We start from the raw sequence: 224,652 nt of genomic DNA, 5'->3' as shown, positions 1-224,652 counted from the left end.
CGGCTGTCCCGCACTGGAGTGCGCGGTGACGGTGCGGATCTCGACGTCGGGATGAGCGGCCAGGAGGCGGAGGATCTCGCCACCCGCGTAGCCGGAAGCGCCGGAGACGGCGACCGAGAGGGTCATGTATCCACCTTACGAGTCGGGGCTGGTGCTGAAAGCAGCGTGTACCGGGGCGGCGACGCCCGTATGCCCGACCGGAGGCGGGTTACGAGGTCGCCGAGAATCGGCGCGCGACCCGACGTCGACGCTCGCCACCGGTGCTCACGAAGAGCTCCTCGGTGCGCACGGTGATCGACGACATGTGGCGAGGGTATCCGCCGCGGAGGGCACGGGGCAAATCGTCCCCCGCCCCGCTGTGACGCCCGGCGATCCGGGCCGACACGCCCCTCGGCGACCTTGTCCCCCAAATGGGGGACGAGGTCGGGTTATGCTGTGGAACCTGCCCTCATCGCCGGGCACTTCCGACTGCCCCCTTTACCGGCGATGAGGGCAGGCCCTCGTGCGCGAACGCGCACCTGAGTGTATGCCGAACGTCAGGCGTGCGAGGACGCCGCCTCCCCCGCTGTGGAGCGGGTGAAAACGCCGAAGCGCCGAGCGGCGCAGGCCGTCGGCGCTCCAGGTCACGCGTGATCGATCAGTCGCGGATCGCCGCACCGAAACGTTCTGCCGCCACGGCGACACCGGCGAGCTTCGCCTCGGTCGCCTCGGCCGCGGTGAGGGTGCGGTCGTCAGCACGGAACCGCAACGCGAACGTCAGGCTCTTCGCGCCCTCTGAGAGACCGGGGCCGCGGTAATCGTCGACGAGCCGGGCGCCCTCGAGCAGCGGGGCTCCCCCCTCGATCAGCGCGGCGCGCACGGCACCCGCGGCGACGTCGGTCGGAACCGTCAACGACACGTCCTGGGTGGCCGCCGGGAATCCCGACAGGGATGCCGCAACCGGGCGCGCCTGCGCCAGCTCGAGCATCGCGTCGAGGTCGAGCTCGGCCACGAGAACGCGTCCGGGCAGGTCCGCCGCGGCCGCGACAGCCGGCAACAGCTCGCCGACGTAGCCGATGTCGGTCCCCGCGGAAAGGACACGGGCCGTGCGCCCCGGGTGGAGCGCCGCACGCTGCGCCTGCACGAGTTCGATGTCGAGCCCGGCGGCGGCGGTCAACACGCGCACGGCGTCCACGGCATCGGCGAGATCCGCCGCGACCGCGGGCTGACCCGGCTGCTTCACGACCGCGTGACCGGTCAGCAGAACGGCCACGTGACGGCGCTGCGGCGGAATCGACGCGTCGAGGGCCGTGAGGGTCGCGGCATCCGGCCGCACCGCCAACGGCGGCACCGACGCGGTGCCGTACTGCACGCCCGGCTTCGGGAGGAAGACCGTGCCGGCCTCGAACAGCGCGAGATCGACGATGCCGCGCGAGACGTTCCGATGCGCGACCTGCAGCAGAGCGGGGATCAACGAACGGCGCAGGAACGGAGCGAGCCCGTCGAGCGGGTTCGCGAGCTTCACGCTCGGCAGCGGATCACCCGACGGCGAGCCGTGCAGGGCGTTCTGCTCCTCGGTGGTGAAGGGGAACGACGGCGTCTCGACGAAGCCGGCCGAGGCCAGAGCGTTCGCCACGCGACGGCGCCCCTGCTGCGCGGCGGTGAGCCCGCGGCCCGACGGGGGCGTCGGGAGGACGGACGGGATCCGGTCGTAGCCCTCGATACGCGCCACCTCTTCGGCGAGCGTCCACTTGTCGCTGAGGTCGTGGCGCCACGACGGTGCCATGACCGCCCAGCCGCCCTCGCGCTCGTCGACCGCGCAGCCGATGAGGCGCAGGGCCGAGACGATCTCGTCGTCGGTGTACTCGACGCCGATCAGCCCGGGGACGAAGCCCGCGGGCAGCGTGATCGCCTCGCGGCGGTACGTCGAGCCGAGCGACCCGCCCAGCTCGGTGTCGAGAGTGCCGCCTGCGAGCTCGACCATCAGCGAGGCGACACGCTCGGCCGCCACGTACGGGACGAGCGGGTCGACGCCGCGCTCGAAACGGCGCGAGGCCTCGGAGGGCAGCTTGTGACGACGCGCGGTGCGCGCGATCGAGACCTGGTCGAAGGTGGCCGCCTCGATCAGCACGTTGCGCGTGGCGTCGCTCATCTCGGTGGGGCCGCCGCCCATCACACCGGCGAGTCCGATCGGTCCCGACTCGTCGGTGATCAGGAGGTCTTCGGCGTTGAGGGTGCGCATCTGCCCGTCGAGGGTCTCGAGGTTCTCGCCCTGCTCCGCTCGACGCACCGTGATGCCACCCTGCAGGCGGTCGAGGTCGTAGCCGTGGATGGGCTGACCGAGCTCGAGCATGACGTAGTTGGTGATGTCGATGAGCACCCCGAGCGAGCGGATACCGGCGAGCGACAGGCGCGTGATCATCCACGGCGGCGTCGGGCGCGAGGGGTCGACGTCGCGGACGATGCGCGCGACGAACTCGGTGGCGCCGTGGCGGCCGCGGATGGGCGCCTGGTCGGCGACCGTGATCGGGAAGCCCGAGGGCGTGCGCGCCACGGCCTCGTCGTGGCCGAGACCCGGGTCGCGGAAGTCCGCTCCCGTCGCGTGCGAGTACTCACGGGCGACCCCGCGCAGCGACAGGGCGTAGCCGCGGTCGGGGGTGACGTTGATCTCGACCGCGAGGTCGTCCAGACCGAGCAGGGCGATGGCATCCGTTCCGACCGGCGCGTCGATCCCGAGATCGATCAGACGCAGGATGCCGCTGTGCTCGCTGCCCAGGCCCAGCTCTTTCGCCGAGGCGATCATGCCGTCGGAGACGTGGCCGTAGGTCTTGCGGGCCGCGATCGGGAAGGGACCGGGCAGCACCGAACCGGGCAGGGTCACCACGACCTTGTCGCCCTCGAAGAAGTTGCCCGCACCGCAGACGATGCCGCGCACTCCCCCGTTCTCGGCGCCGACGTCGACCTGGCACCAGCGGATGGTCTTGCCGTTGGACTGGGGCTCGGGCGTGAACTCCTTCACCTCTCCGACGACGATCGGACCGGACAGCTCGAAGCGGTGCACGTCCTCTTCTTCGAATCCGACCGAGACGAGGGCGGCGAGGACGTCGTCGGGCGTGGCATCTGCGGGCACGTCGACGTACTCGCGCAACCAGGAGAGCGGGACGCGCATCAGACCACCATTCCGAACTGCTCGCTGAAGCGGACATCACCCTCGGCCATGTCGCGCATGTCTTGCACGTCGCTGCGGAACATGAGCGTGCGCTCGATGCCCATGCCGAAGGCGAAGCCCGAGTACTCTTCGGGGTCGATGCCCGCGGCCCGCAGCACGTTGGGGTTCACCATGCCGCAGCCACCCCACTCGATCCAGCGCGCCCCGCCCTTGAAGGTCGGATGCCAGAGGTCGAGCTCGGCGCTCGGCTCGGTGAACGGGAAGAAGTTGGCGCGGAAGCGCGTCTTGGCCTCGGGCCCGAACAGCACGCGCGCGGCGTGATCGAGCGTGCCCTTGAGGTGCGCCATCGTGATGTTCTTGTCGATGACCAGACCCTCGAATTGCGTGAAGACCGGCAGGTGCGTCGCGTCGAACTCGTCGGTGCGGTACACCCGGCCCGGGCACAGCACGTAGATCGGCAGGTCGCGCTCGAGCATCGACCGCACCTGCACGGGGCTCGTGTGCGTGCGCAGAACGAGGTGGCGGGCGACCGGGTCGACGAAGAAGGTGTCCTGCATCTGACGCGCCGGGTGGTCGACGTCGAAGTTGAGGGCGTCGAAGTTGAACCACTCGTGCTCGAGCTCGGGGCCCTCCGCGATCTCCCAGCCCATGCCGACGAAGATGTCGGACACCTGCTCCTGGAGGAGGGAGATCGGATGCCGTGCCCCGATGCGCGCGCGCTGCGGCAGCGCCGTCACGTCGACGCGTTCGGCTTCGAGCTGCGCGGCGGTCTCGGCCGCGGCCAGCTCGCTCTCGCGGGCGGTGAGCGCCTGGTTCACCCGGCCGCGCGCCTGTCCGACGAGCTTGCCGAAAGCGGCCTTCTGGTCGGGGGCGACGTTGCGCATCTGGGCGTTCAGCTGGGCGAGGGAGGACTGCTCCCCCGTGTGGGCGGAACGGGCGGACTTGAGCTCGGCCGTGGTCGCGGCGGCGGCGATGGCGGCAAGGGCCTCATCGACCGCGGAGGCGACGGCCTCAGGGGTGATCTCGGGTGCGTCGGACACGAGATGAGAGTCTACCGACGGGCGGGGACACTCCCCCGCCCGTCGTTCACTCACAGGCCGTGCGAGTCGTACTTGCCGAGCCCGCGCTGGGCGACGATGAGCTCGGTGTCGGTGCCGGTCTGGCCCGCGGGCTCCGCGGGAGCGACGTTGCCGCCCTTGGGCGAGCGGCGCAGGCCGAGCTCGACGCGGTGCGCGGTGTACGACAGGGCGAGGCACATCGCCACGTAGATGACGCTGGCGATCATCGCGGCGGGGATCAACGGAGATCCGTACTCGCCGTTCGAGCCGAGCAGACGCGCGAAGTACAGAAGTTCGGGGTACGTGATGATGAAGCCGAGCGCGGTGTCTTTCAGCGTCACCACGAGCTGGGCGATGATCACCGGGAGCATGGCGCGGATCGCCTGCGGGAGCAGGATCAGGCGCATCACCCCCGACTTGCGCAGCCCCACGGCGTAGCCGGCCTCGCTCTGTCCGCGCGGGAGCGCCTCGACGCCGGCACGGATGACCTCGGACAGCACGGAACCGTTGTAGAGGATCAGCGCGATCACGACGGCCCAGTACGACGGCATCTTGATGCCGACGACCGGCAGGCCGTAGTAGAGCAGCAGCATGAACACGAGGACGGGGACCGCGCGGAGCAGCTCGACGACCCAGCCGACCGGAAGACGCACCCAACGGTGGTCGGACATCCGGCCGATGGCGAGGATGAAGCCGAGGACGAGGGCGCCGACGGCCGCAACGGCGAACGCCGCGAGGGTCGCGAGAGTCGCCTGACCGAAACGCTCCCAGATCGCGCTGTAGGTGAAGACGTTCCACTTCGCCGCCGAGAACTGGCCGGTGTCGATGAAGCGCCAGACGACGAAGCCGATGACGGCGGCGACGAGGACGAGCGTGATGACGCCGAGGATGCGGTTGCGCAGCTGCGCGCGGGGACCCGGGACGTCGTAAAGGACGGAGGAGCTCATCGGGCGACCTTCCACTTCTTCTCGGCCGCGTTCTGCAGCGCGGCGAGCAGCAGGACCAGGATGACGAAGACCGCCATCACGAGGAGGATGGTGACGAGCTGGTTCTCGCCGTTCTCGCTCATCGACGCCCGGATATTTCCGAGATTGACCACCGAGAACCCGGCGGCGACGGTGGTGTTCTTGAGCAGGGCGATGAAGACGCTCATCATCGGGGGGATGACCGAGCGGGTCGCCTGGGGCAGCACCACGAGGGTCATGACCTGACCGAAGCCGAGGCCGAGCGCGCGAGCCGCCTCCGCCTGACCGACGGGGACGGTGTTGATGCCCGCGCGCAAGGTCTCGGCCACGTAGGTCGCGGTGTAGATGCCGAGGCCGCACACGGCGAGCGTCAAGAAGCTGCCGCGCGGGACGTCGATCAACAGGGGCACGCAGAACGCGAAGAAGAACAGCACCAGCGTGAGCGGGGTGTTGCGGATCCAGTTCACGTACACCGCGCCGACCGCGCGGGCGATGGGCACGGGCGACACGCGCATGGCCGCCACGATGAAGCCGAGCACGAGCGCGATCAGGCCGCCGCCCAAGAAGAGCACGACCGTCCCCCAGAGCGCCTGCGCCCACAGGTCGGGGTAGTCGAAGATCTGGTTCACCGTACGCTGTCCGTTCTTTCTCGTCGTGCTCGTCGGGTGGTGCGGGCGGCGCGGAGGGCGCCGCCCGCACCGGGAGATCAGCTGACGGGGTCGACCGCCGGCTGCTCGCCCTTGACGCCCGAGGCGCCGAGGTTCTTCTCGAAGATGGCCTCCCAGGTGGAGCCGCCGTCGGTGAACATGGTGTTCACGAACTCCTGGAACGCGGTGTCACCCTTGGCGATGCCGACGCCGTAGCGCTCCTCGCTGAAGGGCTCGCCCGCGATCTTGAGGTTGTCGGGGTCCTGCGCGGCGTAGCCGAGGAGGATGGCCTCGTCGGTGGTCACCGCGTCGACCTCGCCGTTCTTCAGCTTCTCGACGCACTGCGAGTAGGTGTCGAACTCGACGACCTTGGCCGGCGTCTGCTCGCGGATGCGCTGGATCGGCGTCGAGCCGGTCACCGAGCACACGGTGGTCTCGGCCGTAAGCGAGTCCTTGCCCGTGATCTTGTCGTTGTCGGCGGCGACGAGCAGTCCCTGGCCGGTCACGAAGTAGGGGCCGGCGAAGGAGATCTGGTCCTTGCGCTTGTCGGTGATCGAGTAGGTGCCGACGTAGTAGTCGATGTCGCCGTTGATGATCGCCTGCTCGCGGTTCGCCGAGGCGATGGCCTTGTACTCCACCTTCGAGGAGTCGGCCGGGTCGTAGCCGAGGGATGCGGCGATCCAGCGCGCGACGTCGACGTCGAAGCCCTTGCGCTCGCCCGTCACGGGGTCGAGGTAGCCGAGGCCGGGCTGGTCTTCCTTCACGCCGACGACGATCTTGCCGGCCGAGGTGATCTTCTCGAAGGTGGGGCTGCCGTCGATCTTCACGTCGGTGGCCACCGCGCCGTAGACGGGGGCGTCCGAGGCGCTGCCGCCGTCGGAGCCGGGCGCTGCGCCCGGGGTGCCGCTGTTGCAGGCCGTCAGTGCCAGCAGGCCGGCGGCGATGATGCTCGCGCCGGCGAGAAAACGAGTTTTACGCATGTGATGTCTCCTTGGTTACGTGTGCTGTGCGGATGAAAAGTCTGGGGTGACGGCGCGCGAAAAGGACCGGGGGAACGGTCGAGCGGCTTTCGGCGGAAGAACCTCCTCGTTCGACGCCGTCATGGGGAACTCGTCAGTGCGTGATGAGCTTCGAGAGGAAGTCCTTGGCACGGTCGGATTCGGGGCGCGTGAAGAACTGCTCGGGCGACGCCTGCTCGACGATCTGCCCGTCGGCCATGAACACCACGCGGTTCGCGGCCTTGCGCGCGAAGCCCATCTCGTGGGTGACGACGATCATCGTCATGCCGTCCTTGGCGAGGCCGACCATGACGTCGAGGACCTCGTTGATCATTTCGGGGTCGAGGGCCGAGGTCGGCTCGTCGAAGAGCATGACCTTGGGCTTCATCGCCAGCGCGCGGGCGATCGCCACGCGCTGCTGCTGTCCACCCGAGAGCTGGGCGGGCAGCTTGTCGGCCTGATGCCCGACGCCCACGCGATCGAGGAGCGCACGCGCCTCTTTCTCGGCATCCGCCTTCTTCATCTTGCGGACCTTGATGGGCCCGAGCGTGACGTTCTCGAGGATCGTCAGGTGCGCGAAGAGGTTGAACGACTGGAACACCATGCCGACGTCGGCACGCAGTTCGGCCAGACCCTTCCCCTCTTTGGGAAGCTCCTTGCCGTCGATCGTGATCGATCCGCTCGTGATGGTCTCGAGACGGTTGATGGTGCGGCACAGCGTCGACTTGCCGGAACCCGACGGGCCGATGACCACGACGACCTCTCCGCGGTCGACGGTGAGGTCGATGTCTTTCAGAGCCTGGAACTGCCCATAGTGCTTCTGGACGTCGGCGACGACGACCAGGGGCTCGGTCTTCGGGGGAACGGATGCCATGCCTTCACCCTATGAGGATGCTGGGCGCCCGACCACATTCCTGCGCACGCCTTAACCGTTCTGTAACAGCAGGGGTCAGCGCGCGCGCTGCGCGAAAGCCGTCTCGTAGAGGCAGACGCTCGCCGCGGTGGCCAGGTTCAGAGACTCGGCGCGACCGTAGATCGGCAGGCGCAGAGCGAGGTCGGCCTGCGCGAGGGCGGACTCGTCGAGCCCCCGCGCCTCGTTGCCGAACAGCCATGCGGTCGGCTCCGACAGAAGCTCTCGGGATGCCAAGAAGTCGGTGCCCTCGACATCGGCGGCGACGATGCGCAGGCCCGCCTCGTGCGCGCGGGCGACGACATCGGCGAGCTCGAGATCGACCGCGACCGGCAGGTGGAAGAGCGAGCCGGTGGTCGAACGCACGACCTTCGGGTTGTAGGGGTCGACGGTCCGACCGGTCAGGATCACGGCGTCGGCACCCGCGGCATCCGCAGCCCTGATGATCGTGCCCAGGTTGCCGGGGTCGCGCACCTCTTCGCAGATCGCGATGAGGCGCGGCTCCCCCGCCAGGATGTCCTTCAGCGCGGTGGGCGACTGACGAGCCACCGCCACGATGCCCTGGGGCGTCACGGTATCGGCCATGGCGTCGAGCACCGCCTCGGTGGTGATCTGCAGATCGACACCCGCCTGCTCCGCAGCGTCACGCACATCCGTGTGCTTCTCGAGGGCGGACGGGGTCGCGTAGACCTCCAGCACCGTCTCGGGCGCCCACGCGAGCGCCTCGCGAGCGGCCTGCGGACCCTCCAGCAGGAACAGACCTGTCTCTTGGCGGGCAGCGCGCTTACTGAGCTTGGCCACGGCGCGCACCCGCGGCGAACGGGGGTTCTCGAGCACGTCCCCAGTGTATGGCCCCGGAGGAATGCATCCCGGGACGCCGCGCGAACGACCCGTGGGAACGACGAAACGGGCGCCCTCCGGAGAGGACGCCCGTTTCGGAAGACGTGTCTTACGCGGTCTTCGCCGCGTTGACGTCGGTGGGCAGCGCAGCCTTCGCGGTCGCGACGAGCGACGCGAACACGGCGGGCTCGTTCACGGCGAGCTCGGCGAGCATGCGACGGTCGACCTGCACACCCGCGAGGCCGAGGCCCTGGATGAAGCGGTTGTACGTCATGCCGTTGGCGCGCGACGCGGCGTTGATGCGCTGGATCCACAGACGACGGAAGTCGCCCTTGCGCTTGCGACGGTCACGGTACGCGTAGACCAGGGAGTGGGTGACCTGCTCCTTGGCCTTGCGGTACAGGCGCGAACGCTGACCGCGGTAACCGGACGCGCGCTCCAGGATGACGCGACGCTTCTTGTGGGCGTTTACTGCCCGCTTGACTCTAGCCATTTCTCATTCTTCCTAACGTGCGTCGGCGCTCAGAGGCCGAGGAGCTTCTTGGCGACCTTGGAGTCACCCTTGGCCAGGACCTGCTCCTGGTTCAGGCGACGGGTGCGCTTGGAGGCCTTGCCCTCGAGGTTGTGGCGCATGCCGGCCTGCTGCTTCATGAGCTTGCCGCTACCGGTGAGCTTGAAGCGCTTCTTGGCGCCCGAGTGGGTCTTCTGCTTCGGCATCTGTCTTCCTTCGTTGGGGTTCCCGGCGGAGCGGGAGTCGGGGAGCTTTACTCGGCGGACGCCGGGGCAGCTTCGTCTGTGGGTGCCGAATCGCCTCGAGCGGCACTCCGCGCGGCTTCACGGTTCGCCGTGCGCTGCGCGTTCTGCTCGGTCTTGACCTCGGACTTGTTCTTGTGAGGGGCGACCACCATCACCATGTTGCGGCCATCGATCGTGGGGTTCGACTCGACGGTGCCGAACTCGGCGACGTCTTCGGCGAACTTGCGGAGCAGACGGACACCCTGCTCGGGACGCGACTGCTCGCGACCGCGGAACAGAATCATGGCCTTGACCTTGTCGCCCGCCTGGAGGAATCCCTCGGCGCGCTTGAGCTTGGTGATGTAGTCGTGAGCCTCGATCTTCAGACGGAACCGGACCTCTTTGAGGACGGTGTTCGCCTGGTTACGACGCGTTTCCTTGGCCTTTTGAGCGGCCTCGTACTTGAACTTGCCGTAATCCATGATCTTGACCACGGGCGGCTTCGAGCTCGGCGCGACCTCGACCAAGTCGAGGTCCGCTTCCTGGGCCAGGCGCAACGCAGCTTCGATTCGGACGATGCCGACCTGCTCGCCGTTGGGTCCGACGAGACGGACCTCCGGGACTCGGATGCGCTCGTTGGTGCGGGGATCGCTGATGCGGAACTCCTCTTTCATACGGGTGGTGGCCGCCGCGATCCGTCGGAATCGCGGGCGAAGAGGAGAGACACGCCACCCGGCACAGTGCTTTCGGCACCGGCTTCTGCACCCAGGCAACCCCGTGCGAAACGGAGCGGAGTGCGGGAACCCGGTAGCCTGGAGCGGCAAGCGCGGGTGGGATGTGATCCTCTTTCGTACGGAGTGAAACACTCCGAAGCCCGCCATAGTCTAGCAGAGAGATTCACGTGGACACGATCCCCTCCGACCAGCCCGCCGACCCCCAGGGCGCACACCGCCACGGAGCCGAAGACGAGCGCCTCGCCCGCTGGGAAGAGCAGGAGCGCGCCGCGTCCTCCGCCACCCGCGACATCGCCGACGTCCCCGCCGTCGAAGTCATCACCACCGCGGCCGTCCACCTCATGAGCGCCGCCGCCGTGAAGACCGGACTCGCCGATGACCCCGGCCAGCAGCTCGACCTCGACGAGGCCCGCAAGCTCATCAACGCCCTCGCCGGACTCATCACCGCCGGAGCGCCGGAGATCAGCGACATGCACGCGCGCTCCCTGCGCGACGGCCTGCGGTCGCTGCAGCTGGCCTTCCGCGAGGCGTCGACGATTCAGGACCCGATCGGTAAGGGGCCGGGCGAGAAGTGGACGGGTCCCGTCACGTAAGTCTGTCGTCCTGGGGTGGTCCCGGGCTCCGGAATGCCCCCTCCTCAGGGCAAGAGCGGGGCCCCTTCCCCGATTGCCCTGAGGAGGGGGCATTCCTCCGCCCTCTCCCGCCGCAGACCACATCCTCCGTGACACCCATAGGGATATGAGCGGGGCTCCTGCCCCGATTAGCTTGTGAAAGGGGGCGCCCCTTCGACCGGTGCCGTACGCCACCTGTTCCGTGATACCCGCGGGGGTATGAGCGGGGCCCGTGCGGCATGAGGAGAGGGGACGCCATGCGAACAGGCGCTTGGCGGGCGGATCGGCCTGTTCTCGACGCGCCGTCCTGTTCTGGTGACGGCGCCGCGATCAGGCCTCCGTGCTGCGGTGGAGCTTGACCGTCAGGGAGTCGACGAGGACGGCGATGCGATCGTCCGCCGACCAGCGCCGGGCGAGGCGCGCCAGCGTGGCATCCAATTCCTCCTGCTCGAGGCCCGACATGAGCTGCAGGTGCACGACGAGCTCAGGTCCGCGCAGACGACCGGTGGGGTCGCCCGACTCGACGGCGAGATCGAGAACCGCCAGCTCTCCGGCGATGCTCTCCTGCAGGCCGGTGAAGATCGACGGCGACGTGTGGGCGGGCTCCCACGTCTCGCCCTGCGCGATCGCCCACACGGCGGGGCGGCGGATCACGAACTCCGTCTCGGACGCGGGATCGATGACGATGAGCTCGGTGTCCTCCGAGGCCGCCGCCAGTGCCGTGCGGCGCCCGTCGGCTGGCACCGGTCGTGCGGTGGCATCCCACGTCTGCAGCGCCGTCACCGACGTGAAGACCGGGAGCACTTTGCGACCGTCGGGAGCGGCGACCGTCACGATCGACAGCTCCTGGGTCTTGTCGACCTCGAGGCCGTGCGCTCCGACGCCGTGGTCACCCTTCTCGGCGACCAGCGGGATCAGCAGACGCGCATCGCGGTAGGCGTCGACGATGGCGCGGGCGTCCCCCTCTCCCGCGCGGAACGCCAGGAGCGCGGCCAGCAGCGCGGGGTCGGCCGAACCGTCGTCACCCGAATGCGGGTTCGCTTCGAAGCTGCGGCCCTCCCACGGAACCCCCGCCGAATCCGCGTGGGCTCCAGGGGCGTGGTCGTGCGGACCGTCAGTGTCCGGCGACATCCAGCGCCTCGGCCAGGGTGAACTGGCCCGCGTAGAGCGCTTTGCCGACGATCGCGCCCTCGACACCCAGCGGAACGAGGTCGCGCAGAGCCGCGATGTCGTCGAGGCTCGAGACGCCGCCCGAAGCGACGATCGGCTTGGGGGTGCGCTGCGTCATCTCGCGGAGCAGCTCGATGTTGGGGCCGCGGAGCGTGCCGTCTTTGGTGACGTCGGTGACGACGTAGCGGCTGCAGCCGGCGTCCTCGAGTCGGTCGAGCACGGTCCACAGGTCGCCGCCCTCGCGGGTCCACCCGCGGGCCGCGAGGGTCGTTCCCCGCACGTCGAGGCCCACCGCGATCGCCTCGCCGTAGCGGTTGATGACGTCGGCGGCCCACTCGGGGTTCTCGAGGGCGGCGGTGCCGAGGTTGATGCGGCTCGCGCCGCTCTCGAGGGCGGCCTCAAGCGAACGATCGTCGCGGATGCCGCCCGAGAGCTCGACCTGCACGCCCTTGACCTGCTTGATGACCTTTCGCATGACGCTCGCGTTGCTGCCGCGCCCGAAGGCCGCGTCGAGGTCGACGAGGTGGATCCACTGAGCGCCCTGGCGGGCGAAATCGGCGGCGGCGTCGACGGGGTCGCCGTAGCTGGTCTCGGTACCGGCCTCACCCTGGGTCAGACGGACGGCCTTGCCGTCGGCGACGTCGACCGCGGGAAGCAGCACAAGTTCGGGCGTGGACGCGAAATCGTTCATGGCTCCTCGCACCCTTCGGCGCATCTCGCCGAGCCGGGGCACGAGGTCACACAGTAGTCGTGCGCAGGCCGTCGATCCAATTGGACAAGAGCCGGATGCCGGCTTCGCCCGACTTCTCCGGGTGGAACTGGGTGGCCGAGAGCGGCCCGTTCTCGACCGCGGCGATGAACGGCGAGCCGTAGGTGCACCACGTGACCGATGGCTGCGGGAACGGCGGAGTCACCTCGAGCGACCAGTCCTGCGCCGCGTACGAGTGCACGAAGTAGAAGCGCTCGTTCTCGATGCCGTCGAACAGGCGAGATCCCTCCCCCGCGCTTACCGTGTTCCAGCCCATGTGCGGCAGAACCGGTGCCTCGAGTTCGGCGACGGTTCCGGGCCACTCCCCCAGACCCGTGGTGTCGGTGCCACGCTCGATGCCGCGCTCGAACATGACCTGCATGCCCACGCAGATGCCGAGCACCGGCCGACCGCCCGCCAGACGACGGTCGATGATCTCGCCGCCACGGCTGTCGTTCAGAGCCCCCATGACCGCGCCGAACGCCCCGACACCGGGGACCAGCAGCCCGTCGGCGTCGAGAAGCAGACCGCGGTCGGAGGTGAGGCGCGCATCGGCGCCGGCCTCGACGAGCGCCTTGACGGCGGAGTGGACGTTGCCCGAGCCGTAGTCGAAGACCGCGACGACGGGTTTCCGCGTCACAGCGCGCCCTTGGTGCTCGGAATCCCGTCGACCAGCGGGTCGAGGGCCTTCGCCTGTCGGAACGCGCGGGCGAGCGCCTTGTACTCCGCCTCCGCGATGTGGTGGGGGTCGCGTCCGCCCAGGACGCGCACGTGAACCGTGAGGCCGGCGTGGATCGAGATCGCCTCGAACGAGTGACGCACGAGCGAACCGGTGAAGTGACCGCCGATGAGGTGGTGCTCGAAGCCCGCGGGCTCGCCGGTGTGCACGAGGTAGGGACGACCGCTGATGTCGACCACGGCCTGCGCGAGGGCCTCGTCGAGCGGCACGAGCGCGTCTCCGTAACGGGCGATGCCGGACTTGTCGCCGAGCGCCTGACGGATGGCCTGCCCGAGCACGATCGAGGTGTCCTCGACCGTGTGGTGGGCGTCGATGTGCGTGTCGCCCGTGGAGCGGACCCGCAGGTCGGTCAGCGAGTGCTTCGCGAACGCGGTGAGCATGTGGTCGAAGAACGGCACGCTCGTCGAGATGTCGCTCACGCCGCGGCCGTCGAGGTCGAGCTCGAGCTCGACGCGGGACTCGCTCGTCTCTCGCGTGATCGATGCGGTGCGGGGCGAGGCGGGGCCGGTCATGATCGCGATCCTACCGAGGCCAGCGCGTCGAGGAACGCGGTGCTCTCGTCGGCCGTGCCCGCGGTCACTCGCAGGTGGTGGGCGATGCCGACGTCGCGGATGAGGACGCCGCGGTCGTAAAGCGCCTTCCACGTCGCCGCGGGGTCATCGACGCCCCCGAACAGCACGAAGTTGGTCCACGACTCGTGCGCGGTGTACCCCAGCGCCGACACCGTCGCCGAGATCCGGTCGCGCTGAGCGACGATCTCGTCGACCATCGACAGCATCGTCTCGGCGTGGCTCAGCGCAGCGGTGGCGGCCGCCTGGGTGAGAGCGCTCAGGTGGTAGGGCAGGCGCACCAGACGCAGAGCGTCGACCAGCGCGGGATCGGCCGCGAGATAGCCGACGCGGGCACCGGCGAAGGCGAAGGCCTTACTCATCGTGCGCGAGACGACCAGCCGAGGGCGGTCGGGCAGCAGCGAGACGGCCGAGGGCTCGTCGCGCGGAGCGAACTCCTCGTAAGCCTCGTCGACGATCACGATCCCGTCCGTGGCGTCGTAGACCGCTTCGACGACATCGAGGCGCAGCGGAGTGCCGGTGGGGTTGTTCGGGGCGCAGAGGAACACGATGTCGGGTCGCTGTTCGCGCACCTGCGCGGCCGCCGACTCGGGAGACAGCGAGAAGTCGTGCTCTCTCTCACCCGCGATCCAGCGGGCCCCCGTGGCCCGCGTGAGGATCGGGTACATCGAATACGTGGGCGCGAAGCCCATCGCCGTCCGGCCGGGACCACCGAACGCCTGCAGGATGTGCTGAAGGACTTCGTTCGAGCCGTTCGCCGCCCAGATCTGGTCGGGGTTGAGGCCGTGGCCGAGGTAGCCGGCGAAGGCCTCGCGCAGACCGGTGAACTCCCGGTCCGGGTAGCGGTTGACGTCGCGGAGCGCCCGGGCGATGGCATCCAGAATGTCGTCTGCGACCTCGGACGGAACGGGATGCGTGTTCTCGTTCACGTTGAGCGCCACGGGCAGTGCTGCCTGGGGAGCTCCGTACGGGGTCATGCCCCGCAGATCGTCGCGAAGAGGAAGGTCGTCGAGGCGTACGGTCACCTCACCCATCGTAGGCGTCGAGGAAGGTCGAGGTGCGCGAGCGGGAGGTCTGCGCTCAGGCCGCGGGAGCGTACTCGGCGGGGATCGCGATGCGCTGTCCCGCCGAGACGGAGCCGCCGGGCAGGGCGTTGAGACGCGTGATCTCGGCGACGACATCACGCGGGTCGGCGGACGGCGCGACGTCTTCGGCGATGGACCAGAGGGTCTCGCCGCTCATGACGGTGATCTCGGTGAACGAGCCGGCGGGAGCGCCCGCGTCGCCGGAGGCGAGTGCGGATCCGCCGCCGACGATCGCCACGGCGAGCACGGCGACGATGGGGAGGGAGACGAGGAACGCCACGACGCGACGACCGCGCGCGGTGATGCGCAGGCGGGTGGACGGGGCGGTGAGGGCGATGCTGCTCATGATGTGCTCCTTGGTGGGGAGAGATTCGCACCCCGCCCTCGGCCGGGAGGACGGTGGTGCGAATCTGTATTCCGAATCTATCTTCGAACCTGTTCGAGTGTCAACACCTCGTGTATCGGAGACGAATCGAACGCGACACGCGCGAGGCTCCGTGTCATTCGGGTCGTCGACCGGATACGGTTTCGACACGGAGACCTCATCACCAACCTCCGACATTCGAATTTCCGCCGTGATTCCGCGGCGCGAGGGGAGCACAGATGACCGACGCGACGACCGCCGCCGGACGCGAGCGGCCGCAGACCCGGCGGCGGAAGAACCTCAGCGACAAGCAGCTGGCGATCCTCGAAGTGATCCAGCGTTCGATCGCGCGGCACGGCTACCCGCCGAGCATGCGCGAGATCGGCGACGCGGTCGGACTCAAGTCGCTCTCGAGCGTCACGCATCAGCTGAACCAGCTCGAGCTCAGCGGCTACCTGCGTCGCGACCCGGGCAAGACGCGGGCGATGGAGGTCCTCATCGACCTGCCCGGCGCCGCCGCCGAGAACCCCGCCGACGCCGCCCCCGCCCTGGGCGACGCCGCCCTGGTGCCGCTGGTGGGTCGCATCGCCGCCGGAGTGCCGATCACCGCCGATCAGCAGGTGGAGGAGATCTTCCCCCTCCCCCGTCAGCTCGTGGGCAAGGGCGACCTGTTCATGCTCAAGGTGTCGGGCGAGTCGATGATCGACGCAGCCATCTGCGACGGTGACTGGGTCGTCATCCGCTCCCAGGCGACCGCCGACAACGGCGAGATCGTCGCCGCGATGCTCGACGGCGAGGCGACGGTGAAGACGTTCCGACGCCGTGACGGTCACACCTGGCTGCTCCCCCGCAACAGCGCGTTCGAGCCGATCCTCGGCGACGAGGCCGTCGTCCTCGGTCGCGTCGTCGCGGTGCTGCGCACCGTCTGACGCGCACGGCTCGAGGCCGGATGTCCGCCGAGGAGTGGCATCCGGCCTCTTCCGTTCCGTCGTGGAAGCCGCGAAGACCGCGCACCCGGGCGGATGTCGGAGGCCCTGCCTAGGGTGGAGTCATGGCTGACACCCTCCCCTACGGTTCCTGGCCCTCCCCGATCACGCCCGAGTCCGTCGCGCGGTCATCGCCGCGCGTCGACGGGGCCCGACTCGTGGGCGACGAGATCTGGTGGGGCGAATCCGTCCCGCACGAGGCGGGTCGCGTCGCGGTGAAGCGTCGCCGCACGGACGGCTCGGTCGAGACGGTGCTCCCGGCTCCCGCCAACGCCCGATCCGCCGTGCACGAGTACGGCGGAGGCGCCTGGACGGCGTCCGACGACGGCGAGCTGTACTACGTCGAGGAGAGCGACCAGCGCGTGTACGCGCTCCGCCCGGGCGGGACCGCGCGCCCCCTCACTCCCGCCGACGACGCCGTCCGTCACGGCGGCCTGAGGTGGGAGCACGGCGTCCTCCTCGCCATCCGCGAGACCCACGGCTCCTCCCACGTCCCCGACCGCGCGATCGTGCGCATCCCCCTCGAGGGGCCGGTCGAGGTGCTCGCCGAGGGAAGCGACTTCCTGGCGCAGCCCGCCCTCTCCTCCGACGGCCGCCGCCTGGCGTGGGTCGCGTGGAACCACCCCGACATGCCCTGGGACGCCACGACCCTTCGCGTGGCCGACCTCGAGACGGGCTCCGTTCGCGACATCGCCGGCGGCGAGCGCCGTGCGCCCCTGCAACCCGTCTGGATCGCCGACGACGAGCTGCTCTACGCCGACGACCCCGACGGTCGCTGGAACCTCTTCCGCCGGCCTCTCGACGGAGACGCCCAACCCCTCGCCCCCGCCGACGCCGACACCGGCGGAGGTCTCTGGGTCCTCGGCACGCGGTGGTTCGGGGCCGCCGACGGTCGCGTCATCGCGGTCCGCACGAACGGCTCCGACGAGGTCGTCGAGATCGCCCCGAGCGGCGTGCGCCCGGTCGACGTCCCCGTCGTCGCGGGAGCCGCGATCGACGACGTCCGCGGCACACGCGCCCTCGTCTCGGGGTCCGATGCGGGCGGACGCGCGGGCCTGTGGCTCGTCGACCTCGAATCCGGCGCGGTCGAGCTCGTCACGGGCGGCGCCGGCTCGTGGGGAGACGAATGGATGCCGGCAGCGCGCGCCCTGTCCACCGACGGCCCGCACGGGCCGGTGCACGCCTTCGCGTACGCCCCCACCAGCCCCGACGTCACCCCGGTCGCGGGCGAGCGCCCGCCCTACGTGGTCCTCGTGCACGGCGGACCGACCTCGCACGTGGGTCCCGCCCCCTCCGCGAAGACCGCCTTCTTCACCAGTCGCGGCATCGGCGTGCTCGACGTCAACTACGGCGGGTCCACGGGATACGGCCGCGCCTACCGCGATCGGCTGAAGGGGCAGTGGGGTGTCGTCGACGTCGACGACGTCGCGGCCGCGGCATCCGCTCTGGCCGATGCGGGCCTGGCCGATCCCGAACGCCTCGCCATCGCGGGGGGCTCGGCGGGCGGCTGGACCGTCCTGGCCGCGGTGACGCGTACCGAAGTGTTCTCGGCGGGCATCTCGCGTTACGGCGTCGGAGACGCCCGCGCCCTCGCCGAGGACACCCATGACTTCGAGGCCCGCTACCTCGACGGACTCATCGGACCGCTCCCCGAGGCCGAGCCGGTGTACATCGAGCGCTCGCCCCTGGGCCGCCCCGATCTCTTCCGCGTGCCCCTGCTCATCCTCCAGGGCTCCGAGGACCGCGTGGTCCCGCCGTCGCAGGCCGAGGCCATCCGCGACGCCCTGGCCGCGCACGGCGTGCCCCACGCCTACGTGCTCTACGAGGGCGAGGGCCACGGGTTCCGACGGTCCGAGACGGTGATCGACTCACTCCAACGCGAACTCGGCTTCCTCGGCGCGGTCTTCGGATTCGACACCCCCGGCATCCCCCCGCTCGCGCTCGAGGGCGAGAAGGGCTGACCGCCGAAACTCGTGAGGGCCCCACCGACCGGCAGGTCGACGGGGCCCTCACGAGGGTTTCAGGCTCCGAACGGTGCGAGCTCGGCCGCGAGACGAGCGCCCACGTGCGCGTGCAGGAACGTCCCGCTCTCGCGGTGCTCCTGCGCGACGATGAGCCCGCTCTCGTGAACGGCCGACACGAGGTCGCCGCGGTCGTACGGGACGACGGCCTGCACCTCGACGGCCGGCAGGGGCAGTGCGTCCTCGATCGCTGCACGTAGCTCGTCGATGCCCTCGCCCGTGCGGGACGACACGAACTTCGCGTCAGGGGCGAGACCCCGCAGTACGAGGCGGTCGTCTTCGCCGACGAGGTCGGCCTTGTTGAAGACGACGATCTCCTGACCGAAGTTCGCATCGACGTCGCCCATCACGTCGCGCACCGTCATGAGCTGCGCGGCCGGATCGGGGTGCGACGCGTCGACGACGTGCAGGATGACGTCGGCGTCGCCGACCTCCTCGAGCGTCGACCGGAACGCCTCGACCAGCTGGTGCGGAAGGTTCCGCACGAAGCCGACGGTGTCGGTCAGCGTGTAGACGCGGCCGTCACTGGTCTCGGAGCGGCGGACCGTGGCATCCAGGGTCGCGAAGAGCGCGTTCTCGACGAGCACCCCGGCGCTGGTGAGGCGGTTCAACAGGCTCGACTTGCCGGCGTTCGTATACCCGGCGATGGCCACCGACGGGATCGTGTGACGTTTGCGCTCGGCCCGCTTCGCCTCACGGGCTGGGGCGAAGTCGCGCAGCTGCTTTCGCAACAGCGCCATCTTGGTGCGGATGCGACGACGGTCGAGCTCGATCTTCGTCTCACCGGGACCGCGCGAGCCCATACCGGCACCGCCGGCACCGACCTGGCCACCGGCCTGACGCGACATCGAGTCACCCCACCCGCGCAGACGCGGGAGGAGGTATTCGAGCTGCGCGAGTTCGACCTGCGCCTTGCCCTCGCGGCTCTTGGCGTGCTGGCTGAAGATGTCGAGGATCACTGTGGTTCGGTCGATCACCTTGACCTTCACGACGTCCTCCAGCGCGCGGCGCTGGCTGGGAGCGAGTTCGGTGTCGGCGATCACCGTATCGGCGCCGACGGCGGCGACGATGTCGCGCAGCTCGGCGGCCTTGCCGCGACCGACGTAGGTCGCGGGGTCGGGATGCGGGCGCCGCTGCAGCACGCCGTCGAGCACGACGGCACCGGCCGTCTCGGCAAGGGCCGACAGCTCGCGCAGCGAGTTCTCGGCATCCGCCTGCTCCCCCTGCGGATGCACGCCGACGAGGACGACGTTCTCGAGGCGCAACTGCCGGTACTCGACCTCGGTGACGTCCTCGAGCTCGGTGGACAGGCCCGCGACGCGGCGCAGCGCCGCGCGTTCTTCGCGGTCCCACTGATCGCCGTCGGCGTCGCCGCCGTACGCGGTCGTGGCGTCCTGCAGGGCCTGTGCCGCACCGAAGACCCGGACCCCGCGGTGCGCTTCGGCGCGCGAGAGCACGCGGTCCACCGGATCCACCGGAGACGCGTCCGTGCTCGGGGGTGTGGTCTGTTCGGTCATGTGTTCCTTTCGTCGCGGCAGTTTCCGCGTGTTCTGGCACTTTATCCGGCCCAGCACCCAGGGGGCCGGTCCGATATCCTGACGTGATGGGGAGCGAGCACTACTTCAGCGCGTCGCCGTCGAGTCCCGAGCAGCTCCGCCACCTTCGCGTGACGCTGGCCGGTCGCGAGCTCGAGGTGGTCACGGCCGGCGGCGTCTTCAGTCCCGACCACGTGGATGCCGGCACCTCGGTGCTGCTCGCGAACACCCCGCCCCCTCCCGCCGGTGGGAACTTCCTCGACCTGGGGTGCGGCTGGGGTCCGATCTCGCTGTCGCTGGCGCTCGCCTCACCGAACGCGACCGTGTGGGCGGTCGACGTCAACGAGCGTGCTCTCGATCTCGTGAGGCGGAACGCGGAGTCCCTCGGCCTCACCAACATCAACGCCGTGCGCCCGGAGGATGTTCCCGAGGACGTCACCTTCCGCACCATCCGCTCGAACCCGCCCATCCGCGTCGGCAAGTCCGAGCTGCACGGCATGCTGCAGCACTGGATCCCCCGCCTGTCGGAACGCAGTGACGGGTGGTTCGTCGTCCAGCGCAACCTCGGTTCGGACTCGCTGCAGCGCTGGCTCGCCGCCACGTTCCCCGAGGGGTACAGCGTGCAGCGGGCGGCCACCGGTCGGGGGTTCCGCGTGCTGCGGGTCCGCAAGCACGGCTCGCCACCGAGCGAGCTGATCGACGTCATCCCCTGAGACGCGCCCGGCACGGAGAACCCGGATGCCGGCATCGCACGCCCGACGCGAGATCGCGCGCTCGTCTGGGCTGATCGCGGTCCGCTGAAAAGGGCCTACCCCGGTCCGCCGGCGGCAACCGACGGTCGGACCTCGCCGACGCCGCTTTGCGCCCTCGTCAGGCGAGTGCGACCTCGCCGGTGAACACCAGCGAGGCGGGGCCCGACAGGTGGACCCGGCCATCGGCGACGCGCACGCCCAGCGTGCCGCCCGGAGTGTCGACGACCCAGGAGTCGGGGGCGGCGGCCCCCGCCCAATGGCGAACGGCCAGGGCCGCTGCCGCCACACCGGTCCCGCAACTCAGCGTCTCGCCCACCCCGCGTTCGAACACGCGCAGGCGGATCGCTCCGACGCCGTCGCGCACGAGCGGGTCGGCGGGGACGACGAACTCGACGTTCGCGCCGTGACGCGGCGCCGGGTCGAGCACCGGCTGATAGGCGAGATCGAGGCCCTCCAGCTCGGCGTCGGACGACAGCGCGACCACGACGTGCGGGTTGCCCACGTCGACGCCGACGCCGGGCCGTGCGACCGGCAGGCCCTTCGCGCGCACGAGCGTCTCGCCGGGCTCGATCGCGAATTCGCCCAGATCGACCTCGTAGCCGCGATCGCTGCGTGTCAGCGTCTTGATGCCCGCGCGCGTACCGATGCGCAATCCTCCCTCGAGCGAGGCGAGTCCGGTGTCGCTTAGGTAGCGCGCGAAGACCCGCGTTCCGTTGCCGCACATCTCGGCCTTCGAACCGTCGGCGTTGCGGTAATCCATGAACCACTCGGCGTCGGATGCCGCGGCATCCGCCCCCTCGTCGATGGCGCGCGAGCGCACCACGCGCAGTAGGCCGTCGGCGCCGATGCCGAAGTGACGGTCGCACAGGGCGGAGATCTGCGCGTCGGAGAGGGTGAGCTCGCCATCGGGGTCGGCGATCACCACGAAGTCGTTGCCGGTTCCGTGGCCCTTGGTGAACGGGAGAGTCGCCATGCGTCGAGTCTACGGTCGGGTGGCAGCTAGGCTTTCCCGGCCCTCCCCCGTCCTGAGGAGACCCCTGTGCCGAAGCCGCCCACCCTCGTCGCCCCCTCGTTCGATCGGCCGCCCCTGGACGATCTCGACGAGGGCGAGTCGTCGCAGCTGGTGCCCCGAGCCCGTCTCGAGGGTCTGTCGTTCCGCGACCTGCGTGTCGACGCGCTCGACCTCGAGAGCGCCGACCTCGCGCTCTGCCGCGTCGACGGCGTTCGCGCCCCCGAGGTCTCGCTGCGGTACGCGACCGTGACGGAATCGGCCTGGAGCGGCTGGGATGTCCCCATCCTGCGCACGGCACGGGCGAGCTGGCGCGACCTCGAGATCGAGGGCACCCGGTCCGGGTCGGTCGAGGCCTACGAGTCGACGTGGAACGGCGTGCACTTCGTCAACTGCCGCCTCGGGTTCGTGAACCTGCGCGGCGCTCACCTGCAGGACGTCGCGTTCACCGACTGCACGATCGACGAACTCGACCTCGGGCAGTCGAAACTCACCCGCTTCGCCGCCCCTGGCACGCGGATCTCGCAGCTCATCGTCGAGCAGGCGACGTTGCAGCATGTCGACCTGCGCGGCGCCGACCTCGACGGTCTCGCGGGGCTGTCCGCCCTGCGCGGCGCCACCATCTCGTCGCTCCAGCTGCAGCAGCTCGCGCCCCTGCTCGCGGCGGATCGCGGGATCACCGTCCGCGACTGACGACCCCGCTCACGCCGAGGACGAAGGGCCTCCGGGCCCGTCGACGATGAGCCGGCGGCCGGTCGCCCAGGTGTCGAAGGGCTCGTACCCGAGCTCGTCGTAGAAGCCCCGCGCGCCGGTGTTGTCGGGACGCACCATGAGCTGCACCTTGGGGCAGCCCATCGCCTCGAGCAGTCGTTCGGCCTCCGCCACCAGGCGACGCCCGATCCCCTGCCCGCGATGCGAGGCGGCGGTCGCGAGGTAGTACAGCCAGCCGCGGTGGCCGTCGTAGCCCGCCATGACGCTGCCGACCACCCGGTCCGCCTCGACCGCGACGAGGAACAGCTCCGGCTGCACGGTGAGCTTGCGCCGGATATCGGCGCGCGGGTCGTTCCACGGGCGCGTGAGGCCCGACTCCTCCCAGAGGGCGACGACGGCGTCTTCATCGTCGAGCGCAAAGGCGCGGATGTCGACCGTCATGGGCGTTCCTCCGATCGGGATGCCAGGATGCCGGCATCCACCGTCCGCGCGTCGACCCACTCGGCCTCGGCGTAGCGCCGGAACCACGACACCTGGCGGCGCGCGTAGCGGCGCGTGAGGGCCTGGGTCTCGGCGATCGCCTCGACGCGGGTGACCTCGCCGCGGAGCTGCTGCAACGCCTGCGCGTACCCGATCGCACGACCGGCGGTGACGCCGCGCTCGAGCCCGGCCGGGATCAGGGCCTCGACCTCGGCGACGAGCCCCGCGGCCCACATCCCCTCCACGCGGGCGTCGAGGAGAGCGACGAGCTCGGCTCGCTCGATCGCGGTGGCGATGATCCGAGTCCGCGGATGCCAGGGCTCCGGCGCCTCGGGAAGAGCACCGCCGTGCGTCTCACCGCCCTGCGCCAAGACCTCGAGCGCGCGCACGACGCGACGCCCGTTGCGCGGATCGATGCGCTCAGCGGCATCCGGATCCTCTTCCCGCAGGCGCGCGTAGAGCGCACCCGGTCCGCGCTCGTCGAGCTCGCGTTCGAGCGCGGCGCGCAGAGCCTCGTCGCGCGGCGGGAAGCGGAAGTCCCACAGCACGCTCGAAACGTACAGCCCCGACCCGCCGACGAGGATCGCGTCGGCGCCGCGCCCGTTGATCTCGCGGATCGCCGCGCGCGCGGCATCCTGATACCAGGCCACCGCGGCCTCGTCGGTCACCGCGAGCGCGTCGAAGAGATGGTGCGGGATGCCGCGCCGCTCACCCTCGGGAAGCTTGGCCGTCCCGATGTCCATGCCGCGGTACAGCTGCATGGCGTCGGCGTTGACGATCTCGGCGGGCCGGCCCCGCGCGGACAGGGCTTCGGCGAGGTCGAGCGACAGACCCGTCTTGCCGGTGCCGGTGGCGCCGACGACGGCCCAGAGGGCCGGGCCGGTCACACGCCGACGCGCAGGGTGGGCAGGCCGAGAGAGACCGCGCGCGGAGTACCGGACTCGCCCGCCGGGGCGGGCACGCCGCACGACTCCGCCTGCGAACGGTCCCACGCGTCACCCGCGCGGGTGCGGCGGATGCGCAGCGGAGCCCCGTCGGGTGCGTCGGCGAGCAGGTGGAAGGGAGCCGCGTGGGTGACCGTCACCGAGACGACGTCGCCGGGGCGCGGGACAGCCGAACCCTTCGGCAGCTCGAAGTGCACGAGGCGGTTGTCTTCGGCGCGACCGGTGAGGCGGTGCGTCTCGGCGTCCTTCTTGCCCTCGCCCGCGGAGACGAGCACCTCGAGTGTGCGACCGAGCTGCTTCTGGTTCTCTTCCGCCGCGATCCGATCCTGCAGAGCGGTCAGTCGCTCGTAGCGCTCCTGCACGACGGCCTTGGGCACCTGGTCGGCCATCGTCGCCGCGGGAGTCCCCTCGCGGATCGAGTATTGGAACGTGAAGGCGCTCGAGAAACGCGAGGCCTCGACGACGCGCAGCGTCTCTTGAAAGTCCTCCTCGGTCTCACCGGGGAAGCCGACGATGATGTCGGTGGTGATCGCGGCGTTCGGGATGCGCTCGCGCACCCGATCCAGGATGCCGAGGAACTTCTCGCTGCGGTACGAGCGGCGCATCGCCTTGAGGATGCGGTCGGAGCCCGACTGCAGCGGCATGTGCAACTGGGGCATGACGGCCGGGGTCTCGGCCATCGCGGCGATGACGTCGTCGGTGAAGGCAGCGGGGTGGGGGCTCGTGAAGCGGATGCGCTCGAGCCCCTCGATCTCGCCCGCGGCGCGCAGCAGCTTGCCGAAGGCGAGGCGGTCACCGAACTCGACGCCGTACGAGTTGACGTTCTGACCGAGAAGGGTGACCTCGATCGCCCCGTCGTCGACGAGCAGGCGGATCTCGTTCAGGATGTCGCCGGGGCGGCGGTCCTTCTCTTTGCCGCGCAGGCTCGGCACGATGCAGAACGTGCACGTGTTGTTGCAGCCGACCGAGATCGAGACCCAGCCGCTGTGGACGGAGTCGCGCTTGGTCGGGAGGGTGGAGGGGAAGATCTCGAGCGACTCGAGGATCTCCAGTTCGGCCTCGCCGTTGTGGCGCGCGCGCTCGAGCATGCCGGGAAGCGAGCCCATGTTGTGCGTGCCGAACACCACGTCGACCCAGGGGGCCTTCTGCTGGACGGCGTCCTTGTCCATCTGCGCCAGGCAGCCGCCGACGGCGATCTGCATGCCCGCGCGCGCGTCCTTGCGCGACTTGAGGTGGCCGAGCGTGCCGTAGAGCTTGCCGGCGGCGTTGTCGCGCACGGCGCACGTGTTGATCACGACGACATCGGCTTCGGTGCCGGCATCGGCCCGGACGTACCCGGCGCTCTCGAGCGAGCCCGACAGGCGCTCGGAATCGTGCACGTTCATCTGGCACCCGAAGGTGCGCACTTCGTAGGTGCGGGGCCCTGCGGCGCCCTGCGCGGCGGCGGACGGCGCGATCAGGGTCGGGGTCGAAACGGGGGTGGTCATGATGCGAGCAAGTCTAAACGCCGCCCTCGAAGCAACCGACGGGTCGCCGAAATGCCCCGCCCGGAGAGCGCGCACCTTTTGGCGTATTACGGGTCAAAGGATGCGTAAGTGGGATAAGCGAGTGCGCCTGATGTCGGTAGTTTGGGGGACACGTCACCGCCCGCGAGATCTGCGGACGGTCTCCGGGGGAGAAGAGCATGGGGGAAGACCGTTCGACGAAGTGGTCGAGAGGACTTGTCGGAGCGGACCGGGACGCCGAGACGCTGGCGGAACGAGCACGAAGGGGTGCGTCCCTCGTCATCGCGGGACCGCGCGGGAGCGGGCGGAGTTATCTGCTGCGGACGATCGCCGCCGAGCTGGAGCGACACGGGCAGCTGGCCGTCGAGCTGCGGACGTCGTGCGCGCTGTCCGCCGTCGACTTCGGGGCGTTCGATGCCTCGGGATGCCCAGAGCTCCGATCCCTCCGTGACGATCCCACGACGGCCACCGTCGAGGGCGTGGTCGTGGTCGACGACGTCGACTCCCTCGATGTCCAGTCGACTCGGGCTCTCGCCCGAGGGATCGCCGCTCGTCGCGTCACCGCGGTCATCGGCCTGCGCACGGCCCGGCCGCGCTCGATCGACAGACCCGATGACTCGGCCGTCGTCCGTCGCACGGTCCTCGACCTCTGGCTCGACGGTCTCGCGCGCCGAATCGATCTCGCCGAGCTGAGCGACGACGATGCCCTCGCCATGATCGAGCTCTTTCCGGGTACCGAGCTGCTCGACAGCGCGACCCGCGCGGGGATCGTCTGGCGAGCGGACGGGTCGCGGACGCTGCTCCGGCAGCTGATCATCGAGTCGACGAGCGCCGCGCGCGCGGGACGCGATCCCCTCACGGCCCTGCGCGTCGTCGCCCGAGACAGCAGGCTGGCGATCACGCTCGCGCGGCACGTCGCCGACTTTCCTCGCGTCGATCTCGAATGCCTCGCCGGGAACCGTCGCCTGCCTCACCTCGAGTTCGCTGTCGCGACACGACTGTTCGACGCTGAGAGCGTCGCCGCCCTCATCGCCGGCGGCCTTCTGCACGCCGACGCGTCGGTCGATCGTCGCCTCACCGTCAACGATCTGGTCGCGCAAGAGGCACAACGTCAGCTCGGCGATGCGCACGTCGAATCGCTCATCGACACGGCGGGCGCCCGGATGCTGGCCGAAGCCGATGAGTGGTGGAGTTCGACCGTCGCCGTCTCCCTGTCGGAACGGTGGCATCGATTGGGAATCGAGGCGTCGGGAGAGCTGACCTACTCCCCCGCTCTGCGGGCTCGAGTCGCGCTGAACGCCGCGCGAGAAGCGAACGACCGGGGTGACAGCGCTCACGCCGCCGCCCACGCCGCGCGCGGGTTGCGCGCGCAGGACGATCCGGCCCTCCGGCTCGAGGCCGAGCTCGCGACACCCGCGCCCATGCTGTCACTGGATGATCGCGGCGAGATCGGATCCGCGGATGCGATCCGACGCCTCGCTCGATCGCGCGCGGCACGCTCGATCGACGGCACCGCCGACGGCCTCCTCGACAAGGGCGACGACGCCGACTCACGTATCGAGGCAGCTCTCGCCGACGCGAACCGCGCAACCGCGAACATGGATTGGGCACGCGCCGCTGACATCGCGACCTCTGCCGCCGATGAGCCGGACGCCTCGCCCGCGGCGCACGTGCGGGCTTTGGTCGCCGCCGGCTCGGCAGGACTTTCCGCGGGCGATGGGGCGAGGCCCAGAAATTCTTCCGCCGGGTCGAACGCCTGCTCGACGCGCGGCAGCGGCCGGCCGGAGTCACCGTTCGCGATCGGCTCATCGCCCTCATGTCTATGCTCGCCGCGCATCAGATCGCGGGGGCGGACGGATCGACCGTGCGGGCGCGCCTGGACCGCGAGGTGAGCACCACCGCACGCGAAGGAGGAGCAGCCGATCTCACGATCGCGGGGGCGGCCACCGCCATCGCTTTCGCAGGCGCGGGGTGCCCGGCGGAGTCGAAGAGAGAGCTCGCCTCCGCTCTGTCACGGGAACCCTCGGCGGTATCACGGCTGGATGCCACCATGATCGAGCTGGGCGTCGCCGATGAACTGGCGACCGCGGGTCGGACCGACGAGGCACGCACGATCCTCAGCCGGCTTCGCACCGAGAACGAGCCCCTGCTCGTTCGCAGTCGCCTCTACGTCGAGACCACCGTCCTGACCGCGGAGGGCCGTACCGACGAGGCGCGACGAGCCGCACGAGCGACCGCCGAGCTCTCGCGTGGCCGCAACGCTCCTGCCCTGCGCATTCGCGATCTCTTCCGACTCGTCGCTCTGGGCGAGGCGGACGAGAACGAGGTCGACGAGCTGGTCCAGCTCGCCGCCACGACCGATCTTCCTCTGGCGGTGTCGGCGGTGCGGCGAGCAGCGGCTCGAACCAGCGACGAAGAGGGGCTGCCCGTTGACGAGCTGCGCCTGCACGCGCTGTGGACGCCGACGAAATCGTCGGCTCCCCGGGACACCACGAGCGCCGTCCCCTCGACCGTCCGGTCGACGTCGAACGATGCGATCGACGAACTCACCGTCCGCGAACGCGAGATCGCCCTGCTCGCGGGCGAGGGCTTGACCAACCGTAAGATCGCCGCGCGTCTGTTCCTTTCGATCCGCACCGTGGAGTCGCACGTCTACCAGGCTCGGATGAAAGTCGGCGCGCCGACCCGGCGGGAGCTCGGCCGCGTCGTCGCGCTGGCGTCGCGCGGAGCCTGAGCACTCGACGAAGAACGGCACCGGGGCGAGGGCTGAGCCCCACGGGGAGCGAGGGTGTGGCCGTTCGAGGACGGGGTGCGCGATCGCTCTCGTGCCGACGGCACGGCGGGCCGATGTTCATCGATCCGGCGTGAATCTCACACCCGAGGAGGGACGAGGGAACGAACGACTCCGCCCGATCCCCGCTTCTTCCAGCGCCGTTCGCGCAGCCGTGAGAGCCACCGACGACGGGTATCCGCGACGCGCCAGCTGGCCGGCGAGTCTGCGCAGAGCGGCGTCGTACTCTGCGCCGTCGACGCCGCGCACCTTCGAACGGGCGAAATCGAGTGCTCGTTCCGCGTCATCGTCGGGCAGCTCGGCGAGAGCCGCGTCGGCGATGTCGCGGGGAATCCCCCGCTTACGCAGCGTCTCTGCGACGGCCCGCCGCCCCTCGCCCTTGCGCTCGACCGCGGACATGGCGAGTTGCTCGGCGAATGCCGCATCATCGAGATACCCGAGATCGACGAAATGATCGATGAGCTCGTCCGCGATCGCATCGTCGGCGTCGTCGACCCCCCGAATCACGGTGCGGGCCTCCGCGAGCGACAGGGATCGCGAACGCAGCTTTCGCAAGAGCACCGCTTCGGCCCGTTCACGAGCCTCCGCTCGGTCGGGGGACGACTCGGCGACCTCGTCGGGGTCGCCCACGACGGAGAGCCGTGGACGACTCACCGACGACGGTCGCTCGTCGATGTCGTCGCTGATCGAACCCGTTGCTGCCCCATCGTGGACGGCACCGCGACGGGAAGGGTGTTCGCGATCCGCACGGGGCGCGGATCCGAAGAGGGGGATGACCGGAGCGAGGTCGACCTCTCCGAGAGCGCGGAGGGTGCCGGAACGACTGGACGCCCCATCGGGAGAGCCCGAATTCTTCGGCTCGCTTGAGCGTTCGACATCATCGGCCACGCGGCCGCGGCACTGATCGTCGCCCGCGTCCGCAGAGGGACGACGATCAGTGCCCCAGGTTTCGTCGATCATCAGGCCGGGCGACGCGCGGCCAACTCGTCATCCGCCGCCGGAGCGACCGCGGGCGCACCGCCGATGCCCATCTTGGTCTTGATCTTGGTCTCGATCTCTTCGGCGATGTCGGGGTTCTTGATGAGGAAGTTACGGGCGTTCTCTTTGCCCTGTCCGAGCTGCTCGCCCTCGTAGGTGTACCAGGCGCCCGACTTCTTGACGATGGCGTGCTCGACACCGAAGTCGATGAGGCTCCCCTCGCGCGAGATGCCGACGCCGTAGAGGATGTCGAATTCCGCCTGCTTGAAGGGCGGCGCCATCTTGTTCTTGACGACCTTGACGCGCGTGCGGTTACCCACGGCCTCGGTGCCGTCCTTCAGCGTCTCGATGCGACGGATGTCGAGGCGCACCGACGCGTAGAACTTGAGCGCCTTTCCGCCGGCCGTGGTCTCGGGGGAACCGAAGAAGACACCGATCTTCTCGCGCAACTGGTTGATGAAGATCGCGGTGGTCTTCGTGGTGTTCAACCCGCCGGTCAGCTTTCGCAGCGCCTGCGACATGAGGCGGGCCTGGAGGCCGACGTGCGAATCGCCCATCTCGCCCTTGATCTCGGCCTCGGGGACGAGGGCGGCGACCGAGTCGATGACGACGAGGTCGATCGCACCGGAGCGGATCAGCATGTCGGCGATCTCGAGGGCCTGCTCACCGGTGTCGGGCTGGGACACGAGGAGCGCGTCGATGTCGACGCCAAGCTTCTTCGCGTACTCGGGGTCGAGAGCGTGCTCGGCGTCGATGAACGCCGCGATGCCACCGGCGCGCTGTGCGTTGGCGATGGCGTGAAGCGTGAGGGTCGTCTTTCCGGACGACTCCGGGCCGTAGATCTCGATGATGCGGCCGCGAGGCAGACCGCCGATGCCGAGGGCCACGTCGAGCGCGACGGAACCGGTGGGAATGGTCTCGATGGGCGCACGGTCGTCGCTGCCCAGTCGCATGACCGAGCCCTTTCCGAACTGCCGATCGATCTGAGCCAGCGCGGACTCGAGGGCCTTTTCGCGCTCTGCGGGTGAGGGCATGACGTCTTCTTTCTTCTCGCGTTCCGGTCGCCTATAGGCTGTCGCGCCTCCCACCGACGGTGGTCGCGCCCGACAAGGCGTTCAGAGTGTCGTTCGACGTCTTCCACGTTAGGGAGGGCCTCCGACATTGACGCCGGAGGAGCCCCCGAATGGGGATGAACGAGCAACAAGCCCTGATGTGAAGGAGCCTACGCCCGAATCGAACGTAGGTTCGATGACACGCCGACCAGAATGAGGCGATGACCGAAACACCTCGCGCCGACAGCCGAGCGCGCGGAGGTCACGACCGGCGCGGCTCCAGGCGGCCGACACCGTAACGACGGTTCGCCGGCACGTCGGTTTCTTCGCACAGCGCCAGCCACACGTCGCGCGGGTCGACACCCGCCGCAAGGGCGTCGATACTGGTGCGTCCGCCCACGGCAGACAGCACGAGGTCCGTCAGAAGGGAACCGCCGCGCGGCCCGAACTCGTCGTCGATGGCGCGATCGAACTCACTACGCCGCATGAACCGCGGCGATCAGCGGAGGGAGAGCTCGGGCTCGACAGACGCGACGAGCTCGTCGGGCACGACGTCGGGGAAGGTCTGCAGGCCCTCGAGGACCGAGAGTCGGTCGCCGACCTCGCGCATGATCGTCGAGATGGGGACGTCGAGGGCTTCGGCGACGGAGGCGAGGATCTCGCTCGACGCTTCTTTCTGCCCGCGTTCGACCTCGCTGAGGTAGCCGAGAGCGACGCTCGCGCGGCTGGCGACCTGGCGGAGGGTGCGTCCCTTCTGCTGGCGGAGGTCACGCAGGACTTCGCCGATCTCTTGACGAACCAGGATCATTTTGGGGCCCTCCTCACTGCTGATTCCGTCGCCGCCCTCTGTGGACGACTGTGAAACACCTTCTAGGGTCACCCTAATGCCGCGCGCTGTGCACCGGATGGGAATCGATACCCGAAACCGGAATGTGCGATCATTTGTTCCCGGTTCTCGCGACGGTCTCTGAAGGGGCCATCAGAGCGCCGCCAGCGCACGTCGGATGGCAAGGTGCGCGGTCTCACGGCGGATGCGTTCGCGGTCACCGGCGATGACGAGGGAGTCCACGCGCGTCCCGAGCGGAGTGGACACGGCGATGTGCACGGTGCCGACGGGCTGCCCGTCCTGTTCGTCGGGTCCCGCGACTCCCGTGGTGGCGATCCCCACATCGGTCGGAACCCCGTCGCGGCCGAGGACGTCACGCACTCCCCGCGCCATCTGTCGCGCGACGCGGGGGTGCACGGCTCCGTGCGCATCGAGCAGCGTCTGATCGACGCCGAGCAGTCCGTGCTTGAGATCGGTCGCGTACGCCACCACTCCCCCGCGGACGGCTCGAGAGGCCCCGGGCACGTCGACGAGAGACGACACCACCAGCCCGCCGGTCAGTGATTCGGCAACGCCGATCGTCCACCCCAGCTCACCCAGACGCTCCAGCAGGAGAGCGGCGCTCTCTCGCGGTGTCCGCACGAGCGTCTCGTCGAGATCGTCGGGGATGCCGTCGATCATCGGGATCCCCGCGTCTTCTGGGCCGCGCGCACCTCGGTCACGATGTAGTCGATCCCGGAGGCAATCGTGAGGACGACGGCGATCGTCATCGTGATCACGCCCGCCCACCAGACGGTGGACTGCCACACCGCGGCGTCGGACAGGGCCGCGAAGGGGATCAGGGCGATCGACAGGGCGATGGCCTGGAAGACGGTTTTGAGCTTGCCCATCCAGGCGGCGGCGAGCACGTGGTCGCTGACCACGAGGAAGCGGTAGACGGTGATCCCGATCTCGCGCACGAGGACGACGATCGTGATCCACCACGGAAGCTCCCCGAGGATCGACAGGCCGACGAACGCGAGTCCGGTCAGGGCCTTGTCGGCGATGGGATCCAGCAGCTTTCCCAGATCGCTGACGATCTCGTACTTGCGGGCGATGTACCCGTCGACGCCGTCGGTGGCGATCGCCACGATGAAGAGAACAGCGGCAGCCCAGCGCAGGCCGCCGTCCGCACCCGCATCCGTGAGGAGAAGCCAGAGGAAGATCGGCGCGCAGACGATGCGCGCGATGGTGATCGCGTTGGGCAGCTGCGGGTGAACGGCCATCAGTCGCGACCCGTCAGCTGCCAGGCGTCTTCGGAGCCCTCGTCGTCGTCGGCGTTCACGACCGGGAGGCCCTCGAACTGCGCCTCGATCGGGTCGGCGCCGTAGCGGTCGTCGGCGTCGGGCGTAGGGGCCGGCGGTGCATCGTCGCCACGGAGTCGAGCGAGGACCGCGGGGAGCTGCTCGTTGGTCACCATGACGTCGCGCGCCTTCGATCCCTCGGACGGTCCGACGATCTCTCGGGACTCCAGAAGGTCCATGAGGCGACCGGCCTTGGCGAAGCCGACGCGAAGCTTGCGCTGCAGCATCGACGTCGAACCGAACTGGGTCGACACGACGAGCTCGGCGGCGGCGAGGAGCAACTCGAGGTCGTCACCGATGTCGGCGTCGATCTCTTTCTTCTCGGCGGCGGCCTGCACGTCGGATCGGTACTCGGGACGCGCCTGCTGGGTGACGTGCGCGACGACCTTCTCGATCTCTTGCTCGCTCACCCACGCGCCCTGGACACGCAAGGCCTTCGACGCCCCCATCGGCAGGAAGAGCCCGTCGCCCTGTCCGATCAGTCGATCGGCGCCGGGCTGATCGAGGATGACGCGCGAGTCGGTGACGCTCGTCACCGCGAAGGCCAGGCGCGAAGGCACGTTGGCCTTGATGAGGCCCGTCACGACGTCGACCGAGGGGCGCTGCGTGGCCAGCACCAGGTGGATGCCGCTCGCGCGGGCGAGCTGCGTGATGCGCACGATCGAGTCCTCGACGTCGCGCGGGGCGACCATCATGAGGTCGGCGAGCTCATCGACGACCACCAGGAGGTAGGGGTACGGCTTGAGCACCCGCTCACTGCCCGCCGGCAGCTTGATCTCGCCCGCCACGACCGCCTTGTTGAAGTCGTCGATGTGGCGGAAACCGAACGACGCGAGGTCGTCGTACCGCATGTCCATCTCTTTCACGACCCACTGCAGCGCCTCGGCGGCCTTCTTGGGGTTCGTGATGATGGGGGTGATGAGGTGCGGCACACCCGCGTAGGACGTCAGCTCGACGCGCTTGGGGTCGATGAGCACCATGCGCACGTCGGACGGCTTGGCTCGCATGAGCAGGCTCGTGATCATCGAGTTCACGAAGCTCGACTTACCCGAACCCGTAGAACCGGCCACGAGAAGGTGGGGCATCTTCGCGAGATTGGCCACGACGAATCCGCCGCCGACGTCCTTGCCGACGCCAATGGTCATCGGGTGCGTGGAGGTGGTCGCGGCGTCCGAGCGAAGGATGTCGCCGAGGGTCACGATCTCGCGGTCGGCGTTGGGAATCTCGACACCGATCGCGCTCTTGCCCGGGATGGGCGCGAGGATGCGGACTTCGTTCGAGGCGACGGCGTAGGCGATGTTGTTGGTCAGGGCGGTGATGCGCTCGACCTTGACGCCCGGGCCCACCTCGATCTCGTACTGCGTGACCGTCGGACCGCGCGAGAACCCGGTCACGCGCGCGTCGACCTTGAACTGCTCCATGACGCTCTCGATGGCCTTGACTACGGCGTCGTTCGCGGCGGAACGCGCCTTGGGCGGCGTTCCGGCGGCGAGGGCGGTCACCGCGGGAAGACGGTAGTTCGCCGCGGGAGGCGCACCGGCGTGGTCACCGCCGAGACCGGAGATGCCGGGGAGGTCGTCGTCGACGGCATCCTCGAGGGGCGAGTCGTCGTGCAGGCCACGGCCCGCCGCGGCACCGGCGAGAGCCGTGGCGTCGAACACCTCGGTCAGGGCGTCGGGTGCGGGAGGCAGCGGCGGCGGGGTCGGGCGCGTCGTGGGCTCGGGCGCGACGACGGCGGACTCGAAGCCGCCCTGAGGCGTTCCGGGCGACAGCAGTTCTGTGAGATCGTTCGATCCGAGCGAACCGTCGGTCTCTTCTTCGCGACCCGTCTTGTTTCGGCGCCACCACGGCAAAGACTTCTCAGCCGGTTCATCGTCGGAGTCGGCGGCGGGCAGCACCTGCGTCGCAGCCGTGTCGTCGCGCTCCGCACGCTCGGCCCCGAACATCCATGCGTAGAGGTCTCCGAGGCGGCGGCCAATGCGGTTCGGCGGTGTCTTGGTGAGGATGAGGATGCTCAGCGCCGCGAGCACGGAGAGGGCGATGTACGCCCCGATGTTCGTGAGGACCAGGGCGAGGGGCTCGCCGATGATCCAGCCGGCGAGACCGCCGGCGGGGCTGAGCGCCGGCAGACCGCCGACGTTGGGCGCAGGACGATCGCCCGCGACGTGACAGAAACCCGCCACCGTCACGATGAACAGCGCGAAGCCGATGCCCACGCGCCCGTTGTCGTGCACGGAGGCCGGATGCCGGAAAAGCCACCCCGCCAGAAGGAGCAGAAGCACCGGGAGGACGAAGGCCACCCGGCCCACCAGTCCGCCGAAGCTGTATGCACTGATCAGCGCCGCGGCATCCGTTCCGATGAAGAACCACTCGACCACCGCGCCGAGAGCGGCGAGCACCACGAGGAAGAACGGGAACCCGTCGCGGCGCTGTTCGCGCTCGAGGTTCTCGGGACCGAAGGCGCGGAACATGCCACCCACACCGTGGGCCACGGCCATCCACGCGCGGACGGCGGCGGCGGGCTTGTCTGGCTCGTCGACGTAGCGCTTGGGCGCGGGGGCGGCGCGCTTCGACGCGGGCGCCGCGGCCTTCGCGCGCGACGACCCCTTGGCGGGAGCGCGGCCGCCGGACGGTGACGAGGTACGAGGCATTCCTCCACGGTAGGCCGCACCTCCGACATTCGGGCGTACCGACGCGGACTTCAGGCCAGGCGCTTGACCATGACGTCGCGGCCCATCCCCTTGCGGACGACGGCGAAACCCTCCGACCGGTAGAGCGACACCGCGTAGTTGTCGCGCTCGACGCTCAGACTGATCCGCGCGTACCCCTGGCCCCGCGCGTGGTCGACGAGGCGCTGCAGCAGAGCTCGACCGGTGCCGTGCGCGCGCCAGAGGGGACGCACGCCGATGATGAGCTCCGGTACCCCGGTCCCGATCCACCCGAACCCGGGCTCGTCGCGTGGGAGCATCCGGTACCAGGCCGCCCCCACGGGCTCGCCGGTGGGCGACTCCGCGACGAAGCCCGCGTCGCCGGGACGCATCCACCCCGCGATGTAACGGCGGTGCTCGGGACTGCTGACGATCTCGTGCCGAGGGCGAGAGACGCCGGCACGCCACGTGGCGGCCTCGACCGTCATGTCGGCGAGGAAGGCGCCGTCCGAGGGGAGCGCCGCGCGGATCGGGAGACCGGGCATGCCCGCATGATAGCGAGCGTCCGGCGCGCGCGGGGCGGGAACGACGAAGCGCCGCGGGCGAACCCGCGGCGCTTCGTGAGGGTCAGGCCTCGATGACCATCGGCACGATCATGGGCCGACGACGCAGCGACTGGTTGACCCAGCGGCCGATCGTGCGGCGCACGACCTGCGACAGAGCGTGGTTGTCGCGGACGCCCGACTTCGCCGCCTCGGCCAGCGCCGCGGCGATCTTCGGCTTGACGCTGTCGAACACCTTGTCGTCCTCGGCGACACCGCGCGCGTGGATGTCGGGGCCCGACACGATCTTGCCGGTCGCCGAATCGACGACGACGATGACCGAGATGAAGCCCTCTTCGCCGAGGATGCGGCGGTCCTTGAGGTCGGCATCCGTGATCTCGCCCACCGACGAACCGTCGACGTAGACGAAGCCGATGTCGACCTGACCGACGACCTTCGCGACGCCGTCGCGCAGGTCGACGACCGTGCCGTTCTCGCCGAGGATCGTGTTCTCTTCGGGGATGCCGGTCTCACGCGCGAGCTTGGCGTTGGCCATGAGGTGGCGGTACTCGCCGTGCACGGGGAGGACGTTCTTCGGCTTGAGGATGTTGTAGCTGTACAGCAGCTCGCCAGCGGCGGCGTGACCCGAGACGTGCACCTTCGCGTTGCCCTTGTGGACGACGGTGGCGCCGAGCTTGGTGAGTCCGTCGATCACGCGGTAGATCGCGTTTTCGTTCCCGGGGATCTGGCTGGATGCCAGGATGATCGTGTCGCCCTCGCCCGGTTCGATCGCGTGGTCGAGGTTGGCCATTCGGCTGAGCACCGCCATCGGCTCGCCCTGCGAACCGGTCGACATGTAGACGATCTGGTCGTCGGGCAGGTCGCGCGCCTTCTTGTAGTCGATCAGCACGCCGTCGGGCACGTTGAGGTAGCCGAGGTCGGCGGCGATGCCCATGTTGCGCACCATGCTGCGCCCGAGGAGCGCGACGCGGCGGCCATTCGCGTGTGCGGCGTCGAGCACCTGCTGCACGCGGTGCACGTGGCTCGAGAAGCTCGCGACCACCACGCGACGCGGGGCCTTGGCGATCACCTGATCGAGCACGGGGCCGATGGCCCGCTCGGTGGGGGTGAAACCGGGGACGTCGGCGTTGGTCGAGTCGACGAGAAACAGGTCGACTCCTTCTTCGCCGAGGCGCGCGAAAGCGCGGAGGTCGGTGATGCGGCCGTCCAGCGGCAGCTGGTCCATCTTGAAGTCGCCGGTGGCGAGCACCAGCCCCGCGGGCGTGCGGATCGCGACGGCGAGCGCGTCGGGGATGGAGTGGTTGACCGCCACGAACTCGAGGTCGAAGGGACCGACCTTCTCGAGCTGGCCCTCCTTCACCGTCAGCGTGTACGGGCGGATGCGGTGCTCTTTGAGCTTCGCCTCGATGAGGGCGAGCGTGAGGCCCGAGCCGATGAGGGGGATGTCGCTCTTCAGCTTGAGCAGGTAGGGCACCGCGCCGATGTGGTCTTCGTGACCGTGCGTGAGCACGACGCCGACGATGTCGTCGAGGCGGTGCTTGATGGGCTCGAAGTCCGGCAGGATCAGGTCGACGCCCGGCTGGTGCTCTTCGGGGAACAGCACGCCGCAGTCGACGACGAGCAGCTTCCCCTCGTACTCGAAGACGGTCATGTTGCGACCGACTTCGCCCAGACCGCCGAGCGGGATGACGCGGAGAGTGCCCGCGGCGAGCGCGGGCGGGTCGAACGGGGTAGCGGGCATATGAGCCTCCTCGGATGCCGCCTCGCGGCATCCCTCTGTATGGCGTCCCTGGCCGCGGTTCGGCGGACGCCGATGCTTATCTCGTGGTGCCGTGCACCTTCGGCAGGGCACCGCCGGCGGCCGCGTTGCGGTCGGGGCGGAAGTTGGAGAAGTCGGCGCCGGCCACGTTCTTCACGAGGGCCAGTTCGTCTTCGATGACGGCGGCCTCCCACTCCTCCGGCCCCACCAGGGGCAGTCGGACGCGGGGGCTGCCGATGCGGCCGAGGCCGTGCAGGATGTACTTCGCGGCGACCGTGCCGGGCACGTGGGTCATCACGGCGCGCACGAGCGGTTCGAGGCCCTTGTGCGCGGCGGTGGCCGAGGCCAGGTCGCCGGAGTTCACGGCATCCACGATCGTGCGGTAGGGCGCGGCGGCGATGTTGGCGGTCACCCCGATGAGGCCGGAAGCCCCGATCGACAGGTGCGGGAGCACGTTGGCGTCGTCGCCCGAGAAGTACATGAGGTCGGTCTGGTTCAGCACGCGGCTGACCTCGCTGAAGTCGCCCTTGGCGTCTTTGATCGCGAGGATGTTGGGGTGCTTGGCCAGGCGCAGGATCGTCTCGTACGTGATCGGCACTCCGGTGCGGCCGGGGATGTCGTAGAGGATGACCGGCAGGTCGGTCGCGTCGGCGACCAGACGGAAGTGCGTCAAGATGCCGGCCTGCGTGGGCTTGTTGTAGTACGGCGTGACGATCATGATGCCGTCGGCGCCGGCCTTCTCGCTGGCCTTGTAGAGCTCGATCGCGTGCGCGGTCTCGTTCGAGCCGCCGCCCGTGATGATCTTCGCGCGCCCGGCGGAGACGCTCTTGCCGACCTCGACGAGACGCAGCTTCTCGGGGTCGGTGAGGGTCGAGGTCTCGCCGGTGGTGCCGGTGACGACGATGCCGTCGGCTCCGGCGGTGATGACGTCGTCGATGTGCTTCTCGGTGGCGAGCCAATCGACTTCGCCGTCGGCGGTCATCGGGGTGATGAGCGCGACGAGCACCTGACCGAAGGGATTGCCGGAGTGCGTCATGTGCCCAGGATATCGGTTCGCGGCGTGCCGCCCGCGGCGTCGTCCACAGCCCCGGTGAACATCGCGTGACATGGCCCGCGTCCTAGGGTGGCGTCATGGCCTGGACCACCCGCGCATCGCGCACCGTCTACGAGAATCGCTGGATCCACGTGCGCGAGGACGAGGTGACCGGTCCCCACGGCGACGGCATCTACGGCGTGGTGCGGATGCAGCATCCCGCCGTCTTCGTCGTGGCCCTCGACGATGACGAGCGCGTGTGCCTCGTCGAACTGGAGCGGTACACGACGGGACGATCGCTCGAGATCCCCGCGGGCGGTTCCGACGGCGAGGATCCGCTCGTGGCCGCGAAGCGCGAGCTCCTCGAAGAGACCGGGGTCACGGCATCCGAGTGGATCCCCCTCGGCCGGATGAACGCCCTCAACGGCATCGCCGATGCCCCCGAGTACGTCTTCCTCGCGAGAGGACTGAAGACGACGGATGCCACGCAGTCGCAGTCCGAGGAGGTCATCGACGCGGTCCGGTGGGTGCCGTTCGCCGAGGCGCTCGCCCTCGTCGCCGACGGCACCGTCACGGACGGCGAGACGATCGGCGCGCTCGCCCTCGCCGGGATCCGGCTCGGCCGCTTCCGCTGAGCCGTTCCCGGTCGAGCGGTCAGCGCCCGCGCGACGCCGCCGCGACCACCATCGCGTCGGGCAGCAGCCGAGACGCGCCGACGAGCGCCTTGTACCGCCACGACGGCACCGAGACCGATCGCCCGCGGGCCGCGTCGCGCAGCCCCTCGCGCACGACGGTCGCGGCGTCGAGCCACATGCCGTTCGGCACGCCCTCCTGCCCCGGCGGCAGCCCCAGGCGGGCATGGAAGTCGGTGTGGACGAAACCGGGGCAGACCGCCGTCACCGTGACCCCGCGCGGGCGGTAGACCACGTTCGCCCAGCGGCTGAACGAGATGAGCCACCCCTTCACGGCGCCGTACGTGCCGCGCGGGACGAATCCCGCCACCGAGGCGACGTTCACGATGCGGCCGCTCCCCCGCTCGAGCATCGCGGGGAGCGCTGCGTGCATCAGCCGCATCGCCGCTTCGACGTGCAAGCGCAGGTGGCGCACCTCGTCGTCGACGGCGTTCTTCTCGAAGGCCAGGTCGAGGCCGAAGCCCGCGTTGTTGACGAGCACGTCGATGCCTCCCGCGGCAAGTCGCTCTTCGACGACGCCGAGCGCGTCGGCGTCGAGCAGATCGGCGGCGAGCACCTCGACGTCGACGCCGTGCGCCGCGCGGATCCCCTCTGCGACCTCGTCGAGCGCCGAGCGGTCGCGCGCCACCAGCACGAGTCCCGCTCCCCGTGCGGCGAGCCGGCGGGCGAACTCGGCGCCGAGGCCGGAGCTCGCTCCCGTGATGAGCGCGGTGGCCATGTCACTCCCCCGGTCTGCGGTAGGTCTCGAAGCGATATCGGATGCCGCTGCGCGAGGTGTGCCAGCCCTGTTCGGGGTCGGCGGCGACGAGGCGCCACCCGTCCGTCGAGGGCGCGCGCGTGTCGCCCTCGACCGCGACGTCGAGGCGGGTGATCTCGAGCAGGTCGGCGCGGTCGATCGCGGCGGCGTAGAGCATGCCCCCGCCGATCACCCAGACCTCGTCGCCCGTGGCGAGATCGAGGGCCTCGTCGAGCGATCCCGCGCGTTCGGCACCGTCGTCGGTCCAATCGGCGGAGCGCGTCACGACGATGTTGCGCCGCCCCGGCAGGGGGCGGAAGCGCGGCGGGAGCGACTCCCAGGTGCGACGCCCCATGACGACCTCGGCCGATCCCGTGACCTCGCGGAAGTGGGCCATGTCTTCGGGCACGTGCCATGGCATCCCGCCGTCGGCACCGATCACACCGTCGTGCGCCTGGGCCCAGACGAGGCCGACCGTGGTCATACCGCGACGGCTCCGCGGATCGCCGGGTGGTGCTGGTAGTCCTCGACCACGATGTCGTCGTAGGTGTAGTCGAAGATCGACTCCGGCGTGCGCGTGAAGCGCAGGGTCGGGTAGGGGTAGGGGTCGCGCGTGAGCTGCTCGGCGACCTGCTCGCGGTGGTTGTCGTAGACGTGGCAGTCGCCGCCGGTCCAGACGAACTCGCCGGGCTCGAGGCCCGTCTGCTGCGCGACCATCAGGGTCAGCAGCGCGTAGGAGGCGATGTTGAACGGCACCCCGAGGAACATGTCGGCGCTGCGCTGGTACAGCTGGCACGAGAGCTTGCCGTCGGCGACGTAGAACTGGAACAGGGCGTGACAGGGCGCCAGCGCCATGTCGGGGATGTCGGCCGGGTTCCAGGCCGACACGATGAGCCGGCGCGAGTCGGGGTCGCGTCGGATCTGCTCGATCACCTGTGAGATCTGATCGATCGTGCCGCCGTCGGCGGTGGGCCACGATCGCCACTGCACGCCGTACACGGGGCCGAGCTCGCCGTCGGCGTCGGCCCACTCGTCCCAGATCGTCACGCCGTTGTCCTTCAACCACGACACGTTCGACTCGCCGCGCAGGAACCACAGCAGTTCGTAGACGATCGACTTCAGGTGTACGCGCTTGGTGGTGATGAGGGGGAACCCCTCGGCGAGGTCGAAACGGATCTGGCGCCCGAACACGCTCGTGGTGCCTGTTCCCGTGCGATCGGACTTGTGCACGCCCGTCTCGAGCACGTCGCGGAGAAGGTCTTCGTAGGGCGTCGGGATGTCGGCGGTCACGGCCTTCACGATACCCGCGACGGGCTCGCGACGGGGGGCGCGGGGCGACGACGGTGGACGGTGGAGGCCTGCGCACGCCGTGGGGAGAAGGGTTCGTCACGGGAGGACTCATCGGCCCTCCCCGCGCTCCCGCCCGTTAGCGTTGACGGTCGTGGACGTGACCTTCGCTCTTCTGGCCGCCGGGGCGCTCGTCGTACTGACGACGATCGCCGGTCTCGTGTTCCGGCGCCGCCAGGGGCGCGCGCGCACCGTCGATTCGGTCGAGGCGGTCGATCCCGCCCTGCTCGGCGCCGCGAGTCTCGGGCCGGAGGCGACCCTCGTGCAGTTCAGCACCGAGATCTGCTCCCGCTGCCCCGGGGTGCGCCGCGTGCTCACGCAGATCGCCGACTCTCGCGACGGCGTCAGCTACGTCGACGTCGACCTCACCCATCGGCCCGACCTCGCTCAGCACTTCCGCGTGCTGCAGACCCCCACCACCCTCGTCCTCGACCGGCGCGGGGTGATCCGCACCCGCTTCGGGGGCACTCTCGAACGCGCCGCGGTCGAGAACGAGCTGACCCGCCTGCAGAAGGAGCCCACCCGTGCCTGACACCTCGCGCATCGATGCTCGCGGCCCGCGCTTCGCGGCATCCATCACCGCCGTCCTCCTCCTCGTGGCGACCGTCCTCAGCCTGATCGGCATCTCGACGCGGCGCGGCGCTTACGGGTGGTTCGCCTACCAACCTCTGGCCGACGCGACCTTCCGCCCCGATGGCTGGGCCGTGCAGCAGCTGCCCCTTCTGGACCGCGTCGCGGACCCCGGCTTCGTCGTGGTGCTCGTGATCGCGCTGCTGTTCGTCTGGGGCGTCGTCTCTCCGCGCACCGCGCCGTGGGGCGTGCTCTACCGACGGGTCGTGCAGCCCCGCCTCGCACCCCCGACCGAGTTCGAAGACCCGCGCCCGCCCCGCTTCGCTCAGGGCGTGGGGCTCTTCGTCACCGCCGCCGGACTGCTCCTCCACCTCGCCGGGGTTCCCTGGGCGCTGCCGATCGCGGCGGCCATGGCGTTCGTCGCGGCGTTCCTGAACGCGGTCTTCGGACTGTGCCTCGGATGCCAGCTCTACCTCGTTCTGCAGCGCGCGGGACTCATCGGGCGACGCGGCCCTGCCGCTGTCTGAGCGTCGTCGAGCAAAGGCCTGTCAAGACCCGAAGAGTGCCGTCCGCGCTCACTAGGCTGGCCGCGTCGCGGTCGCCCCGACCGCGCCGAGACAACGGAGGTTCCCATGGCCGTCACGAGCGAAGCCACCACCGCCTGGAAGGGCAGCCTGTTCGAAGGATCGGGTGAGGTCACGTTCACCTCCTCGGGCATCGGCACGTTCGACGTGAACTGGAAGGCCCGCAGCGAAGGCTCGAGCTCGGTCACCACCCCCGAGGAACTTCTCGCCGGTGCCCACTCATCGTGCTTCAGCATGGCGCTCTCGAACGCCCTTGCCGACAACGGCACCCCGCCCGAGTCGATCGACGCGACCGCGTCGATCACCTTCAAGCCCGGCACCGGCATCACCGGTAGCCACCTCAACGTGAACGCGGTCGTGCCCGGGCTCGACGACGAGACGTTCCAGAAGATCGCCGCGGATGCCAAGGCGAACTGCCCCGTGTCGCAGGCACTCGCGGGCATCGACATCACCCTCGAGGCCACGCTTGCCTGAGACCCCGGCCCGACGCGTCGTCCTCGCCGGCGCGTCGGGCCTCATCGGCTCGGCCCTGCTCGACTCGCTGCGCGGCGACGGCGTCGAAGTCACCTCGCTCGTGCGCCACGAGCCGACCGCCCCGCACGAGGTGCAGTGGTTGCAGGATGCCACTCCGCTCGGCCCCGACGTGATCGCCGGGGCCGACGCCGTGGTGTGCCTGAACGGCGCGTCGATCGGGCACTTCCCCTGGACCCCCTCGTACAAGAGCACCCTGCTCTGGTCGCGCATCACCCCGACGCGCACCCTGGCCACCGCGGTCCGCGCGCTGGGCGCCGACGCCCCGGCGCTCGTGAACGCGAGCGCGACCGGTTTCTACGGTTCGCAGCCCGGAGCCGTCCTGACCGAGTCCTCGAAGCGCGGCACGGGCCTACTCGCCGACATCTGCGTCGATTGGGAGCACGAGGCACGAGCCGCCGGAGATTCGGCGCGGGTGGCGATGCTGCGCACCGCCCCCGTCGTGCACGAGCAGGGAGTGCTCAAGCCCCTCCTTCTGCTGACCAAGCTCGGCATCTCGGGCCCGATCGGCCGCGGCACCCAGGTGTGGCCGTGGATCTCGCTTGACGACGAGGTGCGCGCGATCCGCCACGTCATCGATTCCGATCTGTCGGGACCCGTCAACCTCACCGGCCCCACGCGCGCGACGGCGAACGACCTGGGTTTCGCCCTCGCCCGCCGCATGAATCGTCCGTACCTCGTGCGCGCGCCGATCTGGGGTGTGAAGCTCGCCCTCGGCTCCGACGCGACCGAGGCGCTGCTCACCTCCGACGCCGACGTGCGCCCGACAGCCCTCGAGGACAGCGGTTTCACGTTCTCTCACCGCACGGTCGAAGAGGCCGTGGCCTCGGCCGTGCCGGCGCACGACGCCGCCTGACGGGACGGAGGGGAGGGCGGACGCGTGCGGCCCCCTCCCCTCTACTGCCCGGGGCACCAGGGGGCGGGACGAGCTCGTCGGAGCCGCAGAGCGGTGTTCCGCGCAGAAGTTCTCAGGCGGCGCGGCGCGCGGACGTCTCGAGACGGATGGCCGTGCGGATCGCATCACGCGCGCGCCGACGGTCGCCCGCCGCGTCGTACGCGAGGCCCAGCCGGTAGCGCGCGCGCCAGTCGTCGGGGTGTTCTTCGACGTCCGCCCGGTAGCGCGGGAACAGCGCGTCGCCGTCTTCGCGTTCGATGCGTCCGCTCGGGCGCACGGGGAGGTCTTCGTCGGGCAGTCCGCCCTCGGCATCCAACCGCTCCCCCAGCTGCTGGGCGCGCACGCCGAACCACAGTTCGCGGCCGATCGCCCAGATCGCCAGGGCCGGGAGCACGAGTAGCGCCACGCCCATCACGACGCCGACGGTCTCTCCGCTCGTCAGCAGAACGATCGCCCGCTGCCCCGCGAGCACGACGTACATCAGCAGCAGCACCGTCATGACGGCGACCGCGATGCGCACTCTCATGCGCTGGTGACGCCCGCGACCTGGCCCGACACGTCGCCGTCGGCGATCGGAGCCTCGGGCGCGAGGGGACGCGTCCGCACGCCGATGTCGATGAAGCTGTCGAGACCGACGTGCACGCCGCGCGCGTCGCGCGCTGCGGCCAGGGCGATCCGGATGCCGGGAGCGTAGGCCTTGGCGGGCTCGATCGTGTCGTGCACGATCGTCAGCGACTCCCCCGCCCCCGAGAGCACCGTCTCTTGGCGGGCGACGACACCCGGGCGGCGCAGCGAGTGAATGGGGACGGATGCGACGCGCTGTCCGCGGGCACGCTGGTCGACGTGGGGAGACTCGACAGGGCCGACGTCGGCCCGCGCCGCCGCGATGAGCTCGGCGGTGCGCACCGCCGTCCCGCTGGGAGAATCGATCTTCGTCTCGTGGTGGGCCTCGACGATCTCGATGGAGGGGAAGAACGGGGCCGCCGCCGCCGCGAGGGCGCTGCCGATCACTGAACCGAGCGAGAAATTGGGGATGAACACGGCGCCCGTTCCGCTGGCATCCACCAACGATCGGACGAGGGCGATGCGCTCGTTCGACCAACCCGACGTGCCCACGAGGACGTTGATGCCGCGCTCGACCGCCGCGCGGACGACGTCGATCGAGACGGCGGGGGTCGTCGCGTCGATCACGAGATCCGCGCCGTCCATCTCGCTGAGCGGAGAGGCCGAGGTGAGCACCGCGGTGACCTCGTAGCCCTCTTCGGCCTCGACGACCGCCCTGATCACCCCGCCGAGCTTTCCGGTTCCGCCCACGATGGCCACACGCGTCGTCATACGTCCAGCCTAGGCGCGAGCGCACGGCGTCGCGGCGTTATCCACAGACGCGCCGCGCGAAGCTCAGACCGGAAGCGGGTCGACCAGCCCGGTGCGCAGCTCGACCGGCAGGTGCGCGAGGTCATTGTGCGACAGGAGAGTCCAGGGCCGGCCCTTCTTCTGCGCGATGACCGTCAGACCGCAGTACGCCTGGTTGATGGTCATCCAGCGCCACTCGGGCGCCTGCAGCACCTCGCGGACGAACCACGAGATGACGAAGTTGTGCGTGATGACCAGCTCATGGACCTCACCGGCCTTGCGGGCGAGGAATTCGGCGGTGGCATCGGCCATCTGCGCGCGGCCCGCATCGATCTCGGCCTCGGTCACCGAACCGAAGAAGGGCTCGAACACCGAGGGCGTCTCGGGCGTCATACCGGTGGGGATGCAATCGAACAGAAGCGCTGAGGACTCGGGAGTGACGGCGGGCAGACGGTCGGCGACGGCGCGGGCGGTCTGCGCCGCGCGTTCGAGAGGCGAGTGCCAGACGGCGTCGAGCGGGAGTCCGGACAGACGGTCGGCCAGCAGGGCGGCCTGACGCTGACCCCGCGGCGACAGCGGGCCGTCGGTGAGGCCGTGCTCGGCATCCTGGTGCTCGCCATGGCGCACCAGGTAGATGTAGTGCGTCACGTCAGCTCACTCCGTCGTCGATCTGCCGTCCCCCGGCCCTCATCGACCAGCCTACGTCACACCCCCGACAGGGAGCCGATCACTCCGCGGCGCGCGCGATATCCGAGAGGTGCGCCCGGCTGAGCCGCACGCCGACGGCGCGCATGCACTCCACGACGTGCCGGGGCGCGAAGGCGTTCACGATGGGCGCCGTCACGATCTTCTGAGCCAGCAGCCAGGCCACCGCCACCGCGGCATCCGGGAGGCCGAGTTCGCTGCCCACGGCGTCGAGGGCGCGCAGTACGCGCGAGCCCCGCCGGTTCAAGTGCGCGGCGACCTGCGTGCCGCGCACCGACTGCGAGGACTGACCGCGAGTGCGGGTCTCGCCGGCCAGGAAGCCGTGAGCGAGCGGATGCGAGGGGGTCACGGCCATGTTCTGCGCCGAGGCGATGAGACGCACGTCGCCTTCGAACTCCGAGCGGCGCAGCACGTTGTACGGCACGTCGAGCACCGTGATGCGCGGGTACCCCGCCGACGACAGGATGCGAGCCTCGACGAGCTGGGCGGCGGTGTAGCCGTGCGCGCCGATCGCGCGTACCTTGCCCGCGTCGACGAGCCACTCGCTCGTGGCCAGGGTGTCCTCGAGGAGCGCCTTGTCGCCCCGGGCGGCGTCGAGCGACAGCACGTCGATGCGATCGGTGCCGAGGCGCGTGAGCGAGGCCTCGACGGCGCGCACGAGGTTGACGGAGTCGAGCCCGGGGTTGTCGGGGTGACCGCCGATGCGGACCGTCAGGACGGTGTCGTCGCGCATGCGGCGGGTGCGCAACCATTCGCCGATGATGAACTCGCTGCGCCCCGCCGCGTAGCTGTCGGCGGTGTGCAGCGCGTTGCCGCCGAGCTCGGCGTAGGCATCGAGGATCTCGTGGCTCGCGCGCGCGTCGACGTTCCACCCGAACTCTCCCCCGCCGAGGAACAGCGGGAAGACGTCGAACCCCGTCTCGCCGAGCGGGACGCGCACGTGCGAACCCAACCCCGGCCCCTGCAGGGTGATGGGTGACGACGGGTGCGGGGCTCGATCTCGACGCAGGCGCGGCGTGGCCGTCTCATCGACGCCCGAGCCGCTCATGGTGAGGTCCTCTCCCACAGTGCCGGGTGACGGTACGGAACAGCGCCCGTATCACCACGCCCCCCGACGTACTACGAGGCTAGGCCTTCCTCGTGACCGCTCCGTCGATTGCCCCGCCGCGCCGATAAACATTGCGTAACGCTTCCGCGTCGCTCGCCACGTGCGTCACACCCGTCACACGACGGATGCCCGCCCCGCACGAAGCGGGACGGGCATCCGGTCAGCGCGAAGGATCAGCCTTCGGCAGGAGCCTCGGGGCCCTCGCTCGCGGCGGCCGAGCTCTGCGTGTCGGCGGGCTCGGGCGTGGTGGCGTCCTCGTCGAGCACGGGCTCGAGCGAGAGCTTGCCGCGGTCGTCGATCTTCGTGATGCGCACGAGGATCTTGCGACCAACCGAGAGCACGTCCTCGACGTTCTCGACGCGCTTGCCACCGGCGAGCTTGCGGACCTCGCTGACGTGCAGCAGGCCGTCCTTGCCGGGAAGCAGCGAGACGAACGCACCGAAGGTCGCGATCTTGACGACGGTTCCGAGGAACTGCTCGCCCACCTCGGGGTTGGTCGGGTTGGCGATCGCGTTCACCTGGGCGCGGGCCGCCTCGGCCGAGGGGCCGTCGGTCGCACCGATGTACACGGTGCCGTCGTCCTCGATCGAGATCTGGGCGCCGGTCTCGTCCTGGATGGAGTTGATCGTCTTGCCCTTGGGTCCGATGAGCTCGCCGATCTTGTCGACCGGGATCTGCACGCTGATGACGCGGGGCGCGGTGGGCGCCATCTCGTCAGGAGCGTCGATCGCCGAGTTCAGGACGTTGAGGATCGTGAGGCGAGCCTCCTTGGCCTGGGTGAGGGCGGCGGCCAGTACCGACGACGGGATGCCGTCGAGCTTGGTGTCGAGCTGGATCGCGGTGATGAACTCGCTCGTGCCGGCGACCTTGAAGTCCATGTCGCCGAGGGCGTCTTCGGCGCCGAGGATGTCGGTCAGGGCGGCGTAGCGCGTCTGTCCGTCGACCTCGTCGGTGACCAGGCCCATGGCGATACCGGCGACGGGCGCGCGCAGCGGCACACCCGCGTTCAGCAGCGACAGGGTCGAAGCGCAGACCGAGCCCATCGACGTCGAGCCGTTGGAGCCGAGGGCCTCGGACACCTGACGGATCGCGTAGGGGAACTCCTCGCGGCTGGGGAGCACCGGAACCAGCGCGCGCTCGGCCAGGAAGCCGTGACCGATCTCGCGACGCTTCGGCGAACCCACGCGACCGGTCTCACCGGTCGAGTACGGCGGGAAGTTGTAGTGGTGCAGGTAGCGCTTGCTCGTGATGGGCGAGAGCGAGTCGATCTGCTGCTCCATCTTGAGCATGTTCAGCGTGGTGACGCCCAGGATCTGGGTCTCGCCGCGCTGGAAGATCGCCGAGCCGTGAACGCGCGGGATGACCTGCACCTCGGCATCGAGCGGGCGGATGTCGGCGAGTCCGCGGCCGTCCATGCGGACGCCCTCGGCCAGGATTCGACCGCGGACGATCGTCTTGGTGACCGACTTGTAGGCAGCGTTGAACTCGAGGGTCGCGACGGCGGGCAGCTCGCCCGACTCGACGGCGGCGACGAGCTGCTCCTTGACCGAGGTCTTGACCTCGTCATCGGCGTTCTGACGCTCCTGCTTGTCGGCGATCTGGTACACGGGCACCAGACGGTCGTAGGCACGACCGGCGACGAAGTCGTAGGTCTCCTGGCTGTAGGCCGGGAAGACGGGGAACGACTGGATCTCCTTGGCCGCGGTGCGCGCGACCTCGTTCTGCGCGTCGACGAGCTGGCGCAGGAAGGGCTTGGCGGCCTCGAGGCCCTCGGCGACGACCTGCTCGTTCGGCTTGGTCGCGCCGCCCTTGATCATGTTCCAGCTGCCCTCGGTGGCCTCGGCCTCCACCATCATGATGGCGACGTCGCCGTCGTCGAGCACGCGGCCCGCGACGATGAGGTCGAAGACGGCGTCCTCGAGCTGCGTGACGGTCGGGAAGGCGACCCACTGGTCGGCGTTCTCGCCCTGGCCGGGGATGAGCGCCAGGCGCACACCCGCGATGGGACCCGAGAACGGCAGACCCGAGATCTGGGTCGACAGCGAGGCGGCGTTGATCGCCAGCGCGTCGTAGAACTCGCCGGGGGCGATCGACAGCACGGTGACGACGATCTGCACCTCGTTGCGCAGGCCGTCGACGAACGACGGGCGCAGCGGGCGGTCGATGAGGCGGCACACGAGGATGGCCTCGGTGGAGGGGCGGCCCTCGCGGCGGAAGAACGAGCCGGGGATCTTGCCGGCGGCGTACGAGCGCTCCTCGACGTCGACGGTCAGCGGGAAGAAGTCGAATCCTTCACGCGGGTGCTTGCCGGCGCTGGTGGCCGACAACAGCATGGTCTCCTCGTCGAGGTAGGCGGCGACTGCGCCCTGAGCCTGCTGAGCGAGGCGTCCGGTTTCGAACCGGACGGTACGGGTGCCGAAACGGCCGTTGTCGAGAACGGCTTCAGCGGCGGTGATTTCTGGACCTTCCAAGAGGTCCCTCCTTCTTTGTTTAGGCTCGCCGCCCCGTGTGGGCGACGAGCTGACATGCGAAGGAGCAGGAACAGGCAGAAAGGGCGCGCCGACGAGTCGACCCGGAATCCCGGCGACTGGCCACCAGTAGACGACCACCCGGCATACGACGGGGAGTCCACCACAGGGGACCAGCGTCTGCCGGCCTGCTCCGTGAGCTCATATGTAGTTGAGCCGATGCCACGACGGCATCCCTCGCCACCCTACCAGCGACGACCCCTTCCGGGTGGGCAGCGCAGGGCGTCGTGCTCTACCGTGACCTCATGGGCCTCATCCGTCGCACGAGTCACACGCTTCTCGCGTGCGTCCTCGCCGGCGCGGCCCTCGCCCCCGTCCCCGCCTCCGCGGCGATTCTCGGCACGGGGTCCGTGACTCCCGTCGCCGCGGTCGACGAGAGCGCCGTCGCTCGGGTGCAGGCGGAGTTGGATGCCGCGGAGGCCGTCGCCGTGGCGGCGTCGCGCCGCGCCCTCGACGCGTCGGCGACCGCCGAGCAGACGCGACTGCTGGCCGAGACGACCGCTGCGCGCGCGTCGGCGTTGAGCGCCGAGAGCGCCTCGGCCGACGCCGCCGAGACCTCGAGCGCCACGGCCGCCGGTGCCAGCGCCGCGCGGCTGTACCGCACCGTGGGCGGCGGCCCGCTGGTGGCGCAGCTGCTGACGGACGCCGATCCCGATTCGCTGCTGGAACGGCTCGGCATCCTGGATCGGGTCTCGGAGGTCGCCGCGCGCACCGCGGGCCGGGCCTGCAGTGCGGCCGACGTCGCGACGTCGCTGCGCGAGCAGGCCGAGCAGGCGCGGGACGAAGCCGCGCGTGTGGCCGCCGACGCTCGAGCCACCGCGGCGGCGGCGCAGAGCGATGCGGACGCCGAGGCGGCGACGGTGCGCGAGACGCAGGGCCGCCTCGACGATCTCTACGCCCAGCTCGCGGCCCTCCGGGCGACGACCGCCGCTCAGGAGCGCGCGGCGCGCGAGGAGCAGAAGGTGCAGCGCGATGCGGCGCAGTCCGGCGGATCCGCCGGCGGGGCGAGCACCGGTGGCGGCGCGGCTCCGGGCGGCGGGACGACGAGCGGTGGTGGAGCGGCCGGCGGCGGCTCCACCTCGACCGGGGGCGGCGCGAACAACGGCTCCTCGGGCGGGGGAAGCGGATCGACCGGCGGTTCGGGCGGCGGCGGCTCGGGGGCGGGGTCGACGGCTCCGGCCGGTCCGATCATGAGCCCGAGCGAGGCGCGGTCCGCGGCGCGCGGCGCGATCGGCCGCTACGGCTGGGGCGACGACCAGTTCTCCTGCCTCGTCTCGCTGTGGAATCGCGAATCGGGATGGCGGGCCGACGCCTACAACGCGGGCAGCGGTGCCTACGGCATCCCTCAGGCTCTCCCCGGCGACAAGATGGCCTCCGCCGGACTCGACTGGCGCACCAACGCCGTCACCCAGATCTCCTGGGGCCTGTCGTACATCGGCTCGCGGTACGGCGCCCCCTGCGGCGCGTGGGACCACTCCCAGCGCACCGGCTGGTACTGACGCCTCGCCGCGAGCGCGCAGCCGACGCGAGCGAACACCGGGTCGCTCGGTGCACGCGCCCGCCGCGATCCAGCGCGTGACTCAGACCGCGTCGGCGCGCTCCCGATCACCGCGGGTGGGCAGCTCGATGTAGCCCGCGTGCTTGGCGACGATCCCGTCTCCCGCCGTCCGCCCGCGCACGCGGCGCCACACCCATGGCAGAGCGTCGCGCGTGAGCCAGGTTCCGCGTGGACGCTCGGCCTCGTCGGCGTGCAGCGCCTCATCGAGACCGAGCAGCGCCCGCGCGTCGGGCACGCCCAGGGCTTCCGCCCCGCGGTAGGCGACGAGGCGGTGCCCGGCCGAACTGAGGTGCACGAGGTCATCGGCCCACATCGGCGCCTCGCCGATCTCGCCCACGGCCTCGAGGTCGAGCAGGATCGCGCCCTGCTCCGCCGCGATCCGACGCAAGTGCACGTTGTACGCCGCGAACCGTCGGGCGAAGATGCGCGCGGCGGGCCGTCGCGGAAGGAACGTCGTCACGAGCAGCACATCGGCACCGGTCCGGCGCACCGCGCGCACCGCCGACTCGACCTCGGCCACCAGCGCCGGGAGCACGGGCGCCGGCCCCACGAGATCGTTCGCACCGATGAGGATCGACACCAGGTCGGGCTTCAGAGCGAGAGCCGCGGGGATCTGCTCGTCGATCAGGTGCCGCACCCGACGGCTGCGCACGGCGAGATTCGCGTAGCGGAACGGCCCCTCGTCGGTGGTGCCGGCGAGGAGTTCGGCGAGACGGTCGGCCCAGCCGCGGAACTGCCCCGACGGCATCCGCGAGGCGTCGCACAGCCCCTCGGTCAGCGAGTCCCCGAGGGCCACGAAACGCGTCCACCGTCCTCGAGTGCGGGATGCCGCGGTGCCGGCCGGTCGTGGACTGCCGCGCCGCAGCAGGCTGTCGTCGACGCGGCGCAGGGCGATGGCGTCGCGGTAGTGCTCGATCAGCGACCCGGTCAGCGCCGCCCACGTGCGTCCCTCCACCGAGCCGCGCGCCGCGCGGGCGAAGGCGCGGCGTTTCGCGTCGTCTCCCACGAGGTCCGCGACGCGCGCGCGCAGGTCGTCGAGGTCGCCGGGCTTGTAAAGCCACCCGTCGACGCTCGAGCGCACGAGGTCGAGGGGACCACCGACACCCGTCGCGACCACCGGAACACCGCTGGCGAGCGCCTCCTGAATGGTCTGACCGAAGGTCTCGCTCTCCCCCGGGTGCACGAACACGTCGAAGCCCGCGAGGGTCGACGCGAGCTCCGAACCGCCCAGGTGGCCGGTGAACACGGCATCCGGGATCGCCTTCTCGAGGGCGGGACGCGAGGGGCCGTCGCCGACGATGACCAGCCGCGTGTCGGGGAGGTCGGCGAGGGCGCGGAGGTCGTCGACCTGCTTCTCGGGTGCCAGGCGACCGACGTAGCCGATGATGCGCTCGCCGTTCGGGGCGATCCGCGCCCGCCACCGGTCGTCGCGGCGCTCGGGGGCGAAGCGCACGGCATCCACTCCCCTGCCCCACCGGCGGATGCGGTCGACGCCGAGGTCCTCGAGCTGCCGGGTCGACGCCGACGAGGGCGCGAGCGTCAGGGTCGCCCGGCGGTGCAGGCGCGAGACGTGTCCGGCGACGAGAGCCGTCGCGTGCGGCAGTCCGTACTTCTGCGAGTAGGCGACGACGTCCGTCTGGTAGACCGCGACCGAGGGGATCTTCAGCGCGTCGGCGGCGGCGAGACCCTGCCACCCCAGCACGAACGGCGATGCCAGGTGCACGACGTCGGGGTCGAAGTCGCGCAGCAGGGCTCCCAGGCGCGCCGCCCGGGCGAAGACCACGCGCACCTCGGGGTACGACGGCAGGGGAACCGAACGCAGCAGCTCGGTGCGGGCTCCGTGCAGGTCGGCGGTCACGTCGCCGGATTTAGGGGCGATCACGAGCGTCTCGTGGCCCGCCTCCGCCAGATGGCGCAGGACGTGGAGAACGGAACCGGTGACCCCGTTCATGTGCGGGAGGAAGGATTCGGCCATCAGCGCGACTCTCACGAGACCAGGGTGAGGCGTGTCGCGGCCTCGCGGGGGCCGTTCGCGCCCGACGTTCGCGATGTTCACCGGATGCTCCGCCGGGCGTCACCCCCGCGTCGGCGGGGCGTCTCGATCAGCGGCGGAGAGTGACGGAATGGACGGAGTCGACGCCTGGCTGCAGGCGATCGCGGCGAGCCCGTGGGCCCTGCCCGCGATGGCATTGCTCGTGTTCGCCGACGCGTTCCTCGTCGTGATCCCCGGTGAGGCCGCAGTCACGGCTTTCGGTGCCCTCGCCGTCGCCCACGGCACTCCCCCGCTCGCCGCGGTGATCCTCGTCGCGGGGGCCGCGGCCTTCGCCGGCGACCTCGGCTGCTATCTGGTGGGACGCCTCGTGGGCGTCGAGCGTTGGGCCTGGATGCGCGGGCCCCGCGTCTCCGCCGCCCTCGACTGGGCGCGGGCACGGCTCGAACGCAACGCCGCCGTCGTGCTCTTCACCGCGCGGTTCGTGCCCTTCGCGCGGCTCGCGGTCAACCTCGCGGCGGGGGCGGCGCGGGTGAATCCGGCGCGGTACCTGGGCGTCGCGGCGCTCGCGGCCCTCGCGTGGGCGGGGTACCAAGCGGTGATCGGGGCGGTCGTCGCGGCGCTCGTGCCGGGCGGTCCGGTGGTGGCGGTGGTGGTGTCGATCGTCGTGGCCGTGGGGATCGGCGTCGGCATCGATCTGGTGCTCGCGCGGCGGGCGAAGCGCCGGGCGGCCGCGCGCTCCTGACCCTCGCGGAATCGGATGCTCGCGCCGTGTCGGATCTCGCGCGGTCGTGCGTCCGATTCCGGTGCGAATCTGCGATTCTGCTCGCGCCGATCCCGGATGCCGTCACCCGGCGCCTCAGCCCAGCGCGAGCGTCCGCTCGGCGGCGTCGACGAGAGCCCGGCCGTACGACGGCCCGTGTCCGGCGGCGTGCACGGCGAGCGGATGCAACTGGTGCACGGGCACGCGCTCGCTCCAGCCGTCGCGCAGTGGGCGCACCCGGTCGTAAGCGTCGACGATCCGCTCGAGGAAGGGGCACCCGAACAGCGCGAGCATCGCGAGATCGGTCTCGCGGTGGCCGCCGTGCGCCGCCGGGTCGATCAGCACGACACCCTCCTCGCCCCACAGCACGTTGCCCGCCCAGAGGTCGCCGTGCAGACGGGCGGGCGGCTCGTCGTCGTCGAAGGCCCCCGCCGCGATCAGCGCGCACGCGCGGTCGACGACCTCGGCTCCGGATGCCGACAGGTTGCCGGCCGCGAGAGCGATCGGCACGAACGGCTCGACGCGCTGCGCCGCGTAGAAGACGCCCCAGGTCGGCTTCGGCCGCGCCGGCTGCGGGCGGCTGCCGATGAAGATGTCGCCCGTCCAGCCGGGCGGCGGCGAGCCGAACGCCTCGGCCCCCGCGTCGTGGGTCGCGGCGAGCGCGGCACCGAAGCCGTCGGCGGCCTCCGCGGAGGGACGCGCCTCGGCGATGCGCTCCAGCACGATTCGCCGATCCGCGACCTCGATCACCTCGGCGATGCGCGCGCCGCCCGCCTCGGCGAGCCAGCGGAGCCCGGCGGCCTCGGCGGCGAAGAACCCCGCGGGGGCGTCGGGGCGGGTCTTCACGTGCTGTTCCATCGACCCAGTCTGTCGCGATGTCGGAGGTCACCGGCACGATGGGGGCATGAGCGACGGCTACGACCCGGACTTCCTCGGCATCCCCCTGCCCCTTCCCTCTCCCGCGCGAGCGACGACGCAGCTCGACTATCCGCGCTTCTCGGTGCTGCTCGACGAGAAGCGGCGGTTCGCGGCGGTCACGGGCGTCGTGATCGACGGCGCCCGCCTGCTCGACCTCGCGCGGACCGGCGAGTGGCGACTCGATCCCCGCGTACCCGAAGAGAGCCAGGCCGGACCCGAGGTCTACAGCCGCAACGATCTCGACCGCGGGCACCTCGTGCGTCGGCGCGACCCAGGCTGGGGCGCCACCGCTGAAGCCCGCGCGGCCACCGAGGCGACCTTCTTCTACACGAACGCCGCCCCGCAGGCCGCCGGCTTCAACCAGTCGAAAGAGCTCTGGCTCGGTCTCGAAGACCACGTCCTGGTCTACGCCGAGACGACCGACCAGCGCCTCGCCGTGTTCACCGCGCCGGTGCTCGCCGACGACGACCCGCCCTACCGTGGAATTCGGGTGCCGCTGCGCTTCTGGAAGATCGCCGCGTGGCGCCAGGGCGATGCACTCGCCGCAGCCGGTTTCGTGCTCGATCAGAGTGACCTCGTCGACACCCGGCAGGGCCTCGTCGTGCCGCCCCTCGGCGCGTTCCGCACGTTCCAGGTACCGATTGCCGATATCGCCGCCGAGGCCGGCGTCGACGTCGGACCGCTCGTCGAGGCCGACACCTTCGTTCGGCGCGGCCTGCGACCGGTCGCCGCGCGCGAACTGCGCAGCACCGACGACATCGTGCTCTGACGCGGGTCCGGTGGCTGAGCCTGTCAGAGCCCCCGGTCACGCGCCGGGCGGCGGCGCTCCTCAGCGCACCCGCACCGCGTGCAGCACCGTGTCGATCGCGGGTTGCGTGTGCCCGTCGCGCAGCTCGGAGTCGGCGGTGCCGCGCGTCACCTGCTCGCAGCGCTCGATGCGGTAGCGGTCGTCGAGCGCGCCGCGCAGCAGCTCGGGCGTGTAAAGGATCGCCGGGTCAGAGGGTCCGTGCCCGCCGGCGGCGATGTTGTCGACGTCGTGGCCGATCACCACGAGCGTCCCACCCACGGCGACCCACTCGGCGATGCGCGCGATCGCGGCGGCGTTGTCCTCCAGGTGCAGATAGCACGACACCACGAGATCCGCGGATGCCACGGGCTCGAACTCGTGCACGTCGGCACGCACCCACGAGACGGCGTCGCCGCCCGGGCGGGCCGCGGCGAGCGCGAGACCGGCGCTCGAGAAGTCGATGCCCGTTGTCGCCCACCCGCGCTGCGCCAGCCAGATGGCCGTGCGCCCGTCGCCGGTTGCGACGTCGATCGCGGAGCCCGGCGGCAGCGCGCCGGCGATCGCGCGGACGACGGCGGGAGGCTGGGTGGCCCACACTCCGCCGGCGGAGGCGCGATAACGCTCGTCCCACTGCGTGGCATCCATTCGGTCTCCTCCGGCTCGCTCCCACCCTAGATCGGCGTGCGAGCCGCCCCGGCGCGAGCCCCGCACCCGCATGAGATTCGGGCCGAAGCGGCAGAGGCGCACGCCAACGCCTCGCTGATCCGAATCCGTTGCGCCGATCCGCACCGGCCGCCCCTCCGCCGCCCGCGGTCCGCGCAGCCTCAGCAATCCGCACAGCCTCAGCCCGAGACCCCGCATCACGACGGAAGTCGCGCGAATCGCTCACTCTGCGCCGCCCCGCCCGCGCCGCGCGATTCACGCAGCCTCAGCAATCCGCACACCCTCAGCCCGAAACCCCCGATGCCAACCGAGGTTGCGCGAATCGCTCACATTGCGACGCCGCCAGGCCGCACGAAGCGACGCCGCCGGGCCGCACGAAGCGCCACCACCAGGCAGCGCGCCCCGCCGCCCGAACCAACGGGCGACGGGGCTTCGTCACGGGGTCACTCCCCCGACAGTCCACCCAGCAGGTGGCCGAACGAGCGGCCCTCGCCGAGGTACGACGAGGGGTCGAACGGGTCGGCGTCGCGGACGGGTTCGCGGGCGGCGATGGCATCCGCGAGCTCCCGGGCACCCCGGTCGACGCGGGATCCGAGCGGGGCGATCTCGTCGGCGTTGGCGCCCCAGTCGCTCGAGGCGGCGAACACACCGGTCGGCACGGGGTTGGCGTGCAGGTAGGTGAACAGCGGGCGGATCGCGTAGTCGATCGCGAGCGAGTGCCGCGCGGTTCCGGCGTTCGCGCCGAGGAGCACGGGGGTCCCGGTGAGCGCCTGCGGGTCGAGCACGTCGATGAACGACTTGAACAGGCCCGAGTAGCTCGTCGAGAAGATCGGCGTCACCGCGATGATGCCGTCGGCCGAGACGACCGTGTTGATCATCTGCTCGAGGGCGGGAGGGGCGAAGCCGGTGAGCAGGTTGTCGGTCAGGTCGTGCGCGTAGTCGCGCAGCTCGAACACGTCGGCGGTGGCCTCGATGCCGCGCTCGCGCAGCTCCGCGAGCACGGCGTGGCTGAGCCGGTCGCCGAGCATACGGGTCGACGAGGGCGTCGACAGGCCCGCGGTCACGACCGCGATGCGACGGGCGGCCATCTCAGGCACCCACCTTCGTCGCAGCGGCGCCGAAGGCGCTGCCCGAGCGGGGCGCGGCATCCTGGTACGGGCTGCCCGAGACCATGTTGTCGCCGCGGTTCGCGCCGGGGACGGCCTGACGCGGGGCGGCGCCGGCGTAGGTCTTCTCGACGAGGTTGGCGTGCGTGGGCGCGTCGGGCACCTCGGCGGGGCGGTTCTTCTGCAGTTCCTTGCGCAGCACCGGAACGACCTCGCCGCCCAGGATGTCGAGCTGCTCGAGCACGGTCTTGGTCGGAAGACCCGCGTGGTCGATGAGGAACAGCTGGCGCTGGTAGTCGCCGAACGTCTCGCGCATCGCGGCGTAGCGGTCGATGATCTGCTGCGGCGAGCCGACGGTCAGCGGGGTCATCTCGCTGAAGTCCTCGAGGCTCGGGCCGTGGCCGTAGACGGGGGCGTTGTCGAAGTACGGGCGGAACTCGCGCACGGCGTCCTGCGAGTTGGCGCGCATGAACACCTGGCCGCCGAGGCCGACGATCGCCTGCTGGGGCGTGCCGTGACCGTAGTGGGCGAAGCGCTCGCGGTACAGCGTGATCAGGCGCTGGTAGTGCTCCTTGGGCCAGAAGATGTTGTTCGCGAAGAAGCCGTTGCCGTAGTACGCGGCCTGCTCGGCGATCTCGGGCGTGCGGATCGAGCCGTGCCACACGAACGGGGGCACACCGTCGAGGGGGCGCGGGGTCGAGGTGAAACCCTGCAGCGGGGTGCGGAACTTCCCCTCCCAGTCGACGACGTCTTCACGCCACAGCTTGTGCAGCAGGTCGTAGTTCTCGATGGTCAGGGGTAGACCCTGGCGGATGTCCTTGCCGAACCAGGGGTAGACCGGGCCGGTGTTGCCGCGGCCGAGCATGAGGTCGGCGCGACCGCCCGAGACGTGCTGCAGCATCGCGAAGTCCTCGGCGATCTTCACCGGGTCGTTCGTGGTGATGAGGGTCGTGGAGGTCGTGAGGATGAGGCGCTCGGTCTGGGCCGCGATGTACGCGAGCGTCGTCGTGGGCGACGACGACCAGAACGGCGGGTTGTGGTGCTCGCCGAGGGCGAAGACGTCGAGGCCGACCTCTTCGGTGTGCTTGGCGATCGTGAGGGTGTCTTTGATGCGCTGGGCTTCGCTCGGCGTCGTCCCGGTGGTCGGGTCCTGGGTGATGTCGCTCACCGTCATGACACCGAACTGCATTCCGGGCCAGGTGTTCGTCTCGCTCATGATGCCTCTTCCATTTGTATGCATCTGAATATACATGGTGGAACGCGCCGCGCCGAGCTTTATTCCGGCCACCCCCTCCCGATCAGCGAGAAACGCTCCCCGCACCGGGAAACGCGTTCAGCGGGCGTTTCCCGGCGCAGGGAGCGTTTACGAGTCGGCACAGGCGTTACGCCCCCAGCAGCCCCGCCCCCACCGATGCCCCCGCGGCCGGCGCGGGCGGCACGGCCCACAGCCCCGAGCCGACGTGGCGGACGTACTCGTTCATGGCATCCGTCGACAGGGCCTTCTGCACGGTGATGTACCGCTGCGGGCTCTTCTGGAACGACAGGAAGAACAGGCCGGCGTTGAGCCGCCCCAGGTCGGTCGTGCCGTCGACGAAGTTGTACCCGCGACGCAGCAGTCGGATACCGCCGTTCATGTCGGGGTGCGCGAGGCGCACGTGGCTGCGCGGGTCGATCGCCGGGGTCCCGGTGGCGCCCGCCGCCGCGAAGTCGGGCGCGGTGAACTCGTCGCCGCCCGACAGCGGTGCGCCGTTCGCCTTGTCGCGACCGATCACGCGGTCCTGCTCGGCCAGACGCGTGCGGTCCCACGTCTCGATGAGCATCGAGATGCGCCGCGCGACCAGGTACGACCCGCCCGCGAGCCAGGCCGGGCCCTCGGATGCCGACACCCACACGTTCTCGTCGAGAGCGGCCGCGTCATCGGCGAGGATGTTGGCCGTTCCATCCTTGAACCCGAACAGATTCCGAGGGGTCGTCTGCTCGGAGGTCGTCTTCGAGGTACGACCGAACCCGAGCTGCGACCACCGGATCGTCGCCCGACCGAAGGCGATCCGACTGAGGTTGCGGATGGCGTGGACCGCCACTTGCGGGTCGTCCGCACAGGCCTGGATACAGAGATCGCCGTCGGAACGCAGCGGGTCGAGATCGTCGCCGAGGAACGCCGGCAGCCGCTCGAGCCCGTCGGGACGCTGCCCCTCGAGTCCGAAACGCTGGTCGAACAACGACGGACCGAATCCGAACGTGATGGTGAGGTTGCTCGCCGGCAGGCCCAGGGCCTCGCCCGTGTCGTCCGGCGGCGCCTGGGGAGAGCCGCCCACGGCACCCGTGGCGGTCACCTCGAGCCCCTGCATCATGCGGGTCGCGGCGTACGTCCAGTCCGAGAGCAACTCGGCGAGGTCGTCGCGCGTCGTCCGCGCCATCATGTCGTACGAGGCGAAGTGCAGGTGCTCCTGCACCGGCGTCGTGATCCCGGGCTGATGGATGCCGGTCGTCACCGCCGCGGCATCCTTCACCGCCTTCTGCTGCTCGAGGGCGTAGGCCTGACCGCCGACGAGGCCGCCTCCGGCGCCGACGACGAGCCCCGTGGCCCCGGCGCCGAGGGCGAGGCCCATCAGCCCACGGCGCGACAAGCCCGTGGCATCCGGGGTCTGCTCCTCCGGCGTGCTCTGCGCGTCGCTCACGCTCACTCCAGGATCGTCACCGTCAGCTGCGAGAGCGGCTCGGCGAGGGCGTTGATGAGGTCGGTGAGCTGGCGCTTGTCGGCCTCGGTGATCTGGCTGTAGGGGACGAAGCCGGCGTCGAGCGACCCGTACTTCGCCAGGGCCGCCTCGAGATCGGCGTAGCCGCCGTCGATGCGCGACACGAGCGCGGTGCCCTTGTCGCCCTTCGAATCGGCGAAATCGCGCACGAGCGAGAAGGCCATCTTCGAGCCCTCGACGTTCGCCGCGAAGTCGTTGAGGTCGGTGCCCGACCACCAGTCCTCTTCGCCGCTGATCTTGCCCGTGGCAACCTCGTCGAGCAGCGAGATCGCCCCGTTCGAGATCCCCGCGACGCCCTGCGCGTCGAGCGCCTGGGTGAAGGCGTCGGAGTGCACGTAGTCGTACAGCTCCTGGGTGTCGGCGACGAGCTTGTCACCGTAGGTCGCGCGCTCGGCGGGGGTCGAGGGCGCCCAGTCCTTCCACGCGGGGGTCTCGCCGTCGGCGTTCAGGGCGTCCTGCGCCGGAACCCAGAGGTCCTTCTCGATGCGGTGGAACCCGGTCCAGCCCAGCCCCTCGGCCACGGCGTCGACCTCGCGGTAGTCGATGCGCGGGTCGAGGTCGCCGAGCGCCTCGGCGATCGGCTCGATGCGCTCGTAGAAGGCGCGCACGCGCGGGAACTGCTCCTTCGCCGCGGCGTCGTCGCCCGACTCGTAGGCGGCGGTGAACGTCTGCACGGCGGGGATCAGCTGTCCGACCTGGTCCTTGACGAAGGCGGCGTAGAGGTCGACGGCCTTCTGCTTCTGCTCGGCATCCGGACCACTGACGGCGACGGCGTCGCCGGTGACGGTGAAGCTCGCCTTGCCCACCCCGTCGCCGACCATACCGGGCTTGCAGAGGGTGAAGTAGTCGCCGGGCTGCGCGACGACCGTGAGGTTGCGCGAGGCACCCGGGGCGATGTTCTCGACCTCGCCGACGATGCGCAGACCGTCGGACGCCAGAAGGTAGAACTCCGTGACCTGGTCGCTCTTGTTGCTCACGTCGAACGCGACGGTGCCGCTGGGCGCGCTGGTGGCCGAGACCGCGCAGCCGTCGCCGGTCGAGGTGACGGACAGTGCACCCGAGGCCGCCGCGTCGGATTTCGCGACGCAGCCGGACAGGAGCAGGACGGTCGCGCCGGCCGCGGCGGTCGCCGCGAGGAGGCGTGTCGAGTTCATGGTTCTCCGATCGATGAGAGAGGGATGCCGCGGCGTCGGGCACGCGGTCGGTGCCGGGGGGCTACGGGGTGGCGGTGGCGGGCGGGGCGGTGGGCGAGGACCCGACCCGTGCCGGCTCCACCGGGGCGGTGGGGCGGGGTGCGGCATCCGACGCCGACGCACCCGTCGGCCGCGGTCGGCGGTTCGCGCGGACGCCGCGGAAGAAGAGGGGCGCGACGATGGCGATGTACGCCACCCAGGCGATCACCTGGAGCCAGGTCATCTGCGGCATGAAGCCGACCGTCGCCTGAAGTAGTACGGCGAGCGCACTGTCGGGCGCGATGGCGGTGGATACGTCGAACGCCCAGCCGAAGGGGAAGCCGGCCCACCCGGTGGCGACCGCACCGGTCGCGGGATCGAGCGGCGCCCCGGCTCCGAAGGGTCCGGGAAGGGCTCCCGCCTCCTGCAGATCGTGGAAGGCGTACGCGAGGACGCCGGCCGCGACGATGACGAGGACGCCGCCGGTCCAGGTGAAGAAGCGGCCGAGGTTCAGGCGCAGCATGCCGCGCGCGATGAACCAGCCGAGCACGACGGCCGTCATCAGCCCGAGCAGTGCGCCCAACAGGGCGACGGGCGATTCGCCGAACGACTGCACCATCGACCACAGCAGAAGGGTCGTCTCGACGCCCTCGCGCGCGACCGAGACGAACCCGATGGCCACGAGCGCCCAGACGCCCCCGCGCAGCGCCTTGTCGAGGCCGCCCTCGAGGCCCGCCTTGAGCGTGCGCCCCGCCTTCTGCATCCAGAAGATCATCCACGTGACCATCGCGACGGCCACCAGGGACAGCCCGCCGCCGAGCAACTCTTGCGCCTCGAACGTCAGCATGTACGCGCCGAAGGTGAAGATCGCCCCGACGCCGAGGGCGAGGGCGACGGCGAGTCCCACACCGGTCCACAGCGTGGGGAGCGCGTCGCGGCGGTCGAGACGCGTGAGGTAGGCGACGAGGATGCCGACGACCAGGGCCGCCTCGAGGCCCTCACGCAGACCGATGAGGAAGGTGGCGAAGAAGCTTGCGAGCACGAGCGGAGGACCCGACTTTCACGATGGGGGTGAGGACGCCGCGGCACTGCGGAAGGTAAGGACAGCCTCACCTGACCACTACACAATACGCAATACCCGGGACGATTCCCACCAGGGATCGGCGGGATCATCCCTCTCGACGCGGGCGTCACCCGCCGAGCGGTAATCGTCGGCAACATTCGGGCGGCATCGCGCGGGCCGACCTAGCCTCGATCCATGTCCGACCTGAACCTCCCCGTTCTCGACCTCTCGCTCCTCGACCAGGGCCCCGACGCCGCCGCCCGCTTCCGCGATGAGCTGCGCGCCGCCACCCACGACGTCGGGTTCTTCTACCTCACCGGCACCGGTGTGAGCGCCGAGCTCGAGGCGCGCCTGCTGCAGGCCGCGAAGGACTTCTTCGCCCTGCCCGAGGCCGAGAAGCTCTCGATCGAGAACGTCACGAGCCCCCACTTCCGCGGGTACACGCGCGTCGGCGGCGAGCGCACGCAGGGCCGCGTCGACTGGCGCGAGCAGATCGACATCGGCCCCGAGCGCGACCCCCTGACCGACCCCGACGGCCCGGGGTACAACCGTCTCGTCGGTCCGAACCTGTGGCCCGCGGCCCAGCCCGAGCTGCAGGACGTCGTGACCGAGTGGCACGACCACCTCACGGGCGTCGCCCGCAAGCTCCTCCGCGCATGGGCCCTCGCCCTTGGCGCGGAGGAACAGTACTTCGACCGCCACTTCGGCGACCCGCAGACCCTCATCAAGATCGTCCGCTACCCCGGTAAGGACGACCCGACCCCCCAGCAGGGGGTGGGCGCCCACAAGGACTCGGGCGTGCTGACCCTGCTGTGGGTCGAGCCCGGAAAGGGCGGCCTGCAGGTCGAGCGCGACGGCGAGTGGGTCGACGCTCCCCCGGTGCCCGGCGCCTTCGTGGTCAACATCGGCGAACTGCTCGAGTACGCCACCCAGGGCTACCTGCGGGCGACGAACCACCGGGTGATCTCGCCGCGGTTCCCCGACGAGCGCATCTCGGTGCCGTTCTTCTTCAACCCGGCCCTCGATGCGCGACTGCCGATCATCGAGCTGCCGGCCGAGCTCGCCGCCCAGTCTCGCGGCGTCGAGGACGACCCCGACAACCCCATCCACGCGACCTACGGCGAGAACGCCCTCAAGTCGCGGCTGCGCGCCCACCCCGACGTGGCCGAGCGCTGGCATCCCGACCTGGTCGCCGCCCGCACGGCATCCTGACCTCCGGGCAACCTTCTCGATAAACGCGTGGAGGCACGGTCGAGCGGGAGCGACGAGCGCCGGGAATGACGAAGGCCGCCCCACACCGTGGGGCGGCCTTCCAAGAATGTTTTGCGCGATAGAACGCTGGTGCGATTAGCGACGCAGACCGAGACGCTCGATGAGCGAGCGGTAACGGTTGATGTCGACGTCCTGCAGGTAACCCAGCAGGCGGCGGCGCTGACCGACGAGCAGGAAGAGCCCACGGCGCGAGTGGTGGTCGTGCTTGTGGGTCTTGAGGTGCTCGGTGAGGTCCTTGATGCGCTGCGTCATCATCGCGACCTGCACCTCGGGGGATCCGGTGTCACCGGGGTGCGTCGCGTACTCTTCGATGATCGCCTTCTTGACGTCTGCTTCGAGTGCCATAGATGGGATCCCCTTCCTTCTCATTGCGCGGCGCCCGTCACACGATGTGCGAGCTCTCTTTATCCGCGGCCGATCGAACGGCAACCGCATGAGTCTACCAGCATCGGGATGCCGACACCGCACCGGTCCGCGGCGTCCGGTGTCGGAGGGCTGGCGTAGCCTCGAGCCGTGAGTCAGACCGATCCCGCCGCTCCCCCGCGCCGAGGCGCCCGCGGTGCGTTCATCGATCTGCGGCCCCTGACGACTTCGCCGGCTTTCGCGCGACTCTGGGTGGGGTCGACGCTCGCCGGCCTCGGCGGCCAGCTGACGGTCGTCGCCGTCATGCTCCACGTGTTCGAGCTGACCCAGAGCACGTTCGCGGTGTCGATGATCGCGGTCGCGGGGCTGCTCCCCATGGTTGCGGCGGGCCTGTACGGCGGCATGCTCGCCGATGCCTTCGACCGACGCACCGTCGCCCTCCTGGCCGCGGTGGTCACGTTCGCCTCGACCGCGCTGCTCGCCGCCCTCGCGTGGACAGGTCTCGAGACCGTCGGGTCGCTCTTCGTGCTCAGCGTGGTGAACTCCGCGGCGAACTCCATCGTGATGGCGACGAAGTCCGCGATCACCCCCCGCCTCATCCCCCGGGATCTGCTGCCCGCCGCCGCCGCATTGCAGGGCGTCACCGTCGGGGTCATGGTGATGGCGGGCCCGGCCCTGGCCGGCGTGCTCGTCGCCGTCGCGGGTTACGCCTGGACCTACTCTCTCGACGTCCTCCTGATGACCTCGCTGTTCCTCGGCCTCTGGTCGCTGCCGAAGCTCCGCCCCGAGGGTGAGATCGTTCGACCCGGACTCGAGTCGTTCCGCGACGGCGTGCGCTTCCTCCGTCGGGCTCCGAACATCCGGCTGCAGTACATCCTCGACATCATCGCGATGACCTTCGGGCAGCCGGTGGCCCTGTTCCCGGCGATCGGGGCGGTGCTGCTGGGCGGCGGGGCGATCACCACCGGCATCCTGACGGCGGCCGTCGCCGCGGGGGCCTTCTTCTCCAGCCTGTTCTCGGGCCCGATCGGGCGCGTGCGCCGTCAGGGGCTCGGCATCGAACGTGCGATCCAGGTCTACGGTCTGTCGATCAGCCTCTTCGGTTTCGTGCTTCTCTCGGCCACTCTCGGCTGGCTCCGCCCGGCCCTCGTCGACGAGACCCACGCGGCGGTCGCCCTCATCGCCCTCGCCGCGGTGGTCCTGGCGGTGTCCGGCGCCGCCGACAACGTCAGTGCGATCTATCGGTCGACCATGATGCAGGCGGCGGTTCCGGATGCCATGCGCGGGCGCCTCCAGGGCATCTTCGTCGTCGTGGTGGCCGGCGGCCCTCGCGTCGGCGCCCTCTACGCCGGCACCCTGGCGACACTCGCCGCCCTGTGGGTGCCGCCGCTGTTCGGCGGCATCCTGATCCTCGGTCTCGTCGGCACCCTCGTGCGGTTCTCGCCGCGTTTCCGCGCGTACGACGCGCTCGACCCCCAGCCCTGACTTCTCGGCCCACCCCTTCTCGTCGTGCGACCCCGAGCTGCCGATCGTCGGCGGATTCCGGCCGTCGCACTAGCCCGGCCCGCGCGATGTCGACGGTCGGCCGTAGTGTCGGCTCCGTGGCATCCACCTCCGCTCCCTCGCCCGTCTCGATCGCCGTGCAGTTCGTGCTCACCGGCATCGTGTGGGGCTCGAGCTTCCTCTTCATCGCGATCGCCCTGACCGGCATGACCCCGGCGCAGGTCGCCGGCGGCCGTCTGCTGTTCGGCGCTCTCGCGCTGGCCGCGATCGTGGCGATCCGCCGCGAGCGTCTGCCCCGCGATCGCCGGGTGTGGGGGCACCTGAGCGTGCTGTCGCTGAGTTTCTGCGTCGTGCCGTTCCTGCTGTTCGCGTGGGCGGAGCAGCACGTCTCCTCGGGGCTCGCGAGCATCTTCAACGCGACCACGCCGATCATGACCGCGATCATGGCGTGGGCGGTCTTCCGCGTCGAGAGCCTGAAGCTCGGGCAGCTGATCGGCATCGCCGTGGGCATCGCGGGCGTCGTCGTAATCATCGCGCCGGGCGCCGTCGCCGATGTGGGCGACAGCACGATCGCGCAGATCGCCCTCCTGGGCGCGACAGCCTGTTACGGCTTCAGCCTCGCGTACATGCGCCGCTTCCTCGGCGACACCGGCCTCTCGGGCATCGCTTTCGCGTTCGGCTACATCGGGCCGGCGGCGGCGTTCATGGTCCTGCTGTCGCCGTTCATCCTGGCCGAGCCGATGCAGCTGACCCTGCCGGTCGTCGGGAGCATCGTCGCCCTCGGCGTCCTCGGCACCGGAATCGCCTACGTCTGGAACCAGAACACCCTGCGCGCCTGGGGGCCGACCCGTGCCTCGACCGTCACGTACATCACCCCGGTGGTCGGGGTGGCTCTCGGCATCCTGGTCCTGGGCGAGCGCATCTCGTGGAACGAGCCCGTGGGCGCGGCCGTGGTGTTCGTGGGCATTCTGCTCGTGCAGCAGCGCATCCGCCTGCGGCGTCACGCTCGCGCCTGAGCAGGCCCCCGCCTCCGCGGGGTACGACGAAGGCCCCGGATGCCGAGCACCCGGGGCCTTCGAGGAGTTCATGTCCGCAGCGTCAGCTGCGGGACGATCACGCCTGGAGCGAGAGCTGCAGGTCGAGCTCGATGGTGACGTCCTTGCCGACGAGCACGCCGCCGGTCTCGAGGGCCGCGTTCCAGGTGAGGCCGAAGTCTTCGCGGTTGATGACCGTCTTGGCGGTCGCGCCGGCCTTGTAGTTGCCCCACGGGTCGGTGCCGAAGCCGCCGAAGTCGAGCGCGAAGGTCGCGGGCTTGGTGATGCCGCGGATGGTCAGGTCGCCGTCGACGAGGAAGTCGCCGTCCTCGAGGCGGACACCGGTGGAGCGGAAGTCCATCGTCGGGTAGGTCTCGACGTCGAAGAACTCCGCCGAACGGAGGTGCTGGTCGCGACCCTCGTCCTTGGTGTCGACCGAGGTGACGTCGACGGATGCCTCGACGGTGGCCTCGAGGGGGTTCTCGGGAGCGACGATCGTGGCGCTCTTCATACCGAAGGTGCCGCGCACCTTCGAGATCATCATGTGGCGCACCGAGAAGGTGACCTCGCTGTGCGAGGGGTCGAGCACCCAGGTGCCCGCCTTGTAACCGGGGATGTCGAGGGCGGTGGTGTCAGTCATGTCACTCCTAAAGGTCTGGGGAGCCGTATCGGCGTCCTGCCGGGGTCCAACTCCCATTCACACGAATGTATTCCACGATCGAGGAAAACAACGAACCCGAGGAGGCCGCAGCCCCCTCGGGTTCGTGAACAGACGATGAAGAACGGCTGATCAGCCCACCTTCAGCAGGTCGATGATGAAGATGAGGGTCTTTCCACCGAGGAAGTGCCCGCCGGCGGGACCGTAGGCCAGGTGCGGCGGGATCACGAGCTCGCGGCGTCCGCCGACCTTCATACCCGGGATGCCGTCCTGCCAGCCCTGGATCAGGCCGCGGAGGGGGAACTGGATGCTCTCGCCACGACCCCACGAGGAGTCGAACTCTTCACCCGACTCGTACTCGACACCGGCGTAGTGCACGGTGACGGTGTCGCCGGGCTTCGCCTCGTCGCCGTCGCCGACGGTGATGTCGCGGATGACGAGGTCGGAGGGGGCGGGGCCGCTGGGAGCGTCGAACTCCGGCTTGGTGCGATCAGTCATGACTCCATCCAAGCACGGACGCGCCGCCCGCGAGCCCCCTGGACAACCCGGCCGGAGAAAGACTCAGCGCCCGGTGCCGCGGCGATGCCTGCGTGTCTACCGGGCGCTGAGTTGGCCTACTTCGATGGTGCTCCCGCGCCGCGATGCTGTCAAGACCCCCTCTCGGGCTCCTGTCAGGGGCGGAGCAGCGCCGCGCGGGCGGCGGTCGTGCGCTCGAGCAGGTAGCGCTCCGTGGCGGGGGCGTTCGGGTCGCGTCCCGACAGCGAACGCTGTCTCGCGGCTGCGAGAGCCGTGGCATCCGCGATGAAACCCTTCATCACGGCGGCGCGGTCCCCCGGCAGGGTGCGAGACCACGCCAGGGCCGACCGTCGCCCCGGGCCGGTCGCGAGCATGTCCACCTCTTGAGGGGTGAACCACCCCGCCGCGGCGTACTCCCCCAGCCGAGCCCTCGTCAGCCGGGACTCCTCGCGACGCAGAGCCAGGATGCCGAGGATGAACAGGACGAACAGCGGCACCTGCAGCGCGGCGTACACCTCGAAGAAGTCGAAGAAGGTGGCCGAACCGTTCCACAGCGCGTGCAGAACGATCGCGCCCAGCACGCCCGGGACGCCGTAGCGGAGCGCGGCCCCCGCGCGCAGCCCCCGCCGCGCGGCGAGGCCGAAAGCGAACCCCGTGAGGCTCGTGAACATGACATGGGCGAACGGCGAGAGCACGGCACGCAGGAAGAACGTGCTCGCGACCTGCGCGGGGCCGCCCTCGAGGTAGCTGATCGCGAAGTACTGCACGTTCTCGGTCAGCGCGAAGCCCGCCCCGATGAGCGCACCGTAGACGATGCCGTCCACCGGACCGTCGAACGCGCGACGTGCGAAGGCGAAGATCAACAGCACCCCGAGTCCCTTGGCGACCTCTTCGACCAGAGGCGCCTGGATGACGCTGCTCGCGGCGCCCGGAAGCGGCCCCGCGGCGAGGGTGATGACGAGATCGACACCCAGAGCGATCGCGACAGAGGCGATCGCACCCCACGCCACCGCGAGGACGAGAAGACGACGGGGCTCGGGTTCCCACCGGTCGATGTAGCGCACGGCGAACCACACGATGACGAAGGGGACGACGGCCAGGACGAGCCCGATGAACGACGCCGCCGTGCCGAGGAACGCGGTGAAGTAGCGCACCAGCAGCGCGAGGAGGGGCACCAGCAGCACGGCGACGATCCACAGCGCCACGCCTCCGCGTCGCGAGCCGGGCGGGGTCGCCGACACCGCCGTCTGGGGAGCCGTGGTGATGCGGGGCGGCTCGGCGGATCCGGGCCGCGATAGCGGCGAGGGGGAGGTCATGCGCACAGCCTAGGGGTGGCGAACGACACGGCATCCGGGGCTTGCAGGCTCCCCCACCGCGCCGAGCCCGGTAGCGTGGAGGCATGCGCTTCGCCCACGTCCGTGCACAGGAGGGGGCGGAAGCCCCCCGTCTCGTCAGCGTCCACGGCGAGGAGTTCTCGTTCGTCGACGAGTTCTTCGCCGGTGCCCCGCGCACCCTCGAGCAGCTCATCGCCGGCGGTGACAACCTGCTGGCGCGCGTGCGCGACGCTGCGGCGAGCGCCCCGCGGCATCCCCTCACCGGCATCCGGTACGCGTCCGCGGTGCTCGCTCCGCCCTCGATCCTCGCCGTCGGCCTCAACTACGCCGCGCACTCCGGCGAGCTGGGTCTCAAGACCGACGCCGGTCCGACCGTGTTCGTGCTGTGGCCGAACTCGCTCACCGCGCACGGCGAGACCACCTCGTGGCCGCGCTCGCTCAGCGAGGCCGTCGACTACGAAGCCGAGCTCGGGGTCATCATCGGGCGTCCCGGCCGCGACATCTCCGAGGAGGACGCGCTCGACCACGTCTGGGGTTACACGGTGGTCAACGACGTGACCGCGCGCAACATCCAGTTCTCCGAGGCCCAGTGGTCGCGCTGCAAGTCGTTCGACGGCTTCACCCCCACCGGTCCTTTCGTCGTGACCGCCGACGAGATCCCCGACCCGCAGGACCTGCACATCTGGACCGTCGTCGACGGTCACACGGTTCAGGATGCCAGCACCGGCCAAATGGTGCGCTCGGTCGCGACCCTCATCAACAAGCTGTCGGAGTCGGTGACGCTGCTCCCCGGCACCCTCATCTCCACCGGCAGCCCCGGAGGTGCCGGTTACTCGCGCGACCCGCAGATCTTCCTGCGCGACCGCTCCACCGTGACCGTCGGGATCGACGGCATCGGCGAGCTGACCACTCACTGCCGCATCCTCGACTGACGTCGGCACGCACGGCGAAGGGCCGGGACGATCACGTCCCGGCCCTTCGATGTTCTCGAGCGTTCAGCCCTCGACGACGCTGTCCGCCGCGCGCACGATCGGGATCGCGGCCGTCACCGCCTGCAGGCCGGAGAGACGGGCGGGAGAGATCTGCTTCATGACCTCGTCGCGGGTCATGAGTCCGGCCTCGACGACCAGGTCGGCGACGTTGCGGTGCGTGAGCAGCGCGGTCTTGGCGAGGGCCGCCGCGGCGGCGTAGCCGATGAACGGCGTCAGCGCCGTGACGACGCCAACCGACGAGCCCACCATCGCGCCCAGACGCTCGCGGTTGGCCGTGATGCCGTCGACGCAGTTGACGCGGAGCGTCCACATCGCCTGGCGCATCCACGTGATCGACTGGTAGATCGAGTGCGCGATGACCGGCTCGAAGGCGTTGAGCTGGAGCTGACCGCTCTCGACGGCCATCGTCACGGTCATGTCGGCGCCGACCACCGAGAACGCGACCTGATTCACCACCTCGGGGATGACGGGGTTCACTTTGCCCGGCATGATGCTCGAACCCGCCTGGCGCGCGGGGAGGTTGATCTCGCCGAGGCCTGCCTGGGGGCCGCTCGACAGCAGACGCAGGTCGTTGCAGATTTTCGACAGCTTGACGGCGTTGCGCTTGAGCGACGACGAGAACGACATGAAGGCGCCGGTGTCGCTCGTCGACTCGACGAGGTCGGTCGCCGTCTCGAGATCCAGGCCGGTGATCTGGCGCAGGTGCCTGAGCACCGCTCCCCCGTAGCCGGCGTGGGCGGTGATCCCGGTGCCGATGGCAGTCGCGCCCATGTTGATCTCGTAGAGCAGGTACGCGTTCTCGGTGAGGCGGTTGTAGTCCTCGCCGAGCGTCGTCGCGAAACCGTGGAACTCCTGACCGAGGGTCATCGGCACGGCATCCTGCAGCTGCGTACGCCCGACCTTGAGGACGTCGTGGAACTCCTCCGACTTCGACAGGAACGACAGACGCAGGAGCTTCAGCTCTTCGAGCAGGCTCTGGAGGGTGAGCGCGAGCCCGATTTTGATCGCGGTCGGGTAGACGTCGTTCGTGGACTGGCTGCGGTTGGTGTCGTCGATCGGCGACAGGAAGGCGTAGTCGCCCTTCTCGCGCCCGGCCATCTCGAGGGCGATGTTGGTGATGACCTCGTTGGCGTTCATGTTGGTCGAGGTGCCGGCACCGCCCTGGATGACGCCGACGGTGAACTCGTCGTGGAATTCGCCGTCGATCACGCGCTGGGCGGCGCGATCGATGAGGTCGGCCTTCTCGTGGTCGAGCACGCCGATCTCGCGGTTGGCCCGGGCCGAGGCCTGCTTGACCATCGCCAGGGCCCGCACGAGGTCGGGGTACACCGAGATGGGTCGCTTGGCGATCGGGAAGTTCTCGAGCGCTCTGGCGGTGTGGATTCCCCAGTACGCGTCGGCGGGGATCTCGAGGGATCCGAGGGAGTCGGTCTCGGTACGGGTGCGCGTCATTGCGTCCAAAGCCATGTGGGGGTCCTCGTGGGTGTCATGGTGAAGAGGGATGCCACGAGCCTAACGAGCGGGACAGTGAGGGCCGGTGGACACGGCGGCCGGTCGCGTCATCCGCACCATCCGTCACGTCTATTGCCGGTAGTCGAGGGACTGTCGACGCCCGACGGATTGCCGCCGAGCGGTCGTCCGGGTCGGCCGTGACCGGCCATCACGGGCGCTTGCGCGAGAACGCCTCGAGTCGCTCCTCGGGCGTGAGCTGCGCCATGCGCGCCGTCCACTCGGGGGTGAAGAAGCCCGAGGCCTCGTCGTCGACCACCGGGACGACGGCGTGCGTGATCGTGTCGTCCCAGACATGGACCAGGTGGAAGGAGCGTCCGGCATCCATCCCGTTGACCTCGTCGGCGGGGCGCGCGAGATCCATCGTGTAGCAGGAGGCCGAGGCCACGCTCACCGGCACCCCGGCGAAGGTACCGGAGGTCGAATAGTGCAGGTGACCGGCGAGGATCGCCCGCACGTCGCTCCCCGCGATCGCAGCCGCGAGACCCTGCTGATCGCGCAGCTCGAGGATGTCGAAGAACGGGATGTGCGACGGCAGCGGCGGATGGTGCAGCGCCAGGATCGTGCCGAGCGGCGCCGGGGTCGACAGTTCGGCGCGCAGCCAGTCGAGCTGCGCCGCGTCGAGGTCGCCGTGATGCCACCCGGGCACCGTGGAGTCGAGCGCGATGAGGCGCAGCCCTCCGAGGTCCCACACGCCGGTCACCGGCTCCTGCGTCGGCTCGCCGTCGAGGAGCCCTTCGCGCAGGGCCGGGCGCTCGTCGTGGTTGCCCGCGACCCACACCACGGGGGCCCCCAGGCGCTCCGCCCACGGCTCGACCTCGGCGCGCAGCACCCGATAGGCCTCGGGCTCGCCCAGGTCGGTCAAGTCGCCGGTGAACACCACGGCATCCGGTCTCACCCCCGTCGCCTCGGCGGCCTCGAGCGTGCGCCGCAGGTGGCGCGCGGTGTCGTAGCGATCGCCGAGCAGGCGGTCGCCAGCCAGCAGATGCGTGTCGCTGAGGTGGAGGATGACGCGCGCGGCGGGCGCGTGCTGACCGAACTGCACGGATGCCATGTCCTCAGCCTAGGAGGGGCCTCCGACACCCGCCGCCGCGGCGTCGGCCGCTCAGTGGTTGAACAGGATGAGCAGCAGCGCACCCAGCACGGCGGCGGCACACACCGCGAAGCACGCGTAGGCGCCCACGAGCGCCAGCCGCTTCTGTCCGTCGCTCAGCGGATTCTTCTTGGCCGCCTTGGCCACCGCCTTCTCGGCGCGGCGCCTCTGCTTGTCGGTGATCACGGTGATGGCATCCGTGAACTCCGCCGGAGAGACCAGGGGCGGACGCCCGCCGGTCACGAGCAGGCGCAGACCCAGCGAGTAGAACGTCACGACGATCGAGGCGCCCACGATGGCCGCGACGAAGACCTGGAGGAAGGCTTCCCAGTTGATCAGCATCAGGCGTCCTTTCCGGCCTTGTCGCGTTCGAGACGGCGCTGGCGACGCGTCGGGCCGGGCTTGCGCGGCACCTTGACTGCGGCGCCGGAGTCGGCGACCTCGCTCATCGCGTTGGCCGAGGTGACCGAGTCGCGACGAGAGCGCAGGAACAGGCCGAGGACGATGACGACGGCGATCACCGCGTCGACGGCCACGCCCCAGCCGCCCAGCCAGACGACGATGAAGGCCGCGGCGGCACCGACGGCACCGGCGGCGGGGAGCGTCAGCACCCAGCCGATCATGATGCGACCGACGGTGTTCCACCGCACGGTCGATCCGCGGCGGCCGAGGCCCGAGCCGATGACGGATCCGGATGCCACCTGGGTGGTCGAGAGTGCGAAGCCCAGGGCGCTGGAGGCGAGGATCGTCGCCGCGGTCGAGGTCTCGGCCGAGAAGCCCTGCGCGGGCTTCACGTCGGTCAGGCCCTTGCCGAGGGTGCGGATGATGCGCCAACCGCCCATGTAGGTGCCGAGAGCGATCGTCAGGGCGCACGCGAAGACGACCCAGAGCTGCGGGTCGGGGTTCGCCGAGGACTGCCAGCCGACCGTGATGAGGGCGAGGGTGATGACGCCCATGGTCTTCTGCGCGTCGTTCGTGCCGTGCGCCAGCGCGACCAGCGACGAGGTGAAGATCTGGCCCCAGCGGAAGCCGTCGCGACCGTCGGCCTTCATGTCGTAGCGGCGGGTGACGCCGTAGGCGATCTTCGTCACGACGAAGGCGATGATCCCCGCCGTGAGCGGCGCGATGAGCGCCGGGAGGATGACCTTGCTCAGCACCACCCCGGTGTCGATCGCCGACGCGCCGACGCCCACGAGGGTCGCGCCGATCAGGCCGCCGAAGAGGGCGTGCGACGAGCTCGACGGCAGGCCGAGCAGCCACGTGAGCATGTTCCACGTGATCGCGCCGATGAGGCCCGCGAAGATGATGGGCGGGAAGATGTCGGGACTGAGCTGCTCCTCGCGGATCATGCCGCCCGAGATCGTCTTGGCCACCTCGGTCGACAGGAACGCCCCGACCAGGTTGAGGCTGGCCGCCAACACGACCGCGACCTTCGGCTTCAGCGCACCCGTCGCGATGGGCGTGGCCATCGCGTTCGCGGTGTCGTGGAATCCGTTGGTGAAATCGAAGAACAGTGCCAGCGCGATGACCAGCACGATGATGAGGGCTGCGCTCTCCACCGTTCGCTTTCCGTGAGAAGGAAGAAGGGATGCCGACGGGATCGGCGCGACGAACGAAGAGTTCACCTGGAGTTCGACACCTGTTCATCGGTGTCGCCTCGACATCATTTCACCGAGGGGCGCGGCGGTCAAACTTGCCCGGTGGCCGGGGGCACGGCAACCCGTGTCTTCTCTGCGGACCGATGGCTCAGGGGCGCACTACCGTGGAACGGTGACCGATCTCGACCCGAAGCCCACCCCGCCCATTGCCGACCGCCGCCCCGTCGCGCGCACGCATCACGGGGACACCTTCGACGACCCGTACGAATGGCTGCGCGCGAAGGACGACGCCGAGGTGATCGCGCACCTCGAGGCCGAGAACGCGTACACCGCAGAGCGCACCGCTCACCTCGGGCCGCTGCGCGACGCGATCTTCGGCGAGATCAAGGGGCGCACGCTCGAGACCGACCTGTCGGTGCCCGCCCGTCGCGGCGACTGGTGGTATTACGGCCGTACGGTCGCCGGCGCCCAGTACGGCATCCAGTGCCGCGCTCCCCTCGACTCCCCCGACGACTGGACGCCGCCCACCCTCTCGCCCGACTCCCCCGTGCCCGGCGAGCAGGTGCTGTTCGACGGCAACGTCGAGGCCGAGGGCACCGACTTCTTCTCGCTCGGGAGCTTCGAGATCTCGAACGACGGCACGCGCATGCTCTACGGCATCGACGTCGCCGGCGACGAGCGCTACACGGTGCGCGTGCGCGACCTCACCACCGGCGCGACGCTCGCCGACGAGATCCCTGGGACCTTCTCGGGTGCGACGTTCTCTCCCGACGGGCGCTTCATCGTCTACACAACGGTCGACGACGCCTGGCGCCCCGACACCGTGTGGCTGCACGAGATCGGCACTCCCGTCGGCGACGACGTGAAGCTCTTCCACGAGCCCGACGACCGCTACTGGGTCGGCGCCGACTTCACGCGTAGCGATCGTTACCTGATGATCGAGATGGGCTCGTCGATCACGAGCGAGGAGTGGATCCTCGACGCCGACGACCTCCGCGGTGAGCCCCGCGTGGTGTGGCCGCGGCGCGAGGGCGTCGAGTACTCCTCCTCGCACGCCGTCGTCGACGGCGAGGACGTGCTCTACATCCTGCACAACGACGGCGCGCTCGACTTCGAGCTCGTCCGGGTCTCGGCATCCGATCCCCAGGGCCCCCGCGAGACCGTGATCGCCCATCACCCCGGCCACCGCCTGCTGGGCGTCGACACGTTCCGCGACTGGGGCGTGGTCGGCTACCGTCACGACGGCCTCGCCCGCCTCGGCATGCTCTCGTACGCCGACGGCGCCGTGTCCGAGATCGCGTTCGACGAGCCGTTGTATAGCGCGGGCACCGGCGGCAACCCCGAGTACGCTCCCCCGGTGCTGCGACTGGGCTACGGCTCGTTCGTCACTCCGGGCACCGTGTACGACTACGTCGTCGAGACCGGCGAGCTGCTGCTGCGCAAGCGCCAGCCCGTGCTCGGCGGCTTCGACCCCGCCGACTACGGACAGGCGCGCGTCTGGGCTCCGGCCGACGACGGCACACAAGTGCCGGTGTCGCTCGTGTGGAAGCGGTCGTTCGGCGAGCCCGGTGATGCCCCTCGCCCCGCGCACCTGTACGGCTACGGCTCGTACGAGCACTCGATCGAGCCCGGGTTCTCGGTCGCCCGCCTGTCGCTGCTCGACCGCGGCGTCGTCTTCGCCGTCGCGCACGTGCGCGGGGGCGGCGAGATGGGCCGGCAGTGGTACGAAGACGGCAAGATGCGTGCGAAGCGCAATACCTTCACCGACTTCGTCGCCGCGGCACGGCACCTCGTCGACAGCGGCTACACCACCCCCGACCGCATGGTCGCCGAGGGCGGCAGCGCGGGCGGCCTGCTCATGGGCGCCGTGGCCAACCTCGCACCCGAGCTGTTCGCCGGCATCCTGGCCGACGTGCCGTTCGTCGACGCCCTGACAACGATCCTCGACCCCTCGCTGCCGCTCACGGTGATCGAGTGGGACGAGTGGGGCGACCCCCTGCACGACGCCGACGTCTACGCCTACATGAAGTCGTACTCGCCGTACGAGAACGTCCGCGAGGGCGTCGGGTATCCCCGCATCCTCGCGGTCACCTCGCTCAACGACACGCGCGTGCTGTACGTCGAGCCGGCGAAATGGGTGCAACGGCTGCGCGAGGTGGGCGCCGACGCGATGCTGAAGTGCGAGATGGTCGCCGGCCACGGCGGCGTCAGCGGCCGCTACAACGCCTGGCGGGAGCGCGCCTTCGAGCTCGCGTGGCTGCTCGACGTGCTCGGCCTCGACGACTGACCCGCGCGCGCCGCTCTCGAACGCCCCGTCGCCTCGCGCGGCGGGGCGTTCGGCGTGTGTGGGGGCGTTCGAAGTCGCTCCGTTGCCAACCCATGTCCCGATTTGTGCAGACCGTGTCCCACTTTTGGCTGTCCACACACCGCGCAGGCGACCTTTTTCGGGACATGGTCCGGGCCCCGCCGCAGCACGACGCCCCGCCCCGCACACGGCAGGACGGGGCGTCGCAATATCAGCAGGCTCAGCCGAACAGCGCGGCGGCCTCCTCGTAGCGATACAGCGGGACGCTGTTGAGCTCGCCGAGCGCGTCGGCGAACGGGACGCGCACGATGTCGGTGCCGCGCATCGCGACCATCTGGCCCCAGGCGCCCTCGTGCAGCGCGTCGGCGGCGTGCAGGCCCAGGCGCGTCGCGAGTACGCGGTCGAAGGCCGACGGCGAACCGCCGCGCTGGATGTGGCCGAGCACGGTCGAGCGGGTCTCGATGCCGGTGAGGCGCTCGATCTCGGGCGCCAGCAGCTCGCCGATGCCGCCGAGGCGGGGACGGTTGAAGGCGTCGAGACCCTTGTCGCTGAACGCCTCGTCCATGCCCGTGAGCTTGAAGCCCTCCGAGACGACGACCAGGGGCGCGCGGCCGCGGTCGTGAGCGCGGGTGACCTGCTCGACGATCTCGTCGATCGACATCGGCACCTCGGGGATGCAGATCACGTGCGCGCCCGCGGCGATGCCGGCGTGCAGGGCGATCCAGCCGACGTGGCGGCCCATGACCTCGGCCACCATGCAGCGCTGGTGCGAGTCACCGGTGGTGCGCAGGCGGTCCATGGCATCCGTCGCGATGTTCACGGCGGTGTCGAAACCGAACGAGTAGTCGGTCGCGCGGAGGTCGTTGTCGATCGTCTTGGGCACACCGAGCACATTGATGCCGTCCTTCGACAGGCGGTCGGCCGCGGCCAGGGTCCCCTCGCCGCCGATGGCCAGGATGCCGTCGAGCCGGTGTCCGTACATCGTCTTGGAGATGTTCTCGGCGCCGCCGCGCGCCCCCTCGTAGGGGTTGGTGCGGCTCGTGCCGAGGATGGTGCCGCCGACCTTGGACAGGCCCTTCACCTCGTGACGCGTGAGCGGGAAGAAGTCGCCGTCGACGACGCCGCGCCACCCGTCGCGGATGCCGACGAATTCGATGTCGTAGTTGGTCGTGCCCTTGAGCACGACGCCACGGATGACCGCGTTCAGCCCGGGGCAGTCGCCGCCGCTGGTCAGGATGCCGATCTTCATGGGCAGAGTCCTCTGGTGCTGTGATTCGGGTGAAGGGGTCGGCGCCGTTGCCGTCTTCGACCCTATCGCCGCGGGCGGGAACGCTGCCACACGGTGACGGAGGGGCGCCGGATGCCGGGACCCCCGCGACCCCGCCGAGAGGCGAGCTCCCACCCGGGAACGCAGGAACGCCCCGGCGCCGAAGCGACCGGGGCGTTCGTGCGGCGAGGATCAGGCCTTGCCGAGCGCCTGACGCAGCAGGTGCATGAGCGCCGACAGCTGCACCGAGTCGCTGGAGCCGGGCTCGATGGCCTGGCCGTCGAGGGCGCGAGCGGCGAGCCCTTCCTTCGAGTCGATGAGCTCCGCGATCTTCGTGTCGATCGTGTGCGCGGCGATGATGCGCCACGCGGTCACGGGTTCGCCCTGACCGATGCGGTGCACGCGGTCGATGGCCTGGGTCTGCTCCGCGGCGGTCCACGACAGCTCGGCGAGCACGACGTTCGAGGCGGCCTGCATGTTCAGGCCCACACCGGCGGCGGTGAGCGAACACACCGCGATTCCCACGTCGGGGTCGCTGTTGAACGCGTCGATCGCGGCCTGGCGCGCGGTGGAGGTCTGCTCACCGCGGACCGATACCGACTTCAGCCCGGATGCCTTGAAGTGGGCTTCCGCCGCATCCATGACGTCGATGTGCTTGGCGAAGAACACGACCTTGCCGACCGAGCGCTGCAGCTGCACGGCGTAGTCGGCGGCGAGGTGCGCCTTGGCCTGGCCGATGCGGCGGACCATCGTGAAGACGTTCTCGTTCCCCGAGCCCGCGGCCTTGGACTCCTCGAGCTCGCCGTGGGCGACGAGGCGAACGATGTCCTCGTCGATCTCTCCGGCGGCGAGACCGCGGTCCCCGCGTGCCTCGATGATCCGGTGGTATTTCGCCGCGAGGCGGGCGCCGAGCTCGCGTTCGGCCTGACGGATGGACCGCCCGAACTCGTCGTCCAATTCGACCGGGAGGTCGGCGACGAGCTTGTCGGGCAGGTCGGCGGCGACGTCCTTCTTCTTGCGCCGCACGATGCCCATCGAGATGACGGCCTCGCGCGCCTCGGGGTAGAACGCCTTGTCCGCGGGGGTCAGGCCGGTGGCATCCAGCTTCTCCATCAGCTCGGGACCGGGCTTCTCGCCGTTGGTCCAGCCGAGGAAGCGCCAGATCGCGTCGAAGTCCTCGACGTCGTTGATCAGCGGGGTGCCCGTGAGCGCCAGCATGAGCGGGTCGCGGGTCTGCTGACGGACACGGGATGCCAGGGCCAGCACGTTCTGCGAGCGCTGCGACGTGAGGTTTTTGATGAAGTGCGCCTCGTCGACCACGACGCCCTTGAGGCCGATCGACGACAGCCACGACAGGTGCCGGTCGAGGATCTCGTAGTTGACGATGAAGACGTCGGCGAAGGCGTCGATGTCGGCGCCACCGCCCGAGATGACGGTCGCGCGGCGCTGCGGCGTCCACCGCTGCACCTCGCGTGCCCAGTTCATCTTGACGACGTTCGGCACGACGACCAGCAGCGGATACGCGTCGGCGACGGATGCCGCGAGCACCGACTCGGCGGTCTTGCCCAGGCCCGGCTCGTCGGCGAGGAGGAACGAGCGGTGACCGGTGCGCACGGCCTCGAGGAAGCGCGACTGGTGCGGCATGACCTCGAGCCCGCGCGGCGAGAGCCGGTCGAACTCGGGGACGGGCGGCAGCTCCATGCTGGCCGCCGATCCTCCGGCGCCGGTCTCGAACGCCTTGTACAGCGGGCCCATGAGCTCCCAGCCGTCGAGGCGGCGGCGCGGGGCGTCTCCGCTCGCACGCGGCGTGAGATCGGGGGCGAGGAAGGGGTTGGACATCTGGCGCGCCTCGATCGAGGCGGGGACGACCTGCTTCTCGGCCAGCGCCGCCGGCACCACGGGGGCGATATTGGGCGTGTTGTCGGTGATGATGAGCTCGTCGGGCGGGAGCTCGGCCCCGGACTCCAGCAGCCAGTCGCGGCGCATGCGGCGGGCGACAGGAGACGTGGCCTGGTCGACCTCGAGCAGCTGGATGAGCGAGGTGTCGCGCGCGGCGGTCTTGGCGAGGATCGTGGCGACCCCGTCGAGGCGCTTGAGCAGCTCGGCGCGCGCGGCGTCGGTGATCTCGGTGTCGGCCTTGACCCGGGCGCGCTCCTCGCGCACGAGGAACGCGATCACCTGGAACTTGACGCGGTTGGTGGGCCCGAGCTTTCCGCGCTGCGCCTTCGCCTCGATCTCGCGCACCTTGCGGGCGAGAATCGGGATGACGGGTGCTTCGTCGTCTCGTCGGGATGACGTGGTCTTCCTGCGTCGTTGGCTCGAGCCTCGGGACGCGGTTGCCGTAGTCGGCATGCTCCTCCTGAGCGTGTCGTCCGGATGACAATCCGGAGCGTCCGGCGAATGCCGGTGGATCAGTGACCCCGGGAGTTCGTCGCCGACGGCACGTCGCTACGAGTGGGCTCCACGACCCGGCTGCACCCTCGATCGAGAGCGGCACGCCGGAAACAGCGAAGGGATCATCACCATTCTACCCGTTCGCCACACCTTTCAGCGAGCAAGAGCCGCGAGGATGTCCTGGGTGTACCCGTCGGGGTCGATGTTCACCCACGACGTCGTGATCCAGTACGACCCCTGCACGGCCTGCGTCTCGCCTCGCGTGTACGGCTTGTCGTCCAGGGAGACACCCCGCTGCTCGATGCGGCAGATCGTCGCATCCCCCTGAGACTCGCACCCGAAACCAGATGTGTTCAGGATGTCTCTCACCGAGTCCGCCTGATCAGCGGAGACCACCGAGACGTTCGTCGAAAGCCCGGTGTCGCCAGGCTCCCCCCACGAGCATCGCAGCGTCGGCACCGTGTCCAGCAATTCGAGAAGCGCCGCCTGGTCGGTCGAGAGGAGCGTCACGCCCGGGTCGTTCAACGGCGGAACGTCGGCGGTCAACGTGGTCTGCATCGACGCCGAGTAGATGTCATCGCACGATGCGGGTAGGGCAGCAGCTGTCGGGGTAGGCGACGCCGAGGCGGTCGGCGATGCTCCCGGCGCGGGTGACGCGGCGCTCGGGGACGGGGACGAGGCCCGCGTGTCTGCGGGTTCTGCTTCGGGAACGCAGGCGGTCATCGTGACGATCGCGACGACGGCGACGCTTCCGAATGCGGCGGCACGGGCGAGGGGGGACATGCGACCTCCAGGGATCACCTCGACACTAACCCGGCCCGCGCGAGTTCATCGGAGTCTCAGACCGCGCGTCGCAGGCGCAGGCTGTTGAGGACGACGAAGACGCTCGAGAACGCCATCGCGGCCCCCGCCAGCATCGGGTTCAGAAGTCCCAGCGCCGCCAACGGCAGGGCGGCGACGTTGTACGCGAAGGCCCAGAACAGGTTGCCGCGGATGACGCGCATCGTGCGCCGGCTGAGCGCCAGGGCGGTGACGATGCCCCGCGGGTCGTCGCGCATGAGCGCCACGTCGCTCGCGTGCAGCGCGGCATCGGTCCCTCCGCCCATCGCGATGCCCAGATCAGCGGATGCCAGAGCGCCGGCGTCGTTGACCCCGTCTCCGACCATCGCGACGGTGCGCCCCTCGGCGCGGAGCGCCCGGATCGTCTCGACCTTGCCCTCGGGGAGGACGCCGGCACGCACGCGGTCGATTCCGAGGTCGGCGGCGACCGCCCGAGCGACGTGCTCGTTGTCGCCGGTGAGCAGGATCGGCTCGAGGCCCATCGCCTTCAGCTCGGCGACGGTCTCCGCGCTCTCGGTGCGGACGGTGTCGGCCACCTCGATCACGGTCCGTGCACGCAGGGCGCCGTCGGTGTCGGCCCACCCGGCCACGACGACGGTGCCGCGCTGCTCCCCCGCCGTCACGGCGTCCGCCAGAGCGACCGGCAGTTCGGCGCCGAACTCGGCGGCCAGGGCCGGACGCCCCGCGAACACGCGCACGCCGTCGACGGTCCCCGTGACGCCGCGGCCGGGCAGGGCCTCGAGGGCGGTGGCGACGGGACCGTCTCCTGCGGCGGCGACGATGGCGTGGGCGATGGGGTGCTCGGAGCCGCGCTCGAGGGCGGCGACGCGCTCCAGGGCGTCAGCGGCATCCTGGGCATCGACGGTCGTGACCTGCGTGACGCTCATCCGGCCCGAGGTGAGGGTCCCGGTCTTGTCGAGCACGATCGTGTCGATGCGCTCGGCCGACTCCAGGGCCGTGGGTCCCGTCACGAGGATTCCGAGCTGCGCTCCGCGGCCGGTGCCGACGAGGATCGCGATGGGGGTGGCGAGGCCGAGCGCGCAGGGGCACGCGATGATGAGCACCGCGACGGCCGCAGTGAAGCCGGCGGCCACGGGTTGCCCCGCCAGCAGCCAGGCGACGAGGGTCGCGACGGCCAGGACGATCACGACCGGGACGAAGACGCCCGAGATGCGATCGGCGAGACGCTGGACGCGGCTCTTGCCGAGCTGCGCGTCTTCGACCAGGCGCGCGATGCGGGCCAGGCGGGTCTGCTCGCCCACGCCGGTCGCGCGCACCAGCAGGCGCCCGCCCGCCGCGATCGTGCCGCCGGTGAGGATCGATCCGGGACCGACGTCGACTGGAACCGCCTCGCCGGTGAGCATGCTCTCATCCACCGAGGCTGTGCCCTCGAGGACCTCGCCGTCGGTGGCGACGGTCGCTCCCGGCCGGACGACGAACACGTCGCCCACGGCGAGGCGATCGACATCGATGCGGCTCCCGTCCGCGAGCTCGGCCTCGCGGGCGCCGAGGTCGAGCAGGGAACGCAGCGCTGCTCCCGCGCGGCGAGTGGAACGCTGCTCGATCACGCGGCCGAGCAGCAGGAACACCGTCACCGCCGCCGCGACCTCGAAGTAGACGACGGAGCTCGCGTCGTGCACGGGGCCGAACAGGGCGACCTCGTGCCGGATGCCGATCCGCCCGGCCGCCCCGAACACGAGGGCCCACACGCTCCACAGGTAGGCGGCGAAGGCGCCCAGGGTGATCAGGGTGTCCATGGTCGCCGCGCCGTGGCGGGCATTGCGCAGCGTCGCGCGGTGGAACGGCCATCCGCCCCAGAGCACGATCGGCGTCGCGAGCGCGAGCGAGACCCACTGCCAGCCGGGGAACTGCCACGCCGGGATCATGCCGAGGGCCACGACGGGGGCGGCCAACGCGAGCGACACCCGCAGCCGCACGCGCAGCGGGGTGGAGCCCGGGGCGTCGGCGGTGTCGTGGACGTGGCCCCCGTGGTCGGACGCCCCGTGGTCGGAGGCCCCGTGGCCGGAGGCCCCGTCGAGGGAGTGGCCGGTGGTGGCGTCGATGTCGCCGCCGGGAGCGGGAACCGCGACGGGCTGCGGCGCCGGGGTGCCGGCATCCGGTCGCTCCTCCGTCGGGAGAGGGAGCGGGAGGGATGCCGCGGCCCCTGCGGTCGTGTCACGAGACGGGGAGCGCGGACGCACGGTGGCGTCGTAGCCGGCGGAGCGCACGGCGGCGACGAGAGCCGCGGGGTCGAGGTCGGCCGGGTACCGGACCCGCGCGGTCTCGGTCGCGAGGTTGACCGCGGCCTCGACGCCGTCGACGCGGCCGAGCCGCTTCTCGACCCGGGCGACGCAGCTGGCGCAGGTCATGCCCTCGATGTCGAGCACGGCTTCGGCGGTCGACGTCGGGGGCTCGGTGTTGTCGCGCATGGCTTCTCCTCCGGTCACTCCGTCCAGAACACGATACCCCCTGGGGGTATTCCGTGGGCGTGCCCCCCCCCCCCCCCCCCCCGACACCGACGGAGATGCTGTCCGCCCCGCGCGCACGACCAGCGGGAACCGTACGCTGGGGCCATGGTCGAGACGATGACACGCGAGCAGCGGGTCGTCCTGTCGATCGCCGTCCTGGCTTCGTTCGTGTCGTTCCTCGACGGGACGGTGGTCAACGTCGCCCTCCCCGCGATCGCGGGCGAACTCGGCGGCGGACTGTCGACGCAGCAATGGGTCGTCGACGCCTACCTGGTGACCCTCGGCGCCTTCATCCTGGTCGCGGGATCACTGAGCGACGTCCTCGGACGCATCGTGGTGCTGCGGATCGGCCTGATCGGTTTCGGGCTCACGTCGGTGGCGATCGCCGCCGCCCCCACCGCCGAGTTCCTCATCGTCGCCCGCGCGCTGCAGGGCATCGCCGGCGCCCTCCTCGTCCCGAGCTCGCTGGCCCTGATCACCTCGACGTTCCGCGGGCCCGCCCAGGCCCGCGCGATCGGCATCTGGACCGGAGCGACGACCGTCGCCATGATCGCCGGGCCCCTCGTCGGCGGCATCTTCGTCGACACGCTGTCGTGGCGCCTCGTGTTCCTGGTGAACGTGCTGCCCATCGCGGTGACCATGTGGTTGCTCGCCCGTCTCGGTCACCGCGATCACCGCCGGCCCGGGGCCCGCGTCGACATCCTCGGCGCGGTCCTGTGCGCTCTCGGCCTCGGCGGCATCGTCTTCGCCCTCATCGAGCAGCCGAACCTCGGCTGGGCGTCCCCCATCATCTGGCTCCCCGGGGTCATCGGCATCCTGTCGTTCGCGGGGTTCCTCCTGCGTCAGCGCACGGCGCGCGACCCGATGATGCCGCTCGACCTCTTCCGCTCGCGCAACTTCTGGGCGGGCAACCTGGCGACCGTCTTCGTCTACGCCGCGCTGTCGCTCAACGGCTTCGTGGTGAGCGTGTACCTGCAGCAGGGCGCGGGGCTGCCCGCCACCCTCGCCGGGCTCGCGTCGCTGCCGAGCACGGTGCTGATGATCCTGCTCAGCTCGCGGATGGGCGCCCTCGCGGGGCGCTTCGGCCCGCGCCTGTTCATGACGCTCGGGCCGATCGTGATGGCGGCGGGGGCTCTGCTGCTGTTGAACGTCAGCGGCGACTTCGACTACTGGACGCAGATCCTGCCCGGCGTCGTCGTGTGGGGCCTGGGGCTCACCGCCACCGTCTCACCGCTCACCGCGGCCGTGCTCGGCGCCATCGACACCGAGCGCTCCGGCATCGCCTCGGCCGTCAACAACGCCGTCTCTCGCGTCGCGGGGCTCCTGGCGATCGCGGCCGTCTCGGCGGTCGTGGGCGGCTCGCTCGACCTCGGCGGCTTCCACCGCGCGGCCGTCTTCACCGCCGCGCTGATGCTGCTCGGGGCCGCGGCGTCGTTCCTCGGCATCCGGAATCACCTGTCGCGGCCGGACTGACGCGGGCGCGGCGTGGTGTTCCGGGGCCGCTCGGGCGCGGTGCGGAAACACCCCGCAACCGTCGTTCGCGGGTGGCCCCGCGGCCACGTCCACCGCCCCGTAGCCACGCAACGCGCCCCGAAACCACCCAGCCCGGCCCCGGCCCGCACCTCAGCGCAGGATCGCCCGCGCTCGCTCCACGTCGTCCGCCATCTGCACGAGCAACGCGTCGATGCCGTCGAACGCCGTCATCTCGCGCACCCGCTCCACGAAACGCACCTCGACGTGGTGGCCGTACAGGTCCAGCCCGGTCTCGTCGATCACGTACGCCTCGACCTGCCGCGCGTGCACGTCGTCGAACGTGGGATTGGTGCCGACGCTGATCGCGGCCGGGTAGCTGATGCGCCGAGCCCCGTCGACGTCGACGAGCCAGCCCGCGTACACGCCGTCGGCGGGGACGAAGCCCTCGAGCTCGGGCGAGAGGTTCGCGGTCGGGTACCCGAGCTCGCGCCCCCGCTTCAGCCCGTGCACGACCTCGCCCCACACCGAGGGAGCGCGACCCAGAAGGCGCGCGGCCGTCGCGACATCGCCCGCCGAGAGGGCCTCGCGGATCCACGTGGATGACACGCGCCGGTCGGCGTGGACGGCCCGCACGTCATCGACCACATCGACGCGGAACCCGTACTCGGCTCCCATGCGGACCAAGAGGTCGGGTCCGCCCGCTCCCCCGGCGCCGAAGCGGAAGTCACGGCCCACGAGCACCGTGCGCGCCTGCAACGCCTCCACGAGCACGGCGAGCACGAACTCGTCGGCCGGGATCGCCGCGAGCTCCTCGTCGAAGGTCAGCAGCAGCGTCGCGTCGACGCCGGCGCGCTCGAGCAACTCGAGCTTCTGGTGCGGCCCGATCACGTCGGGGGGGCACTTCTCGGGGCGGAGGATGCTGAGCGGGTTGCGGTCGAAGGTCACCGCGACGACGCGTGCGCCGTCGGACGCGTCGATGCGTGCACGATCGATCACGGCGCGGTGGCCGGCGTGCACGCCGTCGAACTTTCCGATCGCCACCACCGAGGGCCCGAAGTCCGCCGGGACCTCGGAGGGATCGCGGAAGACGATCATCGCGTCGCCCGTCGATGGCGCGTGAGCCACCAGAGCCCGAGGAAGGGCAGCGCCAGCGGGATGAACAGGTACCCGTAGCCGTAGACCGACCACACGGTGGGGTGCTGGAACAGCGCGGGAAGAACGAGGCTCAGGGTGCCCACCAGGAGCACGCCCACCAGCTCGAAGCCGATCGCGATCCAGGCGACGCGGTACCACGCGGGCCGCGCCGAGAAGACGAGCGCGAGGGTCGCGAGGATGTAGACGACGGCGGCGAGAGCCGACAGCGAGTACGCGAGAGGGGCGTCGTCGAACTCGCGCACGATCTGCACGAATGAGCGGCCCGTGGCGGCGAGCGCCATGATGCCGTAGACGACGACGAGGACACGGCCGATGCCGGTCATCCCCCGGGAGCGGGTGGGAGTGGTGGATGCCATGACCTGTCGATTCTAGTTCGCCCGCGCCGTGACCGAGCGGCGGTGCGCCCTCACGCCAGCTGCACGGTCCAGATGATGTGCATGCGCCACACCATGACCGCGACGGCGAGGGCCGCGACGCCCATGATGACGGTGCTCCAGCGGCTGCGTTCGATCAGCGCCCACGCGGCTCCGGCGACCGGGACGAGGGCGGCCGACACGAGGTAGGTCCAGAACTCGAGCAGGCTGCCCGAGGGGGGGTTACCCGCGAACGGCGAGATGATCGCGACGACGATCTGCACGATCAGCAGCAGCTCGATGAGGGCGAGCGAGCCGACCGTCACGTCTCCCGGCCGGCGGCCGATGAGCCCCGCGGTGATGGCGACGAGGCCCGCGAGCACGGCGATGCCCACCTGTGCGAACGTGAACCACAGGATCATCGGGCGGCCTCCTCGGGCATGTTCATGACGCTCTTCACCTGCGTGCCGCGTTTCTCGACGACGCCGATCAGGCGCCCCTCGGGGTCGATCGCGGCCGCGACCGCGACGGTCAGTCGGCCTCCCCCGTCGATGCGCTTGCCGTGCCGCAGATCTCGCGCCTCGTCGTCGCCCACGGCGAGGACGCTCATCACGACGGCGGCCGCGGTCGCGGGTGCGACGAGGGCGTCTTCGGCGATGTCGTCGACGGATGCGGCGGCGGCGACGTCGAACGCCCCGATGCGCGTGCGACGGAGAGCCGTGAGGTGTCCTCCGATGCCGACCGCGCGCCCGAGGTCGCGAGCGAGAGCGCGGATGTAGGTGCCGCTCGTGCAGTCCACGACCACAGCGAGCTCGATCGTGCCCTCGCCGCGGCGCGTCTCGCGCACCTCGAACCGCGAGACCGTGACGCTCCGCGCCGTGAGTTCGACCTCTTCGCCGGCGCGCGCGAGGTCGTAGGCACGACGGCCCGCGACCTTGATGGCCGAGACGGTGCTGGGCACCTGCTGGATGTCGCCGGTGAGGTCGGCGATGCCGGCCGCGATGGCCTCATCGGTCACGGCGGCGACGGCAGCGGCATCCGCCTTAGCCGTTTCGACACCGTCGGCGTCGTCGCTGTCGGTGGCGACCCCCAGCAGAATGGTGGCCTCGTACGTCTTGTCGGCGCCGACGATGTAGGTCAGCAGGCGCGTCGCTCCCTCGACGCCGAGCACGAGCAGGCCCGTGGCCATCGGGTCGAGCGTGCCGGCGTGCCCGATCTTGCGGGTGCCGAGCGCGCGCCGCGCCCGCGACACGACGTCATGGCTGGTGATGCCTCCGGGCTTGTCGACCAGGAGGATTCCGGGACGCACCATCAGCAGAAGTCTCCGAACACCTGCACCGGGTGCGAGGGGTCGGAGTTCTCGACGATGACGGATGCCGCCACGCGAGGCCGCGACTCGCTGAGGTAGTGCTTCTCGATCTCCGGAAGCTCCGGGCGCGCAGCGCCGATGGGCGGGTTGCTCTCGAGCCAGACGGAGAAGTTGTAGAGGGTGCGCAGCTCGGCGGTGTGCAGGAAGCGGCCCGATACGACGAGCACCGCATCGGCCGGCGCGGCCGGCGAGTCACCGAAGGGCTCACCCGAACGGAACGGCGCGACGAGGCGCTCGCGCACGTCGTCGGCGTGGTCGGCGAGGTTCTCGCGGAACACCGCGGTTCCCTCGGCCTCGATCGCCGCGGCGAACGCGTCGGCGAAGGTCGAGGCGGCCTCGGCGTCGAGCGCATCGATCGCGACCACGACGCTCCCCGCGCGGGCGTTCTGCCGCATCAGGTCGCGCAGGCTCCGCTGCAGGGTCTCGACGGGGTTCTCACTCGACATGCCTCCAGCCTACTTTCGACCACCGCCACCCGACCGCTCCCGCCGCCCCGCGAGGGCCCCGCCGCAGCGCCCCTCAAGCGCAAACGCGATGGCGCGAAGAAACGCGAGCAGCCCGCGTTCACGCGCGCGAACAGCGTTCACGCGTGAAGTTCCGCCCCGCTGACGACCGTAGGCTGGACGGATGCCAGGACTCGCCGCCCCGCTCATCGCGTGGTACCGCGACGCGGCCCGCGACCTCCCCTGGCGCCGCGAGGGGTTCGGGGCGTGGGGCACGCTCGTCAGCGAGTTCATGCTGCAGCAGACGCCGGTGAACCGCGTCGTCCCGCACCTCGAGGCGTGGCTGACGCGCTGGCCGACGCCCGCCGACCTCGCCGCCTCTCCCCCGGGCGACGCCGTCACGCAGTGGGCGAACCTCGGCTATCCGCGCCGCGCGCTGTGGTTGCACCGCGCCGCCGTCGAGATCCGCGATCGCCACGACGGGGTCGTTCCCCGCGACGTGGAGGCGTTGCTGGCCCTCACCGGGATCGGCGACTACACCGCGCGGGCCGTCGCGGTCTTCGCGTACGGCGATCGGCATCCGGTCGTCGACACGAACACCCGCCGCGTGCTCGCCCGCGCCATCGAGGGTCGCGCGCAGCCCGGTCCGCCGCACCGCCGCGATCTCGAAGCGATGGAGGCCGAGCTCCCCGCCGACATCGCCGAGTCCGCGATCGTCAACGCCGCCGCGATGGAACTCGGCGCGATCGTCTGCACCGCCCGCGCGCCGAAGTGCGAGGCATGCCCCCTCGCGGCCCAGTGCGCATGGCGGGCGGCCGGGTACCCGGCATCCGAAGACCGCCGACGCAAGCAGGCCACGTACGAGGGCAGCGATCGCCAGACCCGCGGGGCGGTACTGAAGACCCTGCGCGAGGCGGCGCCCGCGGCGGTCCCGGCGTTCGCGGTGATCCCCGAATGGCCGGATGCCGCGCAGCGCGACCGCGCCATCGACTCCCTCATCGCCGACGGCCTCGTGGAAGCGGCCGATGAGCATCTGCGCCTGCCGGGCCACCCGGCATCCTGAAACCGAGTCCGGTCCGACGCCCGCCGCCCCGATCCCGCCGCGAACCGGCACGTCGCTCTTCGCGTCTCCAGGATCGCGGTCCGGATGCCATGGCAAGACGAACGGCCGGACTCCGCCGATGTGGCGGGGTCCGGCCGTGTCGTTTCGAGGGTCAGGCGCGCGGGGCGTCGTCCTCGTCGTCATCCTCATCGTCGTCGACGTCGTCCTCATCGTCTTCGTCGCGCGGCTTGACGTACGGGTCGGCGTCGCCGGCGTACGCGGCCGAGGCGGCGAGACCGGCGACGGACTCGTCGCGCTCGCGCGCTTCGCGCAGGAGGGCCGAGATGTGGTCGGCGTTCTCGGGGATTCCGTCGAGGATGAACTCGAGCGACGGTGTCAGGCGCGTGTTGAGGTTCTTGCCGACCTCGCTGCGCAGCATGCCGGTCGCCGACTTCAGCGCGGCGGCGGTGTCGGCGCGGTGCGCCTCGTCGCCCATGACGGTGTAGAACACCGACGCGTGCTGGAGGTCACCCGTGACCCGCACGTCGGTGATGGTGACGAATCCGAGCCGCGGGTCGCGCAGCCCCTTCTCGAGACGCTCGGCGAGCACCACGCGAATCCGGTCCGCCACTCGGGCCTGTCGTTCCCCTGCCACTGCCTTCTCCTTCTCTCATACCGCCGCGAGTGATCGCGGCCGGTGGGCGTCCGGCTACGGACGCCGCCCCCAGCGTAGGGCGGAGGGGGTGCGTGTCTCCACGAGCATCGGGGTAGGGGCCCCGCTCTGCTCGGGGAGGCACACACCCCCGCAGCCCGAAGCGGGAGCCGCGCCCGAAGACGCGACTCCCGCCAGGTGTGATCAGCCTCGCGGCTTCTCGACCATTTCGGTGGTCTCGATCTCGTCGCCGATCTGGATGTCATTGAACTTGCCGAGACCGATACCGGCCTCGAAGTCCGTCCGAACCTCGGTGACGTCGTCCTTGAAGCGACGCAGCGACTCGATGGCCAGGCCGTCGGCGAGCACGACACCGTCGCGGATGACGCGAGCCTTGGCGTTTCGCGTGATCGTTCCCGATCGCACGATGACACCGGCGATGTTGCCGAACTTCGAGGAGCGGAACACCTCGCGGATCTCGGCGACACCCGACTGCACCTCTTCGAACTCCGGCTTGAGCAGGCCCTTGAGCGACTGCTCGACGTCGTCGATCGCGTTGTAGATGACCGAGTAGAACCGCACGTCGACACCCTCGCGGGCGGCGCGCTCACGGGCCTTCGTGTCGGGGCGGACGTTGAAGCCGATCACGATCGCGTTGTCGATCGTGGCCAGGTTGATGTCCGACTCGGTGATCGCACCCACACCGCGGTGGATGATGCGCAGCTGGACGCTGTCGTCGACCTCGATCTTGAGCAGCGACTCCTCGAGCGCCTCGACGGCACCCGACACGTCACCCTTGATGATGAGGTTGAGCGACTCGACCTTGCCCTCTTCGAGAGCGCGGGTGAAGTCTTCGAGCGAGATGCGCTTGCGGGCCTTGGCCAGCTGGGCGTTGCGCTCGGCCGCTTCACGCTTCTCGGCGATCTGACGGGCGGTGCGGTCCTCTTCGGTGACGATGAAGACGTCGCCGGCGCGGGGCACGGAGTTGAGACCCTGAACCGAGACGGGACGCGACGGGTAGGCCTCGTCGACCGCTTCGCCGTTCTCGTCCATCATCGCGCGGACGCGGCCGTAGGCCGTTCCGGCGACGATCGCGTCACCGACGCGGAGGGTTCCGGACTGGATGAGCACCGTGGCGACCGAACCGCGACCCTTGTCGAGCTTCGCTTCGATCGCGACACCGCGGGCCGCCTTGTTCGGGTTGGCCGTGAGGTCGAGGCCGGCGTCGGCGGTGAGCAGGACCGCATCCAGGAGGGCCTGGATGTTGAGGTTCTGTCGAGCCGAGACGTCGACGAACATGACGTCTCCGCCGTACTCCTCGGCGACCAGACCGTACTCGGTGAGCTGCTGGCGCACCTTAGCGGGGTTGGCGTCGGGCTTGTCGACCTTGTTGACCGCGACCACGATCGGCACGTTCGCCGCCTGGGCGTGGTTCAGCGCCTCGACCGTCTGGGGCATGATGCCGTCGTCGGCCGCGACCACGAGGATCGCGATGTCGGTCACCTGCGCACCACGGGCACGCATGGCGGTGAACGCCTCGTGACCCGGGGTGTCGATGAAGGTGATCGCGCGCTCGATGCCCTCGTGCTCGGTCCAGATCTGGTACGCACCGATGTGCTGCGTGATGCCGCCGGCCTCGCCCGCGACCACGTTGGTCTGGCGGATGGCGTCGAGCAGTCGCGTCTTACCGTGGTCGACGTGGCCCATGACGGTGACCACGGGAGGACGGATCTCGAGATCGTCCTCGCTCTCGGCCTCGAGCTCGGCGTCGAGGTCGAGACCGAAGCCCTCGAGGAGCTCCTTGTCTTCGTCCTCGGGCGAGACCATCTGGATCTTGTAGCCGAGCTCGGCTCCGAGCACCTCGAAGGTGGCCTCGTCGAGCGACTCGGTCGCGGTGGCCATCTCGCCCAGGTTGAACAGGATGGTCACCAGCGTGCCGGGCTGCACGGTGTAGCCGCGCAAGGCTTCGAGCTTGTCCGCGAAGTCGGCGATGGAGGCACCGCGACGCAGGCGGATGATCTCGCCGTTGCCCTTCGACACGTTGACGCCGCCGACGACCGGCGCCGACCGCATCTCGAATTCCTGCCGCTTCGCCCGACGCGACTTACGCTGCTTGGACTTGCCGCCACCCTTACCGAAGGCACCTGCGGTACCACCGCCGGGACCACGGCCACGGCCACCGCCGCCACCGGGACGACCGGCGAAACCACCGGCCGGAGCGCCGCCACCGGGGCGCTGGAAGCCGCCACCGGCGCCGCCGGGACGACCGGGACCGCCGGGACGCTGCTGGAACGGAGCGCCGGGACGACCGCCGCCACCGGGACGACCGGCACCACCGGGGCGCGGGGCACCGGGACGCGGGGCGCCGGGGCGCGGAGCCTGCGGACGCGGGATGTTGCCGGGGGTCGGGCGCTGGCCCATTCCCTGCGCCGAAGCGAAGGGGTTGTTACCCGGACGGGGGCCGGCGGGACGCTGGCCCATGCCCTGCGAGGACGCGAACGGGTTGTTGCCCGGACGGGCTCCACCCGGACGCGGGGGCGCGCTCGGGCCGGGCTTGGGGGCACCGGCACCGGGTGCAGCGGCACCGGGGGTCGGAGGGGTCGAGCCGGGGCTCGGCGGAGACGACGGAGTCGAGGGCTTCGCCGCCGACGCGGCCGCGGGGGCCTCGGAAGCCGGGGCGGATGCCGCGGGTGCAGCCTCGGCCGGAGCCGCTGCGGGAGCGGCGGGGGCCGCGGGCTTCGCGGGTCCGGGCGTGGGACCCGACGGACGGTTGCCGGGGGTCGCGGCCGGACGAGCCGGACCAGGACGGGCGCCGGGGCGCGCCGCGGAGGCGGCGGGCTTGGCATCCGAAGAGGAAGACGAGCCTTCGGAGGCCAGCGCAGCGCGGAGCTTACGGGCCACCGGGGGTTCGATGGTGGATGAGGGGCTCTTGACGAATTCGCCGAGCTCCTTCAGCTTCGCAAGCGCGACCTTGCTGTCGACGCCGAGCTCGGAAGCGATCTCGTGCACGCGTGGTTTTGCCACAATTCTCCTGTCTGAGGGCCCACCCCGGACAGGGCAGACCGTTAGTTGCGGACGGGTCTCATTTCGAGCCGTTCACTTCGTGTCCATAGCCGTTCAGCCTTTTCGCTGGTGGTGTGATTCGAAGGTCTGCGTGTCAAGCGGGCCTGACACACGCAATGCTCGTACGAAAGCGCGACGTGCGAGCGCTTTGCTCACACACGCGTCCGTCTCGTGCACCCACGCGCCCCGGCCGGGAAGAACCGCTCGCTCGTCAGCGACGAGGACGGATCCGTTCGCGACCACACGCAGAAGCGAGGATCGGGGGGCACGTGCGCGGCATCCGACGCACGTTCGTACGGGTTCCATCCTACACCTCGCGATCGTGGGGACGATCGGACGCTCAGTTGTCTTCGAGGATACTGTCGGGCTGGATGTCGATCTTCGCACCGGTCAGCTTGGCGGCCAGACGGGCGTTCTGCCCCTCTTTGCCGATCGCGAGCGACAGCTGGTAGTCGGGCACGAGGGCGCGGACGGCCTTGGTCGTGGCATCCAGGACGAACGACGAAGTGACCTTCGCCGGCGACAGGGCGTTCGCGACGAAGCGCGGCAGCTCGGCGTCGTAGTCGATGATGTCGATCTTCTCGCCGGCGAGCTCTTCGGTGACGGCGCGCACGCGGCGGCCGAGCTCTCCGATGCAGGCGCCCTTGGCGTTCACTGTCGGGTCGTTGGCCTTGACCGCGATCTTCGAACGGTGGCCGGCCTCGCGGGCGAGCGAGACGATCTCGACGAGCCCCGCGGCGATCTCGGGCACCTCGAGGGCGAAGAGCTTGCGGACCAGGCCCGGGTGCGTGCGCGACACGGTGATCTGCGGGCCCTTGTTGCCCTTCGAGACGCTCGTGACGTAGACGCGCAGTCGCGAGCCGTGGGCGTAGGTCTCGCCGGGCACCTGCTCTTCGGGCGGGAGGATCGCCTCGACCGTGCCGAGATCGACGTGGACCATGCGCGGGTTGGGGCCCTGCTGCACGACGCCGGCGACGATGTCGCCCTCTTTGCCGCGGAACTCGCCCAGCACGGCGTCGTCGGCGATGTCGCGCAGACGCTGGCTGATGACCTGCTTGGCGGCGAAGGCCGCGATGCGACCGAAGTCGTCGGGGGCCTGCTCCTCTTCGCCGATGATCGCGCCCTCGTCGTCGGTCACGGGCGTGAAGATGCCCACGTGACCGGTCTTGCGGTCGAGGGTGGCGCGTGCACCGGTGGGGATCTCGCCGGTCGGCGAGATGTGCTTGGCGTAGGCGGTCAGGATCGCCTGCTCGATGATGCGCGCGAGTTCGTCGAAGGGGATCTCCTTCTCGCGTTCGATCGTCTTCAGTAGTGCGAGATCGATGTCCACAAGGCCCTCCGTTGTTCAGCTTTCGTCGGCACGACCGGCGCCGACAACCCTCCTACGATACCCGGGATGCCGCGGTCCCCGCGACCCGCGAGACATCGGACCCTCGCGCTCGGCGACAGGACGCAGGAGAATCCGGGCGGGATGGCGCGTCGCGCGAGAACCGGCAGCCTCGGACGCCGCATCTCCTGCGCTGTGTCGATCCGGCTCCGCCGCCGTCAAAGACGCTCCAGCGGGTTCGCCGCGAGCTTGGCCACCACTCCCCCGTCTACCAGGCGCCGGGCGGCGGTGTCGGGCTTGCGCGCCGCCTGGTCGAGCACGCACGCGCCGAACTCGGTGGCGAGGGCGCCGCGCGGGTGAGCGGCGAGCACCTCGCGCCGGAAATCCTCGGGCAGCGCGTCGGGACGGGCACCCGAGATGTCGAGGCCCGTCGCGATCTCGAGCAGATGCCCCTCGGCATCCATCGACGGATCCACGCGCGGCCAGTTGTGCCGCACGATCACCTCGAGCACGCGCTCGCGTCGGGGCTGCTCCCACCCCGCGCCGGCGGTGAGCGCGACGCCGACGTGCCCGCCCGCGTGCTCGTACGACAGCGCGTGGTTGTCGAACTCCCCCACCGTGCCGATGTCATGCAGCACCGCGGCGACGTAGAGCAGCTCATGGTCGATGTTCCCGATGACGTCGATCACCGCGAACGCCTCGGCCCACAGCCACGACCGCAGCACGTGAGCCGTGATCGCGGGCGACTGGTACCGCTGCGCCAGCGCGAGGGCCCCGCGGGCGGCGAGGGTGTCGGGAACGGGGAAGTCGCTGATGCGCACGGAGCCTCCGGGATCGGGTGGACCCCCACTCTCGCGGAACCCGCGCTCGTCGACCAGACGCGCGGCGGCCACCCTTCGCAGCCTTCCCGCCAGCGCGCGGGCAGGACGCAGGAGATTCGGACGCCGAACGCGACGACGACCGCGCGGTTCCGCGGGGCGCCGGCCGCACGGCATCCGAATCTCCTGCGTTGTGAACCCGACCCGCCCGCCACCGCCCCGCGCCCCGCGCCACCGCCCCGCGTTCCACCGCCGAAATCGACGGATGCCGCGACGTCGGGCGAGCGCCCGGGTCGCGGCATCCGGAAACCGCGTCAGCTCACCGGGGTGGCGTGCCAGATGCGGTCGAGGTAGTCGCGCATGGCGCGATCGGACGAGAAGTAGCCACTGCGCGCGACGTTGAGAATCGCCGAGCGCACCCATCCGTCCTGGTCGGCGTACGCCGCGTCGACGCGCTCCTGGGCGTCGAGGTAGGTCGAGAAGTCGGCGAGCGCCATGAAACGGTCTTCGTACAGCAGGTTCGATACCAGCGGCTCGAACACGGTGCGGTCGCCGCCCGAGAAGGCGCCCGAGGCGATGAGATCGATGGCGCTGCGGAGGCGCTCGTCCTTCTGGTAGAAGTCGGCGGGGCGGTACCCCTCAGCCCACAGCGCCTCGACCTCGGGCTCGCTCATGCCGAAGAGGAAGAAGTTGTCGTCGCCGACGAGCTTGCGGATCTCGACGTTCGCGCCGTCGTCGGTGCCGATGGTGAGGGCGCCGTTGAGGGCGAGCTTCATGTTGCCCGTGCCCGAGGCCTCTTTGCCGGCGAGCGAGATCTGCTCCGACAGATCGGCGGCGGGGATGATGCGCTCGGCCAGGGTGACGTTGTAGTTCGCCGGGTAGACGACCTTGAGCTTGCCCTTGACCCGCTCGTCGGCGCTGACCACCTCGCCGACGGCGTTGATGAGGTGGATGATGCGCTTGGCCATGCCGTAACCGGGCGCGGCCTTCGCGCCGAAGAGGAACGTGCGCGCCTGCACCTCGTCGACGTCGAGGCGACCCGAGACGATCCCCTCGTAGGTGCTGACGATGTGCAGCACCTTCAGCGTCTGCCGTTTGTACTCGTGCAGGCGCTTGATCATGACGTCGAGCATGTGCCCGTCGTCGAGCGGCGCCTCGCCCCGGGCCTCGAGCACGCTGCTGAGGCGGCGCTTGTTCGATGCCTTCACCGCGGCGAAGCGCTCGCGGAAATCGGCGTCGTCGGCGAGGGCCTCGAGGCCCCGCAGGCGTTCGAGGTCGACGGTCCACCCGGCGCCGAGGGCCTCGGTGATCAGGCTCGAGAGGTCGGGGTTGGCCAGGCGCAGGAAGCGGCGCGGCGTCACGCCGTTGGTGACGTTGGTGAACTTGTCGGGCCACATGGTGGCGAAGTCTTTCAGCACGTTGTCGCGCAGCAGTTGCGAGTGCAGCTCGGCGACGCCGTTGACCTTCGAGCCCGCGACCGTGGCGAGGTAGGCCATGCGCACCGAGCGCGAGGGGTGCTCGCCGATGATCGACATGTTGCGGATGAGCATCTCGTCGTCTCCGAAGCGCTCGCGCACCTCGAGCAGGAACTCGTCGTTGATGCGGTAGATGATCTCCAGGTGGCGCGGCAGCAGGCGGCCGAGTAGGTCGACCGACCAGACCTCGAGCGCCTCGGGCAGCAGCGTGTGACACGTGTACGCGAAGCACTTCTGTGTGATCGCCCACGCGGCATCCCATTCGAGCTTCTTCTCGTCGACGAGCACGCGCATCAGCTCGGGCACCCCGATGACCGGGTGGGTGTCGTTGAGCTGGAAGATCACGCGCTCGGGAAGCTTCTCGATGTCGAAGTCGTCGGGCAGCACGTTCTCGATGAAGTCGGCGATGGATGCCGCGACGAAGAAGTACTGCTGCTGCAGGCGCAGCTCCTTGCCCTGGGGCGTCGAGTCTTCGGGGTAGAGCACCTTCGAGATGTTCTCGGCGAAGGTCTGCGCGCGCACCGACTCGACGTAGTCGCCGGAGTTGAAGGTGTGCAGGTCGAAGGCGTTGGTGGCCACCGCGCGCCACAGGCGCAGGGTGTTCACGCGACCGTTGTGGTAGCCCGGGACCATCATGTTGTAGGGCACCGCGAGCACGTTCCACTCGGGGATCCAGCGCGTGCGCTCGACGCCCTCGTCGTCGTAGGTCTCGGTGCGGCCGGCGAACGAGACCGTCTGCGCCGCCTCGGGGTGGGCGAAGTCCCAGGGGGACCCCATGCGCAGCCACGCGTCGGGCTGCTCGACCTGCTGCCCGTCGGCGAAGGCCTGACGGAAGATGCCGTACTCGTAGCGGATGCCGTAGCCGATGGTGGGGATGCTCATCGTCGCGAGCGAGTCGATGAAGCAGGCCGCGAGGCGACCCAGGCCGCCGTTGCCGAGCCCCGGCTCGATCTCGACCTGACGCAGGTCGTCGATGTCGATGCCGCACTGCGCGAGAGCCTCGGTGGCGATGTCGGTCAGACGCGCCGCGAGGAGATTGTTGTCGAGCTGGCGCCCCAGCAGGTACTCGGCCGAGAGGTAGCAGACGGTCTTGTTCTGCTGGGCCTTCTGCTGCGCGCGATCGTCGAACCAGCGCGCCATGAGGTAGTCGCGCACGGTGTAGGCCAGGGCGAGGTACTGGTCGTTGACGTCGGAGGTCGACAGCGTGACGCCCTGGTCGAAGTTGAGGTTCTGCAGGAACTGCTTCGCGAAGCCGTCGACGGATGCCGCGGGGGCGACGACCGGCGCGATCGCGAGCGGGTGAGTGGGGCGCAGCTCAGCGGTGTTCTCGGGCATGATCCGACCGTAATCAGTGCGGCCCGCTCACGCCAACGTGGAACGGGAACGACACACGATCTTCACCCCGGCGCCGCATGACGCCTCCCCCGACCCTCTCGCCGCGCTCGTCGCGGAAGGCGCGGACGCACAACCGGATTATCGCCCGGCGGCCAACCCGCGTACGGTTCCCGAGTGTCCACCTCCGCTCGCGAAGCCGCCCGGGACGCGGAGGCCAACCCCGCGTTCCGCGTCGCCGCGCGCGCGGGGTACGCGGCCAACGGCATCCTGCACCTGCTCATCGGCGGTCTGGTGATCGCGGTCGGCTTCGGAGCGACGGAGGACAGCGACCAGACCGGGGCGTTCCGTGCGCTCGCCGCGGTGCCCCTCGGAGCGGCGGCGCTGTGGGCCCTCGCCGTCGGACTCGTCGCCCTCGGTGCCTGGCACCTGCTGCAGGCGTTCGCGCCGCGCCACCTGTCGGTGTGGCGACGCATCGGACGGATCCTCACCGAAGCCCCGCAGGGCCTCGTGTTCGTCGCGATCGGCCTCGTCTCGGCATCCGTCGCCCTGGGCGCCCGACCGCGGGCGGAACAGGCGGCCGAAGACCTCAGCCAGGGAGTTCTCACCTGGTCGATCGGCGGATTCGTGCTCGGTGCGGTCGGCCTCGCGGTGGCCGGGGTCGGTATCGGCTTCGTCTGGATGGGCCTGCGCCGGTCGTTCCACTCCAAGGTGCGGACGCCCGCCGGGCCCGGGGGCTTCGCCCTCACGGTGCTCGGTGTGCTCGGGTTCGTCGCGAAGGGCGTGGCCCTGCTGATCGTGGGCGTGCTGGTGGTTGTCGCCGCCGTCACCGTCGAGCCCGACACCGCGGGCGGACTCGACGGAGCAACCGCCGCCGTCGTGGCGCTGCCCGCCGGTCCCGTGCTCGCCTGTCTCGTCGGGGCGGGATTCCTCGCCTACGGCGTCTTCACGGTCTTCCGCGCACGTTACGCCCGCCTCGACGCCTGAGCCCGGACCTCAGTCGAGGTCGGGGTTGCGGCCCGTGCGCTCTCCCGTGTCGAGTCCCGCGATGGTCGCGCGGTCGTCGTCGTCGAGGGTGAAGTCGAAGACGTCGCCGTTCTCGCGGATGCGGTCGAGCGACACCGACTTCGGGAACACCACGAGGTCCCGATCCAGGTGCCAGCGGATCACGACCTGGGCCGGCGTCTTGCCGTACTTCTCGGCGATGCCGACGAGCACCGGCTCGTCGAGCAGGCCGCCGCGCGCGAGCGGCGCCCACGACTCGGTCACGATGCCATTCGCGACGTGCCAGTCGACCAGCTCGGTCTGCGGGAAGCGCGGGTGCAGCTCGACCTGGTTCACGGCCGGCAGCAGTCCGGTCTCGTCGCGCAGGCGCTCGAGGTGGACGACCGAGAAGTTGCTGACGCCGATCGAGGTCGCCCGCCCCTCCTGCTGCAGACGCTGCAGCGCCTTCCAGGTGTCGACGTAGCGATCGGCGCTCGGGATCGGCCAGTGGATGAGGTACAGGTCGACCCGCTCGAGCCCGAGCTTCGCGGCGCTGGCGTCGAAAGCCCGCAGCGTCTCGTCGAACCCCTGGTCGTCGTTCCAGACCTTGGTGGTGACGAACACCTCGTCGCGATCGAGGCCCGCAGCGCGCAGACCCTCGCCGACCTCGGCCTCGTTGCCGTAGAGCGCGGCGGTGTCGATGTGACGATATCCGGCGGCGAGCGCGCCCTCGACGAGACCGGCGGTGACGTCGGCGGGCACTTTGTACGTGCCGACGCCGAGCTGCGGGATGGTGGAGCCGTCGGACAGAGACAGACGGGGAGCCGAGATCATGGCATCCACGCTACCCATGCCGGTGCACGGGTGGACGACGAAACGGCATCCCTCCCGGCGGATGCGGGACGGATGCCGTTTCGGTACCGGATCAGCGCGTCAGCGCCGCCACCGCGTCGGCTACCGACACGGTGTCGCGTTCGCCCGTGCGGCGGTCCCAGAGCTCGACCTGCCCCTCGGCCGCGCCGCGACCGACGATGAGGATGCGCGGGATGCCGACGAGCTCGGCGTCGCCGAACTTCACGCCCGGCGACACCTTGGGGCGGTCGTCGTAGAGCACGTCGAGACCGGCGGCCTCGAGCTGGTCGGAGACGGATGCCGCGAGCTCGAACGCGGCGGCGTCACGGCCGGTCGCGACCACGTGCACGTCGAACGGGGCGACGGACTCGGGCCAGATGAGGCCCTTGGCGTCGTTGTTGAGCTCGGCGATGATCGCGAGGATGCGGGTGACGCCGATGCCGTACGAACCCATCGTGACGGTGGCGAGCTTGCCGTTCTCGTCGAGCACCTTCAGCCCCAGCGCCTCGGCGTACTTGCGGCCGAGCTGGAAGACGTGGCCGATCTCCATGCCGCGGGCCAGCTCCACAGGTCCCGAGCCGTCGGGGGCGGGGTCTCCCGCGCGCACGGTCGAGACCTCGACGAAGCCGTCGCCGACGAAGTCGCGGCCCGCGACGAGCGAGTGCACGTGCTTCTGGTCGATGTTGGCGCCCGTGATCCACGCCGTGCCATCGACCACTCGGGGGTCGAGGTAGTAACGGATCTTCGTCGCCGACTCCTCGCCCAGCACGGCGCCGGTCGGCGACCACGGGCCGATGTAGCCCTTGACCAGCAGGGGGTTCTTCGCGAAGTCGGCCTCGGTGGCCGCCTCGACCTCGGCGGGGGCGAAGGCGACCTCGACGCGCTTGTCGTCGACGTCGCGGTCACCGGGAAGACCCACGACGACCAGCTCGCGGGTGCCGTCGAGGTGCGTGAGGGCGAGCACGACGTTCTTGAGCGTGTGCGCGGCCGTCCATTGCGTGGCCTCGGCCGTGGCCGGGCCGGCGATGCCGGGAGCCGGGGCGTCGAGGTGCGCGTTCGAGTGGTCGACGAGGGTCGCGATCGTCGGGGTGTTCGGCGAGTCGAAGATCACGGCCTCGGGCTGACCGTCGATCGGCAGCGCGTCGGGCACGACGGTCGTGAAGGCCTCGACGTTGGCCGCGTAGCCGCCGGCCGAGCGCACGAAGGTGTCCTCGCCGATGGGGGTCGGGTGCAGGAACTCCTCCGACTTCGATCCGCCCATCGCACCGGCATCCGCTGCGACGATCACGTACTCGAGGCCCAGGCGGGTGAAGATGCGCTCGTAGGCGTCGCGCTGAGCCTGGTACGAGGCGTCGAGTCCGGCATCCGTCGCGTCGAACGAGTACGCGTCCTTCATCGTGAACTCGCGGCCGCGCAGGAGGCCGGCGCGGGGACGCGCTTCGTCGCGGTACTTGTCCTGGATCTGGTAGATCGTCAGCGGCAGGTCCTTGTACGACGAGTACAGGTCCTTCACCAGGAGGGTGAACATCTCCTCGTGGGTGGGCGCGAGCAGGTAGTCGGCTCCCTTGCGGTCCTGCAGGCGGAACAGCGCGTCGCCATACTCCTCCCAGCGGCCCGTGACCTCGTACGGCTCGCGGGGCAGCAGAGCCGGGAAGTGAACCTCGAACGCTCCGGCGTTCGCCATCTCCTCGCGGACGACGGCCTCGATCTTGGCCTTGACCTTCAGACCGAGAGGGAGCCACGCGAAGACGCCCGGGGCGTTGCGACGGATGTAACCGGCGCGTACGAGCAGGCGGTGGCTCGTGACCTCGGCATCCGAGGGATCTTCGCGGAGCGTGCGGAGGAAGTACTTCGACAGACGGGTGACCACGAGAGACGAGTCTAGGCCGCGAGGGAGGGAGGAATGGATGCCGGGGGTCACCCGAGCGCGCCGATGATGTTCGCGGCGAGCGCGCGCATCTGCTCCTCGGAAAGATCCGTGCCCACCGCCTCGATGATCCCCCCGTCGGAGTCCGCGCGCAGTCGCCCGCCGACCCCGTTCGCCGGTGGGATCCACCACGCGGCTCGGGCCCCGTCGACCTGAACGGGAGTGCCGCCGAACCGCTCCACCTCACTCGGATCCGATTGCAGGCCGGGGGCGATACTGAGCCGCAGCGTGAAATAGTCGGGCTCGTCGTACACGGGAGGGGCGACCGAGCACCAGGCGGCCGCACCGCGAGCGGTGAGGATGTCCCACTCCTGACCCTGCGGCACGTCGTCGGTTCCCACCGGTTCGAGTCCGACACGGCCAAGGGTCTGCTCGACGGCGCCACGGAGACGGTCCTGACAGCCATCGAGATGCCAGGCCGCCGCCGGAAGCGCCCGCTCGATTCCCGGCGAGGCGGCAGCGCGCGACCCCACCGCCGCTACCGCGTCCAACGCGACGGAGGCGCTGCTCGCGTACGCGGACACCCACGCGTCCCCGAAGCGTTCCGAATAGTCGCATGGTCCGCCCTCGCAGACCGGGGCGACGCCGATCCTCGCGCGGACGGCGTCCGGCACGACGGAGTAGGGAAGAACGGTGACGCCCACCGACTGCCACCCCGAGGAGTCCTGCGTCCGCCAGTGGCACGAGACCCCGCCCAGCGATCGAGCGTCCCAGACGGACAGCCCCTCCCACAGACGCATCGGAACACCGACCACCGAAGATGCCGCATCGGCATCGAGCACAGCCGAACAGTTCCCACCGAAGGCGAGAACCGGCGACGAGGAGGTCGGCGTCGGGGTCGGGGTCGGGGTCGGGGTCGGCGCGACCGTCGGCGTCGCCGTCAGCACCGGCTCCGCCGTGGCGGTCGGGCTCGGCGACGGCGTGGTCGCGATCTCGGGTGCGCTCAGCGTCGAGGTCACCGCCACTCCCCCGGCGATCGCGACCACCAGAGCCGCCGCCACGGAGCCCGCGATCCAGGCGTTCCGGTGCGCCCCGACGGGCGTGATGTCGTGGGCGCCGCCCACGATGCGGGCGCGCAGGGCCGCGCGCTCGGAGGGCGTCAGTTCGTCGTTCATGCCCGTGCCCCTTCCAGCGCGAGCTCGCCGCGCAATTTCGCTTTAGCGCGGGCGAGCCGCGATTTGACCGTTCCGGCCGGGATGCCGAGAGCCTGAGCGATCTCGCGCTCGGCGTAGCCCTCGAGCACCGACAGAACGACGACCGCCTGCTCCCGTTCGGGCAGACGCTTGAGCGCGGAGAGCACGCCGCTGTCGTCGTGAGCGTCCATCGACACCTGCGCGGCGACGGGAGCCCGATCGAGCAGGGCGCGATAACGCCTGCTCGACCGCTCGAGATTCCGGGCGCTGTGCGCGACGGTCGTCAGCAACCACGGCAGCGGCGACCCCTCGACCAGACGCACCGAGGCGCGTTTGCGCCACAGTTCGAAGAAGGCCACCGTCACGGCATCCTTCGCGTCCTCTCGATTCGTCAGCAGCCGCGAGGCGTGCCGGAACAGCCGCGTCTCGTGCCGATCGAACAGCGCGGCGAGCGCGAGCTCGTCGCCTTGGCGCACCCGGATCCACAGCCCGGCGTCGTCGTCATCCACACTCTGTAATGTCCATGATCCGTCGATCGGTTCACGACCGACGCGGCAGTTTCGGTAACGAAAGGGTGACGGCTCGACTACTCACCTCCCCCGGGCACCCAGGTCTCACCACTGAACGGCGAGGCCCGCCAACCGAGAGAACGCGTCGTCGCTGCTGAGAAGCGTGAGGGACTCCACCATCGCCTGCGCGGCGAGCATCCGGTCGAACGGGTCACGATGATCCCACTGCAGGGATCCAGCGAGGAGCGCGTGGGTCTCATCGATGGGAAGCCTCTCCGCGCCGAGGCGATCGAGATGGCGCGCGTAGCCCCCGACGAGCGCATCGGCGTGCGGGAGCTTGCCGATCCTCTGCTTCGTCGAGATCTCCCACGCCGAGGCGGCGGACACGACGATCGTCGACGACGGGTCAGCGAGGACAGCCGAGGAAGCCGGCCCGAGGCGGGCCGGGGCGGTCAGGGCCCAGAGAAGCGTGTGCGTGTCGAGCAGATACCTCACGCACCGACCTCCCAGGCGGAGAGCTCCTCTTCGGGAAGGGGATCGGCGAACGACTCCGGGATGGCATAGGCCACGAAGCCCAACTCCCGCTGCGCGGGCGGCTCGACAGCGACCAGCCGCGCAGCCGGGGTATCGCCCCGCGCGATGACGACCTCGTCGCCACGTTGCACGGAGGCGATGAGGGCAGACAGGTGCGTCTTCGCGTACTGCACTTTCACTCGCGACGTCTTCATGCGACCAGACTCGCACCCACCTCCGACACTGGTCAACCGCACTTGGTCAACCTGATCAAGCGGCGCGACGCCTTCCGACGTGCAGCACGGCGCGCACGACGAGTCCCGCCAGCAGGGCCCAGAAGGCCGCGCTCACCCCGAACACCGCGATCCCGGATGCCGCCACGAGGAAGGTCACCACGGCCGGCACCCGCTCTCCGGGGTCGTCGATGGCCTGCTGCACGGCGGAGCCGAATGCGCCGAACAGGGCCACCCCGGCCACCGCCGGGATGACGCCGGCGGGGGCGAGCAGCACGATCGCCGCGAACGCCGCCGACAGCGCGCCGAGCACAAGGTATGTCCCCCCGGCCGATACTCCGGCAACCCAGCGCCGCTTCGGGTCGGGGTGCGAGTCGGGACCGGCGGCGATCGCCGCGCTGATCGCGCCCAGGTTCATCACGTGCCCGCCGAAGCCGGCGGCGGCCGCGGAGCCGAGGCCGGTGACGAGCATCGCGGGACGCCAGGGGACCGTGTAGCCGAGGCTGCGCATCACGGCGACGCCGGGGACGTTCTGCGACGCCATCGTCACCACGAACAGCGGCAACGCGACCCCCACGACCGCGCCGACCGTGAGTGCGGGGGTGGTGAACTCCAGCCGGGGCAGGAGCGAGGCGGCATCCGCGTTCACTCCCGTGCGGGTGAGCTCCACCGCGACCACCGCGATCGCCGCGACGAAGGCGAGCGGCACGGCCCACCGGGGAAGCAGACGGGATGCCACGAGCCACACGATCAGCACGGGAGCCACGCCCCACGGGTCGTCGACGAGCCCGACGAACGGCGCGACGCACAACGGCAGCAGCACGCCGGCGAGCATCGCCTGCGCGATCGAGGGAGGGATGCGGGCGATCAGCGCGCCGAGCGGCGGGAACAGGGCCGTGCACAGGATCAGTGCCGCGCAGACGAGGAAGCCCCCCACGACCGCGGGCCAGCCGCCGTCGACGGCGCCGGTCGCCGCGAGCAGCGCGACGCCGGGGGTCGACCAGGCGACGGTGATGGGGATGCGGTAGCGACCGGCCAGCACGATGCAGCCCACCCCGACGACGAGCGTGATGGCGAGCAGTCCGCTCGCTGCCTGCGCCGGCGTCGCACCCACCGCCCGCAGGCCCGTGAGGACCACCGCGAAGGTGCTGGTGAAGCCGACGAGGGCGGTGACCACGCCGGCGATGAGCGGGCGGGCGAGGGAGGCGCGTGCAGTCTCGGTCATGAGACTTCCGACGCTATCGGAACAAAAGCCGACCGCCGACGCTCAGATGAGCGCCGAGCGCATCGGGTGGAGCGGTCAGGCGGTGATGACCTGCGCGGTCCCGGTGGCGGCGTCGGGGCCCATCTCGGCCGCCAGACGGTTCGCCTCGGCGATCAGCGTCGCCACGATCTCGCTCTCGGGCACGGTCTTGACGACCTCGCCCTTGACGAAGATCTGACCCTTGCCGTTACCCGAGGCCACACCCAGGTCGGCGTCGCGCGCCTCGCCGGGTCCGTTGACGACGCAGCCCATGACGGCCACGCGCAGCGGAACGGTCATGTCCTTCAGGCCCTCGGTCACGTCGTCGGCGAGCGTGTAGACGTCGACCTGGGCGCGACCGCACGAGGGGCACGAGACGATCTCGAGCTTGCGTTCGCGGAGGTTCAGCGACTGCAGGATCTGGTGGCCGACCTTGACCTCTTCGGCCGGAGGGGCCGAGAGCGACACGCGGATGGTGTCGCCGATACCCTCGGACAGCAGGATGCCGAACGCCGTGGCGCTCTTGATCGTGCCCTGGAACGCGGGTCCGGCCTCGGTCACGCCGAGGTGCAGGGGCCAGTCGCCCCGCTCGGCGAGCAGACGGTAGGCCTTCACCATGACGATCGGGTCGTTGTGCTTGACCGAGATCTTGAAGTCGTGGAAGTCGTGCTCTTCGAACAGCGAGGCCTCCCACACGGCGCTCTCGACGAGGGCTTCGGGCGTGGCCTTGCCGTACTTCTCGAGCAGACGGCGGTCAAGCGAGCCGGCGTTGACGCCGATGCGCAGCGAGACGCCGGCGTCTTTCGCGGCCTTGGCGATCGCGCCGACCTGGTCGTCGAACTTACGGATGTTGCCCGGGTTCACGCGCACCGCGCCGCAGCCGGCGTCGATCGCCTGGAAGACGTACTTCGGTTGGAAGTGGATGTCGGCGATGACCGGGATCTGGCTCTTCTTCGCGATGATGTGCAGCACGTCGGCGTCGTCCTGCGACGGCACGGCGACGCGCACGATCTCGCATCCGGATGCCGTGAGCTCGGCGATCTGCTGCAGCGTGGCGTTGATGTTGGTGGTGGGCGTCGTGGTCATCGACTGGACGCTGACGGGAGCGTCGCCACCGACGAGCACCTTGCCGACCCGGATCTGGCGGGTCTTGCGACGGGGCGCGAGGGTCTCCGGCACACGGGGCATTCCGAGGTTCACAGCAGGCACGGGCTCAGCCTACGCCGCCCTCACCGCACGGCGCCTGAACCGGTGCCGAAAGGCTGCTGTGGTAGGTTCGGCGCCATGCGCGCTCACACATCCTGGTGGCCCATCGTTTAGGCGGTGCGCACGCATGCAACAGACCGCCCTCCCCCTGGGGAATCCGGCGGTCTTCGTGTTTTCGGCGGCCGCGACGGAACCTCGTTCAGCACAGACGGAAAGACATCTCGATGACCGGGCTCGACCCCTTTTCCCTGCTCTCGGACCTCGCCGCAGGTTCCGCCCCCTTCGCCCTCATCGCCCGTGACGGGGCGACCGTCGAGGTCCTCACTGGAGACGTCGTCGACGTGGAGCTGCTCGCCGACATCCCGTTGACGGATGCCGACGGCGTCGCCCGCGAGGTGCTCGCGCTCGTCCCGTACCGACAGGTGCGCGAGCGCGGCTTCGTGTGCCACGACGACGGGGCCCCGCTGCGCTGTCTGGTGATCGGCGACCGCGTGTCCCTGCCACGGGCGGAGGCCATGGCATCCCTCCCCTCCTCCCCCGTGCCGTTGACGGACGCCAGCTTCGACATCAGCGACGAGGACTACGCCCGCATCGTGCGCCGCGTGATCGCCGACGAGATCGGCCGCGGCGAGGGGGCGAACTTCGTGATCCGTCGCGACTTCGTCGCCGGCGTCGACGCCGACCCCCGGATCGCCGCTCTGACGTGGTTCCGCGCGTTGCTCGAGCACGAGAAGGGCGCGTACTGGACCTTCGCTGTCGTCACCGACGATCACATCGCGGTGGGCGCGAGCCCCGAGGCGCACGTGAGCGCCAAGGATGGCGTCGTCACGATGAACCCGATCTCGGGCACCTTCCGTCACCCGGCGGGAGGCGCGACGGCCGAGACCCTCGCGGAGTTCCTGCGCTCGACGAAAGAGACCGAAGAGCTCTTCATGGTCGTCGACGAAGAGCTGAAGATGATGAGCGCCGTCTGCAGCGACGGCGGTCGGATCACCGGGCCGCACCTCAAAGAGATGTCACGGCTCACGCACACCGAGTACATGCTGCGCGGCTCGAGCGACCTCGACCCCCGCGACATCCTGCGCGAGACGATGTTCGCCCCCACCGTGACCGGCTCGCCCATGCAGAACGCGTGCACGGTGATCGCCCGCCACGAGACCGCCCCCCGCGGGTACTACTCCGGTGTCGCGGCGCTGTTCACCCCGAACGGCTCGACCGAGGGCCCCACGCACGACCTCGACGCGCCGATCCTCATCCGCACGGCGTACCTGGTCGACGGGCGACTGCGCGTCCCCGTGGGCGCGACCCTCGTGCGCCACTCCGATCCCGAGGGCGAGGTGGGCGAGACCCACGGAAAGGCGGCGGGCGTGCTCGGCGCCATCGGAGCGATCCCGCGGGATGCTCCCGCCGTTCCGGCCGACGCCGACCCCGACGCTCCGGCCGCGGCCCGCCGGCCGTTGGCCGAAGACCCCGCGATCGCCGAACTGCTGACCTCGCGCAACGACCGTCTCGCGCCGTTCTGGATGAACCCGCAGGACCCCGACGGATCGGGCCCCTTCGCAGGCCGTACGGCGCTAGTGGTGGATGCCGAGGACCGCTTCACCACGATGCTCGCGCACCAGCTGCGTCACCTGGGCCTGGACACCCGCATCGTGCCATGGTCGGAGGCGACGGACGACGAGATCGACGCCGCCGACCTGGTCGTCTCGGGTCCCGGGCCCGGCGACCCGCGCGACGACAGCCCCCGCATGACGGCGATGCGGCGAGTGGTCTCGCGGCGGCTCTTCCGTCACGCTCCGCTCCTCGCCGTGTGCCTGAGCCATCAGATCCTCGCGGACCAGCTCGGCATCGACCTCGCCCCTCTCGCACAGCCGCACCAGGGCCTGCAGAAGAGCGTCGACGTGTTCGGCGAGAGCGCCTCCATCGGTTTCTACAACACGTTCACGGCGCGCGTGGCTCCGGGGACGACCGAGCGGGGGATCTTCGTCGAATCGATCACCGCGAACGGAGAAGCGACGAGCCCCGCGCTCCCCCTGCCCGAGGGGCGCATCGACATCCCCGCGGAGGTCGCGGCCGATTCCGAAACCGGCGACGTCTACGCCCTGCGCGGGCCCGGATTCGCGAGCGTGCAGGGTCACCTCGAGTCGATCCTGTCGCGCGACGGCATGCGCACGCTGGAACGTCTGATCGCCCACGCGCTCTGACCCGCGCTCTCGGAGGCGCTCGGGAACCTCCGCGGCGAGGCGGCGGAGCCTGAACCGAGGTGGCTGAGCGTGTCGAAGTCACCGGCCCTCGCGGCCCCCGGACCCTTCGTCATGCTCAGGGACCTTCGAACCGCGAGCGCGCGCCTAGAGCAGCTGCACCGGGTTGAAGATGTCCGCGAGGAACAGCACACCGCCGGTCGCGACCAGAAGCACCACGACGACGAACGTCACGGGCACGAGCTTCGTGGCATCCACCGGCCGGGCGACTTTGCCGCGCAGGCGCGCGATCTGCCTCTTGATGCCGTCCCACAGCGCGACCACGACATGGCCGCCGTCGAGCGGGAGCAGCGGGATGAGGTTGAAGACGAAGAGGGCGATGTTCAGACCGCCCAACAGGGTGATCATGGTCTGCACGCGGTCGAGGATCGGCGCGTCGACGGCGGCGATCTCACCGGCGAGACGGCCCGCCCCCACCACGCTCATGGGGCTGTTCGCGTCGCGGGGCTGACCGCTGAGGGTGTCGACGGCGACCTCGTAGATGCGGACGGGGAACTGCGACACGATCTGCGCGACCGAGCCGATGTACTGGCCCGTCGCCTGAAGGCTCGTCCCGATCGGCTGGCGGACGAGAGCGCTCTGCGGGCTGATCCCGGCGAAACCGACCGTCTGGTACTCGGTCGCACCCGACGCGTCGACCACGGGCCGTCCGTTCGCATCGGTGACGGCCTTGTCGGTGGTCGCGGGGGTGAACTGCACGGTGCGCTGCGCGCCGTCGCGGTCGATGACCACCGACAGCTGCTGCCCGGGAGAGCGCTGGATGATCGCCGCCGCCTCGGCGAACGTCGACACCGGCGTGCCGTCGATCGAGACGAACTCGTCCCCCGGCTGGATCCCCGCGGCGGCCGCGGGAGCGACGGGATCGCTCGGGGTGCAGTCGGTGCGGTTCTGGCTCGCGGGGATGACGCACTGCGAGACGGAGGCGACGGTCGTGGTGCCCTGCTGGATGCCGATGCCGCTGAGGGCGATCGTGAAGAGCACGACGGCGAGGACGAGGTTCATCACGGGCCCGCCGAGCATCACGATGATCCGCTTGTAGACGGGCAGTTTGTAGAACACGCGGTCATCGGAGGCGATGAGGGTCTCGGCGTTGGCGTCGCGGGCGTCCTGGATCATCGTCGCGAAGAAGCGCGAGCGCTTGGTGCCGGGCTTGGCGTCGTCGGGAGCCGGCGGGTACATGCCCGCCATCGAGATGAAACCACCCAGGGGCAGGGCCTTGAAGCCGTACTCCGTCTCGCCGATCCGCTTGGACCAGAGCGTCGGACCGAAGCCGATCATGTACTGGCCGACGCGCACGCCGAAGAGCTTGGCGGGCAGCAGATGCCCGACTTCGTGCAGCGCGATCGAGACGGCCAGGCCGAGCACGAGCACGATGACGCCGATGAGGAACGCGATCGCAGTCACCCGCCGACGATACCGCCGGACGCCTTTGAACCGCCCGTGCGGCTGCGATGCGGTGCCTGTGCGACGCCGGATGAGAGAATGGTCCCGATGCCCTCCGACGCCCCCTCGAACCTGCCGCCCGTCCTCCGACCGGAGAACCCGCCGCGACGCGACCTCGCCGAACTCGCCCGACGCTACGGCGTGCGCACCGTCGGAGACGTCGACGGCACGACTCTCACCGGCATCACGCTGGCCACCGCCGACCTGCGCGCAGGCGAGGCCTTCGTCGCCATCCGCGGCGTCAACCGGCACGGTGCGGAGTTCGCGCCCACCGCCGCCGCACGCGGTGCGGTCGCCGTCATCACCGACGCCGCAGGCGCCGAGATCGCCGGTCCCGCGGGTCTTCCGATCGTCGTCGTCGACGATCCCCGCGCGCTCCTCGGCGAGCTCTCTGCGTGGGTCTACGGCACCGGTCCCGACGACCAGCTCCCCCAGCTGCTGGCCACCACGGGCACCAACGGCAAGACCAGCGTCTCGCACCTGCTCGAGGGGATCCTCGACCAGCTCGGCGTCGTGACCGGGCTGTCGTCCACGGCCGAGCGGCACATCGCGGGCGAGGTCATCGTCTCGCGCCTGACCACCCCCGAAGCCTCCGAGTTCCACGCTCTCCTCGCGCTCATGCGCGAACGCGGCGTGCAGGCGGTCGCGGTCGAGGTGAGCGCCCAGGCGCTGACCCGTCACCGCGTCGACGGGCTGATGTTCGACGTCGCGGGGTTCACCAACCTCACGCACGACCACCTCGACGACTACGCGGACATGCGCGAATACTTCGAGGCGAAGCTCCCCCTCTTCCGCCCCGACCGCGCCCGCCGCGGTGTCGTCTGCCTCGATTCGGCGCCCGGCGCCGAGATCGCCGCCCGCGCCGAGATCCCGGTCGTGACTATCGCGACCCCCGCCATCAGCGAAGACGCCGCCGCCGCGGCATCCGCCGATTGGACCGTCGACATCGTCGACGAACGCCAGGAGGGCACCGAGTTCACCCTGAGCGACGGCAAGGGTCGCTCGTTGACCACCGTCGTCCCGGTGATCGGCCGCCACATGGCCGCCAACGCCGGTCTCGCGATCGTCATGCTCCTCGAGGTCGGCTACACCTGGGAGCACCTCTACAGCACCCTCGACGGCTCGCACATCGAGGCCTCGCTCCCTGGCCGCACGCAGCTCGTCTCGGGGGCCGAGGGCCCCGCGGTCTACGTCGACTTCGGTCACTCCCCCGACGCGTTCGAGAAGACGCTCGCCGCGGTCCGTCGGGTGACCCCGGGCAAGGTCGTCATGGTGTTCGGCGCCGACGGCGACCGCGACGCCACGAAACGCCACGACATGGGCCGCACGGCGGTCGAGGGCAGCGACATCCTCGTCGTCACCGACCACCACCCCCGTCACGAGAACCCCGACACGATCCGCGAGGTCCTCGTCGAGGGGGCGCGCCGGGCGCGACCGGATGCCGAGATCCTCGAGTTCACGCCGCCCGAGCGCGCGATCCTCGAGGCCGTGAAGCTCGTCGGCGAGGGCGACGCGATCCTCTGGGCCGGCCCCGGTCACCAGGACTACCGCGACATCCGCGGGGTGCGCACGCCCTACTCGGCGCGCGAGCTGTCGCGTCGCGCCCTGCGCGCGGCCGGGTGGCCCGTGCCCGACCCGCAGTGGCCCGTGCCCTACCCGACCGACAGCACCCCGTCGTCCGACCCCGAGCGTCCGGTGGACTTCCCGGCCTGAGGCGCGGGTAACGCGACATCCCGTCCCCCTGGCCCGGCTCAGGGGCCCTCCAGACGAGGAGGGTGAGCCGCAGGGCTTGACCCTCGGGGACCTGCCACTACGAGGGGCCGAGCCCGCGGGGGTCAGCGCACGCGCGGGCCCCTTCGACAGGCTCGGGGACCTCTCCCATCACGAGGGGGCTGAGCTCGTCGAACCCGCCGCCCGGCCCGCCTCAGCGCGCGGCGATGAGCGCGTCGGCCGTGCGACGCGCCCAGGCCTCGGCCTCGGCGAGGGACTCGCGGGTGAGCGTCGTGGGCGGCTCGTGGCGGTCGACCACGCGTTCGATCAGTTCGACGATCTCGAGGAAACCCAACCGTCCCTCGTGGAATGCGTCGACGGCTTGTTCGTTGGCGGCGTTGAAGACGGCGGGGTAGGTCGCCCCGGCCCGGCCGACCTGTTTCGCGAGGGCCACCGAGCCGAAGGCCTTCTCGTCGAGCGGCTCGAACGTCCACTCCGAGGCGCGGGTCCAGTCGAGCGGGGCCCCGACACCCGAGATCCGGTTCGGCCAGTCGAGCCCCAGCGAGATGGGGAGCCGCATGTCGGGCGGCGACGCCTGGGCGATGGTCGAGCCGTCGACGAACTCCACCATGGAGTGCACGATCGACTGCGGATGGACGGTCACGGCGATGCGGTCGTACGGCACGTTGAAGAGCAGGTGCGCTTCGATCACCTCGAGCCCTTTGTTGACGAGGGTGGCCGAGTTCGTCGTGACGACGCGCCCCATGTCCCACGTCGGGTGAGCGAGGGCTTCGGCGGGGGTGACGTTCTGCAGCTCGTCCCGCGAGCGTCCTCGGAAAGGGCCTCCGGATGCCGTGAGCACGAGCCGACGCACCTCGCCGGCGTGACCGGATCGCAGCGCCTGCGCGATCGCGGAGTGCTCCGAATCGACGGGCACGATCTGCCCCGGCGCGGCGAGGGCGGTGACGAGGTCGCCGCCGACGATCAACGACTCCTTGTTGGCGAGCGCGAGGGTGCGCCCCGCTTCGAGCGCGGCGATCGTGGGGCCGAGCCCGACCGATCCGGTGATGCCGTTGAGCACCACGTCGGCCTCGACGTCGCGGACGAGCTGCTCCGCCTCGACCGCGCCGAGGGCCGTGTGCTCGACGCCGAAGGCCGCGGCCTGGGACTCGACGCCGGCGCGATCGGTGCCGGCGGCGAGTCCGACGACCTCGAATCGGTCGGCGTTGTTCGCGATGACGTCGAGCGCCTGCGTTCCGATCGAACCGGTGGAACCGAGGATGAGGACGCGGCGCATTCCCTCAGCCTACTTAGCCCGCCATGTCGGCGTGCTGGACCCCGAGGATGTCGACGACGAAGAAGAGGGTCGAGTTCGCGGGGATGTCGCCCTGGGCCTTGTCGCCGTAGCCCGCGGCGGGCGGGATGACGACGACGACCTGCGAGCCGACGGTCTGCCCCTCGAGCGCCTGGCGGAACCCGTCGACGACCTGGTTGGTGACGAACTGGGCCGGGGTCCCGCGCTGCCAGCTGGAGTCGAAGACCTGACCGCTGTCGTAGAGCGCGCCCGTGTACTGCACGATGACCTGATCGCCCGGGTTCACGACCTCGCCCGCGCCCTGGCGCAGGTTCTCGATGCGGACCTCGGTGGGCGCCGGAGCCGTCGGCTGGGGCAGCATCTGCTTGCCGTCGGCGTTGGTCGTGGTGGTGGGGGCGCCGTTGTCGTCGAACGTCACCGCGGGCATGCCGTCGACGGGAGCGACCTCGGTGCCCTCGGCGCGGGCCGGCAGCTCGGAGATCGAGTCGGCGACCAGGACGAAGGCGGGCGAGCCCTCGCCGAGCGTGCCGGCGGGGAACGACGAGACGGTGCGCGACCCGAGGGGGGCGCACTCGAGGGCGGCGCCGAAGATCTGCTGGGGCGAGATGAGCGTGTCCATGCCGTTCGGCTCGGTGTCGAGCGTCTGCAGCTGGACGGCGCCGGAGGCGGTGTCGATCAGCGTGAAGTTCGCCTTGAGGACGTCGCCGGCCTTCACCTGCTGGCCCGTGCCCTCGACGAGGGTCGTGCGCTGCAGGGCGGTGGGGTTGTAGCCGTCGGGAAGGGTGACGCTGACCTTCGACTGGAAGTCTCCCGACACGACGAGACCGTCGGGGGCCGGGGCGTCGGCGAGCGCACTCTGGCACTGTCCCGCGTCGGCCGACCCGCTCGCGTCGGGCGTCGACGCCTCGTCGGGCGTGCCGGAGCATCCGGCCAGCAGCAGGGCCGCGGCGGCGACGACGGACAGGGAAGCGATCGGGCGGAAGCGCACGGGTGACCTCTCGGAGCAAGACGGGAAGACCCCATCCTCGCGCATTCGGCTTTGCCGCGGCTGGGAGGCCGGTGCGCGTCCTCGCTCGTGCGCGTTCGTCGTGTACACGCGCGCACCATGCACGCCCGGGCATGCGGCGGCGAGTAGCCTCGACGGGTGAGTTCCGACCTGCCCGCCGAGACCCCCGTGACCGTGCCGGAGCAGATGGGCGCGACCTACCGCCTCGGACGTCTCCTCATCGCCCCCCTGGCGCGTGCCGTGTACCGCCCGCGCATCGAGGGCCGCGAGAACGTCCCGCGCATCGGCCCCGTCATCTTCGCGAGCAACCACCTGTCGTTCATCGACTCCATCGCCATCCCTGTCGCCGCTCCCCGCCCGGTGCACTTCATGGCGAAGTCGGCCTACTTCGAGAAGTGGGCGTCGCGTCAGTTCTTCACGGCGATCGGCGCCATCCCGGTCGAGCGCGGCGCGGGCCAGAAGGCGCTCGAGGCCCTCGACCAGCAGCGCGCCCTGCTCGAGGACGGCCGCGCCGTCGCGCTCTACCCCGAGGGCACGCGGTCGCTCGACGGTCGCCTGTACAAGGGGCGGACCGGGGTCGCGTTCCTCGCCCTGCAGACCGGAGCCCCGGTCGTGCCGGTAGGACTCATCGGCACCGACAAGGTCATGCCGGTGGGCGCGAAGATCCCCACGACCAAGGAGCGCATCACGGTGCGTTTCGGCGCCCCCCTCGATCTCTCCCCCCACGGGGCCGCTTCCTCGGGCCGCGCGCGCCGTGGCGCCACCGACGAGATCATGGCCGCGATCCACGCCTTGAGCGAGCAGGAGCTCGCGAACGCCTACAACGAGGCTCCGGCGCAGAACCCGATCGAGCGCATCAAGCAGGTCCTCCCCCACGAGCGGCTCTGAGCGCCCGCGTCTCACCGGCTTTTCCTCCTTGACGGAACGGCGACCTGCGAGCAGGGTCGAAACCGACGGCCCGAACCGTCGTCGCCACAACGAGGAGGCACCGTGAAGAAGTTCGTCAACGACCCCGCCGACGTCCTGGCCGAGGCCCTCCGCGGCATCCAGGTCGCTCATCCGGACGTGCGGGTGGATGCCGAGAACCGGGTCATCCTGCGCGCGGAGCCGACGCGGTCGGGCAAGGTCGCGCTGGTGTCCGGCGGCGGATCGGGGCACGAGCCGATGCACGGCGGTTTCGTCGGGCGGGGAATGCTCGATGCCGCGGCCGCCGGAGAGGTGTTCACCTCCCCCACTCCCGACCAGGTGCTCGCCGCCACGCAGGCGGTCGACTCGGGCGCGGGCGTGCTGCACATCGTGAAGAACTACACCGGAGACGTCCTCAATTTCGAGATGGCGGCGGAGCTCGCCGCGGCCGAGGGCGTGCAGGTGGAATCGGTCGTCGTGGCCGATGACGTCGCCGTGACCGATTCGACCTGGACCGCGGGTCGCCGTGGAACGGGTACCACCGTCATCCTCGAGAAGATCGTCGGCGCCCTCGCCGAAGAAGGGGCTGACCTCGCGGCGGTCGCCGAGCTCGCGCGTCGCGTCTCGGCCGCTGGCCGGTCGATGGGCGTGGCTCTCACGAGCTGCACCGTCCCCGCCGCGGGTCGCCCCACCTTCGAGCTCCCCGACGACGAGATGGAGGTCGGTGTCGGCATCCACGGCGAACCCGGTCGCTCGCGCGTGAAGCTGGCATCCGCTCGAGAGATCGCGAAGCTCATGGTCGACCCGATCGTGCACGATTTCGGCGAGCCCGTGGGACCGGCGATCGTGCTGTTGTCGGGCCTGGGCGGCACCCCGCTGATCGAGCAGTACCTGTTGTACGGAGAGATCGCGCCGCTGCTGGCCGAGGCCGGCGTCGACGTCCAGCGCGTCCTGATCGGCGACTACATCACGAGCCTCGACATGGCCGGCGCGTCGGTGACCGTCGTGAAGGCCGACGACGAGATGCTGCGCCTGTGGGATGCGCCCGTCGTGACCCCGGGGCTGCGGTGGGGCGCATGAGCGGGGCGGTCTCGACCGACGACCTCGTCGCGTGGGTGCGCGTGTTCCGCGACGCCGTCCACGCGCACAAAGACGAGTTGACGCGCCTCGACTCCGAAATCGGCGACGCCGACCACGGGTCGAACATGGCACGCGGTCTCGACGCGGTCGTCGCCAAGCTCGATCCCGCTCCCGCGAGCCCCTCCGACCTGTTCAAGACGGTCGGCATGACCCTCGTCTCGTCGGTCGGCGGAGCGAGCGGTCCGCTGTACGGCACGCTCTTCCTGCGCATGGGCCCCGCGCTGGGCACCGAGACGGAGGTGGATGCCGCGACCCTCGGCGCCGCGCTGCGCGCCGGGGTCGAGGGGGTCGTCACCCGCGGCAAGGCCGAGCTGGGCGACAAGACGATGATCGACGCCCTCTCCCCCGCCCTCGACGCGTGGGACGCCGCGGCCGCTGAGGGCCCGGCTGAAGCCGCTCGCGCCGCAGCCGACGCCGCGGCCCGTGGGCGCGATGCGACCGAACCGCTGGTCGCGCGCAAGGGCCGGGCGAGCTACCTCGGCGAGCGCAGCGCCGGACACCTCGATCCGGGCGCCACCTCGGCGACCCTGCTGCTCGAAGCCCTGCGCGACACCCTGGCGGGAGCCGCGTGATCGGGATCGTCGCCGTCTCGCACTCCCGCGCCCTCGCCGAGGCCGCCGTGCATCTAGCCCTGCAGATGGGCGGGGCGAATCCGCCCGAGGTCCGCGTCGCGGCCGGCGGCCCCGACGACGATCTCGGAACGGATGCCGTGGCCATCGCCGCCGCGATCGACGAGGCGGACTCCGGGGACGGCGTCCTCGTCCTGATGGACCTCGGGTCCGCGATCCTCAGCGCCGAGACGGCCCTCGAGTTCGTCGCGGCGCCGGACCGTGTGCGCCTGAGCCCCGCCCCCTTCGTGGAGGGTCTCGTGGCGGCCGTGGTGACCGCCGCGGGCGGGGCGGACCTCGAGACCGTGTCCCGGGAGTGCGCCACCGCCGCGGGAGCGAAGGCGAGTCAGCTGGGCGACGACGCCGGGGAGTCGGCATCCATTCCGCAGGGTGCGGAGAAGGCGTCGGAGGATCAGTCGCTGTCGTTCGAGGCCGTCGTGACCAATCCCTCGGGCCTGCACGCGCGTCCGGCCGCGACCTTCGTCAAGGCCGCCTCGCGCCACGATGCCGAGGTGCGCATCGCCGACCTCGAGACCGGATCCGACGAGGTGTCGGGGCGGAGCCTGCTCGCCCTGATGGCGCTGGGCGTGCGGCAGGGTGCGCGCGTCCGCGTGAGCGCCTCGGGCCCCGACGCACGTGCGGCGCTCGACGAGCTGCACGCTCTCATCGCCGACGGGTTCGGCGAAAGATGACGGGGGCGGTCGAGCGCGTCAGCGCGTGACGCTGAGCAGGCGGCGCGCGAGGGACTCCTCGACCACCAGCTCGGTGACGAGGTCGGCGGCCAGCGCGCCGCGCAGGCCGTCGAGCTTGGAGAGGCTCGACACCACGCAGAAACGACGGGGAATGCGCCGCACGGTGTCGAGGTCCGGCCCGCTCGAGCGGGCGTTGAGCTCGGGGATGTCGCTCGAGCCGTCGGCGCGGTAGAACACGGTGGCGCAGTCGCCGACCACGCCCTCGCGCTCGATGACCGCGCGGTCCCGCTCGTCGAAGTAGTCGCCGCTGTAGACGTGGGAGGGCACGTCGGCGTGCGGGGAGCCGAGCCCGAAGACGAACAGGCCGACGCGCTGCTGGATCTCGAGCACCGAACGCACCGAGCGCTCCCGCCACATCGACTGCTTGGTGAGGGGGTCGTCGAACAGCGCGGGCACCGGGAATTGGTGCACGGACGACGACCAGGCCGCGCCGAACTTCGACAGGATCTCGCCCGCGTACGGGATGCCCGAGGTGCGCACGTTGGCCGCGCCGTTCATCTGCACGATGTGGGTGTCGTGGACGTCCTTCTGGGGGACGTGGCGGGCCACGGCCGAGAGGGTCGACCCCCAGGCCACCCCGATCGTCATCGACGACTCGACGCGCTCCGCCAGGATGCGCGCGGCGGTCAACGCCGTGCGCTCGAGCCGCTCGGCCTCGGAGGTGCGCGGGGGCGTGGGCACGACGTGCGCCGTGATGCCGAAGCGATCGGCGATGCGCTGGGCCATCTGCCCTCGGGCGTCGTCGGGCGGGCTGATCGAGATCGTGACGAGGCCGACGTCGCGGGCGTGCTGGAGCAGACGCGACACCGATGAGCGCGAGACCCTCATCTCGTGTGCGATGGCATCCATCGTGAGGTCCTGCATGTAGTAGAGCTGCGCCGCGCGCAGGGCGTCACGGGAGCGCTCCTCGGCCTGCGTCACCACCGTCCGGTTACCTTCATGAACACTATTCTGCACGTTTGTTCAAGGGGCTTGCAACAACGTGCAGACAAGCGCATTGTGATCGTCGTACCAACAACGAAAGGTCGCAGTCGACATGTCGTCCCCCGCTACTCCGCTCCGCGCCGACGTCCAGGCGCTCCGCGACGCCGAGAACCTCGACGTCCTCATTATCGGAGGGGGCATCAACGGCCTCGCCACCCTCCGCGACCTCGCCCTCCAGGGCGTGAGCGTCGCGCTCGTGGAGCGCGGCGACTTCGTCTCCGGCGCCTCCTCGGCCTCCAGCCACATGGTGCACGGCGGCATCCGCTACCTCGAGAACGGCGAGTTCCGCCTCGTGAAGGAGGCGGTCACCGAGCGCAACGACCTGCTCAAGACCGCGCCCCACTACGTCAAGCCGCTCGAGACGACGATCCCGATCTACAAGACGTTCTCCGGCATCCTGTCGGCGCCCTTCCGCCTCCTCGTGACGCACGGTCGCGGCAAGCCCAATGAGCGCGGTGCGCTGCTCATCAAGGTCGGCCTGATCATGTACGACACCTTCTCGCGCGACGGCGGGTCGGTTCCCCGTCACACCTTCCTCGGCAAGAAGAAGTCGCTGTCCGAGCTACCCAAGCTCAACCCCGACCTCGCCTACACCGCGACCTACTTCGACGCCTCGATGCACGACCCCGAGCGCATCGCCCTCGACGTGCTGCGCGACGGCATCGAGGCCGGCGCGGGCCGCACCCAGGCCGTCAACTACGTCTCAGCCGTCGGCGCCGACGCGAACGGCGTGCGCGTGCGCGACGAGGTGTCCGGCGAAGAGTTCAGCGTCAAGGCGAAGGTCGTCCTCAACACGGCCGGGCCCTGGACCGACCTGGCCAACCAGGCGATGGGCCTCGACACGAAATTCATGGGCGGCACCAAGGGCTCGCACATCGTCCTCGACAACCCCGAGCTGCTCGCCGCCACCGGTGGTCGCGAGATCTTCTTCGAGCACTCCGACGGCCGCATCGTCCTCATCTACCCCCTGAAGGACCGCGTCCTGGTCGGCACCACCGACATCGACGCCGATCCCTCGAAGCCGGTCGTGTGCACCGACGACGAGATCGAGTACTTCTTCGACCTCATCGGCCACGTCTTCCCCACCATCGGCGTGGACCGCTCGCAGATCGTCTACACGTTCTCGGGCATTCGCCCGCTCCCCCGCCACGACGACACCGCCCCCGGCTTCGTCTCGCGCGACTACCGCATCGTCGAGGACGAGGTCGCGGGCGTCCCCGCCATGAGCCTCGTCGGCGGCAAGTGGACCACCTTCCGCGCTCTCGCCGAGCACCTCAGCATGAAGACACTGCAGAAGCTGCGCCGCCCCCACCGCGTCAGCACCCAGGGCCTGCCCATCGGCGGCGGGGCAGGCTTCCCCGCCACGCCCGAGCAGCGTCGCCGCTGGATCGCCGCGCGCACGAATGCGCACTCCGCGGAGCTCGTCGAAGCGATGCTGGAGCGCTACGGCACCCGCGCCGACGCGATCCTCGCCGCCCTGCCCGCCGAGCCGACGCCGGTTCCCGACGCCGCCGGGTACTTCCGCGAGGAGCTCGCGTTCATCGCCGAGAACGAGCAGGTCGTGCACCTGATCGATGTGCTGCTGCGCCGCACGCACCTGGCGTTCGTCGGCGGCATGACCGAGCGCACCCTGCAGGAGGTCGCCGAGGCCGTCGCCGAGCCCCTCGGATGGGACTCCGCGCGCGTCGACGAAGAAGTGGCCCGTACTACTGAGATTCTCCGCTCCGCCCACCGTGTCGACCTGGCACAGGCCGGAGTGGCCCGAATCTGAGAGAACGTGCGGGCGCGCCACCTGTTGCGCGCCCGCACGTGAGCCGTAGGTTCGGAGCACCGAGCCGCACTACCGCCCGAGCCGAAGGTGTCCGGGTGACGAAAGAAAGGTCGATGACGACATGCAAGAAGTGAACCTGGGGCTGTACTTCCTCTCGGAGGTCGTCGGCACCGCGATGCTCATCCTGTTGGGCTGTGGCGTGGTCGCCAACGTGGCCCTCGCCAAGACCAAGGGCAACGCCGGCGGCACCCTGATGGTCAACTGGGGTTGGGGCCTGGCGGTCTTCGCCGGTGTCATCGTCTCCGCGTACTCCGGCGCTCAGCTGAACCCCGCCGTCTCGATCGGCCTCCTGGTCGCCGGCAAGATCGCCTTCGTCCAGTTCCTCGTGGCCGTGGCCGCGCAGATGGTCGGCGCCATCATCGGCGCCGTGCTCGCCTGGGCGTCGTACAAGCAGCACTTCGACGACGAGCCCGACCCCGCCGCCAAGCTCGGCGTGTTCTCGACCGGTCCCGCGATCCGCTCGTACGGCTTCAACTTCCTCACCGAGGTCATCGCCACCTTCGTCCTGGTGTTCGTGATCTTCGGCTTCGGCGACTACGGCGTGGCCGACATCGGCGTCCCGGGCGGCATCGGCGGCCTCGCGGCCGTCCCCGTGGCCCTGCTCGTCGTCGGTATCGGCGCCTCCCTCGGCGGCCCGACCGGTTACGCGATCAACCCGGCCCGTGACCTCGGCCCCCGCATCGCCCACGCGATCCTCCCCATCAAGGGCAAGGGTTCGAGCGACTGGGGCTACGCCTGGGTTCCGGTCGCCGGCCCCCTCGTCGGTGGTCTGCTCGCGGGTCTGCTGGCCCCCGTGCTCCTCGGCCTCGGCAAGTAACACCTCGGCGGGGGCGTCGCCCGGCGCCCCCGCCCCTCTTCTCCACCTCTTCACCCGTTCACTGAATTCAGACAAAGGAGTCCATCCATGGCCGACTACGTCCTCGCCATCGACCAGGGCACGACCTCGACGCGCGCGATGATCTTCGACAAGTCCGGGAGCGTCGTCTCCGTCGGACAGAAGGAGCACGAGCAGATCTTCCCGCGCGCGGGATGGGTCGAGCACGACCCCGCCGAGATCTGGCGCAACACCCAGGAGGTGATCGGCCTGGCCCTCAGCCGCGCCGACATCACCCGCCACGACATCGCCGCCGTCGGCATCACCAACCAGCGCGAGACCGCGGTGGTCTGGGACAAGAACACCGGCAAGCCCGTGTACAACGCCATCGTCTGGCAGGACACGCGCACGCAGTCGATCGTCGACCGTCTCGCTGACGGCGACCCGGAGCGCTACAAGAGCATCGTCGGTCTGCCGCTGGCGACCTACTTCTCGGGCACCAAGATCGTCTGGATCCTCGAGAACGTCGACGGAGCCCGCGAGAAGGCCGAGGCCGGAGACCTGCTCTTCGGCACGACCGACACCTGGGTGCTGTGGAACCTGACCGGCGGCATCGACGGCGGCGTGCACGCGACCGACGTCACCAACGCCAGCCGCACGCTGTTCATGGACCTCGAGACGCTGTCGTGGCGCGAGGACATCCTCGCCGATTTCGGCGTACCGGCCTCGATGCTCCCCGAGATCCGCTCCTCCTCCGAGGTCTACGGCACCGTCGAGTCCTCGTCGCTGCTGCGCGAGACGCCGATCGCCGGCATCCTGGGCGACCAGCAGGCCGCGACCTTCGGCCAGGCGGCCTTCGATCCGGGTGAGAGCAAGAACACCTACGGCACGGGCAACTTCCTCATCTTCCAGACGGGCGAAGAGATCGTCCACTCGAAGAACGGTCTGCTCACGACGCTGGGCTACAAGCTCGGCGACCAGCCCGCCCGCTACGCGCTCGAGGGATCGATCGCCGTCACCGGCTCGCTCATCCAGTGGCTGCGCGATCAGCTCGGCATCATCTCCTCGGCTCCCGAGGTCGAGAAGCTGGCCGAGAGCGTGGACGACAACGGCGGCGTGTACTTCGTCCCGGCGTTCTCGGGTCTGTTCGCGCCCTACTGGCGTCCCGACGCCCGCGGCGCGATCGTCGGCATGACGCGCTACGTCAACCGCGGCCACATCGCCCGCGCCGCCCTGGAGGCGACCGCCTTCCAGTCGCGCGAGGTGCTCGACGCCGTCAACGCCGACTCCGGCGTCGACCTGGCCGAGCTCAAGGTCGACGGCGGCATGACCGCCAACGACGCGCTCATGCAGTTCCAGGCCGACATCCTCGGCGTGCCCGTGGTGCGCCCGGTCGTCGCCGAGACCACCGCCCTGGGTGCCGCGTACGCCGCGGGCCTCGCGGTCGGCTTCTGGGACAACCTCGACGACCTGCGCGCCAACTGGCAGGAAGACAAGCGCTGGGAGCCCAACATGGACGACGGCGAGCGCGAGCGCGAGTTGCGCCTGTGGAAGAAGGCCGTCACCAAGTCGATGGACTGGATCGACGACGACGTGCGCTGATCCCGCTCCTCACGAACGCACCCCCGTCGGCCTCGCGCCGGCGGGGGTGCGTCGTTCGCGGGGCGCCGGGTTCCTGGCATCCGGATGCCGAGGACTCAGCGCTGCGGCTTGGGGTATGCCGCCCGGACGGCGTCGGACTGGAGGTAGTCCGAGACGCCGATGAGGAGGATCGCGAAGAGGATCTGCTCGGTGACCACCCAGAACGGGTAGAGCCCCGGGATCGCCGCGAGCACGAGCGCGACGACCGGGAAGATCCGGCTGAACAGCTGCAGGCGGCGGAACGCCCAGTACCACCCCGCGCGGGCGCGCCAGAGGAAGTAGAACAGGGTCGTCGTGATCGCCAGCACCACGAGACAGCGCATCCAGACCGCGAAGCCGACGTCGTCGCCGTTCGCGGTCATCACCAGGGCGATGACGACCGTGGCCACGCCGAGGACGAAACCGGCCGCGAGCAAGAGGGTGATCGCACGGAACGCCCGGCGGACCTTCGGATCGACGGAGACGGGAACGCGATGATCGGCCTGGCGGCCTCCCGCGATCCGGTCGAGACGGCGCAGGGCGGGTTCGAGCTGCATGGGCTCACTGTACGACGCCGCCGCATGCTCCTCGTATGCGCGACGCGGCGTGCTCAGTTCGCGGTCACCTCGGGCTCGTGCCGAACCGGGAAGTTGACCGAGTTGGCGATGAAGCACCACTCGCGCGCCTGGCGGTGGGCCGCGCGCGCCGCCTCGATCATCGACTCGTCCGCCACGCGGACGCGCGGGCGCAGCACGACCTCGGTGAACGCTCCCCCGCCGTTGCCGTCCTCCTGCAGGGTGCCCGAGGCGTCGTCCTCGTAACCGGTGACCACGACGCCCACCTTCACGCACGCGTAAAGGTACGACAGCAGGTGGCACTCGCTCAACGCCGCGATCAGCAGTTCTTCGGGGTTCCACTTGGCGGGGTCGCCGCGGAAGGGCTTGTCGGCGGATGCCGCGATGGCGGGCTTCCCGTCGACCTCGAGGGTCACGGCCCGCTCGTAGTCGCGATAGCCGCTCGTTCCCGTGCCCAGATCGCCGGTCCAGGTCGAGCGCAGGCGGTAGTGGTGCTCTCCGTTCATGTCCCCAGTCTGCCCCTCCTCCCCGCGTGAGTCGCCGAGATTCGTCGCTTCGCTTCTCGGAGAGCGACAATTTCCGGCGACTCACGCGCCGGGTCCAGAACAGGCCCCGCGATACGATGGACGGATGCCCGCTACGCCCCCCGCCTCCGTCGAACTCGCCGTCGTCGACCGCAACGATTTCGTCGAATCCCGCCACTACGGCGTCGCCGTTGTCCTCGCCCCCGACGGGTCCGAGAAGCTGACCCTCGGCGATGCGAGCGCGCTCTTCCTCCCCCGCTCGAGCATGAAGCCCCTGCAGGCGCTGGCGTGTCTCTCGGCGGGCGCCGAGCTCGCCGACGAGCGTCTCGCGATCTCGATGGCGAGCCACGCGGGCACCGAGCGCCACGCCGAGGTGGCTCGCGGCATCCTGCAGTCCGCCGGCCTCACCGAAGATGACCTCGGGTGCCCGGCGGCCTGGCCCGCCGACACCGCGTCACGCGACGAGATGGTGCGTGATCACGCCGCGCTCTCGCCGCTGCGCATGAACTGCTCGGGCAAGCACGCCGCGATGCTCCTGACCTGCGTGGCGAACGGCTGGAGCACGGGCGACTACCTCGATCCGCAGCATCCGCTGCAGGCGCACATCCGCGAGGTCATCGAACGTCTCGTGGGTGAGCGCATGACCACGACGGCGATCGACGGCTGCGGAGCCCCCGTCTACGCCATGAGCCTCGTCGGTCTCGCACGGGCCATCCAGCGCATCGCGACGTCGTCGGAGCGCTCCCCCTTCGCTCTGCACCGCAGCGCCGGAACCCTCGTGCGCGCCGTGCGCGAGCACCCGTGGACCATCGACGGCCCCGGCCGGCCCGACACGATCGTCATCGAACGCCTCGGGGTCTTCTCGAAGATGGGCGCCGAGGGCGTGCAGGTCATGACCGCCCCCGACGGCACCACGGTCGCCCTCAAGATGCTCGACGGCTCGAATCGCGCCGGGCATGTCGTCGCGTTGCGCCTGCTCGAGAGGGTCGGGGCTCTCACCGCCGCGGCGGTCGACGACACCGTGGCGCAGCTCTCGCTGTCGATCCTGGGCGGCGGTCGCGAAGTCGGTTCGATCCGCTCCGCGGTCTGACCCCGACGCCCCGCCCCTCCACGGTGCAGGGGCCGTTCAGATGCCCCCGTCGACCGAGCGCGGGTGGGCGATCGGCTCGTCCGGGACGAGCACCTCGGTCTCGCGGTTGAGGCTCTCGCCGCGGAAGAACGGCTTCGATCCCGGGAACAGGTACCAGAGCACCATCAGCACGACCCCGATCGCCAGCGCCCCGATACCGACGACGAAGGTGCCGCCGATGCCGAGGAGCACGGTGTTGCCGTACTCGGGGTGGTACATGTCGACGGCCGACTGCACGAAGGCGTACGTCAGCATGAGGGCTCCCAAAAGGGGCAGGATGCCGCGGTAGACGAGGTTCTTCGCCGACGAGAACAGCTCGCGTCGGTAGAACCACACGCAGGCGTACCCCGTCATCGCGTAGTAGAAAGCGATCGCGAGCCCGAGCGACAGGATCGAGTCCTGCAGGATGTTGTCGCTGATGATCGTCATGCCGACGTAGTAGACGCTCGCCACGACGCCCATCACCAGCGTCGAGAAGGACGGCGTGCGGAAGCGGGGGTGCACCGTCTGGAAGCGGTGCGGCAGCGCCTTGTAGGCGGCCATCGCGAGCGTTCCCCGCGCGGTGGGGAGGATCGTGGTCTGCGTCGACGACACCGCCGAGATGAGCACGGCGACGATCAGGACCCACCCGAACGGGCCGAATAGGTCGTCCTTGAGCGCGAGGAACACGTCGTCGGCGTTGGCGGGATTGGCCAGCCCCGATCCTTCTTCTCCGACACCGGCGTACATCATCGCCGCCACCGTCACCGTGACGTAGGTGCCGAGCAGGATGACGGTGGTCAGGAGCGCGGCGCGGCCCGGGATGCGCTTGGAGTCCTTGGTCTCTTCGTTGAGCGCCAGGCAGGTGTCCCACCCCCAGTAGATGAACAGCGCGAGCAGGACGGCCTCGGTGAATCCGCTCCAATCCGTGAACCCGAAGGGGTTGAACCACGCGAGATCGAAGGGGGTGGGGTTCGGCGCCGTCCCGTCGAAGAACTTCCACAGCGCCAGCACCACGAAGAGGGCCAGCACGAGGTACTGCACCGCGAGCAGGATGTTCTGGATCCGCTCCCCGATCTCGACTCCGCGGTAGCTCACGTAGGTCATCGCGGCGATGAAGGCCACACCTGTCACCGTGACGAGCGGCACGTTCTCGGCGAGGGAACCGTCACCGATGAGCGACCACAGGTAGATGCCGGCGATCTGCGACAGGTTGGCGAGCACCACCATTCCGGCGACGGCGACACCCCAGCCCCCCATCCACCCGACCCAGGGGCCGAACGCCTTCGTCCCCCACGTGAAAGTGGTGCCGCAGTCGGGCATCTCGTTGTTCAGCTCGCGGTAGGCGAAGGCGATGAACAGCATCGGGATGAAGGCCAGCACGAACGCGATGGGCGCCGACGCCCCCACTGCGAGGACGACGAAGCCGAGAGTTGCGACGAGGGAATACACCGGTGCGGTGGATGCCAGACCGATCACGGTCGAGCCCCACAGGCCCAGGGTGCCAGTGGCCAGGCCTTTGCCGGCCGTCCGTTCGGGTGCGGAGGTCATATGCCGAACGTAGAATCCGCGGTCTCCGCGGTCAAGATGAATTTCAGGCGGAGCGGCGGGCGACGTCGAGCACGACGATCGAGATGTTGTCGCGTCCGCCGTTCTCGAGGGCGGCGGCCATCATGGCCTCGACGGCCGCGGCCGGGTCGGCGTTCGCCTCGAGGAAATGACGGATGCCGAAGTCGGTGAGCTCTTTGGTGAGACCGTCGGAGCAGATCACGAAGCGATCGCTGTCGAGCACGTCGAGGCGGAGGTAGTCGGGCTTGACGCTGTCGCTCGGTCCCACGGCTCGAGTGATCACGTTGCCGTAGGGGTGGTTCTCGGCCTCTTCGGGGCTCAGACGCCCGGCGGCGATGAGCTCTTGCACCACGGAGTGGTCGGTCGTCACCTGGACGATCTCACCATCGCGCAGAAGATACACGCGCGAGTCGCCGATGTTCAGCGTCACCCAGTGCGGTTCTTCGGTGTGGGTCTCGAGGTACACGCCGGTGAGGGTGGTTCCGGTGCCCTCGTCGGTGGTCTCGGGGTGGGCCACGATGTCTTTGACCGCCCGCGAGAGCGCCTTCTCGATGTTCTTCGTCGAGACCGGGCCCGTCGCGACCACGGCACGGAGCCGCTCGACGGTGCTCGCGCTCGCGATCTCTCCGCCGAGATGCCCGCCCATGCCGTCGGCGACGACGAACAGCGGGAAGTCGGCGAGGACGGCGTCCTGGTTCACCTCGCGGCGGCGTCCGACCTCGGTGCTGGCCGCCCACGACAGCTCGAGAACGGTGTCACCGAGCGGGACGGTGCGCGTGTGGGTGGTCACCTCGGGCACGAACGATCCTCCGGTTGGCCGACGACTGCGCCGGCGGAAACGCACGGCCCTGTCATCTTAGTCGACGCTCGGGCACGATCCGAGGACGCGCCGCACCGACACATCCCAGCGGTGGCATTCATCCCGCGGCCGGATCGGCGGGCAGAGGAAGGATGCCGTCGATCTCGGCGAGATCCTCGGCGCTCGGCGTCCAGGCGGTGGCGGCTGCGGCATTGGCGCGCACCTGCTCTGCGCTCGTCGCGCCCGCGATGACGCTCGCGACCAGGGGGTTGGCGAGGAACCAGGCGAAGGTCGCCTCGAGCATCGTGATCCCGCGTGCATCGCAGAAGGCCTGGTAGCGCTCGAGCGCGTCCCAGGGGGCGTCACGCCACAGGTGGGGGCGCTGACGCATGATGCGGCTCCCCTCAGGGCCCCCGTCCCGCGTGAACTTGCCGGTCAGCAGGCCGTTGTGCAAGGGGAAGAAGGGCAGGAACCCGAGGCCGTAACGAGAGGCGGCGGGCAGCACCTCCCGCTCGGCGGCGCGGGCCAGCAGGCTGTACTGATTCTGGGCCGAGACGAACCGCACGCCGTCGGCGGCATGGTCGGCCTCGGCGATCCGCCACCCTGAGAAGTTCGAATGCCCGATGTAGCGCACCTTGCCCTCGCGGACGAGGTCGGCGAGGGCGCCGAGGGTTTCCTCGATCGGCGTCGACGGGTCGGGCGTGTGCAGCTGGTACAGGTCGATCCAGTCGGTGCGCAGGCGTCGGAGCGAGTCTTCGACGGCACGACGCACGTGCGCGCGGGATCCCTTGGACCCCCCGGTCACCGCGGGAGCGAAATCGGCGTGCCCGAACTTCGTGGCCAGCACGACCTGATCGCGGCGCCCCTCGAGCGCCTCCCCCATCAGCGTCTCGGACAAACCGAACTCGTGACCGTACATGTCGGCGGTGTCGAGGAAAGTCACGCCCGCATCGATCGCCGCATCGAGCACCGCGCGCGTTCCGTCGAGTGTCTCGGTGGCGGTTCCCGCTCGTCCGAAGTTGTTGCACCCGAGTCCGATCGCCGAGACGCGGAGTCCGGAGCGGCCGACGGGACGGAGAGGCAGGTCTGCGGGGGTCATCCCTCCACGCTAGCGGCGGGAACGGCGAAGGGCTCCCCGCGGGTGCGAGGAGCCCTTCGTGAACGAGACCGGTGTGTCAGACCACGGGTCCGGCCGGCGGGGGCGGGGGCGTGGTGCCCGTCGCGGGCGGCGGCGGAGTCGTGCCGGTGGCCGGCGGGTTGTACGACTGCGGGGCCGGCGGCGGGGGCGTGCTGCCGTAGCCGGGAGCGCCGTAGCCGGAGCCGCCGACACCCGGGCCGCCGTTGCCGGAGACCTGCTGGGAGGGCTGCACGGGGATGCCGTTCCACACCGTCTTGTCGGCGAGGAAGGAGTTGGCCCAGGGGGCGGGGCGAATGGCGGGGTTCCACGGGTTGTTGCCGAACGCGAGGATCGCGAGGAAGATCCACTGCCCGAGGGGGCCGAGGATGAACAGCAGCAGGATCGGCCACTCACGACCGAACTTCGCGTTGACGCGGTAGGACACCATGATCAGCGCGACCACGATCGCGATGCCGGCCAGGAAGTTCAGGATCGGAATCGCCGTCGCCACGACAAGGGCCAGGATGACCCACGGCGAGAGGTCGCCCAGCTTGGCGAAGACCATGTAGTTGTAGATCGGGACCCAGGCGCGCCATTTGCCCTGGACGCCGGCCTTGTCGAAGATGCGCATCAGAAGGAATGCGCTGATGACGTATCCGGCGATGGAGAACAAGAAGATGAACAGGTAGACGATGCCGACCAGAGCGGCTTCGGCTCCACTCGTCGTCCCGTAGTCGCTGTAGGCGAGATAAGAAGTGTTCACGAGGTTCCTCTCGTACGGAGTCGTGCGCGTCGCGCGGCACCGGCGGGGCTCTCCCGCGCCTCACATGCTAGCGAAGCTGAGACTTTCCTGACAGGGGCACGCCCATGTCATACAATGAGCGCCACCTCGCCGGCCTCCCCCGGGCGGACCACCCACCCCGCGCCGGACGCCCAGCTCACGAACTCGTCGAGCGAGGCAATGCCGACGCCCTGGGACGCGAGGGATCGCACGAGCTCACCCTTCGCATGTTTGTTGAAGTGGTTGAGTGCGCGAGTCCGACCACCCGAGTCCTCGCTCATGACCCGCACGTAGGCCGAGGGGACACCCTCCGGCAGCGGCCCGAGAGCCGCGTACGCCTCCGAGCGCAGGTCGAGGACGAAGTCGGGTCGGCGCTGCGCCCACGCCTGTCGAACGGCATCCGCCCAGATCCGCCGCAGAGCCGGGGCGCCGGGTAGCGACGTCCCCGCCGCGAGGCGATACGGCGGGATGCCGTCGAGGGCACCGACCGGCCCGAACGGCGCCGACTGGATGAGGACGTGCTCGCCGAGCCATGAACGGGATGCCGCATCGAGGGACGCGGCATCCAGGGCATCGAACAAGACCCCGGTGTAGCGATCGATCGCCGGCATGGTCGGCGCCGTGCGCACCGCAGCGTTGTCGGCGATCTCGTGCCGACGCTTCGCACTGATCTTCAGGACGCGCGCCGCCTCGTCCTCATCGGCGGATAGCGCGACCAGCGCGGCGACGACCGTTTCGCGCGCGTCCCGGAGAGAAGGGAGCGCGAGGGACGCGAGATCCAGCATCGGGCCGTCGCCGCCGGGGCGCTTGGTCTCGGACGGGGGAAGCAGGACGAGCATGGGAACCTTCGGGAAAACAGCGACGCGCGCCGCCCGGAGAACCGGGCGACGCGCGTCAGCGATGAAGCGGCGTCAGGAGACGAGAGCGGCGTTTCCGGCGACGATGGTGAGTTCGTCGTCGGCCATCGACAGGAAGCCGTCCTCGGCGTTGGCCAGGATCTTCGTGCCGTCGGTGCGGGTGATGCGCACCTCGCCCTGGGCGAGGATCGCGAGCACCGGCTCATGCCCCTGCATGAAGCCGATCTCACCCTCGACGGTCTTGGCGACGACCAGCGTCGCCTCCCCCGTCCACACCTCGGCGTCTGCCGACACCAGGCTCACGCGCAACGACATGTCAGCCGTTCTCCTTCTGGATCTGCGCCCACTTGGCCTCGACGTCGGAGATGCCACCGACGTTGAAGAACGCCTGCTCGGCGACGTGGTCGAAGTCACCCTTGACGATCGCGTCGAACGACTCGATGGTCTCCTTGATCGGGACCGTGGAGCCCTCGACACCGGTGAACTTCTTGGCCATGTAGGTGTTCTGCGAGAGGAACTGCTGGATGCGGCGTGCACGCGACACGACGATCTTGTCTTCCTCGGAGAGCTCGTCGACGCCGAGGATGGCGATGATCTCCTGCAGTTCCTTGTTCTTCTGGAGGATCTGCTTCACGTTGGTGGCGACGCGGTAGTGGTCGGCACCGATGTAGCGCGGGTCGAGGATGCGGCTCGTCGAGGTCAGCGGGTCGATGGCCGGGTACAGACCCTTCGACGCGATCTCACGCGAGAGCTCGGTGGTGGCGTCGAGGTGCGCGAACGTGGTCGCGGGAGCCGGGTCGGTGTAGTCGTCGGCGGGGACGTAGATCGCCTGCAGCGAGGTGATCGAGTGACCGCGCGTCGACGTGATGCGCTCCTGGAGCACACCCATCTCGTCGGCGAGGTTCGGCTGGTATCCCACGGCGGAGGGCATGCGGCCGAGCAGCGTCGAGACCTCGGAACCGGCCTGCGTGAAGCGGAAGATGTTGTCGATGAACAACAGCACGTCCTGCTTCTGCACGTCGCGGAAGTACTCCGCCATCGTCAGGGCCGAAAGGGCGACGCGCAGACGCGTTCCCGGCGGCTCGTCCATCTGGCCGAACACGAGGGCGGTCTTGTCGAAGACACCCGCCTCTTCCATCTCGGCGATGAGGTCGTTGCCCTCACGGGTGCGCTCACCGACACCGGCGAACACCGACACGCCACCGTGGTCCTGCGCGACGCGCTGGATCATCTCCTGGATGAGGACGGTCTTGCCGACGCCGGCACCTCCGAAGAGGCCAATCTTTCCGCCCTGCACGTAGGGGGTGAGAAGGTCGATCGACTTGATGCCGGTCTCGAACATCTCGGTCTTGGACTCGAGCTGGTCGAAGCTGGGCGCCTTGCGGTGGATGCCCCAGCGCTCGGTGACCTCGATCGTCTCGCCGGGAGCGGCGTTGAGCACCTCGCCGGTCACGTCGAAGACCTTGCCCTTGGTGACGTCGCCGACGGGCACCGAGATGGGGCCGCGCGTGTCGCGCACTTCCTGGCCGCGGACCATGCCGTCGGTGGGCTTGAGCGAGATGGCGCGGACGAGATCGTCGCCGAGGTGCTGGGCGACCTCGAGGGTGATCTCGGTCGACTCGTCACCAATGGTGATCGTGGTCTTCAGCGCGTTGTAGATCTCGGGGATCGCGTCATGCGGGAACTCGATGTCGACGACCGGGCCGGTGACGCGCGCGACGCGTCCGACGACGGCCGCGTCGGTCTTCTCGGCGGTGAGGCTCATGGCTTCTTCTCTCCTTGGGAACTTACTTGCCGGATGCCAGGGCATCGGCGCCGCCGACGATCTCGGCGATCTGCTGCGTGATCTCCGCCTGACGCGCGTTGTTGCGCAGGCGGGTGTAGTCGGTGATGAGCTTGTCGGCGTTGTCGCTGGCCGACTTCATGGCCTTCTGCGTCGCGGCGTGCTTGGCGGCCGACGACTGGAGGAGGGCGTTGAAGATGCGGCTCTGGACGTAGACCGGCAGGAGCGCATCGAGCACGGTCTCTGCATCCGGCTCGAACTCGTAGAGCGGGTACACCTCGGCCTGGGCCGGAGCCTCGTCCGCCTCGAGGACCTCGAGGGGAAGAAGACGGACCGACTCGGGCGACTGCGTCATCATGCTGACGAAGCGGTTGTACACGAGGTGGATCTCGTCGACGCCGTCGTTCTCGCCACCGGCGCGGTAGGCCTTCAGGACGGCATCCGAGATCTCTTCCGCCGTCGAGAACTGCGGGGTGTCGGTGTCGCCGACCCACTGTGCGACGCTCGCCATGCGACGGAACTGGAAGTACCCGACGGCCTTGCGCCCGACGAGGTAGAACACGACCTCTTTGCCCTGCGAACGGAGCAGCTCGGCCAGCTCGAGCGCCTCACGGAGGATCTGCGAGTTGAACGCGCCGGCCAGGCCGCGGTCGGAGGTGAAGACGACCAGGGCCGAGCGACGGATGTTCTCACGCTCGGTGGTCAACGGGTGATCGACGGAGGAGTGAGTGGCCACCGCGGAGACGGCGCTCGTGACGGCCCGCGCGAAAGGGGATGCCGCGCGCACACGCGCCATCGCCTTCTGAATGCGTGAGGCCGCGATGAGCTCCATCGCCTTGGTGATCTTCTTGGTCGTCTGAGCAGAAGAGATCTTCTGCTTGTAGACCCGTAGCTGTGCGCCCATGATTTACGTCCGTGTCCTCGCTCCTCAGCGACGGCCTTTGACGATCCGCTCCTGGTTCACGTCTTCCGCCTCGGCGGCGTCGACCTTCTCGGCGCCGACGACGCCCTGGTCCTTGCCGGGCTGGAACTCCTTGGTGAAGGCGTCGATCTGCTTCTCGAGCTCGGCGAGGGTGTCGTCACCCAGCGCGTTGGTCTCGCGCAGCGTGTCGAGCACGGTCGAGTTGCGACGGAGGTAGTCGAGCAGCTCGCGCTCGAAGCGGAGCACGTCCGAGACCTCGACGGTGTCCAGCTTGCCGTTCGTGCCGGCCCAGATCGAGACGACCTGCTCCTCGACGGGGTACGGCGAGTACTGCGGCTGCTTGAGCAGCTCGGTCAGACGCGCACCGCGTGCCAGCTGACGACGCGAGGCCGCGTCGAGGTCGCTCGCGAACATCGCGAAGGCCTCGAGCGAGCGATACTGCGCCAGCTCGAGCTTCAGGGTTCCGGAGACCTTCTTGATCGACTTGACCTGAGCGTCACCGCCGACGCGCGACACCGAGATACCCACGTCGACCGCGGGACGCTGGTTGGCGTTGAACAGGTCGGACTGCAGGAAGATCTGGCCGTCGGTGATCGAGATCACGTTGGTCGGGATGTACGCCGAGACGTCGTTCGCCTTGGTCTCGATGATGGGAAGACCCGTCATCGAACCCGCGCCGAGCTCGTCGGACAGCTTCGCGCAACGCTCGAGCAGACGCGAGTGCAGGTAGAAGACGTCGCCGGGGTACGCCTCGCGGCCCGGCGGGCGGCGCAGGAGCAGCGAAACGGCACGGTAGGCCTCGGCCTGCTTCGACAGGTCGTCGAAGATGATGAGGACGTGCTTGCCGCCGTACATCCAGTGCTGGCCGATGGCCGAGCCGGTGTAGGGGGCGAGGTACTTGAAGCCGGCGGGGTCGGAGGCGGGAGCCGCGACGATGGTGGTGTACTCCATCGCGCCGGCCTCTTCGAGCGCGCCCTTCACCGAAGCGATGGTCGAGCCCTTCTGGCCGATCGCGACGTAGATGCAACGCACCTGCTTGTCGACGTCGCCGGACTCCCAGTTCGACTTCTGGTTGATGATCGTGTCGATCGCGATGGCCGTCTTGCCGGTCTGGCGGTCGCCGATGATGAGCTGACGCTGGCCGCGGCCGACGGGGATCATGGCGTCGATGGCCTTGATGCCGGTCTGGAGGGGCTCGTGCACGCTCTTGCGCTGCATGACGCCGGGCGCCTGGAGCTCGAGGGCGCGGCGGCCCTCGGTCGCGATCTCGCCCAGACCGTCGATGGGGTTTCCGAGCGGGTCGACGACGCGACCCAGGTACCCGTCGCCGACGCCGACCGAGAGGACCTCACCGGTGCGGGTGACGCTCTGGCCTTCTTCGATGCCGGAGAACTCGCCGAGCACGACGACACCGACCTCGTTCTCGTCGAGGTTCTGGGCGAGGCCGAGCGTGCCGTCCGCGAAGCGGATGAGCTCGTTGGCCATGACGCCGGGAAGGCCCTCGACGTGAGCGATACCGTCGGCCGCGTCGACGACGGCGCCGACCTCGGTCGCCGCAGCGCCGGTGGGCTCGTAGGCGTTGACGAAGTCCTTCAGCGCGTCACGAATGACGTCGGGGCTGATAGAGAGATCTGCCATTGTCTTCCTTCGTTCGTGGGGCACTCGGCCCCCAGATCCACGCCCACTCGGGCGGAAAGTCTTCAGCCGGCGATGCGCTGGCGGAGGTCCGCGAGGCGTGCGGACACGCTCGCGTCGATCACGTCGTCGGCGACCTGCACGCGCAGCCCACCGACCACGGTCGGGTCGATCACGGTGTTCAGCGTGACGGCCGAACCGTAACGTGCGCTGAGAGCGTTCTGGAGGCGGGACTGCTGGTCGGCGTTCAACGGCGTCGCCGCGAACACCGTCGCGACGATGCGCGCGCGCTGCTCGGCGACGATGCGCTCAGCGCGACGCAGGAGAGCACGGACGCGACGACCGCGCGCGTGCTCGACCAGCGACGACACGATGAGTGCGGTCCCCGCGCTCGCCCGGCCGTCGAGGAGCTTCGAGACGAGAGCCCCCTTCGCCGACGCGTCGCCGAGGCGGCCGCCCAGCGCGAGTTCGAGCTCGCCGTTGGAAGCGACGGTGCGCGAGAACGAGAAGAGCTCGGCCTCGATGTCCGCGTCCTCGGCGACCGAGGTCGCGAGCACAGCGAGCTCTTCGAGTCCTTCGACGAACTCCGCGGAGGTCGACCAGCGCTGCTGCGCGGCACTGGTGAGCAGCGCCACGGTCGCGGGCCGGTACGAGGCTCCGAAGACGCCGGACACCAGACCCGCACGGGCGGCGGGCGGCACCGACGAGTCGGACAGCGCGCCGCTCAGCTGCGCCGAGCCGCTCACGGCACCGACGGCCGCGAACAGTTCGCGCGCGACGTCGAGATCGACGCCCGAGGTGGAGGCCAGGGCCTCCGCGGTCGCGGTCCGCGCCTGAGTGGTCGCGCTGCCCATTACTTGGCCGCCTTCTCGGAAGCTTCGAGCTCGGCGAGGAAACGGTCGACCACGGCGTTGGCGCGCGCGTCGTCCGTCAGGGTCTCACCGATGACGTTGCCCGCGAGGTCGACCGCGAGGGTACCGACCTCGGAACGCAGCTGCACGAGGGCCGTCTGACGCTCGGCCTCGATCTGAGCGTGCGCGGACGCGGTGATGCGAGCGGCCTCGGCCGACGCGGTCTCCTTGGCCTCGGCGACGATCTTTCGACCGTCCTGGGTGGCGTTCTCGCGGATCTCACCGGCTTCTTTGCGCGCCTCGGCGAGCTGGGCGGTGTACTCCTCGAGGGCGGCCTCGGCCTGTCGCTGAGCCTCGTCGGCCTTGGCGATGTTGCCCTCGATGGCAGCACTGCGCTCGTCGAGCAGCTTCGCCATGCGCGGCAGAGCGACGCGCCACACCACGAAGATGATGACGACGAAGCATACGGCCGACCAGATGATGTCGTAGACCGCGGGAAGCAGCGGGTTGTGCGCTTCCCCCGCGGGCTCCGCGGCGAGAGTGACAAGAGCGTTCAGCATCCTGTCTCCTTACAGTGAATCGAGAGCGGCCGGGATCAAGTGAAGATGAAGCCGGTTGCGATACCGATGAAGGCGAGCGCCTCGGTGAAGGCGATACCGATGAACATCAGGACCTGCAGGCGGCCCGCGAGCTCGGGCTGACGAGCGACGCCCTCGATCGTCTTGCCGACGACGATGCCCACGCCGATGGCGGGACCGATGGCAGCGAGACCGTAGCCGATCGTGGCGACGTTACCGGTGACCTGGGCGAGAACCGTAGTTGCGTCCACGGGTTTTTTCCTTTCGTTGGGTGGCTCGGCGTGCGCCGGGCCGCTCAGTGCTCTTCTGCGACCGCGAGCTGGATGTAGACCGCGGTGAGGATCGCGAAGACGTACGCCTGGAGGAAGGCGACGAAGATTTCGAACAGGGTGAAGGCGAAGCCGAAGGCGAGGGAGCCGGCGCCGAGCGCGGTCCACCATCCGCTGAGGTCCACCACGAAGAACTGCGTCGCGGCGAAGAACAGCACCAGCATGAGGTGGCCGACGACCATGTTCATCAGCAGTCGCAGCGTCAGGGTGACGGGGCGGATGATGAAGGTCGAGAGGAACTCGAGCGGGATGATCAGGATGTAGAGGAACCAGGGCAGCCCGGGAGGCATCAGCGAGTTGCGGAAGAAGCCGCCGGGGCTCTTCTTGATGCCCGCGTAGATGAAGGTGACGTAGGCCACGATCGCGAGGAGCATCGGAACCGCGATGACGCTGGTGCCGGCGATGTTCAGGAACGGGATGACACCCGTGATGTTCATGAACAGCACCATGAAGAAGATGGTGGTGAGGATCGGCAGGAAGCGCTTGCCGTCCTTGCGGCCGAGGATGTCCTCGGCGATGTTCACGCGAACGAAGTCCAGGCCCATCTCGACGACGCTCTGGAAGCGACCGGGGACCACTGTCATGCGACGCGTTCCGACGACGAGGAGCGTGACCAGAACCACCGTCGCGAGCATCTGGATGAGGTTGATGCGCGTGATCGCGAACATCGTGCCCTCGAACAGCACCGCGTCGGGGAAGAACTCCGAGATGGAGGGCGGGTGGAATTCCGCACCCGCAGACGCGAAGTTCGTGATCAGGGTCGCAGCTTGAGTAGTCAGCGCTGGCTCCAGCTTCGGGGCATCGGTGTGAACCGTTGCGACGATGGTCGGTGATTGTTACCCGAAGTGCGAGCTTGGAGAAGAATTCCAATCGCGGGTGGGTACTCGACCACCCTATCAAACTCCCGGCGGATCCATGAGTCCGCTCGGTGCGATCGTCTCGGCACCGGACTAATGTGCGGCCGCCGGCCGCACCATGGGATACGGCCGCTCAGGAGCGACGGTCGCCCGCCTCGGGGTCGGTGGGCAGGGTCACGTCGCTGACGCTGGGGATGCGCATGCGCAGCAGGACGACCACGTCGACCGCGAGCGAGGCGATGACGCTGACGACGAGCGCGACGTAGAACACGACGGGGTCGACCCAGCCCTGTCCGCGCAGCACGACGATCGCCACGATGAACAGGATGAGCTTGAGCAGCCAGCCGCCCAGCACGATGCCGAAGAAGATCGGGACGTAGAGCGGATCGCCGAACCATCGGTTCGCCACCAGGATGCTGATGGCCGTGACGGCGAGGAAGATCGCGCTGACCGCGACGCCGGACAGAGCGCTGCCGAGGCCGCCCCCTCCCCCGACGAGGAATCCGATGACGGCCCCGAGCACGAGGAGCACCGCCGTCACGATGCCGCCCCAGACCAGGGCGGTGCGCAGCACCGGGGTACTGGAGAGGGGACGACGAGGGGCGGGGGAAGCACTGCTCATGAGGGGGACTCCGGTCGGGTGGGTCGGGGGCGGCGGGACAGCCGCAGTCGGTGCTGGGAGGGCAGGAGGGTGAGAACGACGCACGCGATGACGCCGATGACGCCGAAGACGATGCCGAAGGCGTAGTCGCCGGGCCAGCTCTGCTGGGTGCCGATGTACATCAGCAGGAACGCGAGGCTCACCACGGCGGTCCAGCTGTAGAAGATGAGGACCGCGTCGCGGTCGGTGTGCCCCATGTCGAGCATGCGGTGGTGCAGGTGCTTGCGGTCCGGCGAGAACGGTGATCTTCCCGCCCACTGCCGGCGGGCGACGGCGAGACCGAAGTCGAGCAGGGGCAGCAGGACGATGACCACGGGCAGCAGGATCGGGATGAACGCACCGAGCAGCTGCGACCGGCCGATCTTCTCGGGATCGAGCACTGCCGGGTCGAGCTGACCGGTGATGGCGACGGCCGAACTGGCCATGAGCAGCCCGAGCATCAGGGCCCCCGCGTCTCCCATGAAGAGCTTCGCCGGCGTCCAGTTCATCGGGAGGAAGCCGAGGCACGCCCCCACGAGGACGGCCGCGATGAACGACGCGAGGTTGAAGTAGGTGCTCGCTCCGGTGTCGCGCACGAGCAGGTAGGAGTACGCGAAGAAGACGCCGTTCGCGATCAGGCAGACGCCGGCGACGAGACCGTTGAGTCCGTCGATGAAGTTCACCGCGTTCATCACGACCACCAGGGCGAACACGGTCAGCAGGAAACTCACCCAGCTGGAGCCGACCGTCAGGGCGCCGATCGGCAGCGAGAGGATCTGCAGTTGGCCGAACCAGGCGATGATGCCCGCGGCGACGAACTGCGCCCCGAGCTTGATCATCCAGTCGAGGTCCCAGAGGTCGTCGGCGACGCCGACGAGCACGATGAGCAGGACCGCCCCCAGCAGGGACAGCACCGGCACGGGGTCGATCCAGAAGATCGCGAAGTAGGGGTTGCGGCTCGACAGGGCGAAGGCCGCCACGACGCCGAGGAACATCGCGACTCCGCCGAGGCGCGGCGTCGGCGTCTTGTGCACGTCGCGGTCGCGGATGCCGGGGTACAGCTTGAACCGCAGCGCGAGCTTCCACACCACCCACGACAGCGCGAGCGTGACCGCCGCCGTGAACAGGATGGTGAGGAGGTATTGGGTCACGGACCCGGCGCCTCGGCATCCGGGGTCGTTGCGGCGGGGGCGGCGAGCGGGTCGACGACCTCGTCCACGGGGTCGGGCTCGAGCAGGTCGCCCACGACGGCGCGCAGCCGCTCACGCGAGATCGCGCCCTCGCGCAGCACCCGGATCTGCGGCTCCGCTCCCCCGACGAGCGTGGTCGCGTCGATGATGGTGGAGGCGATGCCGGTCTCGCTGACGCCGGCGTCGAGGTAGACCGCGACGCTGTCGCCGAGCATGTCGCGTGCGGAGTCGATGTCGACGGCGGCGGCGCGACCGGTGAGGTTCGCGCTCGACACGGCCAGCGGACCGGTCTCTTCGAGGAGTTCCAGCGTCATCTTCTGAGCGGGCATGCGCACGGCCACCGTGCCGTGGGTGTCTCCGAGGTCCCACGAGAGCGAGGGCTGCGCGGGCAGCACGATGGTGAGGCCGCCCGGCCAGAACTCGCGGACGAGGTCGTCGACGGCGGGCGGGATCTCGGCCACGAGAGCCCGCAGCGTCCCCACCCCGGGCACGAGCACGGGGGGCGGCTGCTGGCGGCCCCGGCCCTTCGCCTCGAGCAGGCCGGCGACGGCGCGCGCGTTGAACGCGTCCGCGGCGATTCCGTAGACGGTGTCAGTGGGGAGCACGACGAGTTCGCCTCTGCCGATCGCTTGACGCGCGTGGCGCATTCCGGACAGCAGCTGCGACTCGTCACGGCAGTCGTAGACGGGTGACATAACGCGCGCCAGTCTAGTCGCGCGCCACCGCCCGCGTCGTCAGGGGCGCACGGCGGTCGTGGCGCGATCCCGGGTCGTGAGGTCCGGGTGGGTCGCCGCCGAACGCCAGCCGTCCGCAGTGAGGATCTCGCGGATGGCCGCGCCCTGCCACTCCCCGTGCTCGATGACGATCGTCGCGCCGGGGTGGCCCAGCCGCAGGCCCACGCGACTGAGGTGGCGCACGGCATCCAGCCCGTCCGGTCCTCCGTAGAGCGCCGCGGGTGGGTCGTAGAGGCGCACCTCGGGATCGCGGGGTATCGCGTCGTCGGGAACATAGGGAGGATTGGATGCCACGACGGACACGGTTCCGTCGAGCTCGGGGAAGGCGTCGGCGAGGTCGACGAACGCCAGCGTGACGTTGTCCGCGCCGATCCGGGCGACGTTGTGTTTCGTCCAGACGAACGCGTCGACCGAGTTCTCAGCGGCGAAGACGCGGGCGTGGGGCACCTCGGTCGCCAGCGCCAGCGCGATCGCTCCGCTGCCCGTGCCGAGGTCGACGGCGATCGGAGCCTCCGACGCCGCCGAACGCAGGGCGTCGATGGCGAGCTGAGCCACCATCTCGGTCTCAGGACGGGGCACGAAGACCCCCGGTCCGACCGCGAGTTCCATCGATCGGAACGGGGCGAGACCCGTGAGGTGCTGCAGCGGCTCGCGGGCGGCGCGGCGATCCAGGAGCGGCGCGAGGGCGCGGGCGGCGGGCTCCGGCATCCGGTCTCCGCGGATCGCGGCGGCCTGGACGCCCCCGCGGGACGATTCGAGGACGTGGGCCACCAGCAGTTCGGCGTCGACCTGGGGGTCGGGAACCCCCGCCGCGTGCAGCCGGTGAGCGGCCGCGCGCACGGTGTCGGCGACCGAAACGGCCGTGGGGGCGGGAGGCGGGACGGTTCCTGACATGACGGGAGCCCAGCCTAGTCGCGCAGCGTCACACAGCCGGTGGTGTCGGAGGGCTCGCCTAAAATGAACGCGTCCCGACCGACGGCGAAAGGCGAGCCATGCCCGGCATCCACTCCGACATCACCTCTGCATTCGGCGACACGCCGCTGGTGCGGCTGAACCGCGTCGCCGAGGGCGTCGGCGGCCAGATCCTCGCCAAGCTCGAGTTCTACAACCCCGCCTCCAGCGTCAAGGACCGCCTCGGCATCGCGATCATCGACGCGGCCGAGGCATCCGGCGAGCTGAAGCCCGGCGGCACGATCGTCGAGTCGACCAGCGGCAACACCGGCATCGCCCTCGCGATGGTCGGCGCCGCGCGCGGGTACAAGGTCATCCTCACGATGCCCGCCTCGATGTCGAAGGAGCGCCGCATCCTGCTCAAGGCGTTCGGCGCCGAGCTCGTTCTCACCGACCCGACCAAGGGCATGTCGCACGCCGTCGACGAGGCCAAGCGCATCGTCGCCGAGACCCCCGGCGCGGTGTGGGCCCGCCAGTTCGAGAACGAGGCGAACCCCGCTATCCACCGCAAGACGACGGCCGAAGAGATCCTGCGCGACACCGAGGGCAAGGTCGACTACTTCGTGGCCGGCATCGGCACGGGCGGCACCATCACGGGTGTCGGTCAGGTGCTGAAGGAGCGCGTGCCCGGGGTCAAGGTCGTGGCGGTCGAGCCCGCCGACTCCCCCGTGCTCACCAAGGGCCACCCCGGCCCGCACAAGATCCAGGGCATCGGCCCCAACTTCGTGCCCGCGATCCTCGATCGCGACATCATCGACGAGGTGATCGACGTCGAGTTCGACGACGCCATCCGCCTCGCCCGCGAGACCGCGGCGAAGGACGGCATCCTCGTGGGGATGTCGTCGGGCGCAGCCATCTGGGCCGCCCTCGAGGTCGCGCGTCGCCCCGAGGCGGCGGGCAAGAACATCGTCGTCATCATCCCCTCGTACGGCGAGCGGTATCTCTCGACGGCGCTGTACGAGCACCTGCGCGAAGACTGACGTGGGGGTCCTCTCCCGCGTCCGCGAAGACATCTCCTCCGCCAAGCTCCGCGATCCCGCGGCGCGCGGCGGCCTCGAGATCGCCCTGCTGTACCCCGGGCTTCACGCCGTGTGGTCCTACCGCATCGCGAACCGGCTCTGGCGACGGGGCCTGCGCTTTCCGGCGCGGGCCCTGTCGCAGGTGACCCGGTGGCTCACCGGGGTCGAGATCCACCCCGGCGCCACGATCGGTCGACGCTTCTTCATCGACCACGGCATGGGTGTCGTGGTCGGCGAGACGGCCGAGGTCGGCGACGACGTGATGCTGTACCACGGCGTCACCCTGGGCGGTCGTCAGCGCGAGGGCGGCAAACGACACCCGACCCTGCACGACGGGGTCGCCGTGGGCGCGGGGGCCAAGATCCTCGGGCCGATCACGCTCGGTGCGCGGTCGGTCGTGGGGGCGAACGCCGTCGTCACCCGCGATGCACCGGCCGACAGCGTGCTCGTGGGCGTCCCGGCCAAGGCGCGCACACGCCGCAACGGCGAGGACACCCGCGCGCTGCTGACCACCCCGGAGTACTGGATCTGACCGCCGCGGCGGCTGTTTCCGTTCGGCCGGCCCGCCGTAGGCTCGAACAATGCCCCGACTGCACGATCTCTCGCTCGTGGCCCAGATCGACGGGCTCCGCAGCGGCGAGTACTCGCCCGTCGAGCTGACGAGCCACTACCTCGACCGCATCGACCGCCACCGCGGTCTCGGCGCCTTCTCCGAGGTGACCCGGGATGCCGCGCTCCGACGTGCGGCCGACCTCCCTCGACCGGCCGACGGGTCGCTGTGGGGCGTCCCCCTGGCCGACAAGGACCTCGTCGCCCGCGCCGGAGTGCCCACGCGCTACGGCTCACGCTCACGGGTGAACCACGTGCCCGCGGCATCCGATCCCCTCGCAACGGCCCTCGACGCCGCCGGAGCGATCAACCTCGGCAAGACCAGCACCTCCGAGTTCGGTCTCACCGGCTTCACCGAACCGCTGATCCACGCCCCGGCGCGAGACCCGTGGCGGCCCGCGGCCGGCGCGGGGGCTCGAGCGGTGGCGCGGCGGTGGCGGTCGCTGCGGGACTCCTCCCCGCGGCCGTCGGGTCGGACGGGGGCGGCTCGATCCGCATCCCCTCGGCGACCGTGGGCGTCGTGGGCCTGAAGCCCGCGCGCGGGCGGCTGCCGATCGGCTCGGGCTTCGACTCCCCCGACGGCCTGTCGGTCACGGGACCGATTGCGCGCTCGGTCGAAGACGCCGGTCTCCTGCTCGACGCCCTCGTCGGGCTCGCCCCCTTCTCGTACGCGACGGCCGCGCCCGGCGCCGGCCCCTTCGTCGACGCCGCGCACCGCGACCCCGGTCGACTGCGCCTCGGGATCACTACCGTCTCGCCGTGGGACGACGACGAGGACATCGTCCTCGACGCCGACGCGCGCGCCGCCTTCGACACCGCCGCCGCCTGGCTCGACGACGCCGGACACGCGGTGAGGGATGCCGACTGGCATCCGTTCGCTTATGCCGAGCTGTTCCACGTGCTCTGGCGGGCGAGTGCCGCGCGCATCCCGCTGAGCGACGCCGATGCCGAGCTCGTCGAGCCGCTCACCGCGTGGCTCGTGCAGGAGGGGCGACGCCTGTCGGCGCTCGAACTGCTCGGCGGACTCGCGGCCGCCCGGGCCTTCGAGCGCCGCACCATCGCTGACTTCTCGGCCTTCGATGCGGTGCTCACCCCCGCTCTCGCGCAGCCCCCGCAGCCGATCGGCTCGTACGCGGGCCACAGCCCGGAACGCACGTTCGCGATGCAGGTCGAATACGCGCCGTACTCCAGCTTCGTCAACGTCGCGGGCCTTCCTGCGCTCACGATCCCGGTGACGACGGGTGCCGCGGGCCACCCCGTATCGGTGCAGCTTGTCGGCCGCCCCGGGGGCGAGGCCACGCTGCTGTCGCTCGCTGCTCAGCTCGAGGGGCGCCGCGGCCCGCTCCCCCACCCGCCCGCCTGGGACGCCTGACGCCCTTCGGTCCACAGCACAGGAGATCCGCCCGCGCTTAAGCGCCGACGCCGCCCCGCGGACGGGTCGCGGCCGTGGATCCTGCGTTGTGGTCTCGGAAGGGCGGCCGTCAGGGCAAGAGGCCCGCCGCGGCGAAGGCGCGCGCGTAGATCTCGCGGATCACGCCCTCTTTGCGGGCGTTGTACTCGCTCATCAGGCCGTCGGCCGCGACCTCGCGCTTGACCGCGGCGTACCGCTGTCGATCCGCCTCGTCTGCGCGCAGCCAGTCACGGAAGAGGCGGTGCCGCGCGGCCTCGGGACTGTCGGGCGGCCACACGTGCAGGTTGGCGGCCGGCTCTGCCGAGACCAGGCAGCGGTGCCCGAGCCACCACGGCTCGCGCACGCGCAGCACGAACCCGAGCGCCTCGAGCGCGGGGACGTAGGCGTCTTCGTCGTCGGTGTCGGCGACCGTCAGGTCGATGTCGATGACGGGTTTGGCAGCCAGCCCCGGCACCGACGTCGACCCGACGTGGTCGATCCGCAGCGCACGCTCCCCCAGCGCCTCGACGATGCCTGCACGGAGCACCTCGAAGACCTCGGGCCAGGCGGCATCCGGATCCACGATCTCGATCTGTCGCACCTGCTCGGCCGGGCCGACCCACGGTGAGAGTCCGGGCGGGGGCGGGGTGTCGTCGAACGACACGATCTGAGCGGCGGTGAGCACCACCCGAGCTTAGGACTCGGCGAGGGCCGCGAGGCGAGCTTCTTCGTCGGCGGTGATCGCCGACTCGATGATCGGGCCGAGGGCGCCGTCCATCACCTGGTCGAGGTTGTACGCCTTGTACCCGGTGCGGTGATCGGCGATACGGTTCTCGGGGAAGTTATAGGTGCGGATGCGCTCGGAGCGGTCCATGCCGCGGATCTGCGACTTGCGCGCATCGGCGGCGACCGCGTCGCGCTCCTCTTGCTGCTTGGCGAGCAGGCGGGCGCGCAGCACGCGCATGCCGGCCTCGCGGTTCTGCAGCTGCGACTTCTCGTTCTGCATGGAGACGACGATCCCGGTGGGAACGTGCGTGATGCGCACCGCGGAGTCGGTCGTGTTGACGGACTGACCACCGGGGCCCGACGAGCGGAAGACGTCGATCTTCAGGTCGTTCGGGTCGATCGCGACCTCTTCGGGCTCGTCGACCTCGGGGAAGACGAGGACGCCGGTCGTGGAGGTGTGGATGCGCCCCTGCGACTCGGTGGCGGGCACGCGCTGCACGCGGTGCACTCCGCCCTCGTACTTCAGGTGCGCCCACACGCCCTGCGCGGGGTCGCTCGAGGTGCCCTTGATCGCGACCTGGACGTCCTTATAGCCGCCGAGGTCGGACTCGGTGCGTTCGAGCATCTCGGTCTTCCAGCCCATGGATGCCGCGTACTGCAGGTACATGCGCAGCAGATCCGCCGCGAAGAGGGCGCTTTCGGCGCCGCCCTCGCCGCCCTTGATCTCCATGATCACGTCACGGGCGTCGTCGGGGTCGCGCGGGATGAGCAGACGCCGCAGGCGCTCCTGCGTCTCGGCCACGCGCTCCTCGAGAGCCGGGACCTCCTCGGCGAACGCGGAGTCCTCGCGGGCGAGTTCGCGCGCGGCATCCAGATCGTCGGATGCCGCGCGCCAGGCATCGTAGGCGTGCACGATGCGACTGAGCTCGGCGTAGCGCCGGTTCACCCGTTTGGCGCGCGCGGCGTCAGCGTGGACCGCGGGGTCGTTCAGCTCGAGCTCGACCTCCCGGTGCTCGTCGAGCAGCCCGCGGACGGACTCGAAGATGCCGGAGTCGGACACGGCTCAGCGGATGCTGTTGTCGTCACCGCCGCGCGCGGGCGCCGGGATCGACTTCTGCATCTGCACCAGGAACTCGACGTTCGACTGGGTCTCCTTGAGCTTTCCGAGCACGACCTCGAGGGCCTGCTGGGGCTCGAGGCCGGCCAGCGCACGACGCAGCTTCCAGGTGATCTTGACCTCGTCGTTCGACAGCAGCATCTCTTCGCGGCGGGTGCTCGACGCGTTGACGTCGACGGCCGGGAAGATGCGCTTGTCGGCGAGCTGACGGTTCAGGCGCAGCTCGCTGTTGCCGGTGCCCTTGAACTCCTCGAAGATCACGTCGTCCATCTTGGAGCCGGTCTCGACGAGGGCCGTCGCGAGGATCGTGAGCGATCCGCCGTTCTCGATGTTGCGCGCGGCGCCGAAGAAGCGCTTCGGCGGGTACAGCGCCGAGGCGTCGACACCGCCCGAGAGCACGCGGCCCGAGGTGGGGGCGGCGAGGTTGTACGCGCGGCCGAGGCGCGTGATCGAGTCGAGCAGCACGACGACGTCGCGACCGAGCTCGACGAGACGCTTCGCGCGCTCGATGGCCAGCTCGGCGACGGTGGTGTGGTCTTCGGCCGGGCGGTCGAAGGTCGAGGCGATGACCTCGCCGCGCACGGTGCGCTGCATGTCGGTGACCTCTTCGGGACGCTCGTCGACGAGCACGACCATGAGGTGGACCTCGGGGTTGTTCGTCGCGATCGCGTTGGCGATCTGCTGCAGCACGATCGTCTTACCGGCCTTGGGGGGCGCGACGATCAGGCCGCGCTGGCCCTTGCCGACCGGGGCGACCAGGTCGATGATGCGCTGCGTGAGCTTCTCGGGACCGGTCTCGAGGCGCAGGCGCTCCTGGGGGTACAGGGGCGTGAGGTTGGTGAACTCGACGCGCGTGGCGGCGTCGTCGACCGACAGACCGTTGATTGAGTCGACCTGCACGAGGGCGTTGTACTTCTGGCGGCCCTGCTGCTCGCCCTCGCGGGGCTGCTTGATGGCGCCGACGACGGCGTCGCCCTTGCGGAGGTTGTACTTCTTGACCTGACCGAGCGAGACGTAGACGTCGCTGGGACCGGGCAGATAGCCGGTGGTGCGCACGAAGGCGTAGTTGTCGAGCACGTCGAGGACACCGGCGATGGGGACGAGCACGTCGTCCTCGCCGATCTCGGTCTCGAACTCGTCACCCGTGGTGCTCTGGCCGCGGCGCTTGTTGCGCTGACGGTTGCGGCTGTTTGCCGCCCCGCCCTGCTGCTGCTGGGCCTGCTGTCCGTTCTGGGCGTTGTCGCGCTGGGCGTTGTCGCGGCCGTTCTCGCGCTGGCCGCCCTGCTGCTGCGGGGCCTCGGCCTCGTCGGCGGCGGGCTGGGCCGGAGCCTCGGCCTTGTCGGCGTCGGTCTTGTTGCGGTTGCGGTTGCGCGAGCGGCTGCGGCCACGGCCGCGGGCCGGGGCCTCGTCGGCCTGCTCGGCGGCACCGTCGGCGGGCGCGGCGTCGGCCTGCTCGTCGTCGCCCTCGGCGGGCGCGGTGTCGGCGGCGGGCGCCTCGGCGGCGGACGCGTCAGCGGCGACCGCGGGGGTCTCGGTCTCGGCGTCGGCGGCCACGTCGGCGGCCGTCGTGACGGGGGTCGTCGCGGACTCGTCGGTCGCGGCCTCGGCGGCGGGCGCCTCGGCGGCGGCGGCGTCAGCGGCGGCCTTCGCTTCGGCGGCGGCGGCTTCGGCGGCGGCCGTCTCTTCGGCGGTCGCGCTCTTGGCACGGCGCGGGGCACGCTTGCGCGGGGCGCGTGCGGGCTTCTCGACCGGGGCCGCCTCTTCGGCGGCGGGCTCCGCGGCAGCATCGGCGGCAGGCGCCTCCGAGGCGGAAGCCTCGGCAGCGGGTGCGTCGGCGGCGGGCGCGTCCGCGACCGCTTCGGCCGGGGCCTCAGCGGCGAGGGCGTCGTCGGTGAACAGCGCCTCGGGCTGCGCGTCGGCGGCCGCCTCAGCGGGCTCCTCGGCCGCGGGGGCGTCGGCGCCCTCGGGGGTCTGTTCGGTGTCGGTGCCCTCCGCCGCAGCCTTCGGCTGCTCGTCGGCGGGGGTCTCGGCGCCCTCGGGCGCGTCGACGGGCTGGGTCTCGGAGATGGACTCCACGAGTGCTCCTCAGAAAATGAAACGTGATCAGATCGCGCTTCGCCGTGCAGAACGCAGACGAAGGACACCAGCGGTTCGGGAGACTGCAGCCGATACCGGGTTCGCGATGTGTTGCGGATTTCGCAGGTGGTGCAGAGGCTCAGATTCGCGAAGTTACGCGGAACCCTCTGCGTTTTTCACTGTACCACCCTTAACGTCGACGGCGAGCATGAGCGCCTGCCACGGGGTGTCGACCACGGATGCCATAAGATTTGCCGCCTCAAGTCGCTGCCCTGGCCCGTCGGCCAACACCAGCACGCTGGGCCCGGCCCCCGACACGACCGCCGCGTACCCCTCCGCGCGGAGGGCCCGCACGAGCCGATCGGTCTCGGGCATGGCCTGCGCGCGATAGTTCTGGTGCAGCTTGTCTTCGGTCGCCGCCATCAACAGCTCGGGGCTCTGCGTCATCGCGGCGATCAGCAGGGCCGAACGCGAGACGTTGAACACCGCATCCTCGCGCGGCACCTGCAGGGGCTGCAGGCTCCGCGCCACCGCGGTCGACATGGTGAAGCTCGGGACGAAGACCAGCGGAGAGACGCCGCGGTGGACGATGAGCTGCTTGTGCTGGGGGCCGGCGGCATCCATCCACGCGATGGTGAGTCCGCCGAACAGGCCGGGCGCGACGTTGTCGGGGTGGCCCTCCATCTCGGTGGCCAACCGCAGCAGATCGACGTCGCTGAAGGCGACCTCTCCCTCGAGCAGTCCCTTCGCGGCCAGGATGCCGGCGACCACGGCGGCCCCGGACGACCCCATGCCGCGCCCGTGCGGGATCACGTTGTGCGCCGTCAGTCGCAGCCCCGGCAGGGAACGACCGACCGAGGCGTACGTGTGCGCCATCGCGCGCACTACGAGGTGCGAGGCGTCGCGGGGGACGTCCGCCGTCCCCTCCCCCTCGACCTCGATCTCGAGCCGGTCGCCGTCGAGCTGCTCGACGACGAGCTCGTCGTAGACGCTCAGCGCGAGGCCGAGGGTGTCGAAGCCGGGCCCGAGGTTCGCGCTGGTGGCGGGAACGCGGACGGCGACCCGACGACCGGGGCCTGAGCTCACGCGGTCACCGGCTGCAGGTCGAGCACGGAGGCGACCTCCGAGGTGGCGGCGTCGACGACCGTGGGCGACACGTCGGTGCCGTCGGCACGACGCAGGGCCCACTGGGGGTCCTTGAGACCGTGGCCGGTGACGGTGAGCACGACCTTCGCGCCGGCGGGCACGACGCCCGCCTCGGCGCGCTCGAGCAGACCCGCGACGCTGATGGCCGAGGCGGGCTCGACGAAGATGCCCACCTCGCCGGCGAGGATCTTCTGCGCCTCGAGGATGCCGGCGTCGTCGATCGCGCCGAAGTAGCCGTCGGTGGCGTCACGGGCCTCGAGAGCCAACTCCCACGACGCGGGATTGCCGATGCGGATCGCGCTCGCGATGGTCTCGGGCTGCTTGACGACCTCGCCGCGCACGAGGGGGGCGGAGCCGGCGGCCTGGAAGCCGAACATGCGAGGTACGCGCGTGGCGACGCCGCGGGCGGCCTCTTCGCGGTAGCCGCGCGAGTACGCCGTGTAGTTGCCCGCGTTGCCGACGGGGATGAAGTGGAAGTCGGGGGCGTCGCCCAGAACCTCGACGACCTCGTAGGCGGCGGTCTTCTGCCCCTCGATGCGGTCGGGGTTCACCGAGTTGACCAGGTGCACCGGGTAGTGGACGGCGAGCTCGCGCGCGATCTCGAGGCAGTCGTCGAAGTTGCCGCGGATCTGGATGAGTCGGCCGTTGTGCGCCACGGCCTGGCTGAGCTTGCCCATCGCGATCTTGCCCTCGGGTACGAGGACCGCGGCGGTGATGCCCGCGTGGGCGGCGTAGGCCGCGGCCGAGGCCGAGGTGTTGCCGGTCGAGGCGCAGATGACGGCCTTCGCGCCGTGCTCGACGGCGCGCGAGAGGGCCACGGTCATGCCGCGGTCCTTGAAGGAGCCCGTCGGGTTCATGCCCTCGTACTTCACCCACACGTCGGCGCCGGTGCGACGCGACAGCGCGGGTGCGGGCAGCAGCGGCGTGCCGCCCTCGCCCAGGGTGACGACGGTGGAGGCGTCGGTGACACCCAGACGGTCGGCGTATTCGCGGAGGACTCCGCCCCAGAGGTGTGCCATGTCAGTTCCCTTCCACACGCAGCACGGAGACCACGCGCTCGACGACGCCGCTCGCGGCGAGACGCTCGACGGTCTCGCTCAAATCCTGCTCGCGGGCCTTGTGTGTTCCGATGACCAGGCGGGCGGATCCCGCTCCGGTCGCTGAGCCTGTCGCGGCTGCCGAGTCGTCGGCATCCGGAGTCTGCTCGATGACGGTCTGCTCGACGGTCGCGATCGACACGCGCCCCTCGCTGAGGATGCCCGCGACGGTGGCGAGGACACCCGGTTGGTCGTCGACCTCGAGCGTGATCTGGTAGCGCGTGATGACGTGACCGATCGGCACGGCGGGGAGGTTCGCGCGCGTCGACTCGCCGACGCCCACTCCCCCGGCGATGTGGCGGCGCGCGGCCGAGACGACGTCGCCGAGCACGGCCGACGCGGTCTGCACCCCGCCGGCGCCGGCGCCGTAGAACATCAGGTCGCCCGCGGCCTCGGCCTGGACGAAGACGGCGTTGTTCGCGCCGTGGACGCTCGCCAGCGGGTGGGTGCGCTCGACGAGGGCCGGGTACACGCGCACCGAGATCGACTCGGTGCCGCCGTCCTCGGCGGCGAGCCGCTCGCACACGGCGAGGAGCTTGATGACGTACCCCGCGTGCCGCGCCGATTCGATCATCGCGGCATCGACCGAGGTGATGCCCTCGCGGTGGACGGCATCGAGGGGAACCGTCGTGTGGAACGCGAGGCTCGCGAGGATCGCGGCCTTCTGCGCGGCGTCGTAGCCCTCGACGTCGGCGGTGGGGTCGGCCTCGGCGTAGCCGAGCGCCTGCGCCTGGGCGAGCACGTCGCCGAAGTCGGCGCCCTCGGTGTCCATGCGGTCGAGGATGTAGTTCGTCGTGCCGTTGACGATGCCCATGATGCGCACGACGCGGTCACCGGCGAGCGAGTCGCGCAGCGGCCGGATGATGGGGATCGCACCGGCGGCGGCGGCCTCGTAGTACACCTCGGCGCCCACCTGGTCGGCGGCCTCGAAGACCTCGGAGCCGTGCGTGGCCAGCAACGCCTTGTTGGCGGTGACGACGTCGGCGCCCGAGGCGATCGCGTGCAGCACCTGCGTGCGGGCGGGTTCGATGCCGCCCATGAGCTCGATGACGATGTCGCTGCCGACGATGAGGGTGTCGGCGTCGGTGGTGAACAGCTCGCGCGGCAGGTCGACGTCGCGCTTGGCGTCGAGGTCGCGCACGGCGATGCCGGCGAGTTCGAGCTTCGCGCCCGCGCGGTCAGCGAGCTCGTCGCCGTGCTTGAGCAGCAGGTCGGCGACCTGCGAGCCGACGGCGCCGGCGCCGAGGAGCGCCACGCGGAGCGTGCGGTAGTCGGTCATTCGGTGTCTCCGTGGGGTGTAGCGGAAGGAGCGGATGCCGGGATCCCGGCGTCGCGCGCGAGGAGGTCGTCGATGCTCTCGCCGCGGACGATCACGCGGGCCTGTCCGTCGCGCACGGCGACGACCGGGGGGCGCGGCGTGTAGTTGTAGTTGCTCGCGAGCGAGAAGCAGTAGGCGCCGGTGGCGGGAACGGCCAGCAGGTCACCGGGGGTGACGTCGGCCGGGAGGTACTCGGCATCCACCACGATGTCTCCCGACTCGCAGTGCCGGCCGACGACGCGCGCGAGGGCCGGGGCCGCGGAGCTCGTGCGCGAGACCAGCCGCGCCGAGAAGTCGGCGCCGTAGAGGGCGGGCCGGGCGTTGTCGCTCATGCCGCCGTCGACGCTGACGTAGGTGCGGTCGAGGTCTTCGCCGGCGGTGACCGTCTTGACCGTGCCCACCTCGTAGAGGGTGACGCCGGCCTGGCCGACGATGACGCGACCGGGCTCGGTGGCGACGTCGGGCATCGCGATGCCGCGCACCGCGCACTCGTCGGCGATGGCGTCGACGATGCCGTCGGCGATCTCTTCGATGGGCTTGGGGTCGTCGACCGCGGTGTACGAGATGCCGAAGCCGCCGCCGACGTTGAGCAGGGGGATCTCTCCCCCGGCGAGCAGGTCGGCATGCAGGTCGACCAGGCGCGCCGCCGACTCGCGGAAGCCGGAGGAGTCGAAGATCTGCGAGCCGATGTGGGCGTGCAGACCGACGAAGCGCAGGCTCGACAGCTCGCGGATGCGGGCCACGGCCTCGGCCGCCCCCTCGAGCGAGAAACCGAACTTCTGGTCTTCGTGGGCGGTGGCGAGGAACGCGTGGGTCTCGGCGTGCACGCCGGTGCGCACGCGCACGAGCACCGACTGCACGGCGCCGCGGCGCTCGGCGATGGCGGCGAGACGCTCGATCTCGATGGGGCTGTCGACGACGACCGAGCCGATGCCCACCTCGACAGCGCGCTCGAGCTCGGACACGTTCTTGTTGTTGCCGTGGAAGCCCAGGCGTGCCGGGTCGGCGCCCGCGGCGAGCGCGACCTCGAGCTCACCGCGCGTGCAGACATCGACGGCGAGTCCCTCGTCGACGACCCAGCGCACGACCTCGGTCGAGAGGAACGCCTTGCCGGCGTAGTACACGCGGGCCCGGATGCCGTGGCGCGCGGCTGCGGCGTCGAAGGCGGCGCGCGCACGGCGGGCGTGGTCGCGCACCTCGTTCTCATCGAGCACGTACAGGGGGGTGCCGAAGCGGTCGCGCAGGTCGAAGACCGAAACGCCGCCGACCTCGACGGAGCCGTCCGCGACACGATGCGCGGACGAGGGCCAGATGGAGGCGACGAGCTCGTTCGCTTTGGCCGGGGCGGTGAGCCAGGCGGGCACGAGCGCGGAGTGCGAGGCGGACACAGGGGGACCAATCGGGTTTTGCGGCGACGCGACGGCCGCGGATCACGGCTCCCACCCGCGCGGAGAGTCACGCGGCGGGCAGTCCTTGCAGTCTAGGGCACGTCGTATGCCGCCCCTTTCCCACGTCGCTCGGGGCGGCGGACGACCCACCGCGCGTCGATCAGCCGCAGGTGCCGTCGCTCTGCAGCGCCGGATCGTTCAGGATGCCACCGGCCACATCGAACGTCGCGACGAGGTCCTGTCCCTGCACGGTGGCCGAGGTGAGGGTTAGCCCCTTCGGCAGGCGGTCGGCGATGCACAGGCTCCGCTCCGTGAGGAGGGAATCGGCGATGCCGCCGAACTGGCCGCGCAGCGTGTCGGCGTCGATCGCGTTGCCGCCCACCTGGAACGACGACGGGGTCAACGTCAGGTCGCCCGCGGCCGCGCCCGGGGTCACTCCGACGCCCACGGGGATCGCGATGCCGAAGAGCGAGAGCGAGGTGTCGAGCTTGACGTCGGGGGCGGAGACGGTGATCGTGCTCGCCGGGAAGTCGGGGACCTCGGCCAGCAGGGCCTTCAGCTGGTCCTGGTCGAGGCGGACCGACGCGACGCCGCCGTCGGCCGCCCCGCCGCCCGAGACGGGCACTCCACGCAAGTCGACGCGGACGTCACCGGTGATGGGCCCGAGGGTCACATCGTTCGACGAGACGGCGACCTCGTCGAGGCGTCCGCCGATGAGCTGCGGCAGCACGAGACCGGCGACCGACACGTCGACGTTCTGATCGTCGGGGAGACCGACGTTCTTCACGACGAGCGAACGGACCGTGCTCGTCACCACGGAGCGCGCGATGAACTCGGCGGCGACGGCGGCCACGGCGAGCAGCACCACGGCCACCACCAGCACCGCGATCCAGCGGCCCGTCCGGCGACGGGGAGCCGTGGCATCCGTCATGCTCTACATCCGCTCCGGAGCGCTGACGCCGAGCAGGTCGAGGCCGTTGCGCAGCACCTGTCCGGTGGCGTCGTTCAGCCACAAACGCGTGCGGTGCACGGGTTCGACCGGGGCGTCGCCGAGCGGGATGACGCGGCAGTTGTCGTACCAGCGGTGGTAGAGACCCGCGAGCTCCTCGAGGTAGCGCGCGACGCGGTGCGGCTCGCGCACCTCGGCGGCGTACGCGACGATGCGCGGGTACTCCTGCAGCGCGCCCAGCAGAGCCGATTCGGTCTCGTGGGCGAGGAGCTCGGGGGCGAACTCCGAGCGGTCGACACCCGAGTCGGCGGCGTTGCGGGCCACGTTGTGCGTGCGGGCGTGCGCGTACTGCACGTAGAAGACGGGGTTGTCGTTCGTGCGCTTCTGCAGGATCTCGGGGTCGAGCGTCAGCGGAGAATCGGCCGGGTAGCGCGCGAGCGAGTACCGCAGGGCGTCGGTGCCGAGCCAGGCCTGCAGGTCGTCGAGCTCGACGATGTTGCCGGCCCGCTTCGACAGGCGCGCGCCGTTGATCGACACGAGCTGACCGATGAGCACCTCGATGTCCTTGTCGGGGTCGTCTCCCGCCGCACCCGCGAGGGCCTTGAGGCGGTGCACGTAGCCGTGGTGGTCGGCGCCGAGCAGGTAGATCTTGTGCGCGAAACCGCGGTCGCCCTTGTTCAGGTAGTACGCGGCATCGGCGGCGAAGTAGGTGTACTCGCCGTTCGAGCGCCGGATGACGCGGTTCTTGTCGTCGCCGAAGTCGGTCGTGCGCACCCACACGGCGTCGTCCTCGTCGAAAACGTGCCCCTGCTCGCGCAGGCGGTCCACGGCCTCGTCGACGAGGCTCGGCTGGCCCTCGATCCGCGCGTGCAGGTCGCGCTCCGAGAACCAGACGTCGAAGTGGACGTTGAAGCGCGCGAGCGAGGCCTGGATCTCGCCGAGCTGGAACCCGTAGGCCAGCTCGGTGGCGACGGAGATCTGCTCGGCGCGATCGAGGTCGAGGATGTCGGTGCGCGCGGCGTGCACCCGCTCCGCGAGAGCCGCGATGTACGCCCCGCCGTATCCGTCCTCGGGAGTCGGCTCGCCCACGATCGCCGCGACCACGGAGCGCCCGAAGCGCTCCATCTGGGCCCCGGCGTCGTTGATGTAGAACTCGCGCACGAGGGTCGCGCCGCTGGCCAGCAGCACGCGCGCGATCGCGTCGCCCAGGGCCGCCCACCGGGTGTGGCCGATGTGCAGCGGACCGGTGGGGTTGGCGCTGACGAACTCGAGATTGATCGTGTTCCCGCGCTGGGTGTCGTTGGTGCCGAACGCGGCCCCCTGCTCGACGATCGTGCGGGCCAGGGCACCGGCGGCCGCGGCATCGAGGCGGATGTTGATGAAGCCGGGGCCGGCGACCTCGACGCTCGCGATGCCCTCGACGGCCTCGAGGCCCGCGGCGATCTCGGCGGCGAACTCGCGAGGGTTCACCCCGACGATCTTCGACAGCTTCAGGGCGGCGTTGGACGCCCAATCGCCGTGATCGCGGTTCTTGGGCCGTTCGAGCGGTAGGTCGGCGGCCGTGATCCCGGCGGACGAACCCTCTCGTCGCGCCTCGGCGAGCGGGGCGATGACGGCGAGCAGGGCGGCGGAGAGGGCTGCGGGATCCATAACCCTTCAAGTCTAGGCGCGGCGCCGGGGCGCCCGCGTCAGGCGATCTGGACCAGCGCCTCGTGGTCGTCGGGCTCCGTCGCGTCGACGCCCTCGATGGCGGCATCCACGCGCATCCGCTCGAGACCCACGTACCCGCCGTGGTAGCTGAGGAACGCGCAGTCGGCGGCGTCGCGTCCCGTGGCGATGCGCACCAGCGATCGGCGATCGGCGAGACGCGTCGCATCCACGACGTACCAGGCCCCGTCGAGGTAGACCTCGGCGACGGCGTGGAAATCCATCGGATCGAGCCCGGGCGCGAAGCAGGCGGCGTAGCGGGCGGGCATGTCCATGGCCCGCAGCAGGGCGATCACGAGGTGCGCGTAGTCGCGGCACACGCCCTGACCCGTGGCAAGGGTCGTCACGGCGCTGTCGGTGCCGAAACTGAGCCCCGGCGTATAGGTGACGGTGGATGCCACGAAGCCCGAGACCGCGGCCAGGAGGTCGTGCCCGGCCAGGCCACGGAACTGCCGGCGCGCCTGGGCGAACACCTCGTCGGACTGGCAGTAGCGGCTCGGACGCAGGTACCCGATGGTGTCGAGGTCGCTCGTGCGAGGGCTCTGCGCGGGACCGACGACGAGCGCGTCGTACCGCACCGAGAGAGGACCTTCCTCGGCGGTGAGGCGGTGCAGACGACTGCCGGCCTGGTCCACGAGTTCGGTCGCTGAGTACCGCCGCTCACCCTGCGCGAACGTGAGCTTCTCGTCGACGACGGGCGCTCCGCGCGCGGCCGTGATCTGGAAGATGAGGTCGACGGAGGCCCCGAGATCGAGGTCGAGTTCAGCGGTCACGCGGCGCGGCACCGGGCAATCCTCGCACGCGTTCGGACCCCCTCGGCCCGGCGGGCGCGAAGCCGATCACCCGTCCTTCTTACCGGGGCCCTTACCGTTGCCGTTCCCGTTCCCGTTGCCCGGCGCCTTGTCGTCCTTGCCGCCCGGCCCCTTGTCGTCGGGGGCGGGCTGCGCCGGCTCGTCGCCGCCGTCGTCGGTCACCGTGTCCTGCGACTGCTCGGGGCTCGGCTCCGTCGTCGGGGTCGGGCTGGGACTCGGGGCGAGCGAGGTGAGATCGGCGCGGACGGTGGCGATCCGGCTCAGGATGCCGTCGGCCTCCTCCGCCGAGATCTCACCGGCGTCGCGGCGGGCGATGACGTCGGCCTCGAGGGCGTCGAGGCTCGCGAGGGCGGAGGCGTAGTCCCCGCTCGAGGCCTGGTCGGCCACCGTCTGCACGTTCTGCTGCCACGCCGTGGGAGCCTCGGCGGGCGGGGTGCACGCGGCGAGCGCGAGGACCCCGGCGAGCAGGATTCCGGCGAGGGGAGCGACACGGCGGATCACGGGGCCACCTCTTTCCAGAGATCGTCCATGTGCTGGTCGAGAGGTTGCGGCAGCGTCGGCAGAGCGGGCTCGGGTGATGCTCCCGCCCCGCCGAGGGCGACGGCGGTGCCGATGGCGCCCACGGCCAGCAGGACCGCGGCGATCGCCCCGATCACGATCGTGCGTCGCGAGAGTCGGCGGGGCGCCGCGGTCCGCTCGGACCGGGCCGACGGCTCGAAGACCCGCGTAGGGGCCGTGCTCCCGGGAAGAGCGGCGGTCGTGACCGCCGCCGCCGGCGTCGACGGCAGGGGCGGGGGGACGGCGACCCCCGAGAGCGTCCTGAGCGCGACGATCAGGCCCGTGGCATCCGGTCTCTCACTCGGCTCGATCGCGGTCATCTTCTCGAGCACCTCGCGCCAGGCCGCCGGGATCTGCGCCGGGATCTCGGGGGGCGAGACGAGGCGTGCCGCCAGGGCCTCGTGCGGCGTCCGCGAGCCGAAGGGGCGCGAGCCGGTCAGCGCTTCGAGGAGCACCAGACCCAGCGCGTACACGTCGCTCGCGGGGGCCGCCGGCATGCCCCGAGCCTGTTCGGGACTGAGGTACGCCGCCGTACCGATCACGGTGTCGGCGCGCGTGACCCGTGTCGCCCCGACCAGCGACGCGATGCCGAAGTCGGCGAGCGTGGCCCTCGGGGTCTCGCCCGTGTGGGCGGCCGGGCGGATGAGGATGTTCGACGGCTTGACGTCGCGATGCACGATGCCTCGCCCGTGGATGACGGCGAACGCCTCGGCGATCTCGCGACCGACGCGGGCGACCTCGGGGCCGGGCAGCGGGCCCCGCGCGATGCGATCCGTGAGCGTGGGGCCTGAGATGAGCTCCATCGCCAGGTAGGCCGGCTGCGCATCGAGCTTGGCGTCGTACAGCGTGACGAGCGAGGGGTGCGACAGCGAGGCGAGGAGCCGGATCTCGGATCGCACGCGGGCGACGTCCGAGGCGTCGGCGCCGTCGCCGTCGATGATCTTGAGGGCGAGCGTGCGCTCGAGCGCGGTGTCGACCGCCTCGTACACCCGGGCATAGCCGCCTCTGCCGAGAAGGCGCCCGAGACGGTAACGCCCGTCGAACAGGTCGTCGACGGCCGGGTCGTAGGCGACGGTGGGGGTGGGTTCGGTCATGATCGTTCTCCGGGGCTCGACCCCGAGGGACTCAGACGAGGTCGTCGTTCGAGGAGCGCGTGGTGGATCGGGTCACCTGGGCGCCCCCTGCTGCTTCGGTGCGGGTGACGGTATCGGTTTGCCGACGGCGCATCAACAGCACCACTCCGATGAGGAAGACCACGACGCCCGCCCCCATCATGATGTAGCCGATCGTGGTGAGGTCGACGAACTCGTTCGGGAGGTTGACCGCGAAGGCGAGGACGGCGCCGATGACGAACAGCGCGATACCGGCTCCGATGCTCATGACAGACCCCTTTCGAAGGTGATCCCACCTTCTCAGCACCCCGCGAAACCCCGAGTGGTCTTGACAACGCCTGTCAAGACGGGGGTGCCGGAGCTCGAAGAGGTGTCCCATGGATGCCATGAGCCAGAACGACGTGACCACCCGATCGAACCGCGGCCAGTGGGAGAACGCGGTCGAGGGCCGACCCGAACTGTCGGCGAGCTTCTCGAGCCGAGAGGAGGCGATCGACCAGGGTCGCGCCGTCGCCGACGAACTCGGTTCGCAGCACATCGTCGAAGACGCGGAGCCCACCGGCGCCGTCACCGACGAGGACTGACCCCGGAGCCGTCCCACGCAGACGAAAGGCCGCGATCGAGGTGATCGCGGCCTTCTTCGTGTGCCCCCGACTGGAATCGAACCAGCGACCTTTGGTACCGGAAACCAACGCTCTATCCCCTGAGCTACGGAGGCGGACCGGTCAAGATTAGCACCGCGGCGGGCGCTCCCCCGACCCGCGGGGCGAGCGCCGACGGTCACCGGCGCCCGCCCCGCGGCATCCGGATCACTCGTCGCCGATGACTCCGATGCCCGTCGCCTGGTGGTCGGCGTTCGGGTCGTCCTTCGAAGGGGCCTTCGCCTCCTCGTCGACGTCGTTCTCTTGGCTCGGCTTGACCGTGGGGTCGTCGCCGAGGTCGGCGGCGTCGTCGGCCGGGGCGGAGTTCTGCGGGTCGCTCATGGGATTCCCTTCGTCGCGTACCCTCCCAGCCTGGCAAGAGCGCGGGCGGGGAGCACCGGCTTGACCGGAGCGCCCGTCGGGCCTAGCGACCGAACAGACCCCGCACGCGTCGCCCGACGGACTGGGTCAGCAGCACCTGCCGTCCGTTCACGTCGACCGTGAGCACGGACCCGCCGAGACCACCGGCCCGGACGGGCATCGCCTCTCCGCGGACGTACGCCTCGGCGACGTCGACGTGTACCGCGAGGAGCTGAGCGCTCTGGTCCTTCGAGGTGTTGGCATCCACGATCTGCAGGCGGTGTCCCGTGTCGGTCTCGACCGAGAACCAGCGGGATCCGGGCGTCGACACGACGGCCCAGCGCCCCCCGCGCGAGAAGCGCGCCCAGGCCGCACCGTTGCGCAGCTCGGTCGTGACGTCGAGGTCGGCCTGCGCGATGACGAGCACCTCGAGCATCGCCAGCGCCTCCCCCGCGGTGACGTAGTCGCCGCGGTCGGCACTCAGCCCGCCCCACTCGAACTTGCGCTCGCCCATCTCGCCGCCTTCGCCCTTTTCCTGCCCCCGAGCGTAACCCCGGGGACGACAGCGGGGGCCGGCGTCCCCGCGAACCGACGACGCGAGGCGCCCGCGCCGGTCTCAGTCGGGTCTGAGCCGATCGTCGGGGTGCAGGCTCCGCAGCGGGACCGAGCCGTCGACGATCGCCTGGATCGCCCCCGTGCTGACCTCGAGCTCCGCAGAGATCCGGTCGAGATCGGCACCCGACGACACGGCGGAACGCAGGGCGGTCACGGCCGCATCCGAGGTCTCGTCGACGTCGTCGGCCGTGCTCTCGACGAACGCGGCGAGACGAGCCTGAGCGAGACGGATGCACGCGCTCTGCCGTTCTCTGCCGTCGGAGGGATCGGGACGGTGGTCGATGGTCCGGGCACGATCGGGCGACATGGAACTCCACTCCGGGGGAAGTGTCCGCCCGCGGGGCTTCGCGAGCTCTTCTCCATCGTGCCGAACCGCCTCGTCTCCCGCATCCCCCGAGCGATGTATCCCACCCCGGCCGAACGGCGGATGCCATGGCTGCGGTGCGGCAGCCATGGCATCCGTCTCAATCGCCCTTCACGTTGACGATCTGGCGCAGCGTGTGCCGGACCGTGACGAGGTCGGCGGCATCGGCCATGACCCGGTCGATCGGCTTGTACGCCTGCGGGATCTCGTCGATGAACGCGTCGGTGTCCCGGTACTCGATCCCCGTCATGGCTTCCCGCAGCTGCTCGTGCGTGAAAGTCTTCCGGGCGGCCGATCGCGAGTACTCCCGCCCCGCGCCGTGCGGCGAGGAGTTCAACGCGACGGGGTTGCCGCGCCCCTCGACGACGTACGAGGCGGTGCCCATCGACCCGGGGATGAGCCCGGGGCGACCGGCATCGGCCATGATCGCGCCCTTGCGCGACACCCACACCCTCTTGCCGAAGTGCATCTCGGACTCGGTGAAGTTGTGGTGGCAGTTGATCCGCTCCCGCTCGTCGACGGGGGTGTCGAGGAAGCGACCGAGCTGGTTCGCGACGCGGTCCATCATCTCTTCACGGTTGAGCAGGGCGAAGTGCTGCGCCCACCGCAGCTCGCGGATGTACGCCGCGAACTCCGGCGTGCCCTCGACGAGGTAGGCGAGGTCGGGATGCGGGAGCTCGATCCACCACTGCCTCGCCAGGCGCTGCGCGACACCGATGTGGTGCTTCGCGATGCGGTTGCCGATGCCCCGCGACCCGGAGTGCAGGAACATCCACACGTCGTCGTTCTCGTCGAGCGAGATCTCGATGAAGTGGTTGCCGCTGCCCAGCGACCCGAGCTGATGCCGCCAGTGGCCCGCGTACGAAGCCGGGTCGAACCCGGCCGTCTCGGCCAGCGCCTCGAGCTCGGCGATGCGCGGCTCGGCGGTTGCGACGATCTTACGGTTGTCGCGGCCGGCAGACAGCGGGATGGCGCGCTCGATCTGCTGCCGCAGCTCGGACAGGTCGTGCCCGTCGAGGTCGGCGGCCGTGAACTGCGTCTTGACGGCGATCATGCCGCAGCCGATGTCGACGCCGACGGCCGCGGGCATGATCGCCCCGAGCGTCGGGATCACCGATCCGACCGTCGCTCCGAGCCCCAGGTGGGCGTCGGGCATGAGGGCGAGGTGGGGGAAGATGAACGGCATCCGCGACGAGGTGCGTGCCTGCTCGATGGTCTTGTCATCGATCAGGCTCGCCCACGACACGAGTCGTTCGGTGAGCTTCTGCATGGGTCCTTTCCTTCGTGTGGTGCGCTGACGCGCGGGGAGTCGAGCCTCGGGTCGAGGCCTCCCCCACCGATGGAAAGGGAAACGCCCCGACCTGACGGTGCGGGGCGTGAGAAGACGGGTGTCTAGACGACCGGCGCCGGAGGGTACGACGAGGGGAGGAACGGCAGGTAATGCCCCTGCTGCTCCGAACTCAGATCGCGCATGGCGGTCATGGTCTCGTCTTTCCTCGGCTCACCGCGCCGGTCGGCACGGACTTGAGAACATAACGGATGCCACCACTCGGTGACAAGACCCGTGCCGATGTTCACCCGTCGAGGGGCACCCCCTCACCCGTCCCGGCTAAGCCTCGGTGGGCTGATCGAAGTCGTAGTCCAGGGGCTCGTCGTCGTCGCTCGCATCGGACTCGACGGCCCGCAGGTGCGGACGCGGGAAGAGACGGTGGTCCTTGAGTTCCGCGGCGGCGTGCGAGAAGTCGGGCTCCTCGTCGTGCCACTCCAGCGGAGCGGAGAGCACGTCGTTGCCGACGCCGATGACGAGCTCTGCCTGGGCGACCTTCCTGTCATCGGTGACGATGGGGATGCTGACGGCCTCGGCCTGACCCTCCTTGGCCACCGCCGCGGTCAACTCGATCAACGACGCCGCGACGTCGTCGGTGGTGATCACTGTCTCGCCGGCATAGGTCACACATCGCATGAGCCCACCCTGGCGGGGTGCGCGCGAGGACAGGGGCGGCTTGCCCCCCAGGCGGACGTGGGGTACGGGTCAGTCGCGACGCTGCCGCGAACGGAACATGGCCTCGTCGAGCTCGAACCACACCGCGCGGACGGTGTCGAACTCTCCGAAAGGTTCGGGCTGCGGGTCGCTGAGCGACAGGCGGTAGCCGCGAGGCAGATCGTCCACGTGCTGTCCGTCGCGCGGGCCGCCGACGAGCACGTAGATCACGGGGAATCGACCGCCGGGGTCTCGAGGGCGACGCCGTCGACGGCGTCGCTCATGCGGCGGAGGAACGCCACGACCGCGGCCGACTCGTCGGGCGTCATGTCGATCACGGCCGCGAGCATGCGATCGTGCATGTTGCCGAGGGTCTGGCGCACCTCGGCGTGCGCGCGTGGGGTGGCCTGGATGAAGATGCTGCGACGGTCGCCCGGGTTCGCGGCACGGGTGATGTGGCCCGAACGCTCCAGGCGGTCGAGGATGGCCGTCGTCGACGCGGTCGACAGCCCGAGATATCGGGTGAGCTCCCCCGGTCGCACCTGTCGTTCGGCATCGCGCAACAGGTAGCGCAGGACGAGCAGCTCGTTCTCACCCATCGACATGGAGTCGCGCGTACGACGTCGCATCGCGACCTCGGCGGCGCGATAGATACGGAGAGCTTCGAGCACCGCTTTGCTGCGCTGACGGCGGTCGGCGGGCTCGTCGCCGTACCAGTAGGTCACCTCATCCACGGGCTCGGGGGATGCGGGCCGGTGGGATGCGGTATCGACGTCAGTCATGACACACTCCTCCCGCTCTTCCCCGTGACTATACATCCGAAATAATAGTTAGACAAACTAGTTACTAACCGATTATGTTCTACGTACAGCTAATCGCTTCCGAAGGGAGTACCCCATGGGCCACCTGTACTACGGCACGTCGACCGAGTCGATCCGCATTCCCGATCGCCTGCTGTCGCACCTCAAGGTCGTCATGACCACGAAGCTTCGCCGCAGCGAGAGCTTCACCCTCAGCTGGACCCACGTCGACGGCACTCCCGGACGGTCCACGCTCTGGCTGCAGCCCGCGATTCCGATGCGCTTCGTCTTCGACTCGGCGGAGCCCGAGACGCTGAACGCGACCGTCCTGAAGAACATGGCCGACATGGCCAACTCCTCCGCTGGACTCGTCGTCGACCTGAACGTCGAGATCCCCACGAGCGACACCGCGCACCGCCCCCAGCCGGCACGGGCAACCACCCCCGTCCGTCGTCGCACCCTCTCGGCAGCGGCCTGACATGGACACGGCAACTCCCACCGCGCTGGCGACCGCGCGCATCCTCTGGGCCAAGGTCGACACCGGCTTCTGGGTCGCCCACCGCGGCGGCGAGTACTTCGGCTGCGTCGACCAGGTCGCCGGAGGATTCGTCTCACGCGACGCCCACGGCGTCCCGGTCGGCCGATACGACTCCCTCGACACGGCGAAAGCGTCGCTGCGGTCCACCACGCACCCCGCGAACGTCTCGCGCCGCCGCCGCCTCGAGCGGGCGACCGTGCTCACCGCGACCGGTGTGGGCGGCACCGCGCTGGCCCTCGCCCTCACCGCCGGCGCCCTGGCGCCGTACCTGTGATCGCCGTGAACGAGATCGATCTTCGCGACGAGGCCGACGACTTCGAGGATGCCGCCAACGCCGACTTCGCGGAACGATTCGGAACCGCTCCGCTCTGAACCCGTCGACCCCCTGGACACGTCTCGCCGTTCGTGCGAGCGTCGCCCCCGTACGACGACGAAGAGGAGAATCATGACGAATCACGACGGACGCGCGGACGGCGCCCCCGACCAGAACTCGAACGGGGCCGGGAGCGAATCGCCCGACGAAGGCGCCGCGGCTCAGCAGGACGCGGATGACGCGGCCACGACCGACGACTCCCCCACCGGCGACATCGGCTGAAGATCAGAACGCGTAGCGCACGCGGCAGTACGGAAGCTTCCGAGCGATCAGGTCGGTGAGGGCCGCCACGGCCTGGGCCTTCAACGGATGCCGGTACCGCACGTTCACCGCTCCGTTCTGGGACGTCTTCTCTTCTTGCAGCGAGGGCGTCCACAGCAGTTCTTCGCCCCTCGGGTGCCATCCGAGATTCACCTCGTGCAGCCCCTCGTTGTGGGTCAGGAAGATCACCTCGCAGGCCAGTTGCGCCTTCGCGCGCGCGTGGAGAACGGCGTCGAGCTGATCGAACAGCTCCGACCAGTCGGCGAGCCACGTCGGCGTCAGGATCACGGGCGAGACGTTGACGTGCACCTCGAAGCCCGCGTCGACGAAATCGTTGATCGCCGCGATCCGCTCCCCCATGGGTGACGTCCGCAGGTCGGTGACCTTCGCCGTGGCCGCCGGCATGAGCGAGAACCGGATGCGCGTTCTTCCCGCCGGATCCCAGTCCAGAAGGTCGCGGTTGACGAACTTCGTCGCGAACGACGCCTTGGCGGTCGGCGTCATCCGGAACAGGTCGCAGACGTCGCGGACGTTCTCACTGATCAGCGCGTCGACCGAGCAGTCGCCGTTCTCGCCGATGTCGTAGACCCACGCGTCCGCATCGCACTGATTCGGCTCGGTCTTCGGACCGCGGGCGGCGACGTGCCGCGCCAGGTGCCTGGTGATCTGGTCGATGTTCGCGAAGACCGTGATCGGATTGCTGTACCCCTTGCGCCGCGGAACGTAGCAGTAGCTGCACGCCATCGCGCAACCGTTCGAGAGCGAGGGGGCGATGAAGTCGGCGGAGCGTCCGTTGACCCTGGTCGTCACACTCTTCTTGACGCCGAGCACGAGGGCCTCGGTCTTGATGCGCACCCACCGCGCGACGTTGCTCTCGTCGCCGTGGACCTCGGGGATCTGCCAGTGCGAGGCGACCGGCACGATGTCGGCCTCGGGCCAGCGCGCGACGATCTCTCGGCCGCGCTCGAGTTCGAGAGCGGCGTCCTCCGCGTAGATGCGGGTGACGCGCAGCAGATTCTCGCGCTCGACGGCCATGCTTCGTTTCTACGCGGGGGTTCCGACATCGGTGGTTCCGGGCATCAGCTGACACTGCGGGCACCACCAGGTCCGTCGCTGCTCGGGATCGTTCTGCACCTCGTCGCGCACCCGCACCCGGGTTCCGCAGCGCAGACATGGTCGACCGGCGCGCCCCGCCACCCAGTGCGACGATCCCTTCCGCCGGTCCCCCGTCGTGACCTGGTACATCCCGGGCACCGTCGCCGAGATCCGCAGGCATCGCGCCGCGAGCGCCACGAGCGCGTCGAGATCCGTCGTCCCGATGGGGGCGAAGGGATGGATGCCGCGCAGAAAGGCGAGCTCGTTCACCCAGAGGTTCCCAAGACCGGCGACCGCGGCCTGGTCGAGCAGGGCCGCGACGAAGGGCCGGTCGGGCCGCATCGAGAGTCGACGCGCCGCCTCGGCGGCATCCCAGTCCTCGCGCAGCGGGTCGGGACCCAGGTATCCGATCGCATCGCTCTCGCGCGCGGTGGGGACGAACTCCACGACGGGGAGGTCGAGGCCCCACACCTCCCGCTCGTCGTCGAGCCGCATGCGCACCCGCGCCGTCTCGCGCACCGCACGGGGAAGCGCGCGACCCGGCCGGGTGATCGTCCAGCTGCCCTGCATGCGCAGGTGGGTGTGGAGGGTCGATCCATCGTCGAAACGCGTGAGCAGATGCTTGCCGTGGGTGTCGTACCCCTCGATGCGGAGCCCCGCGAGGGATCGACCGGCGGCGTTCCCCGACCGCACCTCCCCGTCGCGCACCGCCGCACCGAGAGTGGCCGCCTCGAGCCGTCGGCGGAGCCGGTAGACGCTGTCGCCCTCGGGCACGGCTAGGGAGCTGTGGCGCGCAGCTGGTCGGCGCGGGGAGCGAGGTCGGGGCGCAGGCGCGTGCCGAACTCGTGCCGGAGCGCGCTGAGAGCGGCCTGCCACCCGGCAAGGCCATGGACACCCGGACCCGGACTCGTCGACGACGAACACAGGTAGACGCCCTTCATCGGCGTGCGCCAGGGGTCGGGACTGTAGACCGGTCGACCCAGGAGCTGGGTGAGGGTCGGAGCCCCGGCCGAGATGTCGCCGCCGGGGAAGTTGGGGTTCCACGCCGCGATGTCGACCGCGGTCCGCGACGACGTGGCCAGCACGGTGTCGCGGAAGCCCGGCGCGAAGCGCTCGATCTGGCGGACGACGGCCTCTTCCCGGTCGGCGGGGCTGCCCGACGGCACGTGCGTGTACGCCCAGAGGACGTGCTTCCCCTCGGGCGCGCGGGTGGGGTCGAACAGGGTGGGCTGAGCGGCCAGGACGTACGGGGCGTCGGCGAGATCACCGCGGGCCACCGCGTTCTCGGCCGCCGCGATCTCGGCGCGGGTCCCGCCGATGTGCACGGTCCCCGAACGCGCGACGTCGGCGTGGGCCCAGGGCACCGGGTCGGAGAGGGCGAAGTCGACCTTGGCGACACCGCCGCCGTAGCGGAACCTCTCGAGCGCGTGGCGGTAAGCCGACGGCATCCGGTCTCCGGTGAGCCGGATGAGCGAGCGCGGGGTCGTGTCGAGGAGCACCGCGCGGGCCGGGGGCAGCTCGTCGAGGGAGGTCACCTCGACGCCCGCGTGCAGCACTCCCCCGTGGGCGCGGATGTCGTCGATCATCGCGTCGGCGATCGACTGGCTGCCGCCGACCGGAATGGGCCAGCCGCGCCCGTGACCGTACGTGGCGAGCACCAGACCCGCGCCGCCCGCGGCGATGCTGGGCTGATGCAGGATCGTGTGCGCCGAGACGCCGGTGATCATGCTCGGTGCGACCTCTTCGCGGAAGCGCGCGTTCCACCACGGACCGCCCTGCTCGAGAGCGCGGATGCCGAAGAAGAACGCCGCGAGGGGATCGCCGGGGACGCGCAGCAGCGCGTTGCCCGTGAAGTCGGCGACCCCGCGCAGGTGGTCGACGAGGGGGCGCATGAGGCGCTCGTACGCCGGTCCGTCGACACCGAGCGCCTCGGCGGCCCGGGCGAGGTCGCGATAGGCCAGACCCGCACGCCCGCCGTCGAGGGGGTGGGCGTACGATACCTCGGGTACGACGAAGGGCACACGACGGTCGAGACCGAACTCGCGGAAGAACCAGGACTCCAGGGCCAGGGGGTGCACGGCGGATCCGACGTCGTGCCGGAACCCGGGCAGGGTCAGCTCGGCGGTCGACGCGGCTCCGCCGAACGAGGAGGACTTCTCGTACACGGCGACCGACAAGCCCGCGCGGGCCAGGGTGACGGCCGCGGCCAGGCCGTTCGGGCCGGAGCCGACGATGATCGCGTCGTAGCTCTCGCTCATCGGTCGATCGGCTCCTTCTCGGCGGTGGACTCATGGCCGAGGGCCGCCGCACCGTCGCGCGTGCCGGGGGCTCCCCCCTCGGCGAGGTAGGCCAGGCGGTGCAGGGTCTCGGCGTTGCGGTAGCGCGTGATCGCGTCGAAGACCGTGTCGGGCAGGAGCGTCGTGGGGCCGGTGACGGGCTCCTCCTGGATGCGGACGACGCAGCGGTCTCCGCGAGCCTTCACGTCGATCGCGACACGGGCGACGCCGATGGGTCCCCCGTGCGGCTCGAGCACGGCCCGTCGGGGCGGGTCCCACTCGCGCATCACGGTGGTGTCGTCGACGACCAGTGGCCACGGGCCGAAGGAGTGGTGGAGCGTCGACCCCTCGGCGGGCCAGGAGTCGGCGACATCGCGCATGCGCGAGGTGCCCACCACCCATAGGGGGTAGAGCCACCCGTTCGCGAGCACCCGGAAGACGTCGTCGGGCGTGCAGTGCATCAGGCGCACGTTGCGGGCCATGGGCGTTCCTCCTCGGCATCCGGGACCGGCGGCGGAGCACCCGGTGGCCTCCGCGACACGGCCCACGCTACGGCCCCGCTCGGACACCCGTCGCGGTGGTTGCGCCCCGGCGCCTCGCCCGGTAGCGCTCAGGCCGCTGCGGGCAGCACGAACCAGGCGCGGGTTCCGCCCGACGGAGAGGCATCGAGCCCGATCGACCCGTGGTGGGCCTCGACGATCCGCCGGCAGGTGGCCAGACCGATGCCGATCCCCTGCACCTCGGCGCCGTGCCCGCGCTGCATGGGCTCGAACACGCGGTCGCGCAGCTCGGGGGCGACGGCGTCGCCGTTGTCATCGACGTTCACGCGCCACCCGTCGGGAAGCTCTTCGACGCTGACGGTGATGCGCGGGACCTTCTCGGCCGCAACCGTGAACTTCACCGCGTTGGCGATGAGGTTCTGCAACAGGACGCGCAGGAGAGTGTCATCGGCGTCGACGACCGTCGCGTCCTCGACGGTGACCTCCGCCCCCGTGTCCACCAGGGCCCCGTCGAGGTCTTCGAGCACCGCGTCGACGGTGTCGGCGACGTCGACCCGGGTCACGTGCGGGCGCGCACCGCCCATGCGCGCGAAGTCGAGCAGATCGGTGACCATCGACGTCATGCGACCCGCCGCCGCTTCGGCGCGGGCGAGCGACTGCGCGGCGCGCGGCGCGTCGACCATCTCGGGACTGTCGGCGGCGAGCTCGAGGAAGCCCGCGAGAGCGGTGAGGGGGTTCCGGAGGTCGTGGCTCACCTGGACGGCGAACTGCTCGAGCTGCGCGTTCGACTCCAGCAGATCGCGCTGGATGCGGCGCAGTTCGAGAACGTCGATGACCTGGTGAGCGAGCAGGTCGAGGGCTCGACTGCTGGCATCCGACAGCTCTCCGACCTTGGTGTCGAACACGCAGAGCGTACCGATCGCCACCCCCGCCGGGGTGATGAGCGGACTCGAGGCATAGAAGCGCGTGTAGGCGATCTCGCCGGTGACGAAGGCGTTCTGCGCGAAGCGCGGGTCGAGGCGGGCGTCGGGGACGACGACGCGGCCGGGAGTGCTGATGACCGCCGCGCACATCGAGTCCTCGCGCGCGCACGACGCGGCCTGGATGCCGACGGCCGCGACCTGATGCTGCATGCGGTCGTCGATGATGTTGATCACCGCGGTGGGGACGTCGCACACCGTGGCCGCGAGCTCGACGAGCCCCTGCAGATCGGGCTCCGACGGCTCGCCGATGAGGCGGTATTGCGCGATCGCCTCGCGGCGCGTCACATCGTGCGCGGTGGACACATCGACCCCTCGTCGTCGGATTCCCCGAAAGCCTAGCGGCCCACGGATACACCGCGGCGGATTCTTCGGGAAGGGGCTCGCGCGGGTCGTCCGCGGCGCCCAGAGTCGGGGAATGAGCACACCGAGCTTCCCCCAGGCCCCGTCCGATCCCTCGCAGCCCGCTCCCGCGGAGCCCACCGCCCCGAACCCCGCCGAGCCGACGGCCCCGACCCCCGCCGAGCCCACCATCCCCCTGCCGCCCGAGACCGAACCGGCACCCGCCGGCGCCGCCGATCCGTCGGCCGGGGCATTCGCGCGCACCGAGGAGGACGCGACCGGATCAGCGGAGATGGATGCCGACAACGCCGCGGAACAGGATGTGATCGACGCCGTCGATCCCGGCGGACAGCCCGACTGACGAGTCCGGGAACGAGAGAGGGACGGCGCCGTATGGCGCCGCCCCTCTCTCGTGTCAGCGTCAGATCACGGGTTGCCGCGGGTCCACAGCAGGAGGATCGCCACGGCCTGGAGCACGAGGCATCCCACCAGGATCGCCGTGCGACGCCGCGGCGTCGACGACCACCGTTCGTCACCCATGAGCGGCGCCATCGGCATGAGCAGACGGAACGTGCTCTGCTGCGGCAGGAACACCGCGAAGATGTAGACGCCGTAGCTGAAGCCGTACGCCACCACCATGAGACCGAGCTTGCGGACCGGCCGCGACCACATGAGGGCCGCGAAGGCGACGATCAGCGCGATCACGAGGATGATGCCGACCACGCCGAGGTGCGTTCCCGCCTGACGGAACCACGGGGTGAAGGGCGTGAACTCGTCGTTGCCGACGTAGTCGAGCCACCAGCCGAGCTCGGTGCGGATGTAGGCGTTGTGGGTTCCGGTGACGTACTGGGCGATGTGGTTCCACGACAGGCCCGCCGCGGCGATGACGAGACCGGATGCCATGAGCGAGGCCCACTCGCGCACCGGGAACGGATCGACCCTGCGGCGGAAGAAGCGCACGAGGAACACGATGCCCAGGGCGAGACCCAGGGCCAGGACTCCCGGACGCGTGTACGCCGTGATGAGCCCGATCGGGAGGATCCAGAGGTAGCGCCGCTTGATGGCGAGCAGCATGCCCGCGAACATCAGCAGCATGAACAGGCCCTCGCTGTAGCCGATCACGAAGAGGAACGACATCGGCGCGAAGGAGAAGAACACGACCGCCCACCACGCGGGCTGGGGCTTGGTGACCGTGCGCAGGAGGACGAACAGCAACCAGGTGGCGCCGAGGCTCGCGCCGAGGCTCAAGAGCACCGCGACCGGCTGCCACCCCAGACCGGTGGCATCCGAGAGCACCCGCACCATCGTGGGGAACACGGGCAGGAACGCCCAGTTGTTGGGCAGGATGTCGCCCGAGACGTTCATCGGCAGCGACATGGGGTAGCCCTGCGCGGCGATCTGCCCGTAGCGGTCGGCATCCCACCCCGTCAGGTAGTCCCAGAAGGTGCCGAGACGCTCGCCGTCGGGACCGAAGCCCCAGCGGGCCGCCTTGGCGATCGAGTAGAAGCCCCACAGCATGCCGAAGTTGACCACGCGGGCGATGGCCCACAGGATCAGGACCTTGGTGAACGCGCCCCGCTCGACGGGGACGATGCCCTCGGGCGTGCGGAGGACGTCGTGCCCGTACTGGGCGAGGGCACGACCGAGGCGCGAATCGCGCACACGATCGAGGCGACGCTGTCGCCCGATGACGGGGGACGGGCGTGTCGCGGGGGCAAGCTCGCTCGGCGGTGCGCTCACTCGGAACCTTTCACGGGGGAAGACATGGGCGAGTGACGACGGTGTCTGGCCCGGACAAGTGCAATTGGGGAGGATCGTACCGGATGAAACCGAACGTTCCATCCGGTTGACTTTCGGGGAAATGCCCTGATCAGTGGCTGTCGCCCACGAGCTTCAAGCCGACGACACACCCCACCAGACCCAGGACGAGCAGCACCTTGACGGCCGAGACGGCCTCGGTCCCGCTGATCATCGCGACCACGACGGTGAGAGCGGCGCCGATCCCGACCCACACCGCGTACGCCGTTCCGGTGGGGATCTCGCGCATCGCGAAGGCGAGACCGCCCATGGATGCCACGAGGGCAACGCCGAAGATCACGCTCGGCCAGAGCTTGGTGAAACCTTCGCTGCGACCCAGGGCGGTCGCCCAGACGGCCTCGAGGATGCCGGACAGGATGAGGACGATCCACGACATGACGGTGCTCCTTGGCCAGTCTTGTCGCAGTCCGGGTACTGATCCGTCGTCCGGGGACGCGGGTCGGCGTCCGTGTCCAGGGTAGCGAGCCGACCTGGGCAGTCCCCGGGCACCGCGGCATCCGCTCCCGCTCCCGCACCCGCACCCGCACCCGCACCCGCACCCGCACCCGCACCCGCACCCGCGATAAACGCTGATTCTTCCGAGACACGGCGTCGCGCCGCGTGTATCGCGAGGATCAGCGTTTATCGCAGACGACGTGGAGCTCCGGGCGGAGAGGGGCGGAGAGAAGAGGGGTGGAGTGGGACGCAGGGGTGCCGACATCCGGGTTCAGAGCAAGAAGATGGATGCCGAATCGGGATTGTGCGCGTGCACGAGGACCCCGAAGACGACCGCGTCGAACAGCAGGTGCACGGTCACGACGTACCAGAGCGAGCGGGTCTTCAAGAAGAGGAAGCCCTGCACGATCGCGAACGGGATCGTCAGCAGCGGCCCCCACGCCTGGTAGCCGAGCTCCCACAGGAACGACACGAATACGATCGCCTGCAGCAGGTTGGCGGTGAGGTCGGGGAAATGCCGGCGCAACAGCACGAAGACCGTGCAGATGAAGAAGAGCTCGTCCCAGATGCCGACCGCGCCGACGCCCACGAACAGGCGCGCGATGAGATCGCCCGTGACGACCTCGGGCCAGTTGCGGTAGACGCCCGAGGTGATGAAGTAGAACGGCAGGATCAGGTAGCCGAGCACGATGACCCCGCCGAGCCACGCCCACTGCCACCAGGTCCAGCGGCCTCCCCCGCGCCAGGGGAAGCGGATCGCGTAGTCGCGGTAGACGAAGCGCGAGATCACGTAGGGCACCACGACGGCCCCGCCGAGGGCGAGGGTGAAGCGCACGAAGGCCGCGTTGTCAAGCTCGGCGTGCAGCGGGATGAGGCTGACGATGAACTGCCCCACCGCGATCAGCGATACGTCGCGCGCGATGCTCGGCTCCTCGCTCCGGGCCAGGGCGACGCCGTTGCGCCGGTCGACGAGCACGGCGGATGCCACGGCCAGGGCGAGCAGGATCCACCCGAGCCAGACCATCTGCACGACGAAGAGCGCGGGGGCGGCGAGGCACACCGCGAGCGCCGGAATCAGCTTGGGCGTCCAGGTGGAACGCTCGCGCACCGGCACCGCGGTGTGCGCGGTCACGGCGAGACCCGCGTGTAGGTGAGGTCGCGGATGTCGCGACCGACGCGCAGGCCCTTGCGCTCGAAGGCGGTGAGCACGCGCCCCTCGAACCTCTCGGCCCACTCCCCCGCGAACGCCCGCTCGAAACCGGGGGCGTCGTCGAGTACGTCACGCATCTGGTCGGCGTAGTCCTGCCAGTCGGTGGCGAGGCGAAGGGTGCCGCCGGGGCGGATCGCTTGAGCGGCGATGCGCGCGAATTCGGGGGCGACCAGGCGGCGCTTGGTGTGCTTGTTCTTGTGCCAGGGGTCGGGGAAGAACACCCAGAGCTCGTCGACGGATGCCGCGGGCAACAGGTGCTCGAGCACCTCCGGCGCGTTCGCTTCGACGAGGCGGAGGTTCTTCACGCCCTCGCGGTCGGCGTCGAGCATGGTGCGGGCGAGTCCCGCGGTGAACACCTCGACGGCGAGGAAATCGGTGTCGGGGTGCGCCTGGGCGGCCGAGACGATCTGGTGGCCCTGGCCGGAGCCGATCTCGACGACCAGGCGGGCGGCGCGGCCGTAGACCGCGGCGGGATCGATGGCGGTGCCGGGCTTGACGCTGGTGGTGGCGGTGGCGCGCTCGACCGGCAGCAGGTAGAACGGCGAGAGCTCGGCCCACGCGCGATCCTGGGCCTCGGACATGCGACCGCTGCGGCGCACGAACGACACCGGCTTGTCGCGGAAGACGGGGGCCGTGGCATCCATGTCGTCCAGGCTATCCGCCGCGTCAGGGGTCGCCTTCTGTCGCTCCGCGGAGGCGACGCTCTCCGACGCCTCACGCGAGAGGGAGCGCTTGCGACCGCTCACGGGACGGTCACGAAATCGATGAGTTCCTCGACGCGGCCGAGCAGGGCCGGCTCGAGGTCGCGGAAAGTGGTGACCTTCGACAGGATGTGCTGCCACGCGCGGGCGGTGTCGGCCTGCTCCTCAGCGGGCCAGCCGAGGGCGCGGCACACGCCCACCTTCCACTCGATGCCACGCGGCACCTCGGGCCACGCGGCGATCCCGAGCGCACGGGGGGTGACGCACTGCCATACGTCGACGAAGGGGTGGCCGACGATGCGCACGTGGGCGCCGTGGCGGCCGCGGGCGATCTTCTCGGCGATGCGCGACTCTTTGGAGTTCGGCACGAGGTGGTCGACGAGCACGCCGTAGCGGCGCTCGGCGGTCGGGGGCTCGGCATCCAACTTCTCTTCGAGCAGGTCGACGCCCTCGAGGAACTCCACGACGACGCCCTCGGCGCGGAGGTCTGCGCCCCACACCTTCTCGACGAGCTCGGCGTCGTGCTTGCCCTCGACGAAGATGCGGCTCGCGCGGGCGGTGCGCGCGCGCTGGTCGTCTGCCGCGAAGGAGCCGGACGCCGTACGGGTGCGCCCCTTGGGTGCGGCCGCGGGGGCCTTCAGCACCACGGGCTTGCCGTCGACGAGGAAGCCCCCGCCGAGGGGGAAGAGCCGGCGCTTGCCGAAACGGTCCTCGAGCTCGACGTTCATGCCGTCGATGCGGGTCACCGCACCGACGAAGTCACTGCCCGCGACCTCGACGACGAGATCGGCGGATGCCGCGACCTCGGCGGGTCTGATGCGTCCGGCGTCGCGCCACCCGCGGGCGAGCACGTCGGTGCCGTAACGGTCGTCCATGGTGTACCTCCGAGCGTCCGAGCCTAGGCGGCGCGGGTGTGCGCTGACAGCGGACGCGCCGCTCCTACCCCGGTGTCGGCGGTCGTTTATAGGGTGGAAGCATCCGGCAACCGAAGGGGACTGCATGCGAAAGCCGAACGTGCTGCACACGATCACGGTGCTGCTGCTCGCGTTCGTCGGCGTCCTCGTCGCTCCCCTCAGCGCTGCGGCGATCCCCCCGCCCGCGCTCGGCTCGAGCTACGTGCTCGATCAGGCGAACGTCCTCACCGACGCGCAAGAAGCCGACGTGCAGCGGCGACTGCTCACGCTTTCGGAGCAGACGGGCCTCGACCTCTGGGTCGTGTACGTCGACGGCTTCGAGGACCCGACCGGCGCGGACGACTGGGCGAACGAGACCGCCAACCGCAACAACCTCGGCCCGCACCAGTATCTGCTCGCGGTGGCCATCGAGGGCGGCACCTTCCAGTACTACCTCTCGGGCGACGTCGACGCGGGCGGAATCTCGGCCGCCCAGCTCACCTCGATCGAGCAGGACAAGGTGCAGCCGGCGCTCGAAGCGGGCGACGACGCGGGCGCCGCGATCGCCGCGGCCGACGGGCTGCGCACCGCTCACGCGAAGGCCGGCGGCAACATGCCGAACCCGCCCCCGACCCCGGCGACCCAGAACGGGCCGGCCATCGTGCCGATCGTGCTCGTCGGCGTGCTGTTGCTCGCGATCGCGGCCGCCCTCGTCTGGCTGGCCGTCCGCCGGCGCCGTCGCGCGGCGGCCGGGGCCCCCGACGCCTCCGCCGAGAGCGTGGAAGACCTCTCGCGCCGCGCCGGCTCCGCGCTCGTGGCGACGGACGACGCGGTCAAGACCAGCGAGCAGGAGCTCGGCTTCGCCCGCGCGCAGTTCGGCGACGCCGCCGCCGCGCCCTTCACCGAGGTCTTGGCTCAGGCGAAGGCCGACCTCGAGCGGGCGTTCTCGATCCAGCAGCAGCTCGACGACTCGACCCCCGAGACCCCGGAACAGCAGCGCGCGGGGTACACCGAGATCCTGCGGCTGTGTGCGTCCGCCGACGAGGCGCTCGACGCCAAGGCCGCGGCGTTCGACGAGCTGCGGGCCCTCGAAGCCGACGCTCCCGGCGCCCTCGCCGCCGTACGGCAGCAGCACGCCGCGGTGGCCGCGGCCCTGAGCGCGGCGGAAGCGGGACTCGGGCGCCTGTCCGAACGCTTCAGTGACGACGCGCTCTCGTCCGTCGCCGACAACCCGACGCAGGCCCGCGCGCGCCTCGAACTCGCCAGCACCCAAGAGGCCGCCGCTGACACCGCCCTCGCCGAGGGCCGCACCGGAGAGGCCGCGGTCGCCATCCGCGCCGCCCAGACGGCGGTCGCCCAGGCCGACACCCTCGAACGCGCCGTCGACTCTCTCGACGCGGCCCTGTCCGACGCGCAGCAGCGCGCGGCGGCCCTCGTCGCCGAGATCGAGGGCGATCTCGCTGCGGCAGCGCAGCTCCCCGACCCCGACGGACGCATCGCCGCCGCCGCGGCCTCGACACGGTCGCAGCTCGACGACGCCCGCGGTGCGCTGTCGGCGTCGCGGCCGAACCCGATGCGGGCGTTCGAGACCCTGCAGCGGGCGAACGCCACGATCGACACCGTGCTGGCCGAAGCGCGTGACGCGGCCGAGCGTCGCCGCCGCGCAGAAGGGCAGCTCGACGCGACCCTGGCCCAGGCACGTGCTCAGGTGACCGCGACCGAGGACTTCATCTCCGCTCGCCGCGGCGCCGTGGGGGCGACGGCGCGGACGCGTCTCGCCGAGGCGGGCGCCGCTGTCGTCCAGGCCGAACAGCTGCGCACCGACGACCCGGTGGCGGCCCTCGCCGCGGCCCAGCGCGCGGCACAGCTCGCGGCGGCGGCCGATTCCGCCGCGCAGAGCGACGTCGGATCGTTCGGCGGCGCGGGCGGCGGCGGCGACATGATGGGCGCCATCCTCGGAGGCATCGCGGTGAACGCGATCCTCGGCGGAGGGCGCTCACGCGGCGGCTTCGGCGGCGGCGGCCTGGGCGGGCTCGGCGGAGCTTTCGGAGGTCTTTCCGGTGGCGGGGCCCGCTCGCGCGGCGGGGCTTCTCGGGCGGCGGGCGCTCGCGCAGCGGCGGAGGCGGAGGCTTCTCCGGCGGCGGCCGCAGTCGCGCCGGCGGCGGACGGGGATCGCGCCGCTAGTCCACCCCTCGCGGCACCGCCGCCCGATCACAGACAATTCGTAGTAACCGCCACCAGACTCGACACCGTCGCCCTCAGGAAGGAACACCCCGCATGGCCAAGCAGTCCATCTTCGGTCGCATCCAGACCCTCGTCCGCGCGAACGTCAACGCGCTCCTCGACCAGGCCGAGGACCCGCAGAAGATGCTCGACCAGCTCGTCCGCGACTACTCGAACTCGATCGCCGACGCCGAGTCGGCCATCGCCGAGACGATCGGAAACCTCCGTCTGCTCGAGCGCGACCACCAGGAAGACGTGCAGGCTGCGGCCGAGTGGGGCAACAAGGCCCTCGCCGCCAGCCGCAAGGGCGACGAACTGCGCGCCGGCGGCAACCTGAGCGAGGCCGACAAGTTCGACAACCTCGCCAAGATCGCCCTCCAGCGTCAGATCACCGCCGAGGGAGAGGCCAAGGCCGCCGCTCCCACGATCGCCGCGCAGACCGAGGTCGTCGACAAGCTCAAAGACGGCCTGAACGGCATGAAGACCAAGCTCGAGCAGCTCAAGGCCAAGCGCAACGAGCTCACCGCTCGCGCCAAGGTCGCCGAGGCGCAGAACAAGGTGCACGACGCCGTCAAGTCGATCGACGTGCTCGACCCGACGAGCGAGCTCGGCCGCTTCGAAGACAAGATCCGCCGCCAGGAGGCCCTCGCCGCCGGCAAGCAGGAGCTCGCCGCTTCGAGCATCGACGCGCAGTTCAACGCCCTCGAGGACGTGGGCGAGCTCACCGAGGTCGAGGCACGTCTGGCGGCTCTCAAGGTCGGCGGCCCGCAGCGCGCGGCCATCGACGCCCCGAGCCCCGACCAGGTCTGATCCACCCCCGCGAGTGCATCGCCCGGTCGACCGGGCGATGCACTCGCGTCTCCGGCGTGAGGGAAGCCGCATGACCCGATTCATTGTCGCCCCGCAGTGGCAGGGCTCGTCCTCGTCGCGGGCGATGCAGCTCGTCGATGGCGCCGAGGCGATCGCCGGCGACCTTCCGCGCGCCTCGACGACCGTGCTCGCCGCGCCGACCGAGGCCGGCGACGCTCAGGGCAGCCGCGTGCAGCGCCTCAGCGCCATCGTCCGCATGCGCGATCGCATCGAAGAGGTCGTCCGCGCCTCCGACGAGACGGCCGTCGTCGTGGGCGGCGACTGCGGGGTCGCCCTGGGTGCCGTCTCGGCCATCGCGGGCGACGATCTCGCGGTCGTGTGGATCGACGCGCATCCCGACCTGAACACCCCCGAGTCCTCCCCCAGCGGCGCCTTCACGGGCATGGTGCTTCGCGCCATCGCGGGCGAGGGCGAGGACCTCGTGCGTCTCGAACCGGGCATCGCGCCGTCGCGCCTCGTCCTCGTAGCCACACGCGCCTGGGACCCCGAAGAAGAAGCGTTCGTCGCCACCCACGGGATCACCGTCGTCCGCGCCGACGAGCTGTCGTCCCCCGACGCTCTGGCCGACGCGGTCGCGGCCACCGGTGCGACTCGCACCCACGTGCACATCGATCTCGACGCGCTCGATCCCGCCGACATCGCCGGCGTCGCACAGGCCGTGCCCTTCGGCGCGCGCACCGCCGACGTCGTGGCATCCGTCCGCCGCCTTCGAGAGCGCCTCCCGATGGCGGGCGCCACTCTCACCGAATTCTCCCCCTCGTCGCCCGCGGCGGCCGTCGACGACCTGGGGACGATCCTTCGATTAATCGGGGCCCTGGCATGAGCCCCCTCCCCCCGCCTCCCGCGGGCTGGCGCCAGCGCGCCGCCACGGCCGTCGCGCGCGGCCGCCGACTCGACCGGTTCATCCCCGGCGTTCTGCTCGACTCCCCCGTGAGCCGGGTCGGGTACTGGTACGGGTGCACCGTCGGATGGGTCTGGGGCTCGCTGTGGAGCACGGGACGCATCGAGAAGCGTCAGGGCCTGTGGGTGTTCCGCGGGCTGCCCTCGTGGGCGTTCCCGCGCGGGGGCGTGTGCGTGGGCGGATGCTTCCTCACCGGCGACGATCGGCCGACCGACACGGTGCTCGGACACGAAGCCGTGCACCGTCGCCAGTGGCGGCGGTACGGATTCCTCATGCCGCTGCTGTACGCGCTGTCCGGGCGCGACCCCCTGCGCAACAGATTCGAGATCGAGGCGGGTCTCGTCGAGGGAAACTACGTGCCCCGCGGGAGCTGACCCCGCCGCATACGTCGTCGGCGAGCCGCGTGATACAGCCGTCGGTGACGGAGGTCGAGCGGACCCCGCGGGATCGGAAGGCGCGTCAGCGCGCGGTGGCGAGGCCGAAGCGCTCGGGCGTGTGGATGGCCTGCGCGTCGACGCCGTGACGGGTCACGAGTTCGTCCACGATCTCGGCCGTACCCAGGTAGCCCCCGAGCAGGATGACGCGCGTCGCGTCGTCGTCGCAGCACAGCATCTCGCCGGCCCAGCCCGACACCGCACGCGACAGCGCCTCGCCCGCGGCGCAGCCACGGCCCGTGCCGGGAGCGCCGCCGCGGCGCGAGCGGTCGAGCCACGTGAGCGTCATGCGCGCGGGGGCCGCGATCGAGCCGATCCACGACGCGTCGGGGACCTCCACGAACACGCGACCGGTCGAGCAGATCGGCAGCGTCGCGAGCAGGGCCTCGAGCTCGGCGAGCGAGGTCTCGTCGGCCGTCACGAGGTGCTGCACGCGGGTGTGCCGCGACGCGCGGCACGCGGCGGCGTTGTGCTCGGTGGAGATCGGCATGATGGCTCCACTATACCCGCGACATAGGTTTGCCTAACCTGTGTTCACGCTCAGTATCTCGACGTCGACACGACGGCGCGATCGCGCCGCTCAGTCGATCAGCACCTCGCGGAGCCGCTCGATCTCGGCCGCGCTCATCCCGTTGGCGAGCAGATACCCCGCTGCGGAACCGAACTCCCGATCGAGGCGATCGAGCAGGACCCGCATGACCGGCGCGGGCGAGCGGGTCGCGAGCGCCTCGGCGTGCACGTTGCCGGGATGGACGGCACGGATCGCGGCGAGCACCCGCGCGTTGCGCTCGGCGGGAAGGAAGTCCTCGGTGCGGGCGTAGTCGGCGATCACCGCCTCGCGATCCACACCGGCCGCCGCGAGCGCGACCGCGACCGTGACCCCGGTGCGGTCCTTCCCCACCGTGCAGTGAACGAGTACGGGCTGCGCGTTCAGGATGCCGCGGACCGCCGAGACGACCCGATCGGCGGAGTCGTCGACCAGGGCGGCGTACATGTCGTCGAGGCTCAGGTCGCGCGCGAAAAACGAGGCGACCGACCCGAGGAAGAGCGGTTCGTGCTGGGTCTCGACCCCGTCGTCGAGTCGGCTGGGCGCGTGGGCGACCTCGGACTCGTCGCGCAGATCGATCACCCTCCGGATGCCGAGTTCTCGGAGGGTCCGCGCGCCCGCGTCGTCGACCGCGACGAGGTTACCGGAGCGGTAGAGCACGCCCGAGCGCGTGCGACGTCCGCCCGCGGGGAGGCCGCCGACGTCGCGGAAGTTCACCGCCCCCGAGACGAGCGAGCCGCTCACGGCGCACCGTCCGCGTGCACGTGCGGTGCCGCCGGGGGCGTGGCATCCCGAACCGCGTTCTCCGCGGGCGCGGCGCGCGGAGGAACGGGGTACCGACCGGCGATGGCGACGCGATTGAAGGCGTTGATGGCGACGAGGACCCAGCTGAGCGCGACGTACTCGGCTTCGCTCAGGATGCCGCCGGCCTGGTCGTACACCTCGTCGGAGATGCCGCCCTCGTGGATGAAGGTGAACGACTCCGTCAGCTCGAGGGCGGCCCTCTCGCGCTCGTCGAAGACGCCCGACTCGCGCCAGGTCGCGATCTGCGCGATCACGTCGGCGTCCAGTCCGGCTTTCACCGCGGCATCGACGTGCACGCGCACGCAGTAGGCGCATCCGTTCAGCTGCGAGGCGTGGATCTGCACGATCTCGCGCAAGCGGGCGTCGATGCCCGCGTCGGCGGCCAGTCGCCCCACGGTGGTCGAGAACGAGCGCAGGGCCGCGTACGCCTCGGGAGCCGACTTCGAGAGGTGGACGCGCCGTTCTTCACCCATGGCCACAGCCTACGGCGGCCCCGCGGGGTCGGGACGGGTGGTCGGTGACGTCGTACGGCGCGGTGGTGGCGGCATCCCGCCCGCGGTGCCAGGCTGGTCGAATGCCCGAGCGCGACGAGTTCTCGTTCCTTCCCGCCCAGGCGACCGATCTCGGTCGCGCTGTCCCCTCCGTCGAACGGGTGCACCTCACGCTCCCCGACGGGCGCACCCTCAGCGGGCTGCGGTGGGGCGATGCTCCCCCGGCGGTGACGCTGTTGCACGGCGCCGGCCTGAACGCCCACACGTGGGACACGACCCTCCTACACCTCGGGGTCCCCGCTCTCGCCCTCGACCTGCCGGGTCACGGCGACTCCTCGTGGCGGGACGATGCGGCATACGTCGCACGCGTGCTCGCCCCCGACGTCGTCACCGGCCTCGAGGAGTGGACCAGCGGCACACAGGTGCTCGTCGGCCACTCGCTCGGGGGGCTCACGGCGGCCGCGGTCGCGGCATCCCGTCCCGATCTCGTCTCGCACCTCGCGATCGTCGACATCACGCCGGGAGTCGATCCGAGCGCCGGGCCCGCGCAGATCCGCGCGTTCTTCGCCGGTCCGACGGACTGGGCGTCGCGCGAGGAACTCGTCGAACGCGCCCTCTCGTTCGGCCTCGGCGGCTCACCCGAGGCCGCCGCCCGCGGTGTCCTCCTGAACTCCCGTGTGCGCCCGGACGGCCGGGTGGAGTGGAAGCACCACTTCGCGCACCTCGCCGCGGCCGCCGCGAACGCCGGAGCCGATCCCACCACCCCCGACGCGGTCAAAGCCGTGCTCTCGGCGACGGGATGGGACGACCTGGCCGAGGTGACGGCCCCCGTCACCCTCATCCGCGGCGAGCGCGGGTTCGTCACGATCCCGGATGCCGAGGAGCTGGAGCGTCGCGCGCCCGGGGCCGTCGTGCACGCGCTCCCGACCGGGCACAACGCCCAGGAGGAGGACCCCGAGGGACTCGCGGGCCTCATCCGCTCGCTCCTCCCCTCCCCCTGACCTTCCCTGCCGTTCCCCGTCATCTCGCGTCGCGCTCCGTCACAGAGGGCGTCGAGCGCAGACGGGTGAAAGTAGGCTGTTGCCACCCCTGCTCGGCATCCACAGCACCCTGATGCCTCGGCCTGCGAAAGGACACACCCCGCAATGCTGCGCCGCACCGCTCTCGCCACGAGCATGCTCCTGATCGGAGCGCTCCTGCTCACCTCGTGCACCGGCTCGAACACCACGCCGAACCCCACCGGAGAAGCCGACCCGAACGCCACCCTCACGGTGCGTCTGTCGCTCGAGCCGGCCAACCTCGACATCCGCCACACCAGCGGCGCCTCGCTCGAGCAGGCGCTCGTCGACAACGTGTACCAGGGCCTCGTCACCCGCAACGGCGACGACTCCAACGCGATCGTCCCCGCCCTCGCCACCGCCTGGGCGGTGTCGCCCGACGGCCTCACGTACACCTTCACCCTTCGGCAGGGCGTGACCTTCCACGACGGCAGCGCCCTCACCGCGGACGACGTGGTCACCTCGCTGCAGACGGCGAAGGACGACCCCACCATCCAGAGCAGCTCCGACCTGAAGAACGTCGCGTCCATCGCCTCGCCCGACGCCTCCACGGTCGTCGTGACGCTCGCCCAGCCGAACATCGACTTCCTCTTCGCGATGACCGGTCGCGCCGGACTCATCTTCAAGAGCGGCGACACCACCAACTTCCAGACCGCCGCCAACGGCACCGGTCCCTTCCGCGTCGAGAGCCGCAACGCGGGACAGAGCCTGACCCTCTCGCGCTACGACGGCTACTGGGGCGACAAGGCCGGAGTCGCCGAGGTCGTCCTCGACTACATCCCCGACCAGAGCGCCGCCACCAACGCCGCGGTCGCCGGCGACGTCGACGTCGCCCTCGAGATCGACCCCGAACTGCGCGGACAGATCGAGGGCACGAACAACTTCACGATCGAGTCGGGCCTGACCACCGACAAGGGCACGCTGGCCTTCAACAACCAGCGGGCCCCGCTGAACGACCAGCGCGTGCGCGAGGCGCTGCGCCTGGCGATCGACCACAAGGCGCTCATCGACACCCTCGGCTCGGGCAGCGAGCTCTACGGTCCGATCGCCCCGCTCGACCCGGGATACGAAGACCTGTCGGGCAGCATCTCGTACAACCCCGACCGTGCTCGGGAGCTACTCGCCCAGGCCGGGGCCGAGAACCTGAACCTCACGCTGACGATCCCCAACGTGTACCCGACGACGATCCCGACCTTCCTGGTGTCGTCGTTCGCCGACGTGGGAGTGACCCTGAAGGTCGACTCGGTTGATTTCAGCGCCTGGCTGCAGGACGTCTACACGAACCACGACTACGACCTCAGCTTCGTCCGCCACGTCGAAGCCCGCGACTTCGGCAACTGGGCGAACCCCTCGTACTACTTCGGCTACGACAACGCCGAGGTGCAGGGCCTCTACGCCCAGGCGTTGGCGACCACCGACGAGCAGCAGTCCTCCGACCTGCTCGCCGAGGCCGCCCGCATCGTGAGCGACGAGGATGCCGCCGACTGGCTGTTCCTGTCGACGCCGCTGACCGCGGTGGGCACGAACGTGGCGAACTTCCCGAAGAACTCCCTCAACGTGCGCCTGCCCCTGGCCGGCGTGACGGTCGCGGCGGAGTGATCCGCTACACGCTGACACGGCTGGGCCTGCTCGTGCTGGGCCTGGCCGTGGCCAGCGTGCTGATCTTCGTCTCGCTGCGGGTGCTCCCCGGCGACGTCGCCCAGCTCATCGCCGGTACCGAGGCGACCCCCGAGCAGGTCGCGGCGCTGCGGACGAGCCTCGGTCTCGAGGCTCCGCTCTGGACGCAGTACCTCGACTGGATCGGCGGTCTCCTCCGCGGCGACCTCGGCACCTCGCTCATCACCGGCACCTCCGTCGCGTCGGAACTGGCCGACAAGGCCCGCGTCACCGTCCCCCTCGCGGCGATGTCGTTGACGGTGGCGCTGATCGTCGGCATCCCGTTCGGGGTTCTCTCGGCCCTCGGCCGGCGGCGGGCCGGAGGCACGGCGCTCAGCGTGGGAGCCCAGGCGCTGGCCGCGGTACCCGTGGTCTGGGCGGGCATGATGCTCGTGGTCGTCTTCGCGGTGTGGCTCGGCTGGCTTCCCCCCCAGGGATTCCCCCGCGCCGGATGGAACGACCCCGCGGCCGCGTTCCGCGCCCTCGTCCTCCCCGCGCTCACCATCGGCGTGGTCGAGGGAGCGATGCTCCTGCGCTTCGTCCGCAGCGCGACACTGCAGGCCCTCGGCCAGGACTACGTGCGCACGGCCGCCGCGAAAGGACTCACGCGCACGCGCGCCCTGCTCAGCCACGGCCTGCCCAACGTCGGCCTCTCGGTCATCACCGTGCTCGGCCTCCAGATCGCCGGGATCATCGTCGGGGCCGTCGTGATCGAGCAGCTGTTCACGCTCCCCGGAGTCGGCCGCATGCTGGTGTCGGACGTCGCCTCGCGCGACCTCCCCAAGGTCCAGGGCGAGCTCCTCGCCCTCACCGGGTTCGTGCTGCTCGTCGGATTCCTCGTGGATCTCTCCCACCGCCTCATCGACCCCCGTCAGAGGGAGGCCTCATGACCACCCTCCGACGGCTCTGGAGCCTCGGCACCGGGCGATTCGGCATCCTGATCGTCGCTCTTCTGCTCATCACGGCCCTCGTCTCGCTCGTCTGGACGCCCTTCGACCCCGCGTCGGTCGACGCTCGGGCGCGCTGGAGCGATCCGTCGTGGCCGCACGTGCTGGGAACCGACAACAGCGGTCGCGACATCGCCAGCCTGCTCATGGCCGGAGCACGCACCACCGTCGTCGTCGCGGTCGGCGCCGGGGTGGTGGCCTCGGTACTGGGCATCGCCCTCGCCGCCCTCGGCTCGCTCACGGCGCGGTGGATCCGCGAGAGCGTCGCCGTCCTCGTCGACATCCTCATCGCCTTCCCCGTCCTCATCATCGCCATGATGATCTCGGCCGTGTGGGGTGGTTCGCTCGCCGTCGTCATCTGGTCGGTGGGCATCGGCTTCGGCGTGAACGTCGCCCGCGTGACACGACCCGAGCTGCGACGCGTGCTGCACAGCGACTTCGTGCTCGCGGGGCGCGCGAGCGGCCTGTCGACCGGGCAGAACCTCACCCGGCACCTCCTGCCGAACGTCGCACCGGTGTTCATCGTGCAGCTGTCGTGGGGAATGGCGGTCGCCGTGCTGGCCGAGGCGGGGCTGTCGTACCTCGGCTTCGGCGCGCCCGTGACCCAGCCCTCGTGGGGAGTTCTCCTGAGCGACCTGCAGGCCTACATCGCCGTGCACCCCCTCACCGTCGTCTGGCCCGGTCTGGCGATCACGCTGACCGTGCTGGGGCTGAACCTCCTCGGCGACGCCCTGCGCGAGGCGGCCGACCCCACCCTCGGCGAGCGCACTCCCGCGGCCCGCACGCACGTGCCGGGGGTGGTCGCGTGAGCCTCGTCGTCACGGACCTGCGGGTCGAGATCGCCGGCCGGGCCGTCGTCGACGGCGTGTCGTTCGAGGTGCCCGACGGCGCCCGCGTCGGCCTGATCGGCGAATCCGGGTCGGGCAAGTCGGTGACCGCCCTGGCGATCCTCGGGCTCCTCCCCGACGGCGCCCACGCCACCGGCAGCGTCGTCTGGAACGGCCGCGAGATCCTCGGCCTCCCCGACCGCGAGCTGGCCCGCCTGCGCGGCGACGACATCGGCATGGTCTTCCAAGAGCCCCGGACGGCGCTGAACCCCATCCGCACCGTCGGCCGGCAGATCGGCGAATCGGTGCGCATCCACGAGGGCGTCTCTCGGCGCGAGGCTCTGCGTCGCGCCGTCACCGAGGCCGAGCGGGTCGCCCTCCCCGATTCCGAACGCATCGTCTCGCGCTACCCGCACCAGCTCTCGGGCGGCCAGCGACAGCGGGTCGCGATCGCGATGGCCCTCGCGTGCCGACCGCGGCTGCTCATCGCCGACGAACCGACGACGGCGCTCGACGTCACCATCCAGGCGGGGATCCTGACCCTCCTGCGCTCCCTCGTCCAGGATGCCGGCATGTCGCTCGTCTTCATCACCCACGACCTCGCGGTGCTCGCGCAGGTCGCCACCCACGCCGTCGTCCTCGAGAACGGCCGGGTAGTCGAGCAAGGCGCTGTCGCCGACCTGTTGCAGGCGCCGTCGTCGCCCGTGACACGGGCGCTGCTGCGAGATGCGACCGCGACGCTGTGGCATCCCGAGCTCCCCCCTCGCGAGATCGCGACCGACGATGCCGAGGAGACCCCGTGACCGAGACGCTGATGCGCGCGCGCGGACTCTCGCGCTCCTACCCCACCCCCCGAACCCGGGGCGTCGGCCGGGCAGAGCAGACCGTAGGCCTCGCCGACGTCGACCTCTCGGTGCTCGCGGGCAGCGCGGTCGGGATCATCGGCGAGTCGGGGTCGGGCAAATCCACCCTCGTGCGCCTGCTGCTGGGCCTCGACGTGCCGAGCGCGGGCACCGTCGAGGTCGACGGACGCGCCGTCGACGCCCGCGGCTCGGCGCGGTCGCTGCACTGGCTGCGTCGAGCGACCGGCATCGTCTTCCAGGACCCGTACGCCTCGCTCGATCCCCGCATGAGCGTCGAGCGCATCGTGGGCGAGCCGCTGTGGGCGCTCGGGATCGAGGGCGATCGCCGCGCGCGGGTCCGCGAGGTTCTCGAGCAGGTCGGTCTCGACGCCGGCATGGCCACGCGGTTCCCCCACGAGTTCTCGGGGGGCCAGCGCCAGCGCATCGCCCTGGCGCGCGCGATCGTGCACCGCCCGCGCATCCTCGTCGGCGACGAGCCTCTCTCGGCCCTCGACGTGACGGTCCGCGCGCAGATCCTGCGCCTCATCGCCCGGCTACGGATCGAGGAGGACCTCACCCTCGTCCTCGTCTCGCACGACATCGGCGTGGTGCAGAACGTGTGCGACCAGGTCGTCGTCATGAAGGACGGCCGTATCGTCGAACAGGGCCCCACCGAGAAGGTGCTGCTGCAGCCGCAGGCGGCGTACACGCGGCAGCTGCTGGCGTCGATTCCGACACTGCCGGGCTGACGAGGCGCTCGCGCTGCGGGCCGGGTGGGGCCGTTCCGCGCCGGCGTTGCGGCCGCGGGTAGCGGGCGGGCACGAGAACAGGAGGGTGTCACCGGGACAGGCTGATTCCACCACCGAAATCGTCGTGTTCTCGGAGCATCTCCTGTTCTGGTGCGGTTTCGGGATGCCGCCCGGCTCTCCGAACTGCTCGCCCACGCGCCGAGCAAGGGATCCCGCGATGTCGGAGGTCGGCGCTAGCCTCGGCGCATGACCCCCGGTATCGTCCCCCCGTTCCTGCTCGACCGACTCGCCTCCACCGATGACCCGCGCATGGCACGGGCCGCAGAAGCGGCGAGAAAGACCCTCGCCGTGCCGCGGCCGGCGCGTCCGACGCGGTCGCGCCTGCGGCTGTCGATCGAGGGCGACACCCTCGTGGCCGAGACCGGGCCGGCGCCCGATCGCATCATCTCCGACGCGGCGAACACCGAGAACCTGCCGGGTCGTCGCGTGCGCAGCGAAGACGACGCCCCGTCGGGCGACACCGCGGTCGACGAGGCCTACGACGGTCTCGGCGAGACTTACGACTTCTTCTGGGACGCCTTCGCCCGCGACGGCATCGACGCCGCCGGCGGATCGCTGCTGGCCACCGTGCACTTCGGCGACGACTACGACAACGCGTTCTGGAACGGCGAGCGCATGGTCTTCGGCGACGGCGACGGCGAGGTCTTCGTCGGCTTCACCCGATCGCTCAGCGTCATCGCGCACGAGCTGGGGCACGGCGTCACCGAGGCCTCCGGCGGCCTCGAGTACCAGGGGCAGTCGGGCGCGCTGAACGAGTCGCTGTCCGACGTGTTTGGCGCCCTCGCCGAGCAGCACCACCTGCGTCAGACCGCCGATGAGGCCTCGTGGCTCATCGGCGCGGGCATCTTCGCTGCTGCGGTCCAGGGCGAGGCCCTGCGCTCGATGAAGGCGCCCGGCACCGCCTACGACGACGACGTGCTCGGCAAAGACCCGCAGCCGGGGCACATGCGCGACTACGTCGAGACGACCGACGACAACGGCGGGGTGCACATCAACTCCGGCATCCCGAACAAGGCCTTCTACCTCGCCGCCACTGCCCTCGGCGGGTTCGCGTGGGAGCGTGCCGGTCTCATCTGGTACCGCACGATCACGGCCGGAACGCTGTCGCCCACGGCGGATTTCTCGGCGTTCGCGACGGCCACCCTGTCGGCCGCGGCCAGCGAGTACGGTGAGAAGTCGGAGGAGGTCGCCGCCGTCCGCGCCGCGTGGGCCGGGGTCGGCGTCGAGGAGGATGCCGCAGCCTGACACCGCGAACGACGCCGAGAGCACCGGACGCTTCGTCGTCATCGTCGTGCGCTCCGGTGGTCTCGCGGGCCTGTCGAAGCAGTGGCGGGCCGAGCCCGACCCCGACGGACTCCCCCGCTGGCAGCAGCTGGTCGAAAGCTGCCCCTGGGACGAAGCTCCCGCCGCGTCCCGGGGCGCCGACCGCTACCAGTGGCGTATCGAGGTGCACCACGGCGACACCGCCGTCCATCAGGCGCGCCTCGACGACGGACAGGTGGAGGGACCCTGGCGCACCCTGGTCGACGAGGTGCGGCAGGCCGCTCCCTCGCGCCCCGTCCCTCGTTAGGCGTCGCGCGGACTCGCGCCCCACGCGAGCTCGGGCCCCGGGGCGGGCTCAGGCCCCAGGGCGGGCTCGACCCAGGCGGGCTCGGGCCCCGGGCGGGCGGCATCCGTTCGGCTGCTCACCCGTCGGCATAAACGCTTTCCGTGGTCATAAACGCCGTGAGACAGCGTTTCTCGTCACTCGGAGCGTTTATCGGCGAACCGGACACCCCGAAGCCCCGACCGCGCCCGGCCCCCACGACCACGTCCAGCACCCGCACACGCGTCCCGCACCCGCACACGCGTCCCGCACCCGCACCCGCGCCCCGCGCCCCGCACCCGCACCCGCACCCGCGTCCCGCGCCCCGCACCCGCGTCCGCGCCCCGCACCCGCACCCGCACCCGCGTCCCGCGCCCCGCACCCGCGTCCCGCGCCCCGCACCCGCACCCGCGCCCCGCACCCGCACCCGCGCCCCGCGCCCCGCGCCCCGCACCCGCACCCGCATCCCGCGCCCCCGCGCCCCCGCGCCCCGCACCCGCGTCCCGCACCCGCACCCCGCACCCCGCACCCGCGTCCCGCACCCGCACCCCGCACCCGCACCCCGCACCCGCGCCCCCGCATCCCGCGCCCCACGTCACGGTCCCGCGCCGCGCACCGCGCAGAATCAGCCGAACAGCCGCCGTCGGGGCTTCTTCTTCGACGGGATGCTCTTCTGCAGGTACACGACGCCCAGCCAGCGTCCGAATTTGAAGCCGACGCGCCCCATGCGGCCGACCTCGGTGAAGCCGAGCTTCTCGTGCAGGGCGATCGAGGCGTCGGCGCCCTTGTCGCTGATCGCGGCGACCATCTCGCGGATGCCCAGGTCTTGGCACGCGGCGACGAGAGCTTCGAGCAGGGCGCGTCCGAGGCCCTTGCCCGCGGCCGCCTGGCCCAGGTAGATCGAGTTCTCGACCGTGTAGCGGTACGCCGATTTCGACTGCCACGGCTGCACGAGGGCGTATCCGAGGATCTGACCGCTGGGCGATTGGGCGACGAGGAAGGGCAGCCCCAGCTTGTGGAGGGTCGCGAACTTGTCACGCCACTTCGCGAGCGACCAGGCTTTCTCGTCGAAGGTCACGACCGAGTTGCGCACGTAGTAGTTGTAGATCTCGCGGATGTCGGGGATGTCGGCCTCGGTCGCCGGGCGGATCTCGAACGCGAAAGGCTGCTCCGGCTTCGGCGTCGGACGCAGGTGGGCGGGCAGCCGCCGACGGCTCTTCTCGTACTCCTCTTCCAGCACCCCGCCACTCTACGGGCGTCGCGGTTTCGCGCGTATGACGCGCGCGATCGACGGGCGGCGGCACCCGCCCGCAGGCGGTTCAGGCGGGGATCCGCCAGTCGACGGGGTCGGCGCCCTGCTCCTCGAGCAGCGCGTTCACGCGCGAGAACGGCTTCGAGCCGAAGAACCCCCGGCTCGCCGACAGGGGCGAGGGGTGCGGCGAGGCGACGACCGCGGTGTCGCCGAGGATCGGAGCGAGGCCCTGCGCGTCCTTGCCCCACAGCACCGCCACCAGCGGGGACTCCCGCGCGACGAGACAGCGGATGGCGTGTTCGGTCACCCGTTCCCACCCCCATCCGCGGTGGGATGCCGGGACCCCGGGCGCCACCGTCAGCACCCTGTTGAGCAGCATGACGCCCTGCGCGCCCCACGCCGAGAGGTCGCCGTGCGGCGCCGGAGCGATACCCAGGTCGTCGGAGAGTTCGCGGTAGATGTTCGTCAGGCTGCGTGGGAGCGGCCGCACGTGCGAGTCGACGGCGAACGACAGACCGATCGGGTGGCCCGGGGTCGGGTAGGGATCCTGACCGACGATGAGCACCCGGACCTCGTCGAGCGGCGTACGGAACGCGCGGAGGACGAGATCGCCGGCCGGAAGATAGGGCTTCCCCTCGGCCCGAAGGCGCTCCCCCACCGCGGCGATGTCGTCGGCCACCGGGGTGAGCGCCTCGGCCCACGAGCGGTCGATGAGCTCCGCGTCCGCGAGCTCGGGGAGGGTCATCGCGCTCACGCGGCGTCTTCCTCCTGAACAGAGCCGAGGTGCGACCAGGGGAACTCGATCCACAGCGACGTGTCGCGCCAGGAGTAGTCGGGCGCGATGATCGTCGTCGGCTTGGTGTAGATCACCGCGGAGCGGACGTCGGCGTCGTGTCGCCTCAGCAGCTTCACCGCGAGGTCGAGTGTGCGGCCGCTGTCGGCCACGTCGTCGACGAGCAGCACACGCCGTCCCGACAGGTAGGTCAGATCGAGCGCCGGCGGCAGGACCTCGGGGGCATCGAGCACGGTGCCCACCCCGGTGTAGAACTCCACGTTCAGTGCGCCGCAGTTCTTCGCGCCGAGCCCGTACGCGATCGCTCCCCCCGGGAGCAGACCGCCGCGCGCGATCGCCACGACGACCTCGGGTTCGAACCCGTCGGCCACGATCGCCCGCGAGATGTCGCGCGTGGCGGCCCCGAAGTCATCCCAGCTCAGGCGTTCGCGTTCGTCCGTCACGGCGGACTCCTCTCGTCGACTGCCTTTCACCCTAGGGGCGGCGGCTACGACCGCGAGCCCACCGGGAGGATCATCGAGGTCGTTCCCGGAATGTCGACGAAGCCGATCGCCGCCCAGTGCGCGCGGCCGAGCCACGGGTCGGTCGATTCGTCGGCACCGCACCGTCGCGTCCCCAGCAGCGCGATGGTGTCTCCGTCGAAGACCCGCGCGATGCTGCGCACCAGTTCATGGCTGAGGGCGGTCGCGTTCACATCGTCGTGGACGTCGACGGAGGCGATGACGCAGAGGTTGTCGGTGAAGAGAGACGACTCGTCGAGCATGGAGATCAGTTCGCGATCGGCGAAGGCCGATCCGATCGATGTCAGGTCGGCTTCGGCATCCCCCAGCTGCTCGACCCACCGCGGGTTCGCGTAGTGCACGCGGTACACGATCGCTTCGGCCAGGCGGGGCTTGTCGACGGACGCGTCAGCGAGGGCGGAATGGATGGTCGCACGCCAGACCTCGGGCTCGACGTCGGTGTCGGTGGTGCGAAGCGTGAGCTGGAACGCGGTCGCACCCGATTCGGAAGGTTCTGACATGTGGCCCCCACGGCCTGTCGGAGTGTCGGGAGGCACTCGGCTTTTTCCTGACCATAGCGAAATGCCGTTGTCCACTTCTCATCTTTCGGGCGGAGAATGCGTCGTGGTATGCGGTAGGCCAGGACCGAGTGCCCCGGAAAGACGGGGGCTACGCCGCGGCTTGCGCCAAAATTCGGGCAATCCTCACACAAAGATGAGAAGACGCTAATGTAAATCTCAGAAAGCGACCGCCCCACGGAACGCCCCTTTTCCCCCCCAGGAGCCCGACGCAGTGAGCAGCACCTACATCGAAACCGGCGGACAGGTTCGGGTCTACGACTCCGCCGTCCAGGCTCACGACTCGCTCCCCCTGGGCACCTATCGCGTGCGGTACAGCATCAAGGAGGGGTTCAGCCTCCTGCGCACCGAAGACCTCGGCGTCGGGTCCGAGAAGGTGTACGGCCGCCGAGAGGCGAAGGTCGACAAGATCTTCCGCACGTACGCGCGCTTCGAGCGCAACCTCGGCGTCATGCTCTCGGGCAATAAGGGCCAGGGAAAGTCGATGTTCCTGCGCATGCTGGCCGCGCGCGCCATCGAGAGCGGCATCCCGGTCGTCCTCGTCAGCGAGGACGCGGAGGGGATCGTCGACTTCCTCGACACCCTCGACGAGTGCCTCGTCATCTTCGACGAGTTCGAGAAGACCTTCTCGTCGGGCCGCGGACCGCTCGACGGCCCGAACCGACAGAACCAGTTCCTGACGCTGTTCGACGGGACGTCGTCGGTCAAGCGGATCTACTGCCTCACCGTCAACGACGTGCAGGACGTCAGCCACTACATCGTCAACCGCCCCGGTCGATTCCACTACCACATGCGATTCGACTACCCGAGCCCCGACGACGTCCGCGAATACCTCCTCGATCAGGCTCCGCTCGCCGCCGCCGCCGAGATCGAGAATGCCGCATTGTTCTCACGTCGCGTCAATCTGACCTACGACCACCTGCGCGCGATCGCCTTCGAGATGAATCATCCGGACGCCACGTTCACCGACATCGTCGAAGACCTCAACATCAAGGCGATCGAGCCGAGCACATATCGCGTCGAGGCGACGTATCTCGACGGTTCGATCCTCACGGACGAATCGGTGCTCAACCTCCACGAGCGCAGCGACGTGAGCCGGACGATCGAGCTGCGTAGCACCCACCGGGTGCTGTTCTTCTCGTTCGCGCCTCGCGACGTCGTCTTCGAGGACGACGGCAACATCTCCGTACCCGTCCACAAGATCGAGGCTGTGGACGAGGACGACGAGACCCCGGACGAGCTGCCGACAAGCATCAGCCTCACCCTCATCGGGCAGGCCAGCTACTCGTTCGACCGCTGATCGGTGCGGCCGAGCGTCGTCAGTCGCCGAGGTCGCGAGGGGCGGCGACCCTCTTGTTGACCTCACGGGTCGCCGAGAACTTCAGAACGCTGTAGTCCTCGACGCGCCCGCGACTCTCGGGGTTGTCGCGGATGTTCAGCACGACGTTGTGTCCCTTGTGCGACTGCGCGTAGAACTTGCCGAAGCCGGTCAGCGTGACACGGTTTCCGGCGTTCACGAGATCGAGGATCTCTCCGAAGATCGCCTCGTAGGCCAACTGCGTGACCGTCGGAGACAATCCGGCGCGCTTGGATACGCGCTGGATGAACTCACGCTTGCTCACCTTGGGCTCATCGGTTCTCATGACGGGCATTGCTCACCATCCCCTGCTCTGTGCTCGGTACGAACGTAGGCGTCGCCGTCGCGATGGGCGGAGGGGTTGCCTCGCCCGTCGCGACGCGCACGTCGCCGGAATCGTCCTTCGGGAGACGACCCCGGGGCAGACGGACCGGGGCGATGAAGCCTCGGCCATCGGACGGGCGACGCCACCGCGTTTCGGGTCGCGGGGACGAATCGTCGTTTCTGCTCGTTTTCGCGTCGATACTACTCCGTCCCTCGACGCGGGACCATCGTGTGACGAAGGTGGTGTCCGCGCGCCGGGTCACGCGCCCAGGCGCGCACGGAGGGGGTACGCCGACTCGTCGAAGATGACCTGGGTGCCGGCCCCCGTCCGGGCGTTGACGAGGATGGGGGCGCGCAGGTTGACGAAGACGCCGTCGTCGGCCGGGTTCGCCACGACGAACACCCGCACCTCATCGGGGGATGCCGAGATGGCGGAGAGGGATGCCGTGGCGATCGGCGGATCGTAGGCGAGGCCGCCGCGCGCGGGGTCGAGCACGAAGAGCCGCAGGTCGTCGCTCGTGGAGCGGAGCGCGTACAGGCCGTCGGCGCCGTCGATGGGCTCGAGGCGGAAGGACGTCCGGGGGGCGAGGCCCGGGGGCGACGTCTCGAAGTCGACGTCGATGCCCGCAAGGGGAGGATGGTCCGTCATCTCACGAACTCCAACAGGGTGGTCTGCAGCGTCTTGGCGGTGACCTGCAGGGCGGACTGGTATACGAGCTCGGCCGACTGCAGCTTGATGTAGACCTCGAGGGTGTCGATGTTCTCGACAGCGGCGCGACGCGTCTCGAGGTCGACACTGACGCTCGCGTTGGTGGCCTGGGCGCGCTCGATCTGCGCCTGCTGTGCGCCGGTGACGCCTCGCGCCGTCACCAGCTGCTTCAGGTGGGCGTCGACGTCGGCCAGGCGTGCCCCGACGTCGACGCCCGCCCGCAGGTCGGCGGCGATGCCCTGCAGCGTCGCGAAGACGCTGGCGTCTCCGGCACCGAACGCGTCCGCACCGTCGACGTCGACGCGCACCTTCTCGTTGTCGGAGACACGACGTTCGACGGACGATCCGGCGACCCCGGTGAAGGCGAAGGTCGCGGGGTCGAAGGCTCTGCCGCTGTCGCCGGTGCCGGCGAACACCGTGCGACCGAGCACCGTGGTGTTGGCGTGCGAGAGGATCTCGCGGCTCACACTGTCGAGTTCCGCGGCGATCGAGTCGCGCGCAGCGGGGCTGAGCGCCCCGGAGTTGGCGCCCTGCGCCGTGAGGTCGCGCGCCCTGTTGAGCAGGTCGATGCTCGCACCGAGAGCCGTGTCGGCCGTGGTCACCCACGTGAGCGCGTCGCTGATGTTGCGGGAGAACTGCGACGCTCGAGCCTGCTCCCCGTGCACACCGAGGATGGCGGCCGCGGCCGTCGGGTCGTCGCTGGGCGCGCGGAGGGCCCGCTGCGAGGTCGCCTGATCCTGCAGGCGCGCGCGGTCGGCCAGCCCCGCCTGCAGCGTGCGCAGCGCCTGCTGGGTGACGGTGCTGCTGGTGATGCGTCCGATCACGGTGTCTCCGGGGTCAGCGGCCGACGAGGCCGACGCGGTTGATGAGGGTGTCGAGGGCTTCGTCGACGGCGGTGAGCACACGCGCCGCAGCCTGGTAGGCCGTCTGATACGTCAGGAGGGTGATCGTCTCTTCGTCTCCGTCGACCGAAGCGTGCGACTGCTGCCCGGCGATGGCGGCGATCGCCCCGCGGTCAGCGGTGTCGGCGCGCTGGACGTCGCCGGCGACGGTCACGCCGAAAGAGGTCACGAAGCTCGTCCACTGCGTGCTGGGGCCCGTGGCGGAGGTGGCCAACCCGGCGATGCGGTCCGCGATCGAGGTGTCGAGCGCTCCGCTGTCGGGCGCCGCCAGGGCGAGCTGGTCGAGGGAGGTCGGGAGGACCGTCAGCCCGAGGGCGGCCGGGCCGGTCGCGGACAGCGCGAAGAAGTCTCCCCCGGCGGTTCCCGTCGCGGTCCGGCCCCCACGGTGCAGGTCGTTGACCGCCCGCGCGAGCGTCTCGGCCGTCGCGTTATAGGCCTCGGCCGCTCTCGCGAGGGTGCCGCCGTCGGATGCGGGCGCGAGCACGCCGATCGCCCCGCCCAGGGAGCCACCCGTGACCGCCACGGGCACATCGGGGCGATCCGCCCACGCCAGGCTGATGCGCCCGCCGTCCGCGAGCGTGCGGGGTCCCGCGATGGCGATGGTGCGGCTCGTGTCGGCGCTGACCAGGGCGTTGCCGTCCACCCGGAGGGTGAGGGTACCGTCGTCCTCGAGTCGCCCGGTCGCACCGATCATGGTGGACAGCTGCTGGGCGAGCAGGTTGCGCTGGTCCACGAGTTCGTTGGCGGAGCGTCCGGACTGCAGGGCGGAGCGGACCTGCCCGTTGAGCGTCGCGATCTGACCCGCGGTCACGTTCACGACGTCGACGTCTCGATCCACCTGACCGCGCAGGTCGGACCACTGCCCGACCACGGCGTCGTACCCCGCGGCGATCTGCCCGACGAGCACGCGGGCGTTGGTCAGCACCACCTGCGCCGCCGCGGGCTTGGGGGTGTTCGCGAGGTCGGACCATCCCGACCAGAAGCGGTTCAGGTTCGCCGCCAGACCGTCGATGGTCGGCTCCGCCATCGATGCCTCGACCTTCTGCGCCGCAGAGGCCCGCGCGGACCAGAATCCGGATGCCGACAGCGCATCCCGGACGCGGGCGTCGAGGACCTCGTCGCCGAGGCGCGCGATGCCCTGGACCGACACCCCACCGCCGACGGAGAAGCCCGTCGCCCACAGGCCGGCCGTGCCGGCCGCCGTCAGGGAGGTCTGTTCGAGCCGCTGGCGGGTGTAGCCCGGTGTGGTCTCGTTCGCGATGTTCTGTCCGGTCACGGTCATGCCGGCGCGAGCGGCGGCGAGGCCGGACGCGGCCACCTGGAGTCCTGCGAAGGTAGACATCTCTTACACCCGCACGTCGAGCAGGCGGGACCCGGCATCGGCGACGCGGGAACCGCTCGCGGCGTACTCCCCCGTCGGCTCGCCGAGGCCGGTGATGGTCTCCTGCGTGACTCGGAGGGCCGTTCGCAGGTGCTGGTTGACCGAGCCCTTCTTCTCCGCGATCTCGGCCGCGAGGGCGGACAGGGCCTTGTGATGCGAGCCCAGGACTTCGCGCCACGCGTCGGTGGGAGCGACGTCGATGAGCTCCCGCAGGGCCGTCGCCTCGGGGGCTCCCCATTCGGCGGCGACATCGAAGAAGAGCGCGTCGCGCTCGATGGTCGCCGACGTGAGGGCCTTGGCCACGCGATCGACCTCCACGGTGGCGTGGTGCACCCACCGGGTCCGCCCCGTCGACAGGAGCATCTCGAGCTCCTCGAGCTTGAAGAGCATGAGCTCGAGCACCTCGCGCTGACGCAGCAGATGCATGCTCAGGTCGGTAGCGGACACGTGAGTCACCTCGTTCGGGTCGAGTCGTGTGACGGATGCGCCCACCACGGGACCGACTATCGCGACACGGCGTCGCGCGGGTAACCCCTGCGTCGGCGGATCAGGCGCGGGTCCCCCCGCGCAGGGCGTCGAGCACGGCGCTCTCGGCGGCCGCGGATCGCGACGCCTGGACGGCATCCTGATTCTCGTTCGTGACGGCCACGACGATCTCGCTGCGGTGGATACGGGTGTCGCGGGGAGCGTCGATACCGATGCGCACACCGGTCGCGGTCACCCCGAGGACCGTCACCGTCACATCGTCGCCGATCACGATGCTTTCACCCGGGCGTCGCGTGAGTACGAGCATGTGCGTGTGGCCGCCTTCCGTGGCTGGTGCGCCGTCGGCGCCGTCCTGGGCCAGACTACCTTTTCTTCTCGGTTACGAGCGTTCCCTGCGCTCAGGACGAGGGAAGCGCGACCTGTTCGGGACGGACCACGCCCACGACGTCGGTGGCGAACCCCCCGGCCGCGGCTTCGTCGTACGACAGGATCGGCATCGCGCCCACCTGCCCCGCCAGCAGGGCGCGCACCCCCTGCCGCAGGGTGGGGGCGCACACGAGCACCGGCTCGCCGCCCACGGGATCGACGTCGGCGATCGCCCGACGGACGCCCTCCATCACCTGCATCGTCTGATCGGCGGTGAGCACGATCTGCGACCGCCCCTCGACGTGCCGGAGTCCTTCGAGCATCTGCTGTTCCCAGAGCGTGTCGAACATCACCACGCGCAGGCGCCCGTCGTGGGCGAACCGCGCGGAGATCGCCGGACCGAGAGCCGCGCGCGCCGCCTCCACCAGGGCGGGGACCTCGGTCGTCGATTTGGCCCGCAGAGCCAGCGCCTCGTAGATGCGACCGAGGTCGTTGATCGAGACGCGCTCGGCGAGGAGGCTCGCGAGCACGCGCTGGATGAGGGCGAGGGGAAGCAGGGTCGGCGTCAGCTCGTCCACGACGCTCGGCTGCGTCTGCTTCAGGTGATCCGTGAGCTGGCGCACGTCCTCGAGCGAGAGCAGACGGTGGGCCTGGGCGTGCACGGTGTCGGACAGGTGCGTGATGATGACGCTGGCCCGGTCGATGACGGTGGCCCCCGCCATGTCGGCGGCGTGCGACATCTCCGTGGGCACCCACTTGCCCTCGAGACCGAAGACGGGGTCGATGACGGCGGACCCCGGCAGATGCTCGAGCCCTGTTCCGATCGCGAGCACGTGCCCGCGCGGGACGATGCCCCGCCCGACCTCGACGCCCGCGACGAGGATCGCGTAGGTCTCGGCCGGAAGCTCGATGTTGTCGCGCGTGCGCACCGGAGGCATGAGGGTGCCGAGTTCCAGCGCGACCTTGCGCCGGAGCGATTTCACGCGGGTGAGCAGATCCCCCGCCCCGCCCGCGGCGAGGTCGACGATGTCGGGCGAGAGCGAGATCTCGAGCGCGTGGACCCTCATGGTGTCCATCAGGTCGTCGGGCCCCTCGGTGGCGGCGGCCTCGGCGACCACCCGCGCCTCGGCATCGGCGGCGTCGGCGGCCGCGCGGTCGGTGTTCGCCTTCACCCGCGAGGCGGCGAAGAGCAGTCCCGCCCCGATCGCGGCGAAGGCGAGGAACGGCATCCCGGGGATCAGCCCCATGCCGATCGCGGCCATCGCGGTGATGAGCAGGGCGGTGCGCGACTGCATGAGCTGTCGCCCGGCCGCCCGGCCGAGCTCGGCCTCGGCGTTCTCGCGCGTGACGATCATGCCCGTGGACACCGCCATCAGCAGCGCGGGGATCTGCGTCACCAGTCCGTCGCCGATGGTGAGGATGCTGTAGGTCTCGAGAGCCTCGTCGATCGCCATGCCGTGCATGGTCATGCCGATGATGATGCCGCCGACGAAGTTGATGACGAGGATGACGATGCCGGCGATCGCATCGCCCTTGACGAACTTGCTGGCACCGTCCATCGCGCCGTAGAAGTCGGCCTCGGACGCGACCTCCGCGCGGCGGGCCCGGGCCTGCTCGTCGGTGATGAGCCCGGCGTTCAGGTCGGCGTCGATGGCCATCTGCTTGCCCGGCATGGCGTCGAGGGTGAAGCGCGCGCCCACCTCGGCGACGCGCTCGGCGCCCTTGGTGACGACGACGAACTGGATCACGGCGAGGATCAGGAAGATGACGAAGCCGATCACGAGCGACCCGCTGATCGTGATCTGGCCGAACGCCTGGATCACCTGACCGGCGTGCGCCTCGCTGAGCACGAGGCGGGTCGAGGCGACGTTCAACCCGAGGCGGAACAGCGTCGCGACCAGCAGCAGGCTCGGGAAGACCGAGAAGTCCAAGGGCTTCTTCACGAACATCGCCGTGAGCAGGATGAGCAGCGCGAAGGCGATGTTCGTCACGATGAGCACGTCGAGCAGCCCCACGGGGATGGGGACGATGAGCAGCAGGATGATGCCCACCACCCCGACGGGGACGGCGCCCTTCGACAACAACTGACCGATCATGCGGTGCGCTTCTTTCGTGTCATGGTCTTCTCGGCTCTCACAGTCCCCGCCCGGTCAGGGCGGCCGGGGGCATCTCGAACGTCCCCGAGCGCGAGCCCCTCTTGTGCAGGTGCTGCACGAACGCCAGCACCTGCGCGACGGCGGTGTACAGGTCCTCGGGGATCTCGCGCCCGAGCTCGACGCCCGCGTGCAGCGCGCGGGCGAGGGGGATGTCGCGCACGATGGGGACCTGTGCCTCCTCGGCGCGCTCGCGGATCTTCTGAGCGATGACGCCGGCCCCCTTGGCCACGACCCGGGGGGCCGAGGTGCCCGGTTCGTAACGCAGGGCGACGGCGATGTGGGTGGGGTTCACGAGGACGACGTCGCTGTCGGCCACCGCGGCGATCATGCGGTTGCGGCTGACCGCGAGCTGGCGGGCGCGGCGCTGCGAGCGGATGAGCGGATCGCCCTCGGTCTTCTTGTGCTCGTCGCGCGCTTCCTGTTTGGTCATGCGGGTGTGCTTGCGGTTGCGCGAGATCACGACGAAGACGTCGATCGCCGCGAGCAGCAGGCCCACCACGACAGCGACCTGCAGCAGCGTCGCGACGGCCTGGCCGGCCACCTCGAGCAGCCACGCGATGCGGTGCCGCCCGCTGCCCATGAGGACCGGCACGAGACCGGCGACCACGCTCCACAGCGCCACGCCGATCGCCGCCGTCTTCAGGAGCGCCTTGACGCCCTCCCACAGCGCCGCAGCCCCCACGGTCCGCTTGAGGCCCGCGACGAGGTCGAACTGCTCCACCCGCACGGGCACGCCGCGCAGGTGGACCCCGCCCTGGGCGATCGCGGTGACCATGACGGCCAGGAGCACGACGATGAGCATCGGCAGGAGCACCTGCCCCACCGAGGCGATGGCCGAGCCGAGTCCCTCGACGGCCGCGCCCACCGTGGGGTCCTTCGCCACGGCCCCGACCCGCAACGTCTGCTCGGTGAGCACGGCCGACGCCGATGACAGCGTCGCCGGCATCATGACGGCGGCGGCGCCGATGCCGACCCACGCAGTGAAATCCTGGCTGCGACCGATCCGCCCCTTCGCGATCGCCTTCCTCAGCCGTTCCGGAGTCGCTTTCTCGGTGCGCTCCCCGGCATCCGTTCCGCTCATCGGGTCACCCCGATCACCAGGCGGGCGGCGTCATCGGCGATCGCGGACACGATCCCCGGCAGCGCAGCGTAGACGAACCCCACCAGAACGAAGGTGAGGGCGATCTTGATGGGGAAACCGAGGGCGAAGGCGTTCAAGGCGGGGGCCACGCGAGAGACGAGACCGAGACCGACATCGGCGAGGAAGAGCACGATCAGCAGGGGCCCGGCGATCTGCACCGCGCTCAGGAGCATCTGCCCGACCGCGGACGTCAGGACCTCGGCGGGACGCGAGAGGTCCACCGTCCCCGCGACCGAGACCGCGTCGAACGAGCGGAACAGTCCGCCCAGGACCAGCTGATAGGCGTCGGACGCGAACAACAGCAGGATCGCCGTCATCTGGAACAAGCGGGTGAACTGGGCGCCGTTGACGTTCATCCCCGGATCGAACGCCTGGGCGAGCTGGAACCCGCCGAACGTGTCGACGAGGAACCCGGCGCCCTGAACGGCGCTGAACAGCACCAGGACCAGGAACCCCAGGAGCGCCCCGACGAGGATCTGCCCCGCCGCCGCGAGGAGGAAGCCCCCCGCATCCAGCCGCTCGTACCCCGCGACCACCACCGGCGACACCGCCAGGCCGAGCCCGACCCCGAGCATGCCGCGCACCCGCATCGGGATGGAGCCGTGACTGAACGGCGGGGCGATCACGAGGAACGCCGTGATGCGCACGATGGCCAGAGCCGTCGCCTCCAGCCACGTGAAGTCGATGGGGATGTTCATCCGCCACCGTTCAGCAACGACGGCAGACGCTGGAAGAGTTCGTGCGTGAAGGCGACCGTCTCGGCGATCATCCAGTTGCCGCACACCATCAGCGCGATGCCCACCGCGAGCAGCTTCGGCACGAACGACATCGTCATCTCCTGCACCTGCGTGATCGACTGCAGCAGCGAGATGGCGAAACCGACCACGAGGGCGGTGATGAGCAGGGGCGCGCTGAGCTTCGCGGCGAGCATCAGGGCGCTCGCCCCGATGTCCATGACCGCTTCGGGATTCACGTGCCGCCCCGATAAGACTGCACGAGCGAGGTGATGACGAGACCCCACCCGTCCACCAGGAGGAACAGCAGAATCTTGAAGGGCAGCGAGATCATGACCGGCGGCAGCATCATCATGCCCATCGACATCAACGCGCTCGAGACGACGAGGTCGATGACGAGGAACGGGATGAACACGATGAACCCGATCACGAACGCCGCCCGCAGCTCGCTCAGCATGAAGGCCGGGATCAGGGTGTACAGCGGGATCGCCTCGGGACTGTCGGGGTTCGCCATCTGCGCGGCGCGATGCATCAGGGCGATGTCCTCCTCGCGCGTGAACTGCAGCATCCACGTGCGAAGCGGGGCCTGCGCGGCGTCGAACGCCTGACCGAAGTCGATCTGTCCCGCGGTGAAGGGCGCGACGGCGAGGTGGTTGATCTCGGTCAGCACGGGCCACATGATGAACAGCGTCAAGAAGAGGCTGAGTCCCGCCAGGACCTGGTTCGGGGGGATCGAGGGCAGCGACAGCGCGTTCCGCGTCAGCGCGAGCACCACGAAGATCTTCGTGAAGCTCGTCATCATCAGCAGCAGGGCCGGGGCGACGCTGAGCACGGTGATGCCCAGAAGCGTCGTGATGCTGTCGGACGGCGTTGCATTGATGCCGTTGATGCTGACCCCGCCCGATCCTCCGGACTCCCCCGTGGCGGCGAGAGCCGCACCTCCCGCGACGACGTCGACGACGGCGAGCACCGCGAGAACGCCGAGCAGACCCAGGATGCCGGTCCCCCAGCGGCCGCGACGGGACTGTCGACGCCGCCCGGCGGGGCGGGGCGCGGGGCGCGACGCGGGAACGGGCAAGACGGCACTCCGTGCGTGGGTGACGAGGCCGATCCGTAGCCAGGGGGTCGAGCGATCCGTGCTCGCCACCGACTATCGCGACGGCGCCCCCGCGCGGTAACCGCTCAGGCCGCGTGGGCCCCGGATCTCTCGCCCTCGCTCGGGGTGCCGGCATCCGTCAACGTCAGGACGTTCTCGCCGCGCTCGGCGGAGTCCTCCTCGGCGAGCTCGATCGGCGCCTCCTGGGTGTCGACGACGTCGATGCCCTTCTCGCTCACGCCCAGCACGTACCGGATGCCGCCGAACTCGGCGACGACGAGCTGCGCGCGGCCCCCGAGCCCGGTGCGCGCGAGCACCGTGATCTTCTCGCTCCGCACCCGGGACGGCGTGGCCGCCCCGGTGCGGGCCGCGAAGCCCGCGAGGGGCGCAGGCGCCGCCCCAGACCCTTCGGCACCAGCGACGAGAAAGGGCTGTCACCCGCCGCCTGCCCCTTCTGCACCCGCTTCGCGAGGAAGAGCAGCAGCCCGACCACCGCGGCGAGCGAGACGACCGTCCGCGCGGCCAGGAGCAGATCATCCACGGTCAGTCGTTCCCGGCCTGATCGATGATGCGCTCCACGCGCACCGCGAAATCGCCGTCCGCGACGACGACCGTGCCGTGCCCGATAAGACGACCGTTCAGCGTGATGTCGGCCGGCGACCCTGCGGCGCGGTCCAGCTCGACGACGTGGCCGGGCTCGAGGCTCAGCACGTCGCGCACGGGGAGCCGGGTGCGGCCGATCTCGACCACCAGTTCCATCTCCACCCCCGCGATCCGGCTGAGCCGAACCGGGCCGGCCGTCGAGGCGGCGGCGCGGGCGTCGTCGATGCGGATCGCCGCGCGGGCGACGGTGGTGCCGTCCTCGCGGACGAGGTCGAACACCTGAGCTCCGGCCTCGGTGAATACGCTCGCGGCATCCACCTCCTCCCCCTCGCCGAGCGTGCCCGCTCCGAGCACGGCCACGGCGGCCTGGAAGGCGGGGTGCAGGCGGTCCGACAGCTCTTCACCGCTCGACCCGTCGTCGAGGCCCGCGGGATCGGCGATCTGCACGGCGATGCTGGCCCCCGGGGCGCCGCTGAAGGCGACGGCGACGGCCCGCCCGGTCGCTCCCGGGTCGGTGGACGGCATCGGCAGCACGGGGAAGCCGAAGGGGAGCTTCGCCGCGATCGCGGCGGCCATGGCGGCGGCGTGGAAGGTGCTCATCGGGTGGTCTCCTCGAGGATGGTGGTGATCGTGCAGGCGAGTCGCGAGCCCTGGGCACCGGGGACGGCGCGCGCGATCGGGGTGTCGCCGACGATGAGGTCGAAGGGTTTGGTCTCGGGATGGGCGAAGCGCAGCAGGTCGCCCGGGGCGAGGTTCAGGACCTCCCCCGCCGCGATGACCCGCGGTGCGATGCGCAGCGACACCTCGAGCGGAGCACCGAGGACCTGGTCGACGGTCGCGCCCGCGCGGTGGGCCGAGGCCGCGTCGCGCTCGCTCTCGGCGAGCTGATCGACGACCACGGCGGCCGGCAGCATCACGGTCGCGGTCGAGCGAGCCTCGCCCATCCGCATCGCGAACCGCGCGACGATGACCGCCTCGCCGGGCGAGATGACCTGGAGGTACTGCGGGTTGTCGTGCAGGCCCGCGTAGGTCAGAGGGCTCGGCAGCAGCATCCCCAGGCTCGTGGTCAGCAATTCGAACGTGCGGTCCATCAGCTGGCGGATCAGCGCGGACTCGATGGGGGTCAGCGTGCGCGGTTCGATCGGGGCGGTGCTCCTGCCCCCGAGCATCTGCACCACCCACGTCAGCGCCACGCCCAGATCGAACTGCACGACACCCGGCTCCTCGCGTCCCGCGGTCGCCCCGGTGACCATCGCGGTCGTCGACGGGAGGGTGTCGGCGTACTCCTGGTACGACATCAGCTCGACGCCCTCGAGCGTCAAGTGGGTGCGCATGCGCACCTTGCCGGTGAGCTGCGACGCCCACTGCCGCGCGAACGCCTCGAACGCCGCCTCGAGCCGGCGGCGATGCTCGCGTCCGAGCTGGGCCGGGCGGGTGAAGTCGTAGTCGGGGTAGCGGCGCAGGGGGTCGTCGCGGACGGCGGCCGTCATGGCGGGCTCCTTCGAGGTCGGGGACACGAGGCGTCAGCCCCGCGGAGCGGTCTGGACGAGACCGGGGATGAGGGCACGCACCTTCTCTTCCTCGGTGGACTGCACGACGATGTCGACGCGGCGGTTCGCGGCGAGATCCTCGGCGGTGTCCCCCTCGACGAGCGGACGCTGATCGGAGTAGCCGACGGCCTGCACGCGGGAGCCGGTGATGCCCTCGTGCTCGACGAGGAAGCGGGCGACCTTGGTGGCGCGTCCGCTGCTGAGCTCCCAGTTGCTCTCGTACGGCGCGACGGCTGCTCGGTGGTCGGCGTGCCCTTCGATGCTGAGGGGGTTGCCGGCGGGGGCGAGCACGTCGCCGATGGCGTCGAGGACGGCGTCCGCCTTCGCCGAGAGGTCGGTGCGATTGTCGGTGAAGAAGGTCTCGGCGCCGACGAGGCCGACCTTCAGTCCCCGCTCGTCGATGACGAAGTCGACCGTGTCGGCCAGGCCCTGGGCGGCCAGCACGGAGGTGATCTGCGCCTTCATCTGCTCGAGGGTGTCCACCTCGCGGGCGGCCCGCATCGCGACGTCCTCGACGCCGTCCTCGACGAGGAGTTCCGGCGGGATCACCAGCCCCTCGGTGAAATCGCCGCCGCCCTCGGTCTGGGATTGCCCGAAGGCTTCGGCGAGACCGTTCTTGAGCTGCTCGTACTTGGTGTCGTCGACGATCGACACCGCGTACAGCACGATGAACAGGCACATCAGCACGGTCACCATGTCGGAGTACGACACCGCCCAGCGCTCGTCGGGCTCGTCGTGGTCGTCCTCGTCATGCCTCCGGGTGCGCGCACGGCGGCTGGTGCTCACTCGGCATCCCCCGTCGCGGCGGCCTTCTCGGGCCGGGACTCCTTCTTCTTCCTGGGCTTGTAGGTGGTGAGGGCCAGCAGCCGCTCCTCGACGAGACGCGGGGCCCCACCGGCCTGGATGGCGAGGATGCCCTCGCACACGAGCGTCATGCGCTCCTGCTCGACGGCGGCCATGCGGTTCAGTCGCCCCGCGATGGGGTTCCAGATGAAGTTGGCCGAGAGCAGGCCCCAGAGCGTCGCGACGAACGCCGCCGCGATCATGTGGCCGAGCTCGTCGGGTTTGTTGAGGTTCTCGAGCACGTGCGTGAGCGAGACGACCGTTCCGACGATGCCGATGGTGGGGGCGTACCCGCCAAGGGCCGAGAAGAAGCGGGCGGCCACGCGATTGCGCGCGGATTCGGCGACGATCTCGTCGTCCATTAGCGTCCGCAGGTCTTCGGCGTCGACGCCGTCTGCGACCGCCTGCAGCGCGCGGCGCGTGTAATCGTCGGGGGCGGAGTCGAGCTCGTCCTCGAGGCGCAGCAACCCCTCGGTCCGCGCCTTCTCGGCGTACGCGACGAGGATCGGGATGACGGCGGCGGGCGCGGATCGGGGACCGCGCACCATCCGGCCGAGCGAGCCGAACGCCGCGATGGCGTCGCGCAGGGTGTGGCTGGCGATACCGACGCCGATGGTCGAGCCGAGCACGAGGATCATCGGCGCCGGCAGCAGGAGCGCGCTCAGGTGGGCGCCCTCCATCGTGATCATGGCGTACAGCGCGCCGAAGGCCACCACGACCCCGACGACGAAAGCGATGTCCACGTCAGAGCTCCGAGCGTGCCGAGAGGGCGGATGCCGCGGCGAGGACGCGCGCGCGGTAGGCGACGATGAGATCGACGAGGTCGTCGAGGCTTTCCTCGACGTTGTACACGCGACCGTCGACCATGTGCAGGGTCGTGTCGGGCGACTCGTGCACCCGCTCGATCAGATCCGGGTTCACCGCGAATCGCGTGTGGTCGAGACGGGTGAGGGTGATCATCGAGGGGTCTCCGGTCGATGGGTGAGGGGACGCCCCCGACTATCGCGACGCGGCCCACCGCGGGTAACTCGGGTGGGCCGTGTCGTCGGGCGCCGTGCGGTCAGCGCTTGAGGTTGGTGAGTTCCTGCAGCACTTCGTCGCTCGTCGTGATGATGCGGGCGCTCGCCTGGAAGCCGCGCTGGGCGACGATGAGGTTGGTGAACTCCTGCGACAGGTCGACGTTGCTCATCTCGAGCGAGCCCGAGACGAGCTTGCCGAAGCCGGCCTGTCCGGCCTCGCCGATCTGGGCGCCGCCGCTGTTGACGGTGGCGCGGAAGGCCGTGCCCCCGACCTTCTCGAGACCCTCCGCATTGGCGAAGGTGACCATCGCGACCTTCGCCAGGGTCTCGGTGCGGCCGTTCGAGAAGGTTCCGACGATCGAGCCGTCCCCGGTGATGGAGTACGACTGCAGGGTGCCGGCGGCGGCACCGTCCTGCGAGGTGATCGCGACCGTGCTCATGTCGGCGAAGCCGGTGACCGTGGAGAGGTCGACCTCGATGTCGCCGGCGTTCAGGGTGAGCCCCGTGGGCTGGCGGCCGTCGACGAACGCGAGAGTGCCGGTCGCGCCGCTCGCGGGCTCGGCGACGTCCCACCCCGTCGCGGTGCGGGTGAAGGTGAGGCTGAGCGAGGTGGTGGCCCCCTGGGCGTCGTGCACCGCGATGTCGCGGACGATCTTGTCGCCCACGGCGGCGGACGAGGGGAGGTTGCCCGTCACCGTCGCCGCTGTCGTCTCGCGGGCCGGCGAGACCGCCCCCTGCGGCAGCGAGATGTTGCCCGCCGCCTGCCCGGTGGCCACGACACCGTTCTGGGCGGTCCATCCCTGCACGAACGACCCGTCGGCGGTGACCATGTTGCCGGCGCCGTCGAAGCCGAAGCCTCCGGCCCGCGTGTAGAGGGTCTCCCCGCCCGAGCGCACCGCGAAGAAGCCGTCGCCCTGGATCATCAGGTCGCCCCCGCGGCCGGTGGTCTGCGCCGCGCCCTGACTGAAGTTGGTGCGGATGCCGGCGACCTGCACGCCGAGCCCGACCTGGGCGGGGTTGCGACCGCCGGTGTCGGCGCCGGGGATCGCGGCCCCGCCGACCGCCTGCGAGAGCGTGTCCTGGAAGAGCACCGACGCGCCCTTGAAGCCGGCGGTGTTGACGTTGGCGATGTTGTTGCCCGTGGCGTCGAGCATGGTCTGGTGCGCGCGGAGTCCGGAGATGCCGGACGAGAGGGAACGGAGCATGGAGGTCTCTTTCGTGGGGGTGGTCAGGCGGACGTGCGGGTGGGTGCGGTGGCGAGGGAGGTGATCTCATCGAGAGCGACGGTCGCGTCGCCGATGGTGACCTGCGGGATCGGGCCGTCGAAGCTCACCGTGGTCACGATCCCCGTGACGGCGGCACCCTTGGCGTCGAGGTAGCCGGCCTGCTGGCCGATGAGGGTCGAGGCGGCCTGGCGCATGTCGAGGGCGAAGGCCTCGGTGGAGGTGCGGCTCATCGCCGTGAGCTGCTCCATCATGGCCAGTTGAGTGGTCTGCGAGATCATCTGGTTGGTGTCCATCGGGGTGGATGGGTCCTGGTTCGTCAGCTGGGTGACGAGGAGCTTCATGAACACCTCGCTGTCGAGGGCCTTCTTCGGCGCGCTCGCGGCCGCCGTGGCGGTCGCGGTGTTCGCCGGGATCGGGGCGGGTGCGCCGGCGATGGGGGTGACGGGCATGCGGGGGTCCTCTCAGACGACGATGTCGAGCCCGCCGCCGGTCAGGGCGACGGAGGGCGCGGACAGGGGACGGGTGCTCGCGCGGGCGGGTGCGGACGACCCGGCGGCGTCGGGTCGGGGCTCGCGTCCGCGCCCGGGCTGATCGGCGAGGGAGCCGCCGCCACCGGGGGCGCCGCGGTCCCCCGCGCCGGTGTCGGCGATGGGGCCGGATCCGACGCTCAGGTGGGCGTGCGGCATGACGCTCGCGAGGTCGCGGCGCAGGTCGGCGATCATGACGCGGAGCGCGTCTCGGCCGGCCTCGGTCGCTCCGGCGAGGTCGATGCGCACCTCTCCCCCCGCGCCGATGTGGGCGCGGACCGTCACGGGCCCGGTGGAGTCGGGACTGACCGTGAGGGTGATCTGGTGGACGCCCGGGGCGCGCTGAGCGATGTGCACGACGGCGGGCGCGACCTGCGCGGCGATCGAGCGCTGTGCCACCGTTGCGGCGGCGGCTTCGACCGGAGGGGACGGTGCGAGGGGGACGGATGCCGGCACGGGGGCCGCCGCGGCGACCCCGGTCGTGGCGACGGCCGGCGGAGTCGACGGCGCATGTTCCGTCGGCTGCGAAGCGGGGGCGACCGCGGCGAAGAGGGCGGCCCCGGCCGGGGACGTATCGTCCGGGCCGGAAGCGGCGGGTGTTCTCGAGGCCGCGGCGGGGGCCTCGGGAACGGCCGGGACGGTGGCGGGCGCGGGCTCCGGAGCGGAGATCACGGGGGCCGTGCCCGGGGTCGGTGCGGGAGCGGCCGGGGCCCCACCCGTCGGCGAGGCGACGGGGGCCGCCCCGGCCGCAGCGGGGCGAACCGATGCGGGAGCGACGGCCGCGGCGGCGCGATCGGCCGCGCGCTCGTCGAGGGGAGGCAGAAGCGACGGGGCGTCGTCGTGGGCTCCGGGCGTCGGACCGACGCTCGCCAGGACGGCGGTCGCGGTCACCGGGCTCGGCGGCGCATCCGCCGCGGTGGGGCTCAGCGGCGCACCGGCCGCGGCCCCCAGGGCGACCGTCTCCCCCGCCGTGCCGGCCCAGGCCGTCTCCGGCGGGGAAGTGAGCGCCAGAGCGTCCGGCGCGTCGGCCGCGGCTCGCGGTTCCCCGCTCCCCGGCGCCGTCCGCGACATCGGGAAGCGCATCAGCGTCATCGCCACGGGCGCGGGGGTCCCGGCATCCGGTCCCTCCGACGAGGACTCGTCACCGGGGGCCGGATCGTCCCCGCCCGAGCCGGACGCCTCAGCGGAGAGCCCCGCCACGGCGATCCGGCCGCTCCCGGAGCTCGGCGCGGCGGCGGGATCGCCGTCACCCGCGGCCAGCGCACGAGCGGCGTCCGAGAGCGCGTCGCCGAAACGCCCGCCGGTCGCCGGGTCCCCCGTCGCACGCGTCGCCCGCGTCGGCGCACTGGTGGTCGCCACGGCGAGCAGGGGAACGCTCACGCCGCACTCCCCTCATCGCGCGCGGCGCGGACCACGGCCATCTCGTCGAGGGCGCTCTGCTCGGCCCGGCGTTCCCGCGCGAGCTCGCTCTCGAGGTGCGCGTCCTCGAGTCGCTCGAGCCCCTTGAGCTCACGACGCGCCTCCACGTGCGCGGCCGAAGCGGCCTCCGCGGCATCCCGGCGCAGGCGGGCCAGCGTCCGCAGGTCGGCGAGCGCCGCCTGCCCCGACGAGCGCGCGGCGGCCAGGGCGAGAAGGGTCGCGGCGTCGTCGATCGCGGTGGTGATCTCGCTCAGGCTCGACACCGCCTGCTCGACCGCCGTCTCCGCGGCGGCGGCCTCGGAACGGGCGAGGGACGACGACTCGGCGGCGGCGCGCTCCTGGACCCCGCGCACACGCAGCAGGCCGGAAAGGGGGAACGTCATCACAGTCCTCCGAAAGTGGTCGTCAGGGCGGCCAAGCGCCGCCAGGAGTCGTCGGCCGCGGTCAGATCGTCCATCCGCTGGGTGAGGAACCCGTCGATCGCGCCCCGGTGCGCGAGAGCGGCGTCGACGAGGGGGTTCGCCCCCGCCTTGTACGCCCCGATGTCGATGAGGTCGTCGGCCTGTCGACGGGCGGCGAGCACGCGCCGCAGGACGATCGCGGTCTCGCGCTGCTCGGGCGTCGTCACCTTCGAGACGACGCGCGACACCGAGCCCAGCACGTCGATCGCGGGGAAATGCCCGCGTACGGCGAGAGCCCGGTCGAGCACCACATGCCCGTCCAGGATGCCGCGCGCGGCGTCGGCGACGGGTTCGTTGTGGTCGTCGCCGTCGACGAGCACCGTGTACAAGCCGGTGATCGATCCGACGCTGCCGGTGCCCGCGCGCTCCAGCAGCCCCGCCAGGACCGAGAAGGTCGAGGGCGGATACCCGCGGGTCGCGGGCGGCTCCCCCGCCGACAATCCGATCTCGCGCTGCGCCATCGCGACACGGGTGAGCGAGTCCATCATCAGCACCACGTCGAGGCCGTCGTCGCGGAACTGCTCCGCGATGCGGGTCGCGACGAACGCCGAGCGAAGACGCGCCATCGCCGGCTGATCCGACGTGGCCACCACGACCACCGCGCGAGCGAGGCCCTCGGGCCCGAGATCGTCCTCGAGGAACTCGCGGACCTCGCGTCCGCGCTCCCCCACGAGGGCGATCACGGTCGCGTCGGCGGTCGAGCCGCGCGCGATCATCGACATGAGCGACGACTTGCCGACGCCCGAACCCGCGAACAGCCCGAGGCGCTGCCCCACACCGACGGGGGTCATCGTGTCGAGCGCACGGACTCCCAGCCCGAGCTGCCGATCGATGCGCTGCCGCCCGATGACACTGGGAGCCGAGTTGGCCAGCGAGACGAGGGAGGCGTCGACGAGCGGACCGCGGCCGTCGATGGGACGGCCGAGGCCGTCCAGGACGCGCCCCAGCAGTGCGCGTCCGGTCGGCACCCTCAGCGCCGCGCCCGAGTGACGCACGGGAGCACCCACGCGGATGCCCGACATCGACCCCATGGGCATGCAGCGCACGGCATCGCCGTCGACGGCCACCACCTCGGCGTCGATCTCCTGAGCGCCCGAGGTCTCGATGCGCACGCGATCGCCGACGGCGGCGGGAACCCCGAGCGCCTCGATGCCGAGGCCCACCACGGCCTTCACGACGCCGGAGCGCTGCAGCCGCGTCGCGGCGAGCGCGCGCTCCCAGCGGCTGCGCGGGGCGCTCACGGCGATGCCTCGGCGTTCTCGTCGATCGAGAGGGCCTCGCGCGCGCGCTCCAGCGCGGCGGCGATGCGTGTGTCGACCCTTCCGTGCGCGATCCGCACGACCGCTCCCCCGGGGTCGACGTCCGCACCCACCTCGACCTCGACGCCCTCCGGGAGGGACGGGTCCGTGACCGTGCGGAGGGTGCGCAGGTCGCGCTCGTTGAGGTGCACGCGCACCCAAGCCGACCGGGGTGTCTGCGCCGCGGCCCGGCGCACGGCGTGCACGGCCGAGCGGGCGGCATCCGACATCTCCGCACCGAGGATCTCGGCGGCCATCTCGACCGCGAGCTCCTCGATGCGTCGCAGATCGGATGCCACGATCGCGCCGATCCCGTCCTCGAGACGGGCCCGCGCGTCGCCCAGCGCCGACAGCGCCGCCCGGTGGGCATCCTGCGCGGCGGCCTCGCGCGCGGCGAATCGCTCATCCGCCTCGAGACGCTCGCGTTCGAGCTCGGCCCGCGCGTCGCGCCGGCCCTCGGCGAAGCCGTCGGCGTAGCCCCGCGCACGCGCCCTGTCGGCGACGGTCCGGGCGTCGGTTCGCACCTCGCCCACGCGCGGCAGCACCAGCGGCGTGAAGACGGACTCGGACACGGCGGTCACCCTGCGGTTGTGGCGAAGCCGATCCGTGGCCAAGTCGACGAGCGATCCGTGCTCTTCCCGGACTATCGCGACGCGACGGCGTCGCGGTAACCGACCGCCACCGGGGAGGACGATCGGGGTACCGGTCACTCGATGAGCTCGTCGTCGTCCTCGCGAGAGAGGGTGATCTCTTCGGCGGCTTCGAGTTCGCGGATGACGCGGACGACCTCGGCGCGCGCCTCGTCGACCTGCCGCATGCGGACGGGCCCCAGCGCTCGCGTCTCCTCCTCGAGGTTCTCGCGGTTGCGCTCGGTCATGTTGCGGCGGATCACCTCGCCGATCTGCTCGTCGGCGCCCTTCAACGCGAGGGCGAGGACCCGCAGGTCGATCCCGCGCAGCACGCGCTGGGCGTCGCGGTCCTCGAGTCGCGCGATGTCGGCGAAGGTCAGCATCCGACTGCGCACCTCTTCGGCGAGCACGTGATCGCGGTCGTCGAGCCCGGCGAGCAGCGCCTTCTCGAGGGCGGTGTCGGATCGGTTGATGATGTCGACCAGCGGTTGGACGCCGCCGATGGCCTCGTGCGCCTCGCGCATGCCGAACACGCCCGTGCGCGCGCGCAGCGATTCGGCGACGACGGTGATCGCCTCCTGCGAGGCGACGCCGAGCTCCGCGATCGCCTGGGCGACGTCGGTGCGCAGGGGGTCCTGCAGGGCGGCCAGCACGGCCGCCGCCCGGTCGGCCCGCAGGTTCGCCAGCACCACGGCGACGGTGGTCGGCATCTCGCCGTCGAGGATCGTGGCCAGCTGCGTCGGATCGGCGGCGTTGAGGAAGTCGAATGACACCACCCCCTGCGACAGGACGCGACCGACCATTCCCACGGCCTTCTCGCGGCCGAACGCCGTCTCGAGCAGTCCCGTGGCGAACTGCTCGCCCCCGCGGCTCATGAGCGATCTGCCCGAGGCGATGCGGCGAAAGTCGGCGAGAGCGTCCGCGGTCGCGGCCGTGTCGACGCTGCCCAGCTGGGCGAGCTCGCCCGCCAACAGCTCGGCGCGTGCCTCGCCGAGGTGGCGCAGCACCTCGGCGCTGGTCTCGCGATCCATGTTGAGCATGACGATCGCGGCTTTCCGCAGCCCCGAGAGGGGGGTGCGGGCGACGGCGAGCACCTCGGTCACGGCGGTGGGCGCGACCTCGGCGACCGCTTCGGGGCGGGAGTCGAGCAGGCTCATACCATCGCCTCATCCATCATGTTGGCGAGCGCCTTCGCGGCGTTCTGCGGGTCGCTCTTGGCCAACTGCTCGACCTCGCGTCGACGCTGCTCGACCAGGACCTGCGGAGCTTCGGGCTCTTCCTCGATGTCGAGGAGCGTGGGGAGGACCTTGGTCGGCGGGACGGCGGGGAGGGCGATCGGCTCGGCGAGGCCCTTGAGGGTCTTGAGCTTCTGCTCCTCGGTCTCGGTCATCGACGCGAAGTACTCGATGGGCCCGTCCTCGGTGTACAGCGTGCGGCGCTTCATCCGCCGCCGCACCAGCAGGGCGACGACGACGATGACGGCGGCCAGCACGATCGACCCGCCGATGATGGCGGTGCGCACGATCTCCGACTGCACCTGCGCGGCCTTCTCGTCCTCCGCGGCCTGGAGGGCTGCGGCCGCGGCCGCGGCGGCGCTCTGGCTGAAGTCGACGAACTCCACGGTCACCGTGTCGCCGCGCGCGGTGTTGATGCCGGCGGCGTTGGAGACGAGGGCCTGAACCTGTTCGGCGGTCACCCCCTGCACCGAGCCGCGGTCGAGCGCGATGCTGACGGTCTGGCGGGTGACTTCTCCGGCCGGGGTGGTCGTCTTCTCGGTCGTCTTGTTGACGGCGTTGTTCCGTGTGGATTCCTCGGACTCGAACGACCCCGAACCGCCGGCGTCGGGCACGGCGATGTTGTCGGGGCCGAGGATCCCCGTTCCCCCCGCCTGTCCGCCGGTCGAGGTCTGCGTGCGGGTCTGCTCGTTCGTCATCACGCCGCCCTCGGGCGCGGTGTACGTCTCGTCCATGCGCTCGGAGGTCGAGTTGGCGACGTCGGCGCTGACGCTGACGGTGGCGTTGCCGGGTCCCACGATGGTCTCGAGCATCTTGGTCACCGAGCCCGCGACCTTGGCCTCGTGATCGGAGGCCTGCGTGCTGGCGGAGCCGGTGAGCCCCTGTCCCACGGCGGCGAGGACGCGTCCCGACTGGTCGGTCACCGCGACGTCCTCGGGCGTCATCCCCGGGATGGAGGCGCTGGTCAGATGCACGATCGCGGCGATCTGGTCGTCGTCGAGACTCGACCCGCCCTGGGTTTTGAGGAAGACGGATGCCGTGGGGTGCTGCTTGTCGGCGACGAACACGCTCTGCTCGGGAATGGCCAATTGCACGGAGGCCGCGGTGACCCCTGACATCGCGCCGATCGTCGCCGCGAGCTCGCCTTCGATCGCGCGCTTGTAGGTCACCGACTGCTGGAATTCGCTCGCCGTCACCCCCATCTTGTCGAGGAGGGTGTAGCCGCCGGTGTTGTCGGTGGGCAGGCCTGCGGCCGCGGCCGCCAGTCGCTGCGGGTAGACCTGGGCGTCGGGGACGAGGACCGTCGCTCCGCCCTCGGTCAGTTCGTAGGCGACCCCCGCCGACTTCAACTGCTCGACGACGGCGGACGCGTCGCTCGGGCTGAGGCCGGTGAACAGCGGACTCATCTGCGGTTTCGCGAGCCAGCTGCCCAGCGCGATGACGCCCATGACGAGCAGGGCGGCGCCGATCACAGCGATCGTGCGCTGGGCGACGGTGAAGCCGGCGACGATTCTCTTGAGACGCTCGAACGAGTTCGTGAGCACGCGCGGCACGGTCAGGCCTGCATCCGCATGACGTCGTTGAACGCGGCGACGCCGCGATCTCGGACGGCGACCATGAGGTCGAGCGTGACGCCGGCGCGCGCCGAGGCCAGCGTGGCCTTGTGGATGTCGTCGAGGTCTCCGGTGACGGCCTGCACCGCGAGCTCGTTCGAGGTCGACTGCAGGGTCTGCAGGTTCTCGACCGCGGAGGCGAGCGAGGTCGCGAACGACGCTCCGCCGACGCCGGCCGAAGCCGGGGCGGCGGTCTGCTCGAAGCTCAACGGGCTGAGGGGCGTCACGCCCACCGCCGCGGTCGGGTCGATGGCAAGGCTCATCAGCTTCGTCCGATCTGCAGGGCCGCTTCGTAGCTGGTCTTGGCGCGGTCGATGACGGCGGCGTTCGCCTGGTAGCCGCGCTGGGCGAGGATCAGCATGCTCATCTGGTCGCCGAGGTCGACGTTCGGGTACTGGACGTAGCCGTTCTCGTCGGCGTAGGGGTGCTCGGGTTCGTAGACGAGGCGCCCTTCCGCCGTGGAGTCGCGCACGCCCGTGACGTAGACGCCGGGTGTCCGGCTCCCCTCGGCCACGGTGACGTACTTCTCGCGGAACATGTCCTGGCCCGCGGGGGTGGCGGTGTTGACGTTGGCGATGTTGTCGCTGATGGCGTCCAACCACTTGCGGTGGGCCGACAGGCCCGTCCCCGCGATGCCGATCGCGTCGAAACTCATGCGGAGGCCTGCCCGATCGCCTTGGTGATGGATGCCGCTTGGCCGCTGAGCGCTTGGGCGGCGAACTGGTAGCGCAGCACCGTGTCGATGTTCGACATCGTCTCGGTGTCGAGGTTGACGTTATTGCCGTTGAGGCGGGTGGGCTCCAGCGATCGCTGCACGATGGCCTCGACGCGTCCGGAGCCCTGCTCGACGGCGCTCTTGAGCCGGTCCTCGAACGACACGCGCTTGGCGTGGTAGTCGGGGGTGTTGACGTTCGAGATGTTCTCGGCGATCGCGCGCTGCCGGATCGACAGCGCGTCGAGGGCGCTGGACAGGGCGGTTGAGGTGACGGATTCGAGCACGCGGCACTCCGGTCGAAAGCGAGCCGATCCGTGGCCAGGCGATGAGCGATCCGTGCTCGGCCCCGACTATCGCGACGCGGACGCCCCGGCGTAACCGCGTGCGCCGGATGCGGAGGGATGCCGTCCCGCCCCGCCACGGCTCTGACGGGCGCGGAGCGACCCGGTCACCCGCGCACGTCGAGGTAGACGGGTCCGCTCGTCTGCGTCGGGGGGATCCGCCGGAGGGTTGCGAGCTCGCGCGCGACCTCGGCGCGGGCGACGCCGAGCGCTTCGATCTCGCGGAGTTGCCGCTCGAGGATCGCGCGCGCGCGAGCGACGAGGTGCTCGGGCGGAGGACCGGCGGGGCGCGCGAAGGCCTCGGGGACGTGCTCGTCGCCGCCGTCGAGGGCGCGCTCGAAGGTGTCGAGGAGTGCGGCCCAGGCCGCGGCGTCGTCGGTCACGAGGGGGTCACGAGACCGTGAGGGCGGCGGCCGCGGCGTGCCAGGCGTCGCGGAGCGGGGCGATCAGGGTCGCGCACTCCTCGGTCGCCGCTTCGTCCCGACCGACGTTGGCCACGATGAGGCGGCCCGTGATGTAGGTGTAGAGCCCGCGCAGCCCGTCCGACCCGTCCCAGTTCGCGTCGAGCGAGCCGCTGAGTTCGGCGATGATCGCCTGGGCGTGCGTGAGGTACGTGCCGGCCGAGGGCCAGTCACCGGCGGACTGGGCGACGCGCGCGCGTTCGACGTCGACGAGCAGCCGGTCGTACAGCATGGTGACCAGACGCTCGGGGGTCGCGGACGACACCTGCTGCTCGAGGTATTCCTGCTGCGCACGGGCGAGGGTGGTGACGGGCATCGTTCTGTCTCCTGTTCGCGGTTACTTCGACGACGGGGTGAGGGCGGCCAGCTGCGAGGTGAGCCACGAGGACTGCGACTGCAGTCCCGACAGGCGCACCTCCATCGCGGAGTACGTGCGCTCGAGCGTGGCGCGCCGCATGTCGAGCCGCAGGTCCATGCGCTCCACCTGCTGCTGCAGCGTCTTGACCTCCGTCTGCTGACCGGTGATCCGCTGCGTCAGCAGGCCGTCGTACTTGTCGGAGTACTGCGCGGTGGCCGCCTGGACGCGATCCGAGACGGCGGAGAAGACCGCCTGCGTGCGGGCGGGATCGGCCGTCATCGCCGCGGCGAAGGCGTCCTGGTCGAAGGTGAGCGTCCCGGCCTTGTCGACGCGGATGCCGATCGTCGACGGCGAGATCCCGTCGACGGGGCTCTGCACGGCGCCGGCGAGCGCGCCGCGAAGGGCGCGCACCGTGCTGTCGCCGGTGAACACGCCCAGCGTCGTCGCGGCGCCCGGGGCGGCGACGGTGGCTTTGGACCCGTTGTCGATGCGGGTCAGCAGGGCCGCGATGTCCTTGACGAACGCGGCCGCGGTGTCGGATTGGGCCTTCGGGTCGGCGGCGACCGTGATCGTCACCGGCTGCGCCGACACGGCGCGCACGGTGAGGTCGATGCCCTCGCCGATCCCGGCGAAGGTGTTGGTCGAGCTGGTGACCTTCTGCTCGGCGGCGGTCCCCGCGAACAGGCGGATGACCGCATCGGTCCCCTGCGCGACGATCGCGGCGCCCGCCTCGGTCGCGACGTCGGGTCCGGTTCCGGCGGCGACGTCGGCGGCAGTGCCGCGGCGCAGGGTGAAGGCGGCATCCGCCCCCGTCGTGCTCGCGGTGATCTGCACGCGCGACAGCTGCTGGCCATCGGCCCCTCGGCCGCCCGGCACCACGGTGGCGGTGACGCCCGCGCCCGCGGCGTTGATCGCGGCGACCAGATCGCCCGGCGCGCTGCCGGTCGGCGAGATCTCTGTCGCCGTGCCGTCGGCGGCGACGAGCGTGAACGGTCCGGCGAAGGCATCGGCTGAGCCGGGAGCGGTGACGAGGGCGTGGGCCACGGCGAGGGCGTCGACCACGACGGCGGTCGAGAACGCACGGGCCTTGTCGCCGGCCGTGACGGTGACGGCGTCGGCGGAGCTCGTCGCCGTGAAGCGCGCGAGCGAGGTCGCCGATGCCGCGGTCTTCGCCTTGTCGGCGAGGCTCTGCAGCGAGGTGTTCAACGATTGCAGGTTGCTGATGATGGTGGTGCGGTCGGTGATCTTGTTCGTCACCAGGGTCTTGGGGATCGCCGCGACGTTCATCAGCGCGTCGATGACCTCTTTGGTCTTCAGACCGGATGCCAGACCGTCGATGTTCATGGTGTCTTTCGTCTTCCGTCTGTGCAGCGATCCCGGGTGAAGCGACGCCCGGGCGAGAGGAATCCCCCGCCCGGGCGTCGCCGGCGCGTCAGCGCTGCGGATCAGCGCAGGAGCTGCAGGACGCCCTGGCCCGACTGGTTGGCCTGGGCGAGCATCGCGGTGCCCGCCTGAGCCAGGATGTTCGAGGCCGTGTACTTGACCATCTCGGCCGCCATGTCGGTGTCGACGATGCGGCTCTTCGCGGCGGACAGGTTCTCGGCCGAGACCTGCAGCGAGTTGATGGTCGACTCGAAGCGGTTCTGTGCCGCACCGAGGCCCGCGCGCTGCGACGACACCTCGTTGATCGCGGTGTCGATCGCCGTGACGGCGGCCGCCGCGGTCGTAGCGGAATCGAACGCGAACGCCGCGGTCGGGGCGTGCGTCGACGATGCGCCAGCTGTTCCGTAGGTGATGTCGGTGATCGACGCGAGAGCGGTCTTCAGATTTCCGCGGGAAACGGTGATCTGCGACGACGCGTCGCCGTTGGCCCCGACCTGGAAGCTCAGGGCGTCGCCGCCCTTGAGCAGGTCGATGCCGTTGAAGTTCGTCGAGTCGGCGATGCGGACCAGCTCATCGGTCAGCTGCGTGACCTCGGTCTGGATCGCCTTGCGCGAATCGGCGTTGTTCGAATCGTTGCCCGCCTGCACGGCGAGGTCGCGCACGCGCTGCAGGATCGAGTGGACCTCGGTCAGGGCGCCTTCCGCGGTCTGGATGACCGAGATGCCGTCCTGGGCGTTGCGCGCGGCCACGTTGAGGCCGTTGACCTGCGAGCGCAGGCCCTCGGAGATGGCGAGACCGGCGGCGTCATCGGCCGCGCGGTTGATGCGCAGACCGCTCGAGAGCTTCTCGAGCGACTTCGACACGTCGTTCTGGTTCGACGACAGGTTGCGGTACGCGTTGAGAGCACCGACGTTGGTTGCGATCTGAAGACCCATGTTGTTCCTCCGTGGATGGGGTATTCGAAGCGGGGCCGTCCGTGGCCCTGCACCCCCACCATCGCGACGGGGCGGGCCGTGCGTAACCGAGGTGCGCGAAGAACTCCGCGGGGCCGCCCGCTCGGCGGCATCCGGGCGGTCGGATCAGGCCGGCAGCGCCAGTCCCGCCAGGTCCACGCTCGACGACGCGGCCGTCTGCGGGCCGCGGCCCGACGGCGCCGGCGCGGAGCCGAAGACGCCGTCGAAGAAGGCGGCCTTCGTGGCCGTCGAGCGATCGGGCGTCGTACCGTTCTCCCACGCGTCGAGGGCCTCGCGCATGAGTCCGAGACCGACCCGTCGAAGCTTCGAGACATAGGCGTGGCTGACCGCGAGATCCGCGGCGACGTCCTTGACCATCCGCTCGTCGAGGTAGACCCCGCGGATGACCTGGCGCATCTGGTCGGGGAGGGCGTCGACGATGCGCTCGAGCATGCGCTGCTTCTCGGCCTGCTCGACGGCGTGCTCGGGCAGGATGACGCTGTCGGTGAGGTCGGCGACCTGCCGGGAGTCGTCGTTCTCGAACTGCACCTCGAAGCTCGTCCCGGTGCGGACCATCTCGTCGAGGACCCGCATCTTCGCCACGACCTCGGCGTCGAGGCCCGATTCGGCGGCCAGCTCCGCCACGCTCGCGGCCCGCCCGGTTCGCACCCGTACGAGCTCGTCGGCGACGCGCACCCGCTCGATCTTCTCGCGACTGCGCTCGCCTGCCGGGTCGGCGGCGCGCATCTCGTTGAGGATCGCCCACGTGATCTTCGTGCGCGCGTACGCGCCGAACGGGATGCCGCGGGCGGGCTCGTACTCCATCGACGCGGTGGCCAGGCCCAGGTACGCCGCCGAGAGGAGATCGTCGAGATCGACGTGCTGCGCGCTGCGCGCCTTCTCGACGGCGAGGTACTTCGCCAGGGGCAGGTTCTCCCGGGCGAGACGCTCCGGCGACATCGGGGTCTCGGACTCACGGGGGGCAGTGACGCTGCTCAACACGGGTGCTCCTGCTTTTTGCTTGTTTACAAGCAGAAACTAACACACTCCGGAACCGCTCCCCGCCCCGGGTCCCGGCCCCGGGGTTCAAGCCGACGCGGGACGTCGCCGTCGGGTCGCGGCGAGCGCGCTCAGGACCGCGCCATCACCCGGAGATCCACGACGGTCACGGGCGCCTCGCCGATCGGCAGGGTCGCGAGACGGGGGTTCCAGATGACGAGCGGAGCCCCCGCGTCGACGTGGCACTGGTCCTCCGCCAATCCCGAGCGCGCGCGGAGGCCGTGCCGGTTCAGAAGGCGCGAGAAGCGCTCCCGCTCGTTCCATCGCCAGCCGCGCACCGGACTCACGAGCACCCCCGCCTGCACGCGTGGGAACGACGGGTGGGCGAACGCGCGCGGATCGCGATGAAACTGCTCGAACGCCGCGTCGCACCCCTCCTCCTCGAGGGCCCGGGTGACGCGACGCACGTCGTGGTCGAGGCGCACGAGGGCGGCACGCGTCCCCACGCGCATGGTGGCCGCGAGCGTCAGGACGAGCCGGGAGTAAGGCCCGAGCGTGCTCACGCGGCCCCAGGCCACGCCGCGATGCGGGATCATCCCGTGCGCGCGCAGCCAGCGGTCGAACACCGCATCGGCGTGCGACTCCGATCGACCACCCCGGACGCGGGACTCGTCGGCCAAGCGCGCGGAGACGATCCGAGCGCGTAAGGTCGGTGCCGGGGAGCCGGGGTCGGCGAACTCGCGCAGGGCATCGGCGGTCGCCAGCTCGTTGAGTCGGGCGAACCGCGCCACCATCTCTGCGGCGGTCATGCCGGAGCGCAATCCCGCTCCGTCCACCGCCACGGCCCGCGCGTCCCACCCCATTCGCGCCAGCTCCTTTTTTGCACGTTTACGAGCGAACATAGCACGCTCCAGGCCGGCCGCCGCGCCGCGACGGCGAGAGGCGCCCCGCGCGCGCTCCGCGGCGCGTCCCCCGCGCCGTCGACCCCGGTGCTCGCGGTGTTACTCTCACGCCATGTCGCGCGTCTCCGGCGCGGTCGCACGGGTGCGCACCTCCGCACTCGGGGTGACCGCGGGTCTCATCGGCTGGTTCGTTCTCGTGGAGCTGGCCAGTGGCATCCTCCAGGGTTTCTACATCCCCCTGTTCCCCGAGATCGTCACGCACCTCGGGATCCGCGACGCCGACATCAACTGGTTCGAAGCGGCCCAGCTCCTCGTGTCGGCCCTGGTCCTCCCCGTCCTCGCCAAGCTCGGCGACATGTTCGGGCACAAGCGCATCCTGCTGCTCTCGGCGATCGCCACCGCTCTCGCGAGCTGGGCGCTGGTGTTCGCCGATTCGTTCGCGACTTTCCTCGTGGCGTGGGCGTTCCAGGGGTTCTACGTCGTCTGGCTGCCTCTCGAGATCGCCCTGATCTTCGACCGCGGACGCCGCCAGCAGCGCGGAGTGTCCCAGACGCGCCGTGCCGCCGGACTCCTCGTCGTCGGCCTGCAGTTCGGCGGCATCCTCGGCGCTCTCGCCGCCGGTCGCTTCTTCGCCGCGAGCGGGGGCGACCTCCAGCTCTCTCTGGCGATCCCGGCCGTCGTGGTGACCCTCATCAGCGTCGCGATCTGGCTCGGGGTGCCCGAGTCCGAGCGCTCGAGCGAGCCGCGCCGCCTCGACGTCGGCGGCTTCGTCATTCTCGCCGGTGCTCTGCTGTTCATCACCGGGGCGCTGTCGTTCGTGCGCCTGCCGGCGGGCCCGGGCCCCCTCGTCATCGGCGGCCTCCTCGTGGTCGGTGTGATCCTCGGCGCGCTCTTCGTGCGCTACGAGCTGCGCCAACCCGATCCGGCCATCGACATCCGCATGCTCCGGCGTCCCGAGATGTGGCCCGTGCAGGCCACCGCCTTCCTCGTCGGGATCAGCCTGCTCGGGGCTCAGGGGCCGCTCGTCACCTACATCGGCACCGACCCCGCCCTCGGCTACGGCCTGGGCCTCGACGCGACGCAGCGCTCGAACGTGGTCGGCGCCTACCTGCTCTCGCTCATCGTCGGCGCCGTCCTCTTCGCCGCCACCTCGCGTCGCGCGAGCCCGCGCGTCATGCTCATCGGGGCCGCGGCTCTCGTCGGTGTCGGGTACGCCCTCCTCCTCCCCCTGCACGACCAGCTGTGGCAGGTGCTACTGAGCCTCGGCATCGCGGGTCTCGGCGCGGGCGCCCTGGTCGCGGCGATGCCCGCCGCCGCCGCGGCGGCGGCTCCGCGCGGACAGACGGGCGTGGCCTCGGCGATGACCAACACGACCAAGACGATGGGCGGCACCATGTCGTCCGCGATCTTCGGCGTGGTGCTGGCCGGCGGTGCGGGAGCCGCGATCGGAACCGCCGCACCGTTCGCCGGCTACGTCACCGTGTGGATCATCTGCAGCGCGGGCGGCCTGCTCGCCGCCGTGCTGCTGTTCTTCGTCCCGAAGGTCGCGTTCTCGGACGCCGCGGAGGTCGAGGTCGCCGCCACCGCGGCGCGCGGAGAGGTGGGCTGACCCCGCTACCGGGCTGCCTTTCGCCGCTGTCGACCGCGGCGCGGTCGCCCCCGGGTCAGCGCGTCGTCAGGGGCCCGCGCGCGAGCAGGTGCTGCGCGGACTGGGCCACGGGACGCAGGGTGACCAGGTCGAGGTTCACGTGACCGGGGGCGTCGAGGGCGTACGCGATGACGTCGGCGACGTCGTCGGCCAGGAGCGGCGCCTCGACACCCTCGTACAGCTTGTCGGCGGCATCCTGATCTCCGCTCAGGCGGTTGAGGCTGAACTCCTCGGTGCGCACCATGCCGGGGGCGATCTCGATGACGCGCAGGGGTTCGCCGTTGAGCTCCTGACGCAGAGCGTGCACGAGCATCGCCTCGCCCGCCTTGGCCGCGTTGTACCCGCCGCCGCCCGGGTAGGCCGTCTGCGCGGCGGTCGAGGTGACGAAGAGCAGGTCGGCGTGGCCCCCGGCATCGGCGGCCGAGCGCAGGAGAGGCAGAAGGGATGCCACGAGCCGCTGCCCCGAGAGCACGTTCGCCTCGAACATCCAGCGCCAGTCCTCGGGGTCGCCGTCTTCGACGCGGTCGCTGCCGCGCGCGCCTCCGGCGACGTGCACGAGCGCGTCGAGTCCGCCGGTCTCGCGCAGCCAGGTCGACAGCCCGGCGACGTCGGCGGCGTCGGTCAGGTCGGCCGCGTGCGCGACGACCCCGGTCTCGGTCTCGAGGGCCGCGAGGCGGTCCGCGCGACGGGCGACGCCCACGACCTCCCACCCGCGCGAGCGCAAGAGGCGCGCCGTCGCCTCTCCGATACCCGAACTGGCCCCGGTCACCACTGCGCGTCGTGTCATGGCATCCACGCTATCGGTCCCCTCCGACACCGGGCCGCGGCGCGGTGTTACGGCCCGTGTCCCCACCGGTTGTCGGTGTCGGAGGCTGTCCCTACGCTCGCAGCAGGCCACGGCGACCGCCCGGCCTCCAGAAGCTGAGGAGCAGTCATGTCGGTACCCGAGAACTGGCGTTTCGAGACCAAGCAGATCCACACGGGCGCGCAGCCCGACCCGGTGACCAAGGCCCGCGCCACCCCGATCTACCAGACCACCTCGTACGTGTTCGACAACGCCGACCACGCCGCGAATCTGTTCGCGCTGGCCGAGTTCGGCAACATCTACACGCGCATCCAGAACCCCACGCAAGACGTCGTCGAGCAGCGCGTCGCGGGCCTCGAGGGCGGCACCGGCGCCCTCCTCGTCGCCAGCGGACAGGCAGCCGAGACCTTCGCCGTCCTCAACATCGCGCAGGCGGGCGACCACATCGTCTCGTCGAGCTCGATCTACGGCGGCACATACAACCTCTTCAAGTACACCCTCGCCAAGCTCGGCATCGAGACGACCTTCGTCGAGAACCAGGACGACCCCGAAGAGTGGCGCGCGGCGGTGCGCCCGAACACCAAGCTGTTCTTCGCCGAGACCATCGGCAACCCCAAGATCAACGTGCTCGACATCCGCTCCGTCGCCGACATCGCCCACGACGCCGGGGTGCCCCTCATCGTCGACAACACGATCGCGACCCCGTACCTCATCCGCCCCTTCGAGCACGGCGCCGACATCATCGTCCACTCGGCGACCAAGTTCCTCGGCGGGCACGGCACCACGATCGGCGGCGTCATCGTCGACGGCGGAACCTTCCCCTGGTCCGAGAACTCCGAGCGCTTCCCGGGCCTGACGACCCCCGACCCCTCGTACCACGGCGCGGTCTACACGCAGGCGGTCGGCGACGGCCTCGCCTACATCATCAAGGCGCGCGTACAGCTGCTGCGCGACCTCGGAGCCTCGATCTCGCCGCAGAGCGCGTGGCAGCTCATCCAGGGCATCGAGACCCTGTCGCTGCGCATCGAGCGCCACGTGCAGAACGCGCAAGAGATCGCGGAGTGGCTCGAGTCGCACCCCGACGTCGCGACCGTCAACTACTCCGGTCTGCCGACCTCCCCCTGGTACGCCGCGGCCAACAACTACGCCCCCAAGGGCGTCGGCGCGGTGCTGTCGTTCGAGCTGAAGGGCGGCGTCGAGGCGGGACGCGAGTTCGTCAACTCGCTGAGCCTGTTCAGCCACCTCGCCAACATCGGCGACGTGCGCTCGCTGGTCATCCACCCGGCGTCCACCACCCACTCGCAGCTCACGCCCGAGCAGCAGCTCACCGCCGGCGTGACTCCGGGCCTGGTGCGCCTGTCGGTGGGGCTCGAGAACATCGACGACCTCAAGGCCGATCTCGACGAGGCCCTCGCCGCCGCGCGTCGCCTGTCCGAGGCTGCCCGCGCCTGACCCGCACGCGCCGAACGCCCCGCCCCGGGCTCCCCGGGTCGGGGCGTTCGCGCGTGTACCGACGTGCGTGTGCCGACGCGCGTGAGGGGTCGGAACGTGTCGCCCAGCCGCGTGCGAGGCGACCAGAACCGCCCCCTCACGCGGCGGGGGTCACACCTTCTGCCGGGGCCGCAGGCTTCCCAGGCCCCCGTCGACGCCCAGCACCTGGCCGGTCATCCACGCGTTCTCGGGCGCGAGGAGGAACTCCACGGCGCGCGCGACGTCGTCGGGCTCGCCGAGGCGACCGAGCGGGTGCATGGCCTCCGAGACCTTGCGCGACATGTCGCTCGAGGTGAGCTTCTCGGTCAGCCGCGTCTGCACGAGGCCCGGCGCGACGGCGTTCACGCGCAGTCCGTGCGCGGCATAGCTCGCGGCGGCCGAGAGCGTCAGACCGATGACCCCGGCCTTCGCCGCGGCGATCCCGTCGTGGTTCGGCAGCCCCGCGAGGGCAGCCGCCGACGACACCAGCACGACCGCTCCCCCGTCGCGCATGTGGGATCCTGCAGCGCGGACGGCGGCGAACGCCGTGGTCAGCGAGGCGGCGATGAGCTCGTCGTATTGTTCGCGCGAGGTCAGGTGCGCAGGCTTGAGCAGCATCGAGCCCGCGAACACCGCGATGCCGTCGAGCTCGCCCGCCTCGCCGACGACGCGGTCCACGGCGTCGAAGTCGGTGGCAT

Annotated in this window: 228 protein-coding genes, 1 tRNA gene, 3 pseudogenes and 1 riboswitch (2 of these 233 cut by a window edge); of the genes and pseudogenes, 56 read left to right on the top strand and 176 right to left on the bottom strand. The window is 70.5% G+C overall.

Annotated elements, in window-relative coordinates:
• From argC to infC, 11 genes are all read right to left on the bottom strand, one after another.
• On the bottom strand, positions 1–126 hold the 5' portion of the coding sequence (argC, locus tag OVA26_RS07770) for an N-acetyl-gamma-glutamyl-phosphate reductase (protein ID WP_268103691.1). The gene continues 924 nt to the left of window position 1, outside the view; the window shows 126 of its 1,050 coding nt (coding positions 1–126); it begins with the start codon at positions 124–126; the stop codon falls past the left edge of the window.
• A gap of 511 nt (positions 127–637) precedes the next feature.
• Positions 638–3,148: a phenylalanine--tRNA ligase subunit beta gene (pheT, locus tag OVA26_RS07765; RefSeq protein WP_268103690.1), complete on the bottom strand. Its 2,511-nt coding sequence runs from the start codon at positions 3,146–3,148 to the stop codon at positions 638–640.
• Positions 3,148–4,188 (bottom strand): phenylalanine--tRNA ligase subunit alpha, encoded by a 1,041-nt coding sequence (gene pheS, locus OVA26_RS07760; RefSeq protein ID WP_268103689.1) that lies wholly within the window; start codon positions 4,186–4,188, stop codon positions 3,148–3,150. The genes pheT and pheS overlap by 1 nt, the downstream gene beginning before the upstream one ends.
• 50 nt (positions 4,189–4,238) lie before the next feature.
• Complete coding sequence (locus tag OVA26_RS07755) at positions 4,239–5,153, bottom strand: amino acid ABC transporter permease (protein ID WP_268103688.1); 915 nt, start codon at positions 5,151–5,153, stop codon at positions 4,239–4,241.
• Positions 5,150–5,800, bottom strand: coding sequence for an amino acid ABC transporter permease (locus tag OVA26_RS07750; protein ID WP_268103687.1), 651 nt, complete (start codon positions 5,798–5,800; stop codon positions 5,150–5,152). Before OVA26_RS07750 ends, OVA26_RS07755 begins: the two co-directional genes overlap by 4 nt.
• A gap of 77 nt (positions 5,801–5,877) precedes the next feature.
• A complete protein-coding gene (locus OVA26_RS07745; RefSeq protein ID WP_268103686.1) occupies positions 5,878–6,798 on the bottom strand; it encodes a glutamate ABC transporter substrate-binding protein in 921 nt (306 codons plus the stop codon).
• 133 nt (positions 6,799–6,931) lie between these two features.
• Complete coding sequence (locus OVA26_RS07740) at positions 6,932–7,690, bottom strand: amino acid ABC transporter ATP-binding protein (RefSeq protein WP_442786054.1); 759 nt, start codon at positions 7,688–7,690, stop codon at positions 6,932–6,934.
• Positions 7,691–7,765: 75 nt separating this feature from the next.
• Complete coding sequence (locus OVA26_RS07735; RefSeq protein WP_268103685.1) at positions 7,766–8,563, bottom strand: TrmH family RNA methyltransferase; 798 nt, start codon at positions 8,561–8,563, stop codon at positions 7,766–7,768.
• Between the two features lie 112 nt (positions 8,564–8,675).
• The gene (gene rplT, locus OVA26_RS07730) at positions 8,676–9,059 is read right to left on the bottom strand and encodes a 50S ribosomal protein L20 (protein ID WP_056227445.1); all 384 of its coding nucleotides are present in this window, start codon (positions 9,057–9,059) and stop codon (positions 8,676–8,678) included.
• A 29-nt stretch (positions 9,060–9,088) separates the two neighbouring features.
• Entirely contained in the window at positions 9,089–9,283 is a 195-nt protein-coding gene (gene rpmI, locus OVA26_RS07725) for a 50S ribosomal protein L35 (RefSeq protein WP_013583375.1), read from the bottom strand.
• Positions 9,284–9,330: 47 nt separating this feature from the next.
• Positions 9,331–9,975, bottom strand: coding sequence for a translation initiation factor IF-3 (gene infC, locus OVA26_RS07720; protein ID WP_144782047.1), 645 nt, complete (start codon positions 9,973–9,975; stop codon positions 9,331–9,333).
• A 227-nt stretch (positions 9,976–10,202) separates the two neighbouring features.
• Between infC and OVA26_RS07715 the strand changes: the two genes are divergently transcribed.
• Positions 10,203–10,628, top strand: coding sequence for a DUF1844 domain-containing protein (locus tag OVA26_RS07715; protein WP_442786053.1), 426 nt, complete (start codon positions 10,203–10,205; stop codon positions 10,626–10,628).
• A gap of 348 nt (positions 10,629–10,976) precedes the next feature.
• Here the strand turns inward: OVA26_RS07715 and OVA26_RS07710 are convergent, their stop codons facing one another.
• Genes OVA26_RS07710 through OVA26_RS07685 form a run of 6 tightly spaced genes read right to left on the bottom strand, consistent with a single transcriptional unit; the run spans position 10,977 to position 15,303 of the window.
• Positions 10,977–11,777 (bottom strand): SseB family protein, encoded by an 801-nt coding sequence (locus OVA26_RS07710; protein ID WP_268103683.1) that lies wholly within the window; start codon positions 11,775–11,777, stop codon positions 10,977–10,979.
• On the bottom strand, positions 11,761–12,507 hold the full coding sequence (gene priA / locus OVA26_RS07705; RefSeq protein WP_056227439.1) for a bifunctional 1-(5-phosphoribosyl)-5-((5-phosphoribosylamino)methylideneamino)imidazole-4-carboxamide isomerase/phosphoribosylanthranilate isomerase PriA: 747 nt from the start codon (positions 12,505–12,507) through the stop codon (positions 11,761–11,763). Before priA ends, OVA26_RS07710 begins: the two co-directional genes overlap by 17 nt.
• A gap of 46 nt (positions 12,508–12,553) precedes the next feature.
• Positions 12,554–13,204, bottom strand: coding sequence for an imidazole glycerol phosphate synthase subunit HisH (gene hisH / locus OVA26_RS07700; RefSeq protein ID WP_056227436.1), 651 nt, complete (start codon positions 13,202–13,204; stop codon positions 12,554–12,556).
• Entirely contained in the window at positions 13,201–13,815 is a 615-nt protein-coding gene (gene hisB / locus OVA26_RS07695; protein WP_074694248.1) for an imidazoleglycerol-phosphate dehydratase HisB, read from the bottom strand. The genes hisH and hisB overlap by 4 nt, the downstream gene beginning before the upstream one ends.
• Positions 13,812–14,906, bottom strand: a complete 1,095-nt coding sequence (locus OVA26_RS07690; RefSeq protein WP_268103682.1) for a histidinol-phosphate transaminase — start codon at positions 14,904–14,906, stop codon at positions 13,812–13,814. The genes hisB and OVA26_RS07690 overlap by 4 nt, the downstream gene beginning before the upstream one ends.
• Positions 14,907–14,952: 46 nt before the next feature.
• Complete coding sequence (locus OVA26_RS07685) at positions 14,953–15,303, bottom strand: LysM peptidoglycan-binding domain-containing protein (RefSeq protein ID WP_144782050.1); 351 nt, start codon at positions 15,301–15,303, stop codon at positions 14,953–14,955.
• Positions 15,304–15,560: 257 nt separating this feature from the next.
• On the opposite strand from OVA26_RS07685, the gene lexA reads away from it, so the two are divergent.
• Both lexA and OVA26_RS07675 read left to right on the top strand, forming a co-directional pair.
• Positions 15,561–16,250: a transcriptional repressor LexA gene (gene lexA, locus OVA26_RS07680; protein ID WP_268103681.1), complete on the top strand. Its 690-nt coding sequence runs from the start codon at positions 15,561–15,563 to the stop codon at positions 16,248–16,250.
• Positions 16,251–16,372: 122 nt separating this feature from the next.
• Positions 16,373–18,268: a S9 family peptidase gene (locus tag OVA26_RS07675; RefSeq protein ID WP_268103680.1), complete on the top strand. Its 1,896-nt coding sequence runs from the start codon at positions 16,373–16,375 to the stop codon at positions 18,266–18,268.
• A 59-nt stretch (positions 18,269–18,327) separates the two neighbouring features.
• Here the strand turns inward: OVA26_RS07675 and hflX are convergent, their stop codons facing one another.
• Positions 18,328–19,845 (bottom strand): GTPase HflX, encoded by a 1,518-nt coding sequence (hflX, locus tag OVA26_RS07670; RefSeq protein WP_268103679.1) that lies wholly within the window; start codon positions 19,843–19,845, stop codon positions 18,328–18,330.
• 86 nt (positions 19,846–19,931) lie between these two features.
• On the opposite strand from hflX, the gene OVA26_RS07665 reads away from it, so the two are divergent.
• On the top strand, positions 19,932–20,576 hold the full coding sequence (locus OVA26_RS07665) for a class I SAM-dependent methyltransferase (protein WP_268103678.1): 645 nt from the start codon (positions 19,932–19,934) through the stop codon (positions 20,574–20,576).
• Positions 20,577–20,733: 157 nt separating this feature from the next.
• On the opposite strand, the gene dapF is transcribed toward OVA26_RS07665, so the two are convergent.
• On the bottom strand, positions 20,734–21,588 hold the full coding sequence (gene dapF, locus OVA26_RS07660; protein ID WP_268103677.1) for a diaminopimelate epimerase: 855 nt from the start codon (positions 21,586–21,588) through the stop codon (positions 20,734–20,736).
• A gap of 66 nt (positions 21,589–21,654) precedes the next feature.
• Between dapF and OVA26_RS07655 the strand changes: the two genes are divergently transcribed.
• A complete protein-coding gene (locus tag OVA26_RS07655; RefSeq protein ID WP_268103676.1) occupies positions 21,655–22,317 on the top strand; it encodes a pentapeptide repeat-containing protein in 663 nt (220 codons plus the stop codon).
• Positions 22,318–22,326: 9 nt separating this feature from the next.
• Here the strand turns inward: OVA26_RS07655 and OVA26_RS07650 are convergent, their stop codons facing one another.
• The 3 genes from OVA26_RS07650 to miaB are packed head-to-tail and all read right to left on the bottom strand — an operon-like array spanning position 22,327 to position 25,246.
• Complete coding sequence (locus tag OVA26_RS07650) at positions 22,327–22,776, bottom strand: GNAT family acetyltransferase (protein ID WP_268103675.1); 450 nt, start codon at positions 22,774–22,776, stop codon at positions 22,327–22,329.
• Entirely contained in the window at positions 22,773–23,702 is a 930-nt protein-coding gene (miaA, locus tag OVA26_RS07645; RefSeq protein WP_268103674.1) for a tRNA (adenosine(37)-N6)-dimethylallyltransferase MiaA, read from the bottom strand. Before miaA ends, OVA26_RS07650 begins: the two co-directional genes overlap by 4 nt.
• Positions 23,699–25,246 (bottom strand): tRNA (N6-isopentenyl adenosine(37)-C2)-methylthiotransferase MiaB, encoded by a 1,548-nt coding sequence (gene miaB, locus OVA26_RS07640; protein WP_268103673.1) that lies wholly within the window; start codon positions 25,244–25,246, stop codon positions 23,699–23,701. Before miaB ends, miaA begins: the two co-directional genes overlap by 4 nt.
• Positions 25,247–25,443: 197 nt before the next feature.
• On the opposite strand from miaB, the gene OVA26_RS07635 reads away from it, so the two are divergent.
• Both OVA26_RS07635 and OVA26_RS07630 read left to right on the top strand, forming a co-directional pair.
• Positions 25,444–27,156 (top strand): hypothetical protein, encoded by a 1,713-nt coding sequence (locus OVA26_RS07635; protein ID WP_268103672.1) that lies wholly within the window; start codon positions 25,444–25,446, stop codon positions 27,154–27,156.
• Positions 27,153–27,998: a helix-turn-helix transcriptional regulator gene (locus OVA26_RS07630; protein WP_268103671.1), complete on the top strand. Its 846-nt coding sequence runs from the start codon at positions 27,153–27,155 to the stop codon at positions 27,996–27,998. Before OVA26_RS07635 ends, OVA26_RS07630 begins: the two co-directional genes overlap by 4 nt.
• Before the next feature lie 117 nt (positions 27,999–28,115).
• Here OVA26_RS07630 and OVA26_RS07625 read toward each other — a convergent pair whose 3' ends face one another.
• From OVA26_RS07625 to dapA, 10 genes are all read right to left on the bottom strand, one after another.
• Positions 28,116–28,685, bottom strand: coding sequence for a regulatory protein RecX (locus OVA26_RS07625; protein WP_268103669.1), 570 nt, complete (start codon positions 28,683–28,685; stop codon positions 28,116–28,118).
• A gap of 329 nt (positions 28,686–29,014) precedes the next feature.
• Entirely contained in the window at positions 29,015–30,067 is a 1,053-nt protein-coding gene (gene recA / locus OVA26_RS07620; protein ID WP_056227400.1) for a recombinase RecA, read from the bottom strand.
• A 280-nt stretch (positions 30,068–30,347) separates the two neighbouring features.
• On the bottom strand, positions 30,348–30,572 hold the full coding sequence (locus OVA26_RS07615) for a DUF3046 domain-containing protein (protein ID WP_268103668.1): 225 nt from the start codon (positions 30,570–30,572) through the stop codon (positions 30,348–30,350).
• Between the two features lie 12 nt (positions 30,573–30,584).
• The gene (locus tag OVA26_RS07610) at positions 30,585–30,893 is read right to left on the bottom strand and encodes a helix-turn-helix domain-containing protein (RefSeq protein ID WP_055835145.1); all 309 of its coding nucleotides are present in this window, start codon (positions 30,891–30,893) and stop codon (positions 30,585–30,587) included.
• Positions 30,894–31,064: 171 nt separating this feature from the next.
• The gene (locus OVA26_RS07605) at positions 31,065–31,592 is read right to left on the bottom strand and encodes a CinA family protein (RefSeq protein WP_144782061.1); all 528 of its coding nucleotides are present in this window, start codon (positions 31,590–31,592) and stop codon (positions 31,065–31,067) included.
• Positions 31,589–32,176 carry a CDP-diacylglycerol--glycerol-3-phosphate 3-phosphatidyltransferase gene (gene pgsA / locus OVA26_RS07600; RefSeq protein ID WP_268103665.1) on the bottom strand — a complete coding sequence of 196 codons (588 nt, stop codon included), beginning with the start codon at positions 32,174–32,176 and terminating at the stop codon, positions 31,589–31,591. The genes OVA26_RS07605 and pgsA overlap by 4 nt, the downstream gene beginning before the upstream one ends.
• Positions 32,176–34,905, bottom strand: coding sequence for an FtsK/SpoIIIE family DNA translocase (locus OVA26_RS07595; RefSeq protein ID WP_268103664.1), 2,730 nt, complete (start codon positions 34,903–34,905; stop codon positions 32,176–32,178). The genes pgsA and OVA26_RS07595 overlap by 1 nt, the downstream gene beginning before the upstream one ends.
• Before the next feature lie 50 nt (positions 34,906–34,955).
• Complete coding sequence (locus tag OVA26_RS07590; RefSeq protein ID WP_268103663.1) at positions 34,956–35,447, bottom strand: GNAT family N-acetyltransferase; 492 nt, start codon at positions 35,445–35,447, stop codon at positions 34,956–34,958.
• Between the two features lie 82 nt (positions 35,448–35,529).
• Positions 35,530–37,206, bottom strand: coding sequence for a ribonuclease J (locus OVA26_RS07585; RefSeq protein WP_268103662.1), 1,677 nt, complete (start codon positions 37,204–37,206; stop codon positions 35,530–35,532).
• 76 nt (positions 37,207–37,282) lie between these two features.
• Entirely contained in the window at positions 37,283–38,260 is a 978-nt protein-coding gene (dapA, locus tag OVA26_RS07580; protein WP_268103661.1) for a 4-hydroxy-tetrahydrodipicolinate synthase, read from the bottom strand.
• Positions 38,261–38,355: 95 nt separating this feature from the next.
• Between dapA and OVA26_RS07575 the strand changes: the two genes are divergently transcribed.
• Complete coding sequence (locus OVA26_RS07575) at positions 38,356–38,892, top strand: NUDIX domain-containing protein (protein ID WP_268103660.1); 537 nt, start codon at positions 38,356–38,358, stop codon at positions 38,890–38,892.
• Positions 38,893–38,911: 19 nt separating this feature from the next.
• Here the strand turns inward: OVA26_RS07575 and OVA26_RS07570 are convergent, their stop codons facing one another.
• The 3 genes from OVA26_RS07570 to OVA26_RS07560 are packed head-to-tail and all read right to left on the bottom strand — an operon-like array spanning position 38,912 to position 40,975.
• Positions 38,912–39,667: an SDR family NAD(P)-dependent oxidoreductase gene (locus tag OVA26_RS07570; protein WP_268103659.1), complete on the bottom strand. Its 756-nt coding sequence runs from the start codon at positions 39,665–39,667 to the stop codon at positions 38,912–38,914.
• 1 nt (position 39,668) lies between these two features.
• On the bottom strand, positions 39,669–40,169 hold the full coding sequence (locus OVA26_RS07565) for a dihydrofolate reductase (RefSeq protein WP_268103658.1): 501 nt from the start codon (positions 40,167–40,169) through the stop codon (positions 39,669–39,671).
• Positions 40,166–40,975 carry a thymidylate synthase gene (locus OVA26_RS07560; RefSeq protein ID WP_268103657.1) on the bottom strand — a complete coding sequence of 270 codons (810 nt, stop codon included), beginning with the start codon at positions 40,973–40,975 and terminating at the stop codon, positions 40,166–40,168. The genes OVA26_RS07565 and OVA26_RS07560 overlap by 4 nt, the downstream gene beginning before the upstream one ends.
• Positions 40,976–41,132: 157 nt before the next feature.
• On the opposite strand from OVA26_RS07560, the gene OVA26_RS07555 reads away from it, so the two are divergent.
• The 4 genes from OVA26_RS07555 to OVA26_RS07540 all read left to right on the top strand — a co-directional run bounded on the left by OVA26_RS07555 (position 41,133) and on the right by OVA26_RS07540 (position 43,573).
• Positions 41,133–41,564, top strand: coding sequence for a TlpA family protein disulfide reductase (locus tag OVA26_RS07555; protein WP_326493359.1), 432 nt, complete (start codon positions 41,133–41,135; stop codon positions 41,562–41,564).
• Positions 41,557–42,129 carry a DUF4395 domain-containing protein gene (locus OVA26_RS07550; protein ID WP_268103654.1) on the top strand — a complete coding sequence of 191 codons (573 nt, stop codon included), beginning with the start codon at positions 41,557–41,559 and terminating at the stop codon, positions 42,127–42,129. Before OVA26_RS07555 ends, OVA26_RS07550 begins: the two co-directional genes overlap by 8 nt.
• A 105-nt stretch (positions 42,130–42,234) precedes the next feature.
• Positions 42,235–42,660 carry an OsmC family peroxiredoxin gene (locus OVA26_RS07545; RefSeq protein WP_268103653.1) on the top strand — a complete coding sequence of 142 codons (426 nt, stop codon included), beginning with the start codon at positions 42,235–42,237 and terminating at the stop codon, positions 42,658–42,660.
• Complete coding sequence (locus tag OVA26_RS07540) at positions 42,653–43,573, top strand: TIGR01777 family oxidoreductase (protein WP_268103652.1); 921 nt, start codon at positions 42,653–42,655, stop codon at positions 43,571–43,573. The genes OVA26_RS07545 and OVA26_RS07540 overlap by 8 nt, the downstream gene beginning before the upstream one ends.
• Before the next feature lie 112 nt (positions 43,574–43,685).
• Here the strand turns inward: OVA26_RS07540 and OVA26_RS07535 are convergent, their stop codons facing one another.
• The 5 genes from OVA26_RS07535 to OVA26_RS07515 form a co-directional block, all read right to left on the bottom strand.
• On the bottom strand, positions 43,686–44,138 hold the full coding sequence (locus OVA26_RS07535; protein WP_268103651.1) for a hypothetical protein: 453 nt from the start codon (positions 44,136–44,138) through the stop codon (positions 43,686–43,688).
• Positions 44,135–44,947, bottom strand: coding sequence for a 4-hydroxy-tetrahydrodipicolinate reductase (gene dapB / locus OVA26_RS07530; protein WP_268103650.1), 813 nt, complete (start codon positions 44,945–44,947; stop codon positions 44,135–44,137). Before dapB ends, OVA26_RS07535 begins: the two co-directional genes overlap by 4 nt.
• Before the next feature lie 63 nt (positions 44,948–45,010).
• Positions 45,011–45,613, bottom strand: coding sequence for a histidine phosphatase family protein (locus tag OVA26_RS07525; protein WP_056227348.1), 603 nt, complete (start codon positions 45,611–45,613; stop codon positions 45,011–45,013).
• Positions 45,614–45,692: 79 nt separating this feature from the next.
• Positions 45,693–46,718, bottom strand: coding sequence for an aldo/keto reductase (locus OVA26_RS07520; RefSeq protein WP_056228473.1), 1,026 nt, complete (start codon positions 46,716–46,718; stop codon positions 45,693–45,695).
• 233 nt (positions 46,719–46,951) lie between these two features.
• Positions 46,952–49,249 carry a polyribonucleotide nucleotidyltransferase gene (locus tag OVA26_RS07515; protein ID WP_103210392.1) on the bottom strand — a complete coding sequence of 766 codons (2,298 nt, stop codon included), beginning with the start codon at positions 49,247–49,249 and terminating at the stop codon, positions 46,952–46,954.
• 302 nt (positions 49,250–49,551) lie between these two features.
• Here OVA26_RS07515 and OVA26_RS07510 point away from each other — a divergent pair, with 302 nt between their 5' ends.
• Complete coding sequence (locus OVA26_RS07510; protein ID WP_268103649.1) at positions 49,552–50,805, top strand: hypothetical protein; 1,254 nt, start codon at positions 49,552–49,554, stop codon at positions 50,803–50,805.
• 81 nt (positions 50,806–50,886) lie between these two features.
• On the opposite strand, the gene OVA26_RS07505 is transcribed toward OVA26_RS07510, so the two are convergent.
• Entirely contained in the window at positions 50,887–52,839 is a 1,953-nt protein-coding gene (locus OVA26_RS07505; RefSeq protein ID WP_268103648.1) for a GDSL-type esterase/lipase family protein, read from the bottom strand.
• Between the two features lie 148 nt (positions 52,840–52,987).
• Between OVA26_RS07505 and OVA26_RS07500 the strand changes: the two genes are divergently transcribed.
• Positions 52,988–53,599, top strand: coding sequence for a DedA family protein (locus tag OVA26_RS07500; RefSeq protein WP_268103647.1), 612 nt, complete (start codon positions 52,988–52,990; stop codon positions 53,597–53,599).
• Between the two features lie 114 nt (positions 53,600–53,713).
• Here OVA26_RS07500 and OVA26_RS07495 read toward each other — a convergent pair whose 3' ends face one another.
• Complete coding sequence (locus OVA26_RS07495; RefSeq protein WP_268103646.1) at positions 53,714–54,475, bottom strand: fructosamine kinase family protein; 762 nt, start codon at positions 54,473–54,475, stop codon at positions 53,714–53,716.
• A 46-nt stretch (positions 54,476–54,521) separates the two neighbouring features.
• On the opposite strand from OVA26_RS07495, the gene OVA26_RS07490 reads away from it, so the two are divergent.
• Complete coding sequence (locus OVA26_RS07490; RefSeq protein ID WP_268103645.1) at positions 54,522–55,304, top strand: DNA/RNA non-specific endonuclease; 783 nt, start codon at positions 54,522–54,524, stop codon at positions 55,302–55,304.
• Positions 55,305–55,364: 60 nt separating this feature from the next.
• Here OVA26_RS07490 and OVA26_RS07485 read toward each other — a convergent pair whose 3' ends face one another.
• From OVA26_RS07485 to efeU, 6 genes are all read right to left on the bottom strand, one after another.
• Entirely contained in the window at positions 55,365–55,967 is a 603-nt protein-coding gene (locus OVA26_RS07485) for a class I SAM-dependent methyltransferase (RefSeq protein ID WP_268103644.1), read from the bottom strand.
• Positions 55,968–56,428: 461 nt separating this feature from the next.
• Complete coding sequence (locus OVA26_RS07480) at positions 56,429–57,073, bottom strand: FMN reductase (RefSeq protein WP_268104899.1); 645 nt, start codon at positions 57,071–57,073, stop codon at positions 56,429–56,431.
• A 1-nt stretch (position 57,074) separates the two neighbouring features.
• A complete protein-coding gene (locus OVA26_RS07475) occupies positions 57,075–58,307 on the bottom strand; it encodes an LLM class flavin-dependent oxidoreductase (RefSeq protein WP_268103643.1) in 1,233 nt (410 codons plus the stop codon).
• A gap of 166 nt (positions 58,308–58,473) precedes the next feature.
• Complete coding sequence (gene efeB, locus OVA26_RS07470) at positions 58,474–59,769, bottom strand: iron uptake transporter deferrochelatase/peroxidase subunit (RefSeq protein WP_442786069.1); 1,296 nt, start codon at positions 59,767–59,769, stop codon at positions 58,474–58,476.
• Positions 59,770–59,771: 2 nt separating this feature from the next.
• Positions 59,772–61,001, bottom strand: a complete 1,230-nt coding sequence (gene efeO / locus OVA26_RS07465; protein ID WP_268103641.1) for an iron uptake system protein EfeO — start codon at positions 60,999–61,001, stop codon at positions 59,772–59,774.
• Positions 61,002–61,062: 61 nt separating this feature from the next.
• Positions 61,063–62,061, bottom strand: coding sequence for an iron uptake transporter permease EfeU (efeU, locus tag OVA26_RS07460; protein ID WP_268103640.1), 999 nt, complete (start codon positions 62,059–62,061; stop codon positions 61,063–61,065).
• A 216-nt stretch (positions 62,062–62,277) separates the two neighbouring features.
• Here efeU and OVA26_RS07455 point away from each other — a divergent pair, with 216 nt between their 5' ends.
• A complete protein-coding gene (locus OVA26_RS07455) occupies positions 62,278–63,294 on the top strand; it encodes an isopenicillin N synthase family dioxygenase (protein ID WP_268103639.1) in 1,017 nt (338 codons plus the stop codon).
• A 135-nt stretch (positions 63,295–63,429) separates the two neighbouring features.
• Here the strand turns inward: OVA26_RS07455 and rpsO are convergent, their stop codons facing one another.
• Positions 63,430–63,699, bottom strand: a complete 270-nt coding sequence (gene rpsO, locus OVA26_RS07450) for a 30S ribosomal protein S15 (protein ID WP_056227311.1) — start codon at positions 63,697–63,699, stop codon at positions 63,430–63,432.
• Between the two features lie 168 nt (positions 63,700–63,867).
• Here rpsO and OVA26_RS07445 point away from each other — a divergent pair, with 168 nt between their 5' ends.
• Entirely contained in the window at positions 63,868–65,202 is a 1,335-nt protein-coding gene (locus OVA26_RS07445) for an MFS transporter (protein ID WP_268103638.1), read from the top strand.
• Positions 65,203–65,318: 116 nt separating this feature from the next.
• Positions 65,319–66,236 (top strand): DMT family transporter, encoded by a 918-nt coding sequence (locus OVA26_RS07440; protein ID WP_268103637.1) that lies wholly within the window; start codon positions 65,319–65,321, stop codon positions 66,234–66,236.
• Between the two features lie 97 nt (positions 66,237–66,333).
• Here OVA26_RS07440 and OVA26_RS07435 read toward each other — a convergent pair whose 3' ends face one another.
• The 3 genes from OVA26_RS07435 to OVA26_RS07425 form a co-directional block, all read right to left on the bottom strand.
• Entirely contained in the window at positions 66,334–66,894 is a 561-nt protein-coding gene (locus OVA26_RS07435) for a YceI family protein (RefSeq protein WP_056227302.1), read from the bottom strand.
• Between the two features lie 150 nt (positions 66,895–67,044).
• Positions 67,045–67,410, bottom strand: a complete 366-nt coding sequence (locus tag OVA26_RS07430; RefSeq protein WP_268103636.1) for an FKBP-type peptidyl-prolyl cis-trans isomerase — start codon at positions 67,408–67,410, stop codon at positions 67,045–67,047.
• A gap of 173 nt (positions 67,411–67,583) precedes the next feature.
• The gene (locus OVA26_RS07425) at positions 67,584–68,744 is read right to left on the bottom strand and encodes a PrsW family intramembrane metalloprotease (protein WP_268103635.1); all 1,161 of its coding nucleotides are present in this window, start codon (positions 68,742–68,744) and stop codon (positions 67,584–67,586) included.
• 83 nt (positions 68,745–68,827) lie between these two features.
• Between OVA26_RS07425 and OVA26_RS07420 the strand changes: the two genes are divergently transcribed.
• Positions 68,828–69,694 carry a fumarylacetoacetate hydrolase family protein gene (locus tag OVA26_RS07420; RefSeq protein WP_268103634.1) on the top strand — a complete coding sequence of 289 codons (867 nt, stop codon included), beginning with the start codon at positions 68,828–68,830 and terminating at the stop codon, positions 69,692–69,694.
• Positions 69,695–69,757: 63 nt separating this feature from the next.
• Here the strand turns inward: OVA26_RS07420 and OVA26_RS07415 are convergent, their stop codons facing one another.
• From OVA26_RS07415 to OVA26_RS07400, 4 genes are all read right to left on the bottom strand, one after another.
• Positions 69,758–71,221, bottom strand: a complete 1,464-nt coding sequence (locus OVA26_RS07415) for an aspartate ammonia-lyase (protein ID WP_268103633.1) — start codon at positions 71,219–71,221, stop codon at positions 69,758–69,760.
• A 193-nt stretch (positions 71,222–71,414) separates the two neighbouring features.
• Complete coding sequence (locus tag OVA26_RS07410; protein ID WP_268103632.1) at positions 71,415–72,317, bottom strand: phosphodiesterase; 903 nt, start codon at positions 72,315–72,317, stop codon at positions 71,415–71,417.
• Positions 72,318–72,368: 51 nt separating this feature from the next.
• On the bottom strand, positions 72,369–72,698 hold the full coding sequence (locus tag OVA26_RS07405; protein WP_268103631.1) for a peptidase: 330 nt from the start codon (positions 72,696–72,698) through the stop codon (positions 72,369–72,371).
• Positions 72,698–73,915: an inorganic phosphate transporter gene (locus OVA26_RS07400; protein WP_268104897.1), complete on the bottom strand. Its 1,218-nt coding sequence runs from the start codon at positions 73,913–73,915 to the stop codon at positions 72,698–72,700. The genes OVA26_RS07405 and OVA26_RS07400 overlap by 1 nt, the downstream gene beginning before the upstream one ends.
• A 211-nt stretch (positions 73,916–74,126) precedes the next feature.
• Here OVA26_RS07400 and OVA26_RS07395 point away from each other — a divergent pair, with 211 nt between their 5' ends.
• Positions 74,127–76,241, top strand: coding sequence for a S9 family peptidase (locus tag OVA26_RS07395; RefSeq protein WP_268103630.1), 2,115 nt, complete (start codon positions 74,127–74,129; stop codon positions 76,239–76,241).
• Positions 76,242–76,479: 238 nt separating this feature from the next.
• Here the strand turns inward: OVA26_RS07395 and OVA26_RS07390 are convergent, their stop codons facing one another.
• From OVA26_RS07390 to OVA26_RS07375, 4 genes are all read right to left on the bottom strand, one after another.
• On the bottom strand, positions 76,480–77,508 hold the full coding sequence (locus tag OVA26_RS07390; RefSeq protein ID WP_056227271.1) for a 6-phosphofructokinase: 1,029 nt from the start codon (positions 77,506–77,508) through the stop codon (positions 76,480–76,482).
• Between the two features lie 210 nt (positions 77,509–77,718).
• Positions 77,719–79,878, bottom strand: coding sequence for a DEAD/DEAH box helicase (locus tag OVA26_RS07385; protein WP_268103629.1), 2,160 nt, complete (start codon positions 79,876–79,878; stop codon positions 77,719–77,721).
• Positions 79,879–80,073: 195 nt separating this feature from the next.
• Positions 80,074–80,478, bottom strand: coding sequence for a hypothetical protein (locus OVA26_RS07380; RefSeq protein ID WP_268103628.1), 405 nt, complete (start codon positions 80,476–80,478; stop codon positions 80,074–80,076).
• A 281-nt stretch (positions 80,479–80,759) separates the two neighbouring features.
• A complete protein-coding gene (locus OVA26_RS07375; RefSeq protein WP_268103627.1) occupies positions 80,760–83,189 on the bottom strand; it encodes a heavy metal translocating P-type ATPase in 2,430 nt (809 codons plus the stop codon).
• A 144-nt stretch (positions 83,190–83,333) separates the two neighbouring features.
• Between OVA26_RS07375 and OVA26_RS07370 the strand changes: the two genes are divergently transcribed.
• Positions 83,334–84,701 carry an MFS transporter gene (locus OVA26_RS07370; RefSeq protein ID WP_268103626.1) on the top strand — a complete coding sequence of 456 codons (1,368 nt, stop codon included), beginning with the start codon at positions 83,334–83,336 and terminating at the stop codon, positions 84,699–84,701.
• A 150-nt stretch (positions 84,702–84,851) separates the two neighbouring features.
• On the opposite strand, the gene OVA26_RS07365 is transcribed toward OVA26_RS07370, so the two are convergent.
• The 5 genes from OVA26_RS07365 to OVA26_RS07345 are packed head-to-tail and all read right to left on the bottom strand — an operon-like array spanning position 84,852 to position 88,024.
• On the bottom strand, positions 84,852–85,796 hold the full coding sequence (locus OVA26_RS07365; protein WP_268103625.1) for a bifunctional riboflavin kinase/FAD synthetase: 945 nt from the start codon (positions 85,794–85,796) through the stop codon (positions 84,852–84,854).
• Positions 85,793–86,212, bottom strand: coding sequence for a hypothetical protein (locus tag OVA26_RS07360; RefSeq protein WP_268103624.1), 420 nt, complete (start codon positions 86,210–86,212; stop codon positions 85,793–85,795). Before OVA26_RS07360 ends, OVA26_RS07365 begins: the two co-directional genes overlap by 4 nt.
• 50 nt (positions 86,213–86,262) lie before the next feature.
• A complete protein-coding gene (locus tag OVA26_RS07355; RefSeq protein WP_144782102.1) occupies positions 86,263–86,631 on the bottom strand; it encodes a hypothetical protein in 369 nt (122 codons plus the stop codon).
• Entirely contained in the window at positions 86,628–87,521 is an 894-nt protein-coding gene (gene truB / locus OVA26_RS07350) for a tRNA pseudouridine(55) synthase TruB (RefSeq protein WP_268103623.1), read from the bottom strand. Before truB ends, OVA26_RS07355 begins: the two co-directional genes overlap by 4 nt.
• A complete protein-coding gene (locus OVA26_RS07345; RefSeq protein ID WP_268103622.1) occupies positions 87,521–88,024 on the bottom strand; it encodes a hypothetical protein in 504 nt (167 codons plus the stop codon). The genes truB and OVA26_RS07345 overlap by 1 nt, the downstream gene beginning before the upstream one ends.
• Positions 88,025–88,205: 181 nt before the next feature.
• Here OVA26_RS07345 and OVA26_RS07340 point away from each other — a divergent pair, with 181 nt between their 5' ends.
• Positions 88,206–89,084 (top strand): A/G-specific adenine glycosylase, encoded by an 879-nt coding sequence (locus OVA26_RS07340; RefSeq protein WP_268103621.1) that lies wholly within the window; start codon positions 88,206–88,208, stop codon positions 89,082–89,084.
• Between the two features lie 151 nt (positions 89,085–89,235).
• On the opposite strand, the gene rbfA is transcribed toward OVA26_RS07340, so the two are convergent.
• From rbfA to OVA26_RS07310, 6 genes are all read right to left on the bottom strand, one after another.
• Complete coding sequence (gene rbfA / locus OVA26_RS07335) at positions 89,236–89,718, bottom strand: 30S ribosome-binding factor RbfA (RefSeq protein WP_268103620.1); 483 nt, start codon at positions 89,716–89,718, stop codon at positions 89,236–89,238.
• Between the two features lie 201 nt (positions 89,719–89,919).
• Positions 89,920–92,739 (bottom strand): translation initiation factor IF-2, encoded by a 2,820-nt coding sequence (infB, locus tag OVA26_RS07330; protein WP_268103619.1) that lies wholly within the window; start codon positions 92,737–92,739, stop codon positions 89,920–89,922.
• A 93-nt stretch (positions 92,740–92,832) separates the two neighbouring features.
• Positions 92,833–93,084, bottom strand: coding sequence for a YlxR family protein (locus OVA26_RS07325; protein ID WP_268103618.1), 252 nt, complete (start codon positions 93,082–93,084; stop codon positions 92,833–92,835).
• Between the two features lie 34 nt (positions 93,085–93,118).
• The gene (nusA, locus tag OVA26_RS07320) at positions 93,119–94,108 is read right to left on the bottom strand and encodes a transcription termination factor NusA (RefSeq protein WP_074694211.1); all 990 of its coding nucleotides are present in this window, start codon (positions 94,106–94,108) and stop codon (positions 93,119–93,121) included.
• A gap of 215 nt (positions 94,109–94,323) precedes the next feature.
• On the bottom strand, positions 94,324–94,926 hold the full coding sequence (locus OVA26_RS07315) for an HD domain-containing protein (RefSeq protein WP_268104895.1): 603 nt from the start codon (positions 94,924–94,926) through the stop codon (positions 94,324–94,326).
• A gap of 311 nt (positions 94,927–95,237) precedes the next feature.
• Positions 95,238–97,733, bottom strand: a complete 2,496-nt coding sequence (locus OVA26_RS07310) for a glycogen/starch/alpha-glucan phosphorylase (protein WP_268103617.1) — start codon at positions 97,731–97,733, stop codon at positions 95,238–95,240.
• 174 nt (positions 97,734–97,907) lie between these two features.
• Here OVA26_RS07310 and OVA26_RS07305 point away from each other — a divergent pair, with 174 nt between their 5' ends.
• The gene (locus OVA26_RS07305; protein ID WP_268103616.1) at positions 97,908–98,717 is read left to right on the top strand and encodes a DUF1206 domain-containing protein; all 810 of its coding nucleotides are present in this window, start codon (positions 97,908–97,910) and stop codon (positions 98,715–98,717) included.
• Positions 98,718–98,726: 9 nt separating this feature from the next.
• Here OVA26_RS07305 and OVA26_RS07300 read toward each other — a convergent pair whose 3' ends face one another.
• The 8 genes from OVA26_RS07300 to ispG form a co-directional block, all read right to left on the bottom strand.
• The gene (locus OVA26_RS07300) at positions 98,727–99,548 is read right to left on the bottom strand and encodes an aldo/keto reductase (protein ID WP_268103615.1); all 822 of its coding nucleotides are present in this window, start codon (positions 99,546–99,548) and stop codon (positions 98,727–98,729) included.
• 91 nt (positions 99,549–99,639) lie between these two features.
• The gene (locus tag OVA26_RS07295; protein WP_268103614.1) at positions 99,640–101,436 is read right to left on the bottom strand and encodes a proline--tRNA ligase; all 1,797 of its coding nucleotides are present in this window, start codon (positions 101,434–101,436) and stop codon (positions 99,640–99,642) included.
• 47 nt (positions 101,437–101,483) lie between these two features.
• Complete coding sequence (locus OVA26_RS07290) at positions 101,484–102,608, bottom strand: hypothetical protein (protein ID WP_268103613.1); 1,125 nt, start codon at positions 102,606–102,608, stop codon at positions 101,484–101,486.
• Complete coding sequence (locus OVA26_RS07285) at positions 102,605–103,135, bottom strand: RNA polymerase sigma factor (protein ID WP_268103612.1); 531 nt, start codon at positions 103,133–103,135, stop codon at positions 102,605–102,607. The genes OVA26_RS07290 and OVA26_RS07285 overlap by 4 nt, the downstream gene beginning before the upstream one ends.
• 105 nt (positions 103,136–103,240) lie before the next feature.
• On the bottom strand, positions 103,241–103,630 hold the full coding sequence (locus OVA26_RS07280) for a type II toxin-antitoxin system VapC family toxin (RefSeq protein WP_268103611.1): 390 nt from the start codon (positions 103,628–103,630) through the stop codon (positions 103,241–103,243).
• Complete coding sequence (locus tag OVA26_RS07275) at positions 103,627–103,863, bottom strand: type II toxin-antitoxin system Phd/YefM family antitoxin (RefSeq protein ID WP_268103610.1); 237 nt, start codon at positions 103,861–103,863, stop codon at positions 103,627–103,629. Before OVA26_RS07275 ends, OVA26_RS07280 begins: the two co-directional genes overlap by 4 nt.
• Positions 103,864–103,918: 55 nt before the next feature.
• Entirely contained in the window at positions 103,919–105,106 is a 1,188-nt protein-coding gene (locus OVA26_RS07270; protein WP_268103609.1) for a benzoate/H(+) symporter BenE family transporter, read from the bottom strand.
• A gap of 75 nt (positions 105,107–105,181) precedes the next feature.
• Positions 105,182–106,312: a flavodoxin-dependent (E)-4-hydroxy-3-methylbut-2-enyl-diphosphate synthase gene (gene ispG / locus OVA26_RS07265; RefSeq protein ID WP_056228466.1), complete on the bottom strand. Its 1,131-nt coding sequence runs from the start codon at positions 106,310–106,312 to the stop codon at positions 105,182–105,184.
• 242 nt (positions 106,313–106,554) lie between these two features.
• Here ispG and OVA26_RS07260 point away from each other — a divergent pair, with 242 nt between their 5' ends.
• On the top strand, positions 106,555–108,534 hold the full coding sequence (locus tag OVA26_RS07260) for an anthranilate synthase family protein (protein ID WP_268103608.1): 1,980 nt from the start codon (positions 106,555–106,557) through the stop codon (positions 108,532–108,534).
• Between the two features lie 144 nt (positions 108,535–108,678).
• Here OVA26_RS07260 and OVA26_RS07255 read toward each other — a convergent pair whose 3' ends face one another.
• On the bottom strand, positions 108,679–109,995 hold the full coding sequence (locus OVA26_RS07255) for a M50 family metallopeptidase (protein ID WP_268103607.1): 1,317 nt from the start codon (positions 109,993–109,995) through the stop codon (positions 108,679–108,681).
• An 87-nt stretch (positions 109,996–110,082) separates the two neighbouring features.
• Here OVA26_RS07255 and OVA26_RS07250 point away from each other — a divergent pair, with 87 nt between their 5' ends.
• Complete coding sequence (locus tag OVA26_RS07250; RefSeq protein ID WP_268103606.1) at positions 110,083–111,747, top strand: Mur ligase family protein; 1,665 nt, start codon at positions 110,083–110,085, stop codon at positions 111,745–111,747.
• A gap of 211 nt (positions 111,748–111,958) precedes the next feature.
• On the opposite strand, the gene dxr is transcribed toward OVA26_RS07250, so the two are convergent.
• Entirely contained in the window at positions 111,959–113,041 is a 1,083-nt protein-coding gene (gene dxr / locus OVA26_RS07245) for a 1-deoxy-D-xylulose-5-phosphate reductoisomerase (protein WP_268103604.1), read from the bottom strand.
• Between the two features lie 13 nt (positions 113,042–113,054).
• On the bottom strand, positions 113,055–114,047 hold the full coding sequence (locus OVA26_RS07240) for an FKBP-type peptidyl-prolyl cis-trans isomerase (protein ID WP_268103603.1): 993 nt from the start codon (positions 114,045–114,047) through the stop codon (positions 113,055–113,057).
• 204 nt (positions 114,048–114,251) lie between these two features.
• Here OVA26_RS07240 and OVA26_RS07235 point away from each other — a divergent pair, with 204 nt between their 5' ends.
• The 4 genes from OVA26_RS07235 to dhaM all read left to right on the top strand — a co-directional run bounded on the left by OVA26_RS07235 (position 114,252) and on the right by dhaM (position 117,411).
• Positions 114,252–114,953: a lysophospholipid acyltransferase family protein gene (locus OVA26_RS07235; protein ID WP_143017802.1), complete on the top strand. Its 702-nt coding sequence runs from the start codon at positions 114,252–114,254 to the stop codon at positions 114,951–114,953.
• Between the two features lie 102 nt (positions 114,954–115,055).
• Positions 115,056–116,051: a dihydroxyacetone kinase subunit DhaK gene (gene dhaK, locus OVA26_RS07230; protein ID WP_268103602.1), complete on the top strand. Its 996-nt coding sequence runs from the start codon at positions 115,056–115,058 to the stop codon at positions 116,049–116,051.
• Positions 116,048–116,683, top strand: a complete 636-nt coding sequence (gene dhaL / locus OVA26_RS07225; protein ID WP_268103601.1) for a dihydroxyacetone kinase subunit DhaL — start codon at positions 116,048–116,050, stop codon at positions 116,681–116,683. The genes dhaK and dhaL overlap by 4 nt, the downstream gene beginning before the upstream one ends.
• On the top strand, positions 116,680–117,411 hold the full coding sequence (dhaM, locus tag OVA26_RS07220; protein ID WP_268103600.1) for a dihydroxyacetone kinase phosphoryl donor subunit DhaM: 732 nt from the start codon (positions 116,680–116,682) through the stop codon (positions 117,409–117,411). Before dhaL ends, dhaM begins: the two co-directional genes overlap by 4 nt.
• Positions 117,412–117,429: 18 nt before the next feature.
• On the opposite strand, the gene OVA26_RS07215 is transcribed toward dhaM, so the two are convergent.
• Positions 117,430–118,395, bottom strand: coding sequence for a sugar-binding transcriptional regulator (locus OVA26_RS07215; protein WP_056227175.1), 966 nt, complete (start codon positions 118,393–118,395; stop codon positions 117,430–117,432).
• A 112-nt stretch (positions 118,396–118,507) separates the two neighbouring features.
• On the opposite strand from OVA26_RS07215, the gene OVA26_RS07210 reads away from it, so the two are divergent.
• The 3 genes from OVA26_RS07210 to glpK all read left to right on the top strand — a co-directional run bounded on the left by OVA26_RS07210 (position 118,508) and on the right by glpK (position 122,702).
• The gene (locus OVA26_RS07210; protein WP_268103599.1) at positions 118,508–120,226 is read left to right on the top strand and encodes a glycerol-3-phosphate dehydrogenase/oxidase; all 1,719 of its coding nucleotides are present in this window, start codon (positions 118,508–118,510) and stop codon (positions 120,224–120,226) included.
• A gap of 121 nt (positions 120,227–120,347) precedes the next feature.
• The gene (locus OVA26_RS07205; protein ID WP_074694200.1) at positions 120,348–121,103 is read left to right on the top strand and encodes an MIP/aquaporin family protein; all 756 of its coding nucleotides are present in this window, start codon (positions 120,348–120,350) and stop codon (positions 121,101–121,103) included.
• Positions 121,104–121,190: 87 nt separating this feature from the next.
• On the top strand, positions 121,191–122,702 hold the full coding sequence (glpK, locus tag OVA26_RS07200; protein ID WP_074694199.1) for a glycerol kinase GlpK: 1,512 nt from the start codon (positions 121,191–121,193) through the stop codon (positions 122,700–122,702).
• Between the two features lie 95 nt (positions 122,703–122,797).
• Here glpK and OVA26_RS07195 read toward each other — a convergent pair whose 3' ends face one another.
• Together OVA26_RS07195 and OVA26_RS07190 are read right to left on the bottom strand one after the other, a co-directional pair.
• A complete protein-coding gene (locus OVA26_RS07195; RefSeq protein ID WP_268103598.1) occupies positions 122,798–123,277 on the bottom strand; it encodes a hypothetical protein in 480 nt (159 codons plus the stop codon).
• 53 nt (positions 123,278–123,330) lie between these two features.
• Positions 123,331–123,801 carry an OsmC family protein gene (locus OVA26_RS07190; protein WP_268103597.1) on the bottom strand — a complete coding sequence of 157 codons (471 nt, stop codon included), beginning with the start codon at positions 123,799–123,801 and terminating at the stop codon, positions 123,331–123,333.
• 124 nt (positions 123,802–123,925) lie between these two features.
• Between OVA26_RS07190 and OVA26_RS07185 the strand changes: the two genes are divergently transcribed.
• Positions 123,926–124,909 carry an asparaginase gene (locus tag OVA26_RS07185; RefSeq protein ID WP_268103596.1) on the top strand — a complete coding sequence of 328 codons (984 nt, stop codon included), beginning with the start codon at positions 123,926–123,928 and terminating at the stop codon, positions 124,907–124,909.
• 36 nt (positions 124,910–124,945) lie between these two features.
• Here the strand turns inward: OVA26_RS07185 and OVA26_RS07180 are convergent, their stop codons facing one another.
• From OVA26_RS07180 to prmC, 17 genes are all read right to left on the bottom strand, one after another.
• Positions 124,946–126,478, bottom strand: a complete 1,533-nt coding sequence (locus tag OVA26_RS07180; protein WP_268103595.1) for an APC family permease — start codon at positions 126,476–126,478, stop codon at positions 124,946–124,948.
• 43 nt (positions 126,479–126,521) lie between these two features.
• The gene (locus tag OVA26_RS07175) at positions 126,522–127,295 is read right to left on the bottom strand and encodes a PP2C family protein-serine/threonine phosphatase (protein ID WP_268103594.1); all 774 of its coding nucleotides are present in this window, start codon (positions 127,293–127,295) and stop codon (positions 126,522–126,524) included.
• A 118-nt stretch (positions 127,296–127,413) separates the two neighbouring features.
• Entirely contained in the window at positions 127,414–128,394 is a 981-nt protein-coding gene (locus OVA26_RS07170) for an aldo/keto reductase (protein ID WP_268103592.1), read from the bottom strand.
• A gap of 76 nt (positions 128,395–128,470) precedes the next feature.
• The gene (locus OVA26_RS07165) at positions 128,471–129,175 is read right to left on the bottom strand and encodes a DUF5684 domain-containing protein (protein WP_230704363.1); all 705 of its coding nucleotides are present in this window, start codon (positions 129,173–129,175) and stop codon (positions 128,471–128,473) included.
• A 107-nt stretch (positions 129,176–129,282) separates the two neighbouring features.
• Complete coding sequence (locus OVA26_RS07160) at positions 129,283–130,032, bottom strand: YaaA family protein (protein ID WP_268103591.1); 750 nt, start codon at positions 130,030–130,032, stop codon at positions 129,283–129,285.
• Positions 130,033–130,104: 72 nt separating this feature from the next.
• Complete coding sequence (locus OVA26_RS07155) at positions 130,105–130,365, bottom strand: F0F1 ATP synthase subunit epsilon (RefSeq protein ID WP_056227136.1); 261 nt, start codon at positions 130,363–130,365, stop codon at positions 130,105–130,107.
• A gap of 1 nt (position 130,366) precedes the next feature.
• Positions 130,367–131,815 (bottom strand): F0F1 ATP synthase subunit beta, encoded by a 1,449-nt coding sequence (gene atpD, locus OVA26_RS07150; RefSeq protein WP_268103590.1) that lies wholly within the window; start codon positions 131,813–131,815, stop codon positions 130,367–130,369.
• A 22-nt stretch (positions 131,816–131,837) separates the two neighbouring features.
• Positions 131,838–132,737, bottom strand: coding sequence for a F0F1 ATP synthase subunit gamma (locus tag OVA26_RS07145; protein WP_056227129.1), 900 nt, complete (start codon positions 132,735–132,737; stop codon positions 131,838–131,840).
• A gap of 24 nt (positions 132,738–132,761) precedes the next feature.
• Positions 132,762–134,393 (bottom strand): F0F1 ATP synthase subunit alpha, encoded by a 1,632-nt coding sequence (gene atpA / locus OVA26_RS07140; protein ID WP_056227128.1) that lies wholly within the window; start codon positions 134,391–134,393, stop codon positions 132,762–132,764.
• A gap of 62 nt (positions 134,394–134,455) precedes the next feature.
• On the bottom strand, positions 134,456–135,244 hold the full coding sequence (locus OVA26_RS07135) for a F0F1 ATP synthase subunit delta (protein WP_268103589.1): 789 nt from the start codon (positions 135,242–135,244) through the stop codon (positions 134,456–134,458).
• On the bottom strand, positions 135,244–135,801 hold the full coding sequence (locus tag OVA26_RS07130) for a F0F1 ATP synthase subunit B (protein ID WP_144782142.1): 558 nt from the start codon (positions 135,799–135,801) through the stop codon (positions 135,244–135,246). The genes OVA26_RS07135 and OVA26_RS07130 overlap by 1 nt, the downstream gene beginning before the upstream one ends.
• 35 nt (positions 135,802–135,836) lie before the next feature.
• Positions 135,837–136,070 (bottom strand): F0F1 ATP synthase subunit C, encoded by a 234-nt coding sequence (atpE, locus tag OVA26_RS07125; protein WP_043360904.1) that lies wholly within the window; start codon positions 136,068–136,070, stop codon positions 135,837–135,839.
• Positions 136,071–136,114: 44 nt separating this feature from the next.
• A complete protein-coding gene (gene atpB / locus OVA26_RS07120; RefSeq protein WP_371129297.1) occupies positions 136,115–136,834 on the bottom strand; it encodes a F0F1 ATP synthase subunit A in 720 nt (239 codons plus the stop codon).
• A 304-nt stretch (positions 136,835–137,138) separates the two neighbouring features.
• Positions 137,139–137,627, bottom strand: coding sequence for a hypothetical protein (locus tag OVA26_RS07115; RefSeq protein WP_056227123.1), 489 nt, complete (start codon positions 137,625–137,627; stop codon positions 137,139–137,141).
• Complete coding sequence (locus OVA26_RS07110; RefSeq protein ID WP_056227121.1) at positions 137,624–138,796, bottom strand: MraY family glycosyltransferase; 1,173 nt, start codon at positions 138,794–138,796, stop codon at positions 137,624–137,626. Before OVA26_RS07110 ends, OVA26_RS07115 begins: the two co-directional genes overlap by 4 nt.
• The gene (locus OVA26_RS07105) at positions 138,793–139,530 is read right to left on the bottom strand and encodes an L-threonylcarbamoyladenylate synthase (RefSeq protein WP_268103585.1); all 738 of its coding nucleotides are present in this window, start codon (positions 139,528–139,530) and stop codon (positions 138,793–138,795) included. The genes OVA26_RS07110 and OVA26_RS07105 overlap by 4 nt, the downstream gene beginning before the upstream one ends.
• A gap of 39 nt (positions 139,531–139,569) precedes the next feature.
• Positions 139,570–140,463, bottom strand: coding sequence for a peptide chain release factor N(5)-glutamine methyltransferase (gene prmC / locus OVA26_RS07100; protein ID WP_268103584.1), 894 nt, complete (start codon positions 140,461–140,463; stop codon positions 139,570–139,572).
• Between the two features lie 98 nt (positions 140,464–140,561).
• On the opposite strand from prmC, the gene cysK reads away from it, so the two are divergent.
• The 3 genes and pseudogenes from cysK to OVA26_RS07085 all read left to right on the top strand — a co-directional run bounded on the left by cysK (position 140,562) and on the right by OVA26_RS07085 (position 143,520).
• Positions 140,562–141,500 carry a cysteine synthase A gene (gene cysK / locus OVA26_RS07095; RefSeq protein WP_056227115.1) on the top strand — a complete coding sequence of 313 codons (939 nt, stop codon included), beginning with the start codon at positions 140,562–140,564 and terminating at the stop codon, positions 141,498–141,500.
• Between the two features lies 1 nt (position 141,501).
• Positions 141,502–142,071, top strand: coding sequence for a serine O-acetyltransferase EpsC (gene epsC / locus OVA26_RS07090; protein WP_268103583.1), 570 nt, complete (start codon positions 141,502–141,504; stop codon positions 142,069–142,071).
• Between the two features lie 49 nt (positions 142,072–142,120).
• Positions 142,121–143,520 (top strand): annotated as a pseudogene (locus OVA26_RS07085) (amidase).
• Positions 143,521–143,629: 109 nt separating this feature from the next.
• Here OVA26_RS07085 and OVA26_RS07080 read toward each other — a convergent pair.
• The 13 genes from OVA26_RS07080 to OVA26_RS07020 form a co-directional block, all read right to left on the bottom strand.
• The gene (locus OVA26_RS07080; RefSeq protein WP_268103582.1) at positions 143,630–144,223 is read right to left on the bottom strand and encodes a GrpB family protein; all 594 of its coding nucleotides are present in this window, start codon (positions 144,221–144,223) and stop codon (positions 143,630–143,632) included.
• A 9-nt stretch (positions 144,224–144,232) separates the two neighbouring features.
• Positions 144,233–145,309 (bottom strand): peptide chain release factor 1, encoded by a 1,077-nt coding sequence (gene prfA, locus OVA26_RS07075; protein WP_268104893.1) that lies wholly within the window; start codon positions 145,307–145,309, stop codon positions 144,233–144,235.
• 18 nt (positions 145,310–145,327) lie between these two features.
• Positions 145,328–147,457, bottom strand: a complete 2,130-nt coding sequence (gene rho, locus OVA26_RS07070; protein ID WP_268103581.1) for a transcription termination factor Rho — start codon at positions 147,455–147,457, stop codon at positions 145,328–145,330.
• Positions 147,458–147,610: 153 nt separating this feature from the next.
• Positions 147,611–148,543 carry a homoserine kinase gene (gene thrB / locus OVA26_RS07065; RefSeq protein ID WP_268103580.1) on the bottom strand — a complete coding sequence of 311 codons (933 nt, stop codon included), beginning with the start codon at positions 148,541–148,543 and terminating at the stop codon, positions 147,611–147,613.
• On the bottom strand, positions 148,540–149,622 hold the full coding sequence (thrC, locus tag OVA26_RS07060; protein WP_268103579.1) for a threonine synthase: 1,083 nt from the start codon (positions 149,620–149,622) through the stop codon (positions 148,540–148,542). The genes thrB and thrC overlap by 4 nt, the downstream gene beginning before the upstream one ends.
• 1 nt (position 149,623) lies before the next feature.
• Positions 149,624–150,979, bottom strand: coding sequence for a homoserine dehydrogenase (locus OVA26_RS07055; protein WP_268103578.1), 1,356 nt, complete (start codon positions 150,977–150,979; stop codon positions 149,624–149,626).
• Complete coding sequence (lysA, locus tag OVA26_RS07050) at positions 150,976–152,406, bottom strand: diaminopimelate decarboxylase (RefSeq protein ID WP_268103577.1); 1,431 nt, start codon at positions 152,404–152,406, stop codon at positions 150,976–150,978. The genes OVA26_RS07055 and lysA overlap by 4 nt, the downstream gene beginning before the upstream one ends.
• Positions 152,407–152,566: 160 nt before the next feature.
• The gene (locus OVA26_RS07045) at positions 152,567–153,337 is read right to left on the bottom strand and encodes an LmeA family phospholipid-binding protein (RefSeq protein WP_074694181.1); all 771 of its coding nucleotides are present in this window, start codon (positions 153,335–153,337) and stop codon (positions 152,567–152,569) included.
• A 3-nt stretch (positions 153,338–153,340) separates the two neighbouring features.
• On the bottom strand, positions 153,341–155,005 hold the full coding sequence (locus OVA26_RS07040; RefSeq protein ID WP_268103576.1) for an arginine--tRNA ligase: 1,665 nt from the start codon (positions 155,003–155,005) through the stop codon (positions 153,341–153,343).
• Between the two features lie 38 nt (positions 155,006–155,043).
• The gene (locus OVA26_RS07035) at positions 155,044–155,847 is read right to left on the bottom strand and encodes a transglutaminase-like domain-containing protein (protein ID WP_268103575.1); all 804 of its coding nucleotides are present in this window, start codon (positions 155,845–155,847) and stop codon (positions 155,044–155,046) included.
• Positions 155,848–155,901: 54 nt separating this feature from the next.
• Positions 155,902–156,375 (bottom strand): hypothetical protein, encoded by a 474-nt coding sequence (locus OVA26_RS07030; protein WP_268103574.1) that lies wholly within the window; start codon positions 156,373–156,375, stop codon positions 155,902–155,904.
• A complete protein-coding gene (locus tag OVA26_RS07025) occupies positions 156,372–157,526 on the bottom strand; it encodes a serine/threonine-protein kinase (protein ID WP_268103573.1) in 1,155 nt (384 codons plus the stop codon). The genes OVA26_RS07030 and OVA26_RS07025 overlap by 4 nt, the downstream gene beginning before the upstream one ends.
• A gap of 31 nt (positions 157,527–157,557) precedes the next feature.
• Entirely contained in the window at positions 157,558–157,812 is a 255-nt protein-coding gene (locus OVA26_RS07020) for a DUF6458 family protein (protein WP_144782163.1), read from the bottom strand.
• Between the two features lie 109 nt (positions 157,813–157,921).
• Between OVA26_RS07020 and OVA26_RS07015 the strand changes: the two genes are divergently transcribed.
• Entirely contained in the window at positions 157,922–158,128 is a 207-nt protein-coding gene (locus OVA26_RS07015; protein ID WP_260856196.1) for a DUF2188 domain-containing protein, read from the top strand.
• 61 nt (positions 158,129–158,189) lie between these two features.
• On the opposite strand, the gene OVA26_RS07010 is transcribed toward OVA26_RS07015, so the two are convergent.
• The 8 genes from OVA26_RS07010 to OVA26_RS06975 all read right to left on the bottom strand — a co-directional run bounded on the left by OVA26_RS07010 (position 158,190) and on the right by OVA26_RS06975 (position 162,287).
• Positions 158,190–158,262 (bottom strand) — tRNA-Arg (locus OVA26_RS07010).
• Positions 158,263–158,353: 91 nt separating this feature from the next.
• Positions 158,354–158,527 (bottom strand): hypothetical protein, encoded by a 174-nt coding sequence (locus tag OVA26_RS07005; protein WP_156371637.1) that lies wholly within the window; start codon positions 158,525–158,527, stop codon positions 158,354–158,356.
• Positions 158,528–158,609: 82 nt separating this feature from the next.
• Positions 158,610–159,059: a hypothetical protein gene (locus OVA26_RS07000; RefSeq protein WP_268103572.1), complete on the bottom strand. Its 450-nt coding sequence runs from the start codon at positions 159,057–159,059 to the stop codon at positions 158,610–158,612.
• Positions 159,060–159,161: 102 nt separating this feature from the next.
• Positions 159,162–159,467, bottom strand: a complete 306-nt coding sequence (locus OVA26_RS06995; protein WP_074694175.1) for a hypothetical protein — start codon at positions 159,465–159,467, stop codon at positions 159,162–159,164.
• A gap of 157 nt (positions 159,468–159,624) precedes the next feature.
• The gene (locus OVA26_RS06990) at positions 159,625–160,794 is read right to left on the bottom strand and encodes an RtcB family protein (RefSeq protein WP_268103571.1); all 1,170 of its coding nucleotides are present in this window, start codon (positions 160,792–160,794) and stop codon (positions 159,625–159,627) included.
• A gap of 339 nt (positions 160,795–161,133) precedes the next feature.
• Positions 161,134–161,487 (bottom strand): hypothetical protein, encoded by a 354-nt coding sequence (locus OVA26_RS06985; protein WP_235556951.1) that lies wholly within the window; start codon positions 161,485–161,487, stop codon positions 161,134–161,136.
• Positions 161,488–161,556: 69 nt separating this feature from the next.
• Positions 161,557–161,736: a hypothetical protein gene (locus OVA26_RS06980; RefSeq protein ID WP_056227079.1), complete on the bottom strand. Its 180-nt coding sequence runs from the start codon at positions 161,734–161,736 to the stop codon at positions 161,557–161,559.
• Entirely contained in the window at positions 161,733–162,287 is a 555-nt protein-coding gene (locus OVA26_RS06975) for a MarR family winged helix-turn-helix transcriptional regulator (RefSeq protein ID WP_074694173.1), read from the bottom strand. Before OVA26_RS06975 ends, OVA26_RS06980 begins: the two co-directional genes overlap by 4 nt.
• A gap of 115 nt (positions 162,288–162,402) precedes the next feature.
• Here OVA26_RS06975 and OVA26_RS06970 point away from each other — a divergent pair, with 115 nt between their 5' ends.
• The 3 genes from OVA26_RS06970 to OVA26_RS06960 all read left to right on the top strand — a co-directional run bounded on the left by OVA26_RS06970 (position 162,403) and on the right by OVA26_RS06960 (position 163,438).
• Positions 162,403–162,783, top strand: coding sequence for a DUF7882 family protein (locus OVA26_RS06970; protein ID WP_268103570.1), 381 nt, complete (start codon positions 162,403–162,405; stop codon positions 162,781–162,783).
• Between the two features lies 1 nt (position 162,784).
• Positions 162,785–163,117 carry a hypothetical protein gene (locus OVA26_RS06965; protein WP_074694172.1) on the top strand — a complete coding sequence of 111 codons (333 nt, stop codon included), beginning with the start codon at positions 162,785–162,787 and terminating at the stop codon, positions 163,115–163,117.
• A 171-nt stretch (positions 163,118–163,288) separates the two neighbouring features.
• On the top strand, positions 163,289–163,438 hold the full coding sequence (locus OVA26_RS06960) for a hypothetical protein (RefSeq protein WP_156371635.1): 150 nt from the start codon (positions 163,289–163,291) through the stop codon (positions 163,436–163,438).
• A gap of 3 nt (positions 163,439–163,441) precedes the next feature.
• Here OVA26_RS06960 and OVA26_RS06955 read toward each other — a convergent pair whose 3' ends face one another.
• The 5 genes from OVA26_RS06955 to OVA26_RS06935 form a co-directional block, all read right to left on the bottom strand.
• Entirely contained in the window at positions 163,442–164,512 is a 1,071-nt protein-coding gene (locus tag OVA26_RS06955; RefSeq protein WP_268103569.1) for a spore photoproduct lyase family protein, read from the bottom strand.
• 9 nt (positions 164,513–164,521) lie between these two features.
• Positions 164,522–165,346 carry a DNA-formamidopyrimidine glycosylase family protein gene (locus tag OVA26_RS06950; protein WP_268103568.1) on the bottom strand — a complete coding sequence of 275 codons (825 nt, stop codon included), beginning with the start codon at positions 165,344–165,346 and terminating at the stop codon, positions 164,522–164,524.
• A gap of 2 nt (positions 165,347–165,348) precedes the next feature.
• Positions 165,349–166,830, bottom strand: coding sequence for a phytoene desaturase family protein (locus OVA26_RS06945; RefSeq protein WP_268103567.1), 1,482 nt, complete (start codon positions 166,828–166,830; stop codon positions 165,349–165,351).
• A complete protein-coding gene (locus OVA26_RS06940; protein WP_268103566.1) occupies positions 166,827–167,330 on the bottom strand; it encodes an SRPBCC family protein in 504 nt (167 codons plus the stop codon). The genes OVA26_RS06945 and OVA26_RS06940 overlap by 4 nt, the downstream gene beginning before the upstream one ends.
• A 128-nt stretch (positions 167,331–167,458) precedes the next feature.
• Entirely contained in the window at positions 167,459–168,634 is a 1,176-nt protein-coding gene (locus OVA26_RS06935; RefSeq protein WP_268103565.1) for a sensor histidine kinase, read from the bottom strand.
• A gap of 112 nt (positions 168,635–168,746) precedes the next feature.
• Here OVA26_RS06935 and OVA26_RS06930 point away from each other — a divergent pair, with 112 nt between their 5' ends.
• A complete protein-coding gene (locus OVA26_RS06930; RefSeq protein WP_268103564.1) occupies positions 168,747–169,031 on the top strand; it encodes a hypothetical protein in 285 nt (94 codons plus the stop codon).
• Positions 169,032–169,096: 65 nt separating this feature from the next.
• Here the strand turns inward: OVA26_RS06930 and OVA26_RS06925 are convergent, their stop codons facing one another.
• The 5 genes from OVA26_RS06925 to OVA26_RS06905 form a co-directional block, all read right to left on the bottom strand.
• Complete coding sequence (locus OVA26_RS06925; RefSeq protein WP_268103563.1) at positions 169,097–170,410, bottom strand: hypothetical protein; 1,314 nt, start codon at positions 170,408–170,410, stop codon at positions 169,097–169,099.
• A 130-nt stretch (positions 170,411–170,540) separates the two neighbouring features.
• Positions 170,541–170,864 (bottom strand): DMT family transporter, encoded by a 324-nt coding sequence (locus tag OVA26_RS06920; RefSeq protein ID WP_268103562.1) that lies wholly within the window; start codon positions 170,862–170,864, stop codon positions 170,541–170,543.
• A gap of 10 nt (positions 170,865–170,874) precedes the next feature.
• Positions 170,875–170,940, bottom strand: a riboswitch (guanidine-III (ykkC-III) riboswitch).
• A 254-nt stretch (positions 170,941–171,194) separates the two neighbouring features.
• Positions 171,195–172,055 (bottom strand): CPBP family intramembrane glutamic endopeptidase, encoded by an 861-nt coding sequence (locus OVA26_RS06915; protein WP_268103561.1) that lies wholly within the window; start codon positions 172,053–172,055, stop codon positions 171,195–171,197.
• Entirely contained in the window at positions 172,052–172,777 is a 726-nt protein-coding gene (gene trmB / locus OVA26_RS06910) for a tRNA (guanosine(46)-N7)-methyltransferase TrmB (protein ID WP_268103560.1), read from the bottom strand. Before trmB ends, OVA26_RS06915 begins: the two co-directional genes overlap by 4 nt.
• Before the next feature lie 98 nt (positions 172,778–172,875).
• On the bottom strand, positions 172,876–173,709 hold the full coding sequence (locus OVA26_RS06905; protein ID WP_056227059.1) for a DUF3097 domain-containing protein: 834 nt from the start codon (positions 173,707–173,709) through the stop codon (positions 172,876–172,878).
• On the opposite strand from OVA26_RS06905, the pseudogene OVA26_RS06900 reads away from it, so the two are divergent.
• The 4 genes and pseudogenes from OVA26_RS06900 to OVA26_RS06885 form a co-directional block, all read left to right on the top strand.
• Positions 173,708–174,253 (top strand): annotated as a pseudogene (locus tag OVA26_RS06900) (TPM domain-containing protein); the annotation flags it as partial. The gene OVA26_RS06905 and the pseudogene OVA26_RS06900 overlap by 2 nt on opposite strands.
• Positions 174,254–176,004: 1,751 nt before the next feature.
• On the top strand, positions 176,005–176,760 hold the full coding sequence (locus OVA26_RS06895) for a PspA/IM30 family protein (RefSeq protein ID WP_074694165.1): 756 nt from the start codon (positions 176,005–176,007) through the stop codon (positions 176,758–176,760).
• A 70-nt stretch (positions 176,761–176,830) separates the two neighbouring features.
• The gene (locus OVA26_RS06890) at positions 176,831–177,643 is read left to right on the top strand and encodes an arginase family protein (protein WP_268103559.1); all 813 of its coding nucleotides are present in this window, start codon (positions 176,831–176,833) and stop codon (positions 177,641–177,643) included.
• On the top strand, positions 177,640–178,095 hold the full coding sequence (locus tag OVA26_RS06885) for a Fe-S oxidoreductase (RefSeq protein WP_268103558.1): 456 nt from the start codon (positions 177,640–177,642) through the stop codon (positions 178,093–178,095). The genes OVA26_RS06890 and OVA26_RS06885 overlap by 4 nt, the downstream gene beginning before the upstream one ends.
• Before the next feature lie 85 nt (positions 178,096–178,180).
• Here OVA26_RS06885 and OVA26_RS06880 read toward each other — a convergent pair whose 3' ends face one another.
• From OVA26_RS06880 to OVA26_RS06870, 3 genes are all read right to left on the bottom strand, one after another.
• Positions 178,181–178,645 (bottom strand): SIP domain-containing protein, encoded by a 465-nt coding sequence (locus OVA26_RS06880; protein WP_268103557.1) that lies wholly within the window; start codon positions 178,643–178,645, stop codon positions 178,181–178,183.
• 90 nt (positions 178,646–178,735) lie between these two features.
• Complete coding sequence (locus OVA26_RS06875) at positions 178,736–179,446, bottom strand: tyrosine-protein phosphatase (RefSeq protein ID WP_268103556.1); 711 nt, start codon at positions 179,444–179,446, stop codon at positions 178,736–178,738.
• Positions 179,443–179,979, bottom strand: a complete 537-nt coding sequence (locus tag OVA26_RS06870) for a carboxymuconolactone decarboxylase family protein (protein WP_268103555.1) — start codon at positions 179,977–179,979, stop codon at positions 179,443–179,445. The genes OVA26_RS06875 and OVA26_RS06870 overlap by 4 nt, the downstream gene beginning before the upstream one ends.
• 101 nt (positions 179,980–180,080) lie before the next feature.
• Here OVA26_RS06870 and OVA26_RS06865 point away from each other — a divergent pair, with 101 nt between their 5' ends.
• From OVA26_RS06865 to OVA26_RS06830, 8 genes are all read left to right on the top strand, one after another.
• Positions 180,081–180,998, top strand: coding sequence for an alpha/beta fold hydrolase (locus OVA26_RS06865; protein WP_268103554.1), 918 nt, complete (start codon positions 180,081–180,083; stop codon positions 180,996–180,998).
• 144 nt (positions 180,999–181,142) lie between these two features.
• The gene (locus OVA26_RS06860; protein ID WP_056227041.1) at positions 181,143–182,654 is read left to right on the top strand and encodes an ABC transporter substrate-binding protein; all 1,512 of its coding nucleotides are present in this window, start codon (positions 181,143–181,145) and stop codon (positions 182,652–182,654) included.
• Complete coding sequence (locus OVA26_RS06855; protein WP_268103553.1) at positions 182,651–183,601, top strand: ABC transporter permease; 951 nt, start codon at positions 182,651–182,653, stop codon at positions 183,599–183,601. The genes OVA26_RS06860 and OVA26_RS06855 overlap by 4 nt, the downstream gene beginning before the upstream one ends.
• Positions 183,598–184,467, top strand: a complete 870-nt coding sequence (locus OVA26_RS06850; protein ID WP_268103552.1) for an ABC transporter permease — start codon at positions 183,598–183,600, stop codon at positions 184,465–184,467. The genes OVA26_RS06855 and OVA26_RS06850 overlap by 4 nt, the downstream gene beginning before the upstream one ends.
• On the top strand, positions 184,464–185,288 hold the full coding sequence (locus OVA26_RS06845; protein WP_268103551.1) for an ATP-binding cassette domain-containing protein: 825 nt from the start codon (positions 184,464–184,466) through the stop codon (positions 185,286–185,288). The genes OVA26_RS06850 and OVA26_RS06845 overlap by 4 nt, the downstream gene beginning before the upstream one ends.
• The gene (locus tag OVA26_RS06840) at positions 185,285–186,076 is read left to right on the top strand and encodes an ABC transporter ATP-binding protein (protein ID WP_268103550.1); all 792 of its coding nucleotides are present in this window, start codon (positions 185,285–185,287) and stop codon (positions 186,074–186,076) included. The genes OVA26_RS06845 and OVA26_RS06840 overlap by 4 nt, the downstream gene beginning before the upstream one ends.
• Positions 186,077–186,322: 246 nt before the next feature.
• Entirely contained in the window at positions 186,323–187,381 is a 1,059-nt protein-coding gene (locus tag OVA26_RS06835; protein ID WP_268103549.1) for a M4 family metallopeptidase, read from the top strand.
• Complete coding sequence (locus tag OVA26_RS06830; protein WP_268103548.1) at positions 187,368–187,706, top strand: protealysin inhibitor emfourin; 339 nt, start codon at positions 187,368–187,370, stop codon at positions 187,704–187,706. Before OVA26_RS06835 ends, OVA26_RS06830 begins: the two co-directional genes overlap by 14 nt.
• Before the next feature lie 640 nt (positions 187,707–188,346).
• On the opposite strand, the gene OVA26_RS06825 is transcribed toward OVA26_RS06830, so the two are convergent.
• From OVA26_RS06825 to OVA26_RS06810, 4 genes are all read right to left on the bottom strand, one after another.
• On the bottom strand, positions 188,347–188,961 hold the full coding sequence (locus OVA26_RS06825) for a GNAT family N-acetyltransferase (protein ID WP_268103547.1): 615 nt from the start codon (positions 188,959–188,961) through the stop codon (positions 188,347–188,349).
• A gap of 79 nt (positions 188,962–189,040) precedes the next feature.
• Positions 189,041–189,718, bottom strand: a complete 678-nt coding sequence (locus tag OVA26_RS06820) for a uracil-DNA glycosylase (protein WP_268104891.1) — start codon at positions 189,716–189,718, stop codon at positions 189,041–189,043.
• A gap of 5 nt (positions 189,719–189,723) precedes the next feature.
• Positions 189,724–190,209: a phosphoribosyltransferase gene (locus tag OVA26_RS06815; RefSeq protein ID WP_268103546.1), complete on the bottom strand. Its 486-nt coding sequence runs from the start codon at positions 190,207–190,209 to the stop codon at positions 189,724–189,726.
• 44 nt (positions 190,210–190,253) lie between these two features.
• Complete coding sequence (locus tag OVA26_RS06810) at positions 190,254–190,787, bottom strand: hypothetical protein (RefSeq protein ID WP_268103545.1); 534 nt, start codon at positions 190,785–190,787, stop codon at positions 190,254–190,256.
• A 271-nt stretch (positions 190,788–191,058) separates the two neighbouring features.
• On the opposite strand from OVA26_RS06810, the gene OVA26_RS06805 reads away from it, so the two are divergent.
• Positions 191,059–192,144: an AAA family ATPase gene (locus tag OVA26_RS06805; RefSeq protein WP_268103544.1), complete on the top strand. Its 1,086-nt coding sequence runs from the start codon at positions 191,059–191,061 to the stop codon at positions 192,142–192,144.
• Between the two features lie 19 nt (positions 192,145–192,163).
• On the opposite strand, the gene OVA26_RS06800 is transcribed toward OVA26_RS06805, so the two are convergent.
• From OVA26_RS06800 to OVA26_RS06635, 34 genes and pseudogenes are all read right to left on the bottom strand, one after another.
• Entirely contained in the window at positions 192,164–192,466 is a 303-nt protein-coding gene (locus tag OVA26_RS06800) for an HU family DNA-binding protein (protein WP_218128153.1), read from the bottom strand.
• 318 nt (positions 192,467–192,784) lie between these two features.
• Positions 192,785–193,174 carry a flagellar assembly protein FliW gene (fliW, locus tag OVA26_RS06795; protein WP_268103543.1) on the bottom strand — a complete coding sequence of 130 codons (390 nt, stop codon included), beginning with the start codon at positions 193,172–193,174 and terminating at the stop codon, positions 192,785–192,787.
• Positions 193,171–194,058, bottom strand: a complete 888-nt coding sequence (flgL, locus tag OVA26_RS06790; protein ID WP_268103542.1) for a flagellar hook-associated protein FlgL — start codon at positions 194,056–194,058, stop codon at positions 193,171–193,173. Before flgL ends, fliW begins: the two co-directional genes overlap by 4 nt.
• Before the next feature lie 13 nt (positions 194,059–194,071).
• Positions 194,072–195,478 carry a flagellar hook-associated protein FlgK gene (flgK, locus tag OVA26_RS06785; protein WP_268103541.1) on the bottom strand — a complete coding sequence of 469 codons (1,407 nt, stop codon included), beginning with the start codon at positions 195,476–195,478 and terminating at the stop codon, positions 194,072–194,074.
• A gap of 3 nt (positions 195,479–195,481) precedes the next feature.
• On the bottom strand, positions 195,482–195,964 hold the full coding sequence (gene flgN, locus OVA26_RS06780; RefSeq protein ID WP_268103540.1) for a flagellar export chaperone FlgN: 483 nt from the start codon (positions 195,962–195,964) through the stop codon (positions 195,482–195,484).
• A gap of 100 nt (positions 195,965–196,064) precedes the next feature.
• Entirely contained in the window at positions 196,065–196,310 is a 246-nt protein-coding gene (csrA, locus tag OVA26_RS06775; RefSeq protein ID WP_056227013.1) for a carbon storage regulator CsrA, read from the bottom strand.
• Between the two features lie 91 nt (positions 196,311–196,401).
• Positions 196,402–198,465, bottom strand: a complete 2,064-nt coding sequence (locus OVA26_RS06770) for a flagellar biosynthesis protein FlhA (protein WP_268103539.1) — start codon at positions 198,463–198,465, stop codon at positions 196,402–196,404.
• Between the two features lie 37 nt (positions 198,466–198,502).
• On the bottom strand, positions 198,503–199,606 hold the full coding sequence (locus OVA26_RS06765; RefSeq protein WP_268103538.1) for an EscU/YscU/HrcU family type III secretion system export apparatus switch protein: 1,104 nt from the start codon (positions 199,604–199,606) through the stop codon (positions 198,503–198,505).
• A complete protein-coding gene (locus OVA26_RS06760; RefSeq protein WP_268103537.1) occupies positions 199,603–200,364 on the bottom strand; it encodes a flagellar biosynthetic protein FliR in 762 nt (253 codons plus the stop codon). Before OVA26_RS06760 ends, OVA26_RS06765 begins: the two co-directional genes overlap by 4 nt.
• Positions 200,361–200,639: a flagellar biosynthesis protein FliQ gene (gene fliQ, locus OVA26_RS06755; RefSeq protein ID WP_056227004.1), complete on the bottom strand. Its 279-nt coding sequence runs from the start codon at positions 200,637–200,639 to the stop codon at positions 200,361–200,363. The genes OVA26_RS06760 and fliQ overlap by 4 nt, the downstream gene beginning before the upstream one ends.
• Positions 200,636–201,397, bottom strand: coding sequence for a flagellar type III secretion system pore protein FliP (fliP, locus tag OVA26_RS06750; protein ID WP_268104890.1), 762 nt, complete (start codon positions 201,395–201,397; stop codon positions 200,636–200,638). Before fliP ends, fliQ begins: the two co-directional genes overlap by 4 nt.
• Before the next feature lie 185 nt (positions 201,398–201,582).
• A pseudogene (locus tag OVA26_RS06745) lies at positions 201,583–201,849 on the bottom strand (flagellar biosynthetic protein FliO); the annotation flags it as partial.
• A 190-nt stretch (positions 201,850–202,039) separates the two neighbouring features.
• On the bottom strand, positions 202,040–202,699 hold the full coding sequence (locus OVA26_RS06740; RefSeq protein WP_268103536.1) for a FliM/FliN family flagellar motor switch protein: 660 nt from the start codon (positions 202,697–202,699) through the stop codon (positions 202,040–202,042).
• The gene (locus OVA26_RS06735) at positions 202,696–203,589 is read right to left on the bottom strand and encodes a flagellar motor switch protein FliM (RefSeq protein ID WP_144782206.1); all 894 of its coding nucleotides are present in this window, start codon (positions 203,587–203,589) and stop codon (positions 202,696–202,698) included. The genes OVA26_RS06740 and OVA26_RS06735 overlap by 4 nt, the downstream gene beginning before the upstream one ends.
• 33 nt (positions 203,590–203,622) lie before the next feature.
• Positions 203,623–204,435, bottom strand: coding sequence for an OmpA/MotB family protein (locus OVA26_RS06730; protein WP_268103534.1), 813 nt, complete (start codon positions 204,433–204,435; stop codon positions 203,623–203,625).
• Positions 204,432–205,235: a motility protein A gene (locus OVA26_RS06725; protein WP_268103533.1), complete on the bottom strand. Its 804-nt coding sequence runs from the start codon at positions 205,233–205,235 to the stop codon at positions 204,432–204,434. The genes OVA26_RS06730 and OVA26_RS06725 overlap by 4 nt, the downstream gene beginning before the upstream one ends.
• A gap of 1 nt (position 205,236) precedes the next feature.
• Positions 205,237–205,452: a flagellar FlbD family protein gene (locus OVA26_RS06720; RefSeq protein WP_056226993.1), complete on the bottom strand. Its 216-nt coding sequence runs from the start codon at positions 205,450–205,452 to the stop codon at positions 205,237–205,239.
• Positions 205,453–205,552: 100 nt separating this feature from the next.
• Complete coding sequence (locus tag OVA26_RS06715) at positions 205,553–206,716, bottom strand: flagellar hook protein FlgE (RefSeq protein ID WP_268103532.1); 1,164 nt, start codon at positions 206,714–206,716, stop codon at positions 205,553–205,555.
• Positions 206,717–206,739: 23 nt separating this feature from the next.
• On the bottom strand, positions 206,740–207,186 hold the full coding sequence (locus OVA26_RS06710) for a flagellar hook capping FlgD N-terminal domain-containing protein (RefSeq protein WP_056226989.1): 447 nt from the start codon (positions 207,184–207,186) through the stop codon (positions 206,740–206,742).
• A gap of 12 nt (positions 207,187–207,198) precedes the next feature.
• Positions 207,199–208,644 carry a hypothetical protein gene (locus OVA26_RS06705; RefSeq protein WP_268103531.1) on the bottom strand — a complete coding sequence of 482 codons (1,446 nt, stop codon included), beginning with the start codon at positions 208,642–208,644 and terminating at the stop codon, positions 207,199–207,201.
• The gene (locus tag OVA26_RS06700) at positions 208,641–209,066 is read right to left on the bottom strand and encodes a flagellar FliJ family protein (RefSeq protein WP_074694141.1); all 426 of its coding nucleotides are present in this window, start codon (positions 209,064–209,066) and stop codon (positions 208,641–208,643) included. Before OVA26_RS06700 ends, OVA26_RS06705 begins: the two co-directional genes overlap by 4 nt.
• Positions 209,066–210,385: a FliI/YscN family ATPase gene (locus OVA26_RS06695; protein WP_268103530.1), complete on the bottom strand. Its 1,320-nt coding sequence runs from the start codon at positions 210,383–210,385 to the stop codon at positions 209,066–209,068. Before OVA26_RS06695 ends, OVA26_RS06700 begins: the two co-directional genes overlap by 1 nt.
• Positions 210,382–211,014, bottom strand: coding sequence for a FliH/SctL family protein (locus OVA26_RS06690; RefSeq protein WP_268103529.1), 633 nt, complete (start codon positions 211,012–211,014; stop codon positions 210,382–210,384). The genes OVA26_RS06695 and OVA26_RS06690 overlap by 4 nt, the downstream gene beginning before the upstream one ends.
• 134 nt (positions 211,015–211,148) lie before the next feature.
• Complete coding sequence (gene fliG / locus OVA26_RS06685; RefSeq protein ID WP_268103528.1) at positions 211,149–212,228, bottom strand: flagellar motor switch protein FliG; 1,080 nt, start codon at positions 212,226–212,228, stop codon at positions 211,149–211,151.
• Positions 212,225–213,850, bottom strand: a complete 1,626-nt coding sequence (fliF, locus tag OVA26_RS06680) for a flagellar basal-body MS-ring/collar protein FliF (protein ID WP_326493356.1) — start codon at positions 213,848–213,850, stop codon at positions 212,225–212,227. Before fliF ends, fliG begins: the two co-directional genes overlap by 4 nt.
• A gap of 11 nt (positions 213,851–213,861) precedes the next feature.
• The gene (fliE, locus tag OVA26_RS06675; protein ID WP_056226977.1) at positions 213,862–214,182 is read right to left on the bottom strand and encodes a flagellar hook-basal body complex protein FliE; all 321 of its coding nucleotides are present in this window, start codon (positions 214,180–214,182) and stop codon (positions 213,862–213,864) included.
• Positions 214,182–214,574, bottom strand: coding sequence for a flagellar basal body rod protein FlgC (gene flgC, locus OVA26_RS06670; protein WP_056226975.1), 393 nt, complete (start codon positions 214,572–214,574; stop codon positions 214,182–214,184). The genes fliE and flgC overlap by 1 nt, the downstream gene beginning before the upstream one ends.
• Positions 214,571–214,918, bottom strand: coding sequence for a flagellar basal body rod protein FlgB (locus tag OVA26_RS06665; protein ID WP_056226973.1), 348 nt, complete (start codon positions 214,916–214,918; stop codon positions 214,571–214,573). The genes flgC and OVA26_RS06665 overlap by 4 nt, the downstream gene beginning before the upstream one ends.
• Before the next feature lie 164 nt (positions 214,919–215,082).
• On the bottom strand, positions 215,083–215,358 hold the full coding sequence (locus OVA26_RS06660) for a hypothetical protein (RefSeq protein WP_268103525.1): 276 nt from the start codon (positions 215,356–215,358) through the stop codon (positions 215,083–215,085).
• A gap of 7 nt (positions 215,359–215,365) precedes the next feature.
• Entirely contained in the window at positions 215,366–215,752 is a 387-nt protein-coding gene (fliS, locus tag OVA26_RS06655; protein ID WP_056226969.1) for a flagellar export chaperone FliS, read from the bottom strand.
• Between the two features lie 21 nt (positions 215,753–215,773).
• Positions 215,774–217,138 (bottom strand): flagellar filament capping protein FliD, encoded by a 1,365-nt coding sequence (gene fliD / locus OVA26_RS06650; RefSeq protein WP_268103523.1) that lies wholly within the window; start codon positions 217,136–217,138, stop codon positions 215,774–215,776.
• Positions 217,139–217,239: 101 nt separating this feature from the next.
• Positions 217,240–218,112, bottom strand: coding sequence for a flagellin N-terminal helical domain-containing protein (locus OVA26_RS06645; RefSeq protein ID WP_268103522.1), 873 nt, complete (start codon positions 218,110–218,112; stop codon positions 217,240–217,242).
• A gap of 144 nt (positions 218,113–218,256) precedes the next feature.
• Complete coding sequence (locus OVA26_RS06640) at positions 218,257–219,129, bottom strand: sigma-70 family RNA polymerase sigma factor (protein WP_268103521.1); 873 nt, start codon at positions 219,127–219,129, stop codon at positions 218,257–218,259.
• A 131-nt stretch (positions 219,130–219,260) separates the two neighbouring features.
• Positions 219,261–219,938, bottom strand: a complete 678-nt coding sequence (locus tag OVA26_RS06635) for a hypothetical protein (protein WP_268103520.1) — start codon at positions 219,936–219,938, stop codon at positions 219,261–219,263.
• A 205-nt stretch (positions 219,939–220,143) separates the two neighbouring features.
• Between OVA26_RS06635 and OVA26_RS06630 the strand changes: the two genes are divergently transcribed.
• Positions 220,144–221,640 carry an MFS transporter gene (locus OVA26_RS06630; protein ID WP_268103519.1) on the top strand — a complete coding sequence of 499 codons (1,497 nt, stop codon included), beginning with the start codon at positions 220,144–220,146 and terminating at the stop codon, positions 221,638–221,640.
• 55 nt (positions 221,641–221,695) lie between these two features.
• Here the strand turns inward: OVA26_RS06630 and OVA26_RS06625 are convergent, their stop codons facing one another.
• A complete protein-coding gene (locus tag OVA26_RS06625; protein WP_268103518.1) occupies positions 221,696–222,466 on the bottom strand; it encodes an SDR family oxidoreductase in 771 nt (256 codons plus the stop codon).
• Between the two features lie 147 nt (positions 222,467–222,613).
• Here OVA26_RS06625 and OVA26_RS06620 point away from each other — a divergent pair, with 147 nt between their 5' ends.
• Entirely contained in the window at positions 222,614–223,936 is a 1,323-nt protein-coding gene (locus tag OVA26_RS06620; protein ID WP_056226943.1) for a bifunctional o-acetylhomoserine/o-acetylserine sulfhydrylase, read from the top strand.
• A 150-nt stretch (positions 223,937–224,086) separates the two neighbouring features.
• Here OVA26_RS06620 and OVA26_RS06615 read toward each other — a convergent pair whose 3' ends face one another.
• On the bottom strand, positions 224,087–224,652 hold the 3' portion of the coding sequence (locus tag OVA26_RS06615) for an SDR family NAD(P)-dependent oxidoreductase (protein ID WP_268103517.1). It continues 133 nt past the right edge of the window; only the last 566 of its 699 coding nucleotides appear in the window; its start codon lies off the right edge, out of view; it ends in the stop codon at positions 224,087–224,089.

The organism is Microbacterium sp. SL62 (assembly GCF_026672635.1).
Lineage (GTDB): Bacteria > Actinomycetota > Actinomycetes > Actinomycetales > Microbacteriaceae > Microbacterium > Microbacterium testaceum_A.
This window is presented reverse-complemented; position numbering and strand designations above follow the sequence as displayed.

What these genes read in the sequence shown, in the direction of transcription:
- pheT (WP_268103690.1), bottom strand. Translation starts at nt 3,148, where the DNA reads ATGCGCGTCCCGCTCTCCTGGTTGCGCGAGTACGTCGACGTGCCCGCA.
- OVA26_RS07755 (WP_268103688.1), bottom strand. Translation starts at nt 5,153, where the DNA reads ATGAGCTCCTCCGTCCTTTACGACGTCCCGGGTCCCCGCGCGCAGCTG.
- OVA26_RS07745 (WP_268103686.1), bottom strand. Translation starts at nt 6,798, where the DNA reads ATGCGTAAAACTCGTTTTCTCGCCGGCGCGAGCATCATCGCCGCCGGC.
- OVA26_RS07740 (WP_442786054.1), bottom strand. Translation starts at nt 7,690, where the DNA reads ATGGCATCCGTTCCCCCGAAGACCGAGCCCCTGGTCGTCGTCGCCGAC.
- rplT (WP_056227445.1), bottom strand. Translation starts at nt 9,059, where the DNA reads ATGGCTAGAGTCAAGCGGGCAGTAAACGCCCACAAGAAGCGTCGCGTC.
- rpmI (WP_013583375.1), bottom strand. Translation starts at nt 9,283, where the DNA reads ATGCCGAAGCAGAAGACCCACTCGGGCGCCAAGAAGCGCTTCAAGCTC.
- infC (WP_144782047.1), bottom strand. Translation starts at nt 9,975, where the DNA reads ATGAAAGAGGAGTTCCGCATCAGCGATCCCCGCACCAACGAGCGCATC.
- OVA26_RS07710 (WP_268103683.1), bottom strand. Translation starts at nt 11,777, where the DNA reads ATGTCGCCGGACACTGACGGTCCGCACGACCACGCCCCTGGAGCCCAC.
- priA (WP_056227439.1), bottom strand. Translation starts at nt 12,507, where the DNA reads ATGAACGATTTCGCGTCCACGCCCGAACTTGTGCTGCTTCCCGCGGTC.
- hisB (WP_074694248.1), bottom strand. Translation starts at nt 13,815, where the DNA reads ATGACCGGCCCCGCCTCGCCCCGCACCGCATCGATCACGCGAGAGACG.
- OVA26_RS07690 (WP_268103682.1), bottom strand. Translation starts at nt 14,906, where the DNA reads ATGGGTGAGGTGACCGTACGCCTCGACGACCTTCCTCTTCGCGACGAT.
- OVA26_RS07685 (WP_144782050.1), bottom strand. Translation starts at nt 15,303, where the DNA reads ATGAGCAGCATCGCCCTCACCGCCCCGTCCACCCGCCTGCGCATCACC.
- lexA (WP_268103681.1), top strand. Translation starts at nt 15,561, where the DNA reads ATGACCGACGCGACGACCGCCGCCGGACGCGAGCGGCCGCAGACCCGG.
- OVA26_RS07675 (WP_268103680.1), top strand. Translation starts at nt 16,373, where the DNA reads ATGGCTGACACCCTCCCCTACGGTTCCTGGCCCTCCCCGATCACGCCC.
- hflX (WP_268103679.1), bottom strand. Translation starts at nt 19,845, where the DNA reads ATGACCGAACAGACCACACCCCCGAGCACGGACGCGTCTCCGGTGGAT.
- OVA26_RS07665 (WP_268103678.1), top strand. Translation starts at nt 19,932, where the DNA reads ATGGGGAGCGAGCACTACTTCAGCGCGTCGCCGTCGAGTCCCGAGCAG.
- dapF (WP_268103677.1), bottom strand. Translation starts at nt 21,588, where the DNA reads ATGGCGACTCTCCCGTTCACCAAGGGCCACGGAACCGGCAACGACTTC.
- OVA26_RS07650 (WP_268103675.1), bottom strand. Translation starts at nt 22,776, where the DNA reads ATGACGGTCGACATCCGCGCCTTTGCGCTCGACGATGAAGACGCCGTC.
- miaB (WP_268103673.1), bottom strand. Translation starts at nt 25,246, where the DNA reads ATGACCACCCCCGTTTCGACCCCGACCCTGATCGCGCCGTCCGCCGCC.
- OVA26_RS07635 (WP_268103672.1), top strand. Translation starts at nt 25,444, where the DNA reads ATGGGGGAAGACCGTTCGACGAAGTGGTCGAGAGGACTTGTCGGAGCG.
- recA (WP_056227400.1), bottom strand. Translation starts at nt 30,067, where the DNA reads ATGCCCTCACCCGCAGAGCGCGAAAAGGCCCTCGAGTCCGCGCTGGCT.
- OVA26_RS07615 (WP_268103668.1), bottom strand. Translation starts at nt 30,572, where the DNA reads ATGCGGCGTAGTGAGTTCGATCGCGCCATCGACGACGAGTTCGGGCCG.
- OVA26_RS07610 (WP_055835145.1), bottom strand. Translation starts at nt 30,893, where the DNA reads ATGATCCTGGTTCGTCAAGAGATCGGCGAAGTCCTGCGTGACCTCCGC.
- OVA26_RS07605 (WP_144782061.1), bottom strand. Translation starts at nt 31,592, where the DNA reads ATGATCGACGGCATCCCCGACGATCTCGACGAGACGCTCGTGCGGACA.
- pgsA (WP_268103665.1), bottom strand. Translation starts at nt 32,176, where the DNA reads ATGGCCGTTCACCCGCAGCTGCCCAACGCGATCACCATCGCGCGCATC.
- OVA26_RS07595 (WP_268103664.1), bottom strand. Translation starts at nt 34,905, where the DNA reads ATGCCTCGTACCTCGTCACCGTCCGGCGGCCGCGCTCCCGCCAAGGGG.
- OVA26_RS07590 (WP_268103663.1), bottom strand. Translation starts at nt 35,447, where the DNA reads ATGCCCGGTCTCCCGATCCGCGCGGCGCTCCCCTCGGACGGCGCCTTC.
- OVA26_RS07585 (WP_268103662.1), bottom strand. Translation starts at nt 37,206, where the DNA reads ATGCCCGCTACCCCGTTCGACCCGCCCGCGCTCGCCGCGGGCACTCTC.
- dapA (WP_268103661.1), bottom strand. Translation starts at nt 38,260, where the DNA reads ATGACGCACTCCGGCAATCCCTTCGGTCAGGTGCTCGTCGCGCTCATC.
- OVA26_RS07575 (WP_268103660.1), top strand. Translation starts at nt 38,356, where the DNA reads ATGGCCTGGACCACCCGCGCATCGCGCACCGTCTACGAGAATCGCTGG.
- OVA26_RS07570 (WP_268103659.1), bottom strand. Translation starts at nt 39,667, where the DNA reads ATGGCCACCGCGCTCATCACGGGAGCGAGCTCCGGCCTCGGCGCCGAG.
- OVA26_RS07565 (WP_268103658.1), bottom strand. Translation starts at nt 40,169, where the DNA reads ATGACCACGGTCGGCCTCGTCTGGGCCCAGGCGCACGACGGTGTGATC.
- OVA26_RS07545 (WP_268103653.1), top strand. Translation starts at nt 42,235, where the DNA reads ATGGCCGTCACGAGCGAAGCCACCACCGCCTGGAAGGGCAGCCTGTTC.
- OVA26_RS07535 (WP_268103651.1), bottom strand. Translation starts at nt 44,138, where the DNA reads ATGAGAGTGCGCATCGCGGTCGCCGTCATGACGGTGCTGCTGCTGATG.
- dapB (WP_268103650.1), bottom strand. Translation starts at nt 44,947, where the DNA reads ATGACGACGCGTGTGGCCATCGTGGGCGGAACCGGAAAGCTCGGCGGG.
- OVA26_RS07520 (WP_056228473.1), bottom strand. Translation starts at nt 46,718, where the DNA reads ATGAGCGGCTCGGGCGTCGATGAGACGGCCACGCCGCGCCTGCGTCGA.
- OVA26_RS07510 (WP_268103649.1), top strand. Translation starts at nt 49,552, where the DNA reads ATGGGCCTCATCCGTCGCACGAGTCACACGCTTCTCGCGTGCGTCCTC.
- OVA26_RS07505 (WP_268103648.1), bottom strand. Translation starts at nt 52,839, where the DNA reads ATGGCCGAATCCTTCCTCCCGCACATGAACGGGGTCACCGGTTCCGTT.
- OVA26_RS07500 (WP_268103647.1), top strand. Translation starts at nt 52,988, where the DNA reads ATGGACGGAGTCGACGCCTGGCTGCAGGCGATCGCGGCGAGCCCGTGG.
- OVA26_RS07495 (WP_268103646.1), bottom strand. Translation starts at nt 54,475, where the DNA reads ATGGAACAGCACGTGAAGACCCGCCCCGACGCCCCCGCGGGGTTCTTC.
- OVA26_RS07490 (WP_268103645.1), top strand. Translation starts at nt 54,522, where the DNA reads ATGAGCGACGGCTACGACCCGGACTTCCTCGGCATCCCCCTGCCCCTT.
- OVA26_RS07485 (WP_268103644.1), bottom strand. Translation starts at nt 55,967, where the DNA reads ATGGATGCCACGCAGTGGGACGAGCGTTATCGCGCCTCCGCCGGCGGA.
- OVA26_RS07480 (WP_268104899.1), bottom strand. Translation starts at nt 57,073, where the DNA reads ATGGCCGCCCGTCGCATCGCGGTCGTGACCGCGGGCCTGTCGACGCCC.
- OVA26_RS07475 (WP_268103643.1), bottom strand. Translation starts at nt 58,307, where the DNA reads ATGAGCGAGACGAACACCTGGCCCGGAATGCAGTTCGGTGTCATGACG.
- efeO (WP_268103641.1), bottom strand. Translation starts at nt 61,001, where the DNA reads ATGAACTCGACACGCCTCCTCGCGGCGACCGCCGCGGCCGGCGCGACC.
- OVA26_RS07455 (WP_268103639.1), top strand. Translation starts at nt 62,278, where the DNA reads ATGTCCGACCTGAACCTCCCCGTTCTCGACCTCTCGCTCCTCGACCAG.
- rpsO (WP_056227311.1), bottom strand. Translation starts at nt 63,699, where the DNA reads ATGGCACTCGAAGCAGACGTCAAGAAGGCGATCATCGAAGAGTACGCG.
- OVA26_RS07435 (WP_056227302.1), bottom strand. Translation starts at nt 66,894, where the DNA reads ATGACTGACACCACCGCCCTCGACATCCCCGGTTACAAGGCGGGCACC.
- OVA26_RS07430 (WP_268103636.1), bottom strand. Translation starts at nt 67,410, where the DNA reads ATGACTGATCGCACCAAGCCGGAGTTCGACGCTCCCAGCGGCCCCGCC.
- OVA26_RS07425 (WP_268103635.1), bottom strand. Translation starts at nt 68,744, where the DNA reads ATGACCTCCCCCTCGCCGCTATCGCGGCCCGGATCCGCCGAGCCGCCC.
- OVA26_RS07420 (WP_268103634.1), top strand. Translation starts at nt 68,828, where the DNA reads ATGCGCTTCGCCCACGTCCGTGCACAGGAGGGGGCGGAAGCCCCCCGT.
- OVA26_RS07415 (WP_268103633.1), bottom strand. Translation starts at nt 71,221, where the DNA reads ATGGCTTTGGACGCAATGACGCGCACCCGTACCGAGACCGACTCCCTC.
- OVA26_RS07410 (WP_268103632.1), bottom strand. Translation starts at nt 72,317, where the DNA reads ATGGCATCCGTGCAGTTCGGTCAGCACGCGCCCGCCGCGCGCGTCATC.
- OVA26_RS07405 (WP_268103631.1), bottom strand. Translation starts at nt 72,698, where the DNA reads ATGCTGATCAACTGGGAAGCCTTCCTCCAGGTCTTCGTCGCGGCCATC.
- OVA26_RS07390 (WP_056227271.1), bottom strand. Translation starts at nt 77,508, where the DNA reads ATGAAGATCGGCATCCTGACCAGCGGCGGCGACTGCCCCGGGCTGAAC.
- OVA26_RS07385 (WP_268103629.1), bottom strand. Translation starts at nt 79,878, where the DNA reads ATGCCGACTACGGCAACCGCGTCCCGAGGCTCGAGCCAACGACGCAGG.
- OVA26_RS07380 (WP_268103628.1), bottom strand. Translation starts at nt 80,478, where the DNA reads ATGCAGACCACGTTGACCGCCGACGTTCCGCCGTTGAACGACCCGGGC.
- OVA26_RS07375 (WP_268103627.1), bottom strand. Translation starts at nt 83,189, where the DNA reads ATGCGCGACAACACCGAGCCCCCGACGTCGACCGCCGAAGCCGTGCTC.
- OVA26_RS07370 (WP_268103626.1), top strand. Translation starts at nt 83,334, where the DNA reads ATGGTCGAGACGATGACACGCGAGCAGCGGGTCGTCCTGTCGATCGCC.
- OVA26_RS07365 (WP_268103625.1), bottom strand. Translation starts at nt 85,796, where the DNA reads ATGATCGTCTTCCGCGATCCCTCCGAGGTCCCGGCGGACTTCGGGCCC.
- OVA26_RS07360 (WP_268103624.1), bottom strand. Translation starts at nt 86,212, where the DNA reads ATGGCATCCACCACTCCCACCCGCTCCCGGGGGATGACCGGCATCGGC.
- OVA26_RS07355 (WP_144782102.1), bottom strand. Translation starts at nt 86,631, where the DNA reads ATGATCCTGTGGTTCACGTTCGCACAGGTGGGCATCGCCGTGCTCGCG.
- truB (WP_268103623.1), bottom strand. Translation starts at nt 87,521, where the DNA reads ATGGTGCGTCCCGGAATCCTCCTGGTCGACAAGCCCGGAGGCATCACC.
- OVA26_RS07345 (WP_268103622.1), bottom strand. Translation starts at nt 88,024, where the DNA reads ATGTCGAGTGAGAACCCCGTCGAGACCCTGCAGCGGAGCCTGCGCGAC.
- OVA26_RS07340 (WP_268103621.1), top strand. Translation starts at nt 88,206, where the DNA reads ATGCCAGGACTCGCCGCCCCGCTCATCGCGTGGTACCGCGACGCGGCC.
- OVA26_RS07325 (WP_268103618.1), bottom strand. Translation starts at nt 93,084, where the DNA reads ATGGAACCCGTACGAACGTGCGTCGGATGCCGCGCACGTGCCCCCCGA.
- OVA26_RS07310 (WP_268103617.1), bottom strand. Translation starts at nt 97,733, where the DNA reads ATGCCCGAGAACACCGCTGAGCTGCGCCCCACTCACCCGCTCGCGATC.
- OVA26_RS07300 (WP_268103615.1), bottom strand. Translation starts at nt 99,548, where the DNA reads ATGATCTCGGCTCCCCGTCTGTCTCTGTCCGACGGCTCCACCATCCCG.
- OVA26_RS07290 (WP_268103613.1), bottom strand. Translation starts at nt 102,608, where the DNA reads ATGAACGACGAACTGACGCCCTCCGAGCGCGCGGCCCTGCGCGCCCGC.
- OVA26_RS07275 (WP_268103610.1), bottom strand. Translation starts at nt 103,863, where the DNA reads ATGAAGACGTCGCGAGTGAAAGTGCAGTACGCGAAGACGCACCTGTCT.
- OVA26_RS07270 (WP_268103609.1), bottom strand. Translation starts at nt 105,106, where the DNA reads ATGACCGAGACTGCACGCGCCTCCCTCGCCCGCCCGCTCATCGCCGGC.
- ispG (WP_056228466.1), bottom strand. Translation starts at nt 106,312, where the DNA reads ATGCCCCGTGTGCCGGAGACCCTCGCGCCCCGTCGCAAGACCCGCCAG.
- OVA26_RS07260 (WP_268103608.1), top strand. Translation starts at nt 106,555, where the DNA reads ATGACCGGGCTCGACCCCTTTTCCCTGCTCTCGGACCTCGCCGCAGGT.
- OVA26_RS07250 (WP_268103606.1), top strand. Translation starts at nt 110,083, where the DNA reads ATGCCCTCCGACGCCCCCTCGAACCTGCCGCCCGTCCTCCGACCGGAG.
- dxr (WP_268103604.1), bottom strand. Translation starts at nt 113,041, where the DNA reads ATGCGCCGCGTCCTCATCCTCGGTTCCACCGGTTCGATCGGAACGCAG.
- OVA26_RS07235 (WP_143017802.1), top strand. Translation starts at nt 114,252, where the DNA reads ATGGGCGCGACCTACCGCCTCGGACGTCTCCTCATCGCCCCCCTGGCG.
- dhaL (WP_268103601.1), top strand. Translation starts at nt 116,048, where the DNA reads ATGAGCGGGGCGGTCTCGACCGACGACCTCGTCGCGTGGGTGCGCGTG.
- OVA26_RS07210 (WP_268103599.1), top strand. Translation starts at nt 118,508, where the DNA reads ATGTCGTCCCCCGCTACTCCGCTCCGCGCCGACGTCCAGGCGCTCCGC.
- OVA26_RS07205 (WP_074694200.1), top strand. Translation starts at nt 120,348, where the DNA reads ATGCAAGAAGTGAACCTGGGGCTGTACTTCCTCTCGGAGGTCGTCGGC.
- glpK (WP_074694199.1), top strand. Translation starts at nt 121,191, where the DNA reads ATGGCCGACTACGTCCTCGCCATCGACCAGGGCACGACCTCGACGCGC.
- OVA26_RS07195 (WP_268103598.1), bottom strand. Translation starts at nt 123,277, where the DNA reads ATGCAGCTCGAACCCGCCCTGCGCCGTCTCGACCGGATCGCGGGAGGC.
- OVA26_RS07190 (WP_268103597.1), bottom strand. Translation starts at nt 123,801, where the DNA reads ATGAACGGAGAGCACCACTACCGCCTGCGCTCGACCTGGACCGGCGAT.
- OVA26_RS07185 (WP_268103596.1), top strand. Translation starts at nt 123,926, where the DNA reads ATGCCCGCTACGCCCCCCGCCTCCGTCGAACTCGCCGTCGTCGACCGC.
- OVA26_RS07180 (WP_268103595.1), bottom strand. Translation starts at nt 126,478, where the DNA reads ATGACCTCCGCACCCGAACGGACGGCCGGCAAAGGCCTGGCCACTGGC.
- OVA26_RS07170 (WP_268103592.1), bottom strand. Translation starts at nt 128,394, where the DNA reads ATGACCCCCGCAGACCTGCCTCTCCGTCCCGTCGGCCGCTCCGGACTC.
- OVA26_RS07160 (WP_268103591.1), bottom strand. Translation starts at nt 130,032, where the DNA reads ATGCTCGTCCTGCTTCCCCCGTCCGAGACCAAGCGCCCCGGCGGCGAC.
- OVA26_RS07155 (WP_056227136.1), bottom strand. Translation starts at nt 130,365, where the DNA reads ATGTCGTTGCGCGTGAGCCTGGTGTCGGCAGACGCCGAGGTGTGGACG.
- atpD (WP_268103590.1), bottom strand. Translation starts at nt 131,815, where the DNA reads ATGAGCCTCACCGCCGAGAAGACCGACGCGGCCGTCGTCGGACGCGTC.
- OVA26_RS07145 (WP_056227129.1), bottom strand. Translation starts at nt 132,737, where the DNA reads ATGGGCGCACAGCTACGGGTCTACAAGCAGAAGATCTCTTCTGCTCAG.
- atpA (WP_056227128.1), bottom strand. Translation starts at nt 134,393, where the DNA reads ATGGCAGATCTCTCTATCAGCCCCGACGTCATTCGTGACGCGCTGAAG.
- OVA26_RS07135 (WP_268103589.1), bottom strand. Translation starts at nt 135,244, where the DNA reads ATGGGCAGCGCGACCACTCAGGCGCGGACCGCGACCGCGGAGGCCCTG.
- OVA26_RS07130 (WP_144782142.1), bottom strand. Translation starts at nt 135,801, where the DNA reads ATGCTGAACGCTCTTGTCACTCTCGCCGCGGAGCCCGCGGGGGAAGCG.
- OVA26_RS07115 (WP_056227123.1), bottom strand. Translation starts at nt 137,627, where the DNA reads ATGAGCAGTGCTTCCCCCGCCCCTCGTCGTCCCCTCTCCAGTACCCCG.
- OVA26_RS07105 (WP_268103585.1), bottom strand. Translation starts at nt 139,530, where the DNA reads ATGTCACCCGTCTACGACTGCCGTGACGAGTCGCAGCTGCTGTCCGGA.
- prmC (WP_268103584.1), bottom strand. Translation starts at nt 140,463, where the DNA reads ATGTCAGGAACCGTCCCGCCTCCCGCCCCCACGGCCGTTTCGGTCGCC.
- cysK (WP_056227115.1), top strand. Translation starts at nt 140,562, where the DNA reads ATGCCCGGCATCCACTCCGACATCACCTCTGCATTCGGCGACACGCCG.
- thrC (WP_268103579.1), bottom strand. Translation starts at nt 149,622, where the DNA reads ATGGCACACCTCTGGGGCGGAGTCCTCCGCGAATACGCCGACCGTCTG.
- OVA26_RS07055 (WP_268103578.1), bottom strand. Translation starts at nt 150,979, where the DNA reads ATGACCGACTACCGCACGCTCCGCGTGGCGCTCCTCGGCGCCGGCGCC.
- OVA26_RS07045 (WP_074694181.1), bottom strand. Translation starts at nt 153,337, where the DNA reads ATGACGGATGCCACGGCTCCCCGTCGCCGGACGGGCCGCTGGATCGCG.
- OVA26_RS07040 (WP_268103576.1), bottom strand. Translation starts at nt 155,005, where the DNA reads ATGGATCCCGCAGCCCTCTCCGCCGCCCTGCTCGCCGTCATCGCCCCG.
- OVA26_RS07025 (WP_268103573.1), bottom strand. Translation starts at nt 157,526, where the DNA reads ATGACCGAACCCACCCCCACCGTCGCCTACGACCCGGCCGTCGACGAC.
- OVA26_RS07020 (WP_144782163.1), bottom strand. Translation starts at nt 157,812, where the DNA reads ATGAGCATCGGAGCCGGTATCGCGCTGTTCGTCATCGGCGCCGTCCTC.
- OVA26_RS07015 (WP_260856196.1), top strand. Translation starts at nt 157,922, where the DNA reads ATGGATGCCATGAGCCAGAACGACGTGACCACCCGATCGAACCGCGGC.
- OVA26_RS07005 (WP_156371637.1), bottom strand. Translation starts at nt 158,527, where the DNA reads ATGAGCGACCCGCAGAACTCCGCCCCGGCCGACGACGCCGCCGACCTC.
- OVA26_RS07000 (WP_268103572.1), bottom strand. Translation starts at nt 159,059, where the DNA reads ATGGGCGAGCGCAAGTTCGAGTGGGGCGGGCTGAGTGCCGACCGCGGC.
- OVA26_RS06995 (WP_074694175.1), bottom strand. Translation starts at nt 159,467, where the DNA reads ATGTCGCCCGATCGTGCCCGGACCATCGACCACCGTCCCGATCCCTCC.
- OVA26_RS06990 (WP_268103571.1), bottom strand. Translation starts at nt 160,794, where the DNA reads ATGCAGAAGCTCACCGAACGACTCGTGTCGTGGGCGAGCCTGATCGAT.
- OVA26_RS06985 (WP_235556951.1), bottom strand. Translation starts at nt 161,487, where the DNA reads ATGCGATGTGTGACCTATGCCGGCGAGACAGTGATCACCACCGACGAC.
- OVA26_RS06975 (WP_074694173.1), bottom strand. Translation starts at nt 162,287, where the DNA reads ATGACTGACGTCGATACCGCATCCCACCGGCCCGCATCCCCCGAGCCC.
- OVA26_RS06970 (WP_268103570.1), top strand. Translation starts at nt 162,403, where the DNA reads ATGGGCCACCTGTACTACGGCACGTCGACCGAGTCGATCCGCATTCCC.
- OVA26_RS06965 (WP_074694172.1), top strand. Translation starts at nt 162,785, where the DNA reads ATGGACACGGCAACTCCCACCGCGCTGGCGACCGCGCGCATCCTCTGG.
- OVA26_RS06960 (WP_156371635.1), top strand. Translation starts at nt 163,289, where the DNA reads ATGACGAATCACGACGGACGCGCGGACGGCGCCCCCGACCAGAACTCG.
- OVA26_RS06955 (WP_268103569.1), bottom strand. Translation starts at nt 164,512, where the DNA reads ATGGCCGTCGAGCGCGAGAATCTGCTGCGCGTCACCCGCATCTACGCG.
- OVA26_RS06945 (WP_268103567.1), bottom strand. Translation starts at nt 166,830, where the DNA reads ATGAGCGAGAGCTACGACGCGATCATCGTCGGCTCCGGCCCGAACGGC.
- OVA26_RS06940 (WP_268103566.1), bottom strand. Translation starts at nt 167,330, where the DNA reads ATGGCCCGCAACGTGCGCCTGATGCACTGCACGCCCGACGACGTCTTC.
- OVA26_RS06930 (WP_268103564.1), top strand. Translation starts at nt 168,747, where the DNA reads ATGAGCACACCGAGCTTCCCCCAGGCCCCGTCCGATCCCTCGCAGCCC.
- OVA26_RS06920 (WP_268103562.1), bottom strand. Translation starts at nt 170,864, where the DNA reads ATGTCGTGGATCGTCCTCATCCTGTCCGGCATCCTCGAGGCCGTCTGG.
- trmB (WP_268103560.1), bottom strand. Translation starts at nt 172,777, where the DNA reads ATGGATGCCACGGCCCCCGTCTTCCGCGACAAGCCGGTGTCGTTCGTG.
- OVA26_RS06905 (WP_056227059.1), bottom strand. Translation starts at nt 173,709, where the DNA reads ATGGACGACCGTTACGGCACCGACGTGCTCGCCCGCGGGTGGCGCGAC.
- OVA26_RS06895 (WP_074694165.1), top strand. Translation starts at nt 176,005, where the DNA reads ATGGCCAAGCAGTCCATCTTCGGTCGCATCCAGACCCTCGTCCGCGCG.
- OVA26_RS06890 (WP_268103559.1), top strand. Translation starts at nt 176,831, where the DNA reads ATGACCCGATTCATTGTCGCCCCGCAGTGGCAGGGCTCGTCCTCGTCG.
- OVA26_RS06885 (WP_268103558.1), top strand. Translation starts at nt 177,640, where the DNA reads ATGAGCCCCCTCCCCCCGCCTCCCGCGGGCTGGCGCCAGCGCGCCGCC.
- OVA26_RS06880 (WP_268103557.1), bottom strand. Translation starts at nt 178,645, where the DNA reads ATGCCGATCTCCACCGAGCACAACGCCGCCGCGTGCCGCGCGTCGCGG.
- OVA26_RS06870 (WP_268103555.1), bottom strand. Translation starts at nt 179,979, where the DNA reads ATGGGTGAAGAACGGCGCGTCCACCTCTCGAAGTCGGCTCCCGAGGCG.
- OVA26_RS06865 (WP_268103554.1), top strand. Translation starts at nt 180,081, where the DNA reads ATGCCCGAGCGCGACGAGTTCTCGTTCCTTCCCGCCCAGGCGACCGAT.
- OVA26_RS06860 (WP_056227041.1), top strand. Translation starts at nt 181,143, where the DNA reads ATGCTGCGCCGCACCGCTCTCGCCACGAGCATGCTCCTGATCGGAGCG.
- OVA26_RS06850 (WP_268103552.1), top strand. Translation starts at nt 183,598, where the DNA reads ATGACCACCCTCCGACGGCTCTGGAGCCTCGGCACCGGGCGATTCGGC.
- OVA26_RS06835 (WP_268103549.1), top strand. Translation starts at nt 186,323, where the DNA reads ATGACCCCCGGTATCGTCCCCCCGTTCCTGCTCGACCGACTCGCCTCC.
- OVA26_RS06830 (WP_268103548.1), top strand. Translation starts at nt 187,368, where the DNA reads ATGCCGCAGCCTGACACCGCGAACGACGCCGAGAGCACCGGACGCTTC.
- OVA26_RS06820 (WP_268104891.1), bottom strand. Translation starts at nt 189,718, where the DNA reads ATGACCCTCCCCGAGCTCGCGGACGCGGAGCTCATCGACCGCTCGTGG.
- OVA26_RS06810 (WP_268103545.1), bottom strand. Translation starts at nt 190,787, where the DNA reads ATGTCAGAACCTTCCGAATCGGGTGCGACCGCGTTCCAGCTCACGCTT.
- fliW (WP_268103543.1), bottom strand. Translation starts at nt 193,174, where the DNA reads ATGACGGACCATCCTCCCCTTGCGGGCATCGACGTCGACTTCGAGACG.
- flgK (WP_268103541.1), bottom strand. Translation starts at nt 195,478, where the DNA reads ATGTCTACCTTCGCAGGACTCCAGGTGGCCGCGTCCGGCCTCGCCGCC.
- csrA (WP_056227013.1), bottom strand. Translation starts at nt 196,310, where the DNA reads ATGCTCGTACTCACGCGACGCCCGGGTGAAAGCATCGTGATCGGCGAC.
- OVA26_RS06770 (WP_268103539.1), bottom strand. Translation starts at nt 198,465, where the DNA reads ATGATCGGTCAGTTGTTGTCGAAGGGCGCCGTCCCCGTCGGGGTGGTG.
- OVA26_RS06765 (WP_268103538.1), bottom strand. Translation starts at nt 199,606, where the DNA reads ATGAGCGGAACGGATGCCGGGGAGCGCACCGAGAAAGCGACTCCGGAA.
- OVA26_RS06760 (WP_268103537.1), bottom strand. Translation starts at nt 200,364, where the DNA reads ATGAACATCCCCATCGACTTCACGTGGCTGGAGGCGACGGCTCTGGCC.
- OVA26_RS06740 (WP_268103536.1), bottom strand. Translation starts at nt 202,699, where the DNA reads ATGAGCACCTTCCACGCCGCCGCCATGGCCGCCGCGATCGCGGCGAAG.
- OVA26_RS06735 (WP_144782206.1), bottom strand. Translation starts at nt 203,589, where the DNA reads ATGACGGCCGCCGTCCGCGACGACCCCCTGCGCCGCTACCCCGACTAC.
- OVA26_RS06720 (WP_056226993.1), bottom strand. Translation starts at nt 205,452, where the DNA reads ATGATCACCCTCACCCGTCTCGACCACACGCGATTCGCGGTGAACCCG.
- OVA26_RS06715 (WP_268103532.1), bottom strand. Translation starts at nt 206,716, where the DNA reads ATGCTCCGTTCCCTCTCGTCCGGCATCTCCGGACTCCGCGCGCACCAG.
- OVA26_RS06710 (WP_056226989.1), bottom strand. Translation starts at nt 207,186, where the DNA reads ATGCCCGTCACCCCCATCGCCGGCGCACCCGCCCCGATCCCGGCGAAC.
- OVA26_RS06700 (WP_074694141.1), bottom strand. Translation starts at nt 209,066, where the DNA reads ATGACGTTCCCCCTTTCCGGCCTGCTGCGTGTGCGCGGGGTCCAGGAG.
- fliG (WP_268103528.1), bottom strand. Translation starts at nt 212,228, where the DNA reads ATGAGCCTGCTCGACTCCCGCCCCGAAGCGGTCGCCGAGGTCGCGCCC.
- fliE (WP_056226977.1), bottom strand. Translation starts at nt 214,182, where the DNA reads ATGAGCCTTGCCATCGACCCGACCGCGGCGGTGGGCGTGACGCCCCTC.
- flgC (WP_056226975.1), bottom strand. Translation starts at nt 214,574, where the DNA reads ATGAGTTTCGACGCGATCGGCATCGCGGGGACGGGCCTGTCGGCCCAC.
- fliS (WP_056226969.1), bottom strand. Translation starts at nt 215,752, where the DNA reads ATGCCCGTCACCACCCTCGCCCGTGCGCAGCAGGAATACCTCGAGCAG.
- fliD (WP_268103523.1), bottom strand. Translation starts at nt 217,138, where the DNA reads ATGAACATCGACGGTCTGGCATCCGGTCTGAAGACCAAAGAGGTCATC.
- OVA26_RS06645 (WP_268103522.1), bottom strand. Translation starts at nt 218,112, where the DNA reads ATGGGTCTTCAGATCGCAACCAACGTCGGTGCTCTCAACGCGTACCGC.
- OVA26_RS06635 (WP_268103520.1), bottom strand. Translation starts at nt 219,938, where the DNA reads ATGACCGCCGCAGAGATGGTGGCGCGGTTCGCCCGACTCAACGAGCTG.
- OVA26_RS06630 (WP_268103519.1), top strand. Translation starts at nt 220,144, where the DNA reads ATGTCGCGCGTCTCCGGCGCGGTCGCACGGGTGCGCACCTCCGCACTC.
- OVA26_RS06625 (WP_268103518.1), bottom strand. Translation starts at nt 222,466, where the DNA reads ATGACACGACGCGCAGTGGTGACCGGGGCCAGTTCGGGTATCGGAGAG.
- OVA26_RS06620 (WP_056226943.1), top strand. Translation starts at nt 222,614, where the DNA reads ATGTCGGTACCCGAGAACTGGCGTTTCGAGACCAAGCAGATCCACACG.